The organism is Ensifer sp. R1-3 (genome assembly GCF_056739175.1).
This window is the reverse complement of the sequence record NZ_CP096518.1, coordinates 1-179,026: the sequence shown is the minus strand read 5'-3', so window position 1 is coordinate 179,026 and position 179,026 is coordinate 1. Positions and strand designations below refer to the sequence as shown.

Sequence of the window (179,026 nt, the reverse complement as noted above, 5' to 3'; positions counted from 1 at the left end):
GCCCAGTGGTTGCGGTTCATGCCGATGGTATCCGAACCAATCGAAGCGGTCCGGAGGTCTGCCAACGGGAGTTGGTGATCAGGGAAAGGTTTGCATTCGCCTATTGGCTCAGCCATTCCTATATCTTTCGTAACGATTGCATGATCATATTAAACAGCGTATCGCCTGCGTCGAAACAGAGGAAAACGTGCCGAAGGTCAATCCATCGATCCTTCGTTGGGCTCGCGAAACGGCTGGGCTCAACCTTGAGGATGCCGCTGAAAAGATCGGTCTTGGCGAGGCTCGCGGTGTGGCGGGCAGCGATCGCCTGGCTATGCTTGAAGCAGGCGATGGTGAGCCGACGCGCCCAATGCTCGTGAAGATGGCTGCCCATTATCGCAGGCCTTTGTTGACCTTCTACCTGGCTGAGCCGCCTTCCGTAGCTGCGCGAGGCGAAGACTTTCGGACGTTGCCGGCGGAATATGCGCAGCGGGATGCGGCGTTGGTCGACACGTTGCTGCGTGAGGTTCGCGCGCGCCAGGAAATGGTCAGAGCGGTGCTCGAAGTCGAGGACGAAGCCACTCCGCTTGATTTCGTCGGTTCGTTCGAAAAAAGGCAAGGTGCGGACGCTTTGGCGACATCGATCCAAGCGCGCCTTGAATTTGATTTGCAGACGTTCCGGCAGGGCAGCGGCCGGGGAACGCCCAAGGGTTTCGCCTATCTTCGTGAACGGGCTGAAGCGGCCGGCATTTTCGTGCTCCTTATCGGCAATCTTGGCAGCCATCACAGCACGTTGAATGTCGAACTCTTCCGGGGCTTCGCCTTCGCAGATCCTGTCGCGCCATTCGTCGTGATCAACGATCAAGACAGCGAGCAGGCCTGGTCCTTCACGCTGCTGCACGAGCTTGCGCATATCTGGCTGGGTCAGACGGGTGTCAGCGGCGGTCGGCCGGCGAGCGAAATCGAGACATTTTGCAACGACGTCGCCGGACGCATCTTGCTGCCCGCAGCAGAAATCGCCCGGGAGCGTACACTCTCAGGTGCGTCCCAGGAGCAGGTAGTGGCGCGGATATCTGTAATCGCGGCTGCTCGGCAGGTTAGCCACTCCATGGTTGCCTACAAGCTCTATCGTGAAGGCATCATCGGCCAAGATATGTGGTCCGCGGTGACTGCGCTCTTCCGCCAACAGTGGCTGAGAAACCGTGCAGCCCAGCGTGATCGCGCCCGGGATAACGAAGGCGGACCAAGCTACTACACTGTCAGACGTCATAAGCTCGGCAATCGACTCGTCGAGCTTTCGAAGCGAATGCTGGCAGAGGGGGCGTTGTCGCCTTCTAAGGCGGCCGCGATCCTTGGCGTCAAACCCAGCAACGTTTATTCGCTCACAAACAGCCTCGCGTAGGGAGAAGCGGTGTATCTTCTCGACGCAAACGTGCTGATTACGGCGCACAATTTGTACTATCCGATCAGCCGAGTTCCGGAATTTTGGGATTGGCTGGTCCATATGGGGGGCGTCGGCCAGATCAAAATTCCGGTCGAGATCCTTGAGGAAATCACCGCAGGCTCCGAGATCGGTCGCTGGCTGAGCGAGGGTGACAACTACGACAGTCTACGCCTTGATGAAGATGTCGACCCGGCTTTGGTGCAGGCCGTCATTGAGAAATACGCGCCCGATCTCAACGACGCGGAAATCATCGAGATCGGGCGTGATCCGTTCCTGATTTCCTATGCTATGGCGGCCCCGGCCGATCGAATCGTTGTAACTGTCGAGGCTTCAAAGCCCACAGCGAAGCGGGCAAACCGCCGTATCCCGGACGTGTGCAAAGATCTCGGTGTTCAGTGGTGCAACAGCTTCGAAATGATGACAGTACTGAACTTTACGACCGGTTGGCGCTCTCGGAGCTGACGCACTGACCAGAACAGGCTACGTCGAGCTTGTTCTTGCCAAAAGGGCGCATGGTTCGACACCGAGTGCTTCGGAAATCTGCCCAAGGACGGTAACGGTCGCTGAAACATTCGCGCGTTCGATCTTGCCAATATAGCGGGCGCTCAGCCCCGAACGGTGCGCCAGCTCTTCCTGCGTCATTTGCTTGGTATGGCGAATCCGACGCAGGTTGATCGCCATGACCTCCTTGAGATCCATGACGTGAGCCGAACCCGAATCGGAATGATCGTTCCAGGAACGATAGTTCCGATTCGGCCTGGCTTGTGATATTGCGGGCGGGTCGGCTGTTTACTCTTCAAGGATGATCGTCTGACATAGGAAGCTGGAACGCATGTCGAATAGTGGTATCTAGCCACGCCGCTCATCGCATCGGATTTGGGAAGGAAAAGAAATGACTGATGCAGGTTCCTCGGAAGGCCAGGAAAACCAGAGGAAACCTCGATACGATTTAATGGACAAGGCGGAACTGGAGGCGCTGACAGTGTCAGCAATTCACGAACACCGCCGTCTCCTCGCGGCCGACCAGGTCGTTTACGAGGAGTGGGTGCGCGCAAGCGACGATCCGTCCACCGCAAGTTCCGTCCTGCAGACTCTGCAAGATGAGCACCTGGCGCGCCAAAGAAGGTCCGAGGCTCAGCAGGAGGAACTATCGGACATGCTTGATGCACTGGGCTTCGTGCCCGACGTGCCTTTGGAAGATGATGCTAGTTAAGAGTCCAGCAGACCGCGATCTTTTGCGATGGCGACAAGATGCGGCACCGATTCCGCACCGAGCTTCTCGCGGGCTTTATCAAGATTGCACTGCACGGTCCTGGCGCTGATGCCGGCCACAGCAGCTGTCGTCAGCGTGGTCTTTCCTTTTGCCGCCCACGTCAGGCAATAGTTCTCGCGCGGCGATAGAACCTGCTTTGGATTGACAACGGTTTTGGCAGCAATGATCTTCAACCGGTAATGAACCATCATGACGAGTTGGATTGCTCTCTTCTGGTCGAATGCCGCCGGAACGTCCACTTTTCGCTGCGAGGATGCGAACGTCAGCATCATTGAGGCGCCGTAACCGCCCTCGACAGGGATTGTCATGCCGCAACGGATGCCATGATCGATCGCCTCATCGCGAAACTTTCTGAGCGCTGAAGAGCCGCGTGCGGGCCAATCTTCCGCGGACCAGGAGAAAATATCCCATCTGCGCTTTGCCTCCGTCACAACAGGATCGATGTCGGAATAGTCGGCCGAGAGATAAACGCCCTCCCAAGGCTTCGGATACGAGTTGAATGTCTTGATCTGGGCGCCTTCTTTTTGAAGGTAGGCAAACCGTTCAAATCCGCAAGCACGCGTGAACTTTCCCAGGGCGCCTTTGATCATGGCCTCGTCTTGCGCGGCTTCTAGCATATCGACGAGCGAACGAAATTCTCCATCCACGAACATTTCTCCTATCTTCTTGACGCGTAAGGCGGTCCTTTGTTTGCGAAATGAGACGCTGGATCTCGGCATTGTGCGTTTGGCAGTTATGCGCATCGCTGTCATTTGCCATGGGCGATCGCAACGCAACCAACGGTGTGAGATGTCCGCGAAGCAGTCCCTCTTGCCGTGTACCTAAGCACTACCCACAACGAAGAAGCTTTCAAGGCCTGTCGCACAAAAAGATGACAGTTTGAGAAAAGTTTTTGCAACCGCAGTGCCCGCCGTACTGCCAGTGGCAAATACGGCGGCATGGAAGGACGGCGAATGTCGGTTAGTTTTTGCGGTAAGCTGACGGAAAAATAATGTCCTGGTCGACCAGCACATTGAACTTGTAGCCGGGCCGGATCTGGATCGTGGGCTGCACATTGAGGTTTTTCGAGATGGTCTGCTCGGCGACCCGGCCGAAGGACTCGGCAAAGTTGCGGCGGGCCGCGTCCGATGCGGTTTCCTGTGTCGCCAGCGTCGAGCTTTGCGGCATCGACATGTCAATGCCGGTTCCGATCAGCGCGATGAGGGCTGCCGAGCTCCACGTGCGCCAGAGATGCCGATCGACCTTGTCCTTGAAGCCGCCATATCCTTCGGCGTCCGTACCGGCCATTCCGCCAATCTGCAAGGTCGACCCGTTTGGAAAAATGAGATCGGTCCAGACGACGAGAACGCGCTCCTGGCCGAACGAAACCTTGGAATCATAACGGCCAAACAGTTTGGCGCCCTGCGGGATAAGGAGCCGGTAGCCGGTGGCGCTGTCATAGACATTCTGGCTCACTTGAGCTGTGATCCGTCCCGGCAGATCGGAGTTGAGCCCGGTGATCAAGGTGGCGGGAATGACGGATCCGCGCTTCAGTTCATAGACCGACATCTGCGGCACGACCCGGTTCGGGAGATAGCCGAGATCCTTGATGTCCTGGTTGAAGAAATCCTCCTTCGACGTCTGTGCGTTCGGATCGAGGTTCTCGCCCATGAGCCCGGATTTCATGGCAGCCGCGTAAAGGTCAGAGGCATTGTTGCTTGTTGATGTGGGATTTTGACCGGCGTCGGTGGAGTTCTTGGCGACTTTTTCGACATCGGAAATGTCCACCTTCAACGGCGAGTCCAAAGCCGTTGATCGCGCCTGCAACCGAGCCATCCGTTGCCGCTGTGCCTCGCGAATATACTGTTCGTCCTGCTCGCGCTTCAGCCGCGCTTTCCATTCCTCCTCCGATTCGAGCAGCGGGCGGCGCTCTTCTCGTTCCGTGGGGCGGCGGTCGACAACAGTTGTTTCCTTCTCGACCTTCTGTTCGACTGCAGGCGTCGGCTGAAACACTTCGCGCTCCACCGGCTCGCCGATGATGCCGTCGGTGACGCCGCGCTTGAGCTGGTCGCCGAAGTTCGTCGCCGGTGTATTCGACGCGCTGTCGATGTCATTGTTACGGTTGACCGGCAGACCACGCCATGCCAGCCCGATGACAACGACGCCGACGAACAGGCCGACGATGACGATGGCGATGATAATCGGCAGGCGATTGAGACGGCGCATGCCGTTCTGATCCTCGGCCTGGTTGCCGGCACCAAGCTGCAGAGACTGGACCATATCTGCCTCCGTCAGTTGCGATGCATGATGGAAAGCGGGCTTGCCGGCACGGCACCCGCCGCGGTCGCTGTGTAGGCCCGGCCGAGCGCTAGAGACGGCGTCGAAAGTCGAGCGAGCACCTGACCGTCGATACCGTCGATCGAATAGGCGAGTTCGACCGGCTTTGCGTCCTTCTCAACCTTTCCATCAGTGACAACCGTGTAGCCCCATCCCTTGAGGGCTGCCTCGAGCGCGGCTGCGAACTCGGACTTGTCTTTCTCCATCTTGATGGTGGTCGTTCCGGCCGGTCCGATTTGCTCGGCAAGGCGGCTCGCCATATCGCCTGCAATTGCGCTCGCGGCAGGACCAGTGACTGGAACGGGTCCCGCGTCGGGGGTCAATCCATCGTCAGCCGTCTGGCAGCCAGAAAGAAGAGCGGCTGCGATGATCAAGGGCAGAAACATGCGCATCGGTCAGCCTCCCCGCCGGATGGTGATCTTCTGCTGGCGCCAGCCAACGCCGGAGACGAGGATCGCCTTGTCGACCGCGTAGTCGACGGTCATCATGTCGTTCTTCATGCGATAATTGACGATCCGATTTTGGCCGCCAGAGACGACGAACAGCACCGGCGCGTCCTGTCCGGAGATCGATTTCGGGAATTGAATGTAAGTTTTGACGCCGTCCGAATAGACCCGCTTCGGTTTCCAAGGCGCGCTCCCGCTCACTGAGTAGGAGAAGTTCAGCTTGTCAGGTGCGGTCCCTGGAATGCCGCCAGTTTCAAGGCGGGAGTTGATATCGGCAAGCTTGGTCGAAACATCCTCCGGATACTCGAAACCGACCCGCGCCATATATTGGCTCGGGTGGGACTTGAGTTGGATGTGATAGGTGCGTCGCGACGTCGTCACCACCATAGAGGTAACAAGGCCCGGCTCCGATGGCTTGACGATTAGGTGGATCGCCTGCCCGCCCGTGGCGCCCGAGGTCGCAGGTTCGACCTTCCAGCGCACTGTATCGCCAACGAGAACATCGCGGACGATCTCGCCACCCTGCAATTCTATATCGCAAACCTGTAAGGGTGAGCAGACGACAGATGGCTGTGTCTCGCCGAACAGGAAGATGACCTTGCCGTCCGGGCCGGTCGTGACCAGCCCGGCAGTGCCGCGCCATTTCCTGGAAATATTCGTGCCCTTCACCTCATTATTGGTCATGCTCTGCGCTTCAGCGCCGCTCATGAGGACGAGTGTGGCGAGGCAGCCAGCGGCTGCAATGAATGCGGTTCTGTGCATTGAGAAATCCCTGCCCCTAAAGCTGTGCTGTCCAGTCGAAATCCCGGACATAGAGACCGATCGGGTTGAGGCGGATGGTCGCCTCGTCCTGGGGCGCAGTGATCGTCACCGTTGCGATCCCGCGAAACCGGCGCGTGCCGATCTCCTTGCCCTTGCGGTCCCGTTCGTATTCGGTCCAGTCGATCTGATAAGTCTGGTTGGAGAGCGCCACGATGTTGTTGACCTCGATGGCGACCGTTGCTGTTTTGGCCTTCTCGAACGGCGAATTGCCCCGGAACCAAGCGTTGATCTTTTCAGTCGACGGATCTGAGGTCCTGAGAAGTGCATAGGTCTTGTCGATATATTGCTTCTGCACCACGGCATCGGGCGTGATCGAACGGAAGCTGGTCACGAAGTTACCGAGCGAGGCGCGCACCACCCGCACATCGGCATACTCGATCTGCTCGGGGATACCCGATGTCACCGCGCTTCCAAGCTTGTCGACCTGGACGATGTAGGGCACCAGCTTGACCTGAGTGCTCAGGTACATCGCGTAGCCGAACCCGATCACCGCCATTGTAAGGCCGAGAATGCCAACGATCCGCCACGCGGCGGCGGCCTGGACATAGGAGCCGTATCGCTCGCTCCATTCCTGGCGTGCGGCAAGATAGGGGTTTTCGGGGGCGCGGTTCGCTGCCATCGATGCATCGCTTTCTGACTGCTAGTCTTTGTGTTCCGGGGGTGGCTTGGGTCCACTGCGGCCGCCGCGGCTTTCGTCGAGTTTCGCGTTGGCGAGGCCGAGGATCGATCCGGCATAGGCGCCGGGAGAGCCGATGGCCTTTTCCTTGGCCGCGGAGCCTGCGGCTCTGCCGGCCGAGCCGATCCCCGCGCCGAAGCCTCGAAGAGCGCTACTCGCGACCGATGAACCGGCCGCCCGGGCAGCCTGGCCAGCAGCAAAGCCTGCTCCTGCCGCACCGGCTGCGAGGAACCCTGCGCCCGTGGCAAACGATGCCGCCTGGCCGCCGTGTCTGATCGCCTCCATGCCTCCGGAAACTGAAGCTCCCTGGACAACACCCTGGATGATATTTGGGACATACATGGCGATGATGAAAACCACGACCGAAATGCCGGCGATCGCCAGTGTGGTGACGAATTGATCGGACGATGCAGTCGGAGCATTCGCCAGACCCAGAAGAACTTGCGAGCCGATTTTGGCGATCATCACCAATGCCATCAGCTTCATGCCGACGCCGAAGGCGTAGACGAGGTAGCGGACAGCGAAGTCTTTCGTGTACGACGAGCCGCCCAAGCCGAGCATTATCATGCCGGCGAGCAAGCCAACATACATCTCGACCATGACGGAAACGAAGATCGCCGCAACAAGTGAAAAGCAAATGACGACGACGCCCATCGCCAGCACTGCAGCAATTGCCAGCGCATTGTCCTCGAACACACCGAACTGCGCCTGTTGCGACATTTGCGACGCCACCCTGATGCCGGCGTCGAAGATTTCGGCAGGAGAGGCTGAGCCTCCGCCGGCGCCGATCTGGAACAGACTGTCGACGACCGCTTTAGCGAAGGTCGGGCCCTGGGTCAGGACGAAGGCGAAGAAGCCTATAAACAGTATGCGCCGGACAAGTTCGGCGAACCAGCTGTCGAGTGTTGCGGCCTGGAGAGCCAGCCAAACTGCAGCAATGCCGATTTCGATGGTCGCCAGGATCCAGAACAGAGATCTCGCCGCATTCATGATCGTGGTCTCCCAACCTTTGGCGGCAGTGGAGACCTGATTTTCAAGCTCGGTCAGCACCTGTCCCTGCTGGGAGAAGGCGGGAACCGCGAAGACCAAGCAAAGGAGGCCGGCTATCGCGACTGAACGTCCAAGAGAATTCCTCACCATCTCGGACGCATCTCCTGTCCTTCCTTGATCGGCGGCAGTTTCTTGTCGGAGCCGAAAAACTTCGCGCGGGCAGCACGCTGCTCATCGGTGAGTGCTGGTTTGTCATTTTCTCTGGAGTTGACGATCAGCACTGTTGCCGCAGAAGAGAGGACCGCGACAAGCACGAGCAAGGCGATGATAGTGGCACGGTTCACCAGCGGGGCTCCATCTTCTGACCTTCGGGGATCGTTTCGACTTCGGCGTTGAAGAACTTTTCCCGCCGGGCCTGTGCGAGGTCCTTGTCGGTCTGCTCGGTTTGAAGCCAGGTGCCCATCATGGCCATTTGCTGGGAGACGAGCCCACGGAGTTTCTGCATCTGCGCGACCTGCTGCGCTGCGATTTGGTGCCCGACCTGCAGGGCCTTCATCTGCCCGTCGGCGGTCTCCGACATCGATCGCAGCGAGGACATTGTCCCCTCCTCGCTATCGAACTGCTCGGCCGTCAGGCTCGCCGCCTTCAGCGTACTGGCGATCGTGTCCCGATTGGTGTCGGACCAGGTCTGATAGGTCGAGGAGAATGTCTCATCGCTTGGCAGGTTGGTCTTGAGGTTCGAATAGCTCTGGAAGCGCTGCTGAAGCACATCATCGGCATTGCCCATTGAAAACGAAATGCTCTGACCCTGATCGACGATGCTGCGGAGCTGATTGAGGTCGCTCTCGACCTGCCCCCACATGTGCGATGGCAGCGCCGCGGTGTTCTGAAGCAGGTTTTGATAGATGTTCAGCTGCGTTTCGATCTGCTGCGCGAGCTGGCTGATCTGCGTCAGCTGGTTCTGGATTTGCTCTCCGGATTGGCCGACAAGAGATACGAGCTCGCCATTGTTGAGGACCTGCGTCCACTCGGTCGCAGCGCCTGTTGCGGTGCCCGCACTGGCCGGCGGGGTGCTGCCGATCGCCAGGGCGATCGCAGCAAGACCGGTGAGCAATCTATTCGACGTTAAGCAGCGATGCGGCATCGTGAACTCCTCTCGTTTGAAGCCAATGGATCGGCCAGTCGCGGCCATGTTCGGAATGGAGCGCGCGAATGCGTTTCAAGTCTTCCTTGCCGGAGGCGCCGACGAAGCTCAGCGCCAACGGGCCGAGTGCCATATCGAATAGCCGCCGGCCTTCCGGCGTGACGACGTAATATTCCCGCTTCGGCATTGCGTTCGAGACGATCTCGATCTGTCGCTCATTGAAGCCGATCCTCTCGTAGAACTCGCGCGTTCCGGGCTCGCGGGCCGCACCATTCGGAAGGCAGATCTTCGTCGGGCAGGATTCCTTCAGCACGTCGATGATGCCGGAGCGCTCGGCGTCCGAGATCGATTGGGTGGCCAGCACGACGGCGCAGTTTGCCTTGCGCAGCACCTTCAGCCACTCGCGGATCTTGCTCCGGAACACCGGGTGACCAAGCATCAACCATGCTTCATCCAGCACGATCAGGCTCGGCGAGCCATCGAGACGTTTTTCGATCCGCCGGAAGAGATAGGTGAGCACGGGCACGAGATTGCGCTCGCCCATGTTCATCAACTGCTCGATCTCGAAGGTCTGGAAGGCGCGAAGCGAGAGGCCGTCCTGTTCCGCGTCGAGAAGCTGGCCCATCGGACCGTCTACCGTGTAGTGATGGAGCGCATCCTTGATCTCGCGCATCTGGACGCCGCTCACGAAATCGGACAGTGACCGGCCGGGCGCGTTTGCCATCAGGCCAACCTGGCGGGAGATGGCGTTGCGATGATCAGGGGTGATGGCGACGCCCTGTAGCGCAACCAGCATCTCGATCCATTCCGTCGCCCAAGCCCGATCGGCGTCACTCGCGAGGTCCGACAGCGGGCAGAAGGCCAGCGCCCTCCCCTCGTCGTGCTCGTCGCCGCCGATTTCGTAATGATCGGCGCCGGTGGCAAGGGTCAGCGGCAGGAGCGAATTGCCCTTGTCGAAGGCGAAGATCTGGGCTCGTTCATAACGCCGGAACTGCGCTGCGATCAGCGCCAGAAGCGTCGACTTGCCCGAGCCCGTGGGACCGAATATCAACGTATGGCCGACGTCGTCGACATGCAGGTTGAGCCGGAACGGCGTCGAGCCGCTCGCGACCTGCATCAGCGGTGGTGAGTTCGCCAGGTAGAAGGGGCAAGGCGCGACCGGATTGCCCGACCAGACGGAGTTGAGCGGGACCAGGTCCGCAAGATTCCTGGTGTTGATCAGCGGCTCGCGGATGTTGGCGTACCAGTTGCCGGGCAGACTACCGAGATAGGCGTCTGTCGCGTTCAGCGTTTCGATCCGCGCCCCGAACCCCTCAGCCTGGATCAGTCTGCGGATTGCCTCGGCCTTTTCCTGCAGGGCTTCGCGGTCCTGATCGAACAGGACAATGACGGGCGTGTAGTAGCCATAGGCGACGAGCTGCGACGACGCCTGCGCGATGGCATCTTCCGTCTCCGCGACCATCGTCATGGCGTCCTGATCGACCGATCGGCTTTGTGTCTGGAAAAGCTGATCGAAGAACGGCCTCACCTTCTGCTGCCATTTCTTGCGGGTGCGCTCGAGTTTCTGGCGCGCCTCTTGCGCATCGAGAAAGATGAAGCGCGATGACCAGCGGTAGGTAAGCGGCATCAGGTCGAGGCTGTTGAGAATCCCCGGCCAGCTCTCCGCCGGCAGACCATCGATCGCCACGACGCCGAGGAAACGGCTCTCGACCTTCGGCGTCAGTCCATGCTCGAGTTCGGCGGTTGCGATCCAGTCGAGATACATGGGCGCGTCCGGCAATCGGATCGGATGGTTTTCGCCGGTGATGCAGAAGCGGACGAACTGCAGCAGTTCGTCATAGCGCGCGCGTCGTTCCCCTCCCCTTTCCGTCACCTCGCGTGTTTCCATCCGCCGGATCGAAAGGGTGTTTGCGAAATACTGCTCGACTTCCCGGATGGCGTTCTTGAAGATGAACAGCACCGTGTCGGCATAGGTCTTCTTTCGGCTCTCCTCGTCCGAATAGATGTATTTGCTCAGAGCCGTCTTTTTCGACTCGAGCGGCCGATAGGTGAGGACAAGTGCGTGCTTGCTTTCGAAATGTCCCTGCTCCCGCCCAAAATGCGCCCGCCGCTCCGCGTCGATCGCACGTGTGACGGGATCGGGAAAGTGGCAGCGATCGTCCGACGGGTAGTCGAAGGTCGGAATGCGAACCGCCTCAACCTGGATCATCCAGCCGCTCCCTAGCCGCGACAGGATCGTATTGATCTGGCGCGACAGTTCGTTGCGCTCCAGATCGGTGGCGCTTTCGGAGTCGGGGCCGGCAAAGTACCAGCCGGCCATCAGGCTGCCGTCTTTCAACAGAAGGACGCCATTGTCGACCAACCCGGCATAGGGGACAAGATCCGCAAAGGACGGGCCGGCGGCGCGGAAGCGTTTGAGTGCGACCATGGCTTCCCCTCAATATCGACGCCACGGAGAGGAAGTCGCCCGGTAATAATGCTGGTAGTAGATATGACGGACATAGACCTGTCGCATCATCGGGTCCGCCTTTGCCATCATTCTCAGGAACCCGACGATCACGATCCAGACAGCCACACCGAAGAGCGCGGAGTAGAGCGTCAGGACCACAAAAATCAGAATGACGGCTGCGAGACCCGTCAGAAGCACCAGTTCCCGGTCCGCACCCATCAAGAGGTTCGGACGTGACAGCGCACGGTGAATGCGATTGCGTTGCAGCCCGGACAGAGGTTCAGCCATGAGCCCCCTCCCCTCCTCCGTTTGAACCAAGAGAGGTCGTCTGCTCGCCTGGCAGTCCGATGGATGCGCCGGTGGCGCCGAACAGCCCGATGATGTTGGTCGCACCGAGCAGGATGCCGGCGACAAGCACGATGTAGACGAGCCGCCGCGCGAAATCGTTGAGCTCGCCGCCGAAGATCAGCATGCCGCCGGCGATCGCGACTGCTGCAAGTGCAATCGCGCCGGCGACCGGGCCGGTGATCGACTCCTGGATTTGCTGCAACGGCCCTTCCCAAGGAAGACTGCCGCCTGAGCTCGCGAGCGCCGGCGCGACCGAGGCAAGCACGATGGGAACCGCCAGAAGGGCTATGGCGATGACTGAGTTGCTACGCGACATGGCGCGCCTCCTGCTCTTCCGTGAGTTGATCGGATTCGATTTCGTATTCGCCGTGTGCGTAGCGCTCGACCTGGATGACGTCGCGAACGCGCCTTCCCCGCGCCGTCCGCTCGATCGAGATGACGAGGTCAACCGCTTCGCCGATCACCTCGTGCATCGGCTGCTGGCTGGCCTCGGCCGTCAGCTGCTCAAGACGGCGCAGTGCCGACATCGCCGTGTTTGAGTGGACCGTGGCGACGCCGCCCGGATGGCCGGTGTTCCATGCCTTGAGCAGTGTCAGCGCAGCGCCGTCGCGAACTTCCCCAACGACAATTCTGTCGGGTCGCAGGCGCATGGTGCTTTTCAGCAGCCGCGCCATGTCGACCGTGTCGCTGGTGTGGAGAAGGACAGCATTATCGGCAGCGCACTGAATTTCCGCGGTGTCCTCGAGGATGACGAGGCGGTCTTCCGGCGCCGACTTGACGATTTCGTTGATGACGGCATTTGCGAGCGTCGTCTTGCCGGAACCCGTGCCCCCCGAAATGACGATGTTGAGCCGAGCCGAAATCGCGCTGCGGATGGTCGAGGCCTGCTGTTCGGTCATCACGCCCGAGCGCACATAATCCTCGAGCGGGATCAGGCGTGAGGCACGACGACGAATGGTGAACGCCGGCTTGGAAACGACGGGCGGCAACAGGCCTTCGAAGCGATGGCCACCGATCGGCAATTCGCCGGAAATGATCGGTTGTTCGGCATCGACCTCGGATTGAAGGGCATGTGCCACGGTGCCGATAACCATTTCGGCTGCGGCCGACGACATCTCGCCAGCTGGGACGACGCCGTGCCCAAGGCGTTCTATGAATAGCTTTCCGTCCGGGTTGAGCATGATCTCGACAACGGTTGCGTCATCCAATGCCACGCAGAGCTGATCGCCGAGTGCTTCCTGAAGTTTGCGCACAAGCCGGGGGTGAGAGCGAAGCTGGTTCACAGATTTCTCCTACGCTGCCTTGCTGAGGGGGGTGAATTCAGAGCGATAGTTGGCGGGACGGAGCTTTTGAAATGTACTGGCGTCGGCGGGTAGGATTCCCGCGACCGCCATCGTCACGCCGATCGGCTTGGGTTCGCCCAACCGCTGAAGCGGCCAGCCGACGCGCGCGAGGATCCGCTCGAAACGCAGGTCAGTGACGGTGACGATTTCGGTGAAGCCGTTCGACATGCACCATTCGATGATGCCGGCGAACATGGTCAGCGTCGCCTCATGCACGGATCCGTCTCCCCTGCCCTCGCCGAGCGTCGTGTCGACGCAAAAGCGGGAGCTCTCAATCATCGCGGAATGTGCGTTCAACCGGCGATTCGAAAGCAGTGAGTCGAAGACATCGGTCACCATTGTGGGGCCAGTCGCCGGCAGCAGCCGCGCGCATCCTGCCACTAGGTCACTGTCGGAAATTGCGAGGATGTAGGTCGGCATCAGAGCATCGAAAGCATCCAATTCCAGGCCGTCGTTAACTTCGACATCCCAGCCCAGGCGGTCGGCGAAGACACGCGCGCGTAGCTCGTGATGGCGGTGGATAAGCTCAGTTTCCGTAATATTCTTCGGCGCTGAGATCGCGAGAACCTGCATGAATTTCTCCGTCGTCGTTGGTCGGCGGGGAAGTCAGCACAGATCGGAATCGAGCGGTAGTTGTAGGATCCTACATACTCAGACTGGGTGAGTCGCGAAGGGTTGCGCCAGCGTTTTGACGGAAATCGACTTTCTTCCGAGCAAACCTTCTGCGGGTCGGTTGTAGGATTCACAGTAAAACAAACATAGAACACGTTATGTCATGCGTCTTGCTAAATGCTTAGAAAAAAAAGCAAAAGAGGTCGCGGCCGTCTCACTCGCCGCCTGCGTGTTAACCTTTTGTTAACCTAAAACATCTTGCAACGCTGATTGGAATCGGGTGTTCTATCCACGGCATTTTGCTGTGTTTACGAAAATTACCGTGTGTACGAGAGGACGTCGTGGAGAATCCCGCCCAGCTTCAGAAAGCTATCCATAAACTGATAGCCGCGCATGCGCGAGATCTCTCGGGTGCACTGCACGAGCATCGCGTGAAGCTCTATCCGCCAGAAGCCCGCAAGACACTCCGGTCGTTCTCTTCTACCGAAGCAGCGAAACTCATCGGCGTCAACGATGGCTATCTTCGTCATCTCTCGCTTGAGGGCAAAGGGCCGCAACCCGAGATCGGGAACAATAACCGTCGATCCTATTCCGTTGAAACCATCCAGGCTTTGCGGGAGTACCTTGACGAGAACGGCAAGGGGGATCGTCGCTATTCGCCGAGGCGAACCGGACACGAGCATCTGCAGGTCATAACCGCCGTCAATTTCAAGGGTGGGTCCGGGAAGACGACTACCGCGGCACACCTCGCCCAATATCTGGCGCTCAACGGCTACCGGGTTCTCGCTATCGACCTCGATCCTCAGGCCAGCATGTCCGCACTCCACGGCTTCCAGCCGGAGTTCGACGTGAATGATAACGAGACGCTCTATGGCGCAGTCAGGTATGACAGCGAGCGTCGACCGCTGAAAGAGGTCATAAAGAAGACCTACTTCACCAACCTCGACCTTGTGCCCGGCAATCTTGAGCTGATGGAATTTGAGCACGATACCGCCAAGGTACTCGGTTCTAACGATCGCAAGAACATCTTCTTCACTCGCATGGATGACGCTATCGCGTCAGTGGCGGACGACTATGATGTCGTCGTGGTCGATTGCCCGCCGCAACTCGGTTTCCTTACGATCTCCGCCCTGTGCGCTGCCACGGCCGTTCTTGTTACCGTTCATCCGCAGATGTTGGACGTGATGTCGATGTGCCAGTTCCTGCTCATGACGTCTGAACTCTTAAGCGTCGTCGCGGAAGCTGGTGGCAGCATGAACTATGACTGGATGCGGTACCTCGTGACGCGTTATGAGCCTGGCGATGGCCCACAGAACCAGATGGTGTCGTTCATGCGGACCATGTTTGGCGATCACGTCCTCAATCACCCCATGCTCAAGAGTACGGCGATCTCGGACGCGGGTATCACCAAGCAGACGCTTTATGAGGTCAGCCGCGATCAATTCACGAGATCAACCTACGATCGGGCGATGGAATCGCTCGACAACGTGAACAATGAAATCGAGCAGTTGATTCAGACATCCTGGGGTCGGAAGTGATGCAGACGCTGACCGCCCACCGTTGCTCGATCGCTGAAAAGTTGCCAGCCGGAAACTTTGGGTTTAACGGGCTGGAAATGCTCGCTTATTTCGCACTTTCAGCGATGGAAAAAGGAGCAGAAAATGGCTAGAAAACACCTTCTCTCCGATCTCGCCGGCCCAAAATCTCGTGCCGGAGGCACTGATGAAGTCTCTGCCCAGGATAACGTCACGCCGCAATATGCTCCACGCGGAGCGATCGGTGCCGTTTCGCGCTCGATAGAGCTTTTGAAATCCCAGTCCCTGATGGAACTCGATCCTGATCTGATCGACACACCGTCCGTCACGGACCGCCTCGACGAGGATGGCGAGCAGTTCGAGGAGTTTGCGCGCAACATCCGGGAGAACGGCCAGCAGGTTCCTATTCTCGTTCGTCCGCACCCCTCAATGGAGGGACGCTATCAGATCGCGTATGGACGTCGGCGCCTGCGCGCGGTGAAACTGGCGGGGCGGAAGATCAAGGCAGCTGTCAGGAGCTTAACCGACGACGAGCTCGTGTTGGCCCAAGGGCAGGAAAATAGTGCTCGTCAGGATCTATCATTTATCGAACGTGCTCTTTACGCAGCTGAGCTCGAGGCAAGCGGATTTCAGCGTTCAGTCATCATGGCCGCGCTCGCTGTCGATAAAAGCAATCTTTCCCGGCTGATCCAGGCTGCGACCCAGCTGCCGGCAGATGTCATCCGCTCAATTGGTGCCGCCCCCAAAACCGGACGAGATCGTTGGGGCGAACTGGCAACGCGACTGGACAAGGATGGAGCGCTCGACAAGGCGCGAGCAGTATTATCCGACAGCACGATAAAGGCCCTCCCCTCGGACGAGCGGTTCGCCGCGGTCTTTGAGGTGCTCGCGCCGAAGAGGCCCAGGAAGGAAAAGGCACAAGCGAAGGTTTGGCAAGCGGACGATGGCGTCAAGGCTGCAAGCGTTCGGGAAGACAAACGTACGATCACACTAACGATCGACAAAAAGGCGGCCCCTGACTTCGGGGACTACCTCGTGTCGGTCCTGCCGGAGATCTACGCTTCGTTTAAGAGAACGAAGCAGTAGGTAAATCGAAACGAGGAAAGGAACGATAGAGCAAAGAAAAAGCCCTCCGAAACGGTGTTCCAGAAGGCCTCTCTCAGTTTGGTCGCTTAGAGAATCGCACTTCCCGGAATCACAGTCAAGAGTCAACGCCACACCGGCGTAGCCTTTTCTTTGCCTTGTGAAAGGTGAAGGACATGGAAACGGGATATATAACGACGCCCTTTGGGCGGCGGCCGATGACACTTGCCTTAGTGAAGCGTCAAGTGTCGACGGAGCAAACTCTAGCGGCAAGCTCCGTCGACAAATGGCGCGTGTTTCGCGACGTGGGTGACGCCCGCTCGCGCCTTGGCCTCCAGGATCGGGCACTCGCCGTCTTGAATGCCCTCCTGTCATTTTTTCCTGCCGTCGAGCTCAGCAGTGAGAAGAACCTCATTGTCTTTCCGTCGAACGCCCAGCTATCGGCTCGGGCAAATGGCATCGCCGGAACGACGCTGCGCAAATGCCTGGGGATGCTTGTGGAGGCAGGTATCATCATCCGCAAGGATAGCCCCAACGGAAAGCGCTACGCTCGAAAGGGTGATGAAGGTGACATCGAGGACGCCTACGGCTTCAGCCTTGCGCCTCTCATCGCACGTGCGAGCGAGTTTGCCGCCCTGGCGCAGGATGTCGCTGCCGAACAGCGGCGGTTCCGTATCACGAAGGACCGGCTCACGATCGTCAGGAGAGATGTCCGCAAGCTTATCACTGTAGGGATGGAAGAGAACCTGCCAGGCGATTGGTTGGCTGCGGAAGCGTGCTTCGTCGACATCGTGGGACGTTTTGCGCGCCGACCGACATTGGCGGATTTAATCGCGAGCCTCGACGAGATGACCCTTTTGCACGATGAGGTCTCCAGGATGTTGGAAACGCAGGAAGAAATCAAAAAAAGCGATGGCAATGACATCGCATCTGGTTGCCACATACAGAATTCAAATACCGAATCTTGCAATGAACTTGAACCTCGCTTCGAAAAGAAGCAGGGCGAAAGATCCGAGCCAACCAATCGAACGGAACGGAAAAGCGAACCGGACTCGTTCCCGCTATCAATGGTGCTGCGCGCCTGCCCGGAAATTACAAGCTTTGGGCCGGGCGGATCGATTGGAAGTTGGCGGGAGATGATGTCGGCCGCGGTAACGGTCCGGTCGATGCTCGGTGTCAGCCCATCGGCGTACGAAGACGCCTGCGAGGTGATGGGCCAAGCCGCCGCAGCGATTGCGATCGCCTGCATTTACGAGCGGGCGGGCCATATCAACTCGGCGGGAGGCTATCTGCGTGATCTGACCGCGAAGGCGCGGCGAGGGGAGTTTTCGCTGGGCCCAATGCTGTTCGCCCAGCTCAGGGCAAACGCCGTTCCAATGAAATCATCAGCCTGAGAGCAGGGCGCAATTCGCAATTCTTTCGACTAATGCATTGATTTTCAATGTATAAGCTGAAAAGTTGCCAGCCGGAAACTTTTCCTCGCGGGCGGGCGATACCATCTTTGTCCCTGGGCTGAAAGGAAAGAGCCGTCGGAACGGCTTTAGCGCCTGTGGACGTTGATGAGAGAAAGGAGATCTTTGGTACCGGGCCTCCTTGGCGAGAGGAGTACATAGTTCTCACCGCCTCCGGATTTCGTCAGGGATACCGTATTGCATCAAACCCGGCGTTTTTCGCACAGTCCGCAACGAAGCGGGAAAAAACATATTCCGGTCTCAGCCATCCGCGATCGGCGCGAGGGGCGGCAACCAGCGCACTGTTCGCCATCGCAAGGATGGGCGTCCGACGTTCGGAATTGTCGTCGAGCTCGATCAGATCAAGGATCTTGAATTGGCCCCGAGTGACCCGGCTACGCAAAACTCATCCTCGGTTGAGCCGATCTCGAGTAGCGCCGTCTCGAGGGTTGTCGCAAGGTAGACCATGGGTGAGCCGGCATGATTGAATCGCCCCTCACCAATCACGGCCGCCGGCGCCGGACCGAAGGTTGCGACATCGGTTAGGCTTTGGTCGAGGCGCAAGATATCAGCGGTCTTTCTGGCTCGGAAGAAGGACCCCTCTAGTCTGGAGGCTGAGGTGTCCAATGACAGATCGCGCACCGCTTCGAGTATGCTTCTTGCAAAGGGATGCTCCAGAAGCAGGAACGGCGTGCGACTTCCTATATCGGCAAGCTCATCGAGCCACTCCTCGATTTCCCTGACCCGATCAAATGGGTGTTCGAAAATGTAGAGTGATTTCTGCACATACCCATCACACCGCGGGCACTGAACGAAATGCTTGAGAGTCTTCAGTTCAGCTGGCGTGTAAAGCTGGACGAGGCGGCTCTGCTCAACGCAATACTCGACGCTCATGGCATTGTTCCTGAACGTGAGATCATGCATAGCCACCCCCGGCCAACGCTGAGCAAATTCATCGTAACACGCATCACAGCAGCAGATGCTGGAGGCGAAATCAGAATTGATTTCGTCCGAGAGGATGTCATTGAAGGTGCCGATATCCCAGGCCGACATGGGCAGGTACCTCGTATCCGCACCATCGGGAACGATCGTCTGCCCCTCGTTTCCTGCTGTAAGCTTTCGGTCGCTCAAGTTTGCTCCTGTGCTATTACAAGCGGTTGTGAAACGCGGATCTAAAGATGCCACTCCTATTCTGCAACATATCCTGGATGAAAAACTATGCCGGGCGAGATCCCGACGACCCACCGAAGGGAGGAGGAGGCTACGTAGTCTCGGAGGGGAGAGCCGGCGAGGAACTCAATTTCGTGCCTGGGGACGATGGCTTCGTCTACGGCCATTTTGAAATTGTGAAGAACGGTATCGACCGTCAAGTCAAGATTGAACGACTGGGAGCATCAAGCCGGGCCGAGTTCATTGACGGCGTTGACGTCGTCTGGACCGCGCCCGTCGATGGCAGTGATCCAAGATGTGTCGTGGGGTGGTATCGCAATGCTCGGATCTACCGACATCGACAGCTCTTCAACGGAATCTACCCCTCTGCGCGCCACGAGTTGGACGAGGTCGGGAGCTTTCAAGTGCGCGCGGCTGCGGCGGACGCCACCCTCTTAAAGTTGAGGGAGCGTACGGAGTTGCTTCACCTCGACCGCGGACCTGGCTGGAGCGGCCAGGCGAGTTGGTGGTATGCCGAAGAAACGAACGATGCCGAAGCGCGCCGGTTCGTGAAGGCCGTCAGCGGTATGATCCGCAGACGCTCTCCTGAAGTCGCACCAGCGGTGCGCGGCAGCAGCCCGAAACGCCGCGCTGGACAAGCAGCTGGGGAGGCGTACTCCAAGTACGTCGAGCGCCACGAAGTGCAGGTCAGTCCAAGACACAGCGATCTGGAAAAACGCTTCAAGAGATTTCTTCAACGAGAGGTAAGCGACATCCAATTCCCGCCGACATTCTGCGACGACATGCGATATGTCGGTGGGAGTGGGGTTCAGGTCATGGTGGAGGTCAAACCCACGGAAATTTCGACGGTTCGCTTCGCGATACGTTCGGCGATTGGCCAGCTTTTGGACTACCGTCAGCACCAGCGCTGGACCGGTAAGCAGCTGATCTTGCTGGAGACTGAAGTCACGCGGACCGATGACAAGGCATTGGCGTTCGAAAATGGCTTCGGACTGGCGTGGCCACTTGAGCACGCCGAATTCCATGTCGTGTGGCCGGACGGGAGCACTGGGGTCGACGGCCGGCGCCGAAGGGTGCGCCATGACTGAGGATGTGTGGTTGGCCCTGTGTGGCCTCGTAGCAGATCAAATGAAAATCCATACTCGGGAGGTCGTCACACCCATAGTTTATGAACAGGACGGAAGACCTCCCCAAATTGGAACTGGCACATACGTACATACTGGCATGAGCGGTCAACTTGCTGTCGGCGTTGTGACTTGCGAGCATGTCACTCGCCATCAACCGATCGCCCATAGCCCTTTCGGTGCAAAGCACATGTTGCCTCTCGTTGGAAATCTTGCCTCGGACCCCGATCCAATCGACGCCTCTGTCGTTTTCATGGATCAGGCAACATGGCGGACTCAGGCGCCGGAAGCAAAGCTCCTTCCTCTTAACCGGTTTTCTGCGGCACATGCACCGGTACCGGATGAGCTCATCTTTTTTCGGGGAATCGCCGGTGAGAATACCTACGTCGGCTTTGGCGGATTCGATGGCATTCCTTCAGGCTATTGCTCGCAGATTAAGCGCGACACCGGCGACGATCGAATATTCGAGATATTCTGGGAACCAGACAGTACACAACTTGCTCCCGCCACCGTACCAATGGTGCGCGAGCGCGTAAAATTCGATAATGCGGAAGGCTTTAGCGGCTCCCTCGTGTGGAACACAAGATTTGTTGAACTGGGATGCGACATCAATAGATGGACACCTGCTGACGCCGTCGTCACTGGGCTCCTTCGGCGTTGGGACCCAAAGACAAGAACACTTCTCGCACTTCGGGTGGAGCATTTCCACGGATGGCTCACTGCTAAGCTGCAATCCTAGCACATGCCGCGCACAACACCCGCAGGAAAAGGAACCGCGCGATCGGTCGCCTGACGCATCGTGCCCTCAGCGGCGGATGAGGCCAAACCGGTGCGCCTCGTCCAGTAGGTCCCGGACCGAGGACGCCTGCCATTTCTTGCCGCCGCGCGCTGGGCGCTCTCCCATTTGGTCCAGTTGCGCGGCAATGTCGCGAAGCGACAATTCGGGATCGGCAATGGCGATCGCCGCCGCAAGCTTCGTCAGATGGTCCTCAGGCGCGCGGCGAGGGGACCGGGCCAGGAGTTCTTTCTCCGCGAGCTTTTCTCGGACCATGCGATGTACAGCGCGACGAAGGCGCTCGACGGTCCAGTCGTGACCGCGGCGATTGAGCACCCGCACGACATTGTCCCAACTGTGCTGAGGTCGGAGTTGCCGCACCATCGGCAGCCACGTTTGCGCGGAGGAGATGAGTTCGTCGAGATAGAGCTTCTCGCGCGCCTTTGAAACGGCCTTGATCGCTTCCGGACGCCGTTCTCGCAGACCCGGGTTGCCAGGAAGCTTACCGCGCGCCTTCGCCGCCTTGATGCCGGCCTTGGTGCGTTCTGCGATCAGCGCACGCTCGAGCTGCGCGACCGCGCCGAGAACCTGGAGGGAAAACATGCCCTGTGGCGTCGAGGTATCGATCGGATCCCGGATCGAGCGAAAATGGACCCCGCGTTGTTCGAGATCCTCGATAACTTGCAGAAGATGGCTGACCGACCGGGCGAGGCGGTCGAGCCGGACAACGACGAGAACGTCGCCGGACGTGAGCTCACCGAGCAGCCTCGTGAGAACCGGCCGCGCCCGTGATGCGCCTGAGCCGTGCTCCTGGAATATCCGGTCGCAGCCGGCGGCGCGGAGTTCGTCCATCTGCGCGTCATGGACTTGGTCGTCTGTCGAAACACGGGCGTAACCGATCAGCCGTTTTGGTGGCGGGGGCGGATTGGCGGCTTGTCGTTTTGCCATGGCTTTATCACGCGTCTTTCGTGGGACTTTGTGCAAATAAGGAATGCGTGAGAAAATGGTCAGTTGCAAGCGTGTTTTAGCTATCGAATAGCGGCTCGCCAGACTCAGATCGCCACCGAAGACGAGCAACGGAGCGTCCGCATAGGCAAATGCGCGCCAGCGGGCTTCTGTGGCGGAAATGCTGGAAATACAGCGGTTATGGGAGCGGCAAAGCGCGATGGGCTCGCCTGCGACCGCTCCGAGGGTTTCTCGGGCGAGGAGATAATCCGTCCCCGTCGGCCCCCTAGTCACATTCGGCCGCCGATGGTCCGGCCAACCCGGTCAAAATCGGCCTTAAAGCCCGGAAAACCGGGCGTTTCCGCTCATCCAGGAACGACCAACAAGGGTGATTTGCGGCCTTTGTCCATCTACCATCGATAAACGGTGGTTATCGATGGCTAGGCGTGGCCTAGTGCATTATATCCAGTGGCGAACTGTAACGCCGAGATAGATTTCCTTTAGTAAATCCTTTACCATGATTTCAATGGCTTACGATCTCGCGAAAATCAACATGACAGCCCTGATGCAACCGGCTTTTGACGCTGGTATCGCTCTGACGCGTCTCGACGAGCGCATTGCCCGCTCAGCCGTCGGGACAGGCTGGATCGAACGGTCCCATTTCGCCGATGCCTGCGCCTCGCTGTGGATCGACGGCGAACTCGTTCATTTGGAGGACCTTGTCCTCCACGATGCCACCCGCGATATCCGCACCCCGACCCATGAACTCACCATCGCGCGCGACGTCCTGCGCACCCGTCGGCGCATCGCTGCGCAGTCGCCGGGTTGGACTTTATCGGCTGAGGGTATCCGAACTTTGCGACAGACGTCGGATATCAATCCGGCCGGCGTCATTCGACCCCCGGTCGCCATCGATCCGGAAGGGGAGGGGGATGATGGTGATGACGTCGGTAATCTCCCCGGTGTCGATTATGCCGCCATCGATGCGATGCTGGCCCGATCGGAAGCGGCGATCGAGAACGCAACCCGTCCCTGTCGTGCCGGCGGTGGCGGCGCTGCGGAAAAGGATCCCCTGGTGTATGACCTCGACTGGGACGAGGATGCGCGGCTCGATGAATGGCGCGGCGTGCTCCGTCAGGCCGAAAATCTGCCGGCGGTTCCGCAGGCCATCGTCGCCCTTGATGCCTGGAACGAATTGTCCGTCCTTCAACATGCGCCCTGGCTTGGCCGGCTTTTTGCCGCGTCGATCCTGCGGGAAGGCGGGATCACCACCGGCGCCCATCTCGCCGCGATCAATCTCGGCCTCAAAACCATTCCCGTCGATCGGCGCCGGCATCGCGATCGCGAAACCCGGCTGCTGGCCATCGCCCACGGGTTGTTGGCGGCCGCCGAGATCGGCATGAAAGAGCATGACCGGCTGGCGCTTGCGCGCACTCTGATGGAGCGGAAGCTGGAGGGGCGGCGCACGTCTTCGAAATTGCCGAAGCTAGTCGAGCTGGTGATGGCAAAACCGTTGGTGTCGGCAAAGATGGTCGCCAAGACGCTCGACGTCACGCCGCAGGCGGCGCGGCGGATTGTTTTAGAGCTCGGCCTGAGGGAGATGACGGGGAGGGGGAGGTTTCGGGCATGGGCTGTGCTATAGCGCCTTCTTTGGCGGAAATGACGTCGCGATCCTGGTGCCAAGCGTGCATGTGGCACCTCTTCCCGCCGGAAGATCTATCGGATTCAGCTTCTCAATCCTCGGTTCAGGCTTCCCGGGTATAAGCATTCCGTTATCGGTATGGAATTGTTAGAAAGAACAGACCGTTGAGAAAACTAAGTGTGGAGGAATGCGATGCACTCGATCTTGAGCTCAATAAACTGCGGGCGGACGAGAGCCTCGATCCGCGGGAGTCGGAGTTGGTCCTGGGCCGCGTGTTGCAGCCGCTTTTCGGGATCGAAGGTTACGAGGTAGAGCACACTGGCGGGTTGAACGATCAGGGAATCGATTTCCGAGCTTCGCGTATGGTGGATGAGACCACCTCTTCACCCGCCGAGACGATCGGAGTTCAGGCAAAGTTTCACACAAAAGCTGGTCGCAGGGTGGCGATGGGGGACCTGCAAAAGTTGATCGGCGCGGCGTTGCTGCAGGATCTCACTCGCGTCGTGTTGGTGAGCAACGGCGAATTTTCGCCCGAGGCTCATGCCGCCGTCGAGAAAAGCTTGCCGCTTCGAATCAAATTGCTCGACATCGGCGGACTGCGTGGCTGGATCAGTCGCCTGCGCGAGGGGAAGGTCGATGTAGAGGCTGAAGTTCGGATCATGCTGCGCGATCTCAGCAGCGGCCTAGCGCGGTTGATCGCGAAGAGTTCGGATGCCCTTGACCATCTGGAATGGCGCATGGTGGAGCAGGTCGTCGCAGAGGTGTTTGAAGGGTTGGGTTTTGCCGTGACACTTACGCAGGGGTCGAAGGATGGTGGGAAGGACGTTATTCTGACGTGCACGGTGAAGGGTAAGCTTGCCGAGTATTACGTAGAGATCAAACATTGGCGATCATCCACGAAGGTCGGATCGATGGCTGTGGAAAAGCTCTTGAAGGTCATCGTCGAAGAGAAGAAAGACGGTGGGCTCTTCCTGTCGACATACGGCTTTACGTCGAACGCATTCGAGCAGCTCACGACTATTGACAAGCAGAAGCTGAAATTCGGCGATCAGGAGAAGATCGTCGCCTTTTGCCAGACCTACGTCAAAGCAAAGGCTGGTCTTTGGTCGCCGCCGGAGAACCTCACCGAGGTGCTTTTCGCGTAATAGGAACGGCGGCACGGGGGCGGGGTAGCGTCTGGATGCTGGTCTGCTAGGTTGTCGATCCGCCACCGAACAGTGCCTGCCCTTGGCGAAAGTTCATCATGATCTCTACGCAGAGAAACACAGCTATCTGCAAAAAGATGCGCGTGCACCGATCGAGATAGGTCACGTAGGTCATGGACTGTTCTTCCCCGGTACCCCCTTTACCCGCACGGTACAGGACGCTGTGGCGATCTTCGGAAAGTTTGATCCCTCGATGGTGTGAGGCATTTCTGATCTGGTTGTCGATTTCGACACAGAGTTCCTTGAAAGTCGCGTTATTAGCGAAGGGATTGAACTTGCTGGAGTTGTCCAGTTCCCGATATTTCTTCAATGGCAGCCGTTCCCCCTGATCGTATTCGCGCCCGGCATCCAGATTGTTGAGCATCGTGAAGAGCTCTACCAGGCCAGCGAAGGTCTCAAATGCATCTCCGTAGAAGGTTTTCACATTTTCGAAGTTCGTCGAGCCCGCAGCTGCATCTTTTGGCGGTAGGGCGCCAAGTCGGACCCGATAAAGCACTTGAGAAAATTCAGAATAGTTTCGGAAGAAGTCGGTCAGGATCGCGAAATATGCGTCTCGTCTGGAGACTCTAAGATCGGCAAGATAGTGCTTCAATAGGCCGCTAGCATCATTAGCTTCAATGATGCGCTCGACTTCCTTGCTGATTTTTTCAAAGAGCTTGTCGTTATCCGGGCCGACGAGCCTTCGCAGAAAGCGGATGAGCCAATCGTCCAGACTGTCGAGCCTTTCACCTACGTAAAACAGCTCACCACTCTTGTCGATTTCGCGCCTTGAAAGCTTTGACTTGCCCCGTATTTCAAGCCCGATCGCTTTTCTGAGATGCGTCCACTCTGTCGGAAACGTCGGTCTGCGCGCTTCGCAAAAGCCGGACATTGATTCCGCTAAATCCCGGACAGCAGTTTCACTAAAGTCCGGACAGTTTGACGAGGTTGGTCCTCGGCAGCCTGGTTACCATCAGGGTTGATTGATTTCGCCGTTTTCTGCAGCCGTCAAGAGGGGAGCGCTTTTTTGCCTTCGCATGCTCTCGCCCCGGAGGGTGATGCGATGGGCATTGTGCACGATGCGGTCGAGTATGGCGTCGGCGACGGTGCTGTCGGCAATAAGGTCGTGCCAGCTTGCCACGGGGACTTGGGCTGTGATCAGGGTGGATTTTCTCTGATAGCGCTCCTCGACGATTTCGAAGAGGTGGAAGCGCTGCTGATCGGAGAGCGCATGTGTTCCAAAGTCATCGAGGATGAGGAGCTGGACGCGGGTGAGCTTGTCGATGAGGCGAGGGAAAGAGCCATCGAGGCGGGCAAGCGCGAGGTCCTCGAACATGCGCGGCACGCGCACATAGAGCACGGAGTGACCGAGCCTGGCCGCTTGCCTGCCGAAGGCGCAGGCCAGCCATGACTTGCCGGTGCCGGTGTGGCCGGTGATGATCAGGCCTTCATGGGCGGTGAGCCATTGCCCTTGGGCCAGCGCCATGGTGTTGCGCCGGTCGAGACCGCGGGCGGCGGCGAAGTCGATATCTTCGATGCAGGCCTGGGCGAAGCGTAGCTTGGCGGAGGCGAGCCGGTTACGGATGCGTTTGTCGGCGCGCAGGGAGACTTCCCGGTCGAGCATCAGGCCGAGCCATTCATCGCGGCTGAGCTCATTGGCGCCGGACTGCTCGGTCAATTCGCGCCAGGCGGCGGCCATGCCCATCAGTCCGAGGGCCTGCATCTGGTCGAGGGTGGGGTTTGTCAGCATTCTTGCTTCCTTCACTGGTAGTAGGATCGGCCACGGATATTGGTATGCGCAGGCGTGGGGGCCGCATGTTCAGCCTGCGGTCTTTCCCGGTCGAGGCCGGATTTGAGGATGGAGGCGACGGAGGAATAGGTGATGGCATTGATGGTGAGCGCCCGCTCACAGGCCGCATCGAGGCGCTGCGATCCATAGCGCGGCGCCAGCGACAGAATACCCATGGCCGAGCGGTATCCCTGTTCCGGATGCGGCCTGTCGCGCATCATGCGTTCGACCAGGATGGCGGCATTGGGGCCGATCTGGGTCGCACGGCCGATCAGATTGGCCGGCGTGGTGTTGGCATAGCGCTGATGCGCCTTGGGCATATGGTCGTTGACAGTGACGTGGCCGGAACGCTGGGAGCGGCGGACATGGCTGGCAACACGCTGGTGATCATGGAAGATCTCGACCACCCGGTGGGTGAGCCGCACCTGCAGGGTGCATCCGATCAGCCGATGCGGCACCGAGTAGAAGGTCTTGTCGACCTCGACATGATAGTCCGGGTGAACCTTCGCCGACTTCCATTCCGCATATTCGAACGGCACCGCCGGCAAGGGCTTCAAGGCTGCCCGCTCGATCTCCTCGAACAGTTCGCGGCGGCTTTTGCCGACGTGGCGCATCGTCCGGTTGTTCAGCTCCTCGAGCAATTCGGCAATCGCCGTGTTGAGGGCGGCAAGCGAGAAGAAGGTGCGGTTCCTGAGCCGGGCCAGAATCCAGCGTTCCACGATCAGCACCGCGCCTTCGACCCGGCCTTTGTCGCGCGGTTTCCTGCTGCGTGTCGGCAGGATTGTGGTGTCGTAATGCTCCGCCATGGCGGCGAACGTCGCAGTCAACGTCGGCTCGAACCAAAGGGCCTTGGCCACCCCTGATTTGAGGTTGTCGCACACGATTGCCTTGGTGACCCCACCATAGAAGGTCAGAGCACGCACCTGGCCGTCGATCCAATCTGGCAACTGCTGGCTAAAGCTGGCATGGGCGAAGGTCAGGTTGGAGGCGCCCAGCACCGCGACAAAGATTTGGGCCGGATGGATGACACCGGTCGCCGGATCGATCACCGGCACCGTCGGCCCGGCATAGTCGGTCTGCATCACGGCGCCCGCCGCGTGCCGATTGCGGAACGCTACACTCGTGCGCTGCCGAAAGGCGGCAACCTGCTCGCAGAACCACGTGAAGCCGTAACCATCGGGATGGTTGGCACGGTATTCCTGCCATAGAAGCGTCAGCGTCACGCCTTTGCGCTTCAGCTCCCGAACCACCAGCGCCCAGTCCGGCTCGCTGAGATCGCGCGGCGGTCGACCGGCTCGGCCGAACAGCCGCCGCTCCAGCTTTGCATCCTCGTCCGCGCCGACTGGCAACGGCCACGAAAGCCCGGCCTCGCGAGCGCGCAGCAAATAGGTCGATACCGAGCTCTTGCCGATCTTCAGCCGCTCGGCAATCTCGCGCACCGAAAGACCCTCTTCATGGGTCAGGCGCAGAATCGTCCGGATATCCCTCACTGTCGTTCGTCTTGCTTGCTTCCGTCTCGGCATCGGCCCCTCTCAACGTTGTCGTGAGAGGCCTAACAACCAAGACGGCGCAGCCGCGAACCAACCTGTCACACCGCCGCCGGAAACTGTCCGGGATTTAGCGGAATCACTGTCCGGGAATTACTGAAAACTGTGTCCGGAGATTACCGGAAATCCTGTCCGGACTTTTCCGAAACCCGCATCGGTCCTCGTTCGCGCGAGGCTCGGGCCATTTGATCGAGCGATATACCGCGCGAATCCATGGCCTTGACCATCGTCCTCATTTGCTCAAGCCGAGGAAATGACAGCGGTGAATTTGCCTGCCCTTTTGGAATTACAAAGTTGGGGTCCAGATTGACAGTAAGGGCTCCGGCAGCTTCGTCGCTGAACTCAGCGTTGTCGGAACATGCAAATGCCCCTTCGCCGCTTCCGGTCCCAAGGGTGAGCACGACCTCAAGTTCCTCTCCGCAGTTCCTACACTCGAAGTGATGCGGCTGTCGCAGTGCATCGCCAATGGCTATGCGAAGCATATGGGCTTGATCGCATGTCAGGCATCGCAGGTATTTTCGGACGATCACAGAGATTTTCTCATTTGGCGCGGCATATTCGTATGCGGAGGAGCGTTAGCGAGGGAAAAGGCCGAAGCGACCTTCATCATCCATTCCAGAAAAATGAATGACCCGGTTGCCGAGTTCGACATCCGACGGAGGATCCATGTTCTCAACTATGATCGCCTGTCGGTCGCTTTCGAGGCCAAGAAGGTACCGGTAAAAGTTTCCATTCAGATTTGTCTCGCTCAGATCGTCCTCTGCCCCATCAGGCTCGCGGTAGGAAAGGAGAGGAGAATCAAGCACTACGAACCCCGGATGTGCCAGGTTGTTGTCAGCGCAGTATTGCAAAAGTGAAATCGTGAAAGCCGATTGCGTGATTGCTCTAAGCCCTTTCCCGTAAGAGGTTCTGGCCTTCCCGGAAATGATGAGGTCTTTCGAATTGGTATCAAAATGCACATGTTCGACACCTGGGAACCCCCACGTTTTGAGCACGCTTTCAACGTGTTCCGCGAACGGGGCCACAACGGTGCTGGTCAGACGATTGTTGGACGTGGCATCGCCAGAGTCCCCCTCGTTCTGCCGTTCCAAGGCGGCTTTACGACTGGTCAAATCACTCAGATTGGCAAAGAGCCCGAGCGCCTCGCGCACATTCGCGCCCTTGTCGGCGAGCTCTTTGTATGTTGCACGTTGTTTTCGCAGGTCTGGCGATACGACGGTTTCGATCTCAATCGAGAGTTCGCTCAGTGAATTCTTCATACTGGGAAGCGACTTCTGGATGGATTGCGCCTCCGCCTTCAACGCTGCGATCGTCGTCATCAGCTCGGATTGACGAGACTCAATTTTCTGCATCTCCGCCTCGGCCGCCAGGACGGTCACCTCGACTTCGCCGTGGCAGACCGCGCTGGGATCGTGATGGTCGGGCAAGGCACCGCAGGTGGGGCAAACCTCCTGTTCGAGAACCGAGAAAAAGCTTCCCGCCTCCCGGATACCGAGTAGACGCTCATAGTCCGAATCATAGTGTTCTCGCAAAAGATTGAAACGCTCGAGCAGAGTGGCGATTTCTGTGTATCGATCGTTGGTCGTTTCGAGCCTTTGGATAATGGCCCGCCTCTTGATCGAGATCGCCTTGAACTTTTCTTCGGTGAAAGCAAGCTGTTCGGCTCGCTGGTCCATCGCTTTCGCAAGCCGGTCCTCCTGATCAGACAGTTCGTCGCGTGATCCGGAAATCGTCGTGATGCGTTTTTGAGCGTCCGTGATCAGCTGATCGAGAAGATCGATTTGCGCCAAGCGCTTCTGCTCCTCGGCGGAGGTGCTTTTGCGTGAGAGGAGAGCTGTGTCATCGACGCCGGTCAACAACATCGTAAAAACGGAAGTGTTAGCCGTATTTGCCGTGTAGTTTCCATCAGACAGTGGCGAACGCTTCTGGATTATCTCCTCCTCGTTTACGATCGCCAGCCTCGCGAGGTTGCGGAAGCTCAAGGCCTGGGTTTCATCCTTTGCGTTCTTTTTGATCCGCTTCCCTGCAAGGCCGATCTTGGAAAGAAGAAACGACGAGAGGTTCGTCTCATCGCGCTCGTTGTGTATTTCGCCAAGGGAGCTGCCCTCTGCATCCGGGATCGACGTATGCAAACCCTCGAATGCCTGGAACTGTCCTCCGGCCATGCTTCTGAGCAATGTCGTTTCCGATCCGTCGTCGAAAGCGATGGCAAGCAAAACGCGATCATAGCCTTTTGCCTGCGGAATATCGGGAAGCGGGCCCTTGCCCCCGAGCATGAAATCGATCGCTTCAACAATGTACGACTTCCCGGTGTCGGAAGCCCCGTAGACGACGTTGAGGCCGGACTGGAACGAAACGACAGCCGATTTTCTGTCTGTGCCGTGAAAGGAGAGATAACGAATCTGGAAACCTGAATATGTCATATTGCCGGTCCGGACGCTTCGTCTTGAAATTCAGATACCCAATTGGTGAGGAGATTGCGCATTAATTGGTCAAAATCCTCATCTCTGTAGTTCTGGAAGTAATCTGAGAGCCATTCGGCTCTATCGTACAATTGTCGAAGGTATGGTGTCTGAAGTGAGGTGACAAAAAACTCCGCGTTGTCTCCTGCCTGAAACAGGATCCCGCTTTGATCGACAACCTGTTCGATTAGCCCTCGGGACATCATCAGCGCCACTGCGGACTGTACGGACTTTCTTCGAACTTGGGTGACAGGTGACATGATCGGTGTCGGGGGATGCAAGTCCGCTGGTCCATCGAGTACGCTTGTTCTCACGACAAGATAGTCCATAGCGGTCAGCCGGTTCAGATCCACCGCCCGGGGGAAATTCGCGTGCAGAACAAAAACCGCCCTCACGCCCGTTTCGAACGGACCGTTGAACGCCGAGGCCAAAGGCATTAGCGTCGCCATGTTAGTTTCCCGTCATTCGAAAGCTGATGACAGATGCCCCGGCGATCGATGGGTAGAGCGCTCCTGTTCAGCGGATGAGCATCGAGAACCATGGCCTGCGCTTTCTCGGTCACGGCTATGACTCGCGCATAACCGTCCGAATGTTCTCCATCGTGAGTGTCCAAAACCCCCTCTAGGATTTCGGTCTGCAATCCCTCGAAGGTCCCAGGCTCAACCTTCTCGCGCACGAAAACCCTCAGCGACTCCGCATGGTAAAACGCCTCGCGAGAACGCTGGAAATGGGACTTCAAATTAGCCCACTTATCGAGGTGCGAGGCCGCATTGATTGTCTCGCCCTTGTGCTCTGCGTAGGCATCGAGCAGTTTGCTCGTGTAAGTCGCTTCTGCCTCTCCAATTTCAACGGGAACTGCGTCTGGTCGCGGGCGGGATGGCAATCCACCACCGAACCGGCCCCGATGGTAGGGAGTCTTGGAGTGGGCCTCGATTATCGTTCGAGGCTGTTCAGCTGAGAAGATCCGGAAGTCAAAATCTCTAACATAGTCGAGAAACTTTCCCTCCAGAGTGACCGGCCCAGTTGAAGTGATTTTTCCGGAGATGGCTTTGTCCCATTCCGCTAGTACCTTCGCCTTCAGTTTATCCGCGTTGGCGAGCAACAAAGATAATGATGTCGAGGCGCCTTTCGGGGCGATGAACCGGCAAGCTCTCGGCGCTTTGTATTCTCCTGAGAACGAGTACCATAGCATTTTCCCAATCTCAGGCGCGACAATACCGAAGCTCAAGGGTGAATTGTAGTGCTTGCACTGGTGATTGTCCCAGGTGCCGAGTAGCTGGTCGGCGTCGCAGAAGCCAGCGATATCTATTCCTTTATCGCCAGCTCCGGTCGGGCGCATTACGCTGACATACGTGGACGTGAGCGAGTGGATCCATTCGTCGATGAACGTCTCCCACTCGCTAGCGTCGTAAATCTGGATGATTTTGAGAGGATCGATCTTCGGGCCGTTCTCAAACTCGTTGGCCAGCAGAATTCTGGCTGATGGCAACTCTTTCACCGCACTCTGTAATGATATCAAAGAGACCTGCATTTCAGCCTGGAGCTCGAAGCAAAATTGCAATTATGTAGAGGATTTAGTCATAACAGTAACAGTGACAGATGCAACCCGAAGTATATCGGTCGGTCTTTATGTTTCATTCTTTTTCAACTGAATTCTGTCTCTCGAAATGGTCGACCCCTGATCGTGTGTGATCGCGATAGCCGTCGCTAACACGTTCAGAAGGCGCGGGCGGCTCGATGACGCCGAGAAGCAGCGGCAACTTGCTGTTCTTGAAATCCCAGTTCGCCAGTGGGGTAAACCAGTCCGGCGTCGGTTCACCATCGAGCTGGATGACTTGGTCACCTTCAATCGTCTGGTCAGCATAAAAGCTGCTGAAGATCCGGCTCGCCATGCCGATCCCTTCCCATCCCTGATGTGTCGGCTCGACTGGGTTGGCGACGAATTCGACGCCGGCGATCTGACCACCTTCCATACATGCGATAGGTCCTTCCACTTCCCACTCGCCAAAAAGAAGGAAAATCTGGGCGAGTTTGCGATCTTTCGGATCAGTCAGCTCGGCGTGTCCACTATAGATTTTTGCCGATGCGATGATGAAGTTTGCTAGGCCCTCGTCGCTGACAGACCGCGGCAAGTCCGTCGCAGCGCCGAGCACAAGGCGCAAGGGCGGCTTGGTCATGATCAGTTTCTCTCCGAGCCGCCGGAATTCGCTCGCGAGCATGGCCTCCTGCATCGAGACGCGCAGCCCTCCGCTACTTGTCCGAAAGCGATCCGGCGAGATCAGCGACCAGAACCTCCACGCCGACCAGTAGATCGCGAGCTTGAGCGGCGTGCGAACGGCATCCGCGTAGACCTGCACCGACTCGAGGTACTTCCGCGACATCCGTAACTCCTGCTTGGAGGGGTCCGTATTCCGCACGTTCTTTACCTCCACAAGCCATTGCTCACCATCATCCAGGACGACGCGGAAGTCCGGAGCACGCATGGTCTCCGCCGCATGGACGCGACCGACGTCCTCGGTCTTCAGGAGCTTAAATTGCCCGAGGCTTATCACCGTCGCCTCGAATAGGCGCTCGACCCTCGATCCGTGGATCAGCGCCGGATCGGCAAGAGCTTCCCGCAATCGCGGCGCGGCGTCAGCCATGAAGCGATCGACCAAGCTCGGATCGCCGAGATTGACGCCATTCTTACGTGCGAAGGCCGCCACCGACGCCAACAGATCAAAAGCCTTCTGCCTTTTAGGCGGTTCAGATTGCTCCGCTTCGCTCACAGACCACCTTTGGGGAACGGTTCAAAAATGGACGAGTTCATCTAAGCCTGGAAGGCCGGCGTACCTCGTCGATGGGAATCTCACTTTAAGTGAGTTCCAAGCGAAAATCGAACCATGTGCTTAACTTCAAGTTCAGAGCTGCTGTCGTTGGTCGAGCTCATAATGGCCACTAAAGAGCGGTTTCAGTGGCTCATCCAGAAGCCAATAGTTGTTTCTAACAGTTGAAGCTTGGTGCGTCGATCAGGCATTACTACCTGCCATCAGCCGCATTTGAGCCGTTCGCGGTGTTGTTGTTTTGTTGGAGGGCATGAACGGGGACATGGGAGCGAACTTGTACGATTTGCTGGCGAGCAAACTCCAGGCGATGACGCATGATCAATTGACGAATGGTTTGCCCAAGGAGCTGGGATTTTCCATCCCAGTAGCCGAGGGCATGTCAAAACGTCAGCGTATCGACGCGGCGTTCGAAGCGAGATCGGAAAAGGAAATCGCTGATTTCGCGCTCTCGCTGTCGGCCCGGAGCGACGACATTGATCTGGACGAGGCAGCGAGGGTGGTTCTCGAGAGAGGTTCTCCGCCAATCACCGAAATCACGCGGCGAGATGTTGCCAAAGCCTTCGGTTACGATCTTGCTGGCGACAGGCCTTTAGTCGAAATGATCGGGCAGCTATTTGTCATCAGCGACCCTTTCGAGAGTTTCTTTGGTACCTCCGACAAAAGCCTTCGCCATCGCATTGAAAAGCATATGGTCGAGAACGACATGGACTGGACCGTCGAATTTCTCTTCCAAGAGATCGGCGCCCTCCACTGTTCGCGCGCCCGCTTTGCGGACCTGATAGAAATGGCTGTCCACCCGTTGGCGCGACGCGGCGCCGATCAGGTCGCCATCGTCGATAAGCTCAACAAAATCGTTGCTCGCGACGGTTATCATCTGACGGTCACCGACCAAGAGTCGAGTTTTCCTGTCTACGAATTGCAAGCGATCCGCCGTGGGGTTGCTGGCCAGGCAAAGAACCTGATCTTCGCGTCACGCGGACCAAAGCCTGAGCTTGGCTTTGCGGATGCCATCAACAACGAAATAGTGGTGCTCTCGGGACGGGAGAGCTGCCTGATCTATGATCGGCCTCTGGGCACAGAAGGGCTTTTGTGGACCGATCTGGTCGATTGGTGGCGTGACCATCCGGAGCGAGAAGAAGGGGACGTTGCGAAGAACCTTGGCGCACGTCTGCAGCAATCTCTCATGTCTGACGGGGAGCGAAATCTCTTCGCCACCTATTTTAAGGCGTTCCGGGAACGCATGGGGGCGCGGCTTCCGGCGCTCATACCGCAGGTCTATTTGCACTATGACCCGGCGGTCGTGAAACTGCTTCGCGCTCGCCTACCTTTGCCTCGCCAGCGTATGGATTTCCTGTTGCTTTTGCCGCAGCGACAGCGCGTTGTCATCGAGGTCGACGGCAAGCGGCATTTCAGCAAAGACGATAAACCTTCGCTGGATGTCTATGCGAATATGGTTTCCGCGGATCGGGAGCTACGTCTCGCCGGCTACGAAATCTTCCGTTTTGGAGCAAACGAGATGGTCAGGCGTGACCATATCGCCCGCTTGACGTCGTTTTTCGAGCGGCTCTTCAGGGCGAATGGAATTGATCCGGGTTAGATCGAGTTCAGATTCGGTCATTGTCGACAGGGGATTGAGGGATGGAGCTGGAGCCTGAAAAGATTGAGGCATTGTGGCGGGCGCTGCAGTGCCCAACGCCGAAGTCGTCTGCCATTCCCAGAAGTATTGAGGATCGCCTGGTCGAAGACGGATGGGTATCGGACACGGAGTTGGAAGATATTTTGTTCGCTCTCGACCGCAGAATGGATCCTCCGGCGGTAGTCGATCCGGCAGAAGTCGCGTCTATGCTCAATATCCCTCACAGGTCGGTCTATCCTCGCCCTCAACGACGAAGTGAGGATGTCTTGGGGTTTCGCCGACTGGCAGCGACCGATGCCACGGCACTTTGTATCTGGCTCGAGCGGCTTGGTTTCAGCATCGATGTGTCGTCGTTGTGTAGCCGACTCAAATCGAATCTTGAGGGGCGGCCATATCTCACGGACGAGGAAATCTCCGTCCTGTTCTATGAAGGCAACCGCCATCGTATGTCGCCGATCACCCTAACCACCCCGCACCGGCCCTGGCGGGGCATGAATACCTCAAAATTCAAGACGGAAAGTGGCTACCGGATCGAGTACAGGATGGACGACGACGGGGTCCCGATGACGCTTTCTGTCCACGCGCCCAAATATCGCAAGCCGCCTCCAATGCAATCCGCCGAGTGCCCTGACTGTGGTGTGACTTATATTCAGGGCTCGCCGACGGACGAGCGCGAACACCGAAAATCTCATCGCCGCTGGTCGGCTGTCGTTGATCCCAATCCGCACCGGCAGTTGGCAGAAGCGCTCGAGCGCGACCTTGATGCGGTCTGGGTGGGCGCCGATGCCCCGAAATGGAAACGGGCGGAGGTCTATGAGCGCGCCCGGTTGTTCCGACGCGAGTTTGGATATGATTTCGTCCAGTGGTCGGTCGAGCACGATCCCGATGGTGTCGCGTTTCTCTTTGTGGATGAAAATGTAAGGATCGTAGGTGCATGTGCATTCCGGCCGCAGCGGGAGACCATGGGTCGTCCGTGGCGACTGGATTGGATATGGCTTTGCCCTTCTGCGCGCCGCGAAGGCAGGCTCGGCCATCAGTGGGATCGGTTCCACCAGCGCTTCGGTGCTTTCGACATCGAACCACCGATCTCGGAGCCTATGAAGGCTTTTTTGATTAAGCAGGGTTGTGCCCATCTCATAAGATAGTGGCTGTGTTGAATGCAAACGGGAGAACATCAGTTTGAAAATTGAGAGGGCTGAGATTGAGCACTACGGCGTATATCTTAAAGACAAGTCTCGGCCGCCGAGCCGCGGTGGAAACAAGAAGGCGTGGCATCAGCACGTCATGACGATTGGCGGAGAGAACTATTCGTTTCTTGCGGCCTGGTCGGGCAAGTTCGTTTTTAAGGGGGAAACGGTCAGCTTCGATTGGGATTGGGACATCAGCCAGAAGTATCGGAATGTTGATGTGATGACGGTTGTCGCTTTCGGCAAAGACGAGAAGGAGACGCGGCGCGGAGAACGAGGGTTGAAGCCTTGGCGCACTGCCACTACGAGGCCGCCTGGACGCCGCAGCGAATGGGACGATTGAGCCGATTGCCTTTTCGAAAGGACGAGCAACAAATGCACGAAGCGTTCGGGGCTTTTACCGAGAACCTGAATCATTGAATCATTGAAGCCCTTTTAGCCCAAGAGGCAGTAACGGACGCTATCCTTCGTCCGGAATTTCCAGGGTCAGGTGTCTATATGTTTTCAGAATCGGGGAAGAACCTTTATGTCGGCCGCACCCGCAACGTACGCAAGCGCTACGGTCAGCACACTCGGGAATCGAGCGGCCACAATGGTGCTCCGTTTGCGTTCAAACTCGCCCGCGAGGCTAGCGGCTTTCACCGATCCGATTATCGGCAGGGAGAGACTTCTCGTGCCCGCCTCCTGCTCAACCAGAGTTCGCCCAAGCTTTTGCCAACGCAATCGAACGTATCAGGCGAATGGAATTCCAATTCGTTGCGGAAACGGACCCAACGCGTCAATGCCTACTTGAGGTTTATGTGTCGGTTGTCTGCGGTTCTCCATACAATGATTTCGATACACATTAAGACCGCGTTCCTATTCTAGCGCAGCCACGACCGCTTTTCGTTTCTCTTCCACGTCGACGAAATGTTTTTCTAGCTCGAGAGGTAGTGGTTTATCGGGCTCTGGTAAATGGAGTAAGTGGCGCCAGCGCTTGTCAAGCGCGTCGAGCGACACTTCATCGACCAGTCCGCGCTTGGCTTGACTGGCAAAAATTTCGCGTAGTTCGACAGGAAGTGCTTTCCCCTCCTCCATTCGCTTTGCAATCCAAAGCGTGACATCGACCAGTTCCAGCCCTGCGCTTTCGTCGCCAGGGGTGAACGTAGGCGGGACCTCGGGCATCATAGAATAGTCGAACCTCGGCATGCCTGGTCCCATATCGGTACTGTGCTTCGCCGCCCGCAAGCTTTCATACCAAGCTGCCAATTCCCCCTGAGCTTTGTTGAATTCGGTCTGGCGGTCGACAGTAATTTTTCGGACAGGTCGCCCCTTCCTCACGGATTGCACCGCCATAACCTGCATAACCTGTTGAAACCCCACGAGGTTGGGTGAGATTTGGAGGGCGGTGTCATGGTTACCTGCGCCATAACCTATCTCGAATGGGTTGGCTGCAGCCCATTTCAGTGCTCCGGTTGCGAGATCGCGAGATCGTTGATCGGGAAGCTGATTCACTCGGGAGAGCAATGTGTTGCAGAGAGTGACGAGTGCTTCAGCACATTTGGCGGTGTTGACTTCCCTTCGGGCGGCCCACGCGTCTTTCCTAAGTTGATCGTCAAACAGCGAAGCTATCTTGAACAGCATCACGTAGCGAAGTGGGGTAAAGTAGTGGTGCCACGACACTGCTTCATTGATACCTGAGTCGAAAACCTGATCGTAGAAGCAGATGATAGCATGGTCAGCTTTGGTCACTTTGAGCATCGAGAAACGGAGGTCATGTTTCCTGCTGAATGATGCAATTCGCTGGGCAATGGGGATCAAGCGTCCAGCGCCAAGTTCGGCCGCATGGATTCGTTTGACACCTAGCACTTTCCTCAACTCCACGAGCAACGGCTCTGCGATGATATCCAGGTTCGCTGAGCAGCCGAGCACCCCGTAATAGAGTTTGGGTTGGTTGGCATCAAATAGGTTGAGGCCCGTGTTTCCGCTTTCATCAATAAAGTAATACATTGTTCCCTAACGTTGCGTCCGAACTGGAACGAAGGCGATCTGAAACGGGTGCAGTTATTCTGGCATTGCCCGCTGCAGTGGTTCGCCGTCTCTTGCGACAATCGACGAACCATAGGGCTCACGAGACGAAATGACGAGTGCATTGTCCGGAAGCGGGCGGGCAAGCTCTTTCGCCTCGTCCCAAGGCGCTCGCATCCAGACGTCAGTTTCTTCCGGCGTCAGCAGCAAGACAGGCATGGCCTTCTCGTGGATTGGCTTCACGAGATCATTCGGATCCGTGGTCAGGAAACCATAAAGATCATCTGTCGTCAGGCCATCCTTGACCTTCCGGACGCTCTTCCACTGCGACACGTGAATGCCGGCAAAAAACATCAGCGACTTTGCCTCATCGCGGGCAAACCAGGCATTGGGCACATTTCCGCCTTCCTGTTTGCTCGCCGGATCCGGCTCGGCGAAGCTTGTGACCGGGACGAGGCATCGATGTTCGACGCCGAACCAACGCGTCCAGTGCGGGAAATTGAGCTTACGCACGCTGGTCGTCCCGCGGTCGGCCTCCATGCGGATCAGCTCCTCAAGATCGAAGGGCTTGCCTTTCGCTGCGAGCTTCTCGGCCTTGGCTTTGGCTGCTTTCTCGAGTGTGAAGCGAGGGGAGGGCAAGCCCCATCTCGCATGCACGAGCTGCTTCTTTCCATCCGCAGTGTTGCGGACGATCGGTCCCATCTGGTCGGGGTTCATCTGATAGGCCGGCATCAGGTTGATCAGGCTTTCGGCATCCTGGGCCCATTTCGAGACCCAGTCCTTGTCTTCCATCCGGTAAAGATTGCACATTCCACGCCATCCACTTCGCCAGGTCGAGCGGAGCAATCTAGCGGATGTCACCGATCGCTAGTCAAGGCGAAAGACGTCGGCGTTGTCCTGGCGTTCTCGCAGACCTTTGTAGGAAGGGTGTCGCAGTTTGCCGTCCGTGGTCCAGGCCCGAAACTCGATCTCGGCGATCAGGGTCGGCTCGACCCAGACGATATCGGCGTTTCCGGAATAGGAAACAGGCGGCTGCTTCCGCTTCCACCGCAGTCTGTCCAGCATCTTGCGCAGCCTGATCATCTCGGCTTGCCGGAAGCCTGTACCCACGCTTCCGACATGGACGAGCTCATGACCGCGATAAGCGGCAAGCACCAGCGAGGCGAAGCCGCCGGGCGACGCCGTGGAGGTCTCATAGCCGACTACGAGGAAAGCTTCGCTCTGGACGCATTTGATCTTGACCCAGTCACCGGTCCGGCCGGAGCGGTAGGGCTGATCGAGGTGTTTGCCGACGATGCCCTCCAGGCCGAGGCGGCAGACATGCTCAAGTAGGACCACCGGGTCCGCGTCAAGCGTCTCCGAAAGGCGGATGGCCCCATTCTGGTCACCTGTTGAGCCGCTCAAAGCGTCCTCGAGAAGATGGCGGCGCGACCGGTACTCAACTCCACGCAGATCATGGCCGTCGAGATAAACGAGGTCGAAAGTGTAAAGGATAGCCTCAGAAGCGCGAGTGCCAGCCTTCTTACCGGAGGCGCCGAGTGACTGCTGCAAGAGCCCAAAATCCGGTCTCCCCTCGTCATCGAGCACAACGGCCTCGCCATCGAAGATCATCGTCGCCGGCCCAAGCGCTCGGGCTGCCTCTGCGATGGCCGGAAACCGATGTGTCCAATCATGGCCGCCACGCGTGAGGATGCGCACCCCTTGCGGCTCGATGTGGACCGCCAGTCGATAGCCGTCCCATTTCAGCTCCCAGCTCCATTGGTCGCCTTGCGGAGGCCGGGCCTTCAGCTGCGCCAGGGCCGGCTCGACGCGGTCAGGCATGGGATCGAACAGAAGCTGTGGCTGCGCCGGGTTGTGCTTCCGCCGCGGCTTTGAGCGGATCGGGGCTTCGGTATCACGAAGGAGCGGCTTTGATGTCCGGGGCGTCGTCATTCCGACAGTTAAGCACAAAAACCTTACGAACGTTGCACAATCGCATACCTGTTCCCGCTACTCTTTTTAGGGGGCCCGGAAGCGCTGCAAAAAAGTTTTTGCCTTAGAGGTTTGATTCCACTTCGAATTCTTCGGGTTTGCTAATGCTAGGATAAGATCCCTAGTCTTCATGGCGCTTGACTCTTGGGTGGCATGAGAACAAACAATGAACAGACAGCCCGCACGACATGATGTCGATCCTTTGAACACGACCTTGAAGGGAGCCGTGAACGATGACTGCTGCCCGCAACAGGGTGATCTGCGACTTGCGCGACCGCATCGCGTCGATGGAGGGCGTATCCGCGAAACGGGCCGGAACGCTTTCCTTCGGCGTTCCCGAGATCGATGCAGCGCTGCCTGGGGGTGGCCTTGCCTATGGGGCGCTGCATGAGTTTGCAGGCGGCGGGTCAGGCACCGTCGATGGAGCGGCCGCCGCCCTTTGTGTTGCCGGCATTGCCGCGCGAACGAAAGGCCCCGTCATCTGGTGCCTGACGCGGCCGGATCTGTTCTTTCCAGCTCTTGCCCAGGTTGGCCTGCATCCCGACCGCGTCATCTTCGTCGAGTCCGACAGGGAAGAGGACGTGCTGGCCAATATGGAGGAAGGCTTGTCCTTTGGCGGTCTCGGCGCCGTCGTCGGCGAGCTTGTGCGCCTGCCCATGGTCAGCTCCCGGCGGCTCCAGCTGGCTGCCGAGCGCACGGGAACGATGGCTCTCGCGGTCCGCCGATGGCGGCGGCAGACAGAGGCAAATGACTTCGGACAACCCACGGCCTCGACAACCAGATGGCGGGTGAGTGTGATGCCGTCCGAAGAGTTGCCGGTACCGGGGGTGGGCAGGGCTCAATGGTTTCTGGAATTGATGCGCGTGAAAGCGGGTGAGTGTGCTGAGTTTCTCGTGAGGGCGTGCGATGACAAGGGTCGTCTCGATCTTTCTTCCGGATCTGCCGACGGATCGCATTCGTCGGGCCGATCCTTCTATTCCGCCTGAGCAGCCCATCGCCGTGATCGCCAGAAGCGGCTCAAAGCGGTGGGTGTCGGCTGCTGATGCGTCTGCCCGTAAGGCCGGCGTGCATGTCGGCATGGCGGCGGCAAAGGCGCAGTCGCTGTTTCGCGGCCTGATGCTGGTTGACGCGGACCCCGAAGCCGATCGAGCCGCACTCGAACGCATCACGCTCTGGGCGCTCACAATCTATTCGCCAATCGTCGCCGTTGATGGCGTCGACGGCATCGTCATGGATACCGAAGGCGCTGACCATCTGCAGGGCGGCGAGCTGCCGATGGTGACTGGCATCGCCAACCGGTTCCTGGCAAGAAAGCTGACAGCGCGTGTGGCGGTCGCCGACAGCTGGGGTGCGGCCCATGCCTGTGCTCGTGCGATCAGTCGCGAGACGATCGTTGTTCCCCCCGGCGAGACGGTCCGCGCCGTAGAGAAGCTGCCGATCTCGCTTCTGCGCCTGCCTGCTAAGATTGTCGCTGACCCGCGCATTCTTGGTTTCCAGACGATCGGCGAGCTTGCCAACACCCCGCGGGCGCCGCTCACTCTCCGCTTCGGTCCGGAAGTTGGCCGCCGTCTCGACCAGATGCTCTGTCGTGTTGCCGAGCCGATCGAGCCCATCCGCACCTCCGAGCTGGTTGAAGTCTCAAAAGCCTTTGCCGAATCGATCGGGGCAGCCGAGACGATCAACAAATATGTCGGTCGCCTTGTCGTGCAACTCGTCGGTGAACTCCAGAAGCGCGGGCTTGGCGTGCGCCGCGCCGATCTCATTGTCGAGAAGGTCGATGGCACGAAACAGGCGATCCGGGCGGGAACAGCCAAGCCTGCCCGCGATATTGCCTGGCTGACAAAACTGTTTCGGGATCGGACGGAAAAGATTGAGCCGGGCTTCGGGATCGAAAAGCTCACCCTTGTGGCCGTTATGGCCGAGCCCTTAGAGGAGACACAGAGAGCGTCTGCTCTGGTCGAGGATGAGGTCACCGACATCACCCCGCTGATCGATATCTATGGCAATCGTGGCCAACGGGTTTATCGAATCGGACCGGTTGCTTCCGATGTGCCGGAACGCTCCGTCCAGCGGATCAGCCCCGTTGCTGAGCCGATCGCCGTTGCCTGGGTCAGCCATTGGCGCCGGCCGGTCCGGCTTTTGCCACATCCGGAGCTGATCGAGGCAATCGCGTTGATGCCCGACCGGCCACCGGTCTCCATCGTCTGGCGTGGCAAACGCCGCAAGGTCAAGCGTGCCGATGGCCCCGAACGCATTTTCGGGGAGTGGTGGCAGCGCGACGCCGAGATGGACGCCGTGCGCGACTACTTTGTCATTGAGGATGCGGCAGGCGAGCGCCTGTGGGTGTTCCGCTCCGGCGACGGTGTCGATCCCGAGACCGGCTCTCATCGCTGGTTCTGTCACGGGATTTTCGCATGAGCTACGCGGAGCTTCAGGTCACGACACATTTTTCGTTCCTGCGCGGCGCCTCGTCCGCGCAGGAACTGTTCGCGACTGCCAAAATCTTAGGGATCGAGGCACTCGGCGTCGTCGATCGCAATTCGCTGGCCGGGATTGTTCGCGCTCTTGAAGCATCCCGCGCCACAGGTCTCCGGCTCGTCGTCGGCTGTCGTCTCGATCTGGCCGACGGTATGTCGCTGCTCGTCTATCCGATGGATCGAGCTGCCTACTCACGCCTGACACGGCTGATTACACTCGGCAAGTCGCGTGGCGGCAAGGACAACTGCATTCTGCACTGGGATGATGTCATCGCCTATTCGGAAGGCATGATCGGCATTCTGGTGCCGGATCTGCCGGACGCCACCTGCGCCGCACAGCTTCGCAAGATGGCGCAGCTGTTTGGTGATCGGGCTTACGTGTCTCTCTGTCTGCGCCGGCGCCCCAATGACCAGATGCGGCTCTATGAGATTTCCAACATGGCGGCACGGTTCAAGGTGAAGACGGTCGTCACCAATGACGTGCTGTTTCATGAGCCGGGCCGTCGGCAGTTGCAGGATATCGTCACCTGTATCAGGCACAACACCACGATCGATGATGTCGGTTTCGAGCGCGAGCGCCACGCCGACCGGTATCTGAAGCCGCCGGAAGAGATGGAACGCCTGTTTCCGCGCTATCCCGAAGCTTTGGCACGAACGATGGAGATTGTGCGGCGCTGCAAATTTTCGCTCGAGGAGCTCACTTATCAATATCCGGAAGAGGCGATCGTGCCGGGCAAGGACGCCCAGGCCTCGCTGGAGCACTACGTCTGGGAATGCGTGCCCGACCGCTATCCGGAAGGACTGCCACCGGATGTCTTGAAAACCGTGCGGCACGAGCTCGATCTCATCCGCACCATGAAATATGCGCCGTACTTCCTCACGGTGTTTTCGATCGTACGCTTTGCCAGAAGCCAGGGCATTCTCTGCCAGGGCAGGGGATCGGCGGCCAACAGCGCCGTCTGCTTTATCCTCGGCATCACCTCGATCGACCCCTCGACCAATGATCTGCTGTTCGAGCGCTTCGTCAGTCAGGAACGTGACGAGCCGCCGGACATCGATGTCGACTTCGAGCATGAACGGCGCGAGGAGGTCATCCAATGGATCTACAAGACCTACACGAGAGACAAGGCGGCGCTCTGCGCGACAGTCACCCGCTACCGGGCCAAGGGTGCGATCCGCGATGTCGGCAAGGCACTCGGCCTGCCTGAAGACGTGATCAAGGCGCTGTCGTCCGGCATGTGGTCCTGGTCGGAGGAAGTACCCGACAGAAACATCCGGGAACTCAATCTCAACCCCGACGACCGCCGTCTGGCGCTCACCCTGAAACTGGCGCAGCAGCTGATGGGGGCACCGCGCCATCTCGGTCAGCATCCAGGCGGCTTCGTCCTCACCCACGACCGGCTGGACGATCTCGTGCCGATCGAGCCGGCGACAATGAAAGACCGGCAGATCATCGAATGGGACAAAGATGACGTCGAGGCGCTGAAGTTCATGAAGGTGGATGTGCTCGCACTCGGCATGCTGACCTGCATGGCAAAGGCCTTTGATCTCATCCGCGAACACAAGGGCGAGGATCTTGATCTGTCGAAGATCAAGCAGGAAGATGCCGCCACCTATGCGATGATCCGCAAGGCGGATTCGCTCGGCACATTCCAGATCGAAAGCCGCGCGCAGATGGCGATGCTGCCGCGCCTGAAACCCCGCACCTTCTACGATCTCGTCGTGCAGGTGGCGATCGTTCGGCCAGGTCCGATCCAGGGCGACATGGTGCATCCCTACCTTCGTCGACGCGAAGGCAAGGAGCCGGTCGAGTATCCCACACCTGAGCTGGAAGCGGTGCTCGGCAAGACCCTGGGCGTGCCGCTGTTTCAGGAAAGTGCCATGCGCGTCGCAATGGTCTGTGCCGGCTTTACGGGCGGTGAAGCTGACCAATTGCGCAAATCCATGGCCACCTTCAAGTTCACCGGTGGCGTCTCACGCTTCAAGGACAAGCTGGTCTCCGGCATGGTGAAGAACGGCTATTCGCCGGAGTTTGCCGAAAAGACCTTTTCGCAGCTCGAAGGCTTCGGCTCTTATGGTTTCCCCGAAAGCCACGCGGCGTCCTTCGCGCTGATTGCCTATGCATCGAACTACATCAAGTGCCATTATGCAGACGTCTTTTGCGCAGCCCTTCTCAACAGTCAGCCGATGGGCTTTTACGCGCCGGCGCAGATCGTCGGGGATGCGATCAAGCATGGCGTCGAGGTGCGGCCGGTCTGCGTCAACCGCTCACGCTGGGACTGCACGCTGGAAAAGATCGGTAGCACCGACCGGCATGCTGTCCGGCTCGGGTTTCGGCAGGTGAAGGGACTGGCTGTGGCAGACGCAGCCCGGATCGTGACGGCGAGGATGAACAGCCCTTTCGCGTCTGTCGATGACATGTGGCGCCGGTCCAGTGTGCCGACGGAAGCCCTTGTCCAGTTGGCAGAGGCCGATGCCTTCCTGGCATCGCTCAAACTCGAAAGGCGCGATGCGCTTTGGGCAATCAAGGCCCTGCGCGATGAGCCATTGCCGCTATTTGCCGCCGCGGCCGAGCGTGAGATGGCGGCAATTGCGGAGCAACAGGAGCCGGAGGTTGCTCTTCGGCAAATGACAAACGGCCATAACGTCATCGAGGACTACAGCCATACTGGGTTGACGTTGAGACAGCATCCGGTTGCGTTCCTGCGCAAGGACCTGTCGGCACGCAATATCGTCACCTGCGCAGAGGCGATGAACGCGCGGGACGGCCGGTGGGTTTATACGGCCGGCCTGGTGCTGGTCCGGCAAAAGCCCGGATCGGCCAAGGGCGTCATGTTCATCACCATCGAGGACGAAACGGGGCCGGCCAACGTCGTCGTCTGGCCCACCTTGTTCGAGAAGCGGCGGCGTGTCGTGTTGGGCTCTTCGATGATGGCGATCAACGGCCGGATCCAGCGGGAAGGGGAGGTCGTCCATCTTGTCGCACAGCAGCTGTTCGACCTGTCGGCGGACCTTGTCGGTCTGGCTGATCGGGATACCGAGTTCAAGCTGCCGACCGGTCGCGGCGACGAGTTTGCCCATGGCGAAGGCGGCCGCGATCCGCACAGCAGGCCAAAGCCGGTTGTCCCGCAGGACATGTTCACGCCCGATCTCCATATCGATACGCTGAAGGTGAAGGCGCGGAATTTTCATTGATGCTGAACCATTGAAAAAACCACGTTGCGGCAGCTAGAAGCAAACTCACCGCGTCGCCGGCGTCCACACCGCTATTGCCGGTTAGCATCGTTGGGAATTCGACCCCCCCGGTTACGATCTGGCAGGCCATCACTCCGGGCAGGCCGTTGATGTGGAGGATGACGTCACGAGCGACCGCTTAAATGGAGGTCGCGACCTTCGCTCAGCTGAGGCGTGAGCTTCTTCCGGTATAGCTGGGCATGTTTCCGGAGCCAACCGTTTGCTAAAATTCTGTTGTAAATTATCACAGTATGATGCACGTATCTGTTATTAATGCATTGCCTCGGCTGACGAGCCCCTTCAACACAAGCGGATAAATAGAGCTATGAATGACATCTCGGCAACTCTGGAAACGGAAGAGAAGCCACGTGTGCAGACGGCGGCGCGGACCGTCCGCGTCCTGACCGAGGTAGCCATCGCGGCTCCGAGGGGTGTCTCGGCTAAAGCCATTAGTGACAGCCTGGGCTTGCCGCGTCAGGTCGTCTACCACCTAGTTCATACTTTGGTAAATATGGGCATCCTTCGGAAGGCGAACGGAAGCAACTATGTGCTCGGGTTGGCTGTGGCGCCGATCGCAGAGGGTTTTCGGCTCCAGTTGGGTGCAGGAGACCTACTGTCCCGTTACGCGGTCATGGCTGCCAACGCGACAGGTGAAACCGCCTATGTCGTTGGGTGGGTCGGGGATGAAATTGTGGTCATGGCATCGGCGCGCGGAAGCTCTGCGATCGCAGCCCAGGAGATTCCACATGGCGCAGCGGGAGATGCACATGCCCGCGCAAGCGGGAAATTGCTTCTAAGTCAGCTCTCGACCGAAGCGCTCGACAACTATCTTGCCCGCCATCCCCTCAACGGTCGCACGCCCAACACCATTACCAAACGGCAAGTCCTCGACGAGGCCTTTGTAAAAATTCGGGAGGAGGCTGCCGCCTACGATCACGAGGAATGGACGCCCGGCCTCGCTTGCATGGCAGTGCCACTGGGGTCACGAAGGGCAATCCGCATGGTTCTGGGAATTTCCGCTCCGGCAGAGCGGTTCTATGAGAACCTTGAGCGATACAGAAGCACCTTGGTCAACATCGCCAGTTTTCAAGAGACTGGCGACTAAGGGCTTCTTTAGCGTCTGACAAATTCCCTAGCGAGCCCACGATCATCCGATTGCGAAGTTATAATAATCCTACAAGACATCAAATAATGATGCTTTTTCGTTTTCATTGGCTATCGTGTATGTTTATTTGATGTCGCTATTGACATTCTGCTCTATTTTGTGGCTGGTGGAGAGCGGGAAGCCGCGATTGCCTAAGGTGCAGGCGCGGTGAGAGCAGTTGCCATCATGGCGGCAGGAGCCGAAGCCTCGGCAGGGAGAGCAGATGATTTTAGGACCCTGGCATTTCTCGTGGACGGTCGCTGAGATCGAACGCTCGATCGCGTTCTATTGTGAGAACTTCTCCTTCGAGGTTGTTCACCGTCAGGAGCAGTCGAACGGCTACACCGAGACCCTGGTCGGGATACCGGGAGCACATCTCAAGGCCGCTCTTCTTAGGTTCCGCGGTCTGCCAGCCCCGGCGTCCAATCATGTCATCGAACTAATCGAGTATGTCGGCCCCAAAGGCACGAAGCTAGACACCACGCCCAACAACATCGGGGCAGCCCATTTGGCATTCCTGGTCTCGGATGTCCCGGCAAAATACCAGGAGTTGAAAGACAAGGGCGTTAGGTTCTTGTCCCCGCCGGTGGCGATTACAGGCGGGGTCAATAAGGGGGGATACACCTGCTACCTCAAAGATCCGGACGATTTCACACTGGAGATTCTCCAGCCCTCACCCGAACGGCTTCAGGCAGCTTTCGCGGCCGCGGGAATCAGCGGCAGCCCAGACGACTAATGTCCGTGAGACGAATAATCGTTTTGACATCAACACGCCATGCTGGCGTTTCTTCGGAGGAGGATGAAAGTGAGGAAGCGATACCTGAAACTGTTTGGCGTACTAGCGATTGCCACATATATCCTGAGCCTGCCTGCGCAGGCTCAGGAGAAAAAGCTCGACCGGCCGGTGAAATTCGGCATCGTGTCGGCTCTCTCCGGCGACGCGGCCGCATTCGGCAAGCCGTTTGTCGACGCGATCAAGGTTGCGATTGATGAGCTGAACGCGAGAGGCGGCCTGCTTGGCCAGCCCATCGAGATGATCGCTTATGATGATCGCGGGGTCCCTGATCTCGGTCTTCAGGTCGCCAAGAAGCTTGTCCTTGAGGATCATGTTGACACGCTTCAGCCAGGCAGCACGAGTGGTGTCATCTTCACTGCCATGCCGGTCGGAAAGGACCAGAAAGTTGCCATGTGGGGCTATGGCCTTGCCGAGCAATGGCTTGTCGAGGGGGAGGGGATGATCTTCCGCTCGGCTTCGTCCGACAAAGTTCGCCTGACGGCGCTTGCGAAGTACGCCCACGATCAGCTCGCGTTGAAAAAAGTTGGCATCCTCTACATCGACAATTTCTACGGACAGTCGGCTCGTGACGTTTTCAAGGCTGCCTATAAGAGCGCTGGAAACGATGTCGCAACGGAAGTCAGCCACAATGAAGGGGCCCGTGATATCAGCTCTCAGCTGCTCCAGCTCCGCACGAAGGGACTCGACGGAATTTTTGTCGCAACCACTGGCGCGGGCTTTGGACCGTTGGTGCGCCAGGTCCGGCAATTCCTTCCCAAAAACGTTGTGGTGATGACGGACGCCCAGTCGGCTGATCCCAAAATCCGTGCAGAACTCGGAGCATCGGCAAATGGCATTATTTATGCTGGGACGCCCATGGTTCCACAGAATACGGATCCACTTTCGCAGGAATGGATTGCCCGTTTGAAGGAAAAGACCGGGCTGTACCAGGAAATCATGAGCCGCGCGGTGACCGGTGTGCTCGTCATGGCAGACGCCATCAAGAGGGCGGGAACAGTCGACCCCATCGAAGTCATGAAAGCTGTTCATCACACTCGAGGGCTCGCGACACCTGTCGGAACCTACACTTATGATCCCCGTGATGGCGAAGGCTTGAAGACCGCGCTGGTCATGAAGGCAGCGGACATTCCGGAAAAGGATGAAATCCTGACCACCGTTCGCATCGACGAGCCCCTGTATGAGAAGCGCCTCAACTACGACCGCTTCTTCGGCCCGGATTATACCAAGTCGCTATACGAGTTTCACAACGTTCAGTGACGTTTGTCACAAGAGCTGCAGCGTGTTTGGCGCTGCAGCCAACCTAGACTTAGCTCGGAGAGTGTAATGGAATTTGACCTGGGCTTGGTGATGAACCAGCTGGTTTGGGGTGTCATGGTTGGTGTGGGCTTCACACTGATGGCTATGGCCTTCAGCCTGATCTTCTCAACGTCCAACATGATCAACTTTGCCATCGGCGAGTTTGCAATGCTGGCCGCCTACTTCTGCTACACCGCACTCTCTCACGTTCCCGGCGGGTTTGTCGGCGCGGCTCTCGTCTCAATGGTCGGGATTGCCGCTTTCGGGATGCTTGTCGAGAGGATTGCCTTCCGACGCCTCTACAAGCTTGACCATATCCTGGTTCTCATCGGAACCATCGGTCTGTCCGCGATTATCAAGAACCTGACGTTGATCATTTTCGGACCCTACGCTTTCAGCTTTCCCCAGTATTTCTCCCCGGAACCGATCATCATCGGCTCGCTGATCCTGATCCCGCAAAACGTTATCGTGGCGCTCGTCGGCGTGGTCGTATTGATCGTGTTCCAGATCTTCATGAAGTACACGCGCCTTGGCCTTGCGATGCGTGCGACGGCGGAAAACTTCCATGGCGCGACGCTGGTCGGGATCAACACCGCACGCTGCGTGAATCTATCCTGGGGGCTGGGGGCCGTCCTTGCCGGTATTGCCGGCACAATGATGGGCTTCGCCTACAATATTTCGATCGACATGGGTGGCACCCTCGGCCTGAAGGGGTTCACTTCGGCCATTTTTGGCGGCTTCGGCAGCTTGCCGGCGAGCGCGGCCGGTGGCGTTTTGATGGGCGTGCTCGAGAACGCCAGCGCCCTTGTGTTTGACTACACGTACAAGGACATCGTCGCCTTCGTGATCATCGTTCTGATCCTCCTTTTCAGGCCAGCCGGTCTGTTCCTCCCCAACAAGGGTGTCCGTCGTGTCTGAGAAAAGCGTGTCTACACCATTCACCGCCGCTCCGAGCAGTGCCTCGGGGAGCGGGATGCAATCAAACGGCCGAACGGTCGTCGCCCTTCACGTAGTCATCATTGCGGGCTTGCTCCTGTTCCCGCTGACAGGCGTGGAGCAGTATGTTCTCCGGGTCGGTGTCCAGATGTTCCTGAATGCCATCGTGGCGCTCGGCTTCATAACGATCCTGGGTTTCAGCAAACAGTTCTCGCTGGGCCAGGTCGCGATTTACGGCATTGGCTCCTACGCCATGGCAAATTTCACCGCCAAGCTGGGTCTCGGATTCGTACCCTCGATTTGCTTGTCGGCGATCATCGGCGCGGTCGTGGGCAGCCTGGTCGCCATTCCGGGCGCACGTTTCCGAGGGCCCTGGCTCGCGCTGGTGACGTTTGCATTTGCCGAAATCGTCCGCATCCTCATGATGCGCTTTGAAGGTCTAACGGGCGGAACAGCCGGCTTCCGGGACATTCCGCGTCCCTACATTCTCGGTTGGGAGGTTCGGACCGAATTCGACTACTACTTCCTTTTCCTTGCCGTCGCTCTGATCGTCTATTTTATCGTGCTGCGTTTGCGGCTCTCGGCATTCGGTCGGATCTGGCTCGCGCTTGGTGACAGCCCGGATATCGTCGGGAGCGTTGGAGTGAACGTATTTGCCCATCGTATCCTGGCCTTCGCGATCGGTTCTGCGATCGCCGGATCTGCCGGGGCCCTGTTCGCCAGCTACACAACATACGTCAGCCCCGAAAGCTTCGGATTCGGCCACACCGTTTTCTATCTTACAATCCTGGTGGTCGGCGGGCTGGAAAGCATTGTGGGCCTTCTCGTATCCGTTGTTTTCTTCACCGTCTCGCATAACTACCTAACGCGGTTCCATCCCTGGGATCTGGTGCTGGACGGACTTATCATCATTCTCTTCATGAATTTCCTCCCGCGGGGCGTGGGCAGCAAGCTCTCGAACATCTTCAATAAAAACAAGCGAGGGGGGCAGTCATGATCCTCAGAGTGGATGAAGTTAGCCTCCGGTTCGGTGGCATCACCGCGCTGCGCGATGTCCAGTTCGGTGTCCACCAGGGTGAAATCTGCGGTCTGATCGGTCCAAACGGCTCCGGCAAAACCAGTCTGTTCAACGTCATCACCGGGTTCTACAAGCCCACCGCCGGGAGAGTGACGTTCTGTGAACGGGATATCACCAGACGCCCTCCTCATATCGTCGGGCGTCATGGGATATCGCGGACCTTTCAGACGGCAGCACTGCAGCCTGAGCGCACCGTCCTGGAGAATGTGCTCCTCGGCGCGTACACACACCGGCGAGACCTGTGGCGAGATTTCTTCGGCGCTGCCAGGGAACGCGAAGATGTGCTGCGGGCGGAGAGATTGCTGGACATGCTTGGGCTTCTGCATCTCCGCGACGAGCCCACCCACAACATGCCGGTTGGCATGCGCCATGCTGCCGAACTGGCGCGGTCGCTGATGAGCGAACCAAAATTGCTCCTGATGGACGAGGCGTGGGGTGGCCTGAACACGTCGGAATCCGCAGAAATGGTGTCGATCGTGCGACGCATCCGCGACACGGGCGTGACCGTGCTTCTGGTCGAACACAATATGAAGGTGATCATGAGTATTTGCGACCGCATCGTCGTCCTCGAGGCCGGGCAGAAGATCGCGGATGCTCCGCCCGAGGAGGTTCGGAAGAACCCGAAGGTGATCGAGAGCTACCTGGGTAAGGAGCACTGACATGCTCGAGGTGAAGGATATTGACGTCCATTACGGACGATCACAGGCTCTCTTCGATGTCAGTCTGTCTGTGGAAAAGGGAAGCGTGGTGGCGCTTGTAGGCGCGAACGGCGCCGGCAAAACCACCCTCGTGAACGCTGTGTCTGGCATCGTTCCTCCTTCGAGCGGCTCGATTTATTTCGAGGGACAGCGGATTGACGGCCTGGCACCGGAGGCGATCGTCCGCATGGGCATCATCCAGGTTGCGGAAGGGCGCCAGTTGTTCCCGGGACTGACGATCGAAGAAAATCTCATGATCGGGGCATACACCGCGAAGGATCGAAAGGTGGTGCGAAACGAACTGGAGCATGTATACGACCTGTTCCCGATCCTTCTGGAGCGGCGGACATACGCCGCGCAGACGCTGAGCGGTGGGCAGCAGCAGATGCTCGCCATCGGGCGCGCCTTGATGGCAAAACCGCGACTCATAATCTGCGATGAGCCTTCGCTTGGTCTGGCCCCCTTGATCGTTAAAGGAATATTCGATGTTCTCATCAAGCTCAACCAATCCGGCATCCCGATTCTTCTGATTGAGCAGAACGTCAAGCTTTCCTTTGATGTCTCGCAGCATGCGTTGGTGCTGGAGCAGGGAAAGGTGGTCCTCCAGGGACCCAGCGAAGAGCTGCGAAACAACCCTCACGTTACTGCTGCGTATCTTGGAATGTAGCTCCGGGAGCCTTTCCGGATGCTTCTAATTACACATGGCAATCGATGATCGCCGTCAGGAGACAAAAATGAAAGTTGCACTCATCACGGGGGGCGCAGGTGGTATCGGGGATGCGACCGCGCGGCTGCTCTTAACCAAAGGATGGCAAGTCGCGATTGCGGACCTGAATGTGGAACCCGTGGTAGCCTTGGCACAGGAATATCCGGAAAGGGTTTTGGCTCTCACAAGCGATGTCCGAGCGCCCGCTGCCGCCGAGGCGGCTTGCGCCGCTGTTATCGAGAAGTGGGGTCAGCTCGACTTCCTGGTTAACTGCGCTGGCGTCAACCGCCACTCGCCATTCGAAGATCTGTCACTGGAAGACTGGCAATTTGTACTTGACGTCAATCTGACCGGCACCTTTCTTTTCATGAAGGCGGCCGCGCGGCACATGCTGGCCGCAGGATCGGGGGCGATCGTCAATCTTTCGTCGATCGCTGGCGCGCGTGGTGTTCCCGACCGCGCCGCCTATGCGGCGACCAAGGCAGCCGTGATCTCCATTACCAAGTCCGCCGCCGTCGGCTGGGCGACTCGGGGGGTAAGGGTGAACGCCATCGCCCCAGGGTTCGTCGACACCCCGTTGGTTCGCAAGTACACGGACAGTGGTGCGCTTGATATCAACCAGCTGCTGAATACGACGCCCATGCGGCGCCTGGCGTCACCGCAGGAAATCGCCTCGGCGATTGTCTTCCTCGGAGGCGACGATAGCGGCTTTGTGACCGGTCAGACGCTTTTTGTCGATGGCGGGTTCACCGCTGAATACGGTATCCCATCTACCTACAAGTGAGGCCAACCCGCGTCTTTGGTCGGCTGAGGTGGAAGCGCCGAGCTCTCGAAGGTTGTGGGTCATGAAGGATGCAAAATGAAGTTTCGTGGTGTGGTCTATGATGTTGGCCTGCGGTTCGTTCCGGGCCAGCCATACTCGGTCGAGCCGTTCGACCCTGCGCTTGTGAAGCATGACATTCGCGTCATCGCCAAGGATCTGCACGCGACTGCCGTGCGTATCGAAGGGGAGGAAATTGACCGCCTGGTAACTGCATCGCGCTTTGCCCACGCCGAAGGTCTCACGGTCTTCTTCAACCCGTGGAAGATGGGCGCGCACATTGACGAGCTTCCCGCCTATTACGCGCAGGGCGCACGCGCAGCGGAGCAACTCAGGACGGAAGGCATCGACATCATTTTCGTGGCTGGATGTGAGACGCCGCTCTTCAATAAGGGAATCTTCCCTGGCGAACAGCTGATGGATCGCCTCGGCTGGCTCACCCGGCAATTTGCCGAGAGCGGTCTGCAGTCTGGCGAAACCCCAACGGAATTCGCTGGAAAATGGCCTACTCTCAATCAGATGCTTTCTGCTTCTGTGAAGGCCGTCCGGGCCGAGTTTTTGGGTCGAGTGACCTACGCTGCAACGGCTTTTGAAGATGTCGACTGGAGCCTCTTCGACATCGTCGGCGTCGACTACTATCGGCATGGGGAGTCGGCGGGAAAATACGTCGCCGGCTTGAACCGCTTCCGCAGTGACAAGCCGCTGGTAGTGATGGAAGTCGGCAGTTGCGCCTATGTGGGTGCGGCGGCCCTTGGTGCGGGCGGCTTCATGGTGCTGGAAGGCGTGAATCCAGACGGTACCGGCAAGTTCAAGGACGGTGTCGTTCCGACCCGTAGTGAGAGCGAACAGGCGGACTATGTTGGCGAGGTGCTCGAATTGCTCGACAAAGGCGGTGTCGACGGAGCTTTCATCTATGTCTTTTCGTTCCCTACCTACCGTTTCGGCGAGGGTGCGAGCGACCTCGACATGATAAGCTTTTCGCTGGTCAAGACATTCCCCGAGACCGATCCCCGGTCAAAGGCGATGCCCCCCTGGATGCCGAAGGAGGCGTTCGTTCGGGTTGCTGAATTCAACAAACGCTATGGCGCAGCCGCGGCCGGCAGCAGCTGATGTCAGGGAGGGGAGACCTGGACCTGGCATTGGTACCCGAGGTTGCCATGATCTCTGGTGCGGCGTGGCGTTGCGGTTAGCACGACGCGCCGCAATGGAGTCGGGGGCAAAGGTCGTCCTCGACGAGCAAACGCCGCGCTCGTCTCGGACTTTGGTGATAGCGCAGTGGAGGTCGTCTCGACGGATCGAAGGACGCTAGTCGGGCGAACCGCTAGGCCGCCAAGGAGCGGTTCGGTCTAGCGGACGTGGGTGAAATTGCGTGGCGCCTGCCCGCGCACCAACAGCCTGTGACTGACCATCTAACGCGAAAACAGTTTGCGTACTTGTGTGCGATCGCAAATGACCAGTGTGCGGATACCGTTCGGAGCCAAGGCGCAGCGTGCCGCTCTTGAGCAGATCAAGAAAGAGTTCGTTGAGAGGCAACCGAAACCGTTGCCGCGCATCCACTCTTCGGGTCGCTTTTTGCAAATCGTATCTCTGAGCCCCTCAGAGTCCGGCCCCTAATCCTACGCTTACCGGCGTGTCGGTCGCATAACAGGCGGTACGCTATGCCGTATGCAGCAGCCCACCTGATTTTGCTGTAGCGGACACCCGCCTTCGAGCTCGAGCCACTTTGTGAAGCGGGCGCACTCATTGAGTGCGCCCGCGCGAGGAAAACTAGGCTGGAACCCGGGCGTCGACAAGTTCACGTACGGCCGCCGCGATGCTGGTCCTGTCGGGCGCAAGGGCCGCCTGCAGGTTCGGTGCAGCCGGAACCCGCACGTCCGGCGTCGTCAGGCGTGAAATATTCAGATCGAGGCCAAGCTGCATCTCGGATATCCGCATGGCGACCTCGCCGGCAAAACCTCCACTACGGACGGCCTCGTGCACGATCAGAACCTTGCCGCCGGCCTGTTTGACGACCTCAGCAATCGCCTTTTCATCCAGCGGAGACAGCCATCGCAGATCCAGAACGGAAACATTGATGCCTTCGTCGGTCAGACTTTCGGCAGCAGCTACCGCCTCATTGACGGTTTGCCCCCAACTGATGATGGCGCAGTCCCTGCCACTATGACGCAATCGGCTAACGCCAACGGGCTGCGCCCTATCCGTCAGCTTGACGGTGCTTTTGACCTGATACTGGCTCCGCGCCTCGATGATGACGCACGGGTCGTCATCCGCAGTGGCTGCACGCAGAAGATCGTAGGCATCCTGCGCTGTTGCCGCCAGGCCGACCTTGAGCCCCGGGACATGAGCCAGCATCGCCTCGATGGACTGGGAGTGCTGGGAGCAGGACCCGGGCGTAATACCCTGCTGCGTGCGGACCACCAGCGGAACCGACTGCTTGCCGCCGGTCACGTAGCGGACGTTCGCAGCTTGGTTGACCAGTTGATCGATCGCAACGAAGAGAAAGTCGGCCCACATGATCTCGGCAATGGGGCGCAATCCTGACATCGAGGCACCAACTGCCGACCCGAGGATTGCATTCTCGGCGATTGGGGTGTCAAAGACGCGTTGATCGCCGAAGTCCCTTTGCAGATAACGGCTCGCGCCGAAGATTCCACCAGCCTTGCCGACATCCTCCCCAAAAACAACGATCTCCGGCCGATTTTCCAGCTCCGTCTTCAACGCGACATTGACAGCCTCGATGTAGGTCATTTCGCGTTGTTCGATGACCTCGGGGTCATTTCGCAACGCCTTGGGCGTGGCGACGACATGGAGGCGTGCAATGTCAGCCGCCGGCGGTTTCGCTACAACGGCGCGCTCCGCCAGTTCCAGAACGGCGTCGGCCTGCTCCTGAATGATCCTGTCGGTATCTGCTTTCGAGAGCATCCCGCTAGCGGCCAGTCGGGACGCCATCAGAGCAACGGGATCGCTTTGCTGCGCCGCGAGCCGATCGGCCTTTGGTCGGTAGTGCTCGATATCCTTGTTGTAGTGTCCCCACAGACGCGGCACCTTGAACTCAAGCAATGCTGGACCGCCGCCCTCGCGGGCCCGCGTTGCAGCTACGCCGATGCTATCCGCCACGGCAAATGGGTCCGATCCGTCGATCGTAGCAGACGGGATTCCGTACCCTGCGGCCCGCTTGGCCAGACGGTCGATCTTGAACATGTCACCCGTCGCGGTCAGTTCCGACCAACCATTGTTCTCAACAATGAAGATGACGGGGAGATTCCGCACAGAGGCAAAGCTCATTGCCTCGTGCACGGCTCCCTGGTTCATCGCGCCATCGCCAATCGTCACCACGACAACTCGATTGTTCTTCCGCGCCAGGTTGGCGATTGCCACGCCACAGGCAATCGTGGTTCCAGCGCCAACGATCGAGTTTTCGCCAATGAAGCGGGTGCCCGGTGCCATGAAATAAGCCGAACCGCCGCGTCCCTCATTGAGGCCGTCGGCACGGTGGCAAAGCTCAGCCATGACCTTGTAGGGGTCCAAACCACTCGCAAGCGCCCAGCCGTGTCCACGATAAGTCGCGAGCACTTGGTCATCGTCATTGAGTCCCGCGATGGCCCCGATCGGCACCGCTTCCTGGCCCGCGCAAAGATGCATCGAACCGGCGATGACCGGCGGCTTTGTCTGAGATAGTTCCAGTGCCTTCGCCTCAAAGGCTCTGATGAAGGACATCTTGGCGAGAAAATCCGCCGCGCGATTCTCCAGGCCTTTGGGTAGGGGTTTGGTGGCTTCTTGTAAGTGGCTCAATGCGGATCCTCCATTGCCGAACTCGTCAATGCACCATTGAAAAAAAAGGGCGAGAAGTCAACAGCACATCAAATAATGAAATCGAAACTTGATCTATGCAAAAAAACATCACAATATGATAGGCAGTTTATATAGTTGACATAGCTCTGTTTATGGTGAAGCTATGGGGCGCACCTGGGGAGGAACCATGCGCTTTTTAGATCGTACAGCCGTAGTCACTGGCGCTGCGCAGGGGATTGGACTGGCTGTGGCTCAACAGCTCGCCAGCGAAGGAGCCCGCGTGCTCCTCGCAGACATCCATGGCGAGCAGGCCAAACAAGCAGCACTCGAGTTGGATCCGACGGGCGAACGTGCCGTTGGAATGCGGTATGATGCTGCGCGGGCAGAGGATGCCGGGGCACTGATAGGCGCCGCGATGTCGATCTTCGGATCAGTGGACTTTCTTGTCCCGGCCGCGGGGATCTATCGAAGCGCATTGTTCACCGAAATGACCGACGAGCAATGGGATGCCACGCTGCGGGTAAACCTTGATGGCGTCGCGCGGCTTTGCAGACATGCTGTTGGCGTTTTGAATCCAGGCAGTTCGATTGTTTTGTTGACGTCCATCGCCGCCCATAGGGGTGGCAGCCGAGGTCAGATTCATTACGGAGCTTCCAAGGGCGCTTTGCTTGCCATGGGACGTGGCATGGCCGCGGAACTCGGACCCGGCATCCGCGTGAATATGGTTTCACCAGGCCTTATCGCAACGCCGATGACGGAAGCGTTCATCGCGACGAACGGAGCATCGCAGGCCGCTTTAACTCCGCTGGGTCGGTTCGGAACACCCGCCGAAGTTGCCAGGGTTGTCACCTTCCTTCTCAGCGAAGACGCGAGCTTCATTACTGGCGAAGCTGTGCATGTAAATGGCGGATACTACATTGGAGGTTGATGTGCAGACATCAATGGACTCAGCAGCAAACGCTAAGCCGCGCGCCGTTATCTGCTCGTCAGGCGCCCCCGTATTCGACCGGCTGACGGAAATGCTGCAGCAGAGCGGCCATGAGGTCGTGATCATCTTCCACAAGTCCCTAGCGCCGCCCGTCGCCGTGAACGCTGATTACTGCCTTCACTGCGACCTTGAAAGGCCAGAAGCCATGGGTCTCGTATCGAGATTTTCCCGCGTCTCCGCCATCTGTATTGATGGTTGGGGTTTGAACGAAGACCTTGTTGACGCGGCCCATCGCCTAACGATTTCCTATCTTCACGACTTTCCTGAAACGCCTGCCACTGATGCCGTGTCGCTCCTTCTGGCCGTGGCTGGCCGCAGCGAAACGGCTTGGCTCCCAGCTGCGCCAAAGAAACCGCGCGATATGCGCAACATCCATCGTACTGCCGAGACGTCAGAGGCGCTTGAGCGCCTCGGTCTCGACAGTAGCCAGATTGCCCATCTGGCTGCGGAGCGGGTCATCTAGTCCCGATTAACACCAATTCTCGACACCAACTTACTGGGAGGACTGCAATGAAACTCACAAACTCTACGATCGCCTATCGACACCTTCTGCGACGCGCGACGATCTCGGCCGCTGTCATAGCCGCAGCGACGCTCTCTCTGGCGCCGGCTTACGCCGAAACGCCAACCAAGCTGCGCATCAATCTGGTTTTGACTAACCAGGACGCCCACTATTCCCAGTACCAGCAATTTGCAAAGAAGCTCGAAGAAGAGTCGAAGGGAACCCTGAAGGTTGAGGTGTTTCCAAGTGAAGCCCTGGGAAAGGCTGCGGATGCCATCGACTCAATCTCGCGCGGTGCACCCATCCTGCAGATGTCCGACCCCAGCCAGTGGGGCAGCTACCTTCCGGATTATGCCGTCTTCAACGCTCCATATCTGTTCAAGAAGCCGTCAGACATCGAAACCGCTTGGAAGTCTGATGTAGGGCGTAAGCTTGATACTGCTCTTCAGGCCAAAGGCCTTCGTGTCGTAACGATGGCCTATTTCGGCCAACGCCACCTACTTTCCAATAAAAGGGTTGAAAAACGCGCCGATACCGCGGGCATGAAAATCCGCAACGCACCGACAAAAATGTGGAACGAAGTGTCTAAGGTGTTGGGTGGGAACCCAACGAACACAGCCTGGTCTGAAGCCTATAGTGCGCTGGAGCAGGGCGTTGCGGATGCCGTGGAGTCACCCTTGTCGCTCCTTTACTCGTCCAAGATCTATGAGACGCGCAAGCGCATCTCACTGACCGGCCATCTCTACGCCACCACGGGCTTGGTTATGTCTCAGGCAGTTTACGAACGCCTTCCTGAAGATGCGCGGAAGGCTATCGACAAGGTAGGCCAGGCTTTCCCTAAAACTTATGAGGCAAACTCGCTGGAAACGGAAAAGGTGTTCCGTGAGAAGCTTCAAGAAGCCGGGATCCAGTTCAACGAAGTTGACAAGACATCCTTCATCGAGGCCGCCAAGGCGGTGCCAGCCAGCTTCCCGGAATGGACACCGGGCATCTATGATGAAGTGCTGAAAGCCATCCAATAATTTTTCTCGAACCGAAGTGGCGATGCCCAGCGCCGGGCATCGTTCACGGGGTGATGACATGAACAAGCCTACCCCTTTCCCCCTCAAAGTCGTACGAAACCTGGAGGCGGTGATCGCCTCGGGAGCATTGGCAATAATGCTCTTGGTGATCCTGTTAAACGTAGGGCTCAGGTTCACCACGGGCCAATCACTCGTGTTCACTGAAGAAATCGCCTATCTTTGCTTTGGCTACTGTATTTTCTTCGGCGTGTCACTCCTGTTCCGGGAGCGCGCGATGATCGCAGTAGATCTTGTTGTCGATGCTCTTCCGGAGCAGCTGCGCCGTTTCGCCCTGACACTCAATTATCTGGTCCTTATCGGGGTGTGCGGATACTTCTGCTATCTGAGTGCTGAGTTGGCAATGACTGGGTGGGTCCGCCGAACCGCGTTTCTCGACATCCCCTACTTCTGGGTCAATTTGGCACCGACCATCTCCTTCGGTCTCATGACCCTCTACAGCATATATTTTCTATCTCTACTCGCCCGTGGTTGGGAGGTGCGCAGCGCCGACCTCGAACAGCAGATGTAGCCGGAGAGATTGCGGCGTCATCAAAACAAATCGGGGGGTATCAATGAACTTTTCTTCCTTCGCTCCACTACTGCTGATGTTTGCGCTGTTCTTCATGCGTGTGCCGATCGCGCTCGCGCTGTTGGGTTCCGCCGCTTTTTATTTCGTTCTCGTCAACAACACGATGCCGCCGGATTCGATGGTTGCAAACTTGATGTCGACCACGGAGTCTTTCGCCTACCTAGCCGTGCCTCTGTTCACGTGCGCGGGGGTAGTCTTCAACTATTCAGGGATCACAGAAAAGATCCTGAAGTTGTCCGACACCATGGTCGGGCATCGGACTGGTGGCATGGCGCAGGTGAATGTTCTAGTCAACATGCTGATGGGGGGGCCATCCGGTTCAGCCAACGCTGACGCAGCAATGACGACAAAAATGATCGTCCCGGAGATGACCAGACTTGGTTACGACAAGGGCTTTTCAACGGTTGTGACCGCCGCTTCGTCCTGTATCGCGCCGATCATTCCGCCAGGGATCATCCTCATCCTTTATGCTTTGGTGGCGGACGTATCGATCACTCGCATCTTCTTCGCGGGATATTTACCGGGATTGCTGATTTACGTCGCGCTGGCTATCACGGTAGCGATCATCTCCAAAAAGCGCCAGTATAAGCCCAGCCGTACAGTCCCGGCCACGTGGGGCGAGATCGGCAAGCAAGCCCTGGATTCAAGTTGGGCTCTCTTCCTTCCCATCGGGATCCTCGGCGGTTTGCGCTATGGCATTTTCACACCGACTGAAGCTGGTGCTGTGTGCGTTCTCTACAGTGTCCTTGTCGGAGCTTTCGTTTACCGTCGCCTTAGCTGGCGCCACGCACCTGCCATTCTCCTCGAGTCCGCGGTGGCGACCGCCGGTGTAATGTTTCTGATTTGCACAGCAAACGTGTTCTCGGCCTATCTCACCTGGGAGGGCATTCCGGGCATGGTTGCTGGAGCTCTGACGGACAGCATCACCAATCCTTTGATGATGCTGCTGGTCATCAACCTGATCCTGCTTTTGGTTGGTGCGTTTTTTGAGGGAGGTTCGGCCATGATCCTCATGGCACCGCTCTTTGTTCCGGTTATTCTCGGAATGGGCATCGATCCGGTGCATTTCGGAATCATCATGTCGATCAATCTGACTATTGCGGGCTTCACGCCTCCTGTGGGCACGATGATGTTCATCACCATCTCGATCGCTAACGTGAAGATCGGTCATTACATCCAAGAATGCTGGCCGTTCCTGATTGCGCTGCTCGCCGTCCTGTTCCTCGTTACTTACGTGCCATGGATCTCGTTAATCGTGCCTCAGCTCTTCCTCTGACCAAAGGACCAGTCAATTGGCGGGTTCAAATTCATCTAATGCATCGAACAGTGAGGAATAGCCATGCAGTATGGGACGGAAATGTTCGGCCTTTCAGGCCGTGTCGCTTTGGTAACCGCAGCAGGACGCGGAATGGGTCTAGCCTTCGCACAGGGCTTAGCTTCAGCGGGCGCACACGTCGTGATCAACGACATTCTGGAAAAAAACGCCCGAAGCAGCTGCCGAAGACCTTCGAAAATCGAGGTTGGAGTGCAGAAGCCCTTGCATTTGACGTGTCAGACATTGATTGCGTCCGTGCCTCTGTCGATGACATTGTGGCGCGACATGGACGGCTCGACATTCCAATGAACAATGCCGGTATCCTCATTCGCAAACCTATTGAGACCCACGAGATGGAGGATTGGAATCGCCTTATCGGGATCAACCTGAACTCTGTGTATTCCCTAGCGAGGGAATGCGCCCGTCCCATGCGCCGGCAGAAGTATGGTCGCATCATCAATACATCATCGGTCATGGGCGTTTCCTCCAGACCAGGAGTCGTCTCCTACGTCGCCGCTAAACATGGAGTGATAGGCCCGACCCGCGCCCTGGCATCTGAACTGTGGCCAGACGGAGTTACGGTGAATGCAATTGGTCCGGGCTATTTCTTTACCGAGATCAACAAGAAGGTTCTCGGTACCGGTGCATTCGAACAGCAGGTGATAGACCGCACGCCACTCGGCCGATGGGCTGAGCCTAAGGAACTGATGGGATCAGCCATCTTCCTGGCTTCGGAAGCCAGCAGCTTTATAACAGGCCATACACTCATAGTGGACGGAGGAATGACGGCGAACGCATTTCTCACGCAGAGCGTCGATCTGGGAGTGGCAAGCTGATGGGAGTTGTCAGCTCCATCGCAGTTGCGTCTGTCCGACTTCCTCTTCCGACGCCCGTTCAACTCGGCCCCCTCACCATAGATTTCCGAGATTACGTCGTCTTGCGGCTGATGCTCTCCGACGGTGCAGTCGGATTTGCCTACGGATATGACCGGGGCCTGCCTTTGTTTGAGCTTTGCACAAGAGCAGTGCAAAGCTACCTGGGTGAGCCCGCGACCGACAGAAATCGTTTGCGCAAGACAGCAATGGGCGCAACACCAGCTCCTCGCGCAGCGATGACACGCGGGGCCAGCCTGTGTGACATCGCGCTATGGGATGCCTGGTGCCAATCCCACGATCTACCTTTATGGGCTGCACTAGGAGCTAGCCGCACTCAGGTCCCGGTGATGCCCATCATCGGATATGGGATGACTGCGGAAGTCGCGGCGGAGGAAGCCGCCAACCTGGCTGCGCAAGGGTACCGAACTCTCAAATGCATGATTGATGGTAGGAACATCAAAACCGACCGGGTTCTGATGGAGAGGGTGGCACAGGCAGTTCCCGAGGGGGTCCGTATAGGGATGGATGCGCACTGGTCATGGACGACAGTTCGGGAGGCGTTGCCGTGGTGCCGCGCGGCCGAACAGGTTGATGCGTTATTCCTCGAAGATCCTTTCGCGCCCACCCAGGTTCACGCTATCGCAGAACTTTCAACGCGAACCAATGTACCCTTGGCTGTCGGCGAAGACGTCATCGATCTGCATGGGTTTAGAGACCTAGCACCGGCCGGCGGTATATTGCGAGTCGATGCCTCGGTAAGCGGTGGTATCTCCGGAACATTAGAGGCGATTGCGTTGGCACGATCGTACAGTCGCCCGGTGATCCCGCACGTGTTCGCAGGGCTTCATGGGCATTTCGGACTTATCGATGATTCCGTGATGTGCGTTGAGATGATCTCTCAGCGCGTGGCCGCGGACCCAATCGATAACTTTATCCTGGCACGGCCCCACATCGTGAATGGCAATCTCCAAGCGCCCCGAGCACCGGGTGTGGGCACGGCGCTCGATTGGGATGGACTGACTCGTTTTGTCACGCGGAAAGAGGAGTATCAGGCGTGACCGGCTCACCAGCGGACAAATGGGGACAATCGACTATAGATCACATCGGGTGGTACACACCCGATTTAGAAACGTCGGTGACATTTTGGACGCAGGTCATGGGGTTCGAGGCCACGAACGTGCAAGAGCGCCACATGCCATGGATAGGGCAGCTGATCGGGCTTCCCGGTGCAAAGCTTCGGCTCGTTCACCTTTATGGCCACGGTGGTCATATTGAATTCATTCAGATCCAACAAGCAGCGGGGCCGACGGACGGTCTGAGTCATTTATCCCACGGGGCGCATATTTGCTTACGCGTTAAAGATATCGCTTCTATACTAGAAGCCATCGTTGCAGGGGGAGGTTCCCTACAAGGGCAGCTGACGCCGGTTGGCGAGGGGAAAGCGGCGGGTCTAAGAGGGGTTTATGCCCGCGATCCCCACGGCGTGCTGATCGAGCTTATCGAGTTACGTCGAACTGGCGACGGCAGGCAGGACTGAGGAATAACAGATTGCTCTGAACCGCGCCCTTAATCTGCGGCTGACCTAGAACAAACAAGAACTCCGTCACCCCTCTTTTGCCAAGCCGCCGGTATTCATTGTTTCAAGAACAAGAATCCCATTTTCCGGCTGCCTCTCGTTTGGCTGAATCGCTCTGCGCGAAGGGGAGCCCTCCGGAACCGACATAACCGTTAGCTATGGCTACGATCACAGCGTAACGTCTGGACGTGTGAACCTATCCAACAACTATTATCTTCCTCGAATCGGAAAAGACTGCGTAGCACCGATGCACATTACCGACACCATGCCGCGGGCAAGAATCCTCACTTCTCACTTTGCGCAACCGAACGGCGATCTTCAACCTCACCATCGATCCTGCGCCTCCTCTTGTGAAAGTGTCTTCACCCGGATCCGGCTTCACGGCAGGGCATGCTCGTCATATCCCAGGAAGACGCCCTGATCGGCCAGTAAAGTCTGAAGAACGTTGATGTCCACAGCATGAACATCGACGTCTGCGCGTGCGGCTATTGCTGCTGCGGTTCCGGCAGCCTGCCCCATCACAAAACATGCTCCTGTAACACGTGCCGCCGACTGGCCGTCGTGCGTCATCGATGCGCAGCGACCCGCCACGAGAAGATTTGTTACCCCCTCAGCGATCTCGCGGCGCGGCAACATCATACGATAGGGAAGATGATTGAATCCGCACACCTCTGGAATGTTCGGCCAAATCCATTTCACGTCGCCTGCTACGTGCTGCTCAAGTGGCCAGCCGTTCACTCCAACGCTATCTTCGAAGCTGGCACATTGGATAACGTCGTCACCGGTCAACATGTATTCGCCGACCAACCGGCGAGTTTCACGGATACCGAGCTGTGGTGCGATATCGAGAGCATAAGCATCCTCAAACCCAGGCACTTTTTCGCGAAGAAATCGAACATAATCGACGATCTGTTGGCGACCTTCCACCTCGGCATTGGTGAGCGACTGAACGTCCGTGCCATCGGTGGGAGAGCCATCTTTGTTTTTGAGTTGCGTAACGTTTACCCGCCACTCATAAGGATGGCGCTGCGGGCGCACGATCGCACCGCGCCGGGGAAACGAGTATTGACCGCTGGCTTCAGCCTCATCCATGATCTGAGGGATTACCCGCCACGCTTCGCCCGCCCTTACCGCATCGACATTGCCGACCCTGAACATCAACGTCGGGTAAAGGGTATGCCCATCTTCGTCCCCGGTATCAGTTTGCAATCCTGACCATTGGGCAACATCGGCATCGCCCGTGCAGTCGATAAAGATCTTAGCGAGAACTGCAACACGCCCCGATTTCGTCTCCAGGAGCACTGCTTTGAGACGCCCGTCATTCTCGCGCAACACCCCAACGACGAAACTATGCAGGAGTAGTTCGGCACCCTTGCTGCCGACGAGTTCGTCGGCCGCGCACTTGAAAGCGGATGTGTCGTAGGCTTGCGCATGAATTTTACCGAAGATGAGGTGGGGCTCGTTCAAGCCTCCCAGCTTGTCCATCCGGTCGAGTAGCTCGGCCGCCATCCCATGAACAACGCGTCTGATTTCGCCATAGACATTTGCATGCAGGCCGCAAAAATTACTGACGCCGGCAGCTGTTCCCATTCCGCCAAGGAAGCCGTACCGCTCTATCAGCAGAACGCGCGCACCATTTGCCGCCGCCGCTGCAGCCGCAAGAATGCCGGCAGGACCACCCCCTAAGACAGCAACGTCATATTCCCCATAGACGGGTGTGGACCGGGCGGGTTCGGAAAGCAGAGATGTTTTGGATGTGTTGAGCACGATATGATCTCCTCCCATTGGGCCGTTCGGCCCCGGGTTCAAATGGTCCAGGAAGGCGTGTAGCTTATCGCCAGTGCAACATTCTCGTTTCGAGGAAGCTGATAGTCTTCCCGATCGTCACGCCCATCAGAGACAAGACGACTACTCCCGCCAGGAGTTGATCGGTTTGCATGAGGTTGCCCGCCTGCAGGACGAAGGCGCCGATCCCATATTGCGCGCCAATCATCTCTGCGCTGACCACAAGCAGAAGCGCGACCGAGGAACTTATCCGAAAGCCGGAAAGAACGGCTGGTAGCGCGCCCGGCCAGATCACTCTGCGTACGATGGTCGAGAATGGCATATTGAAGCTTTGCGCCATCCGAATGAGGTTTCGCGGTACCGAATCCACGCCCGAGTAGACCGTGATCGCGGTAGAAAAGAATACCCCGAGCGCGATGGTCGCGATCTTCGGCGCCTCACCGATTCCAAGCCAAAGGATCAGCAGCGGCAGCAGCGCTATCTTCGGGATCGGGAAAAGAGCTGAAATGAAGGAAATCCCGATACTTCGCGCGATCCCGGACAAACCGATGGCGAAGCCGACGGTGACACCCGCGGCCGCTCCGAGGGCCCAGCCTGTTCCAATGCGCAGCAAGGACGCGGACAGATGTTGCCAAAGAACCCCGGTGGATACCAGGGTATAGAGCGCACTTAACACCGAGAGCGGCGTCGGCAAGAACAATGAATCTACGAGACCCAGTGAGCCGCTGGCTTGCCAGATGGAGACAACAGCCAGAAACGCGGCCCAGCCGGCCAGCTTGTTCTGGCTAGGGACAAATCCCCCTCCCCGAAAAGCGATTTCCTGCGTCCCGACGTCTTCAAGTGAAGGTCGCGCCTGAAGTTCGGCCCTATGAAGCATAATGGATCTCCCTATCGGCATCCATGGCCTCGTGCTTGATCAGGTCCCAGAGTTCAGACTGGGTCGCCAGAAGCTCACCACGCGCGTGTTGAGTGTCGCGGTTCGTACGGGGGATCGTGATTTCAACCGATTTGCGCATGCGACCTGGTCGACGTGAGAGAATGATGACACGGTCGGCGAGCCGAACTGCCTCGTCCAGATTGTGGGTGACGTAAACGGCTCCCAGCGCGCCGTCTGCCAATAGCCCCACGAAATCGTTCATCAATATTTCGCGGGTTTGCGAGTCGAGGGCAGAAAGCGGTTCATCCATCAGTAGGATCGCGGGTTTCACTGCGAGCGCGCGGGCGATTCCGACGCGCTGCTTCATCCCGCCAGAGAGCTGTTTCGGATATGCCGAAGCAAAATCCAGAAGGCCTGTCCGCTTTAGCGCGTCCTGTGACAAGGTCTGCCGTTCCTGAGGACTGAGACCAGCGCTTTCTAAAGGCAGCTCTACGTTTTCGCTAACTGTATTCCACGGCAGCAGCGCGAAATCCTGGAACACGAAGGTCACGGGGTTGATGCTGTCGCCGGAGACAGCGCCACGCGTGAACACTGATCCGGAAGAGGGTCTCGCCAAGCCGCCAATGATCGATAGCAGCGTGCTCTTGCCGCAACCGGATGGCCCGACAATTGCGACGACCTCGCCCGATTTGACCGAGAAGGAAATGCCGTTCAGGACTTCGAGGGCCCCATACCGGTGGCATATGTTATGTGCGATAAGTTCCATCGTGCACCTCAATCTGGTTTGATGAGGTTGGCTGCGACAACCGCGTCAAGCGTCACATTGGCATCGACGAAGCCTTGCGACTTCAACCAGTCAATCTGATCCGTCACGTTTTTTGTGTCCAGGCGAGCCTCGGGATCTACATAGGCGCAGTCGCGTAAAAGCTGCTCGACCGTGAGCCCCGTGTTACGAGAAACAATTTCCAGGATTTGACGGATTTCGCTTGTATCGTCAGCCTTACCGTCTTTCACCGTCGCCAGGACGATATCGTGATAGTCGCGCGCACCATGAGATAGAGCTTTCAGAAATTTCCGAGAAAACTCTTCGTTGTTGGCGTTTTTCGTCGAGGTAAAAACGGCGCCGAGTTGCCACGGGGTCTCGTCCCCAACCCAGCCTATAACTTTCGCTTGCCCGGCTTCGATCAACGGACGAGCCGTCGTGCTTGGCAGCAAGGCTCCGTCGATGGTACCGCCTTTCAACGCCGCCACGACATTGGAAAGTGACTGCAGCGGAACCAGAGTCACTTTCGAGAGATCGAAACCATATTTCTTCGCCAGGAGGCCAAGGGCGTAGTGAAAGCTCGATCCAATTTGAGTGACGCCTATCCGCTTGCCTGCCAGATCCGCTGGTCCCTGTATGCTTTTGGCAGCGGCGGCGCTCGCAAAATATCCGACCAGGGGATATCGGGGTACCTCTCGGCTAAGGCCCCCGATGACTTTTAGCACCCCTTTGCCCGCGAGGTTGTAGAAGCCAGCCGTGAACGCCGCAGCCCCGAAATCAATGTCACCGGACGCTACCGCTACTGCAACAGGCTGGGCTGCATCGAAAAACTTGAACTCAACATCCAGGCCTTCTGCCGCGAAATACCCACGGTCCTTAGCAATGAACATCGCGGCGGAAGCAGAAGTTTTAAGGACGCCGACGGAAGTCCTGGTGGACTGGGCAGCCGCGCGCGGCACAAATTTATCAAGCGCTAGGGCGCCGACAAGAACCGACAGAGCTATGGAAAGCAGAGCTCGTCTCCGGATTGGACTTATCATTCGGATCCTCCCAAATCGCGAATTATTGGACGCTGTTTTCAGGCAAAGCTCCTCGTCGAAGCCAATTTGCGCATCTGGTCAAAGCAGCGTGGAGTTACTTTACTTATGTTATCCATGCGGACAATATCCGAATTCTGACGATCAACTCACCGGAAAATAACTAGAATGGACGTCCTTACCAGCCTTCGTGCTTTCGTTGCGGTTAGCGAGGCAGGCACGTTTTCGGCCGGAGCACGACTGCTCGGTATTTCAACATCGGTAATAACGAGACGAGTGACACAGCTCGAAGAGCAAATCGGAAGTAGGCTCTTCCACAGAACGACGCGCCAATTGCGCCTCACGCCTGCAGGTCAGCGTTACGTCCATCGCGCGCAAAGCGTACTCGCCGACGTTCGCGAACTCGTCTCCTCCATGAAGGACGAGGGACATCAGATCGTTGATCACATTCGGGTAAAGGCACCGACTTCCCTGACTGCTGCAAAGCTGGCCGGCTCATTCAACGCGTTCCAGGCCGCCAATCCGAATGTCAGATTGGAAGTTGTGCTGATGGACCGCCCGGTGGATCCGGTAATCGAAGGTTTCGATATCGCGATCGGGGCTTTTCCCCATTCCTTTACGGGAGTGATCGAGGAACCGCTTGCGGTGCTCAAGAGGGTAGTCTGCGCTGCCCCAGAGTATCTAAAGGTTCAACGGACGCTCGCGCATCCCCGCGACCTCGTCGATCATCGATGCCTCTGCTTTCTTCCGACCGGGCCCAGCTGGCTATTTGATGGGCCTCGTGGGCCTGTCGAAATTCTGGTCCGTCCGGTCTTGAGCTCGAATGATGGACAGCTCTTGTTGGGTGGCGCGCTCAACGGAAACGGCATCGCGCTCCTTCCGAGATACTTGGCGGATCAAGCTCTTGAACGTGGCTCTCTCCGTCACGTTTTACCCGAGTTTTCTGTTCCTGATCTTGTCGTCAAGGCTGCGGTCCCTGAACGAAGAATTGGTTCAGCGGCAATTCAAGCGCTGATCCAACACCTGAGGGCGACTTTCGAATAGCCCACAATGGCCACGAGCTCCTGCTACCGGCTCCCCTGAGAATTCGGGCCAGGCGGCACAGTTGCTAGCTCGTCAAGTCAGGCTGGGAAGCTCATTCAACGCATTCCAGGCTGCCAGTTCGAACGTCAGATTCGAAGTTGTGCTGACGATGCGACCTTCAATCATGGACTCGCCTCATCGAAGTGTTTGGCTGCTCAAACGTTTTGCTCGGCTTGTTGGTCTTAGGCTCGGGCGGCGCGTTTTGCTTTCGGCCACCATAAACACACAAGGCGGGTGGATGGCCTACGTGGGTTGACGGAGCAATCATCGCCGGCTGACCAAGAGAGCTACGACCACCGTCGCGGGTCACATGCTCGGCTTCGACCTCACGACGACAGAGGCCGCGGTGAAGTGTCACCGCTTTGCTAATTCCCCCGGGTGAGGCTCTAGGCCTTGAAAATACTCAATTATCAAGCGGGTCGAGCGCTCCACGACAGCGGTTCGTTGCGGTGCAATAACTATTTTGCTTTACAAATGGACGTGAATTTGTGAACTAAGGGCAGAGCAACTACATAGGTCTAAGACATTGTCCAGCTTACGCTTCGCGACCCGCCTCAACTCGTTCGCATCGAACCCCAGGGCGGAATGGCCGGAATTGAGGGGAAAGCCGTCAGTCCTTCAGATGGCGGAGCGCGCTGCCAAGGTTGATGGACTGACCGATCTCGACCTGAATTATCCCGACCATGTGGGTGAGAAACCATCAGAACTGGCCGCAAAACTTCATAACGTGGGTCTCGCGATCAACGGCTTCGCGATGCGGTACTACACGAACCCGGCGTTCAAACTCGGTGCTTTCACGAACCCGGATAAGCAAGTCCGCCGCGAGGCAATTGACCTGACAAAGGCTGGCATCGACGCCGCGCGCGAGGCTGGATCCAATCTAATGACGCTCTGGCTTGGCCAGGATGGCTTCGATTACGCATTCCAGGCTGACTACGATCGCCTATGGCAACACGAAGTCGAAGGCATCCGTGAAGTCTGCGAGCATGATTCCGATTGTCTGATCAGCATCGAGTACAAGCCCAACGAGCCACGGTCCTATAGCCTCATGCCTGATTGCGCGACGACGCTTCTTGCGATCCGGGAAGCCGGTTGCGCCAATCTCGGCGTTACGCTCGACTTTGCGCATGTCCTTTACGCAGACGAGCACCCGGCCTTCGCCGCCGCAATGATCGCGCGTCACAGCCGCCTGCTGGGCGTTCATTTGAACGACGGGTACGCCAAGCGCGACGACGGGCTGATGGTCGGAGCGGTGCACTCAATCCAGACAATCGAGTTGCTCCGTCAAATCCGCCGCGACGGTTACGAAGGTGCGATCTACTTCGATACCTTTCCCGATATGACCGGCCTCGACCCGGTCCATGAATGCGAGGTCAACATCAAGACCGTAAAGCGAATGCTGAACGTTGTTGATCGCCTCGAGCAGGACAACCGCCTCCTAGGCGCGATTGACCGACAGGATGCCGTTTCGGCCCAGGCAATTCTTCAGGAAGTGATGCTTGGCGCTACGGCGCAGTAACTCCGGCCTAAGGCCACTTACTCAACGACCCACCCGGGAGGAACCGATTATGAGATTTATGACGACGGCAATTGCTGCAGGACTGGCGGCAACGCTTTGGGCTACCGCAAGCTTCGCTCAAGAACTGGCCCCCCTAAATTCTGATAGCGAGAAAGACCGCGTCGACTGGTCAGAGCTCGAGACTAAGTATGGCGCATTTCCCAAGCCTCCTGAAGGCACAAAGGCTGGTGGTGTTTCGAAGACGCTGACCAACGAATACTGGCGGTCGCTCGGCGAAGGCTATCAGAAGTTCGCAGACAAAGTGGGGGTCACGGTCGCCTATCAGGCGGCCCAAAGCGAAGGCGACCAGCTCGGTCAGCTGACGATCGCAGAAGGTATGGTCACCCAGGGTTTCAACGTTCTCCTTGTCTCGCCACAGACCGACGCCAATCTGCAGCCCGTCATGGAGCAGGCCAAGGAAGCGAATATTCCGGTTGTCAACGTCAATGACGCTGTTATCCCGCAGGCTGAGCACTACGTTGGCAACGTCCAGCGCGACAACGGCGTTCGCGTCGCCAAGTGGTTCATCCAGAATCGTCCCGAAGGCGGCAAGGTTGCCATCATTGAAGGCCAGGCTGGCGTCTACGCAGCCGTTCAGCGCACGGATGGCTTCAAGTCGACGATCGGCGCGAACAGCAAGTTCCAGGTTGTTGCAAGCGTTCCCGGGAACTGGGATCGCCAGCAATCCTACGACGCTGCGACGAACATCCTCCAGCAGCACCCGGATCTCGTCGGCTTCTACTGCAACAATGATGGAATGGCACTTGGTGTTGTTGAAGCCGTGAAATCTGCCAACCTGCTCGGCAAGGTCGCCGTGTTCGGCACCGACGGCATCTCCGACGCCTACAAGTCTATTCAGGCTGGCGAACTCACCGGCACCGTCGACAGCTTCCCGGTTCTGACGGGTGAGGTCGCCATGGAAACCGCGCTTCGCCTGGTTGCCGGCCAGAAGCTGCCGCGCGTCGTCGCAACGCCGCAGGCCCTGATCACGAAGGACAACTTCGCCAACTACCAGGGTGACAAAGGCAAGGTGCGCGAGGTCCTCTTGAAGGACGCTGCAAGCGCGCAGTAACCGAAACACGAGCCGGGCAATGCGCCCGGCTCGCTCTTATCGAGTATACTGAGATGGCATCCACACCACGATTGAAATTCGAAGGCATCACGAAGGAATTCACGAGCGTCAAGGCGCTCTCGAACGTCTCCTTCGACATCATGCCGGGCGAGATCCACGCATTGCTCGGCGAAAATGGTGCCGGCAAATCAACCCTTTTGCGCATCCTGTCCGGCGTGTTTCGTCCGACACGGGGCGAAGTCTACGTGGATGGGACCGAAGCCCAGTTCAAGCGGCCCGAAAATGCGCGCTCTGCCGGGATCGCGATGATCCACCAAGAACTGCAGCAGGTGCCCAACCTCACGGTCGCCCAGAACATGTTTCTTGGGCACCCGATCAAAACGGCGGGCGGCCTTCTGGTAAACAGGCGGGAGCAGGAGCGGCGGGCAGCCGAGGTTCTTGCGATGATCGACCCCTCCATCGATCCGTCGCAGCCCATCAAGAACCTGAAGGTCGCGCAGCGCCAGATCGTCGAAATAGCGCGCGCGTTGCTCGACAATGCCAAGATAATCGCGATGGACGAACCAACGTCCAGCCTGACACCTGCCGAGTTCGACAGCCTTGCTCTTGTCATCGAAAAGCTCGCGTCAGCCGGCGTTTCGATCATCTACGTCTCGCACAAGATGGATGAGGTCTTCCGGATCTGCCATCGGGGCACCGTCATGCGCGACGGCGCCGTCGTCGGCGTGGTCGACTTGAAGACAACGCCCGAGAAGGAGGTCATCGCGATGATGGTCGGCCGCGAGCTGATGCACGAGGAGCACAATTCTCATGCCGCAAGCGAAGTCCGCCTCGAAGTCCGAGACCTTTCTTCGGCAACCACGCACGTCAATAACATCTCATTTGATGTGCGCAGGGGCGAAGTCCTTGGCATCGCCGGCCTCGTCGGCTCCGGTCGTACGGAACTACTTCGACTGCTCGCTGGCGTCGACCCGATCGCCTCCGGCACCGTAAAGTTCGACGGCACGGTGTTGAAGCTCAGCACGCCGCGTTCGGCCATTCGAGCTGGAATTGGCCTCCTACCGGAAGAGCGCAAGCGTGAAGGGATCATTCCCATCCGCCCCGTTTCGACAAACATGGCGTTGCCATGTCTTGGACAGTTCTCACGCGGCGGTCTCGTCAGGCATGCCCAGATCGACAAGACCGCTACGGATCTTCTCAAGCGCGTCAATCTTCGACCTTTCCAGATCGATCGTCCCATTAAACTCTTCTCGGGCGGCAATCAGCAGAAGGCCATCATCGCGCGCTGGCTCGTTGCGGGCTCCGAACTCCTGCTCTTTGATGAGCCGACTCGCGGTATTGATGTCGGCGCCAAGGCCGAAATCTATCATCTGATCGAGCAACTCGCTTCCGAGGGGCGGTCAATCATAGTCGTATCTTCGGAACTCCCGGAAGTCATGCGCCTATCCGACCGCGTTGTCGTGATGCGCAACGGAAAGATCGCGGCACAACTCGAGCGTGGCCAGCTCTCAGAGCAGAACATCGTGGCGCATGCCGTCGGCGAGGCCAGCGCAAAAACTCAATCCTCCGAGCAGGAGCGTTCGCATGTCTGATATTACAACCGGCGCACCCGCGCGCTCGTCCAAGCTCTTCTCGTCGTTTTCTGTGCGTGATGCGGGAACGCTGATCGGCCTTATCCTCATTATGGCGGTCTTCGCCGTTCTCGTCCCAGGCTTCGTTTCGGAACGAAATCTAATCAACATCCTGCAGCAGTCGAGCATCAATGCCTGCCTGGCCTTGGGCATGACACTGGTCATCATTTCCGGGGGCATCGATCTGTCCGTAGGCCCAACTGCCGCGATTGCCGCCGTCATCAGTGCATCCCTTATGGTGGCTGGCTTCCCGATTCCGCTCGCAATCGCAGCAGGTCTGGCAATCGGCGTCGTGTGCGGCCTCGTGAACGGCGTTCTCGTTGCGTATGTTGGCCTACAGCCGTTCATCGTGACGCTCGGAACGCTCAGCACCTACCGAGCCATCGCGCTCATCTATACGGGCGGTAATCCCGTCCTCGGAATCCCGCAGGGCTTTCGCAGCATCTTCAACGGCTCGCTCGCGGGAATTCCGAACTCGGTCGTTATCGTTGCCGTGGTTGCCATACTCGCCTGGGTATTGCTGAAGAAAACACCAATCGGGGAATACCTCCTGGCTGTCGGCGGCAACGAAGAAGCCTCCTACGTGGCCGGCGTTCCGATCGCGCTCACCAAGGTCACAGCTTATGTCATCTCGGGCACCCTTGCAGCCCTTGCGTCGCTGATCCTCATCGGTCGCCTTGGCGCTGCGGAGCCGATTCTCGGCAACCTCTGGGAGCTGGACGCCATCGCCGCGGCAGCAATCGGCGGAGCCTCGCTCATGGGCGGTAAGGGTAGCGTCATCGGCACCATCCTCGGGGCGATCATTCTCGGCGCTATGCGCAACGGTTTGACGTTGATGAACGTCCAGGCTTTCTATCAATTGCTTGCGACCGGCCTTATCATTCTCGTCGCGATGATGATTGATCGCCTGACGAGGGGACGTGGATGAGCCTGGAAACTGATCTGAAGGCCGTCGGCCCACGGATACGCATGATGATGCCGCTTCTGACACCGTTGGAAGCGCGCGTTGTCGAGACAGTATTCGCACTGCGAACCTTCGACGATGAGACGTCGCTGAAGGAAATCGCGACGGAAGCAGGCGTTTCCGAGGCTATGGTCGTCAAGATTACGAAGAAGCTGGGTTTCGCGGGATACCGCGAATTTCGCAACGCGGTAGCTCAGTATAATCGGCTGCCAACGGCGGAAATGCACCAGGAGCTTTCCCTGGAGGACTCCTCGGAAAAAATCATCCAGAAGGTCTTCCGGACGTCGATCCATGCACTGGAAGAGACGCTTTCCATCATGAACGTGGAGGCCTTCGACCGGGCTGCCGATCTCATTCATGGTGCGCGCAACCGAGACTTCTACGGTGTGGGCGGATCCGCCCAGATCGCGCGGGACTCGGCGCACAAGTTTCTCAGGATCGGTGTGAGGGCGCAGGTCTTCGACGATTCCCACATGATGCTTATGTCGGCATCGCTATTGGGCGAGGGCGACATTGCAATTGGCTTCTCCCATTCCGGCAACACGGTCGCGGTCATTGAAGCGATCCAGCTTGCGCGGAAAAACGGGGCGAGGACGATAGCGATCACCAACTACAATGCCTCGCCATTGGCCCAACATTCCGACGTTGTGCTCTGCTCGACCGCGCAGGGCTCGCCGCTGATGGGCGAGAACGCCGCAGCGCGCATTGCGCAGCTTAACATTTTGGACGCGGTTTTCGTCGCGGTCGCCCAGCGCGACTATCGAGCCGCTGAAAAGAACCTTTCGAAGACGATGGCTGCGGTCGCCTCCAAACGGAAAGACAAGTTTCTATGACATCGAGTTCTCCTGCTGTCATCGTGTTCGGCAGTCTCCATTACGATATCATCGTGGAAGGCCCGCACCGGCCCCGCAAAGGCGAGACTGTAGCCGGATCGGCGTGGTATCCGAAGTGCGGAGGCAAGGGCGGCAACCAGGCTGTGTCTGCGGTAAAGCATGGCGTCGCAACGGCAATGATCGGCGCAGTTGCCGATGACGAATTCGGCAGGGCCCTTTCGAAAAACCTGGAGGAGCACAACGTAGACTGCCGCTTTGTACGGACCCTGAATGGAGCGGCCTCCGGCATGAGCGTAGCGATCTTTGACTCAGAGGGCGACTACGGAGCAGTCTTTGTCTCTGGGACCAATGCGCAGCTTGGGGAAAAGGACGTCAACGCTGCCGCCGAATTCTTTAAGCCGAACTCAGTATTGGTCCTCCAGAACGAGGTTCCGGACGAAGCCAATGTGGCTGCCGCGGCGGCTATGAAGCAGGCGGGCGGAACAGTTATTCTGAACGCCGCTCCCGCTCGCGCGCCGTCGGTCCATCTTGCGCCATATATTGATATTGTCGTTGCCAACGCCGTGGAAGCCGAGGCACTCGCAGCCGTTCCGCGCGTGGATTCTCTTGAGGGTGCCCTCTTGGCCGCACGGAAACTTGCAGAACAGTATCCGGTCGCGGTGGTTACGGCGGGCGGCGACGGCGTTGCGTTCGTGGAACGTGCCGGCGGTGAAATGGCAGTTCCGGCGATTGAGGTCGAACTTGTCAGTACGCATGGCGCCGGCGACGAGTTCATTGGAGTTCTGGCTGCACGCATCGCAATGAATTCGCCGATCGAGGTCGCCATCGCCAAAGCGAACGAGGCGGCTGCGATATTGGTGAGTTCGCCTCGCGAGTAGGCGAGAAGCAATGAAGCGTGCGCGGCATCTTCAGCAGCACACGGCCAGCAGGACGACGAAAATGGGTGCGGAAAAACACGCGGTCGTCATTTCTGCGGGCTCAAGTGACGGGCCGCATAGTACGACATCCAAGCTGCAGCGGAGCGGAGCGCCGCCAAATGACGACGGCGTTGACCTGCGAGCGCGCAATCCCTCGCAGCATCCGTCGCGACCAGCCAACGGCACTGTTCGCGCACCAAATCTCGTGGTCCGGCCGGCGATTTGGAGGGCTTAAACTCGTCCAAGGCGATTAAACGCGCACCGGTCTGGGTATATCGAGCTCCGCTACGATCCTAGCACCTGACGCCGCCAAACCCTCCCAAATACTTGAGGCATCGGACCGCATCATGCGGCCGCCATGCTTGAGAAATTTGCCGGCGACCATTACGCTGTCGACATTCCCCGCATTGCATTGCATGACCACCGACGAATACGGGTCGTGGACCGGATGCATGTTCCAGACCAGCGTATCGATGCTGACAATGTCTGCTTGTTTTCCAGGCGTCAGCGACCCGATCTGACTGTCCAAACCCAAAGCCTTTGCGCTGCCCATCGTAATCCACTCGAGCGCCTGCTTCGTCGTGATGGATGACGTCTCGAGGATGCCTCCGGTCTGTCGCCGGAAGTCCGCATTGTCGAGGGCCCGCTGGCATCCGATCGCCATGCGCGCAACCGCGAACATATCCGAAGACACGAGCGACTCGATGTCGACGCCGAAGGAGGGTGTGCCTCCCGCTTTAAGCACGCGCCCTGTGATAGGCCACCCGTGGCCTTGGGTCATTTCATTTTCGGGAGCGATCGTGAAGGTTGCGCCGGCACTTACGAACCGAGCCAGTTGGTCGTCGGTCAAGTCGTTGCCATGGACAATATTAGTTTTGTGTCCGATCAGACCCTCCCGCTCGAGGATCTCCCATCCTCCGGAAGCTTTGGGTTCACCACCACCGGAATGCATGGAGACGATCAGGTCGAGCTCTCGTGCGAGCTTGAAGTCGGCGCGGGAGACCTCAAGTGTGGAATAGTGCGGACCTAGTATCGCCATTCCGAGCGTGACGAGGCCATCTGGTCGCCGAAGCGGTCCACTCAGGAGACGCTCGATTTCGGTACGTGGATGAGGAATTTCCGAGAAGTGGGGCTCCCCGGGACGCGGATCCGGCTTAGGTGACCCATGGAGGAAAACAGCCCGGATTCCGCTTTCCACCAACCCTTCGACCGCGGCATCAGTGTGCGCAGGCGTGGGGTTGTTGTGACACCAGTCACCAAGCGTGGTGGTGCCGGCATTGATTTGTCCCAAGGCTCCGGCCAATGTGGCGATGTGAATATCTTTCGGGAGATACGCTTTCGCCAAGCCGCGATGCGTCCATTTGAAATACTCAAACAGCGTCCAATTCGCGGCCAACCCCCGAAGAGCCGTTTGCCAAGTATGCATGTGGCAATTTACAAGACCCGGAATGAGGATCTTTCCCTTTCCGTCGACAATTTTTGAGCTGCTTGGGGCCTCAAGATTTGAACCCACGGCTGCGATTTTGTCGTCACAAATCAGCAGATCGCCTGACCAAAAGTCGCCGACCCGCGTATCCATGGAGAGGATAATCGCATTCTTCCAAATCGTGTATCTAGGCGTTCCCATCGGTACTCCCGAGCAACCAGCGACAGTGATGCAAGTAAATTCAGAGCCATACGCGACTGCGGCCTTTCCTACACCTGGCAGTGCTGGAAAGGCCAATCACTAGGCGCTCTACGACATGGTTTCAGCTCGCCGGTCAAACCGCCTTCGCGCGATAGGGAACGACTGTTGATGCATGGGACCGCAGCTGAAATCTACTGACCATATGGGCTAGTTCCTCTGTTGCATTCGATAGCGTTCTTGCCGCAGCCGTCGTCTGCTCAACCATCGCGGCGTTTTGCTGCGTGACCCGGTCCATCTGGTCGGCTGCCACGGAAACCTCTCGCAAGCTGTTCGCCTGGTCACGCGCGCCGCTCGCTATCAGATTGATGATCTCACTCATACGATCGATCTGACGAACGATATCGTTGAGCGAACTGCCCGAAGCGCTGACGAGCTTGACACCCGATGAGACCTGCTCTGTCGAGGTTGAGATCAGATTCTTGATCTCCTTCGCGGCAGTGGCAGAGCGCTGTGCGAGTTCGCGAACTTCCTGCGCAACAACGGCAAAGCCCTTCCCGGCCTCTCCAGCCCTTGCGGCTTCCACCCCGGCATTCAGCGCCAGGAGGTTTGTCTGGAAGGCGATATCGTCGATCACACCGATGATGCTTTCGATCTTCTCGGAAGAAGTCTGAATGGCGGTCATTGCATCCACCGCCAGGGCAACAACTTCGCCGCCGCGTTCCGCGTTGTCTTGCGTCGTCGAGGCCGCTTGTTGTGCGCCCTGAGCACTTTCGGCGGTCCCGTTGACGCCTCTGGTAACTTCCCCAAGAGCAGCGACGGTTTCCTCGAGCGATGCCGCCTGCTGTTCTGTACGTCGCGCGAGATCGTCCGAGGCGGCCGAGATCTCGCTCAGCCCCGCGCGGATCGTCGTGACGGCGACGACGACAGAACCTATCGTCTCCTCGAGGCTCTGGACGGACTGGTTGAACTGATCACGGATCATGGTGTAGCGCGCGTCAACCTCGCCGATGCGGGCCGTAAGATCGCCGCGCGACAGCCGCTCTAGACCCGTGCAGATTTTGCCGAAAGCGTCCTGCATGATGTCGGCGTCTTCCAGGCGTCGGCGCTCTTCCGCGAGCCTGTCTGCTTCTGCCGCGAGACGTTGCCTTTCGGCGTTCGCCTCCGCAACCAGCTTGGCGCGTCCGGTTTCCTGAAAAACCCGGAGAGATCGAGCCATGGCTCCCAACTCGTGGCGATGCTCCACGCCTTCGATGACAACCGTCTCGTCGCCGTGCGATAGCCGCTCCATTGTTGTTGCAAGCTTACGAATCGCCGTCGAAATCAGCAGACCGATCCCGTAAGCGAGCGCGAGACCGAGTATGACAATCGCTGTACCGGTGACGATCGTTCCATTCTTGGCCGCGCTGACCGTCGAACTGACAGCGTTGTCCAGTTTATTCTGCTTCTCGGTGATGGCGACCTGCAGGTTCTCGAAGGCCTGTGCAATCTTCGGTGCGAGGACGTCGAGCTGCTTTTCCCGGATGTCGCGGGAGGCGGCGAGCAAATCCTTCACCTCAGTAAGTCTTGACGAATAATTGTTCATCAGGACCAAAGCGCCGTCGACCCGAGTCTTCTGCAGTTCATTCGCTACCGCGGCAGATACCGCCTTATTAAGCGTGACCGCATCCGCAAGTGCGGCTTGCGAGACAGTATAGTCAGAGAGTTCGCCATCTCCGATGAACCTCTCCGAGTAGTAGAGACTTTTGTCCAGCGCCACGAGAACCTGAGTTGCGGCAAACAGGGTCTGCAGATCACTCTGGCGCCAAGCACTGCGCATCACGTCACGCAAGGCAACGCTCGTCCAAGGCCCAAACTCAGTGACTTTGGAGATAACGTCGTTGCGTTTCTGCTGGAGAGCTACAATCTTTTCGAAGGCATCGCTGTAGGCAGCAACGTCGCTACGGATGCCCTTAAGCCCACTCGTCAACTCTTCCGACTTGGCAATACGGTCGTCGTCGACCGAAAATGCCTGGACCCCGGCACGAAAGGCCTCCGCGACTTTGTCCGTCGGTTCTACGTGATAGGCTTCCGACGCCAATTGGATCTTATGCAGTTGCCGAGAGTATTCCGAAATTACCATCGTATCGGCTACGGATGAGCGATAAGATCCAAACATCTCGGCCAGCGAATTCATGCTGCTAATTGACGAGATGCACATAATTGTCAGCAGCAGGATGAGCGGGAGAAAACCAGCAGTAATCTGCGCCCTAATTCCCAATTTTTTCCATGCGGTCATAGCGGTCCCCATTTCACTGACCCTTCGACAAATAGGACTGCAGATTTTCGCGTGTCACCAGCTCGAAGGGCACGTAGTTCTCACGCGGCACCTTCTCGCCCATGGCGAGCTTAAGCGCGACATCGACGGCCATGGCTCCTTGGCCCGCGGCGCTTTGCAAGACAGTGATCTGCATATCGCCGGCTTGCATCGCGGAGAGCGCGTCCTTTGTGGCATCGACGCCGGCGACAACAATGCCGTTGAGCGGGCGCCCGGACGCCCTGATCGCCTTAATGGCTCCGATCGCCATGTCGTCGTTGTTGGCGATGACGGCATCAAAGCGAACGCCGGCTCGAAGCCATTCCTCCATCTGCGCCTCACCGAATTGGGTCGACCAGTAGGCCGCCTGGCGCTCTACGATCCTCATGCCATTGCAGGCGTCAGTCGCGAAGACCTCGTCGATGTCATCTGTCCGCATCCTGGCAGCCGCGTGAAATAGCTGTCCCATCAGGATTACAACGTCACCCTTGCCTTGCAGCCGACGGCATACTTCTCGCGCCTGCAATGTCCCGGATTCCTTTTCATCCGACGCGACCAACGCCTGCGTAGGGGGTAGGTCTGCCTGGTTCGAGGGAAAATTGTTCACGTAGACCAGCGGGATACCTGCGTCTTCGGCGATCTTCGTCATCTGCGGACCCAGATCACCGTCCGAGGGAGCGACGATAATCGCATCGACCTTGTCCGCCACGAATTTCTTGAGGATTTCAATTTCCCGTTCCTTCACGCCATCCGCGGTTTCATGGACGACGTGCAGCCCGGGAATGGACTTACTATGTTCCAGCATTCCCTGGAGGAGAACGGACTTGAAGGTGTCGAGTTTCGAGATCGAAATGCCGATAGTTTCAGCCTGAGCAGAGGATGCCCATAGCGCTGTGGCAAGTAACATGAATGGCGTCGTTTTCATGAAGTAGTCCCCGGTGATTTTCCATTTTCCTGGCCTTGCTCGCCCGCCGATCAGGATTTTGGCGAAAGCCGACCCACGAATTGAACGAAAGCCTGCAGATGGTCGCTGATGAATTTGCGTGTCGCCTCATCGATCACTGTGCCGGCTTCGACATCGACCTTGGTGTTGATGCCGCCGACCATGACTTCGGGCTTGGTGAATACGATCGCATCCAGGAAGACCATAATCTGACGAAGGTGATATTGTGCGCGGGCGCCCGCAATTGGTCCGGGCGAGCCGCTCATAACCGAGACTGGCTTGCCGGCAAAAGGGGTGGACGGCAGGCGCGACAGCCAGTCGAGCGCGTTCTTGAGCACGCCCGGGACGGAATAATTATACTCTGGTGTTACCACGACCACACCATCTGCGGCGGCGATCGCTCCCGCCATGCCGTTGACGGCGTCTGGAAATCCTTCCGCTTGCAAATCGGCGTTGTAGTGAGGAATGTCGCCGACCGAGCCCAGCAACGTGATCGTGACGCCAGCCGGCGCCAGTTCCGGCAGTGCCGTCGCAAGCGCCCGATGGAACGATCCACTGCGCAGGCTGCCCAGAAGCACAACCAGATTCACTGGAGTTTCGCTTGTCATATTGGATTACCTTTCTTCCAAGTAGGTGATGGCGTCGTCCGCACCCAGCAGAGTGGACCAAATCGATTGGTGCCCCGCGATCGGCAAAACCGTTGACGCGGAGCACCACTGGCGCCTTGGGAGGCGAAACATTTTACTCAGAATGCCTCTAGCGCTGTCATAGCGAGAGGATGGCGCGTGCCTCTTTGGTCGTCGCGGGACTGGCGCCGAGATCACGAATCATGTCCACGGCTCGTTCGACCAACTGAGCGTTTCGCTCGGCCAGCACGCCCTTTGACAGATAGATGTTGTCTTCCATGCCTACGCGGACGTGACCACCGAGCAGCCATGACTGCGCAAGCATCGGGAACTCGTTTCGGCCAATGCCAAAGCCTGTCCAGATTGCGCCATCCGGCAGCAGGCTTCGTGCGTAGAGCATGGCTTCGGGGGATGCCTCAAAGCCGTATTTGACCCCGAGGACCAGTGAAAATAGCCCCGGCCCAGTCAAGGTTTGGTCGCGAATAAGGTCGCGCGCCAGATGGCAGTCGCCCGAATCAAAAAGCTCGACCTCCGGCAGGACACCTGCGGCGCGGATGCGCGCGGCCATTATCCGGATGTTGCGTGGAGTGTTGATGACGATCTCGCCGCCCGATACCATCGTGTTGAGATCGAGGGTGCAGATTTCAGGCTTCAGGCATTCCACGTGCTCGACACGACGCTCTGGCGACATCAAGGTCGTGCCGGGCGCGGCAATCTTGGGGTCATCCTCTGAAGGGATAAACCGGCCGCCTGGCCCGGTGGTCAAATTGATGATCAGGTCGGGTCGGTGCTTTCTAATCCTGTGTATCACATCTCGGTAAAGGTCGATCGACATCGACGGGGCCCCGGATTCGGGATCCCGCACATGGATATGAACGATGGCGGCACCTGCCTCCGCGGCCTCTAAGGCGCTGACTGCAATCTGTTCCGGAGTGATCGGCAGAAATGGGGTCTGGTCGGGGCGCGTGAGATTGCCCGTGATTGCACAGGTGACGATCACACGGTCCTGACGAAGGAAAGACATTCCGCAGACCCCGCTTAGTTCTCAAGGAGCTGTATAGCCGCCATCAATCACGAGTTCCGCGCCCGTCATATAGCTGGATTCGTCGCTGGCGAGGAAGAGTGCCCCGTAGGCGATCTCCTCCGGTCGGCCGAGCCGCTTCATTGGCGTGATATCTACGATCGATTGGGTGATACCAGCATCTTGCGCCGCGATCATCGGGGTGCTGATAATCCCTGGATGGATAGAATTGACGCGGATGTTGTCGCCGACATAGGTTAGGGCGGCGTTCTTGCTCATGTGCCGCACAGCCGCTTTCGACGCCGTGTAAGCCGAAACCCCCGCCGCGCCAGCAATACCCCATATCGATGAGGTATTAATGATCGAGCCGCCACCGGACGCTTTCATATGCGGAATGACAACCTTCATTCCATAAAACGGCCCTGTCTGGTTGACGGCGATGACCGTGTGCCAATCCTCTATCGAGATTTCTGCAATTCCATCGTAGGAGTGCACCGTGCCGGCGTTGTTGAAGAGAACATCAATCCGTCTGTCGCTGGCTATGACAGCTCCCACGACCTTTTCCCAACTGGAGAAATCAGTTACGTCGAGGGAATGGGTCGTAATGTTTGCCGCCTCGAAAGCTTCATCAAAACTTAGATCGCACGCGTGAACCTTCGCGCCCTCCTTAGCAAAAAGTTCAGTCGTTGCGCGACCGATACCGCGTGCCGCACCGGTGATGATGCAGACTTTGCCTTCGAGACGCATGTGAACTCCTCCTTTTGCACTCCCTCAACCCGAACTCACTCCCATGAGCCGAATCCAGAATCACTATGAAACCGTTGCTGGCCGGCAAAAAGATCAAATATAGAGAAACATCTTCCCGAAATGTGGGAAGCTCAGCTGGTCCAGTGAGCTTCGTAGTCGCTGTCCTTAAAACTTCGGACAAGGTAATCGATAAACAGCCGAGTCCTTGCCGGAAGATATGCCCTCGTCGGAAAGGCGATGTTCATCGTTAGACGGGGCAGATCCCAATCATCGAGTACGCGCACAAGCCGCCCTGATGATAGGTGCTCGGCGATTATGTACGTAGGCTGCGCCAGGATTCCCAAGCCATCGAGGGCGGCCTTGACGATGATTTGGCCGTCGTTCGAGTTGATCATCCCGTCCACGGGCACGGTCAAAGTTTCACCATTGCGCCTGAACGCGAACTGGTTCCAATTGTCTGCAAGAGTGTAAAGAATAAGGTCGTGGTTCTTGAGTTCGTTCGGATGCGCCGGGACGCCTCGCCGAGCTAGATATTCGGGCGAAGCCGCGAGCAAGCGGCGGGTTTCGGCGAGCCGCCTGATCGTGATTGACGAGTCACTCTCGACGCGCCGTGTGCGGATCGCAACGTCAACGCCATTTTCAATGATGTCGTAATAGCGATTGGACGCAACTACGTCGAAGGTCACCTTGGGATATTCCTTCGTGAATTGCGCGATGATTGGGTTTAAATGAAGAACGCAGAAAGATAGGGATGCACTCACGCGCAGGAGACCAGTCGGATTGAGCGCGACATCGGAGATGTTGATCTCCGCCTCCTTCATACCTTGCAAGAACTCCTTGCTTTGTGCGAAAAACTTTTCTCCTTCCACGGTGAGATACAATTGTCTTGTAGTCCTTTGGATCAGCCTGACTTTCAGCCGCTCCTCCAGCGCGATGAGATGGCGACTTGTTGCAGAGACTGACATGCCCAAAGCCTCGGCCGCCTTACTGACGCTACCGAGCTCTGCGACATGAGTGAAAACCTCAATTTCGTTCCAACGGTCCATGGGTCTTGATTTGCTGCCAGTGGGAAAGTGTTTCTCGATTATCGATCTTTTTCCCATTTGCCTCAAGACTATTATCGCTAAAATGTATCGGCCTGCGTATTGGGGATGGAAGGCCGACATTCGTGGAGGAACCAATGAGAGCAGTGCGCTTGTACGACAAGCATGACGTCCGTGTGGACAAAATTCCCGAGCCCACCGAGATCGGCCACGGACAGGTTCTGGTCGGCCCAACCTTTTGTGGGATCTGCGGAACGGACCTGCACGAATACGAAAGCGGTCCGATCTTCACTCCCAAGGTTCCCAATTCCTATAGCGGCGCGGTCCTCCCGCAGATCCTTGGGCACGAATTTGCGGCTAAAGTGGTGGCTGTCGGGGAGGGTGTTGAAAGCGTCAAGCCGGGCGATCGTGTGTCGATCCAGCCCCAAATCGGACCGCGCTACGATTACTTCGGTCGTCGCAATCTTTCTTTCCTTGGGCCTAAGGCATCAGTTGTCGGTTTGAGTTGGCCTTGGGGCGGCATGGCGGAGCGAGCGATCGTCAACGAATATAATACGGTGCGCATGCCAGATTATATCACGGATCAGCAGGGCGCCCTGATCGAGCCGGCGGCCGTGGCGGTGCACGCTATCGACCGAGCCGGAGTTCAGCCGGGAAGCAGCATTCTAATCACCGGTGCCGGGCCTATCGGCGCCTTGATGGTATTGGCGGCTCGTGCGGCGGGGGCGACCCGAATCTTTGTCAGCGAACCGAATGCCAATCGACAAAAACGGCTGAGCCAGATTTCATCTGAAGCAATCCTGCTCGACCCGACAACGGACGGATTTTTCGACGAGATTAAGAGCAACACTGAAGAAGGTGTCGGCGTCGACGTCGCTATCGAATGCGCCGGCAATCCAAGAGCACTCAATTCGTGCATCCAAGCGGTCCGAGCACAGGGCACTGTGGTTCAGGTCGGGCTTATGGGAGTGAAGGTGGAGATCGATCCCTTCGATTTGACGATGCGCGACATCACCCTCCGCGGCTCGCTCAATTATCCGCTCACCATATGGCCGCGGATCTTTGAAATGATGCGGACTGGCCTCTTTCCGGCTGAAAAGATCGTCGATGACGAAATCCCCATGGAAGATGTCGTGGAGAGGGGCTTCAAAAGGCTCCTCGACCCTGCTGGCGGAAAGATGAAGATCCTCGTCTCGGCAAAGAGCCACTGATTGGATCCCCTGCGGCATCCTTAAGCGCGCGACGAACGACAAACCGGTAAAGCCGGGGCACGCCCATCGCCAAATTTGATCAAAGTCTCCAACACTTTTCGACCTCGAACTTTCCCGCCTAGCGGCTGCGTTCACTGACAGCCGCATTTTTTTTGCCAAGAAATCACCCGATCTTCTCGAAAGGCGGGAAAGACCTTCCCGAGACCAACTCTTTTTCCCGGCCGTGCAAGTCGTATGGTGGATCAACTCGCGTGGAGGCTCGAGGAGTGGAGAAGGCCCTCAGACCAAGAACTATCGCGCGAGTGCTCAGGTCGAGCCGTATTGATATCAGGTCAAAGCGGGAGGGGCCAGTGTGGCGCTATCATGAAGCCCACCGCTCGTGGCATTTTTAAAGGATTATCCATGATCAAGCACATCGTGATGTGGAACGTGCGCGGGGAGGATTCGGAGCAGAAGCTCGCGGCCGCCACGGATGTCAAGGCGCGCTTCGAAGGCTTGGTCGGCCAGATTCCCGGCTTGCGCAGCCTGGAAGTCGGTATCGATGTCAGCCACGTTTCCTATGCATGTGACGTCGTGCTCTACTCGGAATTCGAAGATGAAGCGGCACTCGCTGCCTATGCCGAGCATCCGGCTCACCTGGAAGTCCGCAAGCAACTCGATGGTGTCCGCACTGCACGTTTCCAAGTCGACTATCCTGTTGAGTGACGAAGCTTTGGGAGGAGCGCATGTCGGAAAGATCTGAGATAACTGCAAACACGATTCTGAACCTTCGTCGTCCGCGAAAGACCTACCTTGGCCATGTCGCAATCAAGAGCATCGATTCTGAGCTAAGGGCTGGCGAAATCCACGTCCTTTGTGGCGAGAATGGCGCCGGCAGGAGCAGATTGGTCAAAGTTCCGGGTGGCCTTGTCGCTCCGACCGAAGGCGATATCGACGTCAACGGCATTCTATTGCGGTCGGGGGAGAAGGCGGATCAGCCGCGAATTTCGAGCGGTCGCCAACACCATTCGGTCACCCCGGATCTCTTGGTTTCGAGTATTGTTCTGATTGGCGCCCGGGTGAGCGGTGGGTTTTTGCGGCGCGCCCGTCATGCAGAGACAATACGCCGTCAACTTGACGAGAGCGGGTTAGCGCATATCGATCTGAATGAACCCGCACGAAAAGTGAGCGTTGCCAAGCTCGCGAAGATCACCCGTGGCGTTGTCCGAAGCAGGCAAGATCAAGGTCCTCTAAGCACAGGCGGACAACATGCAGGCCGGTGTGATTGTCGCGCCCCAGCGCGCAAACATCGACCCGTCCAAGCTGGTGTTGGGCGGTTCTAACTGCAGCATAGAAGGCGTGACCGCCATGAGGCGTGCAGCCAGTACGGGAGTGAGTTGCGGTCGCCAATTGACGAGGGTGAGCATGCTGCCAAGGCAGTTGCAGACTTCCTTGACGGGAAAAGCGGACGAGAAGACGCGGTTCCAAGAAGTCATAACGAAGGCAATTGCTCCGCAGCGGCTGGCAAGAAGTCATTCAACGCGGTGGTAGCAAGTTAGGATAGTTGCCACAGACATTACGGAGGAAGCGCATGCGTTTCGTAGTCCACTGTATCGATCATAAGGATGGCCTTCCGAGGAGGCTCGCCAACTATGATGCACACAAAGCTTATCTCGGAGCGCCCGGCGCAGTGAGCACGGTCATCTCCGGGCCCCTGGTCGCAGAGGACGGCGAGACAATGATCGGCTCGATGTTCATTTTCGAAGCCGAAAAGAAGAAGGACGTTGTCGACTTCAACGCAAACGACCCGTTCAGCAAAGCGAACGTTTGGGCTGAAGTCCAAATCCACCCGTTCCTTATGAGGGTGGACAATCGCACGTAGACCTCGGTCTACGCACATCCAAATCCCAATCTACGGAAGTCGAATATGCTGTCTTTTACTTACAACGGTCAACCGGCTCGAGTGATCTTCGGATCAGGCACCCTGGCACAGCTCCCGTCCGAAGTTGAACGGCTCGGTCTGAACAAAGTCCTGGTTCTGGCAACCCCTCCTCAGGAGGAGGATGCGAAGCGACTGGCTCAGCTTATCGGCGATCGTTGTGCTGGGATCTTTGCAGGTGCCGCCATGCACACGCCGGTTTCAGTTACCGAGACAGCCTTACGGATCGTTAAGGACAAAAACATCGACGGCTTGATTGCGGTCGGTGGTGGCTCAACAACCGGTTTGGCGAAAGCCCTGGCCTTGAGAACCGATCTCCCGCAGATTGTTGCACCGACGACCTATGCGGGATCGGAAATGACGCCAATCCTCGGTGAGACCAAGGACGGCAACAAGGTCACTCAAAGCAGCCCAAAAATCCTTCCGGAGGTCGTCATCTACGATGTTGACCTGACGATGACACTGCCTGCCGGCATGTCAGGAACGAGCGGCATGAACGCGATCGCGCATGCCGTCGAGGCGCTGTATGCGAAAGAAGCCAATCCGATTATCACGATGATGGCTCTTGAAGCGATCGGGGCACTTTACGAAGCGCTTCCGGTCATCGTCGATGATCCAACCAATCGAGACGCTCGCGCCCAAGCTCTTTATGGCGCGTGGCTATGTGGCATTTGCCTGGGTTCAGTTGGAATGTCGCTTCATCATAAATTGTGTCACACCATCGGTGGGACTTTTGACCTTCCCCATGCTGAAACCCATACAATAATTCTGCCCCATGCCCTGGCCTACAACGCGCCAGCCATACCGGACGTGATGAAGAGCCTGTCGCAACGGCTCAACACTGACGACCCCGCGCGCGCACTGTTCGATCTTGCAGGACGCATCGGTGCAAAGAGGGCCCTTAGGGACCTCGGCATGCCGGAATCCGGCATCGAGACGGTCGCCGACAAAGCTCTGACTAACCCATATTGGAATCCCCAGCCGCTGGTGCGGGCCCCCCTGCATGCCCTGATCAGCCGTGCCTATGCAGGCGACGCCCCGCAAGTGGATGGCGCGTAAGATAATAGTCAGGAGGAAACTATGCCCGAGGATCGGCACGTAACAGCAAAGCGTCCCAAATACCCGTATTTCACGGAGGAGAACTCCGTCGATGTGGTCAACGCCCGGATGGGAACGGACATCGATCCGCGCCTGCGCGAGGTCATGGGAACTATCGTGAAGCATCTTCATGCTGCGGTGAAGGAAATTGAGCCGACCCACGAGGAATGGTTGACGGCGATCAAGTTCCTTACGGCGGTTGGCCAAATGTGCACCGACTGGCGACAGGAATATATCTTGCTTTCGGACATTCTCGGTGTGTCGATGCTGGTGGATTCGATCAACCATCGGCGACCCAACGGCGCGACAGAAAATACGATCCTCGGACCCTTCTACGTCCCCGAAGCGCCTCGCTACGCACCAGGAACCAACATCTGCCTGGATGGAAAGGGCGAGCCGCTCGTCGTCAAGGGCAGGGTCCTCGACACGAACGGACAGCCGGTCGAGGGTGCGCTCGTCGATGTTTGGCAGACGAACGACGACGGCTTCTATGACGTTCAGCAAAAGGGCGTTCAGCCGGACTGGAACCTTCGAGGAGTGTTCACGACCGACAAGAACGGCGAATACTGGTTTCGATCGTCTAAGCCACGCTTCTATCCGATCCCGGATGACGGCCCCGTGGGCAAGCTCCTTGGCGCAATGGGCCGGCACCCGAACCGGGCTGCGCATATTCATTTCATCGTGAGCGCCGAAGGCTACGACCCGGTCATTACTCACATTTTCTCACCGGATTGTCAGTACCTCGATCAGGACGCCGTCTTTGGCGTCAAAGACTCGCTCATCGCGGAGTTCCAAAAGGTGACGGACGCTGACAGGGTTCGGGAAATGCAGTTCACCGCGCCTTACTGGTCGGTGAACTGGGATTTCGTTCTCGCCACCAAGAAGCATGGAGACAACGAGGTGGGGCAGCCATGACGTCACCGGTCGTCCAGTTCTCCCTTCCCGAGATGGTTGTCGTGACCGGGGCGTCGTCCGGCCTCGGACACGAACTGTCGCGCCTTCTGCTCGCCAACGGAGTTGCGACCGTTGGCGTCGATGTAGCCGAGGCCCAGCCTGATCTGGCCGCAGCTTCCCGCTATCACCATGTAACCGGCGACGTCGGGGCCGAAGCGACCTGGGACAGGGTCGTCGACTATCTGCACCATGCTTACGTTCCCTCACTCGGTCTCGTCACGTCGGCAGCAATCCTTGATGTGGGCGATGTCACGGAGGCGACGCCTCAAATCTTGGACCGCGCGATGCACGTCAACATCGTCGGCACAGTCTTGGCGATGAAGGCGCTGCTTCCGTTGATGGTCGAAAAGAAGAACGGCGCGATCGTTGCCGTCGCAAGCGTGAACGCGACCCTCGCCGAGCAACAACTCGCAATCTACAACGCAACCAAGGCAGCCGTGCGTCAACTGGCACGCACGGTGGCAGTCGACCACGCCCGCGATGGTGTCCGTACCAATGTACTAAGCCCGGGCCCCATGCTCGCTGGCCTGTTCAAGCGCCACCTCGAGTCAGCCAATGATAGTGCGCAGTTTCTGGCGTCCCGTTCCGCTCGACAGCCGGAAGGAAGGATCCTTGAAGCCGCGGAAGTCGCACAGGCCGCACTTTTTCTGCTGTCGAGCGGCGCGACTGCCCTGCGCGGGGCCGAGATCATTGCAGATGGCGGCCTTACGACGAGCTTCGATTTCCGGACCGGCGCGGAAGGTGCGTCGGTCTGACAAGGCCAAAACAATTTGACATTTGGAGGAGATGATATGGAAACGGGTCTCAAGGGAAAAGTGGTATTCATTACCGGGGCGGCCGAAGGCATCGGTCGCGCGACCGCGCTTGCGTTCGCCAAGGAGGGGGCAACGGTTGGACTGCTCGATCTGAATGAAGGTCAGCTTCAGGAGGTCGCCTCTGAGATAGCCAAAGCCGGGGGCCAGGCGAAAACCGCCAAGGCGGACTTGTCGACTAGTCACGGGGTAACAGCCGGCCTCGATACGCTTCTTAGAGAGACGGGCGGCGTGGTCGACGTCCTGGTGAACAATGTTGGCTCCGGGGCGATCCGGACCTTTGAGCAGTTGATCGACGAAGAATGGGACAAGACTTTCCAGCTTAACTTCATGAGCTATGTCCGAGCCACCCGACATCTGCTGCCGATCCTGCGCGAGCGCAAAGGAAATATCGTCAACAACGGGTCGGACCTTGCCCGTCAGCCTGAACCTGTTCCGATCGACTACTCGGCGTCCAAGGCGGCAGTGCTGGCCTTGACCAAAGGCCTCGCCCGGGCGGAAGGTGCTACGGTCCGCGTCAACGCGGTAGCCCCCGGTCCGATCTGGACTCCATTCTGGACGAAGCCCGGCGGCTTTGCTGAGACGATGGGCAAACACTACAACATGGAACCGCAGGCTGCGGTCGAACACGAAATGAAGCTTCGCCAGCTTCCGCTCGCGCGGCTCGGCAATGCTGAGGAAGTCGCCAACGTGATCGTGTTCTTGGCCTCGGACCTGGCGTCCTTTGTGACCTCAGCGGTCTGGGGGGTCGACGGCGGAAGTATCCGCTCGATCTAGCGACCACAGCTGCAATTTTGAATTCCGCTGCTCTTGTCGGCTGGCGGACCAATGTCGCGCCAATACAACTCGGGTCGAGGGATCGATCCGGGACGCTCGCGCGTAGCTGCCGATAGGTCGGCGTGGCGGCGTAGCCGCTGTCGGTAGAGTTTTGGGAAACCCTTTGAGTACCGATAGCGCCTTTATAAAGCACACAAAAACAATATCTTGGTGCCAACGACTATCAGGCGGTGCAGCGGTCGGTAAATCGAAAAAAGAGGAGATTGCTCGATGAATAAACAGGTACCCGATTTGCTTGCGTCATATTTCACGCTTGCAGGCGACATCTATCCCTTCGGGCCAACAGAGATCAGCCCAATTCCGTTTCGCGACCGTGTGGAAGCGGCTGCCAAGGCGGGCTGGAAAGGCGTTGGCCTGATCCATGCCGATGTCAAAGCGACAGCGGAGAAAATTGGCTATGCGGAGATGCGCAAGATCGTCGACGGTGAAGGGATCAAGCATCTGGAGATCGAATTTCTCGGCGACTGGTATAAGGATGGGGCGGCTCGCCTGGCTTCTGACACAATGCGCCGCGAACTCTTCCAGATGGCTGAAGAGCTGAAGATCCGTGACATCAAGATCGCCCCGGGTCTTGGCGCCGACCTATACAATCCGACCAAGGAAGAAATGACGCCGGACGTCCCGCGGATGGCAGAAGCCTTTGCTCAGTTAAGCCGCGAGGCGGCTGAGCACGGAACGGGCATCGCGCTCGAAATCATGCCCTTTAGTAACGTCCGCACCTTGGAAGTCGCCCTCGCGATCGTCGAGCAGGCGGATCAACCTAACTGTGGCCTGCTGATTGACATCTGGCACATGGCCCGCGGCGGAATCTCCTATGACGAGGTCGCGAAGATTCCGTCGAGGTATGTAAGCTCGATCGAGCTGGATGACGCCGATCAGGAGATTGTCGGGCAACTGTGGGAGGATACGATCTACCGGCGCAAGCTACCCGGCGAGGGTGTGCTCAATCCGCCGGCGTTCATCGATGCAGTTCGGAAAATTGGCTACCAGGGTCCATGGGGAGTCGAGATTCTTTCGGAGACGCTTCGCAAGTTGCCGGTCGATGAAATGGCACGGCGCGCCTACGCTGCGACAGCAGCGCAATTTGCCTAATACACTTTGATCCGGGGCGCACGTTAGCGCCCCGATCGTTAACAAGGTTTCGCAAACGGCTGCGGCGGTCTGCGAAAGACGGCGGAGCGCCGCCGGCTACGACCGATCTCGCGAATAGCGATGTACCGAAGTTTACCGGCTTAACAGCAACTCCTAACTCGTTTCCCCTCGAAGAGAGCGACGATGGAAGACGGCCTCTTGAGCATATTCATGCAGAGAATGAACGAGATTCTCTGCGAGCAATGTTTCCGCTTCTATTTGGTTGGAACGTTGCCTGAGGCTCCGCGGCCCATGGTCGACAACGACGTTATCGCGGCTTACTGTTCCGGGTTTAAGCGGACAAACTCCAACACTGACCTGTTGAACGACTTGGTCGGAATTTTCGCTAAGTCGGTGCTTCCCATTGTCGGAGGTCGTGTCCTCTTTGACGACCGTACGATCAACCCGAACTCGCACATCACAAATTTGCTGAGGGACGTCGTGGCATTCACTTTTCACGACATTGGAAGAATACAGTACGTCGTCGCCTACGGGCTCGGTAGCGCGCGGACCTTCACGGTCGACGAGATCGGCCGACTGCATCACAGATCCGTAAAGGCTGTTGAGGTTTTCTCAGGCAAGCCGCCACGGCGATCCTCCGTTCATCTTTCCACACGCGAGATCGAATGCCTCCGTTGGTCGGCAGCAGGAAAGAGCAGTGAGGAGATCGCCATAATACTCAACTTGTCGCCGCATACGATAAACACGTACCTGCAAACATCGGCCCGTAAGCTCGACACTTCCAACAGAACACACGCCGTCGCTAAAGCCTGCCGACTTGGACTAATCTGAAGCTGGCTTGCAAGGAATGGGCAAGATAGATGGCCGATTCCACACAGGATAAGCGCAAAGACGCGTCCTCAGCACGCGGCCTAGGCATCCCAGGAAATTTCGAACAGGTCGGCCTGCTGGCCACCAGCTAAGAAGGAGACTGTTACGTGTCTAGAAACGCTTCGGCAGCGATGTCATAGCTCCGGCAGCGAGCCTCGGGGTCGTAAATCCTCGAATCAATCATCAATTCGTCGGCGGAAGTCATTTCGGCAAATTCTCGCAGCCATCGCCGAACCACATCGAGCGTGCCCACTGCGGAGCATGCAAGTTCTTGATCGAGCCCCATGCGTTGGATTTCGGACAGTTGTTTCATGTAACCCTCGACCGGCTTAGGGAGCAATCCCGGCCGGCCGGCGTGTAGATTTGCAACCCATTGCTGATGGGAGGAAGCAACATATTCCGCTTCCTGCTGTGTTGGCGCTGCGAATACGCAGACACCCGCCATAACATAAGGTGCGCCGAGATGACGCGAGGGGCGGAAATGTTCGCGATAGGCGGAGATGGCCTGCACGAGAAAACGGGGGGCGAAGTGCGAGGCAAACGCGAATGGCAGCCCCAGTTCGGCGGCAAGTCTTGCGCCGTATAGGCCCGAGCCCAAAATCCATATCGGCGTACCATGGATGCCCGGTATTCCGCGTGCAGGCTGATTTTGGCTGTCGTCTAAATAGTCGATAACCGCAATCACGTCATCGGAAAACTCCCGAGGGCCCGGATTGTGCCCCCGGATCGCCAGAACCGTCTCGTGGTCCGAACCCGGGGCTCGTCCGAGGCCGAGATCAATGCGACCCGGATAGAGAGTTTCCAGCGTGGCAAACTGTTCAGCAACGATCAACGGTGCATGGTTCGGCAGCATGATTCCGCCTGAACCAACGCGAATGCTCGAGGTTCCCGCCGCCAAGTGGGACATGATTATGGTCGTTGCAGCAGATCCAATGCCTGGCATATTATGGTGCTCGGCAACCCAATACCTTGAGTAACCCGCGGCCTCCGCACGTCTGGCGAACTGGAGTGCCTCATCGAGGGAATGTCCGAGGCTCTTTTGCTCACCAATCATGATGAGGTCGAGTATCGATAGTGCTGTCATGTGTCCTACCTGGCCACCTGCACGAGACCTTATGTCCAGAGCTCGGGGCTCTCGCAGTGGCTATATCTTCGATTGAACTGGTCTGATTACCTCCTGCGTTTACCTGCGGGGATACGCGCTGATAAGTCGTTGTGTTGGAACCGTTGAGTGTCCCGCACGGCTACTATTTCTAATGAACGTTGTAGGCGCAGATTGGAATTTGTGCTTGGTGACAGCGCTTAGTCGAGACGCCCTGTGCCAGCAACTTCGACCAGTCTGTCGACGACATGCCTGATCTTCGGACTGAGATGCGATGTACGCGGCCAAAGGGCGTGAACATCCACGTAGCATCGAGAAAACTCCTCGAGTACCGGGACAAGTTCCCCGCGCTCGAGATGGGGCCGAATAATCGACATCGGCAACTGGCATATACCGAAGCCCGCGATTGCCGAGTCTACGATCGCGTCGCCATCACCGAGTTCAAATGTTGCTGGAGGCTGAATTCTTTCTTTTGTTCCTTCGATTTCCACCCACCAGCTGAGGGGTCGCCCTCGTCGATAGCCCACTATGCACGAGTGCTCGCGTAAATGGTGAACACTCGCGGGCGCGCCATTTTTCTCGACATATGCCGGTGATGCACACGTCACCAATCGATGGGATGTTAGCTTACGGGCTATGAGCCCGTCACAATCATCAAGATCACCAAACCGGATAACCAGATCCACTCCTTCTGTGATTGGATCGATGACGTGGTCGGAAAACGTCATCGTCAATTGCAGACGAGGATAGGGGCGCGCAATTTCGAGCAGGATGGGAAGCATGATCCTTCGGCCAAAGGACACTGGCATGTCGACGTGCAAACGCCCCGTCAGATTGTGTCGACTTGTGGTCAGGGCAGCCTCGACACCCAGGATTTCATCAAGTGCACTGGCGCAAGTCGCGAAATACGATTCCCCATCTTCCGTCAGCGCGATGCGTCTAGTGGTTCGGTTAAACAACTGCATGCCAAGGCGATCTTCGAGCCTAGAGATATTTTTTCCGACCGCCGATTTGGTCACACCGAGCTTTTCTGCAGCTGCGGTGAAACTTCCTGCCTTAGCAGCAGTGACAAAGGCGACGACACCACCGAGGTGATCAAACTCAGACATTAGCAGCCTCTCACGGTCAATCGGTAGATCTCTGGGAAACTAATGTGCCATTTTGTTGAGTTCTGTCAACCAGAAGACGTCTATTGAGAGTTGCTACCGTGGTTCGGCCGAATCTCGCCAGCGAAAGTCTCCCAATTCTCTCCGCAAACGGGAGATTTTTTCCCAATTCAGAGTTTCCTGGAGGTGGGAGCGGCAAGATTGAGGCCTTAAGTAGCCGCAGAGGCCGAAATTTCTCGTTAAACGTCGCCCGCAATCGAGACTATCCCGGCGAGGGCAAATCTCTTGCCCAAAGGAATGAGTTCACGAATGGGGATCCCGCTTCTAATGTTTTTTGCAACCCAAGATCTGCCTTTCGGTGACATGGATCTCCCTCCTTCGAACCGGCAGTTGGCGATAGCTGGTAACAACGGATTCGAGGACGTATTTAATCAGGCCTTACGTCATGAAAAGCTCCGCTGCCCGCTCGCCAAGACTCACTACGGAGCAACACCTTTGCCTGACGTGGTTGTCAAACGGCACAAGCCTTTGCGAAATCGCTGCAATTGAAGGATGGACGACTGCGGATGTCCGGCGCCATCTCCGCATGGTCTTGAGACTGCTTGGCGCGCGGACGTCAACTCACGGCATTTCGCGAGCCCAGGAACTTTGCCTGATTTAATGGCAGTTGGCCCACTGCCATTAAAAAAATGCTCTAACAGCCGGCTACTTGCAGCCTCTAAACTCGCTCCAATGCGACTGCGATGCCCTGGCCAACACCGATGCACATAGTGGCAAGCGCGTAGCGCCCTTTCCGAAGCGAGAGTTCAAGCGCTGCCGTGCCAGAGATTCGGGCACCCGACATGCCGAGGGGATGTCCGAGAGCAATGGCGCCGCCATTGATGTTCACACGTGCGTCGTCGTCGGAGATTCCAAGGTCACGCAACGTGGCGAGACCCTGCGAGGCGAAAGCTTCATTCAACTCGATCACGTCGAACTGATCCTGTGTCATGCCGAGGCGTGTCATCAACCTCTTTGAGGCTGGAGCCGGGCCGAACCCCATAATACGCGGCGCGACACCGGCGGTGGCACCACCAATGACACGCGCGATCGGAGTAAGCCCGTACTTCTTCGCCGCCGCTTCTGAAGCGATTATAAGCGCGGCAGCCCCGTCATTGACACCGGACGCGTTGCCGGCCGTTACCGTGCCGCCCTCGATCTTGTTCACCGGCTTGAGTTTGGCAAGCGCCTCCAGGCTGGTTGCGCGCGGATGTTCATCCCTGCTCACAACAATCGAATCGCCCTTGCGCTGCGGCACGATGACCGGCGTGATCTCCTTCTGGAAACGACCGTTTTCCTGCGCCGCCGCAGCCTTGGCCTGGCTGCGGACCGCGAACGCGTCCTGATCCTCACGAGAGACTTTGAAGTCGATAGCGACATTGTCGCCCGTTTCCGGCATGGAATCGACGCCATACTGCTTCTTCATCAGTGGATTGACGAAGCGCCATCCGATAGTGGTGTCGTAGATTTCGGCATTTCGGGAGAAGGCGCTCTCGGCCTTCGGGATGACGAAAGGGGCGCGGCTCATGCTTTCTACCCCACCAGCAATCATCAGTTCCGTCTCGCCCGACTTGATCGCCCGGGCGGCGGTGATGACAGCGTCCATCCCGGAGCCGCAAAGGCGGTTCATCGTGGTGCCAGTTACCGAGACAGGCAACCCGGCCAGAAGAAGCGACATGCGGGCAACGTTGCGGTTATCTTCGCCCGCCTGGTTGGCGCAGCCGTAGATCACGTCGCCCACGGCTTCCCAGTCGACGGAAGCATTCCGTTCCATCAGGGCCTTGAGCGGGATTGCGCCAAGGTCGTCGGCGCGAACCGTCGAGAGCGCGCCGCCGAAGCGGCCAATCGGCGTGCGGATGTAGTCGCAGATGAATGCTTCAGTCATGGGATCCTCCTCAGAGCGCCGGTACGACGAGATCGGTGACCGGACCTTCGATGTGAAGCTTAGCGCCGGTCATGGCCTGCAATTCCTCGAGCGTCATGCCCGCCAGCTTTTCGCGCAGCAGGAAATGCCCATCTTTGATGTCGATGACAGCATGGCTCGTATAAACGCGGGTGATGCAAGCCACGCCCGTCAGCGGGAACGTGCACTTCTCGACCAGCTTTGGTTCGCCGTTCTTGGTCACGTGCTCGGTTATCACCGATACCTGCTTTGCACCGTGGACAAGATCCATGGCACCGCCGACTGCCGGCACACCTTTTGTGCCGACACGCCAGTTGGCGAGGTCCCCGTTCTGGGCGACCTGCAGCGCACCGAGGATCGCGACGTCGAGATGGCCGCCGCGCACCATGGCGAAACTATCGGCGTGATGGAAGAAGGCTGCACCCGGCTTCAATGTCACGGCCTTCTTGCCGGCGTTGATGAGATCCCAGTCTTCCTCACCTTCCTTTGGTGCCTCACCGAAATTCAGGATGCCGTTCTCGGTGTGGAAGATTGCCTGCCGACCGGGCGGCTGGTAGCGCGCCACCATTTCGGGAAAGCCAATACCCAGGTTCACGTAGGCGCCGTCGACGATGTCCTGCGCCGCCCGCCAGGCGATCTGAGTGTTGGAAAGTTTGATGTCTTCTCGGGTGTTCACGCTCATGCCTTAACTCCCTCATATGCCGGAGCATAAGCTGCGCCTGCCCGGATGAGTTCTTCTTCCTGCTGCGGGTTTGACACCTGAACTACGCGGTCGACAAAGATGCCGGGCGTCACAACCTGTTCCGGATCAATCTCGCCGGCCTGCACGATCTTGGAGACCTGCACGATCGTTTGGGCTGCCGCCATGCACATCAGCGGGTTAAAGTTACGGGCCGCCCTGTTGTAAGTGAGGTTGCCGTAGGTATCGCCGACATGCGCCTTGACGATGGCGAAATCCGCCTTCAGCCAACGCTCCTGTACATAGTGGCGGCCGTCGAATTCTGCGATCGGCTTTCCTGCGGCGAGTTCGGTGCCATAAGCGGTCGGGGTATAGAAGGCTGGGATGCCGGCGCCGCCAGCGCGGATGCGCTCCGCGAGAGTACCTTGTGGCACCAGTTCCAACTCGATCTCGCCAGCTAGATATTTATCGGTGAATGCGCGTGGATCGGACGATTTGGGGAAGGAGCAGATCATCTTTCTGACCATCCCGGCATCAATCATAGCGGCGATGCCGATGCGACCGTTGCCGGCATTGTTGTTGATGACCGTGAGGTTCTTCGGGCCGCTGTCGATCAGCGCGTGAATGAGCTCAATCGGTGCCCCCGATCCGCCAAAGCCGCCGATCATGACGGTTGAACCGTCACGGATCTCGGCGACCGCCTCATTTAAACCTCCGGCAGTTTTGTCCATCGCGTTTTACCTCCCACCAAGGATTGGGTGTCTGTCGACCGGTTTGTAAATCAACAGACCCATGGACGGCAATCATTTTGTGCGGTATATGAAATTTGTACGATTATCGCACAATAGAGGGCTGCCATATGGAGATCAAGGAACGCGACGTTATGGGTGGGCTCGCAAAGGGTCTGAAAGTCATCGAGGCATTTAGCCTCGAGAAGCCGCGCCTATCCATTTCAGATGCCTCGGCGGTGACGGGCCTTGACAGAGCAACAGCAAGGCGCTGCCTGCTCACCCTGTCTGCGGCCGGTTATGCGGCTTACGACGGCAAGTTCTTCAGCCTGACCCCGCGCGTGCTGCGCCTCGGAACCGGATGCCTTGCGACAATGCCGCTGCCCCGGATCGTCCAACCCTTTCTGGACCAATTGTCGGAGAGCATTGATCAGAGCTCGTCGGTCTCGATACTCGATGAGACCGAGATCGTTTATGTGGCTCGAGCGGCGCAACGCCGCGTGATGTCCATTTCCCTGATGCCGGGCTCCCGTTTGCCAGCCTACTGCACATCGATGGGGCGCGTACTGCTGGCCGCGCTACCTGATAATGAAGCGCGCCGGCTGCTCGAAGCTTCACCGCGGACACAGCGAACTGAAAGGACAATCACCGACATTTCGGCGCTCATGGCGGAGATCGTGGCGACGCGCGAGCGCGGCTATGCATCGATCGACCAGGAGGTCGAGTTGGGATTGAGATCTGTGGCGGTCCCTTTGCTAAACTCGCGCGGGCGCACTGTCGCCGCTTTGAACGTCGGGCTCGCGGCAACTGCCGAGGGAATGGAGACCGTGATCAGTCGATACATTCCGTCACTCGTGTCGGCGCGAGAGGAACTGAAAGGTATGCTTCCATGAATCACGTTTGGATGGTCTAGCGGGATCCCCCATTCAACGCCTTTTGCTATGCGTTTTCGCATATCGAAAAACGACTTTCGCGGAAGTGACTGGCACGCGTGGCCACAGTACATCGGAGTAGCATGTCATTCGTGAATAGCTCAGCCTGACGTCTTACCCTGGGCGCAGCATCACAATGTACTGGATCACGCTCTGTCGCCCGATCTGCAACTGCGGCACTGAGGGACCGTGACTGACATAACAATTTGGAGAAGAGGCACATGAAGAAGAAAAGTTTGCCGAAGTATCCTTCTGTGAATAGGCGCTGGCTGCTGCGACTTTCCCTAGCCAGCACGGCCGCTTTGGCTAGCGGTGCCCTCAAGGCTCAAGAACCTCTAGAGGCAACTCCGTCCTGTGGTGGGGCGCCAACGCCGGACCAATCATCCGGCCCCTACTACGTTCCGAGATCGCCCCTAAAAAGAGACTTCAGATCGGATGCTCAGGGTCAAAGCATTGCGCTTGTTGGGCGGGTCGTTGATACCAATTGTCGGCCGCTGAGCAATGTAACCATTGATATGTGGCAGGCCAACGCGCGTGGGGAATACGATAACGTCGGCTTCAAAATGAGGGGACACCAGATAACGAACGCTAGCGGCCTGTATCACTTCGATACAATCATGCCAGGCCGTTACCCTGGGCGAACCCCGCACTTTCACGTCATGCTGTTGCGAGGTGGGCATCGGCTTCTTGTCACCCAGCTGTATTTTCCAAATGAAGCCGGCAATACAAAGGATCCGCTGTTCGACAGTAGACTGCTTGTCCGGTACCAGAGAAACGGTGGCCAGCGAGCAGGCAGATTTGATTTTGTTTTGAACGTCTAAGAGTCGGATTCGAATAAACTCAATGGCAGCGATTCCTTGTAAGGCGTCCATTAACGAAGCGAATGCGGGTCATTATTCACTCATCGCTCAATGCGATTGATTTCCTAAAGTCCTTCGCCACTCAGCCACGCGAACCGGCGCGGCAGAACCCCAAGACCCCTTGCCTTTTTGATTGAACAGACGGCGCGCTAGTTGCTCCAGAATGAAAGTTCACTGGCATCAGGTTCGTTCGATCGTTGAGCTGGCGATGCCGGCTCGGTGACCTAAACGCCCGAGGAAGCGTCGTTTTTCGGAATTGCTTTCAGCCGAGGCGTTAGGAAGTCCGAGAGAGCCCGAATTCGGGGAACGTGCCTGAGATCGCGGTGGATCAGTAGAAATATATCGATGTTCCCTGGCTGCCTTGGCGCTTGCAGCCGCACCACATCGGAACTGCAAAACGTACAGTCGAGCATCAGGGCGATGCCCATGCCATTTTTCACAGCCTCGGCCATGACCGAGCGACTGTTAGAACGCAAAGCGATCTTCGCGTTCCGAGTTAATTCGCTAAACCACGCAAATTCAGGACGGGCCGTCAGGTCCTCCTCCGGAAGCAGAACGCGATGGTCGGCCGCAGCCTCGGACCAATCCGGTTGGCCATGCTGCTCCAGATATCTCGCGCTGGCATAAATGCCGTAGGTTAGCGTCCCAGCCTTGCGCGCAACGAGATTGCCTTCGGCCGGCCGAGACAACCTCAAAGCCATATCCGCCTCCCGGCGATTGAGATTGCTGTTTACCGCATCGACATTTAGCTCAACGCTGATACCGGGATAGATTCGCTGAAAATCCATGAGGATTGGAACCAATACACGGGTTCCCAAGGTCTCTGTCGTGGTCAGACGGATACTACCTTCCAGTCGTACATCTCTTCCGCTAACGATCCGCTCTATTGTGAGCGTTTCATTTTCGATGCGCTCGACGTTCTCCAAAACTGCTTGGCCCGCAGCGGTCACGACGAAACCTTGTGGGGTCTTTTCCAGCAGCCGAACACCAAGCCGCTGCTCCATCGCCACAAGTCGTCTTCCCATCGTCGACTGCTCGACGCGCAATGAACGCGCGGCCGCAGAAAGCGTGCCGTGTCGTGCGACCATTAAAAACGTCCTGAGGTCATCCCATTCCATGCCGATCTCCGTCGCCTGTGCGTTTTCGCATAACATACAGGCACTCATGGGGAAGTGACCAGAGCGCATCGTTGAAGTAGCCATTTGAGACTGATTTTCTCACCGAGGCCTCGACGCAAATGCCCGAGACGGCATCCCTTTTCGATAACCCGCTGATCGTAGCCGTCCTGCTGGGGCTCGCGATCGGAGTTGTCGCTGGCCTGGTCGGTCGTGCGGCGCCCATTGTGGCGCGGCTAGCGCCATTGGGCGGCTTCGGCGCCGCCTATATTCACGCCTATGGCGGGATACCTGGATTTCCGCCGGCGGGTTCGTCAGCAAAGGTGTTCTATGCTGTCGGCATCTTGGCCTTTCTCGGAGCACTCTGTGATTATATGCCGCGGGTCAAACGGCTCGCTGTCCCGATGGCTGCGTTGATGCCGCTCGCCCTCATCGTCTGGATCGGGTTCTTTCGTTTCGCCAAGGGCGGCAGCTTTGAACTCTATGCATTTACGATTGCCGCGTCGCTTCTGGGTGCCGCGGTTCTCTACCATCTGAAGCGGATCGACCGTACTCCCCCAGAGTATAACGGCGGACCGATCGTCGCTGTTGCAGTTCTGCTTGCGCTCTCGGTCGGTTTTGCCCCGATTGCGCTCGTTAGCGGATCGTCGACGGGACTCGGACTGATGGCGGGGCTTGCCTCCGCAGTCGCGGCCGTGGGCTTCGTCTGGCTGGTCCTGCCGGGCGCTGGCCTTGGCTGGACCGGGGTCTTCACAGGTGTTGGGGCAGTGCTCGCGGTTTGCACAAGCGCGGCTCTCGTCAACGGCAAGATGGATTACCTCGCATTGCTTTTCCTGCTGCCTGCGGCGGTCTCGGGCCAGGTATTCGGGAAATATCTGCTGTCATGGACAGTGCTTCCTCCTCGGCTACGTCAGGTCGCAACCTCAATGCTCGTCGTCCCTCCTGTCATCATTTCGATCGCTATCACCTACTTGCGTCACGGCGATAGCTTCCATCCCTAAATTTCCCCAACGAAAGGAATGATCATCATGCTTCGTAAAACGCTCGCCTCGCTTATTGTTTCGGTGGCACTGACAACACCTGCATTCGCTGCCGATTACAGCATCGATCCCACGCACACTCATGTCGCCTTCAAGGTCGATCATCTCGGATTCTCAAAGGTGTTGGGCTACTTCGCGGACGTGTCAGGCACGCTTAGTTTTGACCCCGCGAAAATCGATGCATCAAAGCTTGAGGTCACCATCAAGGCTGACAGCCTGAACACGCTCTTTGCCCAGCGCGATACGGATGTGAAAGGCGCAGACTGGCTGAGCACCGCAGAATTCGACACGATCACCTATGTCGGCAAGAAGTTCACCAAATCTGACGACACGCATGGGACCATCGAAGGCGATCTTACGCTGCACGGCGTGACGAAGCCTGTCACGCTCAATGTGACTTTGAACAAGAGCGGCGAGCATCCGATGACCAAGGGTCAGGCAGTTGGTTTTGACGCCACGGCTACCCTCAAGCGCTCGGACTTTGGCGTCAAGACCTACATTCCGTACATCGGCGACGACATCAACATTGAGATTTCGCTTGAGGCGCAAGCCGCAAAATAGGGCGATATCGCGCATCGACCGTGATGGCTTTGCTCGGGGGGGCCGTCGCGTTGCAGGCACGGCGAGCCCGCCCCGGCGCGTTGGATCGGGCCGGGCAAGACATAGACGTGGGAGGAGGCGCCCGCGAATGGCTGTTTCCGGCAATTCAAATGAGCTACGGAGGAAAGCAAATGGGTACATATGTGCTAGTTCACGGTGCTTGGCACACCGGCGAACATCTGGAGATTGTCGCAGATTTGATGCGGGCGGAGGGCCATTTGGTTCATACGCCTACGCTTGCAGGCAATCGGCCTGGCGAAACCAAGGATGTCGGTCTCTCTGAGGCGATCGACTCTCTTGTTGATTACGTCATCGCTACTGAAATCGAAGATATGATTCTTGTTGGGCATTCCTACGGAGGGATGGTCATCGCCGGCGCGGCAGCAAAGTTGGGGGCGAGGATCCGGCGGCTTGTGTTTTGGAATGCCTTTGTCCCTAACAATGGCGAGAGTCTGTTGGATCTCGTGCCCGCTCACTACAAGACTGACTTTGGTCGGATGGCAATTGAGAGCCCTGACCGAACTGTGATGGTAAGTGCATCCGTCTGGCGGGAAGTGTTCTTTAACGACGGAACTGCGGCGCAAGCAGAAGTCATCGCGGCGACTCTCAATCCGCAGCCGTACCGAACGTTCGAAGAGCCAATAGAGCTGTCACTAAACCCCGCAGAAATGCCAGTCGCGAAATCCTATCTCAACTTCACGGACGATACGGCGATGCCCCATACTCTACCTTGGCATCCCCGCCTATCGAGCAAACTCGGTCTGTTCAGACTGGTTCAAGCACCTGGTGGGCATGAGGTTATGTTCACAAATCCGAAGCTGGCTGCTTCGAAGATCATCGAAGCCGGGCGCGACTAGCGTGGCCTATCGAGCCAACGTCGCCCCTACGTGCAGCAACGGCCGGCAAATGCCCTCGAGTGCCAACACACTCATGTCAACAACAGCAAAGTTCCTGCACCCGCAACCTTCGTCCTCCGAAAGCCGCAGAGGTAGAAATGACCAAGCTAAAAGCGTTCGCAGTTCTCGCAGGGCTAAGTTTCGGAAGTCCCGGTTCTGCACAGGAAATGCCCCTTCCGCCGACGCGTATCCAGGCAACGGTGCAAGCCATCGTCAACGAGCATATCGATGCGTTAAATCAATGCGATTGGGATCGCATTATGGCGCAATTTCCCGATGACGTGATCTTCATGATGCCCAACGGAGCGACCGTTCAGGGGCGGCAACGTATTGGTGAATTGTTCGCCCGCTTCTGCGAGAGTCGATCCGAGGGGGGATTCAAAGGAGCGAAGCTCATTCCGGAAGCAACGGTCGAGGTCGGAAATACGGTGAACGTCAGCTGGCGCATCGAAGCTGATTACCTAGCCGCACCCTATCGCGGCGCAGACGCCTATGTGACGAGGGATGGGCTATTGGCGGTGCAAGTTACCACATTTGATCCGAACGAAATGAAGTTCCGCTGAAGCTTCGTCGACCACTATATTGTTCAAGAGAAGTCCCATGTCTCATCTGTTCCAGCCTTTCCGTCTTAAGGGCGTCAACCTTCGCAATCGTATAGGTGTCCCGCCCATGTGCATGTATATGGCCGAAGACGGTTTAGTTACTGATCGGCATCGCGTTCACTATGCGTCGCTGGCTCGTGGCGGAGCGGGCCTTGTCACATTAGAGGCGACAGCCGTGTCGCCTGAGGGACGGATCACAGATGGTTGTTTGGGTTTGTGGAATGATATTCAGGCCGAGGCCCTAGCGTCCGTCGCACATGCCGTTCGTGGCGAGGGTGCAGTACCGGGGATCCAGCTGGCTCATGCTGGCCGAAAGGCGAGCGCGCGAAAGCCGTGGAATGGGGATAATCATATCCCTGACGGTGATCCGTCGGGATGGATGCCGATCTCCCCATCTGCGATTCCGTTCGGTGCGCATCTTGGCCGCGTTCCAAGGCCGATGGACAGCAACGATATCTCGCGTGTGCAACTCGCTTTTACCCATGCTGCATCGCGCGCGAGGCAAGCTGGCTTCGAATGGCTTGAGCTGCATTTCGGCCATGGCTATTTGGGACAGAGCTTCCTCTCCCCCTACGCAAATCAACGCGATGACGCGTGGGGCGGCAGCCTGGAGAACCGTAGTCGTTTTCTGCTCGACACGTTACGCGCAGTGCGCAGGGTTTGGCCAGAGAGCTTGCCATTGACAGCGCGATTGGGGGTTGTGGAGTACGACGGTCGCGATGAACAGACCCTGACGGAAGCGATAGGCCTGGGGCACGTCATGAAGGCAGAGGGCCTGGACCTATTGAGCGTGAGCCTTGGCTTTTCGACACCGAACGCCGATATTCCGTGGGGGACTCCGGCCTTCCTGGCTCCTATCGCGGAGCGCGTGCGTCAAGAGGTGCAGATTCCAGTTTCTTCAGCCTGGGGCTTCGAACAGCCTCAAATTGCGGAAGAAGCAATAGCTCGGGGGCAGATTGACCTGGCGCTTATCGGGCGGTCGCATCTAGCGAACCCGCATTGGAGCTATTGGGCAGCCAAAAAGCTTGGGGTGGCCGGCCCCGCATCATTGTTGCCCACCCACTACGCCCACTGGCTGGAACGATACGAGCCGGCCGCCTTCGGGAACTAAACGGAAGTGTGGCAGCACCGACCCGTAAAAGCGGACGTAACAGCATCACCCGGAGGTCTGGCCTTCTCGACTTCTGAAGCCTGATCGAAGCGCGATGGGCTGCAATGACGACGATGGAAAAGACTGACAAGGCGAGCAGTTTCCGAAGAGCCCGGCCGTGCCTTGGGCGAGGCCGCACCGAAGGTCACAAAGTTGCCGTCACGCGAGCCGTAAAAGTCCTTGCATCGCCAGGAATTCCGGGCGTGTCCCCATATCCACCATTCAGATTCATCAAAGTGGGTGTCTTCATTGTCGTGTAGCTTCTCGTTGTCCGCAGCGGGGCATGCCTAAGGGCTGCGCTTTCCTGTAGGCGCCAAGCGCCGGCGGGAATCGAGAGTGCACCGCCATCAATGGGTCAAGTGTCGGATTGAATAAACGCATGTTATCCGCAGCTGGCAGGCCTATGAGAGCAGGCGTGGCGGGATTGTAGAGCGTGTCGCTACTCTCTTGATCCTGAACGCGGCATTGAGAGGGGCTTCTGCGGAAATATATCTGTCGGGCGGTCCTTTCAGACTGTGAAAAGGACGATCCCGTTGCATGCTCGTTCTCGCAGAGATGCAGATGGTCCTTCGACGTAAAAACCCGAAAACTGGCGCGATCTCGAGCAGATCACGGAGGGCGAAGCTTAAGCGGTTGAATGTAAATGCTAATATCAATTAAACGTGACGCTGTTTGATCGCTGGATCGCTTCCGAAATCCCGAGCCTCGCTGGTGGATTTCGTCCCAGACCGTTGTCATTGAGTGTTCAGAGCCCGCCAGATATCAAGGAGAAGTGCTTTGAAGATCACACGTAGACAGTTGGGAGCAGTAGCGGCGGCGAGCGCAGCCTCGGCCCTTTTCGGCGGGCGCGCGAGTTCCCAAAGCGGCGAGGGAGTGCCTGTCCACGCTGACACCATTCTCGTCAACGGACGTTTTACGACCCTCGATCGCTCCAACCCAAACCCTGAAGCAGTCGCTATCCAGGCCGGAAAGTTTGTGGCGGTCGGATCCGAACAGGAAGCGCGGGGTCTGGCTGGACCGAATACCACCGTGATTGACCTTGCGGGCAGGCGGGCCATACCCGGTTTGATCGACAGCCATATGCACATCATTCGCGGCGGGCTGAATTACAACATGGAGCTCCGCTGGGACGGCGTGAGATCGCTATCGCATGCGTTGGCAATGCTCAAAGAACAGGTCGATCGTACTCCAGCTCCACAATGGGTGCGGGTCGTCGGCGGATTCACGACACATCAGTTCGAAGAAAATCGCCTTCCAACGATCGAGGAGCTCAACGCCATCGCCCCCGATACGCCGGTGTTCATTCTTCATCTTTACGACCGCGCTATCTTGAACGCCGCGGCTCTACGCGTGGTGGGTTACACGAGGGACACACCCAACCCCCCTGGGGGAGAAATCGTCCGCGACGCGAAGGGCAACCCGACGGGTCTGCTGCTTGCTCGTCCAAATGCCACGATTCTTTATGCAACGCTCGCAAAGGGACCCAAGCTTCCACCAGACTACCAGAAAAACTCGACCCGGCATTTTATGCGCGAAGTCAACCGCCTTGGGATCACCGGCGTGATCGATGCGGGAGGTGGTTTCCAAAACTATCCCGACGACTATCAGATTGTCGAAGAGCTCCATAAGGAAGGACTAGTGACCGTTCGCTTAGCCTATAACCTGTTCACGCAGAAGCCGAAGGAGGAGCTGGCAGATTTTACGGCGTGGTCGAAGCAGGTCAAGCCGGGCCAAGGGGACGACCTCTACCGTCATAACGGCGCCGGCGAGATGTTGGTTTACTCAGCTGCGGACTTCGAGGATTTTCAGTTTGAACGACCTGACATGCCGCCGAGCATGGAAGCCGACCTTGAGCCGGTCGTGCGTCTCCTCGCCGAGAACCGCTGGCCATGGCGCTTGCACGCAACATACAACGAGACGATCTCACGGGCCCTGGACGTATTCGAAAAGGTTAACCGTGACATTCCGTTCGAGGGCCTCCATTGGCTTTTCGATCATGCGGAAACGGTTTCGGATCGAAATATTGATCGTATCGCCGAACTCGGCGGGGGGATCGCCGTTCAGCATCGCATGGCGTACCAGGGGGAAGATTTCGTAGCGCGTTACGGCGCGAAGGCGGCCGAAACCTCGCCCCCGATCCGTCGGATGCTTGACAAGGGCGTAAAGGTGGGCGCCGGAACGGACGCAACCAGGGTGGCTTCCTACAACCCTTGGGTTTCACTTGGCTGGCTCGTGACTGGCAAGACCGTTGGCGGCTTGTCGCTTTATCCGGCCAGCAACAGGCTGGACCGCGAAACCGCCCTCCGGCTGTGGACCGTCGACAATACCTGGTTCTCCACGGAGGAGGGAAAGAAAGGCGAAATCAAGGTCGGGCAACTTGCCGATCTGGCCGTTCTTTCTGACGACTATTTTTCGGTAGCGGATGACAAGATCCAGGACATTACGGCCGTCCTTACCCTCTTGGGCGGCAAAGTTGTTCACGGTGCAGGCGAATTCGGTGGGCTGGCGCCCCCGATCCCTCCGGCGATGCCGGATTGGTCGCCGGTCCGAAAGTTTGGCGGCTATCAAGAGAGGGCGCAGGCATCCTCGCTCGGGACGAAATACGCTTCACTGGCCGCTGCTTGCGGATGTGCGAGCCCTTGCGGGATTCATGCTCATAACCACGCAGGACCATACGGGGCTCAGGCTCCAGCAGCCGACGAAGCAACTTTTTGGGGCGCTTTCGGGTGTTCGTGCTGGGCAATTTGATCCGCGGCAGACAATCTGGAGCACAAGGAGTGCCTGCCTATTGTCGAGTTTATCTCTCCTTACTGTCTTCTGGCACGGTATTTACATGCCTGAAGTAAACAGTACGCTGGATTTTGGGGCTTGGTATGTCTGCGAGATGTCGGGCCGGTTTCGGCCCCAGCGCGACGCCGCCGGTGTCTGGGTCTTTTTCGAAATGCCGGGCGACAACTAAAAAGGAGCGAAAGATGAAATTTTCCCGTGAACAGCGCGTCATGTGGTTGTCCCAGGTTCGGAGCATCCCGTTCAGGCAGCGCGTGGAATTGACAAGCAAAGCTGGCTTTGGCTGGCTTAGCACATCACCTGTGGACTTCGATCAGACCGTTGCCTCGGGTCTGACCGCCAAGGACCAACGGCAGATCGCCGCGGATAATGGCGTGAAACTGAGCTATCTCGATCCGCTGACGAGTTGGGTTCCTGATTGGACGCCGGTGAATGAGGATCCAGACATTCTTCCCTACCTGGAACGGTCGCCTGAATCGTTTCTGCGGGTCGCGGAAGAGCTCCAGGTCGACAAGATCCATCTGATCGGCACGTTTCCAAAAGGCCGCTACAGCATCGACGAACTCACGCAACACTTCGGCGCGATGGCTGACCGGGCGGGGAAGGAAGGACTGCGCGTTACGCTGGAGGCTATGCCGCTCTGGGGCTTCGCAACGTTTGAGGAAGCGTGGCAGGTTGTTAGGGGAGCCGGCCGCTCGAACACCGGCATCATCTTCGACACCTGGCATTATGTCCGCGGTGGTCGTAACGATGAACTGCTGTCTCAGATTCCGGCCAGCGCGATCGACACGGTACAGATCGCCGATGGTTCGCTCGTATGCCCGCCCGGCCGCTCGATGGCTCGCGATTGCCTCTTTCATCGCGTGCCGATCGGGGAAGGAGAGATCCCGAACAGCGAAATCCTGGCGCTCCTTGCCAAGAACAATCTGATCCCAAGTGTCGGCCCGGAAATCTTCTCCAGCGCGCTGGATAGCCTACCTCCCGAAGAGATCATCGCACGCGTCATGCCAGGCTTCGAAAAGGTCATTGACGCAATCTGACCGAACTCGGGTGTCTGCAGGCGAGGGTAGATTCCCTCGCCTGGGAAACTTGCAATGCTCAATCAATCATGTGCATCGGGAGAATGCATGGCCGGGCTATTCCGGCTTCCATACAACGACGTCTTCTTTTCGAAGCTTTCGATCATTCAGGACTCACCGTGAAAAAATCGTATCGTCATGGCGCCCATGACGCGTGCGCGACGACCCAACCTGATACCGGACACCCTGACTGCTGAGTATTATCGTGAACGCGCGGCGCCGGGTTGATCGTCAGTGAGATGACTCCAGTCTGACAAGAGGCGACTGGCTAGATGGCCGTTACTGGGATCTGCTCGGCCGCACAAGTCAACGGTTGGCGTTCGGTTTCCCCGAGATACCTCTAGAAGCGAAACATATTCCCTCATGGCGAGAATATCGCGCCGCTTCGGTGTGTTAAATGAAAGGGGCGGCGAGCGCTGCGAATAGAATGCCGACGTGTTACCATAGGAAGAATTGGAGGCCTGACTTGCTAAGTATATCCAATAGGGAGCCCTCGACCTCAGACCGCGATCTCGGCAGTTGGCTGACATCCGTTCGTGCAGAGCTGGGCTATAGTATCGAAGCGATGTCTGTCTTGACGGGGCTGACAACTACCGAAATCGATGATGTGGAACACGGGGCGGAGGTCCACGTCGCGACCGCCGCAAGGCTGCGTGAGGCGTTGCACAAGCTAAGGCGCTAGGTTAGCGCCAAGCGTGTCCTGACTGCAGAACGACTAACCGACGTGGGACGACTTCGCCCTGAAAACACGCGATCTGCCCGACCCAAGCGGGCCAACTGGTGGTAAAAACGCTTTGGCTGTCTGTTTAATCCCTATATGCGCTCACGGCCAAGTCCTGCCAAAACTACGCCGCGGGGGTGAAGGTCGGAGACTTGATGAAAGGTGGGGCTGTCGAGGAGGTTAGCCGCGCGCGCCCACCACTTGCGAGTTTTCCGTGCGGCTTCGCGCGTTGCGTAACGGGTTGCCAGCCGAAATGCATGGCTAATCTCAATAGTGCGCGATCAAAAGTAGAAGCGCTTGGCTACCCTTCCAGTCTGAAGCGACGCACTCCAGCCAAAAAAATGGCGAGACTGCACCTGCCGCCGGAGGGTGCTGCCTCGCCGAGCGCCTGGGAGGACGCGACCTAGAGAGTTTTCAAGACGAACTCGAATAAGCGTTGCTCATTCCTTCTCCCTGAAACGACGGAAGTGACGCCGCTGAAGGTCATCCCCTCCAAAAACCCTCAAATATTCGCGGCGGTAAAACCTTATTGAACTACACCCTTTTTGAAGAAAGCGACGAGCGATTTCATCCATCTGCTAGCGCCCTCTCGACCGCATGCTTTATTCCTCCGGCCGGTTATTCGGTCGGAACGCTACACCGTCTTTCCGAGAGAGGCTTCGAGCTCTGCGAGCTCTTGCCCGCCCGCCATCAGGCTCTGAAGCTCCTCGGAGGAGATATGGCCACGATCGGCAGTGCCGAGGGTCTTGCCGCGATTGAGGACGGTAAATCGATCGCCGACAGCAAGAGCATGTCGGACATTGTGGGTGATGAATACCACCCCGACCCCTTTCTTCCGTACCCGGTCGATGGTCGACAGGACATTGGCCGTCTGACGCACGCCCAGGGCAGATGTCGGCTCGTCGAGGATGAGAACCTTGGCACCGAAATATACGGCTCGAGCGATTGCTACCGTCTGACGTTCACCGCCCGATAGCGTCCCGACGGCCTGTCCGGGCTCACGCAGGTTGATGCCCATTTCTCGCATCTGTTCGAACGTGATTGCATCGGCCTTCTTGAAGTCGATCCGTTTGAACGGGCCAAAGCCGGTTTCGGGTTCGCGGCCGAGCCAGAAATTGCGGCTCACGCTCATCAGCGGGATCATTGCCAGGTCCTGGTAAACCGTTGCGATTCCCGCAGCCAGCGCCGCCCGGGGGCTGGTGAAGTGGACCGGCTCGCCTTCAACTTTCATCTCTCCGTGCGTGGGAGCATGTACGCCTGACATCGTCTTGATGAACGTCGATTTGCCAGCGCCATTGTCGCCGAGCAGGCAATGACACTCGCCTGCCTTGACATCGAAGGACACGCCCGACAGTGCGATAATGTGACCGAAGTGCTTCTGGATATCGGTCATTTCAAGAATTGGAACGGACATCATCGCTCTCCGGTGATCGCGCGGCGGATGTAAGTGTTAGCGATAACGGCGGCGAGGAGGATCGATCCGAGGAATACCCGGAACAGGGAACTCTCAACATTGGTGAAGAACAGACCCTGCTGGACGACGCCGAAGATGACGGCCCCTAGCGCAGCGCCAACAACGGAGCCATATCCGCCTGTTAACAACGCACCCCCAATGACCACGCAAATGATTGCCTCGAATTCTTTCATCAGGCCCCGGTCGGACGCGGCCGAGCCGAACTCGACCGCCTGGGAGATCCCTAGGAGAGTGGCGCACAGGGCAGCAGCTATGAACATTGCCACCTTCACGCGGGCGACAGGTACGCCGATATACCGAGCAGCCTGAGGGTCGCCGCCGGCTGCATAGATCCAGTTACCGAACTTAGTCCTGGTGAGCACCCACTGGCCCACGATCACCATGACGATAGCCCAAATGATCAACATGGGGATGCCGTCAACGATCGGCTGTCCCATTCGGGTGCCGCGGGTATAGGTCGCAATCCACCCCTGCTGGCCGAGCCATGAGAACAGCCCTCCGAGCGCCTTGCCGCCAAAGAGCCAGGCGATGGGATCGCCAACCGAGATATCGGCAATTCCTGACACCACCGGCTGCCTGTTGAAGGTGATAGCGCTCCAGATCGTCATACCGCGCAAGATGAACATGAAGGCAAGCGTGACGATGAACGATGGCAGGCCGGTGCGAATGACCAGCAGGCCATTGATCGCCCCGATCAGACCGCAAGCCAGTACCGTGACGCCGATGGCTGCCCACGCAGGCAAGCCAACGTAGACAGCCAGCAGACCGAACATCATGCCGGAGAAGCCTACCATAGAACCGAGCGAAAGATCGAACTCGCCGGTAATCATCAGTAGCGAGACACCAACAGCGAGGACGACGAACTGAGCCGAAACGGTGCTCCAGTTCATGATCCCGTCCAGGGCAAACATCTGTGTGTTGCCGGCAAGGATGAGGAAGAATGCGAATACCGCAACGGTGCCGCCCATCGCCCCAAGCTCGGGGCGGACGAGCGCCCGTCGGAGAGTTGACGTGTGTTTAACGCGCTCGTCAGCGCTGATTGTCGTGCTCATTGCGATCACCTGAAACTGTCGTAAGGGCCAAACGGAAGCGGCGATCGCCGCTTCCGTCCGGGAGGTCGTCCGCTTACCGGTATTTGCCGGCAAGCGACTCGACGAGAGCCAGATTGTCCTTCGTCACGAAGCCGGGTCCGGACAACACCGAGTTCGCCTGCAGGACGCCGTAGCGAAGGTCGTTGGTGAGGGTGATCACCGGCAGATAGCCCTGAAGGAACGGCTGCTGGTCGATGGCGAAGTTGATGACGCCATCCTTGATCGCCTGCGAGATCTCCGGCGTGAGGTCGAAGGTAGCGAAGAAGATCGTGCCGGCCAAACCGGTATCCTTGAGCGCCTTGATCGTAGGCAGGGCGGTCATCGGACCAAGCGTCAGAACGGCGCCCGTATCCGCATGGTTGGAAAGATACGCCTTTACGCGGTTGGCGATTTCGGTCGCGTCAGTGCCCGAGTCGATCATCTGATCGCCGAGCGGCACACCCAGGCCAGCCGCAAAGCCCTCGCAACGCTGCTGACCTGCGACGTTGGGGAATAGGCTGTTGACGCAGAGGAACGACGTGATGCCCGCAGCCTTCGCGCGCTCACCGGCTCCCTTGCCGGCGTCGAATTCAGGCTGTCCGACATGAAGCAGGGCGCCGAGCTTCTTGGATTCTTCTGCCGTACCGGTGTTCATCGTGACGACAGGGATTCCCTTGGCAACTGCGTCTTCGATGGCGCCACCGACCGTCTCGACATCAGGAATAGTGACGATGATCCCGTCAGGTTTCTCGGCGGCGGTCTGCTGGATGATCCGCACCATGTCGGCCAGGTCGCCGGTCGGCGGGTTGCGGAAGGTCACGGTCGCGCCGACTTCTTTGGCTGCCAGGCTGGCACCGTTCTTCACGGTGTTCCAGAACGTCTCGCTGTCGGGCGAGTGATGGATGAGAACGTATTTCTCCCCATCCGCCAGGGCAGTTCCGACGAAGCTTAGAGTGGCCGAGACAGCCAAACCGGCAAGCAATGCCGCCTTCAATACACGATTTTTCATAGGTTCCTCCTCATGGTGACCGAGAGCGGTCTGCTTGGCGGCTGGCCGGGTGCGGCTGCATCACCGTCTTCTTCCCTCCACCCCCCTGGCCAATGTTATGCATTTCTATCCCGTCGCGATGAACCGGGGGCAGAACAAAACAGTATTGCAGGGGCTGCAAAAATCAGACGGAGATTGAACCGGTGTTCGTGACACCGGCGGGACTTTCGTGCGAACGCCAACAGTCCCGACTCCAAGTCAGAAGAGCCAAACCTGATATTGCCAAAGGAAAAGTAGGCCGCCGCGCCATGCCGTGGCGGGTTCAGAACGCGGAGATCACGTTGTCGCGCTGACAGGACATAGAAGTCGGTAGCAACTTAACCACTTCGATCGCGCTGTTTTGTGATTTCGGAGAGCATCTAATCGATGCCGGTATCTCTTGCTTGCCGAGGTAATATTAGCGAAGCCAGGAGGATTTTTTCGCGGATGCATTCTTGATACAACTGACAAAAGGCAGCGACCGTGAAAGCTGTGTTGCGCTCCGCGTAAAAAGCACACGCCGTCAACTCATCCAGACGCTCTCGAAGTCATGGGTACGAAAATGCTCGACCAGAAAATCAAGAAACAGCCTCGTGCGGGCAGGAAGAAAAGCCTTCGTTGGAAAGGCCGCATTCATCGTCAGCACTGGTAGCTGCCAGTCATCCAAAACCCGAACGAGACGCCCAGCCTCAAGATCTTTCTGAATTATATAAGTTGGCTGCGCCAGTATCCCAAGACCCTTCAGGGCTGCGTCGCGGATGAGTTGTCCGTCGTTTGCGTTGATGATACCGTCGATTTCTACTTTTACAGACTCTTCATTTTTCCTGAAGTGCAGTTCGTTCCAGTTATCCGCGAGTGTGTATAGTATAAGGTCGTGTTCCTTGAGGTCGTGGGGATGCTGTGGGATCCCTCTCTCCTGGAGATATTCAGGAGAGGCTGCCAACAATCGGCGACACCTGGCCAGCCTGCGGATGGTGATGGAACTGTCGGCCTCCACCCGTCTCAATCGGATGGCCAGATCCAGGCCGTTTTCGATGATGTCATAGTACCGGTTTGATGCGACGATCTCAACCAAGACACTTGGGTATCGCTTCCGGAACAATTCCACCACGGGCATCAGTTGAAGTAATGAAAAAGACAGGGACGCCCCGATGCGCAGCCGGCCGGTAGGAGCGTGCGCTCGCGATGCTACGCCTGCTTCGGCTTCATCCCAACTGGCCATCAATTCCTTGGCATTGGCGAAAAACTGTTCACCTTCGCTCGTCAGGCTCAGTTTCCGCGTCGAGCGCTGCACCAAACGGATACCGAGCCTTTGTTCGAGAGCCATAAGGCTTCTGCTCACGCTCGAGACCGAAACCCCGAGAACCTCTGCAGCCCGGGTCATGCTGAGTTCTGTTGCTACGGTCACAAAAACCTCGATCTCAGCCCAACGGTCGACTTTGCTCCTGGCGCTCACTTTTTGCCTCCGGTGAAAAAGACTTTTGGCAAATCTACAGTTCATCGCGCCAAGAGCAAATGCGAACATGCGTCGGGCTAAAGGCATTTCGAATGCAGGAAGAGATGGACCGAACTATGGATATGCGAAGTGATGCTCGGGTGAAGCACATCGTAATGTGGAACCTTCTCGCCGATGCCGATGGAAAAAAAACCGCTTCCATTGACGCAGTGAAAACAAAGTTCGAAGCGCTGCGAGGCGTTGTGCCGGGCCTCCTGCACGTCGAAGTGGGCGTCGATGTCAGCCGCGTTGACTATGCTTGCGACGTTGTGCTGTACACGGAATTTGAGAACGCCGAGGCGCTCGCTGGCTATGCAGAACACCCGGCCCATCTGAAAATCCGTGATGAACTCCAGGGGGTTCGGATTCAGCGCTATCAGGTTGATTACACATCGGACGCCGGGAAGTGACAGCACATTGTCGTTCATGTGCCTGCAAGACTGTGCCGCCAAATACCTTGAGACGGGAAGCTTAAAGACCATAATTTTCGGAGCGCTTCTGGCTCGCGACAGGGCCGCAATGATCGGATCAGTGGTTGTCTTCGTTGCCTCGAGGGTTGCAGTGCGCAGCTTCCAGCAAGGCTGACGGCGTCTATCAAACCCCGTACTCAGGAATTTCCATCCATTTATTCCGCCTGCGCGTCGACAACCGGGAGTAAAAGATGCTGAGCCTATTGAACAATAACGCCGCCATCGAGCACGGGATGAGCCATTTGTCATTGCCGGGGCTTGGCGCTCCGGATGAAGTCGCCAACGTTATCGTGTTTCCGGCTTCCGATCTGGCGCTTTATGGGACGTCCTCCGTCTGGGGTGTCGATGGCGGTTCTGTCCGCTCCATTGTCTGAGATGACCGCCTCAGCTTCGGCCCCCCGACTTGCGGGGGGGCTTGAATTCATCGTTGCGGTAGTCTGCGGCGCCATCGTCGCCAACCTTTACTTCGCGCAGCCTGTGGTCGGAGAAATCGGTGTGGCGCTCGGCCTGCCTCCCGAACGGGCAGGCCTGATCGTCACCCTTACGCAGCTGGGATACTGCTGCGGCTTGTTGCTGCTCGTCCCTCTCGGAGACATCCTCGAGAACCGTCGGCTGGCGCTTTCGGTGCTGGCGGTCGGCTTCACCGCGGCGGTGACAATGACCGTCACGAAATCGCACATCGTTTTCCTGCTGGCATCCATCGGGCTCGGCATTGGTTCGGTATCAGTGCAAATTCTCCTGCCCTACGCTGCCGCTCTTGCGGACCCGCGGCGGCAAGGCGTGGTTGTCGGGCGGGTTATGGCGGGAATCCTGACTGGCATAATGTTGTCCCGGCCCGTCTCCGCACTGATAGCCGGTGCTTTCGGATGGCGATCGGTCTTCGGGCTGGCGGCGGTCGTCTGCGTACTCGCGGGCGTTTCGCTCTCGCGGCACATGCCGCTTCGGAACCCGGATAGTAGAACAAACTATGCTGGCATCCTCCGATCGCTGTTCTCTGCGGCTATCACCAATCGGCTATTGCAGCGTCGTGCCGCCTACCAGTTCCTGATGTTCTATTCCTACACGCTCTTTTGGACCGCGCTGCCCTTGCTGCTGTTCGGGCCGACTTATGGGATTAGCCATCTGCAGGTCAGTCTGATCGCACTCGCAGGAGCGAGCGGCGCCGCCATGTCTCCCGTTGCCGGCAAGATTGCCGATCGAGGATTGATCATTCCCGGTACGACAGTCGCCCTCGCAGCCGGGGTTCTGGCCTGGGTCATCGTGGCATTCGGCGCGTCCGGCGGCGCGATCGGCATAATAGTCCTGACGATAGGTGCAATTGTTCTCGACGGCGCTGTTCCGGTCTCCCTGGTGATGAGCCAGCGTGAACTTTTCTCTGCTCATCCCGATCAGCGCGCGCGTCTCAACGGGCTGTTCATGGCAGTGTTCTTTGTCGGTGGCGCACTTGGTGCGAGCATAGGTGTCTGGGCATTCGAGACCCAAGGCTGGCTTGGCGTTACGGTCGCCGGCGCTGCTGGTCCGGCTGCGGCGCTGGCGCTTCACATGATTGCCACGGCCAGACGGCCGACTTCTATTTAGGAGGAACCTTGAAATGAAAGCAGCTCGTTTCTATGCCAAGGGCGATGTGCGCGTCGAAGACATCGACAAGCCCACGGCGCTGCAACCGGACGAAGTGCTCGTTAGGAACAAATTCTGCGGCATCTGCGGCACGGACCTCCATGAGTTCGCCGATGGCCCTCATTTCATCTCGGACGTGCCGAACGCCTTTTCCGGGGCCTCCATCCCGGCGATACTGGGGCATGAATTCAGCGGGGAGATTGAAGCTGTCGGCGCAGACGTTAAACACCTGCGTCCCGGCGACCGCGTTGCGATCCAGCCTCACATGGGGCCGGCCGACGGGTATTTCGGGGTGCGCGGCCTGCACTTCCTGGGGACGCGGGGAGCCGCCACGGGCTTGACCTGGAACTGGGGTGGCTTTGCCGACTATGCGGTCATGAAAGCTTACGCCACGGTTAAGATGCCAGACGGCCTGAGCTACGAACAGGGTGCAATGGTCGAGCCTGCTGCGGTTGCGGTGACGGCTATCGACAGAAGCGGCCTGGAGCCGGGGGGAGCGATCCTGATCACCGGCGGCGGCCCAATCGGCGCCCTCACGGTCATGGCGGCACACGCCGCTGGCGCCGGCAAGATCATCGTCAGCGAACCCAACGCCGCCCGGCGCGAGCGCATCGAGAACCTTGGCTTTCCGGTCGTCACGGTGAATCCCACCGCAATTTCGCTTGGGCAGTTCGCCCGCGACAACACGTTCGAAGGGCTCGGCTTCGATGCCGCCATCGAGTGTGCAGGCAATCCTCGCGCCATAACCGATTGCATCAAGACGGTCCGCCCGCAGGCGACGGTGGTCCTTATTGGGCTCACAAATGCGAAAGTTGAGTTCTCTCCGTTCGACCTCATCACCCGCGACATCCGTGTGCAGGGGTCCCTTTGTTATCCGACGACGCTGTGGCCAAGGATCTATTCCATGATCGAGAGCGGGCGCCTGCCTGTAGAGCGCCTGGTCGACGAAACGATTTCCGTCGATAACATCGTCGAGAAGGGATTCAGGCCTCTTCTCGATCCGGCCGGCACCAAGATGAAGATCCTCGTGCAACTGAACGCGTAGACGCCGTGACGTCGGGTGTGCCGCTGTCGCTGCGGCACACTTGCCATTCCTGGCAATCACACGGTGGGTGAGGCCGCTCATGAGTCTTATCAAAACGGGTGCTGATCCGCGAGCCCTTAGACTTTCCGGGCGGGGAGCCGAGCAGCGAGACGTCCAGATCATTCTGCCTGTCTGGGCCAAATTCCACTCGCGTGGAAAGAGTTACTAGCCCTTTCATGCCAGGCGACCGTTTTGCAGCAGGCTCGTCCGACGAAACCGGTCGCTCAGCTTAGTCCTTTGATTCCAGAGCGACCAATGCCACCGGAAGAAGCGAAACGACCAGCTCAGCCTGTTCGGCCGCGAACTTCTTGCGCCACGTATAAATCTGCTGAGGTTTGAGATCGTGCCGACGCGCGACGTCGGCAATCTTTGCGCCTGCGACGGCAGGTCTCTTCCATTTTCGACAGCTTCTCGTCGTCAGACCAGTCACGTCGAGGGTCGACACGCGTCAAAATCTCCTCGGAAGTCACCAAGGCTGGCTCACCGAAAGCTCACGGTGGCACACGGGACTGGTTCGGTTAAACGAAACCGCTGTTTTCCCGCGTAGTGCAAAACTGTTTCCCCATCGGTCGTCTTTATCCCACTTCATGGGGGTGGCATAAAAGTCTAAAGGGAAGAGGAGGAAAACATGATCAACGCCCTTAGACGGACTCTCGCGACCACCATCTGCATGTCAGCCATCTTGGCCGGAAGCCCAAGCTTTGCTGAGACGATGAAGCTAGGCCTTTCGATGCCGACGCTTAACACTCCGTTCTTTACCGTACTGGTGAACGCCGCGACCGAGCAGGCCAAGTCGTCCGGTGGCAGTGTCGTTCAAACGACCAACGCGAACCGCGACGCCAGCCAGCAGGTCACCGATTTCCGCAACCTGATCAACGCCGGCGCAAACGTCATCCTCGCTGGCGTCGTCGATCGCGCGGCAATCAAACCCGCTCTGGACTACGCCAAGAGCAAGAACGTTCCCGTCGTGATCGTAGACGACAAGCCGGCAGCTGGTGATGTCTACGCCGTTGTACGCGCTGACAATCTCGGGATGGGCGCTAGTGCCGCCGAAGCGCTCGCGGCCGCGATGCCGGATAAGAAAGCAACTGTCCTGCATATCACCGGCGGCTTGACGACGACAAACGGTCGAGACCGTAAGAACGGCTTTGACGAGGCGTTCAAGAAGATATCCACCACCAAGGTGATCGAGCAGACAGCAAACTGGGAAGGTCCGCAAGCTGCAAACGTCGCATCGACAGTCATGAGCGGCAACTCCGATATCGGCGGCATTTACCTCGCTACCGACACACTCTACTATGATCCGGTTGCTGCAGCACTGAAGTCACGCGGCCGCTTGGTACCGGCTGGTCAGGACGGCCACATTGCCATCGTTGCGATTGACGGTGGTTCGAGTGCTCTGAAGGCGATCCGCGACGGCTATTTGGATGCAACGGTTTCGCAGCCGGTTACCGACTACGCGAAATATGGTGTCATCTACCTTCAGGCCGCTCTTGATGGCAAGGAGATGAAAGAAGGGCCGACCGATCACAACAGCACTGTTGTCAAGGACGGCAAGTATTTCGTCGACAATTTGGCCTCGCCCGTAGTGACGAAGAAAAATGTCGATGACGCGAGCCTTTGGGGCAACGCGAAGTAGTCATGAATATTCGTCCTGAGGTACCGAACATGCTGGCTAGCTCGTCAGAACAACTCGTCACGATCGATGGCGCCGTAAAGCGCTTCGGAGGGACCATTGCTCTGAACGGGCTGTCCATTTCCATCAAGAGAGGCGAGTCGCACGCGCTGATCGGTCGGAACGGGGCTGGCAAGTCCACGCTTGTATCGATCCTTACCGGTTTGAGATCAATCGATTCAGGCACGTTTCTCCTGAATGGTGCGGCTCCGCCCGCTCTAAGCGATCGAAACGCTTGGCGCGAAGCGGTGGCCTGCGTCTACCAGCATCGAACTCTCGTTCCGGATCTGACCGTAGCCGAGAATCTGTACCTGGGACGTTATCAAGGCAAACAGATGATCTCGTGGCGCGGCCTCAACCGCCAAGCGGCGGCCGCGCTCGAGAGCTGGGACATCCCGATCCTCCCTACCACCCCTGTGCGCGACCTTGGGGTGGGGGAAGCACAAATGGTCGAGATTGCCCGCGCCCTCAGCCAGGGCTCCAGGTTTGTCATTTTGGACGAGCCGACTGCCCAATTGATTTCGAGCGAAATCGACCACTTGATTGCACGAGTCAACGAACTGCGTGCGAAGGGAATTACGTTCCTTTTCATTTCTCATCACCTCGATGAAGTACCGAAGGTCTGCGACGCCGTCACAGTGTTGCGGAACGGGCGCGATGTCCTCCATGGCGATGCCCACAAACTCACAACGGCTGAGATTGTGTCCGCAATGGTAGGCGAAGAAGGTGCCGGCAAAGCACTGACCGCCAATGAAAAGGTTTCTCGACCAGCGCTCGCCCCGTCCACGCCCGTGGTGCTCAAGGCGAGTTTGCAGCTCGATGCCTGCGACGATCCTCTTGATTTGACGCTCAAAGCAGGGGAAGTCGTGGGATTTGCAGGGCACTCCGGATCAGGCACTCGTCAAATCGCCCTCGCCTTGGCGGGACACTATTCAAAGTGGTCCGGTGAGATCGTTTTGAACGGAAAGAATGTCTCAAAGCCGTGGAAACCACCGACGGCAGTTAAAAGCGGCGTTGCGCTTCTCCCGGAAGATCGCATCAAGACGGGCTTGGTTGGCGGGATGTCCATCGAGGACAACATGACCATGCCAAGTCTAAGGGCGTTCACAAAACGTTTTCTGATGGACGGCAAAGCGCGCCGTAAATTTGCGGAGGACAATCGCTCCGATCTCGGCGTCGTCTGTCATTCAGTCAGGCAGAATGTCGGAGAGTTGAGCGGCGGCAATCAGCAGAAAGTTCTGTTGGGCTCCGCCTTGAGCACCAACCCAAGCGTGCTCATTCTATTGCATCCGACGGCGGGTGTGGACATTGCGTCGAAGGCTACGATCCTCGACATCGTCGAACAGCGTCGCCGTCAGGGGCTCGCGGTCATACTTGTTAGTGACGAACCAGAAGAACTCGCGTTCTGCGATCGCGTGCAGGTCTGGGTTCGCGGCAAGAAAGTCGTCGAAAAGAGCGGGATGAACGAGGAAGAGCTCGTGTCCGCTATGGAAGGCTTTCATACATCTCGGGAGGAATCATGACCCACACTCAAACAACAAATGCCACCGGGACGAACCTGCGTTCGCGCCGGGTGCTCAGCGACCTTTTCCAGCCTGAATGGGCGATCCTGCCGGTTCTCATTGTTGTTATGATCGTTGGAACGCTGCTCAACAGCGCTTTTCTGTCGTACGACAACTTCTACGGCGTGGTGCAGCAAGCCAGCGAACTCGGTGTTCTTACCATGGGGCTGACGTTGGTCCTGATTGCCGGGAAATTCGACCTATCGCTTGAATCCACTTTTGGCCTAGCGCCAATGGTAGGCGTTTATTTCCTTCTCGAAGCAGGTGGCTCAGGCCTGAATCTTGCGAACTCGCCAATCCTAGCTCTCATCGTGATCTTCACAGTGGGCGCGCTAATTGGCGCATTCAATGGCGCACTGGTGATCTACCTTCGGTTCAATGCCTTCATCGCAACTTTGGCAACCCTGATCCTGTTGCGCGGCATCAGCCTCGGGTTGACGCGTGGCGAAACACTGTCGGATCTGCCTGTGCTGCTTACTTTCCCAGGAGATTCGACTGTCCTGGGGATACCCGTATCCTTCCTCGTTGCCTTAGCTTTGCTGGCCATTCTTACTGTGTTCATGTCTCGGCACCGCATTGGCAGAATGCTTTATGCAGTCGGCGGAAATCAGCAAGCCGCCCGCGTCGCCGGTATTCCTGTCGAGCGTGTCCTTATGGGCGTATTCATTGTCGCAGGCATTCTTGCTGCGCTGGCAGGGCTGCTCCAGGCTGGCCGGATCGCGTCCATTCCCTCTTCCCTCGGTCAGAACCTGATTTTCAACGCGTTCGCAGCTGCGGTGCTGGGTGGCGTCAGCCTCAATGGAGGAAGAGGTACAATCGCTGGGGCATGCGGCGGTGTCCTGCTACTCGTCCTCATTCAGGATATTCTCGTTCTCTCGCAAGTCCCTGCTTATTGGATCAACGCAACGACGGGCGGCATCATCCTTATCGCTCTCTACATCAGCAAGATCAGCGGGGCCGATAAAGGCAACTGAGCAGCGGATCCAGATGCTCAGTAATGAAAATGGCGGCCTCTTAGCCGCCATTCTTTCTGCCAAGAAGATTTTCGGTGTGACAGTATCCGCAACTTCGCGGACAGGACAATGACACATTTAACCGTTAGCGAGCGCAAATCCGAGGATAGCCCTTAAGGGGCCGGGCAGCCACCATCGGTTACGACTCTCAGCTCCCGTCATCTAACCCAATTCGTCACTGGCAAGAAAAAGCGCGACATAGGCGATCTCCTCTGGCCGACCCGCGCCACTTCGTCGCCGTTTGCCTTCTGATTGGAACACGGCGCGCGTCTATGACGAGGTTGCGAAGATTTCATCGCGCTCGCTGCACGCTGATGAGATGGCAAAACGCGCCTAAGCGATTGCTGGGCAGCTTGTTTGAACACGCGTCGGCCCGGGATGCGGAATCCGTTCCGAGCCTCTTTGCTGCCGCGATCCTTTTAAATTCCGTTAATTGCAACGGCTTCAGCAAGGTTCAAGAGAGTCTCGGCGCAAAGAAGGGATTTTCCCGTTCATCGCAAATATGTTTCTCATATATCCGCGATTAACCGGCGGCCGTGCCGAGTCTAAGGTCCGTTATTCTTGTCGTCACATACTACCGTTAGCAGCGGACGCGGGGGCGAGCGACTAACACGGTTCGGGAGGAAGTGAATGAACTACGCACTTGGAAACGAGGCTCCTCTGGGCATCGCTTGCCTTGGTATTACGCACCCTCATACGTCCGGTCGGGTGAAGGCATTCCAGCGCTTGGCAAACACGCGCCTCTTGGGGGCATATGACGAGAGCCCGCTTTTGGATCCATTTGTCGAAGCCCTCGGCCTCACCAGGCGTACCAAGGACGAGATTCTCTCGGATCCAAACATCCATGCCGTAATGATACATCCCAAGAGCTATCTCATGGCGGATTGGGCGATCGAAGCATTGGAGGCTGGAAAGGCCGTTCTCTGTGAAAAGCCAGCTGGACGGGGCTCCGCAGATACAAAACGCATTGTCGATGCAGTTCAGCGGACGGGTCAACTGTTTCAAGTTGGCTATTGCTGGCGCTACGCTCCGTCAGTAGAAAAAATGCAAGAGGTCCTCAAGAATGGCCAACTTGGAAAGGTGTTGCAAGTACGTGCCCATGCGGGCTGCTCCCATGGAGAGGCCTCTACGGACCACATGCGGCAGCCTGGAGATATCGGCGGGGCGTTTTATGTTATTGGCTGCCACGTCATCGATCGGCTTCTCCTGCATTTCGGCATGCCAAAATCGGTGAACGCAAGGATCACAAAATTTCCTGGCGTAATGGACGCTAATGCTCGCGAGGACGCTGCCGGTGCGATTCTGAACTACGATGACAAATTGATTTCCATCGACTTTATGTCCTGGGATCCGTTGCCATGGACGGAAAGCTGGGACATCACGGCCTATGGCACCGAGGGCGTCATGCATTCTCGACCAATGCCGGCGTCCTACAAGATGTATTGCTCCGGCCGAAACGGTAGTCCGCAAGGATGGACGGAATGGCACGAAACCAGCTTCCCCGAAGTGTGGGCGGTGCGCAAAACGGTCTATTCGCCCGAGATCGCGGAAATAGGCAACCCAGTCTATTTCGACCGAGAGGCGGCTGCCTTTGAGAATTCACTGCGGCTCGGAACTCCCTCAAACGTTCCAGCTGAGCAGGCGCATAATATCAATCTTGTTCTCGAAGCATTGTTCGCGTCGTCACAGGCGAGTGGAAGCGAAGTTCCGCTTGTCGCTTGAGGGGCGGTCGAACACGATCGCCTAAGAGCTCCGGCTTAACCCGTCTTCAGCGTATAATGGTCGATGAACGGCATGTCGGCGGGCACGGAACCGGATAGGCATACCTTCTTGCCTTTGCGACGCCACGCAAACGGGACGAGACCATGGATGAACGCACGTGCAGCCATGACCCTCTCGATTTTTTGGAGACGGTCGGAGCTGATATCGCGCAGACAAGTGTTTCGATGCTGTCTGTGATCTGGATACCACAACGGCCAAGTCGGTTGGGATACCGTATTCCCGGTGACGTACCGAAGACAATCTTCGACCAGCGTTAATTCCTCGTCGCAGTCGCCCACCAAACGTCGAGTCGCATTCTCGGCTGCCCTGGATGCATCGGCGGCCGCCAAAAGGCGGCCATCGTCAGGCATGGGGACGGAACGGCTTGGCCAATGATGCCGGAAAGTGCAGCGTGAGCATTTGACGGTTCTGCGAGATGATCACAAGGACGACAATCGTCGCGACATAGGGAAGCGCGGAGAGGAGTTCCGATGGAATCGCGACACCGAGCGCCTGGCCCTGAAGTTGCAGGATGGTCATGCCGCCAAACAGCCAGGCGCCGATGAGCACCCGCAGCGGCCGCCAGGTTGCAAACACCACCAGCGCCAGCGAAATCCACCTCCGGCCGTCATGTTTTCCACCGAAAGCGGCGTATAGGCGACTGGATAGGCGCCCGCAAGACCGGCCATCAGCCCGCCGAAGAGCACCGCCGGGTACCTGATCCTGATGACCGGATAGGGGCGGGGACCCTTTGATGATGTCGGTTATCCGACGCCGGAAACCAGAATTCTAACTAGAGAGAATACACTTAGGTGTATCCGGTCAAACAGTGCGCCGGCGTGTAGACGTTACTGCGCCACTACAAAACTACAAGCGACAAGGCGTTACTCCAGCAGCAGCCGCGCGCCTTATGCGCCGGCGCGCCCGACACCGATCAACTGCAATCACAAACACGTTAAGAACAGTATTTGTTGTAAACATATATTCGATTCTGGTTTACGTATGGCCATCCGGGGGCCGCTCCGTGGATGCGATTTCGCAGTAATCACATGGATGGTTCCGACCTTAGAGATACAGCACCATCGCTATGACATAGGCAATCGAAACGCTCCCTGAGCTTTCGAGTTGATAGGGCATGCAGGCATGCCAAAGAGCAAAATCAGGGAAGGAACAACTGTATGAATTTAGTCATCACAACAGTGGCGGCGGCCATCGCGTTTGTTTACACGTGCGTCTCACCCGCGTTCGCCCAGTCGAATCCTCTTCCGACCGTCCATCCAAACCCCACGAAAACCTTGCGGGTGATCGGTTTCGCAGGCGGCTTCAATCTTCCTATTTGGGCCGGACAGCGGCAGGGATATTTCGCGGATGAGAAGCTGAATGTCCAGCTAACCTACACACCAAATTCGGTCTATCAAATCACCAACCTTCTAGCCGGCAATTTCGATATCGCCATGACGGCAATCGACAACGTTGTTGCCTACCAGGAGGGGCAGAACGAGGCGCCAATCGGCCCGAACCCTGATCTGTTCGCGTTCATGGGTTCCGATAATGCGTTTCTGTCACTGGTGTCGCAAGCCCAGTACAAGACGATCGGGGATCTGCGCGGAAAGACCCTGACGGTCGATGCAATGACAACAGGCTTCGCGTTCGTCCTCCGCGAGATCCTGGCCAAAAACAACATCGCTGAGAGTGACGTCAAGTTCGAGCGTGCCGGCGGCGTCGGCAGCCGATTTACGGCAATGCTCAAGAATAGCGAGCATGCCGGCACGATGCAGATGACGCCGTTCGAACTACAGGGCGAAGCCAGGGGTCTGAACACGCTTATTCGCGCGGAAGCGGCGCTTGGCGTGCCGTATATGGGAATGGTAGGCGCCGCCCGTCGCTCCTGGGCGAAGGAAAACGAAGCCGCTGTTGAAGGCTTTATCCGCGCCTACAAACGCAGCGTCGATTTCATCTACGATCCGACAAATCGGCTCGTCGTTGAGGCGCTTCTTGTCGCCAATACCCAGATGTCGCCCGAGATCGCGACCCGAGCTTACGACGTTCTTCTCGACAAGGGCGGCGGCTTCTACCGGGATGTCAGGCTCGATCTTGCCGGCATCCGGACTGTTCTCGCGCTTCGCTCGAAATACGGCGAGCCGGCAAAGAACCTGACCGATCCAGCTGTCTACATCGACACATCGTTTCGCGACAAAGCGCTGAAGTAGGGACTTCCCCAGCCGCCTGAGGCGCTTCGACTACCGCCGGCGCCAGTCACACATCAAAGACCTCTCATTCCCGCTCGCTGCGTGCGACGGTTCAACCAAGGAGAAACGCATGAAACTGAAAAGCCTTCTGGCCCTCGCGGTCGTATTCGCCGGCGCCAGCGCAGCACACGCTGCGCCACCGAGTGACGACGCTATCGCCGCTTATCTCGATGACTATAAGGCTGGCCGCGTCAGCAAGGGTCTGGGTGATGACCTAAGCCTCGAAGACGCAGCCAAGTCACGTGACAAGCTCGCCAAGCTGTTGCCATCGGTCGTTGGTGAACGCGTAGGATACAAGGCCGCTTTCACCAACCCCGCCATGTGGGAGAGATTCAAGGTGAATGCGCCTCAGTGGGGTTATATGTTCGGCAAGAACATGTTCAAGACCGGTGACAATGTGACCTCCAAGCTCGGTGCGAAGCCCCTTTACGAACCGGACATGGTCGCCATCGTCAAGGATGCGGGCCTCGCCAACGCCAAGACGCCGCTCGAAGCTCTGCAGCACATCGAATATTTCGCGCCGTTTATCGAGCTCCCGGACGCTATGCGTGAATCCGGTGCGGTTGGCCCGGCTCTCGTTGCCACCAATGTCATTTTTCGGGGTGGTGTTATCGGTGACCGGATTGATGTCCAGCCTACACAGGCATTCTTGGATTCCATCGCTGCTATGACCGTCGTGACGACCGAAGACAAGAGCGGCAAGGAGTTGGCTCGGGGCAAGGGCGATGCGCTGCTGGGCAACCCCGCGGCCGCGGCTCTCTGGCTCGCTCAGACGCTCAAGACATCTGGTGTCGATGTGAAGCCCGGCGATATCCTCAGCCTTGGAAGCTTCAATGCACCGGTTCCGCCGGTTGCCGGAACGACGATTTCGGTCAAGTTCGTGGGCTTGCCGAACGAACCGAAGGCAACTGTGAACTTTGAATAAGTTGCCAGGAAGTGCCGGCGCCATATGGCGCCGGCAATTTACCGTATGGTTGTTCGTATGATCGAAGATCACATTCCTCGGGACACTGAGCGACGGTTGCAAATATTGAAGGCAAATACCGATTGCCGGCCTATTCCATTAGTGGGGTCACCTTGGCTATGGTTCGATCTTCGAAAATTCCCACCCTGCGCAAGGGCTTCTACTCCACGCCACCATCTGAATCGGGGACGGGTAGAGGTTCCACGGCAATAATCTGTTTCAACAGCACTTTGAGACGATCCAGGTCATCGGGAGCAAATCTCACAAATTGCGATCGGTGAATGGCAAGTAGCGGTTCATCGATACCGGTGAGCAGTGTCCGTCCTTGTTCTGACAGCACTACCCGGACCACGCGCCTGTCGCTTCGATCGCTCTTGCGGCGGACGAGGCCATCGCGAACGAGCCGGTCAATCAATCGAGTTACGTCCGCTCTAGGATCGGTCATCTGCAATTTGATCTCATTGACCGTAGCGCCGCCTTTCCCCGCCCTTCGGATGGATCGCAAGGCGTTGTACTGCTTTCCGGAGATTCCATTTGCGGTAAAAAGATCGACCACCGGACCGCTAACGATTTCCGCAGCTCTGATCAAATAAAGATAAGCTTCCTGTTCAGGCAGAACCCGACCAGTCTCCTCCACGATCATCTGCGGCATCTTAAAGTCGCCGACGCTCTCTTTCTCATCACTCAATTGTCAATTCCATCTGTTGTTCACAACATATAATGTTGAAGACAAATAACGCGCTCAACGATAAAGAGTTCATGATGTCCAAGAAAATTCAATGCCAAAAACGCGGGTTAGCCTCGATTCTGATCGCGTCAGCTCTCACCGTCGCGGGCGCGGGTTCAGTTGCCGCTCAGCAGCCACCCGCCTACTGGTCTTTGCCCGCGGCGAAACTGACCTCCGCCACTGGGCCTCTTTCACAACGGGCGACGGCTCGGATGATCGCGATCCCTGCCAGCAGCTATCCCATCGGCCGCGACGACGGGGCAAGAAGCGAGCGCCCCCGTCATGAGGTGGCGCTGGCTGCGTTTCAGATCGACAGGACGGAAGTTACCAACGCTCAATTCGCGGAGTTCTTGAATGCACTGAACTTGAAGGTCCAGGGCAGCTTCAGTGCCGGTGGGATTACGCGCAAGAACGCGGATGCGGACGCGATCAAGCTTCTGAGCGATCTAGGGGGCTCCCGATACCCAATCATCGAACTGGATGATGATGAAGCGCGTATCGTCTTGAAGGACGGACGCTTCGTAGCGGTTTCCGGTCACAATGATCGTCCGGTGACCGAGACGACATGGGCTGGTGCTAGAGCCTACTGCGTCTGGCGTGGGGCGGATCTTCCGACTGAGGTGCAGTGGGAAGCAGCCGCCCGTGGGAACGATGACCGAACCTACCCGTGGGGGAACGCTGAACCCGATGTGAACCACGCGTTCGCGAGTGGGCGCACTGGCGCCACGGCCGACGTGGGCACTGCCAGGGCAGGCGCGTCGCCATTCGGTGTCTTGGACATGTCCGGAAGCCTTGCCGAATGGACCAAAAGCTTGGATCGTCCCTATCCCTATCGGGATGACGATGGTCGCGAGAATGTGACTGCGGAAGGAGAGCGTACAACACGCGGAGGCGACTATGTCTACGACCGTCGTGCGTCCAATCTGACGGTCAGCTTTCGCGAGGGCTATTCTAAGGCACCGTATGACGGACATCGCCATATTGGCTTCCGATGTGCTTCTTAAATACAGCCGTGATCGGACAGAGGGTACGGCCGCTGATTGCTAGATCCTGTCGATGTGTTCACCGTTGGAGTGATGCGATCTCTCCATGGGAAAAGCTTGGTGGCCCATGAATCGTTCGGTGGCGGAGCAGCCTTTGTGTCAGGGTGTGGCGGTGCTGTTTCGCAGTGACCCAAGCCATCTCGCCAAGAGAACTTGTAAATCGCCTCGCTCCAGATGGGGCGGACAACAGCGCTTGAGAAGCTAATATCAGTAAAGACTTGACTGCGGAGACCATCAAGATGAGCAGACGGGATCATTTGCCCGCATATGTGCGTGAAAGGACAATAGAGCCACACTCGCTTGCGGCGGTTTTTATAGTAGAAGGTGGTATGATAACACTGGTGTTCGCGGTCATGGCTGCGTTCTTACCATCCGGATTTTTTGACGCATCAGCCAGATGCCTCACGACGGCCATTGCGCTTCATCGTTCCGCCCCCGGGTGGCTTCCGCAGGCTTTATGAGCGGCGCCCGCGCGTGTTGGCGCACAATATGGTCTAGAGATTTGAGTCTGATTGATCGCGTCTCCAGAATCGAAGCGCGAGGCGGCAAACGGTTGCCTTCTGGTGAGCTTTCGCAACCGCGATGCATGCCGGGTCACCTCCGGGCAGTTGCACGTTCAGTCAAAATTCCGCTTGGCAGATGTGCCCTACGTCGGCTTGCCCCTACAGATCCACCATCGGCACCCGAACCTCAGTGAGCATTCTGCGCCTGGAGACAGGGATCACAAAATCGTCAATACCATTATATGGTCACAACGTATATTGTTATCAACATGTATCGCCGTCGAAGTCTGAGTGCGGAGCGGCTTAGGCGGCTTGTCGCCGTTTGCTCAAGAGATTGTACCGTCAGGAGAAACGAATGATTACGACTGATTTCCCTCAAAAGTACCGACCCTATGCGCTTGGCGTCTTGCGAATAGTCGCCGCGCTCATTTTCTTTGAGCATGGGACTCAAAAGCTGTTCAACTTTCCTGCCTCAGACAATCCCGCGACATTGGGACCAATGATGCTCACAGCCGGCATCTTGGAATTCGTCGGCGGTCTCCTTCTTCTGGTCGGTTTTAAGACACGCATCGTGGCCTTCATACTGTCTGGACAAATGGCCTTTGCTTACTTCATTGGCCACTTTCCGCGTGACTTTTTTCCGATTCTCAACCGGGGTGACGCCGCGATCTTGTACTGCTTCGTCTTTCTGTACATCTCGGTGGCGGGTGCAGGCGCATTCTCAATGGATGAGCGCGGGAAAGCATCGTCTTCTGGCTGACGAGAATGACCGCCGTTTTCGTCACCGGTTACTGCGGGAGCCTTCTACAGGGACCGGAAAATTCGATGATGCGCCAAAGCGTGTTGCGGCAACACGGCGACTGGCCCGTTTAAAAGTCGGGCCTAAGCATCCTGTGCAAGCGCGGCGAAAGCCTTCTCGACTTCCTCAGCGGTCCGGCGAAGATGCAATTCGGTTACCCTACAGGCACGTAACGCATTACGCTCTATGACGGCCTCAAAAATGGCGAGATGCTCTTCGTGGACATTACGCCAGCCGCGCGAAACGTTGAGTGACACGCGACGATAACGTTCCGACTGCTGATAGAGGAGCTCCCGCAGCTTGATCAGGATGGGCGACCCGGCGGCCGAAACGAGGGCTGCGTGAAATGCGCGGTTTCGGTCCTCCCAGACTTCGAGAACCTCCGGAGGCAATGCGTCCGGAGAGGAGGGGAGAGTTTTTTCGACGAGCGCCAAGGCTTCGAAGGCCTCGCTGACGGCTCTTTCCCATGCTGCATCTCCGTTCCGTATGGCCGCATTGATCGCCTCTGTTTCGATTAGCGTCCGTACGCGGGTAATATCCTCTAGTTCCTCGAGCGACAGCGGCGCCACCCAAAAACCGCGCTGCCCCTCCGAGACGACGAGAAGGTCACCCATCAAGCGAGTGAGCGCTTCACGCAGCGGCGACATGCCGACCGCATAGTCTTCCATAAGCCCCTCCAGCTTCAGTTTGCTGCCGGCGGCAAGCCTGCCTCCCACAATGTCTTCGCGAAGCTTCTTGTAGGTCCGGCTGGCCAGGGTCTTTTCCGCGTCTTGCGCCTGCATACGAAATCCTCTTGCTGTGTCTTCGACAGTTAGCATCAAAATATCGAAATTACAAATCCCTGAAGTGTGGCTGATCTCAGTAATTTCGATATTAAATCCTGTTTTAGGGCGATTTGTAGTATTTGACGGCCAGATTTTGGATAATTTGCGATGTCGCTCATAAAAATTTCGAAATTAATTTGACAAGGCGGGGGCGTTGTGTTCATTTGCAACTGGCGGAGGGAGCCGCACAGGGAGGTTAACATGATCAATTCATTCGAGATGACCCGTCGTCGTTTTCTGACAACCACTGGTGCGGGCCTGGCGGTTGCTGGCGCGGTCGGAATGCCCGCAGTGGCGCAGTCAGCCGGCAAGCCCCTGAAGATCGGCATGGTAACCTCGCTGTCCGGTCCGTTTGCCGCTCTCGGTGAAAGCATGCGGGCGGGCATCGAAATGCTTCTGGCGGAAAACGCCAACGCTATCGCAGGCCGACCCGTCGAACTGATCGTTGAGGACGACCAGGCCAAGCCTGACGAGGGCGTGCGCAAGTTCCGCAAACTGATAGGCCAGGACAGTGTCGATATCGTCTGCGGCGTCATCAGTTCGGCCGTCGCGCTCGCCGCGCGTGATGTCGTGACGGAGGCCAAGGCGCTGACCTTCATCTCCGCCGGTTCAGCCAACGATCTGGCCCGCAAAGCGACAAGCCCATTCGTTTTCCGCCCGACCAAGACCAACTGGATGATCGGCCATACCGGTGGGCTGTGGGCGTTTGAGAACATCTCGAAGACCGGATGTCTGACGATCGGCGCCGACTATGCCGCCGGCCGGGAATATATTGGCGACTTCGCCGCGACCTACAAGCAGCAGGGAGGGCAGATAACCAAGCAGCTGTGGTCGCCGCTCGGCACGACAGACTTCGGCCCGCTGCTGACCACTATCGCGAGCGAGCAACCCGAATTCATCTATTCGTTCTTTGCAGGCTCCGATGCAGTCCGCTTCCTGCGGCAGATGAAGGAATACCGTCTCGCCGGCAAGGTAAAGCTGATTGGCGGCGGAGCGCTCTTCGATCAGGAAGATGTGGTCGAAACCGTCAAGGATGCGGCACTGGGCGGCATCAATACCAGCAACCAGTCGCCGACCGCAGAAAGCTCCAAAGCGTTTTCTCAAGCCTACAAGGCAAAGCGCGGCCATCTGCCGGGCGAGATGGGTACCGCTGGCTATGTGACTGGCCAGGTTATCAAGGCCGCTCTCGAGCGTGCGTCGGGAGATGTCGCTGACAAGGACAAGATCAAGGAAGGGCTGCTTTCCAAGCCCGTCGACACCGTCTTCGGGCCGATGACCTTCGATCCCCGCAATAATCAGGCGGTCCTCGACATCTATGTCAACGAGATCAAGCAGGACGCCGGAGGGCCGGTCAACCAGGTCATCCATACTTACAAGGCGGTTCGTGATCCGGGTCCGGCGGCCTGAGCGGAGGCGGTGAGATGGCCTTTTATCTCGTGCAGGTTCTGAATGCATTGTCATTCTCCATGCTGTTGATGCTCACAGGCCTCGGCCTGTCCGTCGTCCTCAGTCTGATGAATTTCGTCAATCTCGCTCACGGGTCGTTCTTTCTCCTGGGAGCCTATGTCAGCATCTACTGGCTGGGATCGGGTGCGCCGTGGTGGCTCTCCTTTCCGGTCGCATTTGCCGCGACGTCGATCGTCGGTTTCTTGCTGGAGCGCTTTCCGTTCCGGCAATTCTACCGGCGCACGCATCTCATGCAGGTGTTGCTGACCTACGGACTGTCTGTGATCTCCGCCGATCTGATGCGCTGGGGTTTCGGCTCGCAGATATCTTCGGCGGAGATGCCTGAAATCCTTAGTGGCATCGTCTTCATTCTGGACATGCCTTTCCCAATCTACCGCCTGTTCATCATCGGCTTCGGGATCGTGCTGGCGCTCGGGCTCTGGTATGCGATCGACCGGACGATATGGGGAGCAGTGGTCCGGGCGTGCGTCGCCGATCGCGGTTTCGTCGAAACGCTCGGGTTGGATACGGCGCGGATATTCACGATCGTGCTGGCGATCTCCGCCGGTCTCGGGGGCTTAAGCGGCGCTCTCGGATCCGGCATCCTGTCCGCCTATCCGGGCCTCGACGAAGAGCAGCTCATCCTTGCTCTCATCGTGGTCGTTGCCGGGGGACTGGGGACGTTCCGCGGTACGGTTCTCAGTTCACTTCTTCTCGGCTTCGCAATGACCTTCACCAAGGTCTGGGTGCCTGAAATGTCCAATGTTGTCGCATTGGCAATCATGGCGGCAATACTGGTCATGGCCCCGCAGGGGCTGGTTTCCCAGAAAGTGAGGCAGGTATGACGTTCATTGTCAGCCATAAGGAAGAAGCGCAGGCACGCGCAGCGCTTCTCACCCGTCAGCGCCTTGCTTTGACAGGCCTGGCGATCGGAGCGGTTGCTCTTGCGTTCTTTGCCAATGACTATCAGCTGCGTTTCCTCGCCGAGATCCTGATCGTTGGTTCGGCGGTGCTGAGCCTCGATCTCCTGGTTGGTTTCGGAGCTCTCGTATCACTCGGTCATGCGATATTCTTCGGGGGTGCCGCTTACGCTGCGGCGCTTGTAGCCCAGGCGTTCGGTGCAGATATCTTCGTGATGCTGGCGGTTGGCGTGGTGACGGGAGCAGGGCTCGCATTGGTGATGGGTGTGGTCGTCATCCGCACGATCGCGCTCTTCTTCCTCATCCTCAGCCTAATCGTCGGTCAGATCTTCTGGGAGATCGTCTTCCACTGGCGGGAGCTGACCGGTGGTGCGGATGGCCTTCGCGGTCTGCCGCCACTGACGCTGCATCTCGGCGTGACGACGATCGAATTGATGACGGGACGGTCACTCTATATTGCAGCTTCGCTCCTTGCCCTTGCGGCCTGGTTCGTTGCCCATTCCTTCGTCAACGCACCGATCGGCAGAGCCTTGATTGGCACGCGTGAACGGGCGCTCAGAATGAGCGCCCTCGGCTACAGCATCCCGCGCATCCGCCTGATGGCGCTTCTGGCATCCGGTGCGATCGCCGGCGCGGCCGGCGCGCTCTACCCTTTCGTCAATCAGTATGTCGGCCCGAACGCCGTCCACTGGACGATGTCGGCGATGATGATCATCATGCTGGTCATCGGTGGGGTCGGATCGCTGTACGGGGCCTTCATCGGCGCTGCCGTTTATCTCACCATTCAGACATATGTCTCGTCCTATACCGATCGGTGGCAGCTCGTCGTCGGCCTGATCTTTGTGCTGACAGTCATGGTCATGCCAAACGGCATCGTCGCCGGCGTTCGCAAACTGCTTGCTAAAGGGAATCTGTCATGACCTTTGCTCACAGTGCCCCCATTCTCCAAATTGAAAATATCGGTAAGGCGTTTGGCGGGCTCAAGGTTCTCACCGATGTCAACCTGACCGTCAACGCCGGCGAATTTATCGGCCTGATCGGCCCGAATGGCGCCGGCAAGACAACGCTGTTCAACGTCGTCACTGGGTTCCTGACACCGAGCCACGGCAAGGTCTCCTTTGCTGGAAGCGATATTACCCGCGCAAAGCCGCACCAGCGGGTTCAAGCAGGCATTGTCCGCACCTTTCAGAAAAGTATGGTGTTTTCCGACCTGACGGTGCTGGAAAATTTGGCGCTGGCAGTGCGCGCCCTCGAGAAGGGCTATGGCTGGTGGCGAAGCGCCAAGGGGATCGCCCGGGCCGATGCACGCGCCAATGCCGTCCTGACGCGGGCAGGCATGCAGCGTCATGCGCAGAAGATTGTTTCCTCGCTCTCCTATGGCGAGCAGAGGATTGTCGATGTGCTGGTCTCACTGGCCATGGAACCGCGCCTGCTACTGCTCGACGAGCCGACGGCCGGGCTTTCCAAAAGCGAAGGTGATCAACTGATCGAGGTGATCCGGGCCACCGGGTCGGGCACCTCCGTCATCCTCGTCGCTCATGATCTCGACATCGTCTTTTCGGTCTGCGACCGCGTCGCTGTGCTCGATCTCGGGAGAATGATCGCCTGCGATACGCCGGCCGCCATTCGCGCGCATGAAGGCGCGCAGGCCGCCTATCTCGGAAAAGCCAGGGAGATGTCTGAATGAATATGCCCGCACCCCGGTTATCGGCCGTTACCGACATTGATGTACGCGGTCTCTCGGCCGCATATGACGGCGTCCGTGTTCTGAACGATGTCACTTTTTCCGTTGAGCGGGGCGAGTCCGTCGCGATCCTGGGACGAAACGGGGCCGGGAAGTCAACGTTAGCTGCCTCGCTCTTCGCGCTGGAGACTGAAATTGGCGGGCATGTCGCCATCAAGGGCAACGACGTTCGCGGATGGCCAAGCCATCGGATCGCCCGTCTGGGCATCGCGCTCGTGCCGCAGGGACGTGGAGTTTTCGCTGACCTGACCATCGACCAGAATCTTGAGATGGCATCGCTCTGGTCCAAACGCCAGCCATCGCGGCGCTGGACCAAGGAACGCGTCTACGAAGCGTTCCCACGGCTGGCCGAGCGGCGCGGCTTTCAGAGTGGATCGCTAAGCGGCGGGGAGCGTCAGCTGCTGGCCATTGCACGCGCGCTTCTGACCCAGGCCGACATTATCGTTCTCGACGAACCAAGCGAGGGGCTCTCGCCACGAGCCATCGAGGAGGTCATCATCGGCACCGTCGGGCAACTTCGTGGGGACGGCTATACCCTGCTGATCGCCGAACAGAATATATCGATGGCGCTGGCTTTGGCGGAGCGCGCCCTCGTGCTGGACCATGGAAGCATCGTCTATGACGGCTCTTCCGCAACCCTCGTCTCCGATGAGGTCCTCCAGCGCGAGCATCTGGGACTGTAAGGCCGGCTGCGATCACGGATAGGAAGCCACACCGCACCGGGAGGGGGGCGACCGGGATCCGAAATTGGAGGGATGACATGCGACAACATTACCGAGATCTTCGATATCTGCGTATTCCGGTGGACGATCTGAACGCTGCGGCGGCCTTCGCCGGCGATGTCTTCGGCCTTCAGCCGGCCGACCGCGACGACGAGAACGCCCGTTTTCGGTCGGATGCCCGCAATTATGCGCTCTGCTACACGCGGGCGGAAGGTCCCGCCGCCGTGGCACTGACAGTCGCTCAGCAGGAGGATCTCGATGCGGTCGAAGAGCGGCTGTCGGCCTGGAAACCACGCCGTCTCGATCAGGAAGAATGCAGGGTCCGTCAGATCAAGGCCGGGCTGATCGTGCCTGCGCCGAACAAGGTTTCCGTCGAGATCGTATGGCGGCCGCTGACGTCAGGCTGGCGTTATCACGGGCCGCGCGACGCCGGCATTACAGGCTTCCAGGCCGTACAGCTTGCTTGCACCGACATCCACGCGAACGAAGATTTCTGGATAAACGGCGTCGGAGCCGACGTTTCCGACTGGGCGGGGGACGCCGTTTACCTGCGCATCGACGAAGCCCATCACCGCATTGCACTTTATCCGTCGGGCCGTGACTGCGTGCTCGGCGCAACCTGGGCCGTCGAGAGTATCAACAACGTCATGCAAGACTGGTATTTCTTCCAGTCCCGCCAGATACCGATCGTCCATGGCCCGGGCCGCCAGCCGGCCTCTAACGCCGTATTCGTGACCGGCAGTGGGCCAGGTGGGATTTACTACACCTATGCGGCCGAGATCGACAGCGGACCCCATCTAGCCGCCCGCGGGCCTCGACAGTTTCCCGATACAGCCCTGTCACATTGCGCCTGGGGTTCGCCAACGAGCGCGCCGGAATTTTCTGGAGGAGCAGACAGATGATCGAACTGAGAGACGTCGTCTATTGCCGTCTGGGCACCACTGATATTGCCGGAGCCGAATGGTTCGCGGTCAATATTCTCGGCCTGGAGGTTTCCGAACGCCGCAAGGGCTCGACCTATTTCAAGTCGGATTCGCGCGAGCACACGCTCTGCTATTTCGAGGGAGACCCCGGCGATCAGGTGACCGCGTTCGAAATCGGCTCTTCAGACGACCTGCAGAAGGCTGCGGCAACGCTGGAAGGTCTCGGCCAGCGGGTGCATTACGGCAATGCGCAAGAATGCGATGCGCGCCATGTCCGGGAGTTCATCCGCTTCAGGGATCCAACCGGCAACGGCATCGAATTCGTCGTGCGCCCGGAACTGTCAGCCAAACGCTATCACGGCACGCGAGATGCGGGGATCACCGGGTTTTCGCATGTCGGACTGTGCACCACGGAGGCAGAGCGTGACGAGGCCTTCTGGACACAGGTATGCAACGCGCGCGTCTCCGATCGGATCGGCGACGCGCCGCTGATGCGGCTCGGCACGATCCATCATTCGATCGCGCTTTTTCCCTACCACAAGGCAGGTATCCAGCACATCAACCACCAGGTCGAGAGCGCCGACGACATACAGCGATCCTTCAGCCATGTGCGCGAGCATCAGGTCAACATCACCTTCGGGCCCGGTAGGCATCCGACCTCGTCGGCGCAGTTTCTCTATTTCACCGGTCCGGAGGGGATGACCTTCGAATATTCGACAGGTGTCTGCGAAATCCACGACGAGCCGCTCTGGCGCGACCGCCAATTCCATTTCGAGCCCAAAGGCTTCTGCCACTGGGGTGCGAAGCCGAACATCGCAGCTTTCAAGGATTGATCGGAATGCCCCCAGATCTTGCCATGAAGGTTCGCATGGCTGCCCGGGCGCTCGGTCGCGCCGGGCTGGTTCATGCCTATGGGCATTGCTCCGCGCGTCTTGATACCGAACGCTTTCTTGTGTCTCCAGCAAAACCGCTCAGCATGGTGAAGGCCGACGACCCGTGCTCGTTGGTCTCAGCCATCGGACCGTTGCCGTCCGGCGTCCTCGGCGAGGTGCGTATCCATCAGCAGATCTACGCGGCGCGGCCGAAGACGGGCGGTGTCGTGCGCTTCATGTCGCCGCATATGATGGCACTTGCTGCGCTCGGGCGGGTGCCGCGCATCAGACATGGCTTTGGAACCTACTTTGCTCCCGCCGTCGGTCTTTGGGACGACATCCAACTGGTACGCGACGACGAGAAGGCCCGCGGCGTGCTGGCAGCGCTCGGAGACGGTGCGGGTGTGATGATGCAGGGTAATGGCGCCGTCGTCGCCGGAGCGTCGCTCGAAGAGGCGGTAATGCTGGCCTGGTATCTGGAAGACATGTGCCGCATCGAGCTTGCCGCCCTGTCGACCGGTTTTGCCGAAACCGCACCGCTGATCAGCCCAGAGGCGGCCGCAACGCGAGCAACGCGCGCTGGCGGCATCGTCGAGCGCATGTGGGATTTTCTAACCCAGGGCGATCCCGAGCATCTTCGTGAAACGCCGCGTCCATCTGAAAGGACATGACATGACGACCTATATGAATTTCATCGACGGCGTTTTCGTTCGCGGTGGGGGAGAAAGCTTCGCGAACCACTTTCCGACAACGGGAGAGGTGATCGGCGAAATTTCGGCCGCCAGCCGCGCCGATGTCGATGCCGCCGTCGGGGCTGCCCGGGCTGCGTTGAAAGGCCCCTGGGGACGAATGTCGATACCGGAGCGCGTCGCACTGCTGCGAAAGCTTGCCGACGGCATCAACGCGAGGTTTGACGAATTCCTTGCCGCAGAGATCCGAGATACGGGCAAACCCCGCTCGATTGCCTCCCATATCGACATTCCCCGCGGCGCGGCCAATTTCAACGTTTTCGCCGATCAGATTCTGACCGCCTCGACCGAGACTTTCGAGATGGCGACGCCCGACGGGGCCGGTGCTTTGAACTATGCCGTCAGGGTCCCACGCGGCGTGATCGCGGTTGTCTGCCCGTGGAACCTGCCCCTGCTGCTGATGACTTGGAAGGTGGCGCCTGCGCTTGCCTGCGGCAACACGGTGGTGGTGAAGCCTTCGGAGGAAACGCCCGCGACGGCGACGCTGCTCGGGGAGGTGATGAACGCGGTCGGAATTCCGCGCGGCGTGTACAATGTCGTTCATGGAACCGGTCCGGGTGCTGCCGGCGAGTTCCTCACCACGCATCCCGATGTGGACGGCATCACGTTTACGGGCGAGACCCGCACCGGCGAAGCGATCATGCGCGCTGCCGCAGGCGGCGTGCGCCCCGTTTCGCTCGAACTCGGCGGCAAGAACGCCGGCATCATTTTTGACGACGCCGATCTCGAAACGACGCTAGAAGGTATAGGCCGCGCCTGCTTCGCCAATACTGGGCAAGTCTGCCTGGGCACCGAACGGCTTTACGTCCAGCGCGGCATTTTCGACAGGCTTGCGGAAGGGCTCGCCGCCAAGGCGAAAAGCTATCGTCTCGGCGACCCGTTCGATCCCGCCACGACGATGGGGCCGCTCGTCAGCGCCGAACATCGCGCCAAGGTCCTGTCCTACTACGAGAAGGCCCGGGCCGGCGGCGCGACCATCCTGGCAGGGGGTGGCATACCGCAGATGCAGGGCTACGAGGGCGGCTACTGGATTGAGCCGACCGTCTGGACGGGACTATCGGAGGATGCGCCGGTGGTCAGCGAGGAAATCTTCGGTCCCTGCACGCATCTCACTCCCTTCGACAGCGAGCACGAGGCTATAGACCTTGCCAACGACAGTCCATACGGGCTGGCGACGTCGATCTGGACCACCGACCTGTCCCGAGCGCATCGCGTCGCGCGGCAGATCGAGGTCGGCATCGCCTGGGTGAACTGCTGGTTCCTGCGTGATCTCAGGACACCTTTCGGCGGCAGCAAGGCTTCCGGCATAGGTCGTGAAGGCGGCATCCATTCGCTCGAGTTCTATACCGAGCTGCGTAACGTCTGCATCAAACTCTAAGAAAGCATCAAGTCATGTTGAATGAAGAAGAACGCGGCCGCTGCGTGGCGGGCCTGCTGGAAAGCCACCGCACGAAGGTACAGGGACAGCGTCCTTCGGAGATGTTTCCAAACATCGAGATCGCCGATTCCTATGCGATTTCATCGGCCGTCGCCGACGCCAGGGTGAAGGCCGGCGCAAGGATCATCGGCCACAAGATTGGCCTGACCTCCAAGGCCATGCAGGCGTCGTCGAAGATCGACGAGCCGGACTATGGCTACATGTTCGATGATCTGGTCCTTTCCGATGGCGCCAAGGTTCGCTTCGAGGATTTCTGCGTGCCGCGTGTCGAGCCGGAACTCACGTTCATCCTCAAGGAGCCCCTGAAAGGGCCGAATGTCGGTCTCGTTGACGTGATGCGCGCCACGGAATGGGTGGTCCCGTCGATAGAGATCATCGATGCACGCGTCACCGAGCCGCGGCGAATCTTCGATACCGTCGCCGACAACGGCGCTGCGGCCGGACTTGTGCTGGGCGGGCGTCCCGTCCGGCCGGAAGACGTTGACCTGCGCTGGGTCGGAGCGATCTTCTACCGCAATTCGGAAATTGAGGAGACGGGGCTCGCCGCCGGCGTTCTCGGGCATCCCGCCATGGCGGTAGCTTGGCTTGCCAACAAGCTCGCCCCTTTCGATGTGACTCTCGAACCCGGCCACATGATGCTGTCGGGCAGCTTCACGCGTCCGGTCTGGGCCAAGAAGGGCGATACGCTGCATGCGGACTTCGGTCCACTTGGCTCCGTCGCAGTGCAATTCGTGTGAGGAGCGATCAATGCAAGCACCAAGAAACGAGTTCAAGCGCCGGCTTCTGGCAGGAGAAATCCTTCACGGTCTCTGGATTTCCATCGCCAGTGCCCAGACCGCCGAGGCGCTGTCGCTGCTCGGTTTTGACTGGTTACTGTTCGATACCGAGCACTCTCCGGTCGAGCTTGCTGGTGTCCAGCCCTTGCTCCAGGCGGCGGCGGCAGGCAAGTCGTCCCATGCGGTTCGTCCCGCCTGGAACGACAAGGTCCTGCTAAAGCGTGTTCTGGATATTGGCGCCCAGACAGTTCTGGTTCCCTTCGTTCAGACACCTGAAGAAGCCGCCTCGGCGGTCGCAGCGACCCGCTATCCGCCCGCCGGCATCCGTGGCGTGGCCGGCTCCACCCGCGCCAGCCGATTCGGGCTGACGTCCGATTATTTTGCCGTCGCCAACGGGGAAATCTGCGTTCTCGTGCAATTGGAGACGAGGGAAGCCCTTGAGCATCTCGAAGCCATCGCGGCTGTCGAGGGCGTGGATGGGATTTTTGTTGGTCCTTCTGATCTCGCTGCATCCATGGGACATCTCGGCAACCCGGGCAACCCGGAGGTGCAGGCGGTCTTGAGGGAGGCAGTTGGACGCATTGTCACCTGTGGCAAGGCGCCGGGAATCTTGGCAACAAATGCGGTGGATGCTCGCCGTTATATCGAGTGGGGCTACCGTTTCGTAGCCGGCGCGGTAGACACAGGCATTCTCGTGAACGGTGCGAAGGCGGTTTTGGCGGATCTCAGCTCGTAACCTCCAAATGGTGGCTCATCGGATTGGCGCTCTAATCAAGATGGCTCTCAGCAAGCCTGCATGGGAACCGGCGTTGAAGTCGGCCGCATTGTCGGCCTGCGAGAGGCGGATTTCGTTCACCGTCGCACCACTCGGCCCTGCTCACCTGGTGGAACGACGTACAATGCACGCGTCCCCGATTAAGGTAAAATGCGACTGAAGGCAGGTACAAGCCATTTTGTTGTGCAAAATGGGAAAGTGTTTTGCACACAACGAATTTCTTCGCATCTCGTACATGTTCTAACTTATGCCGCACGGAATTTAAACACGCCAAATTTGACTCTCAGCGTGCATCGGAAAGTACGCCTAGCGGTCAACGGAGGCAGGATGGATGCGGCATCCGCGGTACTAAACTTTGAAGGCCAAAACGCCGAGCGCTGCTGCTGCGGCACTTATATATACCAAATTTCGATGGCGTGGGCTCGATTCGCATGCGGTTTCGTCTGCTTCGACCCTTTCCAAGGATGAGGCCCCGGATGACGCATAGGGGAAATCATTGAGAGAGGTGCTTTATTCACCACAGACAAAAACACCCCGGAGAATTAGCCGAAGTTCCATAATGAAACTTATGCGATATGTTATAACATTACAATAGGGCCGAGGAAGAATTTGGAATTTCTGGCCTCCTCCCGAGGCAACTTGGCTGCCGTCGAACAGGTCCCGGCGGCAGCCCTTTTCTCGGAGCATCGCCAACTCGCTTTCCACTGATCTTCAACGGTGGGGTTCGGCTGAACATCTGCATCGGACCACGCCACAACCGACCGCGATTTTATCATGAAGGACTCGATACTTTCGCCGCTTGAAGCGACCTGCCTTCGGTGGGTTTCTCGTGGCAGGACCATCAGCGAAATCGCTTCGCTCGAGGGCAAGAGCTTTACTGATATCGAAAATTGCCTGCAACGCGCGCTACTCGCACTGGAGGTAAAATCAATCGCGGAGGCGCTTCAGAAAGCGAAACTCACTGCGCGCGATTGATGCCCGCGCCTGACTCCAAAGCGGAAGGATCTCGGTGCCTGAGGGGCGGGAAGCAAGTATCGCCCATGCGAAATCCGTGCGCTGTACTGCGTCCCAGCTGAAGCAAGCCAATCCCGCTCTCTTGTGATGGCGTCCTGGCCCTGCGCCGGATCTTCCACGATCAACCCGTAAAGGGTCCGCTCACAAGCTGCGGCCGCTTCGGCTTCGCCTCGCGGTGATCGCGCCCGTCGCCGGGCCTTTTGAGGAGCCATCGAGCGGGAATTGACCCGCTCCAGATGGAGCCTCTCACATGTCGCACAACCTTTCTCTCGCCCAATCCCATGCCTTCCAGCTCTCCCGCGATCTGATGGTCCCGGTCACTCTTTTCTCGGTCAATGGCGAATACGGCGTCCTCCCTTCTGACGAGATCGACGCCGATGACGATCTTGCGATCGTGCATGAGTTTTTCCCCTGGCCGGCGCATTGAGCCGGCCCGTGCCTTTGGCGTGCCGCTTGCGCGCTGCACGCCGCAAGGGAGGCTTCACCGCGGTCAAGCATTGCATGATCCGACAATTGCCAGCCGCGCCCTTGCCGCCTTTGCTCTTCGCGGCGGGCCGAAGGGTACCCGCGAAACGACGGGCAAGGAAAGACAATGGAGGCCGATCGCCGGGCGATCGGAACTAAAATGAAGAGAAGAGACATAGAAACGCTGCGCGAACGGGTAAGCTGCGCCGCCGTTCTTGAACAGGCGAGGTTCGCCATCGACATCAAGGAAAGCACCCGACGAGCAGTCAAGTTTCGCCGTGGCGGTGAAATCATCATCGTCACGCATGAGGGGCGCGGATGGTTCGATCCGCTCAGCGATGCGAAAGGCGATGTGTTCGGGCTTGTGGAGCATCTCGATCATGTCGGATTTCTCGAAGGCGCCGAGAGGGTCGCGGATCTTGTTGGTTTTACGATCACGGAACCTGAGTGGCAGCCTGCGCGCCGTGAGGGGGGATGCAGCCTCTCTCTTGCCGAGCGTTGGCAGTTGCGCCACAGCCCATGGCCCGGTTCATCGACATGGCGTTACCTCAATGGTCAGCGTTGCCTGCCGGCGCCGCTACTCAGCGCGGCGATCAAAAGAGACCTTCTGCGGGAAGGCCCATGTGGCAGCATGTGGGCAGCTCATAAGGACAATGCCAGCGTTGTAACCGGCTGGGAGGCACGAGGTCCACAATACCGCGGCTTCGCCTCCGGAGGAACGAAGATTCTCTTCCGTATCGGGTCGGATACTGCGTTGCGCCTTGCCGTCACCGAAGCCGCGATCGACGCCATGAGTCTTGCGGCAATCGAGGGGTTGCGCGACGGCACGCTCTATCTCAGTACCGGCGGCGGATGGTCGCCGGCCACGCAAGCCGCGCTGCGGGATTTGGCGTCCAGACCTGATGTCCGGTTGGTCGCGGCGACCGACGCCAATTCTCAAGGCGAAGCGTTTGCAGAGCGGTTGCGGGCGCTCGCCGAAGATGCCGGCTGCGACTGGACGCGGCTGCGCCCGCCCGAGGAGGACTGGAACGTGACCCTGAAGATCAGGGAGAAGGGAAAGAGGTAGAGAAAGGCAGGAGGCGCGCCGCATTCACAACGCACACGTCAAGGGAGGCTTGGCCCGGACGAGCCGGCCCCTTGACCCGGCCGGGCGCGATACCGGCGGATCGAGAGGGGTCATGAAGGGCTGAAGAGGATGGTGAGGTCGACAGGACGGCGCCGCTCTTCGGTCCGAAACGCGCAAGGAGTCGCAGATGACCCCCTTCCGCCACCGCCAAGGTTTTTCAGGGCGTCGCAAGCCGCCAGTTGATGTTCCGCATGTTCGACCGCCACGCACAGCGGCCGAACCGTTGGTATCCCGCACCACTCTACTCAGGCGAATGGTTCGAGATCGGCGAGACCAAACATGACTACATGTTCGAGATCCTGCCGCCGTTGTGGATTCGTGGGTCCATGTTCGCCATGCGCGAATTCATGACCACTCGGTGACATCAGTGTTCTTCGCGCTCAGGATCGATGAGGCGATCCGGGACTTTCGTCCGCCTTCGCAGCCGCGGGACCTGTCCCGTGATCGATGGCGTCCTCAAAAGAAGTTCTTCATGTCCCACGAGCCCTCACCTAACGTCGTCCTTCTCGCCATACTTCGCCGCCAAGCCCCCAACCAGCGATGCGACCTGTCGCACCGTCAGGACAGCCGGAGGCTGTCCCGGCGCCGAACAAACCGAGCTACATAGTCGTTTGCCGGGCGCTCGATAATGGTTTCGGGTGTGCCGACCTGCACAAGGCATCCATCTTTGAGAATGGCAATCTCAGAGCCAATTCGCAACGCCTCATCGAGGTCATGCGTGATGAACACGATTGTCTTTGAAAGGTCGCGCTGGAGAGCAAGAAGCTGATCCTGCATATCCGCGCGGATCAGTGGGTCAAGCGCGCTGAACGCCTCGTCCATCAGAATTGTATCAGTGTCTGCCGCCAGCGCCCGCGCCAGGCCAACACGCTGCTTCATGCCGCCGGAGAGTTCATCCGGATATTTGTGCTCATAGCCATTGAGGCCAACAGCTTCGATCCACTTCATTCCAATCGGATGGGTTTCGGCTCGCGAAAGTCCGCGAACGTGCGAAGCGTAGACGACGTTTTGGAGCACGGTGCGGTGCGGAAACAGACCAAAGCCCTGGAACACCATACTGGCGTGTCGATTGCGGAACTCGCGCAGCGAAGGCGCATCGAGGTCGAGGATATTCTTTCCGTCGAACAGCACTTCGCCTGCAGTTGGTTCTACGAGCCTGTTGAGGTGCCGCACGAGCGTCGACTTGCCGGATCCCGAGAGGCCCATGATGACGAAGATACGTCCCGCTCCAATTTGCAAGCTGACATCACTCAGCCCCAGACTAGAGCCAGTCTCGGCGAGAATGTCCGCCTTGCTGCGGCCCTGCCGGGCCATCGCGATCGCCTTTCCGCTCTTTGGTCCGAATATCTTGAAGATGTTGCGTATTTCTATCTCAGCCATTGGTCTGTTCCGATTTCCGGGTCCGCCCGAAACCCTGTGTTATGCGGTCAAGGACTATGGCGAGCACCACGATCCCGATGCCGGCCTCGAGTCCCTTTCCAACGTCCAAGGTCTGGATGCCGTTTAGAACCTGCTCGCCCAATCCGCGCGCGCCGATCATCGAGGCGACAACCACCATGGACAGAGCCATCATGATCGTCTGATTGAGCCCAGCCATGATGGTGGGCACGGCAAGCGGCAGTTCGACGCCTAACAGGATCTGGCGAGGGCTTCCGCCGAATGCCGTTGCCGCTTCCACGACTTCGGCATTGACCTGGCGGATACCCAGATCGGTAAGCCGAATGAGTGGCGGAACCGCATAGATTATAGTGGCCAGGACCGCAGGCACTTTGCCGAGCCCAAACAACATCATCACCGGAATGAGATAGACGAAGCCAGGCATGGTCTGCATCACGTCAAGGGCCGGCAAAGCAAAGTTTCGGAAAGGGCGGCTTTTTGCGGCTAGGATACCCATCGGAATGCCGATCAAGATAGATACCACTGTCCCTATCAGCATGAGTGCTAGCGTCTGCATGGTGAGTTCCCATAACCCGAGAACTCCGATGAGCAAAAGCAACAGGCCGACCGATATCGTCACGACAATCCTGCGTGTGCCCACCCATGCTAGCGTCATGAACACAAGGACCAACATCCACCAGGGAGTGGCACGCAAGGTGGTCTCGACAAAGATGATGGCCTGAAGAACGGAATGCGCGAAAGCGCGAAAAGCAACACCGTAATTCGTGACCATCGCTTCGATAAAACTGTTGACCGGACCTCGTATCGAGATACGCCATTGTTCTGGAAACATTTTCATAAACCTAGTGAGGGGGTGCCGCATCGCCGGCGGACACCCGTCTATCGTGTCAGCTTCAATTGATGCTGGCCTGGATTTTGGCGCGGGCCTCCTGCGATACCCAGGCACCCCAGATGTCCTGACGGGTTTTCAGGAACTCTTCAGCCGCGGCTGCGGGCTCTGATTTATTATCCAGCATAAACGCGAGGCTGGCGTTTACCTGATCCAAAGGAAACTCGGCCTTTTTCAGGATATCGATAATTTCAGGCGCCTCGGCCGCAAACTTGGCGTTGACGCCGTAGACGACCTCGGTGGTTGGAAACGCGCATCCTTCGTCGCGCTCTCCTTCGGTGCTCGTGAGCTTTGCCCAGCAAGCGTCGCTGTAAGCTGGCTCTTCCAATTTCACGAGCTTGAATTTGCCCATGATGGCGGTGGGAGACCAATAGTAAAACAGGATTGGCTGCCCCTGCAGGTATGCAGAGGTAATTGCCGAATCCAATGCCGTCCCCGTACCCGGACGGAAATTCACATAGGAATCTTGAAGGTTATAGGCCGTCAGTTTGGCCGTACTGACTGCCTCACATGTCCAGCCCGACGGGCAGTTCAGAAAGCGGCCCTTGGACGGTTCTTCCGGATCGCTAAAGAGCGCGACATATTTTGGATCGGCGAGCTGTTTCACGCTCTTGAGATCAGGCGCCACGGCCACGATGTTGCGCGCGGGATCACCGTGCACAACATAGTCGGGCACGAACCAGCCTTCCTGGGCGCCGCTAAAGGAGTTGCCAATCCCTATCACCTTGCCTTGTGCGGCCGCTTTTTTCCAAACGTCGCTCCGACCCATCCACTCCTCGGCCGAGATCTGAACATCGCCATCGGCTGCCGCCTGTTCGAGTGTTACTGAATTGCCCGGAACCGTATCGACTTTGCAATCGTATCCCTTGGCCAGGATGGTCTTCATGACAGCAGTGATAAACGCACCGCTTTCCCAGCCGATTTCGGCGAAATTGATCGTCTTGCCGCCCGCGCAATAGGAGGTTTCGGCCCTCGCGACGGAGGCCGGCATCGTTAGCACGACGGCACAGAACGCATATTTCAGGAGCTTTCTCATTATGGCATTCCCCTTTTTGGTTGTTATGCTTTAGTCTTCGAACGTCGAATGCAACGATGGCCTCGCTAAGCGAAGCGACGCCTGCATCTTCGGCTTTTGGTCGACATGCGCGGCGACCTTGTCTCCGGAAGGGTCAGGCAGCATCTCGTGTCGATGTCCATCCATTGGCCTCGTTGATGTCGTCGATGACCGCCTGGACTTCGCTTGCAGCGATGGTCTCACCCGCGAACCATTCAATCGTGCTGTGAATTCCGACAAAGGACTCGCTGCAGTAGTCGACAAGCCGGTCGGCTCCGACATCATCGAGACTCAGGCGGTCGCGAAAGAAGGTCGCCAATTTTTCACGACCTACAGGGGTCTCGAACAGCAGAAATGGCTGAGTTTCCAGCGTTAAGCGGCGAGGAGCCAATTGGGGCGTATCGCATGTGATGTCGGCGCTCAATCGGACGTCGCGCGAAGACGCACCCACATCGATCCCGTAGGCACCGGGGTCTGTCAGCCATTGACCTAGTTCGGGATCAAAATAACGCATGTCCCGCGCCTCGATCTTAATGCTGACCCGCTTCGTCTCGCCAGGGTTCAATTCAACCTTCGCGAAACCCTTCAGTTCACGCACGGGCCGATGAAGGCGCGTCTTCACCGGCCGTCCGTAAAGCTGGCAGATCTCCTTGCCGGCCGTCTGGCCAATGTTGGTGACCGAGAAGGTCACTGTCAGCGCTTCGCCGTCTTTCAGCGCGTCACGGTCGAGCTCAAGATCGGAATAGCAAAATTCGGTGAAGCTCAATCCAAATCCGAAGGGGAAGAGCGGGCTCAGTTCGCGACGATCATAGTAGCGATAACCCACATAGATGCCTTCGGAATACGCGTGGCGATCATTCTCTCCTGGATAGTGGAGATAGGCAGGCACATCCTGCAATCGCTTCGGAAAAGTGACCGTAAGCTTGCCCGACGGGTTGGTCCGGCCGAAGAGGATTGATGCAACCGCATGCCCCATTCCTTGCCCCGCAAAGAAAGTCGCAAGAACGCTTGGTACCTCGGCCAGCCAAGGCATTTCCACTGCATCAGGAGATGCGACAATGACGATCGTGCGCGGATTGACTGCAGCGATCCTTGCGATAAGCGCGTCTTGCCCATCAGCCAGGCCGAGATGAATACGATCCGATCCTTCTCCGTCATAGCCGTTTTCCGTGTTTGCGAAAAACAGCACGACGTCGGCTGATGCTGCGCCTGCGATAGCCGCATCGGCGAATTTGAGCCTATCCTCGCCGCTTAGCGGAAAATGTTGGATTTCGACGCCCGGCTCTGCAAAAGTCCTGATTTCCTCAAGCGGAATGTCCACCATGCTAGGGTGTGTCGTAGCGCAGCCCCAGCCCTGGAAGATAGGATCGATGGCCGTGTCGCCAATCACCACGATACGGCCGGTCACCATTTTCAGTGGAAGTAGGTTGCTCTCATTCTTGAGCAAGACGATTGACTCGGCAGCCATCTGACGTGCGAGCGTATGATTTTCGCTAAGATCGCATGTCGCGTCGCGTCGTTCTCCGGCCTTCACGCGCCGCACGAGCTGCAGCATCCGCAAGCAGGACTGATCAATCGTGGCAAGTGGGACGGTGCCATTTTCTACAGCCGCGAGCAGTTGCTTTTTCCGACTCTTGCTAGCCGGCATGTCGAGATCGTTGCCGGCATTGGCGGCCGCCGCGCGATCTTTGATACCATGCCAATCGGACACAACGACACCATCATACTGCCATTCATCGCGCAGCACTGTCGTCAGCAGCCATCGGTTTTCCGCCGCTTGAACACCGTTGAGCCGGTTATAGGAGCTCATCACCGTCCAAGGGTTGCTTTTGCGGATAGCACGCTCAAATCCTGCGAGGTAGATCTCCCGTAGCGCCCTTTCGTCGACGTCCGAACTCATCGTGGTTCGCTGAACCTCGGAATTGTTGCAGGCGAAATGTTTCAGCGAAGCGCCGACACCGCTGCCCTGAAGTCCTAAGATGACGCCCGCGGCAATGTCGCCCGTCAGTACCGGATCTTCGGAATAATATTCGTAGCCGCGACCGCCGAGTGGCATTCGTCTGATGTTAATGCCCGGTCCCAACAGCAAATTCACACCGAGCGCCTGACATTCGGCTGCCAATGCCGTTCCGAGCTGGAGGGCGAGATCCACGTCCCACGAGCATGCGAATGAAGAGCCGTTCGGAAAGCAGGTCGCCGGACTCGTTCCACTGAAATCGCCTTCGATCGTATGCTCGGTACGACGGTTCACAACAGCGAGAAATTGTTCGAGGTTCGCTCGATCGTCATGTACTCCGTCGATCAGATCGGGTTGATAACGAACCCCATAAGTTCCGTCCGTCATCACGAATTCCGGCACGTTGAGACGATAGTTCGGAGCCGATTTCCAGAGACCGTTTCCCGAAAGTAGGTCAACTTTTTCGGCAACGGTCATTTCGGCAACGATGGATTGCAGTTCTGCGTCCGTAACGTCCCACATGCTTCCGCAAGTCCTTCCAGGGCTATTCAATAGATGGGCTTACCCCTAACCGAGCACTCAGATTTGATCTCCGGTTAGGCGAGCCTGTGATGTGATCCACTCTATCGAAGCCAGAAAGGAGGTGCTAGAAGTGAATTTTGATGATCGGAACGTCTCTATTTGATATTTCTAGCGAGTGAGCCAGTGTCGCAGCGATTCAGTAAGGTCAAATTCACTCCCGCTGCCGAACCGAGTTCGCCGTCCAATCACGGACTCCAGCACATCAATCTCGATGGCGTCTCGAAAACGAAGGTCTTCCTCCATGGCTCGCGGGAAATCCCGTTCCACTGGCACAGGGAAATGGAGATCCTGATCACGCTCAAGGGCAGCGCCAAAATCGTCGTCGAAGGTCAGCTCTGTATAATGCGCGAGGGTGATCTCATGATCATCAATGCACACGAGGCACACAATTCGGTATCTCTATCGGCCGACACAATTGTTTGCGGTGTCCATCTGGACCTTGATCACTATGAACGCATGGGGCTAACGGAAATCTCGAAGCGACTCTATCATTGCCGGAGCTTCCTTCACGGTAAGTCCTTCGACAAGATCAGCCGCACTATAAAGGCCTTCGTTGCGCGCATGGTTCTCATCGACACGGAAAAGCCCACAGAAGCGGCTATTCATCTTTCGATGGCAACGGCGCTCGCGTGTGCAATCCATCAATCAGTGCCCTGGACGCCGCTCGATCGGAACGCCGGGCAAAACCGCCGTGATGGCCGCGAGCGTATCCTCAGAATTATGGACAGCCTCGCACGCGCCCACCGAGCGCCGAGCCTGAGCCAGCTTGCTGAGGTCGAAGGGATATCGCTCGCCCATCTCTCCCGGCTTTTTCGAGCTCACACTGGTGTCAGCTTCCGCGACTATTCCCAGAATCTGAAACTCGACACTGTCATGGAGGATTTGTTGACCACCGACAACACGGTTTTCGACATCATGGATGGGCGCGGTATCGGCAATCCTTCCCTTTTTTACAACCGATTCCGGCAACGCTTCGGCTGCAGTCCGGCGAAGTTCCGCGAACAGGGCGTGACGCGGGACACTGCGGATATGCTTCCCGAGGATATTCAACATTCCGCAATCGAGAATTTGCTAGGTTATTTGAGTTATCTGCCGTCGGCTTCTGAAATGACATTTGGCATGTCGGTCCGACATAATAAAAACGTCGCCGTTTCGGGCTTCCATGCCTTTCCGTCGAATTGGCGCAGGTAACGTGTGCCTCCTAATCGTTCACTTCCCCTTCATCAACGCAAGGCGATCTGTTTGCCGAGCGATTGCGGGCGCTTGCTGAAGACGCTGGTTGCGACTGGACGCGGCTGCGCCCGCCCGAGGAGGACTGGAACGAGACCCTAAAGATCAGGGAAATGGAAAAACGGAAAGAAAGGAAAGAAAGGAAAGAAAGAAAAGAAGGGAAAGAGGCGTGCCGCATTCGCACCGCCCGCGTCAAGGGAGGCTTCGCCCGGCGGAGCCGGCCCTTGACCCGGCCGGTCGCGATGTCGGCGGCTCGGGAGGGGTCAGGAAGGACTGAAGGGCATGGCGAGGTCGCGAGGACGGCGCCCCACTTCGGTCCGCGAACCTCCGAAGGAGCCATAGATGATCGCCTCTCCCGCAACCGCCAAGGTTTTTCAGGGCGTCGCAAGCCGCCAGCAGATGTTCCGCATGTTCGATCGCCACGCGCAGCGCCCAAACCGTTGGGATGGTGATGCCGCACCATTCTACGCAGGCGAATGGTTCGAGATCGGCGAGACCGAGTATGATTACATGTTCGAGATCCTGCCGCCATTGTGGATCCGAGGGTCGATGTTTGCGATGCGCGAATACATGACCGGCTCGGTGACATCCGTGTTCTTTGCGCTCAGGATCGACGCGACCATTCGATATTTCCATGGCTATTGCGATCTTTCCGACAAGGCATCCGTCGAAACGATGCGCGTCGCCATCATCGAGCGCGAAAGCCGTCCGGTCCGGTCCATGACGCGGCAAGAGCGGCTCGAGCATATCTGGAGCACGACTGCCGACGATTACCGCGGCTATGCCGGAGACAAGTGGCCGCAGTCCGCTCGCGGCAAGCGCACCGTCGTGCTCTATGGCGGCAACGAGGGCACTTTCCTGAAGCTGCTCGAGGAACTCACCGACGGGGAGATCGCTGTGAAGCTGCCGGTGCATCTTCGCCACCTTCCCTCCCCGATCGCCGCGTGAGGAGGACGCCATGTTCACTTTTAGCGTGGTCGACGTTCGTGCGGTGATCGCGCGCGGACGCACCGACGCGGCAGCCAATGGCGGGTTCCGCAATCCTCACTATGGACTGCTCCCGGATAAGGACGAACGGCACGGCCTGTGGATCGTCGGCGATGAAGGCGTCTATGTGCTTTCCAACGGAAAATTGGCAGAGGGCCAAAGGGCACTCGCGGTCTATGCCGACGAGTGCGATCCGAAGACCAATCCGGACTACTGGCACTACAAGCGCCGGTATTTCGGGGGAGACGACGGCATCGTCTTCATCGACGCTGAGAGCCTGGAAGCCATGCTTTCCACAAACCCGGAAGCCACGCATCTGCGGGCGGAGTTTGCGACGGAAACAATGCAGCTCTCCGTAATCACGCGCTCGTAGCTCGCGATCGCTGCCGCCGGACGAACCAGGTCCAAATTTCCTCACCTCATTTTCATCCGCCTTCGCAGCCGCGGGACCTGTCCCGTGGGCGATGGCGCACATCCTCGAAAAGGAGCTTTCATGTCCCAGGATCCCTTCACCCTCGATATAGGCAGCAGCGCATTGTCGTCCGGTCTTGGCCTCGGCGTCACCGCGTTTGGCGGTTTCGCCGCCAATGACGACGATCCCGATCCGCCGCCGCCCTCCCCCACGCCGGCATTGCCTCTGCCAGCTGCGAAGCGGCCGGCGGCGCGGAGACAAGGCGAGCGAACCAACTTCTATCTCAACGACGGCGACGACCGCGGCTTGGCCGCGACCTGGAAGGAGCGGGCGAAGGCAAATCTTGCGGCCATCCTGACTGCCACCGAAATCGAAAAGCAGGATCGACCCGCCACCCGTGACGAGCAGGCGAGGCTGATCCGCTTCATCGGTTTTGGCGCATCGGAACTCGCAAACGGCATGTTCCGGCGTCTAGGCGAAGTCGACTTCCGGGAAGGCTGGGACGACCTCGGCAGTTCGCTGGAAAGCGCCGTCACCGATGCCGACTATGCTTCGCTCGCGCGCTGCACCCAGTATGCCCATTTCACCCCCGAGTTCATCGTCCGCGCAATCTGGGCGGCCCTTCAGCGTCTCGGCTGGCGTGGCGGACGTGTTCTGGAGCCAGGGATCGGCACGGGGCTGTTTCCGGCGCTGATACCAACAGCTCTCAGGGATACCAGCCATGTTACCGGAATCGAACTCGATCCGGTGACGGCACGGATTGCCCGGCTGCTTCAGCCGAAGGCGCGCGTCATCAACGCCGACTTCGCGCGCACCGATCTCAACGCGATCTATGATCTCGCCATCGGCAACCCGCCCTTCTCCGATCGCACGGTTCGGTCGGACCGGCAGTACCGTCCGCTTGGTCTGCGGCTGCACGACTATTTCATCGCCCGGTCGATCGATCTCTTGAAGCCTGGCGCACTCGCCGCTTTCGTCACGAGTTCGGGCACGATGGACAAGGCGGACGCGACGGCCCGCGAGCATATCGCCAGATCCGCCGATCTGATCGCCGCCGTCCGCCTGCCCGAGGGCAGCTTCCGGGCAGATGCCGGCACGGATGTAGTGGTGGACATCCTGTTCTTCCGCAAGCGCCGGATCGCCGAGCCGGAGGGCGAGCTGTCGTGGCTCGATCTGGAGGAGGTGCGCCCGGCCACATCCGACGACGGTGCAATCCGAGTGAACCGCTGGTTCGCGCGGCACCCGCATCTCGTGCTCGGCGAGCACGCCCTAACGTCTGGTCCGTTCGGCGAGACCTATACGTGCCGGCCACGCGCCGGTGAAGATCTCGAAACGGCACTGAAGGCCGTGATCGCTCTTCTTCCGGAGGATCTGTATGACGGCGAGCCGACGCAGATCGACATCGATCTGGAAGAGGAACTGGGCGAGATCGTCGATCTCCGCTCCGGCAACGACAAGGTCCGCGAGGGCAGCTTCTTCATCAATAACCGCCACGGCCTCATGCAAATGATCGACGGAGTGCCGCTCGCGGTTTCGGTGCGGAAAGGCCGATCAGGCGACGGCCTGTCCGAAAAGCATGTCCGGATCATCAAGAAGCTGATTCCGATCCGCGACGCCGTGCGCGAGGTTCTCAAAGCGCAGGAGCTGGACCGACCGTGGCGGGATCTGCAGGTTCGGCTGCGCATCGCCTGGTCGAGTTTCGTGCGCGACTTCGGGCCGATCAACCATACGACGGTTTCGATCTCGGACGATGAGGAAAGCGGCGAGGTCCGCGAAACCCATCGCCGGTCCAATCTCCAGCCGTTCCTGGACGACCCGGATTGCTGGCTGGTGGCCTCGATCGAGGACTACGACCTCGAAACCGATACGGCAAAGCCCGGTCCGATCTTCTCCGAGCGGGTCATCTCTCCTCCGGCACCACCCGTCATAACCTCGGCAGCCGACGCGCTCGCCGTCGTTCTCAACGAGCGTGGCCGCGTCGATCCCGAGCATATTGCCGAGCTGCTACATCGCGACCCCGACGCTGTGATCGGCGAACTCGGTGACGCCATCTTCCGCAATCCCGCCGATGGCTCCTGGCAGACCTCTGACGCCTATCTCTCCGGCCCGGTCCGCACGAAGCTGATAGTCGCCGAAGCGGCCGCTGCTCTCGATCCGGCTTTTGAGCACAATGTCCGCGCGTTGCAGGACGTCCAGCCGGCCGACCTCCGGCCGTCGGATATCACCGCCCGCCTCGGTGCACCCTGGATTCCGGCCTCCGATGTTGTCGCCTTCGTCAAGGAAACGATGGGCGCCGACATCCGGATCCACCATATGCCGGAACTCGGGTCATGGACCGTCGAGGCACGCCAGTTTGGCTATAGCGCCACCGGCACCTCCGAGTGGGGCACAAGCCGCCGTCACGCCGGCGAACTGCTGGCCGATGCGCTGAACAGTCGGGTTCCGCAGATATTCGACGTGTATAGGGATGTTGGGGGTGAACGCCGCGTTCTGAACGTCGTCGATACCGAAGCAGCCCGCGACAAGCTCCAGAAGATCAAAGAGGCATTTCAGCGCTGGGTCTGGACCGATCCTGATCGGACCGACCGGCTGGCGCGAGTCTACAATGACCGGTTTAACAATATCGCGCCGCGAAAGTTCGACGGCTCGCACCTGCAATTGCCCGGCGCCAGCGGTGCCTTCCAGCTTTACGCGCACCAGAAGCGCGGAATCTGGAGGATAATCTCCTCCGGCTCGACCTATCTCGCTCACGCCGTCGGCGCCGGCAAGACGATGACGATGGCCGCCGCAATCATGGAGCAGCGCCGTCTCGGCCTGATCGCCAAGGCTATGCTGGTCGTGCCGGGCCATTGCCTCGCACAGGCCGCGCGCGAGTTCCTCGCCCTCTATCCGAACGCGCGTATCCTCGTCGCCGACGAGACGAATTTTACCAAGGACAAGCGGGCACGTTTCCTGTCGCGAGCCGCCACGGCCACCTGGGATGCTGTTATCATCACCCATTCGGCCTTTAGGTTCATCGCTGTGCCGTCGGCGTTCGAGAGCCAAATGATCCAGGACGAGCTGGAGCTCTACGAGGATCTTCTGACCAAGGTGGACAGCGAGGATCGGGTGTCGCGCAAGCGGCTCGAGCGCCTGAAGGAAGGTTTGCAAGAGCGGTTGGAAGCGCTCTCAACCCGCAAGGACGACCTTCTCACGATCTCGGAAATCGGCGTCGACCAGATCATCATCGACGAGGCGCAGGAATTCCGCAAGCTTTCCTTCGCGACGAATATGTCGACACTGAAAGGCATCGACCCGAACGGATCGCAGAGGGCCTGGGACCTCTATGTCAAGTCCCGCTATATCGAGACCAAGAATCCCGGCCGCGCGCTCGTGCTGGCCTCCGGCACGCCAATCACCAACACGCTCGGTGAGATGTTCTCGATCCAGCGACTGCTCGGCCACGAGGCGCTCCGCGAACGCGGGCTTCACGAATTCGACGCCTGGGCCTCGACCTTCGGCGACACGACGACCGAACTCGAAATCCAGCCGTCCGGCAAATACAAGCCGGTCAGCCGGTTTGCGAGCTTCGTCAACGTGCCGGAGCTGATCGCCCTGTTCCGCAGTTTTGCCGATGTGGTGTTGCCGGAGGACCTGAAACAATATGTGAAGGTTCCGGACCTCTCGACCGGCCGGCGGCAAATTCTCACGGCCAAGCCGACGCCGGCCTTCAAACTCTATCAGCAGATCCTCGACAGCCGCATCAAGGCAATCGAGATGCGGGAGGGGCCAGCCCAGCCCGGTGACGATATCCTACTGTCCGTCATCACCGACGGCCGCCACGCGGCGATCGATCTGCGCCTGGTCATTCCGGCAAACGATAATGAGCCAGACAACAAGCTCAACCTCCTCATCGAGAACGCCTTTCGCATCTGGACGGAAACGAGCGAAAACATCTATGTCCGTCGGGACGGCAAGCCTTATGACCTTTCTGGTGCCGCGCAGATGATCTTCTCCGATCTAGGCACCATCAATGTCGAGAAGACACGCGGTTTCTCTGCTTACCGCTGGATCCGTGACGAATTGATCCGACTGGGCGTACCCGCGTCGCAAATCGCCTATATACAGGACTTCAAGAAGACCGAGGCAAAGCAGCGACTGTTCGGTGACGTCCGTTCGGGCAAGGTTCGCTTCCTGATCGGCTCCTCGGAAATGATGGGCACCGGCGTCAACGCCCAGCTCAGATTGAAGGCGCTGCATCACCTTGATGTGCCGTGGCTGCCGTCACAGATCGAGCAGCGCGAGGGCCGCATCGTCCGGCAGGGCAATCAGCACGATGTCGTCGACATCTTCGCCTACGCCACGCAAGGGTCACTTGATGCCTCCATGTGGCAGAACAACGAGCGCAAGGCCCGCTTCATCGCCGCGGCCCTTTCCGGCGACACCTCGATCCGCCGGCTGGACGACTTGGGTGAAGGCCAGGCCAACCAGTTCGCCATGGCCAAAGCGATTGCCTCGGGCGACGAGCGCCTGATGCAGAAGGCTGGTCTCGAAGCCGATATCGCTCGTCTCGAGCGGCTACGCGCCGCCCATGAAGACGACCTGTTCGCAGTGCGCCGGCAGGTCCGGGACGCCGAACGCGACATCGAGGTGTCGATCCGGCGCATCGGCGACATCGGCAAGGATATCCAACGGCTGGTTCCGACTGCGGGAGATGCCTTCACGATGACCGTCACGGGCGTTTCATACGACGAGCGAAAGGAAGCCGGCCGCGCGCTGATGAAGGAAATCCTTACCCTCGTCCAGCTTCAACAGGAGGGTGAGATCGTCATCGTCTCCATTGGTGGCTTCGATCTCGTCTATGATGGCGAGCGGTTCGGCAGGTCTGACGGCTATCGCTACACGACCATGCTTCAGCGCACGGGCGCGGATTACGAGATCGATCTCGCTGTCACGGTGACGCCGCTCGGCGCGGTCTCCCGCCTTGAGCACGCGCTCGACGACTTCGACGGGGAGCGGGAACGCTATCGCCAGCGGCTGGAGGAGGCGCGCCGGCGCCTTGCTTCCTATCAGTCCCGTCAAGGTGGCGAATTCGCCTTTGCCGGGGAACTGGGCGAAAAGCGTCGCCAGCTCCGGGACGTTGAGGCGAAACTCGCAGCCGAGGCGCGCGAGGCAGGTACCTCTGCCAGGCAATCAGCTTGATCTTGGAAGCAGTGCAGCATGCGCATAGGTGCATTGCACAATAGATGTTTTCCATCTGATCAAAAAATGATCATAGTGCACACAGCTGATGCACATGGCGGTCTCCTCCCAGTGCCGCCGCAACAGCTGTTCCCCTCTGGAGGTTTTTGACCTTCACACTTCATGGGCCTCGGTTTTTCCGACGGCCCATTTTTTTGTTCCCTCGCGACCAGATTGCGAACTCTGTAGCAGAGCGCTTATCAGAAGAAGTTGGGAAAGGGAGAAGGGGAAAGGGAAGGAAAACCGGTCGCAGATCGGTCCTCCCGCCGCCGCTGTCGCTCAACCGCCGCCTCCGCATCCCGGCCACTCGTCCTTCGCAGGGCTGTTAGCCCCGCTTGTCCTTCGCGGCAGGGCTGCTCGACCGCAGTTGCGCTGGTCGGGCCGCTTTGCGGTCCGGGAGATGTCTTCAGGAAAAAATGAAGACAGGAAGGACCGGCAGAGGGCCAGGTCCGCATCCCCCGGAAAGGAACACTCCCATGCAACTCATGAAGGTCGATCCGCGTGCGCTGAAGGACAATCCCGACAATACGCGCCAGTCGAAGTCGACGCCCCAGGCCGACGCGCTGCTGCTTGCGACCATCAAGGCCGTCGGCATCATCCAGCCGCCCGTCATTTTCGCCGAAGCCGGCGGCAACGGCTATGTCATCGAAGCCGGTCACCGGCGCACCCGCATGGCGATCGCCGCCGGCATCGAGGAAATCGATGTTATCGTCGTCGAGGCGGCCAACGACAATGGCGCGATGCGTTCGATGATCGAAAACATTGCGCGTGAACCGCTCAATCCGGTCGACCAATGGCGCGGCATCGAGCGCCTCGTTGCACTCGGTTGGACCGAGGAGGCGATTGCGATCGCTTTGGCATTGCCGGTGCGGCAAATCCGCAAGCTTCGCCTGCTCGCCAACGTCCTGCCAGCGATGCTCGACCACATGGCCAAGGGCGACATGCCGAACGAGCAGCAGCTGCGCACGATCGCGGCGGCCCACCTCGATGAGCAGAAGGAAGTCTGGAAGGCGCAGAAGCCGAAGAAGGGCCAGCTGGCCCAGTGGTGGCAGATCGCCAACGCGCTGAGCAAGACCCGCATGTATGCCAAGGATGCGAGCTTTGGCGACGATCTCAGGGAAGCCTACGGCATCGAATGGGTCGAGGATCTGTTCGCTCCTGCCGACGAGGACAGCCGTTACACCACCAACGTTGAAGCTTATCTCGGCGCCCAGCAGGAGTGGATGACGAACAATCTGCCCAAGAAGGGCATGATTGCAGAAGTCACACAATGGGGCGACGTGAAGCTGCCGCAGAAGGCAAGTCGCGTCTACGGCAAGCCAAGCAAGGGCGACCACACCGCAATGTATCTGGATCGGAACGGCAAGGTTCAGACCGTCCATTACCGGATGCCGGAGGAGAGGAAGACCGCGGGCAAGGGAGCGGTCGTTGAAGGTGGTGCTACCGCTGGCGAGGATGTGATCGACGCGCCGAAGCCGCGCCCGGACGTCACGCAAAAGGGGCACGACATGATCGGCGACTTCCGGACCGATGCGCTGCACGAGGCGCTCGCCCGCGCGCCGATCGAGGACGACACTCTGCTGGCACTCCTCGTGCTTGCCTTTGCCGGCATGAATGTCCGGGTCGACTCCGGGGCAAACGACACCGTCTTCGGGACGAAGCGGTTTGCTCGTCACGCGGTTCGGTTGATCGACGCCGACGGCAAGCTCTCTTTCGACATCGACACGTTGCGGGTGGCCGTCCGCTCGATGCTGGTCGAGGTGCTGTCTTGCCGCCGCGGCATGTCGAACAGCGGGATCGTTTCGCGCATCGCTGGCGATGCTATCGGCGCGGATGGATACCTCCCGAACATGGGCACGGAGGACTTCCTGCTTTGCCTGTCGCGGCAGGCGCTCGAGGCGTCGTGCAAGGGCACCTCTGTTCTCCCGCGCCCCAAGGTCCGCGAGACCCGCGCCGCCCTAGTGGAGCACTTCAGGGAGGGGCATTTCGTCCATTCGGCAGCCCTGTTCGCGCCCGATCCGAAGGATATTGCCGAACTGATCAAGCAGGGCGAGTTCGTCGAAGAGGAGGACGTTGTCACCTCCGGAAAATCCACGGATGACCTGGAAGGCGAGCTCGCCGACGGCAGCGCTGCCGGCGATAGGGCCGATCTCGACGTCAACGATCTGAAAGCCGATGACGGCGCGCTCGACGAGGACGAAACCGCCTACGGAATTGCGGCCGAATAGCCGCCCTCCCTTCTCATCCGATCGACACACCGCCGCCGGCCATCACCGGCGGCGGCTTCGTTTCCATGAACCGCAGAATCCAAGGAGATGTCTTATGTCTGCGTCCCTCATCTACGAACTCGCCCCGATCGGCGCTATCGTCGCCTGGTCCGACGGCTCGCCCCGCCCGCCAGAGCGTTTCAAGAAGAAGCTCGCGGCCTGGCAGACCCGCAACAGCAGCGGCCGCCTGATCCGCAAGGAAGGCCCGCGCCAATCCGGCAACCACGCCTCGCCGGGATATTTCACGCTGCATGAGGCGGATTTCGGCGGTAAGAATACCATTGTCATGCGCATTCACCGAACCTTTGGTCTCGATTCCAACCTGACCTTCAAGGTTCTCGAGCGCCCAGCACTTGGCTCGGTCCGCGTCTTCGATGGAGGCGGTCCGAACGCGGAGCTCGTCCATCTCGCCGATAATCGCGAGGCGGCGGCGGCCTGGCTGGAAGAGCATGGCTACCTAAACGCTGTCCTCGAAGAGGTGACCGCCGACGAGGTTGCGGCTGCTCACGTCGAAGGGAGGGCTGCGGCATGAGGACGCCCGATCTTCAATTCGACGCGGTTCCGACGGACTCGACGGTGGAATTCGGCGTCAGCGCTGATGGCTTTCCGATCGCCAGGATCGCCGATTCCCTCCTCGCTATGGTGCCGGCGCGCGATGGAGCCAGCGTCCTCGCAAGCGCCTTGCGCCTCGCCCGTCCGCTGTCAGAGCTGTCGCGCACCGACTTCTACAGTCACGAAGGTCGCCTCGAAGACGAGGCAGCGTTTCGCGCGCGTGTGTTCGAAACTGCGCAACACAAGCGTGAACTATCCGCGCTCGGGCGGATTCAGACCCGTATGGTGGCGAGTACGCCGTGGGGCCCGTCGCAGCTCGCGACCATCTATGCGGAGGGGATCATCTCCCACATGACGGCCGGTCACGGCGGGTTTCATTTGTCCGCCGAGCGGAATGCCTGCATCCCTCCAATGCTGCGAAAGTCCGCGCCGTGGTATGAGGAAGACGCGGAATGGGCGATTGTCGCCCTCACCTTCCCGGCATTGTTCACCTCCTACGAGCGCGAATGTGCGGGCGAGACGATCCGCAACAGCTGGCCGTCAGCCTGGGAGGCGATCCATGGCCGCGAACTCGCGCCCGGCCAATCCTGGACAAAGGACCGGGAAGCCTTCGAGCGCAAGCATGCCTGCGACTGGATCGTGATCTCCGCGATCCATTCGAGCTACGATACCGACATGACGGAGGTGGTAGCCACACGCGGCGGCCGGCGCGATGGGCCGGCCGAGGAAATGCGCTTTCTCGTGCCCCGCGCCGAATACGTCACGCGTGGCCGTTTCGGCTTCGTTATCGATCCTGACCGTCACATTCCCTATGACGGCCCGTCCAGTTTTGTGGGTCCGCAAGGGAGGGTTGCGTGATGGCTGCAACGGCAATCCCCCATGTTCAACTGGCGCGTATGGAAGAAGCGCGGCGGCAGACGCAGCGCCAGTTGGAACTTATCGATCGCCAGATCTCGCGCCGGATAACATCGATCCTGCCGCAGCTCGCGCGACGGCAAACTGGATATCGGCGGGGGAAAGCGCCGGATACCGGTTCCTTCCTCGAACGCTATCGCAATAATCTCGCCGCCCTGGTGGCCGAGCGTCAGCCCGAGGTTGATGCACTGACACGAAAGTTAGCCCGGCAGGATGCTGCGATAGCTGCCTTTCGCAAACGACTCGAACCTGTTCGCGACGCGGCTCCGTCACAAGCGGAGGTCTAGCGCATGGGAACGATCGGAGACCTCGAACGGAAAGCCGGCATTGGGCCGTCGCCTGAGGAGCGCACGGCGTTCTGGCAGCAGTTCCATCACCTTGATGGACAGGCGTGCCTCGATGCTGGCGTGGCGGAGCTCAGACGAATGATCGCAGCGAAGGGGGATCTGGCTAACTGTTCCCCAGGCAAGCGCCGCTGTTTTCCGAAACGCGAGCGCCTTCCTCCCTTGACCGCTGAACAGGAAGCCGCGCTGTCAGACTCGGGCGTCGCTGAAAGAGCATCCTGAACAATGCCTGGATGGGGGCGCCCCCTATGACGATGGCGGGATCCTCCGCGGTCTGCGGAACACACACGGTCCAACCTGGCTGCAATCATATCGTCTGGGCGCGCCGAAACCTTCAGTCGACACAGTCATCGCGACAGCTGAGCCTGAGGCGGGTTCGGGAAGTGACGACGTGTAGCGTCCCCGGCAGCCATCTTCCTTTCAGCACCAGGTTGGACCGGCCCCGTGCCGGTTTGCCCTTCGGTTTTCTGCGGTCTGAACCAGCGGCCGTTCGCTTCAAGGCCGCGTTCCGCGCCGCGGGGCGGCCGGAAGCCGCCGCCATTTACGGAGCAGGCTCGCGGGGCTTCGCGAGGGCAGTATGCCCTGCTTGCCCGCAAACCGGCTCCGCTCTGCCTGTCGTCTTCGGACCTTGAACCGTCCGTCTTCCGCCGGTTCGGGGCGACCGCACCGAAGGGCAAACCGGCACGGAGCCGGAGCCGCTTCGAGATTGGAAAGGAAAACATCATGGCAAAGCCCGCAACCTCCTCTCGTCAATCCGCCCGCGTCGTGGCCCTGCGCAAAGGCGCAACCCTCGAAATGGTCCGACTCACATGCCCCGACAGCGCCCAGGCGCTCAAGATCGCCGAGAGCTTCGGAACCGCGATCGTCGACAGCGACGGCATTCGCGACCTCCATGAGCGGCTCATCTCCGAGACGGCCGATGCTCTGAGCGACGGCCTCGGCGAAAAGGCCATGCAGATCCATCTGCAGCGGATCGTCGGCGCCTTCGTCGGTTCCGCCCACGGTGCCGGCCAGTTCTACAGCCGCGCCGTTACCGAGGCACGCGATGCCACCGCGAAGGCCGCCAACGACAGCCGCGACGAGGACCTCGACGGCCCGGTCGGCTACGATAGTGCCGCCCAGCGCAAGCGCGAGTTCGCTGCCGACATGGGCGTCCAGGCGCACGCGCTCAGGATGGCCGCGGAGGGCGCCGTTGCAGCCTACAAGCAAATCGTCGGCGAGACCTGGAAGCCCTTCGATCGCCCCATCGAAAACCCGGGTCACTCCCTCGATCGCAAGGCGGCCGAAGCACAGATGTCGGCCTTCGACTGAGCGCTTTCCCGGCGGGGCTCCGGCCCCGCCCCATTCAATGACGAGAAGCAAGCGTGCCGACGGCCTTGGAAAAGGCCGCACAATGATCTACATTACTTTCAAGAATTATCTACATGGAGACGGCTCATGCCGATTAACGTCAACAATCCGGAAGCGGACGCACTGACGCGCAAGTTCGCCGAAATGGCTGGCGTCGGCATTACCGACGCCATCGTCATCGCCATGCGGGAGGCGATCGAGCGTCGCAATCGCGCTGAGACGCCTTTGCAGACAGCTGCCCGCCTGCGGGAAAAGCATGGGGTTGCGATGAGTGACGACGCCCGCAAGCCCCTTCCCCGTGAAGCCTTCGACGAAATGTGGGATGACGCCTGATGTTCGTCGATGCCTGCGCGATCATCGCGCTTCTCTCTGATGAGCCGGAAGGCTCGCGCGTCTCGAACGCCGTTGCCTCTGCCAGACATCCGTTCACATCTCCGGTCGCCATTCTCGAAACCGTCCTCGGCCTCGCACGGCCCGACAAGTTCAATCTGCCGGTCCCCGGGGTCGAAGCGATAGTGATGGAATTTCTCGAAGCGCGGGGAATAGAGGTCCGTGATCTTCCGCCCGCGTCCGAGACGACGCGGCTCGCCCTTGTCGCTGCGCACCGCTATCGCAGCGGCCGTCATGGTCTCAACCTTGGCGATTGCCTGCATTATGCCTGCGCCAAATTCCATGGCGTGCCGATCCTCGCCACGGCGGACGAATTCAGGTCGACCGACCTCGAGACCATTCCTTGAACCCGCGGAAGCGGTAACGCCGAGACCGACCCCTCGCAACCCCGTCCGGCTTTGGTCCTGGCGGAGCGTGGCGTTCGGGCAACGGCTTCGCCGTCCTCCACTTGCCGTTCCGGCCCGCCGGTGCCCTCGCCCCTTTCCGCTCCGCCCTTTGGACCGCCGTGACGGGGTCGCGATTGGCGCGACCTCCTGGAGCCGGAGGATTGAACATGAGCAGGAAGGACGAAAGCCAGCGCGCCGATGTCTACGCAAGGATTACCGATAAGATCATCGAGGATCTGACGAATGGCGTTCGGCCCTGGATGAAGCCGTGGAATGCGGCGAACACGAACGGCCGTATCAGCCGGCCACTGCGCCACAACGGCCAGCCCTATTCCGGCATGAATGTTCTGTTGCTTTGGTCGGAGGGCATGGCCCGCGGCTATTCCTCACCGATGTGGATGACATTCAAGCAGGCGCTCGAATTGGGGGCGGCGGTACGCAAGGGCGAAACCGGCGCGACAGTCGTCTTCGCAAGCCGCTTCACCAAGGCCGAGACGGACGGCAACGGCGGCGAGATCGAACGGGAAATCCCGTTCCTCAAGGCGTACACCGTTTTCAACGTCGAGCAGATCGACGGACTTCCCGAGTATCACCGCCGCCCGGATCCTGTTCTCGATCCGGTCGAACGGGTCGAGCATGCCGATCGCTTCTTCCGCAACACCGGCGCGCTGATCCGCCATGGCGGAAACCAGGCCTTCTTCGCGCCCGGCCTCGACCTAATTCAGATGCCACCGTTCGAGAGTTTTAAGGATGCGGCGAGCTATTATGCGACGCTCAGTCATGAGGCCGCGCACTGGACGGCGCCGGCCAGCCGCGTCGGCCGTGATCTTTCCCGCTATTCCAGGGATAGAAGCGAACGTGCCCGCGAGGAACTCATTGCTGAGCTTGGTAGCTGCTTCCTCTGCGCCGATCTCGGCATCGCGCCGGAGCTCGAGCCGAGGCCGGATCATGCGTCTTACCTGCAGTCCTGGCTCACCGTTCTATCCGGCGACAAGCGAGCGATCTTCCAAGCCGCGGCGCATGCGCAGCGCGCCGTTGCCTATCTTCACGATCTTCAGCCGACGGAGAACCAGGATCGGCAGGCGGCTTGAAAAAGCTCGTGCCTCTTCCGCTCACAGATAATCAGGGCGGGCCGCCGCCAACGGCGGTGGCTGGACCCGCCACTGGTTCTGTCTTCACCAGGTCTTCATCCGTTCTCAAGTCCAACTTGCCCCAGATCGACATTTTCTGTGGACCCGATTTCGGCTTGCGGGATGGCTTGATTTCGACGGTGAACGGCTTTGTCTGTTTGCGCATGGATACTCTTGGGCAACGAATCGCGCTGCAACGATATCCCGCGTATGGATCAAAGCAACCAGCGTCTGCGGCGCTCGATATCGAGGCGTCCGCGGCAAACCGCCTGGTATCTAGGGCCAATTTCACCGGGGCCGTATTGGACAGACGTGATCGCATGCCGGTCGCCATCATGCTCCTTCTCCTCATTGTTGCCGGCGTGCCCCTCTCACGGGCTCGATGAGGCATGTCTGACCGGAGAACGGCTTCGCCTCGATCGTCTTCCCGCAACGGCCCTCCGGAACTTTCTTCCCCTGCCGGCTCCGCCGCCATTCCTCGCGGAACAACAAAGTTCTTCCCGGCCGCCCTCCATTTCATTCCGGCCTTCTGAGGTGCGGTCCGATCGTCCCCGGTCTTTGCGACAGCCATCGAGGCCGCGAAGGGCGCGGCCCGAAACAACGAAAGGAACATGACAATGGCTACGATCGGCACCTTCACCTCTACCGAAAACGGCTTCAGCGGCTCGATCCGCACCCTCGCCCTCAACGTCAAGGCTCGCATCGCCCGTATCGAAAATCCCTCCGAAAAGGGCCCGCACTTCCGCATCTACGCGGGCGCCGTCGAGTTGGGCGCTGCCTGGCAGAAGCGCTCCGAACAGACGGACCGCGACTACCTCTCGGTCAAGCTCGACGACCCGAGCTTCCCGGCTCCGATCTACGCGACGCTGACGGAAGTCGAAAGCGAAGACGGCTTCCAGCTGATCTGGTCTCGCCCGAACCGGGATTGAGGTCCAACCGGCCCCGCTCGACAAGGCGGGGCCAATACTCTCTTTTCAGGAGCCAGAAACAGGCATCGAGCCCGTTTCTGGCTTTTCTGGTGCCATACGGACCGTAAGGGTCTGCTCAGAGTGCCCCATGGTGCCGTGCCGGACTGGCGGCCTCAAGGACGAGTGTCCCCCCAATTTCGCCTTCGCTCCGGTTACCTCCGCTCCAACGAAATCGGCTCCCCCCTCGCCGCCGCTGGCGGTCGCGTTCCGCGATCCCTGACCCCGCCATTCCGTCACGCCTCGGCAAATCGTCTTTCACGAACTCAAGGAGATGAGACGATGACCATCGAACAACATATCGACGAATTGCGCGCCGAACTGAAGAGCGCGTGTGATGCCGTGGAGCGCCGGCAGATCGAGGCGGAACTGCAACTCGCCCAGGCCGAGCTCGCCGTCGTGCTCGCCGAGCTGGACGGAACCATCGAAGCTGAGCCGCCTTTCTGAGGCGGCTTCTCACTCTCGTCACCCGAGCCGGTCCGCCGGATCGACGTTGTCCCGGGCCGTGAGAGTTTCATCCCTCACCACTTCGGCTTGGCAGCGCTGCGGTAGCGGCCCTGCCTGCAAGGGTGAACACTCCATCGAGAGGCTGGGGGACCAGCGTCGACAGCGCCCAGTCGTAGTCCTCCTTTCGACACTGCCGTCTTCTCTCATCGGGGATGTTGCAGCCCGTTCGTCACGACGCAATCTGCCAGCGCCAGAATTTTCCCCGCCGCTGCGCGGCTCCTCGCCAACCAAAATTCAGGCGTTGGCAGGTCCTCCACTTTGTTTCGGCTCTTCGAGTGCTTCCCTCCTTTCCGGTCTGCGGTCTCACCCCCGCGATGTCAGCCAATCGAAAGGAGGAACCGCTATGCGACAGCTCACTCAGTTCCTCGCCGCTACCGGCCGTCGGCTCCGCGCCCTCGGCAAGGTGATCAGCCACTTCTTCCGCAAGGGAAAGCTCGGCCTGAAGCTCGCCATCAAGATCCCGTTTCTCGTCGAGCTCGAGGTGTCCTTCGAGACCGATTGGAGCCGGCGCAAATGACGCGCCACGGGCCGCTTTGGCGGCCCTTTCGTCGTAGCTTGAAGAACCCAAGGGTGCTGGGGATCAGCGTGGCGAATATCGCAGTGTCGGTTTTGGCCGATAACCACGAGCACGCTTTTGTTTCAACAGGTCGAGGAACAACAGAACCGCTTCTTCTTCCCGTCTGAAAACATGCTGTTTCTCCTGCCCGCGTTTTCCGATCCGTCCCCACCGGCGGGTCAGGCAGGCCTCTCCGAACATCGTCTGCTCGATCTGCATGGCATAGTAACGCGCCATGTTTTGCGTCGGATCTGTCCGTTCGACGTAGAGCTGGTAGGGTTGCGAAATCATGCCGGCATCATCGCCAGGCACGATCGGCACGTCCAACGACATATGTGAATCCTACAAGTGCAACCGATTCATTTTCGTGAAGAATGGCGCATGGGCGAGGCGCCGGCGGCGCACGGCTCTAGTCGCGTTGCGACCGGAGCCCGCGTGCGGTCTCCGCCTTGTCGGGTTTCGATCCTCTCGCAGCAGGTAGCATGCCTCAGCCAAATATCGTCATCCGGAGACATCTGGAAGGTCCCATGGCCATCGCGGATGGCAAGCGGTCGCGCCCTTCCAGAACGCGGTTCTATCTCTCTGTGACGTCCTATTTTGCACCCACCGTTCCGGCGTCAAGGACGTCGCGGCCCCTCCAATTTTCCCAACACCGCGAGCGGCGCCGAGAAAATCGGTTCCTCCGCTCGCCGCACGGCGGCCGCGTTCCGCGGTCCCTGACCCTTCACGGCCTACGGTGCGGACACCTTTCGTCAGAAACGAAAAGGAGACTCCGATGACAAAGCATCAAATCACTGAAGATCAGAAGCTGGCACAGCAACAGCCGGATTGGCTCGAAAACTTGCGCGGCAATTTCGATGCGGAAGTCCACCTTCCCTCAAACATCTCGCGCGAATTTCTGTCGGCGGCGTTGCTCTGGGCGATCGAGAACAAGGTCGATTTCGGTTTGTTCCACGAGGCCGGTAAGATCATCATTGCACACTTCGGCGGTGATGAAATCTACCTTCCGTCCAGATGGTCCGACAAAGGATGGCATATCGGCCTTGAGGACAGGGAGCCTTTCGATCCCGGCGACTGAGGTCCAGACCAGAGGCGGCTTTCCGCCTCTGGTCTTGGTTTTCGCGCGAGCCGTTCCTTCTGGATCGACCGGCCGGAGCGGCTATGAAGAGGGGCGTTGCCACCCTCTCAACTTCACCCCATGAAGGAAGGGCGAGCCCCTCCTTCAAACTTCCTCCCATGGGGAAAGGGGACGGTTCCCTCCTCCCTTTCCCCAAACCCCTCTCCATCTCCCGTACATGAAATGCGATGATGCCGTCACTGGCCCTGGCACCATCCATGACGCGCGCCATCCCATGATCGGGCGAGACCCTCCTTGATCAAAACGGTGCCCAGCGAATTGCCGGCACGAGTTACGGTTCGAAGCTTGCGACCATACTTGTCCTCGTCGCGGGAGCCGGCCGACAGCGAGAACGATCCCGCGTTGAGCAGGACCAGCAGGCGTGCTTTCGCCGCCTCCCCTCTTATCCGTTCAGCCTCGCACCGCGGCGGGCCGAGTTCGGGCGTGTCGATATCGGCGATGCGGATTTTCTGGCCGCCGAACCAGAATGTATCGCCGTCGACGACGCAGTTCGCCCGACGGCTATCGCCGCAGAGCGAAAAGGCGGCCGACAATGAATCCGCCGTAGGCGTCTTGGCCAGAGTAACGAGACCGGGCAGAGTGCCGGCGCCGCCGTAGGCAAACCAACCGGCGACAGCAAGGATCACGACCCATACGATTGTCCTGGACCGTTTACGCCGGCTGCTCTGCAGTGATTTTGACGGCCGCCCGGGCGCCGGTTGTCGATAGCGACCACCTCCAGCCTTTCGTGTCTTTCTGAGCGGAACCACATTTGATTTCGTCACTCTTCCATCCTCTCTTCCCATGCCTCAGCTTATCGCGGATACCGATTTTATCGGCGTTTACAGATGGGCTCGACCTGGCATTGCGGTCCGACTGGAAATACGGTGTGCGGGAGCGGGGCGCAGTCGTTCCCGCCTCCTCTTCGAGCCACTATGTTGAGGCTCCTGCGGCTGCGCTGTCTCCCGCTCTCGCACGACGAGAATTCCCGAAATCCCGCCCGCTGGGCGGCGCTATGCTGATTTCTCCGATACTCTTCATTGTTCTGGATCGGCCTTGCTCGTTGCACCGCGCGCCGGCCGCTCAGGCTTCGAGCGTTTTTCCGGTCTTGTGAAACCGGTTCGTGCCGACGCAGGCCTTCATGTCATCCCGCCGGAACCAGATCGCACGGCCGCATCGAAGCGGTGCGTTTCCCGCAGTGAAGACGATCTGCTCATCGGCTCGCATTCGCAGCACTTCATGCGCCTGGATCAGCGGTCTGGCTGCGAGTTGCTTCGACCGCGTCCGCGACGATCCCCTCGCCTGGGAACTGCGACTGACCTGGTCGATCTCGACCGTGGTCATGCCGCAGCGTTTCGAGATGTAGTCGGCGGTCTCCGGATCGTTGATTGCAGCGAACGAAATCCAGCTGGCGCTCTCGAACCATTTGCTTGCCGCATCGCGGCCGCCATAGGTCTCGCGCATCTGGCCGATCGACTGATAGATCATTGTCAGCGTGATGCCATACTTGCGGCCGGCGTCGCGCGCCGTTTCCAGGATCCGCATGTATCCTAGCCGCGCCACCTCATCGAGGAGGAAAAGCGCCCTGCCCTTCATCGCACCATCGCGATTGTAGATCGCGTTGAGGAACGACCCGATGATCACCCGCGCCAGACCGGAATGCGTCTCCAGCGTCTTCAGGTCAATGTTGATGAACACATCGGTCATGCCGTCGGCAAGGGCGTCGGTCGAGAAGGTCGAACCCGACACGAGCGCGGCATAGTTTGTGTAGGACAGCCAGTGCGTTTCCTTGACCGCATTGGCGTAGACGCCGGAGAAGGTTTCCGGCGTCATGTTGACGAACGCAGCGACGTTTTCTTTCACGAAATCCGAGTTCGAGTTGTCGTAAATCTCCTGCAGCCGTTCGCGCAGTTTCGGCTCCGGTTCGGCCAGATTGGAACGCACCTGACGCAAGGTCTGGTTCTCCTGGTCGGTGTGACCGGACAGGCAGACATCAGCGATCAGCGCGGTCAACAGCTGAAGCGCCGATGCGCGGAAGAAGTCGTCGCGGACGCCGCGCGCGCCGCCGCTGTCGCTCATGATCCACCATGCGACCGAGGCGATATCCTCTTCCTTGGTTCCGCCGAACCGGCCGATCCAGTCGAGCGCGTTGAATCCTGTCTCCGGCTGCTTCGGATCGAGAATACGGATGAAGCGCGCAGCGCCCTTGCGCTGCTCAAGGACCATTGGCGCGACCTCGTTCGATGGATCCAGCACGACAAGGCCGCCGCCCCATTTGAGGGCCGTGGGGATCGTCACCGACGTCGTCTTGAAGCCGCCCGAGCCGGCAAATACGATCCCGTGCGAGGATCCGAACGAGCCATCGAAGCAGAGCAGCGGCGACCTGCCGCCGGCGCCCCAGGTCTCAGGGTCGTCGGCGCGAAACGATCGCGCCGCAATGCTATCCCGGTCGACCCGGTAGCGCTCGCCGATGACGATGCCACCCGTGTCGGCAAAGAGTTTTGCCGCTTCCTGCATCCTCATCCAGTCGGCTTCACCGTGAAGCGCCCTTTGTCCCCGAATGCGCTTCGGCTCTGCTCGCGCGAAGGCGGCATTGCCAATCAGCGCGACGCGCAACGCGAATCCTCCCGCCATCAGTGCCGTGGCTGCGCCGACCATTGTCGCGGGGTCGAGATATGAAGCGATGGATTTGCCCGCCGGCACGTGCCCCGCGAAGCCGGCAAGACGTGTGGTCTCGCGCATCACCGCGATCAGGATCGTCGCAATGCCTCCCACGGCGGTGCCCCACCCTGCGAACTTGATGTTCGTCGCGCCGGCGCTTGCGTACAGGAAGATCACGCCGACGGCTGCGGCCGTAACATAGGGCACGGCGATGCCCGCTCGGCCCAAAGACAGCCTCGCGGCTTCCGTCCTGCCGAAAGCCGAAAGCCAGTGCTCGATCCCGGCCATGCCGATGACTGCCAGCATCATCAGTGCGACCGGGGCGACGACGAGAGCAATCCTATGCGCCGTCATCGCCGAAGGCCTCCGCCCCGATCGCGATCAGCCGCGCCCGCTCGCCCTCGTCCGCCTTCAGTCGTGAACTGAGCTCGACCAGCGCTCCGAGAAGAAGCGCGCGCTTCTCGTAGCGAAGACCCGCCTTGACGATCAGCCCGCCGAGTTCGATCTTCTCCCGCGTGTCCTTCTTGCGGGCATCGGACGTCGTGGTTCGCGCCATCCGCTCAAGCCTCGCCATTGCCGCTCTCAGCCGCGCCAGGCGGGACCGTCGTGGTCGATGCGCCGGCGCTGGCGTCCCCATTGCCCTTCTTTCCTCCGGTCGAAACACCCTTTGCTTCCCCTTGGCCTCCGCGAAAGCGTTTCGCCAGACCCTCGAAGGCTGCCTGGAGTTCGACATCTTCGATCTCGATTTCGCCTAGGCCCGCCCTGAGGGCAATTCGGCCGATCCGCTCGGCTTCACGGGTTTCGGCGGCCTTGAGCTGCTCCTGGAGTCTGGCGATTTCGTCGCGAATTTTTGAGGAGGGCTTCTTCATTTCCGGTCGTCTCCTGGCTGAGAAAGCTTGTCTTTCGAAGCCAGCTTTTCAGAACGGATTGCGGAACGCACTACTGTGAATCCTACAATCGCCAAGGGCGATGCTTTGGTGAATGATCCCGGCCGTTCCGAAGGAGCGGCTTCCAAGGGCGCAATTATACGTCGCTGATGCGACGCTCTGCTTTTGCACCCTGGCGGGGCCGCCGCTTCCGACGAACCCGTTGAATCTGTACGCAAATCGGGAGCTCAGACCGCGTGGCCGTTCCTCATTTCTCCGTCAGCGTCGTCGCCCGCGGCTCCGGCCGCAGTGCGGTGCTGTCGGCGGCCTATCGCCACTGCGCGAAGATGGAGTACGAGCGGGAAGCGCGGACGATCGACTACACCCGCAAGCAGGGTCTCCTGCACGAGGAGTTCGTCATCCCGGCCGACGCTCCCCAGTGGCTGCGGACGATGATTGCCGATCGGTCGGTCGCCGGTGCTTCCGAAGCCTTCTGGAACAAGGTCGAGGATTTCGAGAAGCGCTCCGACGCGCAACTCGCCAAGGATGTCACGATTGCGCTGCCGATCGAACTGACGACCGAGCAGAACATCGCGCTGGTGCGTAACTTCGTCGAACGGCACATCACCGCCGAGGGCATGGTGGCCGATTGGGTCTACCATGACGCGCCGGGCAATCCGCATGTGCATATGATGACGACGCTGAGGCCTCTCACGGAAGACGGGTTCGGCGCCAAGAAGGTCGCGGTTGTCGGGCCGGACGGCAATCCGATCCGCAACGATGCCGGCAAGATCGTCTATGAGCTTTGGGCCGGAAGCCTCGCCGACTTCAACGCCTTTCGCGACGGCTGGTTTTCCTGCCAGAACCGGCATCTGGCAATGGCCGGTCTCGACATTCGCGTCGATGGCCGATCCTTCGAAAAGCAGGGCGTCGAAGTCGAGCCGACGATCCATATTGGTGTCGGCGCAACCGCCATAGACCGGAAGACGGAGCAGGCGAAGACGCAGTCGTCGGCATCGTCGCCAAAGCTCGAACGGATCGAGCTGCAGGAGGAGCGGCGAAGCGAGAACGCACGCCGAATCCAGCGCCGGCCGGAAATCGTCCTCGACTTGATCACGCGGGAGAAGAGCGTCTTCGATGAGCGGGACATTGCGAAGATCCTGCATCGTTACATCGACGATGCCGGCCTGTTTCAAAGCCTGATGGTGTGCGTTCTGCAGAGCCCCGAAACGCTCCGTCTCGAGCGCGAGCGGATCGCATTTGCGACCGGAACCCGGGTGCCAGCCAAATACACGACGCGCGAGCTGATCCGGCTCGAAGCCGAGATGGCCAGTCGCGCAATCTGGCTCTCGGCGCGATCGTCGCATGGCGTTCGGGAAGCGGTGCTCGAGGCGACGTTCGCGCGCCATTCGCGCCTCTCGGAGGAACAGAAGACGGCGTTCGAACATGTCGCCGGACACGAGCGCATCGCGGCCGTCATCGGCCGTGCGGGCGCCGGCAAGACGACGATGATGAAGGCGGCGCGCGAGGCGTGGGAAGCCGCCGGCTATCGTGTCGTCGGCGGCGCGCTCGCAGGCAAAGCGGCCGAGGGCTTAGAGAACGAAGCCGGGATCGTCTCGCGCACGCTGTCGTCGTGGGAGCTCAGTTGGAAGCAAGGACGCAATCAGCTCGACAACAAGACTGTCTTCGTTCTCGACGAGGCGGGCATGGTGTCGTCGCGGCAGATGGCGCACCTGGTCGAGACGGTGACGAAGGCCGGCGCCAAGCTTGTCTTGGTCGGCGATCCGGAACAGCTCCAGCCGATCGAGGCCGGGGCCGCATTCCGCGCCATTGCCGATCGGATTGGTTATGCCGAACTCGAGACCATCTATCGTCAGCGCGAGCAATGGATGCGTGATGCTTCGCTCGACCTCGCTCGCGGCAATATCCGCAAGGCTGTCGATGCCTATACCGCACAGGGTCGAATGATCGGCTTGCGGCTGAAGGACGAGGCTGTCGAGACCCTCATCGCCGATTGGAACCGCGACTACGATTCGGCGAAGACGACTCTGATCCTCGCCCATCTCAGGCGCGACGTCCGAATGCTCAACGAGATGGCGCGGGCCGAACTCGTCGGGCGCGGCGTCCTAGGCGAAGGATTTGCTTTCCGGACGGAGGACGGACATCGCAATGTCGCGGTCGGCGACCAGATCGTGTTCCTGAAGAACGAAGGCTCGCTCGGCGTCAAGAACGGCATGCTCGGCAAGGTCGTCGAAGCCGCGCAAAACCGCATTGTCGCAGAGATCGGCGAAGGCGAGCATCGCCGCCAGGTCACAGTTGAGCAGCGCTTCTACAACAATCTCGACCATGGCTATGCCACCACGATCCATAAGAGCCAGGGCGCCACCGTCGACCGGGTCAAGGTCCTCGCTTCCCTCTCCCTTGATCGGCATCTGACCTATGTGGCGATGACCCGTCATCGCGAAGATCTCCGCGTCTACTACGGCACCCGATCCTTCGCTTTCGCCGGCGGCCTGATAAAGATCCTGTCACGCAGGACCGCCAAGGAAACCACGCTCGATTACGAGAAAGCAACCTTCTATCGGCAAGCGCTGCGTTTCGCCGAAGCGCGCGGCCTGCATATCGTCAACGTCGCCCGAACGGTTGCCCGCGACCGCCTCGAATGGACGATCCGCCAGAAACAGAAACTGGCGGACCTCGCTGACCGGCTCCTCGCCATTGCCGCCAAACTCGGCTTCGCCAAGAGCACCAAACCAACCCACTCGCAAAGCAGCAAGGAGGCCAGGCCAATGGTTGCCGGTATTGCGACTTTCCCGAAAACCGTCGAGCAGGCCGTCGCCGACAAGCTCGAATCCGATCCCGGCTTGAAGAAGCAATGGGAGGACGTTTCGACCCGCTTTCATCTGGTCTATGCGCAGCCGGAAGCCGCCTTCAAGGCCGTCAATGTCGACGCCATGCTGAAGGATGAGGCCGTCGCCAAATCGACGCTTGCGAAGGTGACCGGCCAGCCGGAGAGTTTCGGTGCACTCAGGGGCAAATCCGGCTTGCTCGCAAGCCGCGCCGACAAGCAGGATCGCGAGAGGGCGGAACGCAACGTTCCCGCTCTTGCTCAAAGCCTTGGCGATTATATGCGCCAGCGCAGCCAGGCCGAACAACGCTATCAGGCGGAGGAAGTGGCGGTCCGCCGCAAGGTCTCGATCGACATCCCGGCACTCTCGCCGAATGCGCGCCAGACGCTCGAGCGCGTGCGTGACGCCATCGACCGCAATGACCTTCCCTCAGCGCTTGAGTTCGCGCTCGCCGACAAGATGGTGAAGGCGGAACTGGAGGGATTTGCCAAGGCGGTCACCGAGCGTTTCGGCAAACGCACCTTCCTGCCCTTGGCCGCCAAGGACACGAATGGCGAGACCTTCAAGACGATCACGGCAGGCATGAGCCCCGGTCAGAAGGCGGAGGTCCAATCGGCCTGGAGCCTGATGCGCGCGGTGCAGCAACTCAGTGCTCACGAGCGAACGGTGGAGGCCCTCAAACAGGCAGAAACGATGCGCCAGACCAAGAGCCAGGGGATGTCGCTCAAATGAATATCAGGCTCGATGAATCAGGGCCGCTGAAGCTACGAGGTAAGCCGTCCCTACGTGGTCTCGGGACGGCGGCCACACTGTTTCTTGGCGCGATCCTGTTCGCTTGGTTCGGTGGCTATCGGATCAATCTCACACCGAGCGAACCGCTCGGTCTCTGGCGTATTGTCAACCTCGATCGCGCCGCTGAGGTCGGCGATCTCGTCTTTATTTGCCCGCCTCGAACAGCAGCCGTGCAGGAGGCTCGTCACCGCGGTTATCTGCGCTCCGGGCTTTGCCCAGGCGGCGTTGCGCCGCTGATCAAGACGGTGATCGCCGTCGCCGGCCAGCGGGTCGAGATCGCAGCAAGCGTTCGCGTCGATGGGCGTGACGTTGCTCGATCGAAGCTTGCAGACCGGGACGGAGAGGGACGGCCGTTGACGCCGTTCGGAGGCGGGATCGTGCCGGCGAGTAGCGTCTTCCTGCACTCGGCTTTCGCGGGCTCCTACGACTCCCGCTATTTCGGTCCCGTTGCCGCTTCCGGTATCCTTGGCCTGGCGCAAGAGGTTCTGACCTATGCGCCGTGATCATCTCAAACCAACGCTGCTGATCATTGCTGCGATCCTCGCCGGGACAATTGGATGGAGCGGTCATGTGCTGCTGCTTCCGGCCGCACTGGCGTTCCCAATCCTTTGGGCGCGAGCGCAAACGAGATCGGTGGCGGCGCTCGTTTCAGCCGGGTATTTCCTGGCGGCGTCGCACGGTCTGCCACAAGGGGTGGCGGCCTTCTACGCGTCCGACCTTTGGCCTGGTTTGGCGCTGTGGCTCTGCGCATCCCTGAGCTTTGTCGCAGTCCACGCGATCCTCTGGACGAAGCATTCGCGCCATTGTCCATTTCGCTATCTGATGGCAGCCGTCCTCATGGCGGTGCCACCGTTCGGCATCACCGGCTGGGCACATCCCGTGACGGCGGCCGGCGTTCTGTTTCCCGGATGGGGATGGTGGGGAATGGTGGCGATGACAGCCGGCCTCATGGGCCTCGTAACCCGCATGTGGCCGGCTGTCGCCATCGCCTTCGCAGGCGTTTGGCTCTGGTCCGCCGCTCTCTGGACCGATCCGAAACTACCTGAGGGTTGGCAGGGCGTCGATCTCCAAATGGGGTCGTCGCTGGGTCGGGACACCAGCATTGTCAGGCACCGTGATCTGATTGTCACGGCGAAGGCCCAAGCATCGGGCGACGCACGCGCGATCGTGCTCCCGGAGAGCGCCCTCGGTTTCTGGACGCCGACCGTCGAGCGGCTCTGGCTAGGGGCGCTGCAGGGAACCGGCGTCACGGTCATCGCCGGCGCGGCGACTGTCGATGCGGGCGGATACGACAATGTTCTGGTTTCTCTCTCCGGCTCCGGCGCCGAGATCCTCTATCTTGAGCGAATGCCGGTCCCGGGGTCGATGTGGCAGCCGTGGCGCACCTTGCTTGGTCTAAGCGGCGGCGCGCGGGCGCATGTCTTCGAAAACCCGGTTGCGGCCGTCGCCGGAAGTCGGATTGCGCCCCTGATCTGCTACGAGCAACTGATCGTCTGGCCCATTCTCCAATCCATGCTCCACGATCCGGACGTCGTTGTGGCGGTCGGCAATGGCTGGTGGACTAAAGGGACATCCATCGTCGCCATCCAACGTGCCAACGCCGCCGCCTGGGCGCGGCTTTTTGCAAAGCCGATCATTCTTTCCTTCAACACCTGAATGCCATGGAGACGTCATGCTCGACGCTGCCCTGATCCAACAATGTGCCGACCCTTCATTGAAGCCGGCAATCGTCGAACAGTTTGTCGCGGCCGCCGGCTCGACGGACTCGCTCGCCGTTACCGTCAAATCGGGCGGGAGACTGATCCTGGTGCCCAAGGCGACATCTGCAGAGGAAGCGATGGCGACCGTCCGGCAATATGTCGGCCAAGCGGTGGTTCGCGTCGGCCTGACACAGTTCCCGGCGGGTGTCGGCGTAAAGGATGCCGCTGGTCTGAAGCACGATCTGGTCGACCGCTGCGAAAACCTCCGCAAGGGAACGGCCATGTTCGCCAAAGTCCTGCGCATCGTTGCCAAGTGGTACGGCAATCCGAAGAGCGATGAGGTCTTCCAGCAGATTTTCGAGGATGCGGTCTATGCCTGGAAGTCCGGAGAGTTCGAGGGCGTCAGTGTGTTTCAGGCGGAGGATCCCGGTGGTCCGATCGAAAGCCCTCGCGAGCCGACCGACAGCAAGGACACTGATGCCGCGGATGAGGACGTGTTCTCACTGATTGGCGCGGAACCTACCGACGAGAAGGAAATCGGTGCAGCCGGAATGCGGGTCGATCTTTCCCGAATCGGTGGTCAAAAGTAGTGCCGAGCCGCCGGCATCTCTGCA

The 179,026-nt window shown here is 58.6% G+C and carries 169 protein-coding genes and 4 pseudogenes; 110 read left to right on the top strand and 63 right to left on the bottom strand.

Going from position 1 to position 179,026, the window contains the following annotated elements:
* Positions 1-187: 187 nt before the first annotated feature.
* Together M1D43_RS31525 and M1D43_RS31520 are read left to right on the top strand one after the other, a co-directional pair.
* Complete coding sequence (locus tag M1D43_RS31525; protein WP_498814927.1) at positions 188-1,381, top strand: ImmA/IrrE family metallo-endopeptidase; 1,194 nt, start codon at positions 188-190, stop codon at positions 1,379-1,381.
* Between the two features lie 9 nt (positions 1,382-1,390).
* On the top strand, positions 1,391-1,885 hold the full coding sequence (locus M1D43_RS31520; RefSeq protein WP_498814926.1) for a DUF4411 family protein: 495 nt from the start codon (positions 1,391-1,393) through the stop codon (positions 1,883-1,885).
* A gap of 18 nt (positions 1,886-1,903) precedes the next feature.
* Here the strand turns inward: M1D43_RS31520 and M1D43_RS31515 are convergent, their stop codons facing one another.
* Positions 1,904-2,122: a helix-turn-helix domain-containing protein gene (locus M1D43_RS31515; RefSeq protein ID WP_498814924.1), complete on the bottom strand. Its 219-nt coding sequence runs from the start codon at positions 2,120-2,122 to the stop codon at positions 1,904-1,906.
* A gap of 193 nt (positions 2,123-2,315) precedes the next feature.
* On the opposite strand from M1D43_RS31515, the gene M1D43_RS31510 reads away from it, so the two are divergent.
* Entirely contained in the window at positions 2,316-2,636 is a 321-nt protein-coding gene (locus tag M1D43_RS31510) for a transcriptional repressor TraM (protein ID WP_498814923.1), read from the top strand.
* Here the strand turns inward: M1D43_RS31510 and M1D43_RS31505 are convergent.
* From M1D43_RS31505 to traI, 13 genes are all read right to left on the bottom strand, one after another.
* Positions 2,633-3,343, bottom strand: a complete 711-nt coding sequence (locus M1D43_RS31505) for an autoinducer binding domain-containing protein (RefSeq protein WP_498814921.1) — start codon at positions 3,341-3,343, stop codon at positions 2,633-2,635. The genes M1D43_RS31510 and M1D43_RS31505 overlap by 4 nt on opposite strands.
* Before the next feature lie 313 nt (positions 3,344-3,656).
* The gene (gene trbI, locus M1D43_RS31500) at positions 3,657-4,955 is read right to left on the bottom strand and encodes an IncP-type conjugal transfer protein TrbI (protein WP_498814919.1); all 1,299 of its coding nucleotides are present in this window, start codon (positions 4,953-4,955) and stop codon (positions 3,657-3,659) included.
* An 11-nt stretch (positions 4,956-4,966) separates the two neighbouring features.
* Positions 4,967-5,404, bottom strand: coding sequence for a conjugal transfer protein TrbH (gene trbH / locus M1D43_RS31495; RefSeq protein ID WP_498814917.1), 438 nt, complete (start codon positions 5,402-5,404; stop codon positions 4,967-4,969).
* Between the two features lie 3 nt (positions 5,405-5,407).
* Positions 5,408-6,220, bottom strand: coding sequence for a P-type conjugative transfer protein TrbG (gene trbG / locus M1D43_RS31490; protein ID WP_498814916.1), 813 nt, complete (start codon positions 6,218-6,220; stop codon positions 5,408-5,410).
* Between the two features lie 16 nt (positions 6,221-6,236).
* The gene (locus M1D43_RS31485; protein WP_498814914.1) at positions 6,237-6,899 is read right to left on the bottom strand and encodes a conjugal transfer protein TrbF; all 663 of its coding nucleotides are present in this window, start codon (positions 6,897-6,899) and stop codon (positions 6,237-6,239) included.
* 21 nt (positions 6,900-6,920) lie between these two features.
* A complete protein-coding gene (gene trbL, locus M1D43_RS31480; RefSeq protein WP_498814912.1) occupies positions 6,921-8,096 on the bottom strand; it encodes a P-type conjugative transfer protein TrbL in 1,176 nt (391 codons plus the stop codon).
* Positions 8,090-8,290 carry an entry exclusion protein TrbK gene (gene trbK, locus M1D43_RS31475; RefSeq protein WP_498814910.1) on the bottom strand — a complete coding sequence of 67 codons (201 nt, stop codon included), beginning with the start codon at positions 8,288-8,290 and terminating at the stop codon, positions 8,090-8,092. The genes trbL and trbK overlap by 7 nt, the downstream gene beginning before the upstream one ends.
* Positions 8,287-9,090: a P-type conjugative transfer protein TrbJ gene (trbJ, locus tag M1D43_RS31470; protein WP_498814908.1), complete on the bottom strand. Its 804-nt coding sequence runs from the start codon at positions 9,088-9,090 to the stop codon at positions 8,287-8,289. Before trbJ ends, trbK begins: the two co-directional genes overlap by 4 nt.
* Positions 9,062-11,518 (bottom strand): conjugal transfer protein TrbE, encoded by a 2,457-nt coding sequence (locus M1D43_RS31465; protein ID WP_498814906.1) that lies wholly within the window; start codon positions 11,516-11,518, stop codon positions 9,062-9,064. The genes trbJ and M1D43_RS31465 overlap by 29 nt, the downstream gene beginning before the upstream one ends.
* 9 nt (positions 11,519-11,527) lie before the next feature.
* Entirely contained in the window at positions 11,528-11,827 is a 300-nt protein-coding gene (locus M1D43_RS31460) for a conjugal transfer protein TrbD (RefSeq protein WP_498814904.1), read from the bottom strand.
* Positions 11,820-12,203, bottom strand: a complete 384-nt coding sequence (locus tag M1D43_RS31455) for a TrbC/VirB2 family protein (RefSeq protein WP_498814902.1) — start codon at positions 12,201-12,203, stop codon at positions 11,820-11,822. The genes M1D43_RS31460 and M1D43_RS31455 overlap by 8 nt, the downstream gene beginning before the upstream one ends.
* The gene (gene trbB, locus M1D43_RS31450) at positions 12,193-13,170 is read right to left on the bottom strand and encodes a P-type conjugative transfer ATPase TrbB (RefSeq protein ID WP_498814900.1); all 978 of its coding nucleotides are present in this window, start codon (positions 13,168-13,170) and stop codon (positions 12,193-12,195) included. Before trbB ends, M1D43_RS31455 begins: the two co-directional genes overlap by 11 nt.
* A 9-nt stretch (positions 13,171-13,179) precedes the next feature.
* Complete coding sequence (gene traI / locus M1D43_RS31445; RefSeq protein WP_498814898.1) at positions 13,180-13,803, bottom strand: acyl-homoserine-lactone synthase; 624 nt, start codon at positions 13,801-13,803, stop codon at positions 13,180-13,182.
* 380 nt (positions 13,804-14,183) lie between these two features.
* Here traI and repA point away from each other — a divergent pair, with 380 nt between their 5' ends.
* The 4 genes from repA (at position 14,184) to repC (ending at position 17,854) form a co-directional block, all read left to right on the top strand.
* Positions 14,184-15,380 carry a plasmid partitioning protein RepA gene (gene repA / locus M1D43_RS31440; protein ID WP_498814897.1) on the top strand — a complete coding sequence of 399 codons (1,197 nt, stop codon included), beginning with the start codon at positions 14,184-14,186 and terminating at the stop codon, positions 15,378-15,380.
* Positions 15,380-15,511: a hypothetical protein gene (locus M1D43_RS31435; protein ID WP_498814895.1), complete on the top strand. Its 132-nt coding sequence runs from the start codon at positions 15,380-15,382 to the stop codon at positions 15,509-15,511. Before repA ends, M1D43_RS31435 begins: the two co-directional genes overlap by 1 nt.
* On the top strand, positions 15,504-16,463 hold the full coding sequence (gene repB / locus M1D43_RS31430) for a plasmid partitioning protein RepB (protein WP_498814893.1): 960 nt from the start codon (positions 15,504-15,506) through the stop codon (positions 16,461-16,463). The genes M1D43_RS31435 and repB overlap by 8 nt, the downstream gene beginning before the upstream one ends.
* A 173-nt stretch (positions 16,464-16,636) precedes the next feature.
* Positions 16,637-17,854, top strand: coding sequence for a plasmid replication protein RepC (gene repC / locus M1D43_RS31425; RefSeq protein WP_498814892.1), 1,218 nt, complete (start codon positions 16,637-16,639; stop codon positions 17,852-17,854).
* A 414-nt stretch (positions 17,855-18,268) separates the two neighbouring features.
* Here the strand turns inward: repC and M1D43_RS31420 are convergent, their stop codons facing one another.
* Positions 18,269-19,042: an RES domain-containing protein gene (locus tag M1D43_RS31420; RefSeq protein ID WP_498814890.1), complete on the bottom strand. Its 774-nt coding sequence runs from the start codon at positions 19,040-19,042 to the stop codon at positions 18,269-18,271.
* Positions 19,043-19,119: 77 nt separating this feature from the next.
* Here M1D43_RS31420 and M1D43_RS31415 point away from each other — a divergent pair, with 77 nt between their 5' ends.
* Together M1D43_RS31415 and M1D43_RS31410 are read left to right on the top strand one after the other, a co-directional pair.
* Positions 19,120-20,169 (top strand): hypothetical protein, encoded by a 1,050-nt coding sequence (locus tag M1D43_RS31415; protein ID WP_498814888.1) that lies wholly within the window; start codon positions 19,120-19,122, stop codon positions 20,167-20,169.
* Positions 20,162-20,944 carry a hypothetical protein gene (locus M1D43_RS31410; RefSeq protein ID WP_498814886.1) on the top strand — a complete coding sequence of 261 codons (783 nt, stop codon included), beginning with the start codon at positions 20,162-20,164 and terminating at the stop codon, positions 20,942-20,944. Before M1D43_RS31415 ends, M1D43_RS31410 begins: the two co-directional genes overlap by 8 nt.
* 66 nt (positions 20,945-21,010) lie before the next feature.
* Here M1D43_RS31410 and M1D43_RS31405 read toward each other — a convergent pair whose 3' ends face one another.
* Entirely contained in the window at positions 21,011-21,928 is a 918-nt protein-coding gene (locus M1D43_RS31405; protein WP_498814885.1) for a recombinase family protein, read from the bottom strand.
* 514 nt (positions 21,929-22,442) lie between these two features.
* On the opposite strand from M1D43_RS31405, the gene M1D43_RS31400 reads away from it, so the two are divergent.
* Together M1D43_RS31400 and M1D43_RS31395 are read left to right on the top strand one after the other, a co-directional pair.
* Positions 22,443-23,567, top strand: a complete 1,125-nt coding sequence (locus M1D43_RS31400; RefSeq protein WP_498814884.1) for an RHE_PE00001 family protein — start codon at positions 22,443-22,445, stop codon at positions 23,565-23,567.
* A gap of 164 nt (positions 23,568-23,731) precedes the next feature.
* On the top strand, positions 23,732-24,712 hold the full coding sequence (locus M1D43_RS31395; protein WP_498814883.1) for a restriction endonuclease: 981 nt from the start codon (positions 23,732-23,734) through the stop codon (positions 24,710-24,712).
* A gap of 46 nt (positions 24,713-24,758) precedes the next feature.
* Here M1D43_RS31395 and M1D43_RS31390 read toward each other — a convergent pair whose 3' ends face one another.
* The 7 genes from M1D43_RS31390 to M1D43_RS31360 form a co-directional block, all read right to left on the bottom strand.
* Positions 24,759-25,643: a hypothetical protein gene (locus tag M1D43_RS31390; protein WP_498814882.1), complete on the bottom strand. Its 885-nt coding sequence runs from the start codon at positions 25,641-25,643 to the stop codon at positions 24,759-24,761.
* Between the two features lie 81 nt (positions 25,644-25,724).
* A complete protein-coding gene (gene istB, locus M1D43_RS31385) occupies positions 25,725-26,501 on the bottom strand; it encodes an IS21-like element ISRsp2 family helper ATPase IstB (RefSeq protein WP_498814881.1) in 777 nt (258 codons plus the stop codon).
* An 11-nt stretch (positions 26,502-26,512) separates the two neighbouring features.
* The gene (istA, locus tag M1D43_RS31380; RefSeq protein ID WP_498814880.1) at positions 26,513-28,063 is read right to left on the bottom strand and encodes an IS21-like element ISRsp2 family transposase; all 1,551 of its coding nucleotides are present in this window, start codon (positions 28,061-28,063) and stop codon (positions 26,513-26,515) included.
* Positions 28,064-28,662: 599 nt separating this feature from the next.
* Positions 28,663-30,510, bottom strand: a complete 1,848-nt coding sequence (locus M1D43_RS31375) for a hypothetical protein (protein ID WP_498814878.1) — start codon at positions 30,508-30,510, stop codon at positions 28,663-28,665.
* Entirely contained in the window at positions 30,507-30,998 is a 492-nt protein-coding gene (locus tag M1D43_RS31370) for an ABC-three component system middle component 2 (protein WP_498814877.1), read from the bottom strand. Before M1D43_RS31370 ends, M1D43_RS31375 begins: the two co-directional genes overlap by 4 nt.
* Entirely contained in the window at positions 30,986-32,080 is a 1,095-nt protein-coding gene (locus tag M1D43_RS31365; RefSeq protein WP_498814876.1) for an ABC-three component system protein, read from the bottom strand. The genes M1D43_RS31370 and M1D43_RS31365 overlap by 13 nt, the downstream gene beginning before the upstream one ends.
* Before the next feature lie 103 nt (positions 32,081-32,183).
* Positions 32,184-33,317 (bottom strand): hypothetical protein, encoded by a 1,134-nt coding sequence (locus tag M1D43_RS31360; protein WP_498814875.1) that lies wholly within the window; start codon positions 33,315-33,317, stop codon positions 32,184-32,186.
* Positions 33,318-33,648: 331 nt separating this feature from the next.
* Here M1D43_RS31360 and M1D43_RS31355 point away from each other — a divergent pair, with 331 nt between their 5' ends.
* From M1D43_RS31355 to M1D43_RS31340, 4 genes are all read left to right on the top strand, one after another.
* The gene (locus M1D43_RS31355; RefSeq protein ID WP_498814873.1) at positions 33,649-34,971 is read left to right on the top strand and encodes an AbiJ-related protein; all 1,323 of its coding nucleotides are present in this window, start codon (positions 33,649-33,651) and stop codon (positions 34,969-34,971) included.
* A 41-nt stretch (positions 34,972-35,012) separates the two neighbouring features.
* Positions 35,013-36,155, top strand: coding sequence for a C2H2-type zinc finger protein (locus M1D43_RS31350; RefSeq protein WP_498814872.1), 1,143 nt, complete (start codon positions 35,013-35,015; stop codon positions 36,153-36,155).
* A 34-nt stretch (positions 36,156-36,189) separates the two neighbouring features.
* Positions 36,190-36,540, top strand: a complete 351-nt coding sequence (locus M1D43_RS31345; RefSeq protein ID WP_498814871.1) for a hypothetical protein — start codon at positions 36,190-36,192, stop codon at positions 36,538-36,540.
* Between the two features lie 155 nt (positions 36,541-36,695).
* Positions 36,696-37,064 (top strand): GIY-YIG nuclease family protein, encoded by a 369-nt coding sequence (locus M1D43_RS31340; RefSeq protein WP_498814870.1) that lies wholly within the window; start codon positions 36,696-36,698, stop codon positions 37,062-37,064.
* On the opposite strand, the gene M1D43_RS31335 is transcribed toward M1D43_RS31340, so the two are convergent.
* The 3 genes from M1D43_RS31335 to ligD are packed head-to-tail and all read right to left on the bottom strand — an operon-like array spanning position 37,056 to position 40,136.
* A complete protein-coding gene (locus M1D43_RS31335) occupies positions 37,056-38,186 on the bottom strand; it encodes a DUF3800 domain-containing protein (RefSeq protein ID WP_498814868.1) in 1,131 nt (376 codons plus the stop codon). The genes M1D43_RS31340 and M1D43_RS31335 overlap by 9 nt on opposite strands.
* Positions 38,187-38,240: 54 nt before the next feature.
* On the bottom strand, positions 38,241-39,014 hold the full coding sequence (locus M1D43_RS31330; RefSeq protein ID WP_498814867.1) for an SOS response-associated peptidase family protein: 774 nt from the start codon (positions 39,012-39,014) through the stop codon (positions 38,241-38,243).
* Between the two features lie 57 nt (positions 39,015-39,071).
* Complete coding sequence (gene ligD / locus M1D43_RS31325) at positions 39,072-40,136, bottom strand: non-homologous end-joining DNA ligase (protein WP_498814866.1); 1,065 nt, start codon at positions 40,134-40,136, stop codon at positions 39,072-39,074.
* A gap of 272 nt (positions 40,137-40,408) precedes the next feature.
* Here ligD and M1D43_RS31320 point away from each other — a divergent pair, with 272 nt between their 5' ends.
* From M1D43_RS31320 to M1D43_RS31265, 12 genes are all read left to right on the top strand, one after another.
* The gene (locus M1D43_RS31320) at positions 40,409-41,161 is read left to right on the top strand and encodes an ImuA family protein (RefSeq protein ID WP_498814865.1); all 753 of its coding nucleotides are present in this window, start codon (positions 40,409-40,411) and stop codon (positions 41,159-41,161) included.
* Positions 41,082-42,593: a Y-family DNA polymerase gene (locus M1D43_RS31315; RefSeq protein WP_498814864.1), complete on the top strand. Its 1,512-nt coding sequence runs from the start codon at positions 41,082-41,084 to the stop codon at positions 42,591-42,593. The genes M1D43_RS31320 and M1D43_RS31315 overlap by 80 nt, the downstream gene beginning before the upstream one ends.
* Entirely contained in the window at positions 42,590-45,847 is a 3,258-nt protein-coding gene (locus M1D43_RS31310) for an error-prone DNA polymerase (RefSeq protein ID WP_498814863.1), read from the top strand. The genes M1D43_RS31315 and M1D43_RS31310 overlap by 4 nt, the downstream gene beginning before the upstream one ends.
* 364 nt (positions 45,848-46,211) lie before the next feature.
* Positions 46,212-46,991 (top strand): IclR family transcriptional regulator, encoded by a 780-nt coding sequence (locus M1D43_RS31305; RefSeq protein ID WP_498814861.1) that lies wholly within the window; start codon positions 46,212-46,214, stop codon positions 46,989-46,991.
* Between the two features lie 262 nt (positions 46,992-47,253).
* Positions 47,254-47,766 carry a VOC family protein gene (locus M1D43_RS31300; protein ID WP_498814859.1) on the top strand — a complete coding sequence of 171 codons (513 nt, stop codon included), beginning with the start codon at positions 47,254-47,256 and terminating at the stop codon, positions 47,764-47,766.
* 69 nt (positions 47,767-47,835) lie between these two features.
* Complete coding sequence (locus tag M1D43_RS31295; RefSeq protein ID WP_498814858.1) at positions 47,836-49,083, top strand: ABC transporter substrate-binding protein; 1,248 nt, start codon at positions 47,836-47,838, stop codon at positions 49,081-49,083.
* Between the two features lie 66 nt (positions 49,084-49,149).
* Positions 49,150-50,040 carry a branched-chain amino acid ABC transporter permease gene (locus M1D43_RS31290; protein WP_498814856.1) on the top strand — a complete coding sequence of 297 codons (891 nt, stop codon included), beginning with the start codon at positions 49,150-49,152 and terminating at the stop codon, positions 50,038-50,040.
* 55 nt (positions 50,041-50,095) lie between these two features.
* Complete coding sequence (locus tag M1D43_RS31285; protein WP_498814854.1) at positions 50,096-51,055, top strand: branched-chain amino acid ABC transporter permease; 960 nt, start codon at positions 50,096-50,098, stop codon at positions 51,053-51,055.
* A complete protein-coding gene (locus M1D43_RS31280; RefSeq protein WP_498814853.1) occupies positions 51,052-51,795 on the top strand; it encodes an ABC transporter ATP-binding protein in 744 nt (247 codons plus the stop codon). Before M1D43_RS31285 ends, M1D43_RS31280 begins: the two co-directional genes overlap by 4 nt.
* A 1-nt stretch (position 51,796) precedes the next feature.
* The gene (locus M1D43_RS31275) at positions 51,797-52,501 is read left to right on the top strand and encodes an ABC transporter ATP-binding protein (RefSeq protein ID WP_498814852.1); all 705 of its coding nucleotides are present in this window, start codon (positions 51,797-51,799) and stop codon (positions 52,499-52,501) included.
* A 67-nt stretch (positions 52,502-52,568) separates the two neighbouring features.
* On the top strand, positions 52,569-53,324 hold the full coding sequence (locus tag M1D43_RS31270) for an SDR family NAD(P)-dependent oxidoreductase (RefSeq protein WP_498814851.1): 756 nt from the start codon (positions 52,569-52,571) through the stop codon (positions 53,322-53,324).
* Between the two features lie 75 nt (positions 53,325-53,399).
* Positions 53,400-54,470 carry a glycoside hydrolase family 113 protein gene (locus M1D43_RS31265; RefSeq protein ID WP_498814850.1) on the top strand — a complete coding sequence of 357 codons (1,071 nt, stop codon included), beginning with the start codon at positions 53,400-53,402 and terminating at the stop codon, positions 54,468-54,470.
* Between the two features lie 657 nt (positions 54,471-55,127).
* On the opposite strand, the gene M1D43_RS31260 is transcribed toward M1D43_RS31265, so the two are convergent.
* A complete protein-coding gene (locus M1D43_RS31260) occupies positions 55,128-57,152 on the bottom strand; it encodes an alpha-ketoacid dehydrogenase subunit alpha/beta (RefSeq protein ID WP_498814849.1) in 2,025 nt (674 codons plus the stop codon).
* 187 nt (positions 57,153-57,339) lie between these two features.
* Here M1D43_RS31260 and M1D43_RS31255 point away from each other — a divergent pair, with 187 nt between their 5' ends.
* From M1D43_RS31255 to M1D43_RS31215, 9 genes and pseudogenes are all read left to right on the top strand, one after another.
* Positions 57,340-58,080 (top strand): SDR family NAD(P)-dependent oxidoreductase, encoded by a 741-nt coding sequence (locus M1D43_RS31255; RefSeq protein WP_498814848.1) that lies wholly within the window; start codon positions 57,340-57,342, stop codon positions 58,078-58,080.
* Positions 58,070-58,603: a hypothetical protein gene (locus tag M1D43_RS31250; protein ID WP_498814847.1), complete on the top strand. Its 534-nt coding sequence runs from the start codon at positions 58,070-58,072 to the stop codon at positions 58,601-58,603. Before M1D43_RS31255 ends, M1D43_RS31250 begins: the two co-directional genes overlap by 11 nt.
* 47 nt (positions 58,604-58,650) lie before the next feature.
* Entirely contained in the window at positions 58,651-59,664 is a 1,014-nt protein-coding gene (locus tag M1D43_RS31245) for a DctP family TRAP transporter solute-binding subunit (RefSeq protein WP_498814846.1), read from the top strand.
* 58 nt (positions 59,665-59,722) lie between these two features.
* The gene (locus M1D43_RS31240; RefSeq protein ID WP_498814845.1) at positions 59,723-60,232 is read left to right on the top strand and encodes a TRAP transporter small permease; all 510 of its coding nucleotides are present in this window, start codon (positions 59,723-59,725) and stop codon (positions 60,230-60,232) included.
* A gap of 43 nt (positions 60,233-60,275) precedes the next feature.
* Complete coding sequence (locus M1D43_RS31235; RefSeq protein ID WP_498814844.1) at positions 60,276-61,568, top strand: TRAP transporter large permease; 1,293 nt, start codon at positions 60,276-60,278, stop codon at positions 61,566-61,568.
* A gap of 63 nt (positions 61,569-61,631) precedes the next feature.
* A pseudogene (locus M1D43_RS31230) lies at positions 61,632-61,730 on the top strand (gluconate 5-dehydrogenase); the annotation flags it as partial.
* Positions 61,731-61,786: 56 nt separating this feature from the next.
* The gene (locus tag M1D43_RS31225; protein ID WP_498815052.1) at positions 61,787-62,443 is read left to right on the top strand and encodes an SDR family NAD(P)-dependent oxidoreductase; all 657 of its coding nucleotides are present in this window, start codon (positions 61,787-61,789) and stop codon (positions 62,441-62,443) included.
* Positions 62,443-63,540, top strand: coding sequence for a mandelate racemase/muconate lactonizing enzyme family protein (locus tag M1D43_RS31220; protein ID WP_498814843.1), 1,098 nt, complete (start codon positions 62,443-62,445; stop codon positions 63,538-63,540). Before M1D43_RS31225 ends, M1D43_RS31220 begins: the two co-directional genes overlap by 1 nt.
* Entirely contained in the window at positions 63,537-64,019 is a 483-nt protein-coding gene (locus tag M1D43_RS31215) for a VOC family protein (protein WP_498814841.1), read from the top strand. The genes M1D43_RS31220 and M1D43_RS31215 overlap by 4 nt, the downstream gene beginning before the upstream one ends.
* A 417-nt stretch (positions 64,020-64,436) precedes the next feature.
* Here the strand turns inward: M1D43_RS31215 and M1D43_RS31210 are convergent, their stop codons facing one another.
* The 4 genes from M1D43_RS31210 to M1D43_RS31195 form a co-directional block, all read right to left on the bottom strand.
* A complete protein-coding gene (locus tag M1D43_RS31210) occupies positions 64,437-65,825 on the bottom strand; it encodes an FAD-dependent oxidoreductase (protein WP_498814840.1) in 1,389 nt (462 codons plus the stop codon).
* A 64-nt stretch (positions 65,826-65,889) separates the two neighbouring features.
* Entirely contained in the window at positions 65,890-66,720 is an 831-nt protein-coding gene (locus M1D43_RS31205) for an ABC transporter permease (RefSeq protein ID WP_498814839.1), read from the bottom strand.
* Positions 66,710-67,486: an ABC transporter ATP-binding protein gene (locus tag M1D43_RS31200; RefSeq protein WP_498814837.1), complete on the bottom strand. Its 777-nt coding sequence runs from the start codon at positions 67,484-67,486 to the stop codon at positions 66,710-66,712. Before M1D43_RS31200 ends, M1D43_RS31205 begins: the two co-directional genes overlap by 11 nt.
* A gap of 8 nt (positions 67,487-67,494) precedes the next feature.
* The gene (locus M1D43_RS31195) at positions 67,495-68,496 is read right to left on the bottom strand and encodes an ABC transporter substrate-binding protein (RefSeq protein ID WP_498815051.1); all 1,002 of its coding nucleotides are present in this window, start codon (positions 68,494-68,496) and stop codon (positions 67,495-67,497) included.
* A 192-nt stretch (positions 68,497-68,688) separates the two neighbouring features.
* Here M1D43_RS31195 and M1D43_RS31190 point away from each other — a divergent pair, with 192 nt between their 5' ends.
* From M1D43_RS31190 to M1D43_RS31160, 7 genes are all read left to right on the top strand, one after another.
* The gene (locus M1D43_RS31190) at positions 68,689-69,564 is read left to right on the top strand and encodes a LysR family transcriptional regulator (RefSeq protein WP_498814836.1); all 876 of its coding nucleotides are present in this window, start codon (positions 68,689-68,691) and stop codon (positions 69,562-69,564) included.
* Positions 69,565-70,129: 565 nt separating this feature from the next.
* Positions 70,130-71,122 (top strand): sugar phosphate isomerase/epimerase family protein, encoded by a 993-nt coding sequence (locus M1D43_RS31185; protein ID WP_498814835.1) that lies wholly within the window; start codon positions 70,130-70,132, stop codon positions 71,120-71,122.
* A 49-nt stretch (positions 71,123-71,171) separates the two neighbouring features.
* The gene (locus tag M1D43_RS31180; RefSeq protein ID WP_498815050.1) at positions 71,172-72,233 is read left to right on the top strand and encodes a sugar ABC transporter substrate-binding protein; all 1,062 of its coding nucleotides are present in this window, start codon (positions 71,172-71,174) and stop codon (positions 72,231-72,233) included.
* A gap of 53 nt (positions 72,234-72,286) precedes the next feature.
* Positions 72,287-73,825, top strand: coding sequence for a sugar ABC transporter ATP-binding protein (locus M1D43_RS31175; RefSeq protein WP_498814834.1), 1,539 nt, complete (start codon positions 72,287-72,289; stop codon positions 73,823-73,825).
* Positions 73,818-74,792, top strand: a complete 975-nt coding sequence (locus M1D43_RS31170; RefSeq protein WP_498814832.1) for an ABC transporter permease — start codon at positions 73,818-73,820, stop codon at positions 74,790-74,792. The genes M1D43_RS31175 and M1D43_RS31170 overlap by 8 nt, the downstream gene beginning before the upstream one ends.
* Positions 74,789-75,661 carry a MurR/RpiR family transcriptional regulator gene (locus M1D43_RS31165; RefSeq protein ID WP_498814831.1) on the top strand — a complete coding sequence of 291 codons (873 nt, stop codon included), beginning with the start codon at positions 74,789-74,791 and terminating at the stop codon, positions 75,659-75,661. The genes M1D43_RS31170 and M1D43_RS31165 overlap by 4 nt, the downstream gene beginning before the upstream one ends.
* A complete protein-coding gene (locus M1D43_RS31160) occupies positions 75,658-76,539 on the top strand; it encodes a PfkB family carbohydrate kinase (protein ID WP_498814830.1) in 882 nt (293 codons plus the stop codon). The genes M1D43_RS31165 and M1D43_RS31160 overlap by 4 nt, the downstream gene beginning before the upstream one ends.
* 289 nt (positions 76,540-76,828) lie before the next feature.
* Here M1D43_RS31160 and M1D43_RS31155 read toward each other — a convergent pair whose 3' ends face one another.
* From M1D43_RS31155 to M1D43_RS31125, 7 genes are all read right to left on the bottom strand, one after another.
* Entirely contained in the window at positions 76,829-78,205 is a 1,377-nt protein-coding gene (locus M1D43_RS31155; protein WP_498814829.1) for an amidohydrolase family protein, read from the bottom strand.
* Positions 78,206-78,338: 133 nt separating this feature from the next.
* Complete coding sequence (locus tag M1D43_RS31150) at positions 78,339-80,480, bottom strand: methyl-accepting chemotaxis protein (RefSeq protein WP_498814828.1); 2,142 nt, start codon at positions 80,478-80,480, stop codon at positions 78,339-78,341.
* A 13-nt stretch (positions 80,481-80,493) separates the two neighbouring features.
* Positions 80,494-81,423: a substrate-binding domain-containing protein gene (locus M1D43_RS31145; protein WP_498814827.1), complete on the bottom strand. Its 930-nt coding sequence runs from the start codon at positions 81,421-81,423 to the stop codon at positions 80,494-80,496.
* Positions 81,424-81,473: 50 nt separating this feature from the next.
* Complete coding sequence (locus tag M1D43_RS31140) at positions 81,474-82,049, bottom strand: NADPH-dependent FMN reductase (RefSeq protein WP_498814826.1); 576 nt, start codon at positions 82,047-82,049, stop codon at positions 81,474-81,476.
* 157 nt (positions 82,050-82,206) lie between these two features.
* Positions 82,207-83,091 carry a beta-keto acid cleavage family enzyme gene (locus tag M1D43_RS31135; protein ID WP_498814825.1) on the bottom strand — a complete coding sequence of 295 codons (885 nt, stop codon included), beginning with the start codon at positions 83,089-83,091 and terminating at the stop codon, positions 82,207-82,209.
* Between the two features lie 21 nt (positions 83,092-83,112).
* Entirely contained in the window at positions 83,113-83,835 is a 723-nt protein-coding gene (locus tag M1D43_RS31130; protein WP_498814824.1) for an SDR family NAD(P)-dependent oxidoreductase, read from the bottom strand.
* Positions 83,836-83,966: 131 nt separating this feature from the next.
* Complete coding sequence (locus M1D43_RS31125; RefSeq protein ID WP_498814823.1) at positions 83,967-84,881, bottom strand: LysR family transcriptional regulator; 915 nt, start codon at positions 84,879-84,881, stop codon at positions 83,967-83,969.
* Between the two features lie 134 nt (positions 84,882-85,015).
* On the opposite strand from M1D43_RS31125, the gene M1D43_RS31120 reads away from it, so the two are divergent.
* The 10 genes from M1D43_RS31120 to M1D43_RS31075 all read left to right on the top strand — a co-directional run bounded on the left by M1D43_RS31120 (position 85,016) and on the right by M1D43_RS31075 (position 93,631).
* Entirely contained in the window at positions 85,016-86,089 is a 1,074-nt protein-coding gene (locus tag M1D43_RS31120; protein ID WP_498814822.1) for a 2,3-butanediol dehydrogenase, read from the top strand.
* A 402-nt stretch (positions 86,090-86,491) separates the two neighbouring features.
* Positions 86,492-86,794, top strand: a complete 303-nt coding sequence (locus tag M1D43_RS31115) for a Dabb family protein (RefSeq protein WP_498815049.1) — start codon at positions 86,492-86,494, stop codon at positions 86,792-86,794.
* A gap of 20 nt (positions 86,795-86,814) precedes the next feature.
* Entirely contained in the window at positions 86,815-87,411 is a 597-nt protein-coding gene (locus tag M1D43_RS31110) for an ATP-binding cassette domain-containing protein (RefSeq protein WP_498814821.1), read from the top strand.
* A 248-nt stretch (positions 87,412-87,659) separates the two neighbouring features.
* On the top strand, positions 87,660-87,950 hold the full coding sequence (locus M1D43_RS31105; RefSeq protein ID WP_498814820.1) for a YciI family protein: 291 nt from the start codon (positions 87,660-87,662) through the stop codon (positions 87,948-87,950).
* A 45-nt stretch (positions 87,951-87,995) separates the two neighbouring features.
* Positions 87,996-89,066, top strand: coding sequence for a maleylacetate reductase (locus tag M1D43_RS31100; RefSeq protein ID WP_498814819.1), 1,071 nt, complete (start codon positions 87,996-87,998; stop codon positions 89,064-89,066).
* 21 nt (positions 89,067-89,087) lie between these two features.
* Entirely contained in the window at positions 89,088-90,020 is a 933-nt protein-coding gene (locus M1D43_RS31095) for an intradiol ring-cleavage dioxygenase (RefSeq protein WP_498815046.1), read from the top strand.
* Entirely contained in the window at positions 90,017-90,814 is a 798-nt protein-coding gene (locus M1D43_RS31090; protein ID WP_498815044.1) for an SDR family NAD(P)-dependent oxidoreductase, read from the top strand. The genes M1D43_RS31095 and M1D43_RS31090 overlap by 4 nt, the downstream gene beginning before the upstream one ends.
* A 36-nt stretch (positions 90,815-90,850) precedes the next feature.
* The gene (locus M1D43_RS31085; protein WP_498815043.1) at positions 90,851-91,648 is read left to right on the top strand and encodes an SDR family NAD(P)-dependent oxidoreductase; all 798 of its coding nucleotides are present in this window, start codon (positions 90,851-90,853) and stop codon (positions 91,646-91,648) included.
* Positions 91,649-91,918: 270 nt separating this feature from the next.
* Positions 91,919-92,800, top strand: a complete 882-nt coding sequence (locus M1D43_RS31080; protein WP_498815042.1) for a sugar phosphate isomerase/epimerase family protein — start codon at positions 91,919-91,921, stop codon at positions 92,798-92,800.
* 183 nt (positions 92,801-92,983) lie between these two features.
* Positions 92,984-93,631 (top strand): helix-turn-helix transcriptional regulator, encoded by a 648-nt coding sequence (locus M1D43_RS31075; protein ID WP_498815041.1) that lies wholly within the window; start codon positions 92,984-92,986, stop codon positions 93,629-93,631.
* A gap of 142 nt (positions 93,632-93,773) precedes the next feature.
* Here M1D43_RS31075 and M1D43_RS31070 read toward each other — a convergent pair whose 3' ends face one another.
* The 5 genes from M1D43_RS31070 to M1D43_RS31050 all read right to left on the bottom strand — a co-directional run bounded on the left by M1D43_RS31070 (position 93,774) and on the right by M1D43_RS31050 (position 99,230).
* On the bottom strand, positions 93,774-94,754 hold the full coding sequence (locus M1D43_RS31070) for an LLM class flavin-dependent oxidoreductase (protein ID WP_498815040.1): 981 nt from the start codon (positions 94,752-94,754) through the stop codon (positions 93,774-93,776).
* A 218-nt stretch (positions 94,755-94,972) separates the two neighbouring features.
* Entirely contained in the window at positions 94,973-95,881 is a 909-nt protein-coding gene (locus M1D43_RS31065) for a LysR family transcriptional regulator (RefSeq protein ID WP_498815038.1), read from the bottom strand.
* Between the two features lie 715 nt (positions 95,882-96,596).
* A complete protein-coding gene (gene pcaF, locus M1D43_RS31060; RefSeq protein WP_498815037.1) occupies positions 96,597-97,802 on the bottom strand; it encodes a 3-oxoadipyl-CoA thiolase in 1,206 nt (401 codons plus the stop codon).
* A 10-nt stretch (positions 97,803-97,812) separates the two neighbouring features.
* Positions 97,813-98,502: a CoA transferase subunit B gene (locus tag M1D43_RS31055; RefSeq protein WP_498815036.1), complete on the bottom strand. Its 690-nt coding sequence runs from the start codon at positions 98,500-98,502 to the stop codon at positions 97,813-97,815.
* Positions 98,499-99,230, bottom strand: coding sequence for a 3-oxoacid CoA-transferase subunit A (locus M1D43_RS31050; protein ID WP_498815035.1), 732 nt, complete (start codon positions 99,228-99,230; stop codon positions 98,499-98,501). The genes M1D43_RS31055 and M1D43_RS31050 overlap by 4 nt, the downstream gene beginning before the upstream one ends.
* A gap of 128 nt (positions 99,231-99,358) precedes the next feature.
* Here M1D43_RS31050 and M1D43_RS31045 point away from each other — a divergent pair, with 128 nt between their 5' ends.
* Together M1D43_RS31045 and M1D43_RS31040 are read left to right on the top strand one after the other, a co-directional pair.
* Complete coding sequence (locus M1D43_RS31045) at positions 99,359-100,120, top strand: IclR family transcriptional regulator domain-containing protein (protein WP_498815034.1); 762 nt, start codon at positions 99,359-99,361, stop codon at positions 100,118-100,120.
* A 260-nt stretch (positions 100,121-100,380) separates the two neighbouring features.
* Positions 100,381-100,980, top strand: a complete 600-nt coding sequence (locus M1D43_RS31040) for a dioxygenase family protein (protein ID WP_498815033.1) — start codon at positions 100,381-100,383, stop codon at positions 100,978-100,980.
* A gap of 263 nt (positions 100,981-101,243) precedes the next feature.
* Here the strand turns inward: M1D43_RS31040 and M1D43_RS31035 are convergent, their stop codons facing one another.
* The gene (locus M1D43_RS31035) at positions 101,244-102,137 is read right to left on the bottom strand and encodes a LysR family transcriptional regulator (protein ID WP_498815032.1); all 894 of its coding nucleotides are present in this window, start codon (positions 102,135-102,137) and stop codon (positions 101,244-101,246) included.
* 119 nt (positions 102,138-102,256) lie between these two features.
* Between M1D43_RS31035 and M1D43_RS31030 the strand changes: the two genes are divergently transcribed.
* From M1D43_RS31030 to M1D43_RS30995, 8 genes and pseudogenes are all read left to right on the top strand, one after another.
* A complete protein-coding gene (locus M1D43_RS31030; RefSeq protein ID WP_498815030.1) occupies positions 102,257-103,135 on the top strand; it encodes a hypothetical protein in 879 nt (292 codons plus the stop codon).
* A 27-nt stretch (positions 103,136-103,162) separates the two neighbouring features.
* Complete coding sequence (locus tag M1D43_RS31025) at positions 103,163-103,735, top strand: YceI family protein (RefSeq protein WP_498815029.1); 573 nt, start codon at positions 103,163-103,165, stop codon at positions 103,733-103,735.
* 170 nt (positions 103,736-103,905) lie between these two features.
* Positions 103,906-104,631 (top strand): alpha/beta hydrolase, encoded by a 726-nt coding sequence (locus tag M1D43_RS31020; protein ID WP_498815028.1) that lies wholly within the window; start codon positions 103,906-103,908, stop codon positions 104,629-104,631.
* A 137-nt stretch (positions 104,632-104,768) separates the two neighbouring features.
* Positions 104,769-105,233 (top strand): nuclear transport factor 2 family protein, encoded by a 465-nt coding sequence (locus M1D43_RS31015; RefSeq protein WP_498815026.1) that lies wholly within the window; start codon positions 104,769-104,771, stop codon positions 105,231-105,233.
* Between the two features lie 37 nt (positions 105,234-105,270).
* Positions 105,271-106,383: an NADH:flavin oxidoreductase/NADH oxidase gene (locus tag M1D43_RS31010; protein ID WP_498815024.1), complete on the top strand. Its 1,113-nt coding sequence runs from the start codon at positions 105,271-105,273 to the stop codon at positions 106,381-106,383.
* A gap of 912 nt (positions 106,384-107,295) precedes the next feature.
* A complete protein-coding gene (locus M1D43_RS31005; RefSeq protein ID WP_498815048.1) occupies positions 107,296-109,170 on the top strand; it encodes an amidohydrolase in 1,875 nt (624 codons plus the stop codon).
* Between the two features lie 224 nt (positions 109,171-109,394).
* Positions 109,395-110,249 carry a sugar phosphate isomerase/epimerase family protein gene (locus M1D43_RS31000; protein WP_498815023.1) on the top strand — a complete coding sequence of 285 codons (855 nt, stop codon included), beginning with the start codon at positions 109,395-109,397 and terminating at the stop codon, positions 110,247-110,249.
* 177 nt (positions 110,250-110,426) lie between these two features.
* A pseudogene (locus tag M1D43_RS30995) lies at positions 110,427-110,539 on the top strand (alkene reductase); the annotation flags it as partial.
* 1,104 nt (positions 110,540-111,643) lie between these two features.
* Here M1D43_RS30995 and M1D43_RS30990 read toward each other — a convergent pair.
* The 4 genes from M1D43_RS30990 to M1D43_RS30975 form a co-directional block, all read right to left on the bottom strand.
* Positions 111,644-112,423: an ATP-binding cassette domain-containing protein gene (locus M1D43_RS30990; protein ID WP_498815022.1), complete on the bottom strand. Its 780-nt coding sequence runs from the start codon at positions 112,421-112,423 to the stop codon at positions 111,644-111,646.
* Complete coding sequence (locus M1D43_RS30985) at positions 112,423-113,535, bottom strand: ABC transporter permease (RefSeq protein ID WP_498815021.1); 1,113 nt, start codon at positions 113,533-113,535, stop codon at positions 112,423-112,425. The genes M1D43_RS30990 and M1D43_RS30985 overlap by 1 nt, the downstream gene beginning before the upstream one ends.
* Before the next feature lie 73 nt (positions 113,536-113,608).
* Positions 113,609-114,562, bottom strand: coding sequence for a sugar ABC transporter substrate-binding protein (locus M1D43_RS30980; RefSeq protein ID WP_498815020.1), 954 nt, complete (start codon positions 114,560-114,562; stop codon positions 113,609-113,611).
* A gap of 541 nt (positions 114,563-115,103) precedes the next feature.
* Positions 115,104-116,036: a LysR family transcriptional regulator gene (locus M1D43_RS30975; protein ID WP_498815019.1), complete on the bottom strand. Its 933-nt coding sequence runs from the start codon at positions 116,034-116,036 to the stop codon at positions 115,104-115,106.
* 92 nt (positions 116,037-116,128) lie between these two features.
* On the opposite strand from M1D43_RS30975, the gene M1D43_RS30970 reads away from it, so the two are divergent.
* The 4 genes from M1D43_RS30970 to M1D43_RS30955 all read left to right on the top strand — a co-directional run bounded on the left by M1D43_RS30970 (position 116,129) and on the right by M1D43_RS30955 (position 119,207).
* Positions 116,129-116,485: a Dabb family protein gene (locus M1D43_RS30970; RefSeq protein WP_498815018.1), complete on the top strand. Its 357-nt coding sequence runs from the start codon at positions 116,129-116,131 to the stop codon at positions 116,483-116,485.
* Positions 116,486-116,736: 251 nt separating this feature from the next.
* Positions 116,737-116,919: a hypothetical protein gene (locus tag M1D43_RS30965; protein ID WP_498815016.1), complete on the top strand. Its 183-nt coding sequence runs from the start codon at positions 116,737-116,739 to the stop codon at positions 116,917-116,919.
* A complete protein-coding gene (locus M1D43_RS30960) occupies positions 116,891-118,123 on the top strand; it encodes an MFS transporter (RefSeq protein WP_498815015.1) in 1,233 nt (410 codons plus the stop codon). Before M1D43_RS30965 ends, M1D43_RS30960 begins: the two co-directional genes overlap by 29 nt.
* A gap of 46 nt (positions 118,124-118,169) precedes the next feature.
* A complete protein-coding gene (locus tag M1D43_RS30955; protein ID WP_498815014.1) occupies positions 118,170-119,207 on the top strand; it encodes an alcohol dehydrogenase catalytic domain-containing protein in 1,038 nt (345 codons plus the stop codon).
* A 268-nt stretch (positions 119,208-119,475) separates the two neighbouring features.
* Here M1D43_RS30955 and M1D43_RS30950 read toward each other — a convergent pair whose 3' ends face one another.
* The gene (locus M1D43_RS30950) at positions 119,476-119,691 is read right to left on the bottom strand and encodes a transposase (RefSeq protein WP_498815013.1); all 216 of its coding nucleotides are present in this window, start codon (positions 119,689-119,691) and stop codon (positions 119,476-119,478) included.
* Between the two features lie 183 nt (positions 119,692-119,874).
* Here M1D43_RS30950 and M1D43_RS30945 point away from each other — a divergent pair, with 183 nt between their 5' ends.
* The 4 genes from M1D43_RS30945 to M1D43_RS30930 all read left to right on the top strand — a co-directional run bounded on the left by M1D43_RS30945 (position 119,875) and on the right by M1D43_RS30930 (position 125,218).
* Positions 119,875-120,885 carry a sugar ABC transporter substrate-binding protein gene (locus M1D43_RS30945; RefSeq protein ID WP_498815011.1) on the top strand — a complete coding sequence of 337 codons (1,011 nt, stop codon included), beginning with the start codon at positions 119,875-119,877 and terminating at the stop codon, positions 120,883-120,885.
* Between the two features lie 2 nt (positions 120,886-120,887).
* Positions 120,888-122,444 carry a sugar ABC transporter ATP-binding protein gene (locus tag M1D43_RS30940; protein ID WP_498815010.1) on the top strand — a complete coding sequence of 519 codons (1,557 nt, stop codon included), beginning with the start codon at positions 120,888-120,890 and terminating at the stop codon, positions 122,442-122,444.
* Positions 122,441-123,457, top strand: coding sequence for an ABC transporter permease (locus M1D43_RS30935; RefSeq protein ID WP_498815009.1), 1,017 nt, complete (start codon positions 122,441-122,443; stop codon positions 123,455-123,457). Before M1D43_RS30940 ends, M1D43_RS30935 begins: the two co-directional genes overlap by 4 nt.
* A 669-nt stretch (positions 123,458-124,126) precedes the next feature.
* Positions 124,127-125,218: a Gfo/Idh/MocA family protein gene (locus M1D43_RS30930; protein WP_498815007.1), complete on the top strand. Its 1,092-nt coding sequence runs from the start codon at positions 124,127-124,129 to the stop codon at positions 125,216-125,218.
* A gap of 35 nt (positions 125,219-125,253) precedes the next feature.
* Here M1D43_RS30930 and M1D43_RS30925 read toward each other — a convergent pair whose 3' ends face one another.
* Positions 125,254-125,385, bottom strand: a complete 132-nt coding sequence (locus tag M1D43_RS30925) for a hypothetical protein (RefSeq protein WP_498815005.1) — start codon at positions 125,383-125,385, stop codon at positions 125,254-125,256.
* 235 nt (positions 125,386-125,620) lie between these two features.
* Positions 125,621-125,994, bottom strand: a pseudogene (locus tag M1D43_RS30920) (ABC transporter permease family protein); the annotation flags it as partial.
* 441 nt (positions 125,995-126,435) lie between these two features.
* Between M1D43_RS30920 and M1D43_RS30915 the strand changes: the two are divergent.
* Complete coding sequence (locus M1D43_RS30915; RefSeq protein ID WP_498815004.1) at positions 126,436-127,467, top strand: ABC transporter substrate-binding protein; 1,032 nt, start codon at positions 126,436-126,438, stop codon at positions 127,465-127,467.
* A 109-nt stretch (positions 127,468-127,576) separates the two neighbouring features.
* A complete protein-coding gene (locus tag M1D43_RS30910; protein WP_498815003.1) occupies positions 127,577-128,431 on the top strand; it encodes a 2-keto-4-pentenoate hydratase in 855 nt (284 codons plus the stop codon).
* 199 nt (positions 128,432-128,630) lie between these two features.
* On the opposite strand, the gene M1D43_RS30905 is transcribed toward M1D43_RS30910, so the two are convergent.
* The gene (locus tag M1D43_RS30905; protein WP_498815002.1) at positions 128,631-129,158 is read right to left on the bottom strand and encodes a MarR family winged helix-turn-helix transcriptional regulator; all 528 of its coding nucleotides are present in this window, start codon (positions 129,156-129,158) and stop codon (positions 128,631-128,633) included.
* Positions 129,159-129,190: 32 nt separating this feature from the next.
* Here M1D43_RS30905 and M1D43_RS30900 point away from each other — a divergent pair, with 32 nt between their 5' ends.
* Complete coding sequence (locus tag M1D43_RS30900; RefSeq protein WP_498815000.1) at positions 129,191-130,201, top strand: formylglycine-generating enzyme family protein; 1,011 nt, start codon at positions 129,191-129,193, stop codon at positions 130,199-130,201.
* 897 nt (positions 130,202-131,098) lie between these two features.
* On the top strand, positions 131,099-131,503 hold the full coding sequence (locus M1D43_RS30895) for a DoxX family protein (protein WP_498814999.1): 405 nt from the start codon (positions 131,099-131,101) through the stop codon (positions 131,501-131,503).
* Positions 131,504-131,625: 122 nt separating this feature from the next.
* Here the strand turns inward: M1D43_RS30895 and M1D43_RS30890 are convergent, their stop codons facing one another.
* Positions 131,626-132,324, bottom strand: coding sequence for a GntR family transcriptional regulator (locus tag M1D43_RS30890; protein ID WP_498814998.1), 699 nt, complete (start codon positions 132,322-132,324; stop codon positions 131,626-131,628).
* A 243-nt stretch (positions 132,325-132,567) separates the two neighbouring features.
* Here M1D43_RS30890 and M1D43_RS30885 point away from each other — a divergent pair, with 243 nt between their 5' ends.
* The 14 genes and pseudogenes from M1D43_RS30885 to M1D43_RS30820 all read left to right on the top strand — a co-directional run.
* Positions 132,568-133,773 carry an ABC transporter substrate-binding protein gene (locus M1D43_RS30885; protein WP_498814997.1) on the top strand — a complete coding sequence of 402 codons (1,206 nt, stop codon included), beginning with the start codon at positions 132,568-132,570 and terminating at the stop codon, positions 133,771-133,773.
* Between the two features lie 14 nt (positions 133,774-133,787).
* A complete protein-coding gene (locus M1D43_RS30880; protein WP_498814995.1) occupies positions 133,788-134,657 on the top strand; it encodes a branched-chain amino acid ABC transporter permease in 870 nt (289 codons plus the stop codon).
* Positions 134,654-135,652, top strand: a complete 999-nt coding sequence (locus M1D43_RS30875; protein ID WP_498814994.1) for a branched-chain amino acid ABC transporter permease — start codon at positions 134,654-134,656, stop codon at positions 135,650-135,652. Before M1D43_RS30880 ends, M1D43_RS30875 begins: the two co-directional genes overlap by 4 nt.
* Positions 135,649-136,419 (top strand): ABC transporter ATP-binding protein, encoded by a 771-nt coding sequence (locus M1D43_RS30870; RefSeq protein ID WP_498814992.1) that lies wholly within the window; start codon positions 135,649-135,651, stop codon positions 136,417-136,419. Before M1D43_RS30875 ends, M1D43_RS30870 begins: the two co-directional genes overlap by 4 nt.
* Positions 136,416-137,159: an ABC transporter ATP-binding protein gene (locus tag M1D43_RS30865; RefSeq protein ID WP_498814991.1), complete on the top strand. Its 744-nt coding sequence runs from the start codon at positions 136,416-136,418 to the stop codon at positions 137,157-137,159. The genes M1D43_RS30870 and M1D43_RS30865 overlap by 4 nt, the downstream gene beginning before the upstream one ends.
* 77 nt (positions 137,160-137,236) lie before the next feature.
* Positions 137,237-138,100, top strand: a complete 864-nt coding sequence (locus M1D43_RS30860) for a VOC family protein (RefSeq protein ID WP_498814989.1) — start codon at positions 137,237-137,239, stop codon at positions 138,098-138,100.
* On the top strand, positions 138,097-138,954 hold the full coding sequence (locus M1D43_RS30855) for a VOC family protein (protein ID WP_498814988.1): 858 nt from the start codon (positions 138,097-138,099) through the stop codon (positions 138,952-138,954). Before M1D43_RS30860 ends, M1D43_RS30855 begins: the two co-directional genes overlap by 4 nt.
* Positions 138,955-138,959: 5 nt before the next feature.
* A complete protein-coding gene (locus M1D43_RS30850) occupies positions 138,960-139,664 on the top strand; it encodes a class II aldolase/adducin family protein (RefSeq protein WP_498814987.1) in 705 nt (234 codons plus the stop codon).
* A gap of 1 nt (position 139,665) precedes the next feature.
* Positions 139,666-141,120 (top strand): 2-hydroxymuconic semialdehyde dehydrogenase, encoded by a 1,455-nt coding sequence (locus M1D43_RS30845; RefSeq protein WP_498814985.1) that lies wholly within the window; start codon positions 139,666-139,668, stop codon positions 141,118-141,120.
* Positions 141,121-141,134: 14 nt separating this feature from the next.
* Positions 141,135-141,917: a fumarylacetoacetate hydrolase family protein gene (locus tag M1D43_RS30840; protein WP_498814984.1), complete on the top strand. Its 783-nt coding sequence runs from the start codon at positions 141,135-141,137 to the stop codon at positions 141,915-141,917.
* Between the two features lie 10 nt (positions 141,918-141,927).
* Positions 141,928-142,692: an HpcH/HpaI aldolase family protein gene (locus tag M1D43_RS30835; RefSeq protein ID WP_498814983.1), complete on the top strand. Its 765-nt coding sequence runs from the start codon at positions 141,928-141,930 to the stop codon at positions 142,690-142,692.
* A 1,303-nt stretch (positions 142,693-143,995) separates the two neighbouring features.
* Positions 143,996-144,172, top strand: a complete 177-nt coding sequence (locus tag M1D43_RS30830) for a hypothetical protein (RefSeq protein ID WP_498814981.1) — start codon at positions 143,996-143,998, stop codon at positions 144,170-144,172.
* A 165-nt stretch (positions 144,173-144,337) separates the two neighbouring features.
* Positions 144,338-145,276 carry a DUF3991 and toprim domain-containing protein gene (locus tag M1D43_RS30825; protein WP_498814979.1) on the top strand — a complete coding sequence of 313 codons (939 nt, stop codon included), beginning with the start codon at positions 144,338-144,340 and terminating at the stop codon, positions 145,274-145,276.
* 242 nt (positions 145,277-145,518) lie between these two features.
* Positions 145,519-145,745 (top strand): annotated as a pseudogene (locus tag M1D43_RS30820) (DUF1419 domain-containing protein); the annotation flags it as partial.
* Between the two features lie 149 nt (positions 145,746-145,894).
* Here the strand turns inward: M1D43_RS30820 and M1D43_RS30815 are convergent.
* The 4 genes from M1D43_RS30815 to M1D43_RS30800 all read right to left on the bottom strand — a co-directional run bounded on the left by M1D43_RS30815 (position 145,895) and on the right by M1D43_RS30800 (position 151,156).
* Entirely contained in the window at positions 145,895-146,716 is an 822-nt protein-coding gene (locus M1D43_RS30815; protein WP_498814978.1) for a quaternary amine ABC transporter ATP-binding protein, read from the bottom strand.
* Entirely contained in the window at positions 146,709-147,566 is an 858-nt protein-coding gene (locus tag M1D43_RS30810) for an ABC transporter permease (protein WP_498814976.1), read from the bottom strand. The genes M1D43_RS30815 and M1D43_RS30810 overlap by 8 nt, the downstream gene beginning before the upstream one ends.
* A gap of 61 nt (positions 147,567-147,627) precedes the next feature.
* Entirely contained in the window at positions 147,628-148,614 is a 987-nt protein-coding gene (locus M1D43_RS30805; RefSeq protein WP_498815047.1) for an ABC transporter substrate-binding protein, read from the bottom strand.
* A 178-nt stretch (positions 148,615-148,792) separates the two neighbouring features.
* On the bottom strand, positions 148,793-151,156 hold the full coding sequence (locus M1D43_RS30800; protein WP_498814974.1) for a beta-glucosidase: 2,364 nt from the start codon (positions 151,154-151,156) through the stop codon (positions 148,793-148,795).
* Between the two features lie 183 nt (positions 151,157-151,339).
* On the opposite strand from M1D43_RS30800, the gene M1D43_RS30795 reads away from it, so the two are divergent.
* The 13 genes from M1D43_RS30795 to M1D43_RS30735 all read left to right on the top strand — a co-directional run bounded on the left by M1D43_RS30795 (position 151,340) and on the right by M1D43_RS30735 (position 166,360).
* A complete protein-coding gene (locus M1D43_RS30795) occupies positions 151,340-152,407 on the top strand; it encodes a cupin domain-containing protein (protein WP_498814973.1) in 1,068 nt (355 codons plus the stop codon).
* Positions 152,408-152,788: 381 nt separating this feature from the next.
* Positions 152,789-153,394: a DUF1419 domain-containing protein gene (locus tag M1D43_RS30790; RefSeq protein ID WP_498814971.1), complete on the top strand. Its 606-nt coding sequence runs from the start codon at positions 152,789-152,791 to the stop codon at positions 153,392-153,394.
* 10 nt (positions 153,395-153,404) lie between these two features.
* Positions 153,405-153,806, top strand: a complete 402-nt coding sequence (locus M1D43_RS30785) for a DUF3085 domain-containing protein (protein WP_163928124.1) — start codon at positions 153,405-153,407, stop codon at positions 153,804-153,806.
* Positions 153,807-153,926: 120 nt separating this feature from the next.
* Positions 153,927-159,026: a helicase-like domain-containing protein gene (locus M1D43_RS30780; protein WP_498814969.1), complete on the top strand. Its 5,100-nt coding sequence runs from the start codon at positions 153,927-153,929 to the stop codon at positions 159,024-159,026.
* A gap of 515 nt (positions 159,027-159,541) precedes the next feature.
* Positions 159,542-161,293 (top strand): ParB N-terminal domain-containing protein, encoded by a 1,752-nt coding sequence (locus M1D43_RS30775; RefSeq protein WP_498814968.1) that lies wholly within the window; start codon positions 159,542-159,544, stop codon positions 161,291-161,293.
* 94 nt (positions 161,294-161,387) lie between these two features.
* On the top strand, positions 161,388-161,864 hold the full coding sequence (locus M1D43_RS30770) for a UCP036055 family protein (protein WP_498814966.1): 477 nt from the start codon (positions 161,388-161,390) through the stop codon (positions 161,862-161,864).
* A complete protein-coding gene (locus M1D43_RS30765; RefSeq protein ID WP_498814964.1) occupies positions 161,861-162,742 on the top strand; it encodes a DUF7007 domain-containing protein in 882 nt (293 codons plus the stop codon). Before M1D43_RS30770 ends, M1D43_RS30765 begins: the two co-directional genes overlap by 4 nt.
* The gene (locus M1D43_RS30760; protein ID WP_498814963.1) at positions 162,742-163,086 is read left to right on the top strand and encodes a hypothetical protein; all 345 of its coding nucleotides are present in this window, start codon (positions 162,742-162,744) and stop codon (positions 163,084-163,086) included. The genes M1D43_RS30765 and M1D43_RS30760 overlap by 1 nt, the downstream gene beginning before the upstream one ends.
* Positions 163,087-163,089: 3 nt before the next feature.
* Positions 163,090-163,365: a hypothetical protein gene (locus M1D43_RS30755; RefSeq protein ID WP_498814961.1), complete on the top strand. Its 276-nt coding sequence runs from the start codon at positions 163,090-163,092 to the stop codon at positions 163,363-163,365.
* 501 nt (positions 163,366-163,866) lie between these two features.
* Positions 163,867-164,454 (top strand): hypothetical protein, encoded by a 588-nt coding sequence (locus M1D43_RS30750; protein WP_498814959.1) that lies wholly within the window; start codon positions 163,867-163,869, stop codon positions 164,452-164,454.
* 126 nt (positions 164,455-164,580) lie between these two features.
* On the top strand, positions 164,581-164,826 hold the full coding sequence (locus M1D43_RS30745) for a type II toxin-antitoxin system VapB family antitoxin (protein ID WP_334141890.1): 246 nt from the start codon (positions 164,581-164,583) through the stop codon (positions 164,824-164,826).
* The gene (locus M1D43_RS30740; protein WP_498814957.1) at positions 164,826-165,230 is read left to right on the top strand and encodes a type II toxin-antitoxin system VapC family toxin; all 405 of its coding nucleotides are present in this window, start codon (positions 164,826-164,828) and stop codon (positions 165,228-165,230) included. The genes M1D43_RS30745 and M1D43_RS30740 overlap by 1 nt, the downstream gene beginning before the upstream one ends.
* Positions 165,231-165,436: 206 nt before the next feature.
* Complete coding sequence (locus M1D43_RS30735; protein ID WP_498814955.1) at positions 165,437-166,360, top strand: ArdC family protein; 924 nt, start codon at positions 165,437-165,439, stop codon at positions 166,358-166,360.
* Positions 166,361-166,391: 31 nt separating this feature from the next.
* On the opposite strand, the gene M1D43_RS30730 is transcribed toward M1D43_RS30735, so the two are convergent.
* Positions 166,392-166,736: a hypothetical protein gene (locus tag M1D43_RS30730; protein WP_498814953.1), complete on the bottom strand. Its 345-nt coding sequence runs from the start codon at positions 166,734-166,736 to the stop codon at positions 166,392-166,394.
* 280 nt (positions 166,737-167,016) lie between these two features.
* On the opposite strand from M1D43_RS30730, the gene M1D43_RS30725 reads away from it, so the two are divergent.
* The 3 genes from M1D43_RS30725 (at position 167,017) to M1D43_RS30715 (ending at position 168,388) form a co-directional block, all read left to right on the top strand.
* Complete coding sequence (locus M1D43_RS30725; RefSeq protein ID WP_498814951.1) at positions 167,017-167,328, top strand: DUF736 domain-containing protein; 312 nt, start codon at positions 167,017-167,019, stop codon at positions 167,326-167,328.
* 318 nt (positions 167,329-167,646) lie between these two features.
* Positions 167,647-167,811, top strand: coding sequence for a hypothetical protein (locus M1D43_RS30720; protein ID WP_498814949.1), 165 nt, complete (start codon positions 167,647-167,649; stop codon positions 167,809-167,811).
* Positions 167,812-168,214: 403 nt separating this feature from the next.
* Complete coding sequence (locus M1D43_RS30715; protein ID WP_498814947.1) at positions 168,215-168,388, top strand: hypothetical protein; 174 nt, start codon at positions 168,215-168,217, stop codon at positions 168,386-168,388.
* A 63-nt stretch (positions 168,389-168,451) separates the two neighbouring features.
* Here M1D43_RS30715 and M1D43_RS30710 read toward each other — a convergent pair whose 3' ends face one another.
* Positions 168,452-168,760, bottom strand: coding sequence for a WGR domain-containing protein (locus M1D43_RS30710; RefSeq protein WP_498814945.1), 309 nt, complete (start codon positions 168,758-168,760; stop codon positions 168,452-168,454).
* Between the two features lie 442 nt (positions 168,761-169,202).
* Between M1D43_RS30710 and M1D43_RS30705 the strand changes: the two genes are divergently transcribed.
* Positions 169,203-169,505: a hypothetical protein gene (locus tag M1D43_RS30705; protein WP_498814943.1), complete on the top strand. Its 303-nt coding sequence runs from the start codon at positions 169,203-169,205 to the stop codon at positions 169,503-169,505.
* Between the two features lie 236 nt (positions 169,506-169,741).
* Here the strand turns inward: M1D43_RS30705 and M1D43_RS30700 are convergent, their stop codons facing one another.
* The 4 genes from M1D43_RS30700 to traC all read right to left on the bottom strand — a co-directional run bounded on the left by M1D43_RS30700 (position 169,742) and on the right by traC (position 173,074).
* A complete protein-coding gene (locus M1D43_RS30700) occupies positions 169,742-170,191 on the bottom strand; it encodes a thermonuclease family protein (protein ID WP_498814941.1) in 450 nt (149 codons plus the stop codon).
* Between the two features lie 436 nt (positions 170,192-170,627).
* On the bottom strand, positions 170,628-172,559 hold the full coding sequence (traG, locus tag M1D43_RS30695) for a Ti-type conjugative transfer system protein TraG (RefSeq protein ID WP_498814939.1): 1,932 nt from the start codon (positions 172,557-172,559) through the stop codon (positions 170,628-170,630).
* Positions 172,546-172,761, bottom strand: coding sequence for a type IV conjugative transfer system coupling protein TraD (gene traD / locus M1D43_RS30690; protein WP_498815054.1), 216 nt, complete (start codon positions 172,759-172,761; stop codon positions 172,546-172,548). Before traD ends, traG begins: the two co-directional genes overlap by 14 nt.
* Before the next feature lie 4 nt (positions 172,762-172,765).
* Entirely contained in the window at positions 172,766-173,074 is a 309-nt protein-coding gene (gene traC, locus M1D43_RS30685; protein WP_498814937.1) for a conjugal transfer protein TraC, read from the bottom strand.
* Positions 173,075-173,328: 254 nt separating this feature from the next.
* Between traC and traA the strand changes: the two genes are divergently transcribed.
* From traA to M1D43_RS30665, 4 genes are read left to right on the top strand one after another with little or no spacing between them, the layout of a single operon-like run.
* A complete protein-coding gene (gene traA / locus M1D43_RS30680) occupies positions 173,329-176,652 on the top strand; it encodes a Ti-type conjugative transfer relaxase TraA (RefSeq protein ID WP_498814935.1) in 3,324 nt (1,107 codons plus the stop codon).
* Entirely contained in the window at positions 176,649-177,215 is a 567-nt protein-coding gene (traF, locus tag M1D43_RS30675) for a conjugative transfer signal peptidase TraF (RefSeq protein ID WP_498814933.1), read from the top strand. Before traA ends, traF begins: the two co-directional genes overlap by 4 nt.
* A complete protein-coding gene (locus M1D43_RS30670; RefSeq protein WP_498814931.1) occupies positions 177,205-178,368 on the top strand; it encodes a conjugal transfer protein TraB in 1,164 nt (387 codons plus the stop codon). The genes traF and M1D43_RS30670 overlap by 11 nt, the downstream gene beginning before the upstream one ends.
* Positions 178,369-178,384: 16 nt before the next feature.
* Positions 178,385-179,002 carry a TraH family protein gene (locus tag M1D43_RS30665; protein WP_498814929.1) on the top strand — a complete coding sequence of 206 codons (618 nt, stop codon included), beginning with the start codon at positions 178,385-178,387 and terminating at the stop codon, positions 179,000-179,002.
* The last annotated feature ends 24 nt before the right edge of the window (positions 179,003-179,026 follow it).

What these genes read in the sequence shown, in the direction of transcription:
- M1D43_RS31515 (WP_498814924.1), bottom strand. Translation starts at nt 2,122, where the DNA reads ATGGATCTCAAGGAGGTCATGGCGATCAACCTGCGTCGGATTCGCCAT.
- M1D43_RS31510 (WP_498814923.1), top strand. Translation starts at nt 2,316, where the DNA reads ATGACTGATGCAGGTTCCTCGGAAGGCCAGGAAAACCAGAGGAAACCT.
- trbI (WP_498814919.1), bottom strand. Translation starts at nt 4,955, where the DNA reads ATGGTCCAGTCTCTGCAGCTTGGTGCCGGCAACCAGGCCGAGGATCAG.
- trbH (WP_498814917.1), bottom strand. Translation starts at nt 5,404, where the DNA reads ATGCGCATGTTTCTGCCCTTGATCATCGCAGCCGCTCTTCTTTCTGGC.
- trbG (WP_498814916.1), bottom strand. Translation starts at nt 6,220, where the DNA reads ATGCACAGAACCGCATTCATTGCAGCCGCTGGCTGCCTCGCCACACTC.
- M1D43_RS31485 (WP_498814914.1), bottom strand. Translation starts at nt 6,899, where the DNA reads ATGGCAGCGAACCGCGCCCCCGAAAACCCCTATCTTGCCGCACGCCAG.
- trbL (WP_498814912.1), bottom strand. Translation starts at nt 8,096, where the DNA reads ATGGTGAGGAATTCTCTTGGACGTTCAGTCGCGATAGCCGGCCTCCTT.
- trbJ (WP_498814908.1), bottom strand. Translation starts at nt 9,090, where the DNA reads ATGCCGCATCGCTGCTTAACGTCGAATAGATTGCTCACCGGTCTTGCT.
- M1D43_RS31465 (WP_498814906.1), bottom strand. Translation starts at nt 11,518, where the DNA reads ATGGTCGCACTCAAACGCTTCCGCGCCGCCGGCCCGTCCTTTGCGGAT.
- M1D43_RS31460 (WP_498814904.1), bottom strand. Translation starts at nt 11,827, where the DNA reads ATGGCTGAACCTCTGTCCGGGCTGCAACGCAATCGCATTCACCGTGCG.
- M1D43_RS31455 (WP_498814902.1), bottom strand. Translation starts at nt 12,203, where the DNA reads ATGTCGCGTAGCAACTCAGTCATCGCCATAGCCCTTCTGGCGGTTCCC.
- traI (WP_498814898.1), bottom strand. Translation starts at nt 13,803, where the DNA reads ATGCAGGTTCTCGCGATCTCAGCGCCGAAGAATATTACGGAAACTGAG.
- M1D43_RS31435 (WP_498814895.1), top strand. Translation starts at nt 15,380, where the DNA reads ATGCAGACGCTGACCGCCCACCGTTGCTCGATCGCTGAAAAGTTGCCA.
- repB (WP_498814893.1), top strand. Translation starts at nt 15,504, where the DNA reads ATGGCTAGAAAACACCTTCTCTCCGATCTCGCCGGCCCAAAATCTCGT.
- repC (WP_498814892.1), top strand. Translation starts at nt 16,637, where the DNA reads ATGGAAACGGGATATATAACGACGCCCTTTGGGCGGCGGCCGATGACA.
- M1D43_RS31415 (WP_498814888.1), top strand. Translation starts at nt 19,120, where the DNA reads ATGAAAAACTATGCCGGGCGAGATCCCGACGACCCACCGAAGGGAGGA.
- M1D43_RS31410 (WP_498814886.1), top strand. Translation starts at nt 20,162, where the DNA reads ATGACTGAGGATGTGTGGTTGGCCCTGTGTGGCCTCGTAGCAGATCAA.
- M1D43_RS31405 (WP_498814885.1), bottom strand. Translation starts at nt 21,928, where the DNA reads ATGGCAAAACGACAAGCCGCCAATCCGCCCCCGCCACCAAAACGGCTG.
- M1D43_RS31400 (WP_498814884.1), top strand. Translation starts at nt 22,443, where the DNA reads ATGATTTCAATGGCTTACGATCTCGCGAAAATCAACATGACAGCCCTG.
- M1D43_RS31390 (WP_498814882.1), bottom strand. Translation starts at nt 25,643, where the DNA reads ATGTCCGGCTTTTGCGAAGCGCGCAGACCGACGTTTCCGACAGAGTGG.
- istB (WP_498814881.1), bottom strand. Translation starts at nt 26,501, where the DNA reads ATGCTGACAAACCCCACCCTCGACCAGATGCAGGCCCTCGGACTGATG.
- istA (WP_498814880.1), bottom strand. Translation starts at nt 28,063, where the DNA reads ATGCCGAGACGGAAGCAAGCAAGACGAACGACAGTGAGGGATATCCGG.
- M1D43_RS31375 (WP_498814878.1), bottom strand. Translation starts at nt 30,510, where the DNA reads ATGACATATTCAGGTTTCCAGATTCGTTATCTCTCCTTTCACGGCACA.
- M1D43_RS31370 (WP_498814877.1), bottom strand. Translation starts at nt 30,998, where the DNA reads ATGGCGACGCTAATGCCTTTGGCCTCGGCGTTCAACGGTCCGTTCGAA.
- M1D43_RS31365 (WP_498814876.1), bottom strand. Translation starts at nt 32,080, where the DNA reads ATGCAGGTCTCTTTGATATCATTACAGAGTGCGGTGAAAGAGTTGCCA.
- M1D43_RS31350 (WP_498814872.1), top strand. Translation starts at nt 35,013, where the DNA reads ATGGAGCTGGAGCCTGAAAAGATTGAGGCATTGTGGCGGGCGCTGCAG.
- M1D43_RS31340 (WP_498814870.1), top strand. Translation starts at nt 36,696, where the DNA reads ATGTTTTCAGAATCGGGGAAGAACCTTTATGTCGGCCGCACCCGCAAC.
- M1D43_RS31335 (WP_498814868.1), bottom strand. Translation starts at nt 38,186, where the DNA reads ATGTATTACTTTATTGATGAAAGCGGAAACACGGGCCTCAACCTATTT.
- M1D43_RS31330 (WP_498814867.1), bottom strand. Translation starts at nt 39,014, where the DNA reads ATGTGCAATCTTTACCGGATGGAAGACAAGGACTGGGTCTCGAAATGG.
- ligD (WP_498814866.1), bottom strand. Translation starts at nt 40,136, where the DNA reads ATGACGACGCCCCGGACATCAAAGCCGCTCCTTCGTGATACCGAAGCC.
- M1D43_RS31320 (WP_498814865.1), top strand. Translation starts at nt 40,409, where the DNA reads ATGACTGCTGCCCGCAACAGGGTGATCTGCGACTTGCGCGACCGCATC.
- M1D43_RS31315 (WP_498814864.1), top strand. Translation starts at nt 41,082, where the DNA reads ATGACAAGGGTCGTCTCGATCTTTCTTCCGGATCTGCCGACGGATCGC.
- M1D43_RS31310 (WP_498814863.1), top strand. Translation starts at nt 42,590, where the DNA reads ATGAGCTACGCGGAGCTTCAGGTCACGACACATTTTTCGTTCCTGCGC.
- M1D43_RS31305 (WP_498814861.1), top strand. Translation starts at nt 46,212, where the DNA reads ATGAATGACATCTCGGCAACTCTGGAAACGGAAGAGAAGCCACGTGTG.
- M1D43_RS31300 (WP_498814859.1), top strand. Translation starts at nt 47,254, where the DNA reads ATGATTTTAGGACCCTGGCATTTCTCGTGGACGGTCGCTGAGATCGAA.
- M1D43_RS31290 (WP_498814856.1), top strand. Translation starts at nt 49,150, where the DNA reads ATGGAATTTGACCTGGGCTTGGTGATGAACCAGCTGGTTTGGGGTGTC.
- M1D43_RS31285 (WP_498814854.1), top strand. Translation starts at nt 50,096, where the DNA reads ATGCAATCAAACGGCCGAACGGTCGTCGCCCTTCACGTAGTCATCATT.
- M1D43_RS31280 (WP_498814853.1), top strand. Translation starts at nt 51,052, where the DNA reads ATGATCCTCAGAGTGGATGAAGTTAGCCTCCGGTTCGGTGGCATCACC.
- M1D43_RS31275 (WP_498814852.1), top strand. Translation starts at nt 51,797, where the DNA reads ATGCTCGAGGTGAAGGATATTGACGTCCATTACGGACGATCACAGGCT.
- M1D43_RS31270 (WP_498814851.1), top strand. Translation starts at nt 52,569, where the DNA reads ATGAAAGTTGCACTCATCACGGGGGGCGCAGGTGGTATCGGGGATGCG.
- M1D43_RS31265 (WP_498814850.1), top strand. Translation starts at nt 53,400, where the DNA reads ATGAAGTTTCGTGGTGTGGTCTATGATGTTGGCCTGCGGTTCGTTCCG.
- M1D43_RS31255 (WP_498814848.1), top strand. Translation starts at nt 57,340, where the DNA reads ATGCGCTTTTTAGATCGTACAGCCGTAGTCACTGGCGCTGCGCAGGGG.
- M1D43_RS31245 (WP_498814846.1), top strand. Translation starts at nt 58,651, where the DNA reads ATGAAACTCACAAACTCTACGATCGCCTATCGACACCTTCTGCGACGC.
- M1D43_RS31240 (WP_498814845.1), top strand. Translation starts at nt 59,723, where the DNA reads ATGAACAAGCCTACCCCTTTCCCCCTCAAAGTCGTACGAAACCTGGAG.
- M1D43_RS31235 (WP_498814844.1), top strand. Translation starts at nt 60,276, where the DNA reads ATGAACTTTTCTTCCTTCGCTCCACTACTGCTGATGTTTGCGCTGTTC.
- M1D43_RS31220 (WP_498814843.1), top strand. Translation starts at nt 62,443, where the DNA reads ATGGGAGTTGTCAGCTCCATCGCAGTTGCGTCTGTCCGACTTCCTCTT.
- M1D43_RS31205 (WP_498814839.1), bottom strand. Translation starts at nt 66,720, where the DNA reads ATGCTTCATAGGGCCGAACTTCAGGCGCGACCTTCACTTGAAGACGTC.
- M1D43_RS31200 (WP_498814837.1), bottom strand. Translation starts at nt 67,486, where the DNA reads ATGGAACTTATCGCACATAACATATGCCACCGGTATGGGGCCCTCGAA.
- M1D43_RS31190 (WP_498814836.1), top strand. Translation starts at nt 68,689, where the DNA reads ATGGACGTCCTTACCAGCCTTCGTGCTTTCGTTGCGGTTAGCGAGGCA.
- M1D43_RS31180 (WP_498815050.1), top strand. Translation starts at nt 71,172, where the DNA reads ATGAGATTTATGACGACGGCAATTGCTGCAGGACTGGCGGCAACGCTT.
- M1D43_RS31175 (WP_498814834.1), top strand. Translation starts at nt 72,287, where the DNA reads ATGGCATCCACACCACGATTGAAATTCGAAGGCATCACGAAGGAATTC.
- M1D43_RS31170 (WP_498814832.1), top strand. Translation starts at nt 73,818, where the DNA reads ATGTCTGATATTACAACCGGCGCACCCGCGCGCTCGTCCAAGCTCTTC.
- M1D43_RS31165 (WP_498814831.1), top strand. Translation starts at nt 74,789, where the DNA reads ATGAGCCTGGAAACTGATCTGAAGGCCGTCGGCCCACGGATACGCATG.
- M1D43_RS31160 (WP_498814830.1), top strand. Translation starts at nt 75,658, where the DNA reads ATGACATCGAGTTCTCCTGCTGTCATCGTGTTCGGCAGTCTCCATTAC.
- M1D43_RS31155 (WP_498814829.1), bottom strand. Translation starts at nt 78,205, where the DNA reads ATGGGAACGCCTAGATACACGATTTGGAAGAATGCGATTATCCTCTCC.
- M1D43_RS31150 (WP_498814828.1), bottom strand. Translation starts at nt 80,480, where the DNA reads ATGACCGCATGGAAAAAATTGGGAATTAGGGCGCAGATTACTGCTGGT.
- M1D43_RS31145 (WP_498814827.1), bottom strand. Translation starts at nt 81,423, where the DNA reads ATGAAAACGACGCCATTCATGTTACTTGCCACAGCGCTATGGGCATCC.
- M1D43_RS31140 (WP_498814826.1), bottom strand. Translation starts at nt 82,049, where the DNA reads ATGACAAGCGAAACTCCAGTGAATCTGGTTGTGCTTCTGGGCAGCCTG.
- M1D43_RS31135 (WP_498814825.1), bottom strand. Translation starts at nt 83,091, where the DNA reads ATGTCTTTCCTTCGTCAGGACCGTGTGATCGTCACCTGTGCAATCACG.
- M1D43_RS31130 (WP_498814824.1), bottom strand. Translation starts at nt 83,835, where the DNA reads ATGCGTCTCGAAGGCAAAGTCTGCATCATCACCGGTGCGGCACGCGGT.
- M1D43_RS31125 (WP_498814823.1), bottom strand. Translation starts at nt 84,881, where the DNA reads ATGGACCGTTGGAACGAAATTGAGGTTTTCACTCATGTCGCAGAGCTC.
- M1D43_RS31120 (WP_498814822.1), top strand. Translation starts at nt 85,016, where the DNA reads ATGAGAGCAGTGCGCTTGTACGACAAGCATGACGTCCGTGTGGACAAA.
- M1D43_RS31115 (WP_498815049.1), top strand. Translation starts at nt 86,492, where the DNA reads ATGATCAAGCACATCGTGATGTGGAACGTGCGCGGGGAGGATTCGGAG.
- M1D43_RS31110 (WP_498814821.1), top strand. Translation starts at nt 86,815, where the DNA reads ATGTCGGAAAGATCTGAGATAACTGCAAACACGATTCTGAACCTTCGT.
- M1D43_RS31105 (WP_498814820.1), top strand. Translation starts at nt 87,660, where the DNA reads ATGCGTTTCGTAGTCCACTGTATCGATCATAAGGATGGCCTTCCGAGG.
- M1D43_RS31100 (WP_498814819.1), top strand. Translation starts at nt 87,996, where the DNA reads ATGCTGTCTTTTACTTACAACGGTCAACCGGCTCGAGTGATCTTCGGA.
- M1D43_RS31095 (WP_498815046.1), top strand. Translation starts at nt 89,088, where the DNA reads ATGCCCGAGGATCGGCACGTAACAGCAAAGCGTCCCAAATACCCGTAT.
- M1D43_RS31090 (WP_498815044.1), top strand. Translation starts at nt 90,017, where the DNA reads ATGACGTCACCGGTCGTCCAGTTCTCCCTTCCCGAGATGGTTGTCGTG.
- M1D43_RS31085 (WP_498815043.1), top strand. Translation starts at nt 90,851, where the DNA reads ATGGAAACGGGTCTCAAGGGAAAAGTGGTATTCATTACCGGGGCGGCC.
- M1D43_RS31080 (WP_498815042.1), top strand. Translation starts at nt 91,919, where the DNA reads ATGAATAAACAGGTACCCGATTTGCTTGCGTCATATTTCACGCTTGCA.
- M1D43_RS31075 (WP_498815041.1), top strand. Translation starts at nt 92,984, where the DNA reads ATGGAAGACGGCCTCTTGAGCATATTCATGCAGAGAATGAACGAGATT.
- M1D43_RS31070 (WP_498815040.1), bottom strand. Translation starts at nt 94,754, where the DNA reads ATGACAGCACTATCGATACTCGACCTCATCATGATTGGTGAGCAAAAG.
- M1D43_RS31065 (WP_498815038.1), bottom strand. Translation starts at nt 95,881, where the DNA reads ATGTCTGAGTTTGATCACCTCGGTGGTGTCGTCGCCTTTGTCACTGCT.
- pcaF (WP_498815037.1), bottom strand. Translation starts at nt 97,802, where the DNA reads ATGACTGAAGCATTCATCTGCGACTACATCCGCACGCCGATTGGCCGC.
- M1D43_RS31055 (WP_498815036.1), bottom strand. Translation starts at nt 98,502, where the DNA reads ATGAGCGTGAACACCCGAGAAGACATCAAACTTTCCAACACTCAGATC.
- M1D43_RS31050 (WP_498815035.1), bottom strand. Translation starts at nt 99,230, where the DNA reads ATGGACAAAACTGCCGGAGGTTTAAATGAGGCGGTCGCCGAGATCCGT.
- M1D43_RS31045 (WP_498815034.1), top strand. Translation starts at nt 99,359, where the DNA reads ATGGAGATCAAGGAACGCGACGTTATGGGTGGGCTCGCAAAGGGTCTG.
- M1D43_RS31040 (WP_498815033.1), top strand. Translation starts at nt 100,381, where the DNA reads ATGAAGAAGAAAAGTTTGCCGAAGTATCCTTCTGTGAATAGGCGCTGG.
- M1D43_RS31035 (WP_498815032.1), bottom strand. Translation starts at nt 102,137, where the DNA reads ATGGAATGGGATGACCTCAGGACGTTTTTAATGGTCGCACGACACGGC.
- M1D43_RS31030 (WP_498815030.1), top strand. Translation starts at nt 102,257, where the DNA reads ATGCCCGAGACGGCATCCCTTTTCGATAACCCGCTGATCGTAGCCGTC.
- M1D43_RS31025 (WP_498815029.1), top strand. Translation starts at nt 103,163, where the DNA reads ATGCTTCGTAAAACGCTCGCCTCGCTTATTGTTTCGGTGGCACTGACA.
- M1D43_RS31020 (WP_498815028.1), top strand. Translation starts at nt 103,906, where the DNA reads ATGGGTACATATGTGCTAGTTCACGGTGCTTGGCACACCGGCGAACAT.
- M1D43_RS31015 (WP_498815026.1), top strand. Translation starts at nt 104,769, where the DNA reads ATGACCAAGCTAAAAGCGTTCGCAGTTCTCGCAGGGCTAAGTTTCGGA.
- M1D43_RS31010 (WP_498815024.1), top strand. Translation starts at nt 105,271, where the DNA reads ATGTCTCATCTGTTCCAGCCTTTCCGTCTTAAGGGCGTCAACCTTCGC.
- M1D43_RS31000 (WP_498815023.1), top strand. Translation starts at nt 109,395, where the DNA reads ATGAAATTTTCCCGTGAACAGCGCGTCATGTGGTTGTCCCAGGTTCGG.
- M1D43_RS30990 (WP_498815022.1), bottom strand. Translation starts at nt 112,423, where the DNA reads ATGTCCGTTCCAATTCTTGAAATGACCGATATCCAGAAGCACTTCGGT.
- M1D43_RS30985 (WP_498815021.1), bottom strand. Translation starts at nt 113,535, where the DNA reads ATGAGCACGACAATCAGCGCTGACGAGCGCGTTAAACACACGTCAACT.
- M1D43_RS30980 (WP_498815020.1), bottom strand. Translation starts at nt 114,562, where the DNA reads ATGAAAAATCGTGTATTGAAGGCGGCATTGCTTGCCGGTTTGGCTGTC.
- M1D43_RS30970 (WP_498815018.1), top strand. Translation starts at nt 116,129, where the DNA reads ATGCAGGAAGAGATGGACCGAACTATGGATATGCGAAGTGATGCTCGG.
- M1D43_RS30965 (WP_498815016.1), top strand. Translation starts at nt 116,737, where the DNA reads ATGCTGAGCCTATTGAACAATAACGCCGCCATCGAGCACGGGATGAGC.
- M1D43_RS30960 (WP_498815015.1), top strand. Translation starts at nt 116,891, where the DNA reads ATGGCGGTTCTGTCCGCTCCATTGTCTGAGATGACCGCCTCAGCTTCG.
- M1D43_RS30945 (WP_498815011.1), top strand. Translation starts at nt 119,875, where the DNA reads ATGATCAACGCCCTTAGACGGACTCTCGCGACCACCATCTGCATGTCA.
- M1D43_RS30940 (WP_498815010.1), top strand. Translation starts at nt 120,888, where the DNA reads ATGAATATTCGTCCTGAGGTACCGAACATGCTGGCTAGCTCGTCAGAA.
- M1D43_RS30935 (WP_498815009.1), top strand. Translation starts at nt 122,441, where the DNA reads ATGACCCACACTCAAACAACAAATGCCACCGGGACGAACCTGCGTTCG.
- M1D43_RS30930 (WP_498815007.1), top strand. Translation starts at nt 124,127, where the DNA reads ATGAACTACGCACTTGGAAACGAGGCTCCTCTGGGCATCGCTTGCCTT.
- M1D43_RS30925 (WP_498815005.1), bottom strand. Translation starts at nt 125,385, where the DNA reads ATGGCTGCACGTGCGTTCATCCATGGTCTCGTCCCGTTTGCGTGGCGT.
- M1D43_RS30915 (WP_498815004.1), top strand. Translation starts at nt 126,436, where the DNA reads ATGAATTTAGTCATCACAACAGTGGCGGCGGCCATCGCGTTTGTTTAC.
- M1D43_RS30910 (WP_498815003.1), top strand. Translation starts at nt 127,577, where the DNA reads ATGAAACTGAAAAGCCTTCTGGCCCTCGCGGTCGTATTCGCCGGCGCC.
- M1D43_RS30900 (WP_498815000.1), top strand. Translation starts at nt 129,191, where the DNA reads ATGTTGAAGACAAATAACGCGCTCAACGATAAAGAGTTCATGATGTCC.
- M1D43_RS30895 (WP_498814999.1), top strand. Translation starts at nt 131,099, where the DNA reads ATGATTACGACTGATTTCCCTCAAAAGTACCGACCCTATGCGCTTGGC.
- M1D43_RS30890 (WP_498814998.1), bottom strand. Translation starts at nt 132,324, where the DNA reads ATGCAGGCGCAAGACGCGGAAAAGACCCTGGCCAGCCGGACCTACAAG.
- M1D43_RS30885 (WP_498814997.1), top strand. Translation starts at nt 132,568, where the DNA reads ATGATCAATTCATTCGAGATGACCCGTCGTCGTTTTCTGACAACCACT.
- M1D43_RS30880 (WP_498814995.1), top strand. Translation starts at nt 133,788, where the DNA reads ATGGCCTTTTATCTCGTGCAGGTTCTGAATGCATTGTCATTCTCCATG.
- M1D43_RS30875 (WP_498814994.1), top strand. Translation starts at nt 134,654, where the DNA reads ATGACGTTCATTGTCAGCCATAAGGAAGAAGCGCAGGCACGCGCAGCG.
- M1D43_RS30870 (WP_498814992.1), top strand. Translation starts at nt 135,649, where the DNA reads ATGACCTTTGCTCACAGTGCCCCCATTCTCCAAATTGAAAATATCGGT.
- M1D43_RS30865 (WP_498814991.1), top strand. Translation starts at nt 136,416, where the DNA reads ATGAATATGCCCGCACCCCGGTTATCGGCCGTTACCGACATTGATGTA.
- M1D43_RS30860 (WP_498814989.1), top strand. Translation starts at nt 137,237, where the DNA reads ATGCGACAACATTACCGAGATCTTCGATATCTGCGTATTCCGGTGGAC.
- M1D43_RS30855 (WP_498814988.1), top strand. Translation starts at nt 138,097, where the DNA reads ATGATCGAACTGAGAGACGTCGTCTATTGCCGTCTGGGCACCACTGAT.
- M1D43_RS30850 (WP_498814987.1), top strand. Translation starts at nt 138,960, where the DNA reads ATGCCCCCAGATCTTGCCATGAAGGTTCGCATGGCTGCCCGGGCGCTC.
- M1D43_RS30845 (WP_498814985.1), top strand. Translation starts at nt 139,666, where the DNA reads ATGACGACCTATATGAATTTCATCGACGGCGTTTTCGTTCGCGGTGGG.
- M1D43_RS30840 (WP_498814984.1), top strand. Translation starts at nt 141,135, where the DNA reads ATGTTGAATGAAGAAGAACGCGGCCGCTGCGTGGCGGGCCTGCTGGAA.
- M1D43_RS30835 (WP_498814983.1), top strand. Translation starts at nt 141,928, where the DNA reads ATGCAAGCACCAAGAAACGAGTTCAAGCGCCGGCTTCTGGCAGGAGAA.
- M1D43_RS30830 (WP_498814981.1), top strand. Translation starts at nt 143,996, where the DNA reads ATGTCGCACAACCTTTCTCTCGCCCAATCCCATGCCTTCCAGCTCTCC.
- M1D43_RS30825 (WP_498814979.1), top strand. Translation starts at nt 144,338, where the DNA reads ATGGAGGCCGATCGCCGGGCGATCGGAACTAAAATGAAGAGAAGAGAC.
- M1D43_RS30815 (WP_498814978.1), bottom strand. Translation starts at nt 146,716, where the DNA reads ATGGCTGAGATAGAAATACGCAACATCTTCAAGATATTCGGACCAAAG.
- M1D43_RS30810 (WP_498814976.1), bottom strand. Translation starts at nt 147,566, where the DNA reads ATGTTTCCAGAACAATGGCGTATCTCGATACGAGGTCCGGTCAACAGT.
- M1D43_RS30805 (WP_498815047.1), bottom strand. Translation starts at nt 148,614, where the DNA reads ATGCCGGCCTCCGTCGCGAGGGCCGAAACCTCCTATTGCGCGGGCGGC.
- M1D43_RS30800 (WP_498814974.1), bottom strand. Translation starts at nt 151,156, where the DNA reads ATGTGGGACGTTACGGACGCAGAACTGCAATCCATCGTTGCCGAAATG.
- M1D43_RS30790 (WP_498814971.1), top strand. Translation starts at nt 152,789, where the DNA reads ATGATCGCCTCTCCCGCAACCGCCAAGGTTTTTCAGGGCGTCGCAAGC.
- M1D43_RS30785 (WP_163928124.1), top strand. Translation starts at nt 153,405, where the DNA reads ATGTTCACTTTTAGCGTGGTCGACGTTCGTGCGGTGATCGCGCGCGGA.
- M1D43_RS30780 (WP_498814969.1), top strand. Translation starts at nt 153,927, where the DNA reads ATGTCCCAGGATCCCTTCACCCTCGATATAGGCAGCAGCGCATTGTCG.
- M1D43_RS30775 (WP_498814968.1), top strand. Translation starts at nt 159,542, where the DNA reads ATGCAACTCATGAAGGTCGATCCGCGTGCGCTGAAGGACAATCCCGAC.
- M1D43_RS30770 (WP_498814966.1), top strand. Translation starts at nt 161,388, where the DNA reads ATGTCTGCGTCCCTCATCTACGAACTCGCCCCGATCGGCGCTATCGTC.
- M1D43_RS30765 (WP_498814964.1), top strand. Translation starts at nt 161,861, where the DNA reads ATGAGGACGCCCGATCTTCAATTCGACGCGGTTCCGACGGACTCGACG.
- M1D43_RS30760 (WP_498814963.1), top strand. Translation starts at nt 162,742, where the DNA reads ATGGCTGCAACGGCAATCCCCCATGTTCAACTGGCGCGTATGGAAGAA.
- M1D43_RS30755 (WP_498814961.1), top strand. Translation starts at nt 163,090, where the DNA reads ATGGGAACGATCGGAGACCTCGAACGGAAAGCCGGCATTGGGCCGTCG.
- M1D43_RS30750 (WP_498814959.1), top strand. Translation starts at nt 163,867, where the DNA reads ATGGCAAAGCCCGCAACCTCCTCTCGTCAATCCGCCCGCGTCGTGGCC.
- M1D43_RS30745 (WP_334141890.1), top strand. Translation starts at nt 164,581, where the DNA reads ATGCCGATTAACGTCAACAATCCGGAAGCGGACGCACTGACGCGCAAG.
- M1D43_RS30740 (WP_498814957.1), top strand. Translation starts at nt 164,826, where the DNA reads ATGTTCGTCGATGCCTGCGCGATCATCGCGCTTCTCTCTGATGAGCCG.
- M1D43_RS30735 (WP_498814955.1), top strand. Translation starts at nt 165,437, where the DNA reads ATGAGCAGGAAGGACGAAAGCCAGCGCGCCGATGTCTACGCAAGGATT.
- M1D43_RS30730 (WP_498814953.1), bottom strand. Translation starts at nt 166,736, where the DNA reads ATGATGGCGACCGGCATGCGATCACGTCTGTCCAATACGGCCCCGGTG.
- M1D43_RS30725 (WP_498814951.1), top strand. Translation starts at nt 167,017, where the DNA reads ATGGCTACGATCGGCACCTTCACCTCTACCGAAAACGGCTTCAGCGGC.
- M1D43_RS30720 (WP_498814949.1), top strand. Translation starts at nt 167,647, where the DNA reads ATGACCATCGAACAACATATCGACGAATTGCGCGCCGAACTGAAGAGC.
- M1D43_RS30715 (WP_498814947.1), top strand. Translation starts at nt 168,215, where the DNA reads ATGCGACAGCTCACTCAGTTCCTCGCCGCTACCGGCCGTCGGCTCCGC.
- M1D43_RS30710 (WP_498814945.1), bottom strand. Translation starts at nt 168,760, where the DNA reads ATGTCGTTGGACGTGCCGATCGTGCCTGGCGATGATGCCGGCATGATT.
- M1D43_RS30705 (WP_498814943.1), top strand. Translation starts at nt 169,203, where the DNA reads ATGACAAAGCATCAAATCACTGAAGATCAGAAGCTGGCACAGCAACAG.
- traG (WP_498814939.1), bottom strand. Translation starts at nt 172,559, where the DNA reads ATGACGGCGCATAGGATTGCTCTCGTCGTCGCCCCGGTCGCACTGATG.
- traD (WP_498815054.1), bottom strand. Translation starts at nt 172,761, where the DNA reads ATGGCGCGAACCACGACGTCCGATGCCCGCAAGAAGGACACGCGGGAG.
- traC (WP_498814937.1), bottom strand. Translation starts at nt 173,074, where the DNA reads ATGAAGAAGCCCTCCTCAAAAATTCGCGACGAAATCGCCAGACTCCAG.
- traF (WP_498814933.1), top strand. Translation starts at nt 176,649, where the DNA reads ATGAATATCAGGCTCGATGAATCAGGGCCGCTGAAGCTACGAGGTAAG.
- M1D43_RS30670 (WP_498814931.1), top strand. Translation starts at nt 177,205, where the DNA reads ATGCGCCGTGATCATCTCAAACCAACGCTGCTGATCATTGCTGCGATC.
- M1D43_RS30665 (WP_498814929.1), top strand. Translation starts at nt 178,385, where the DNA reads ATGCTCGACGCTGCCCTGATCCAACAATGTGCCGACCCTTCATTGAAG.